199 protein-coding genes, 1 tRNA gene and 5 pseudogenes (2 of these 205 running past the window's edge) are annotated in these 226,499 nt (G+C 71.3%); 84 read left to right on the top strand and 121 right to left on the bottom strand.

The genetic code is table 11. The annotated features are described in order from the left end of the window. Positions 1-951, top strand: partial view of a hypothetical protein gene (locus ACQP09_RS16940; RefSeq protein ID WP_433400391.1) — the 3' portion only. Its footprint begins 423 nt before the window's first position; 951 of the gene's 1,374 nt are visible here — the last part of the coding sequence; its start codon lies off the left edge, out of view; the stop codon is at positions 949-951. A gap of 267 nt (positions 952-1,218) precedes the next feature. Continuing rightward, positions 1,219-2,013: a ScbR family autoregulator-binding transcription factor gene (locus ACQP09_RS16935; RefSeq protein ID WP_433400388.1), complete on the top strand. Its 795-nt coding sequence runs from the start codon at positions 1,219-1,221 to the stop codon at positions 2,011-2,013. Between the two features lie 237 nt (positions 2,014-2,250). Here the strand turns inward: ACQP09_RS16935 and ACQP09_RS16930 are convergent, their stop codons facing one another. Continuing rightward, positions 2,251-2,862 carry an FMN-dependent NADH-azoreductase gene (locus tag ACQP09_RS16930; protein WP_433400385.1) on the bottom strand — a complete coding sequence of 204 codons (612 nt, stop codon included), beginning with the start codon at positions 2,860-2,862 and terminating at the stop codon, positions 2,251-2,253. Positions 2,863-2,996: 134 nt separating this feature from the next. Between ACQP09_RS16930 and ACQP09_RS16925 the strand changes: the two genes are divergently transcribed. From ACQP09_RS16925 to ACQP09_RS16910, 4 genes are all read left to right on the top strand, one after another. Beyond that, entirely contained in the window at positions 2,997-3,350 is a 354-nt protein-coding gene (locus ACQP09_RS16925; RefSeq protein WP_404061408.1) for a winged helix-turn-helix transcriptional regulator, read from the top strand. Between the two features lie 89 nt (positions 3,351-3,439). Next, positions 3,440-4,915, top strand: a complete 1,476-nt coding sequence (locus ACQP09_RS16920; protein ID WP_433400381.1) for a DUF2252 domain-containing protein — start codon at positions 3,440-3,442, stop codon at positions 4,913-4,915. A gap of 138 nt (positions 4,916-5,053) precedes the next feature. Beyond that, positions 5,054-5,962 carry a J domain-containing protein gene (locus ACQP09_RS16915; RefSeq protein WP_433400378.1) on the top strand — a complete coding sequence of 303 codons (909 nt, stop codon included), beginning with the start codon at positions 5,054-5,056 and terminating at the stop codon, positions 5,960-5,962. 46 nt (positions 5,963-6,008) lie between these two features. Next, positions 6,009-6,353, top strand: a complete 345-nt coding sequence (locus ACQP09_RS16910; protein ID WP_404061416.1) for a rhodanese-like domain-containing protein — start codon at positions 6,009-6,011, stop codon at positions 6,351-6,353. A gap of 22 nt (positions 6,354-6,375) precedes the next feature. On the opposite strand, the gene ACQP09_RS16905 is transcribed toward ACQP09_RS16910, so the two are convergent. The 6 genes from ACQP09_RS16905 to paaA all read right to left on the bottom strand — a co-directional run bounded on the left by ACQP09_RS16905 (position 6,376) and on the right by paaA (position 11,267). Continuing rightward, on the bottom strand, positions 6,376-7,524 hold the full coding sequence (locus ACQP09_RS16905; RefSeq protein ID WP_433400374.1) for an acyl-CoA dehydrogenase family protein: 1,149 nt from the start codon (positions 7,522-7,524) through the stop codon (positions 6,376-6,378). 104 nt (positions 7,525-7,628) lie between these two features. Then, positions 7,629-8,687 (bottom strand): 2Fe-2S iron-sulfur cluster-binding protein, encoded by a 1,059-nt coding sequence (locus tag ACQP09_RS16900; RefSeq protein WP_433400371.1) that lies wholly within the window; start codon positions 8,685-8,687, stop codon positions 7,629-7,631. Then, positions 8,688-9,185 (bottom strand): 1,2-phenylacetyl-CoA epoxidase subunit PaaD, encoded by a 498-nt coding sequence (gene paaD, locus ACQP09_RS16895; RefSeq protein ID WP_019762360.1) that lies wholly within the window; start codon positions 9,183-9,185, stop codon positions 8,688-8,690. After that, positions 9,179-9,922, bottom strand: coding sequence for a 1,2-phenylacetyl-CoA epoxidase subunit PaaC (paaC, locus tag ACQP09_RS16890; protein WP_433400367.1), 744 nt, complete (start codon positions 9,920-9,922; stop codon positions 9,179-9,181). Before paaC ends, paaD begins: the two co-directional genes overlap by 7 nt. After that, entirely contained in the window at positions 9,919-10,209 is a 291-nt protein-coding gene (gene paaB / locus ACQP09_RS16885) for a 1,2-phenylacetyl-CoA epoxidase subunit PaaB (protein ID WP_018513917.1), read from the bottom strand. Before paaB ends, paaC begins: the two co-directional genes overlap by 4 nt. Continuing rightward, positions 10,206-11,267 (bottom strand): 1,2-phenylacetyl-CoA epoxidase subunit PaaA, encoded by a 1,062-nt coding sequence (paaA, locus tag ACQP09_RS16880; protein ID WP_433400364.1) that lies wholly within the window; start codon positions 11,265-11,267, stop codon positions 10,206-10,208. Before paaA ends, paaB begins: the two co-directional genes overlap by 4 nt. Before the next feature lie 115 nt (positions 11,268-11,382). On the opposite strand from paaA, the gene ACQP09_RS16875 reads away from it, so the two are divergent. Genes ACQP09_RS16875 through ACQP09_RS16865 form a run of 3 tightly spaced genes read left to right on the top strand, consistent with a single transcriptional unit; the run spans position 11,383 to position 14,317 of the window. After that, on the top strand, positions 11,383-12,243 hold the full coding sequence (locus tag ACQP09_RS16875; protein WP_433406628.1) for a DUF5819 family protein: 861 nt from the start codon (positions 11,383-11,385) through the stop codon (positions 12,241-12,243). Further along, on the top strand, positions 12,240-13,604 hold the full coding sequence (locus ACQP09_RS16870) for an HTTM domain-containing protein (protein ID WP_433400362.1): 1,365 nt from the start codon (positions 12,240-12,242) through the stop codon (positions 13,602-13,604). Before ACQP09_RS16875 ends, ACQP09_RS16870 begins: the two co-directional genes overlap by 4 nt. Beyond that, on the top strand, positions 13,601-14,317 hold the full coding sequence (locus tag ACQP09_RS16865) for a TrmH family RNA methyltransferase (protein WP_433400359.1): 717 nt from the start codon (positions 13,601-13,603) through the stop codon (positions 14,315-14,317). The genes ACQP09_RS16870 and ACQP09_RS16865 overlap by 4 nt, the downstream gene beginning before the upstream one ends. On the opposite strand, the gene paaN is transcribed toward ACQP09_RS16865, so the two are convergent. Then, the gene (paaN, locus tag ACQP09_RS16860; RefSeq protein ID WP_433400356.1) at positions 14,314-16,014 is read right to left on the bottom strand and encodes a phenylacetic acid degradation protein PaaN; all 1,701 of its coding nucleotides are present in this window, start codon (positions 16,012-16,014) and stop codon (positions 14,314-14,316) included. The two genes, ACQP09_RS16865 and paaN, sit on opposite strands and share 4 nt — an antisense overlap. 156 nt (positions 16,015-16,170) lie before the next feature. Here paaN and ACQP09_RS16855 point away from each other — a divergent pair, with 156 nt between their 5' ends. After that, positions 16,171-16,767, top strand: a complete 597-nt coding sequence (locus ACQP09_RS16855) for a TetR/AcrR family transcriptional regulator (protein ID WP_433400353.1) — start codon at positions 16,171-16,173, stop codon at positions 16,765-16,767. A gap of 15 nt (positions 16,768-16,782) precedes the next feature. Here the strand turns inward: ACQP09_RS16855 and ACQP09_RS16850 are convergent, their stop codons facing one another. Beyond that, positions 16,783-17,388: an Lrp/AsnC family transcriptional regulator gene (locus ACQP09_RS16850; protein WP_433400350.1), complete on the bottom strand. Its 606-nt coding sequence runs from the start codon at positions 17,386-17,388 to the stop codon at positions 16,783-16,785. A gap of 261 nt (positions 17,389-17,649) precedes the next feature. Here ACQP09_RS16850 and pdhA (ACQP09_RS16845) point away from each other — a divergent pair, with 261 nt between their 5' ends. From pdhA (ACQP09_RS16845) to ACQP09_RS16815, 7 genes are all read left to right on the top strand, one after another. Further along, the gene (pdhA, locus tag ACQP09_RS16845; RefSeq protein WP_432151245.1) at positions 17,650-18,807 is read left to right on the top strand and encodes a pyruvate dehydrogenase (acetyl-transferring) E1 component subunit alpha; all 1,158 of its coding nucleotides are present in this window, start codon (positions 17,650-17,652) and stop codon (positions 18,805-18,807) included. Further along, complete coding sequence (locus ACQP09_RS16840; RefSeq protein ID WP_073875095.1) at positions 18,804-19,835, top strand: alpha-ketoacid dehydrogenase subunit beta; 1,032 nt, start codon at positions 18,804-18,806, stop codon at positions 19,833-19,835. Before pdhA (ACQP09_RS16845) ends, ACQP09_RS16840 begins: the two co-directional genes overlap by 4 nt. Continuing rightward, complete coding sequence (locus tag ACQP09_RS16835; RefSeq protein ID WP_433400346.1) at positions 19,835-21,307, top strand: dihydrolipoamide acetyltransferase family protein; 1,473 nt, start codon at positions 19,835-19,837, stop codon at positions 21,305-21,307. Before ACQP09_RS16840 ends, ACQP09_RS16835 begins: the two co-directional genes overlap by 1 nt. Before the next feature lie 92 nt (positions 21,308-21,399). Then, entirely contained in the window at positions 21,400-22,326 is a 927-nt protein-coding gene (locus ACQP09_RS16830) for an NTP transferase domain-containing protein (RefSeq protein WP_433400343.1), read from the top strand. Then, positions 22,323-23,966 (top strand): molybdopterin-binding protein, encoded by a 1,644-nt coding sequence (locus tag ACQP09_RS16825; RefSeq protein WP_433400340.1) that lies wholly within the window; start codon positions 22,323-22,325, stop codon positions 23,964-23,966. Before ACQP09_RS16830 ends, ACQP09_RS16825 begins: the two co-directional genes overlap by 4 nt. Further along, complete coding sequence (locus ACQP09_RS16820) at positions 23,924-25,081, top strand: potassium channel family protein (protein ID WP_433400337.1); 1,158 nt, start codon at positions 23,924-23,926, stop codon at positions 25,079-25,081. Before ACQP09_RS16825 ends, ACQP09_RS16820 begins: the two co-directional genes overlap by 43 nt. A gap of 98 nt (positions 25,082-25,179) precedes the next feature. Then, a complete protein-coding gene (locus tag ACQP09_RS16815; RefSeq protein WP_433400334.1) occupies positions 25,180-26,166 on the top strand; it encodes an NAD(P)H-quinone oxidoreductase in 987 nt (328 codons plus the stop codon). A gap of 78 nt (positions 26,167-26,244) precedes the next feature. On the opposite strand, the gene ACQP09_RS16810 is transcribed toward ACQP09_RS16815, so the two are convergent. From ACQP09_RS16810 to ACQP09_RS16785, 6 genes are all read right to left on the bottom strand, one after another. Further along, positions 26,245-26,796, bottom strand: a complete 552-nt coding sequence (locus ACQP09_RS16810; protein ID WP_161266891.1) for a bacterial proteasome activator family protein — start codon at positions 26,794-26,796, stop codon at positions 26,245-26,247. Between the two features lie 89 nt (positions 26,797-26,885). Continuing rightward, the gene (locus tag ACQP09_RS16805) at positions 26,886-29,744 is read right to left on the bottom strand and encodes an FtsX-like permease family protein (protein ID WP_433400331.1); all 2,859 of its coding nucleotides are present in this window, start codon (positions 29,742-29,744) and stop codon (positions 26,886-26,888) included. Next, positions 29,741-30,577, bottom strand: coding sequence for an ABC transporter ATP-binding protein (locus ACQP09_RS16800; protein WP_433400329.1), 837 nt, complete (start codon positions 30,575-30,577; stop codon positions 29,741-29,743). Before ACQP09_RS16800 ends, ACQP09_RS16805 begins: the two co-directional genes overlap by 4 nt. A 132-nt stretch (positions 30,578-30,709) precedes the next feature. Then, positions 30,710-31,333: a PadR family transcriptional regulator gene (locus tag ACQP09_RS16795; protein WP_433400326.1), complete on the bottom strand. Its 624-nt coding sequence runs from the start codon at positions 31,331-31,333 to the stop codon at positions 30,710-30,712. Between the two features lie 69 nt (positions 31,334-31,402). Next, on the bottom strand, positions 31,403-31,792 hold the full coding sequence (locus tag ACQP09_RS16790) for a hypothetical protein (RefSeq protein WP_433400323.1): 390 nt from the start codon (positions 31,790-31,792) through the stop codon (positions 31,403-31,405). Positions 31,793-32,367: 575 nt separating this feature from the next. Further along, the gene (locus tag ACQP09_RS16785; RefSeq protein WP_433400320.1) at positions 32,368-34,041 is read right to left on the bottom strand and encodes a protein kinase domain-containing protein; all 1,674 of its coding nucleotides are present in this window, start codon (positions 34,039-34,041) and stop codon (positions 32,368-32,370) included. 356 nt (positions 34,042-34,397) lie between these two features. Between ACQP09_RS16785 and ACQP09_RS16780 the strand changes: the two genes are divergently transcribed. Continuing rightward, positions 34,398-36,023, top strand: a complete 1,626-nt coding sequence (locus ACQP09_RS16780) for a protein kinase domain-containing protein (RefSeq protein ID WP_433400317.1) — start codon at positions 34,398-34,400, stop codon at positions 36,021-36,023. Positions 36,024-36,100: 77 nt separating this feature from the next. On the opposite strand, the gene ACQP09_RS16775 is transcribed toward ACQP09_RS16780, so the two are convergent. The 3 genes from ACQP09_RS16775 to ACQP09_RS16765 all read right to left on the bottom strand — a co-directional run bounded on the left by ACQP09_RS16775 (position 36,101) and on the right by ACQP09_RS16765 (position 38,391). After that, positions 36,101-37,132, bottom strand: a complete 1,032-nt coding sequence (locus ACQP09_RS16775) for a phosphotransferase (protein WP_433406627.1) — start codon at positions 37,130-37,132, stop codon at positions 36,101-36,103. Positions 37,133-37,195: 63 nt separating this feature from the next. Further along, a complete protein-coding gene (locus tag ACQP09_RS16770) occupies positions 37,196-37,642 on the bottom strand; it encodes a pyridoxamine 5'-phosphate oxidase family protein (protein ID WP_432151234.1) in 447 nt (148 codons plus the stop codon). Between the two features lie 89 nt (positions 37,643-37,731). Then, a complete protein-coding gene (locus tag ACQP09_RS16765) occupies positions 37,732-38,391 on the bottom strand; it encodes a response regulator (RefSeq protein WP_404061477.1) in 660 nt (219 codons plus the stop codon). Between the two features lie 349 nt (positions 38,392-38,740). Between ACQP09_RS16765 and pdhA (ACQP09_RS16760) the strand changes: the two genes are divergently transcribed. Genes pdhA (ACQP09_RS16760) through ACQP09_RS16750 form a run of 3 tightly spaced genes read left to right on the top strand, consistent with a single transcriptional unit; the run spans position 38,741 to position 42,330 of the window. After that, positions 38,741-39,901, top strand: coding sequence for a pyruvate dehydrogenase (acetyl-transferring) E1 component subunit alpha (gene pdhA, locus ACQP09_RS16760; protein WP_433400312.1), 1,161 nt, complete (start codon positions 38,741-38,743; stop codon positions 39,899-39,901). Positions 39,902-39,903: 2 nt separating this feature from the next. Next, positions 39,904-40,884 carry an alpha-ketoacid dehydrogenase subunit beta gene (locus ACQP09_RS16755; RefSeq protein WP_433400309.1) on the top strand — a complete coding sequence of 327 codons (981 nt, stop codon included), beginning with the start codon at positions 39,904-39,906 and terminating at the stop codon, positions 40,882-40,884. A 12-nt stretch (positions 40,885-40,896) separates the two neighbouring features. Continuing rightward, positions 40,897-42,330 (top strand): dihydrolipoamide acetyltransferase family protein, encoded by a 1,434-nt coding sequence (locus tag ACQP09_RS16750; protein ID WP_433400306.1) that lies wholly within the window; start codon positions 40,897-40,899, stop codon positions 42,328-42,330. Positions 42,331-42,394: 64 nt separating this feature from the next. Here the strand turns inward: ACQP09_RS16750 and ACQP09_RS16745 are convergent, their stop codons facing one another. Beyond that, positions 42,395-42,748, bottom strand: a complete 354-nt coding sequence (locus tag ACQP09_RS16745) for an ATP-binding protein (RefSeq protein ID WP_433400303.1) — start codon at positions 42,746-42,748, stop codon at positions 42,395-42,397. 88 nt (positions 42,749-42,836) lie between these two features. On the opposite strand from ACQP09_RS16745, the pseudogene ACQP09_RS16740 reads away from it, so the two are divergent. Then, positions 42,837-43,023: pseudogene (locus ACQP09_RS16740) on the top strand (DUF397 domain-containing protein). 82 nt (positions 43,024-43,105) lie between these two features. Here ACQP09_RS16740 and ACQP09_RS16735 read toward each other — a convergent pair. Beyond that, on the bottom strand, positions 43,106-44,008 hold the full coding sequence (locus ACQP09_RS16735; RefSeq protein WP_433400300.1) for a D-alanyl-D-alanine carboxypeptidase family protein: 903 nt from the start codon (positions 44,006-44,008) through the stop codon (positions 43,106-43,108). 283 nt (positions 44,009-44,291) lie between these two features. Between ACQP09_RS16735 and ACQP09_RS16730 the strand changes: the two genes are divergently transcribed. After that, positions 44,292-44,975: a GntR family transcriptional regulator gene (locus ACQP09_RS16730; RefSeq protein WP_433400297.1), complete on the top strand. Its 684-nt coding sequence runs from the start codon at positions 44,292-44,294 to the stop codon at positions 44,973-44,975. After that, the gene (locus tag ACQP09_RS16725; protein WP_433400294.1) at positions 44,972-46,282 is read left to right on the top strand and encodes an MFS transporter; all 1,311 of its coding nucleotides are present in this window, start codon (positions 44,972-44,974) and stop codon (positions 46,280-46,282) included. The genes ACQP09_RS16730 and ACQP09_RS16725 overlap by 4 nt, the downstream gene beginning before the upstream one ends. 82 nt (positions 46,283-46,364) lie before the next feature. Here ACQP09_RS16725 and ACQP09_RS16720 read toward each other — a convergent pair whose 3' ends face one another. Beyond that, positions 46,365-47,189: a maleylpyruvate isomerase family mycothiol-dependent enzyme gene (locus tag ACQP09_RS16720; RefSeq protein ID WP_433400291.1), complete on the bottom strand. Its 825-nt coding sequence runs from the start codon at positions 47,187-47,189 to the stop codon at positions 46,365-46,367. 225 nt (positions 47,190-47,414) lie between these two features. On the opposite strand from ACQP09_RS16720, the gene ACQP09_RS16715 reads away from it, so the two are divergent. After that, on the top strand, positions 47,415-48,206 hold the full coding sequence (locus tag ACQP09_RS16715) for a carbon-nitrogen family hydrolase (RefSeq protein ID WP_433400288.1): 792 nt from the start codon (positions 47,415-47,417) through the stop codon (positions 48,204-48,206). A gap of 45 nt (positions 48,207-48,251) precedes the next feature. Further along, a complete protein-coding gene (locus tag ACQP09_RS16710; RefSeq protein ID WP_433400286.1) occupies positions 48,252-48,620 on the top strand; it encodes a hypothetical protein in 369 nt (122 codons plus the stop codon). A gap of 75 nt (positions 48,621-48,695) precedes the next feature. On the opposite strand, the gene ACQP09_RS16705 is transcribed toward ACQP09_RS16710, so the two are convergent. Then, positions 48,696-49,187 (bottom strand): LURP-one-related/scramblase family protein, encoded by a 492-nt coding sequence (locus ACQP09_RS16705; RefSeq protein ID WP_432151221.1) that lies wholly within the window; start codon positions 49,185-49,187, stop codon positions 48,696-48,698. A gap of 64 nt (positions 49,188-49,251) precedes the next feature. Here ACQP09_RS16705 and ACQP09_RS16700 point away from each other — a divergent pair, with 64 nt between their 5' ends. Continuing rightward, the gene (locus tag ACQP09_RS16700) at positions 49,252-51,069 is read left to right on the top strand and encodes a thioredoxin-like domain-containing protein (protein WP_433400283.1); all 1,818 of its coding nucleotides are present in this window, start codon (positions 49,252-49,254) and stop codon (positions 51,067-51,069) included. 51 nt (positions 51,070-51,120) lie between these two features. Here ACQP09_RS16700 and ACQP09_RS16695 read toward each other — a convergent pair whose 3' ends face one another. From ACQP09_RS16695 to ACQP09_RS16680, 4 genes are all read right to left on the bottom strand, one after another. Beyond that, on the bottom strand, positions 51,121-51,342 hold the full coding sequence (locus tag ACQP09_RS16695; protein ID WP_018513955.1) for a DUF6458 family protein: 222 nt from the start codon (positions 51,340-51,342) through the stop codon (positions 51,121-51,123). 101 nt (positions 51,343-51,443) lie between these two features. Further along, positions 51,444-52,742, bottom strand: a complete 1,299-nt coding sequence (locus tag ACQP09_RS16690) for a M18 family aminopeptidase (RefSeq protein WP_433400280.1) — start codon at positions 52,740-52,742, stop codon at positions 51,444-51,446. Between the two features lie 65 nt (positions 52,743-52,807). After that, positions 52,808-53,434 carry a Uma2 family endonuclease gene (locus tag ACQP09_RS16685; RefSeq protein ID WP_433400277.1) on the bottom strand — a complete coding sequence of 209 codons (627 nt, stop codon included), beginning with the start codon at positions 53,432-53,434 and terminating at the stop codon, positions 52,808-52,810. A 112-nt stretch (positions 53,435-53,546) separates the two neighbouring features. Next, positions 53,547-55,373 carry an acyl-CoA dehydrogenase gene (locus ACQP09_RS16680; RefSeq protein ID WP_433400274.1) on the bottom strand — a complete coding sequence of 609 codons (1,827 nt, stop codon included), beginning with the start codon at positions 55,371-55,373 and terminating at the stop codon, positions 53,547-53,549. Positions 55,374-55,568: 195 nt separating this feature from the next. Between ACQP09_RS16680 and ACQP09_RS16675 the strand changes: the two genes are divergently transcribed. The 3 genes from ACQP09_RS16675 to ACQP09_RS16665 all read left to right on the top strand — a co-directional run bounded on the left by ACQP09_RS16675 (position 55,569) and on the right by ACQP09_RS16665 (position 58,370). Then, positions 55,569-56,036, top strand: coding sequence for an SseB family protein (locus tag ACQP09_RS16675; RefSeq protein WP_007447855.1), 468 nt, complete (start codon positions 55,569-55,571; stop codon positions 56,034-56,036). Between the two features lie 187 nt (positions 56,037-56,223). Then, a complete protein-coding gene (locus ACQP09_RS16670) occupies positions 56,224-57,180 on the top strand; it encodes a pirin family protein (protein ID WP_433400271.1) in 957 nt (318 codons plus the stop codon). 101 nt (positions 57,181-57,281) lie between these two features. Further along, positions 57,282-58,370, top strand: a complete 1,089-nt coding sequence (locus ACQP09_RS16665) for an AI-2E family transporter (RefSeq protein ID WP_433400268.1) — start codon at positions 57,282-57,284, stop codon at positions 58,368-58,370. A 51-nt stretch (positions 58,371-58,421) separates the two neighbouring features. On the opposite strand, the gene ACQP09_RS16660 is transcribed toward ACQP09_RS16665, so the two are convergent. Further along, on the bottom strand, positions 58,422-60,542 hold the full coding sequence (locus tag ACQP09_RS16660) for an ATP-binding SpoIIE family protein phosphatase (protein ID WP_433400265.1): 2,121 nt from the start codon (positions 60,540-60,542) through the stop codon (positions 58,422-58,424). A gap of 163 nt (positions 60,543-60,705) precedes the next feature. On the opposite strand from ACQP09_RS16660, the gene aspS reads away from it, so the two are divergent. Both aspS and ACQP09_RS16650 read left to right on the top strand, forming a co-directional pair. Then, positions 60,706-62,535, top strand: a complete 1,830-nt coding sequence (gene aspS / locus ACQP09_RS16655) for an aspartate--tRNA ligase (RefSeq protein ID WP_433400262.1) — start codon at positions 60,706-60,708, stop codon at positions 62,533-62,535. Between the two features lie 258 nt (positions 62,536-62,793). Next, entirely contained in the window at positions 62,794-63,585 is a 792-nt protein-coding gene (locus ACQP09_RS16650; RefSeq protein WP_433400259.1) for a L,D-transpeptidase family protein, read from the top strand. A 72-nt stretch (positions 63,586-63,657) separates the two neighbouring features. Here ACQP09_RS16650 and metG read toward each other — a convergent pair whose 3' ends face one another. Continuing rightward, complete coding sequence (metG, locus tag ACQP09_RS16645) at positions 63,658-65,271, bottom strand: methionine--tRNA ligase (RefSeq protein WP_433400256.1); 1,614 nt, start codon at positions 65,269-65,271, stop codon at positions 63,658-63,660. A gap of 182 nt (positions 65,272-65,453) precedes the next feature. On the opposite strand from metG, the gene ACQP09_RS16640 reads away from it, so the two are divergent. Both ACQP09_RS16640 and ACQP09_RS16635 read left to right on the top strand, forming a co-directional pair. After that, positions 65,454-66,107, top strand: a complete 654-nt coding sequence (locus ACQP09_RS16640; protein WP_433406626.1) for a response regulator transcription factor — start codon at positions 65,454-65,456, stop codon at positions 66,105-66,107. Then, positions 66,104-67,384, top strand: a complete 1,281-nt coding sequence (locus ACQP09_RS16635; RefSeq protein ID WP_433400253.1) for a sensor histidine kinase — start codon at positions 66,104-66,106, stop codon at positions 67,382-67,384. The genes ACQP09_RS16640 and ACQP09_RS16635 overlap by 4 nt, the downstream gene beginning before the upstream one ends. On the opposite strand, the gene ACQP09_RS16630 is transcribed toward ACQP09_RS16635, so the two are convergent. Continuing rightward, complete coding sequence (locus ACQP09_RS16630) at positions 67,318-69,066, bottom strand: VWA domain-containing protein (protein ID WP_433400251.1); 1,749 nt, start codon at positions 69,064-69,066, stop codon at positions 67,318-67,320. The two genes, ACQP09_RS16635 and ACQP09_RS16630, sit on opposite strands and share 67 nt — an antisense overlap. 305 nt (positions 69,067-69,371) lie before the next feature. Here ACQP09_RS16630 and ACQP09_RS16625 point away from each other — a divergent pair, with 305 nt between their 5' ends. The 3 genes from ACQP09_RS16625 to ACQP09_RS16615 all read left to right on the top strand — a co-directional run bounded on the left by ACQP09_RS16625 (position 69,372) and on the right by ACQP09_RS16615 (position 73,830). After that, positions 69,372-71,450 (top strand): PhoX family protein, encoded by a 2,079-nt coding sequence (locus tag ACQP09_RS16625; protein ID WP_433400248.1) that lies wholly within the window; start codon positions 69,372-69,374, stop codon positions 71,448-71,450. Positions 71,451-71,711: 261 nt separating this feature from the next. Next, a complete protein-coding gene (locus tag ACQP09_RS16620; protein ID WP_433400245.1) occupies positions 71,712-73,382 on the top strand; it encodes a hypothetical protein in 1,671 nt (556 codons plus the stop codon). Positions 73,383-73,428: 46 nt separating this feature from the next. Beyond that, positions 73,429-73,830, top strand: a complete 402-nt coding sequence (locus ACQP09_RS16615; RefSeq protein WP_432151205.1) for an RNA-binding S4 domain-containing protein — start codon at positions 73,429-73,431, stop codon at positions 73,828-73,830. Between the two features lie 103 nt (positions 73,831-73,933). Here ACQP09_RS16615 and ACQP09_RS16610 read toward each other — a convergent pair whose 3' ends face one another. Beyond that, positions 73,934-74,866, bottom strand: coding sequence for a hypothetical protein (locus ACQP09_RS16610; RefSeq protein WP_433400242.1), 933 nt, complete (start codon positions 74,864-74,866; stop codon positions 73,934-73,936). A gap of 131 nt (positions 74,867-74,997) precedes the next feature. On the opposite strand from ACQP09_RS16610, the gene ACQP09_RS16605 reads away from it, so the two are divergent. The 4 genes from ACQP09_RS16605 (at position 74,998) to ACQP09_RS16590 (ending at position 78,044) form a co-directional block, all read left to right on the top strand. After that, the gene (locus ACQP09_RS16605; protein WP_432151203.1) at positions 74,998-75,405 is read left to right on the top strand and encodes a hypothetical protein; all 408 of its coding nucleotides are present in this window, start codon (positions 74,998-75,000) and stop codon (positions 75,403-75,405) included. A gap of 144 nt (positions 75,406-75,549) precedes the next feature. After that, the gene (locus ACQP09_RS16600; protein ID WP_433400239.1) at positions 75,550-76,164 is read left to right on the top strand and encodes an NADPH-dependent FMN reductase; all 615 of its coding nucleotides are present in this window, start codon (positions 75,550-75,552) and stop codon (positions 76,162-76,164) included. 54 nt (positions 76,165-76,218) lie between these two features. Next, complete coding sequence (locus ACQP09_RS16595) at positions 76,219-77,190, top strand: ATP-binding cassette domain-containing protein (protein WP_404061563.1); 972 nt, start codon at positions 76,219-76,221, stop codon at positions 77,188-77,190. After that, complete coding sequence (locus ACQP09_RS16590; protein ID WP_433400235.1) at positions 77,187-78,044, top strand: ABC transporter permease; 858 nt, start codon at positions 77,187-77,189, stop codon at positions 78,042-78,044. The genes ACQP09_RS16595 and ACQP09_RS16590 overlap by 4 nt, the downstream gene beginning before the upstream one ends. Positions 78,045-78,167: 123 nt before the next feature. Here the strand turns inward: ACQP09_RS16590 and ACQP09_RS16585 are convergent, their stop codons facing one another. Further along, positions 78,168-81,611, bottom strand: coding sequence for an ATP-binding protein (locus ACQP09_RS16585; protein ID WP_433400232.1), 3,444 nt, complete (start codon positions 81,609-81,611; stop codon positions 78,168-78,170). Between the two features lie 201 nt (positions 81,612-81,812). Continuing rightward, a complete protein-coding gene (locus tag ACQP09_RS16580; RefSeq protein WP_432150907.1) occupies positions 81,813-82,235 on the bottom strand; it encodes a universal stress protein in 423 nt (140 codons plus the stop codon). Between the two features lie 303 nt (positions 82,236-82,538). Here ACQP09_RS16580 and ACQP09_RS16575 point away from each other — a divergent pair, with 303 nt between their 5' ends. Next, positions 82,539-83,381 (top strand): IS5 family transposase, encoded by an 843-nt coding sequence (locus ACQP09_RS16575; protein ID WP_433398764.1) that lies wholly within the window; start codon positions 82,539-82,541, stop codon positions 83,379-83,381. Positions 83,382-83,472: 91 nt separating this feature from the next. On the opposite strand, the gene ACQP09_RS16570 is transcribed toward ACQP09_RS16575, so the two are convergent. From ACQP09_RS16570 to ACQP09_RS16560, 3 genes are all read right to left on the bottom strand, one after another. Next, positions 83,473-83,892 (bottom strand): Imm10 family immunity protein, encoded by a 420-nt coding sequence (locus ACQP09_RS16570; protein ID WP_433398767.1) that lies wholly within the window; start codon positions 83,890-83,892, stop codon positions 83,473-83,475. A 76-nt stretch (positions 83,893-83,968) separates the two neighbouring features. Next, positions 83,969-84,637 carry an FMN reductase gene (locus tag ACQP09_RS16565; RefSeq protein ID WP_433400230.1) on the bottom strand — a complete coding sequence of 223 codons (669 nt, stop codon included), beginning with the start codon at positions 84,635-84,637 and terminating at the stop codon, positions 83,969-83,971. Positions 84,638-84,642: 5 nt separating this feature from the next. Further along, positions 84,643-85,743, bottom strand: coding sequence for an LLM class flavin-dependent oxidoreductase (locus ACQP09_RS16560; protein WP_433400228.1), 1,101 nt, complete (start codon positions 85,741-85,743; stop codon positions 84,643-84,645). A gap of 397 nt (positions 85,744-86,140) precedes the next feature. On the opposite strand from ACQP09_RS16560, the gene trpS reads away from it, so the two are divergent. Then, a complete protein-coding gene (gene trpS, locus ACQP09_RS16555; protein ID WP_433406625.1) occupies positions 86,141-87,217 on the top strand; it encodes a tryptophan--tRNA ligase in 1,077 nt (358 codons plus the stop codon). A 21-nt stretch (positions 87,218-87,238) separates the two neighbouring features. On the opposite strand, the gene ACQP09_RS16550 is transcribed toward trpS, so the two are convergent. The 4 genes from ACQP09_RS16550 to ACQP09_RS16535 all read right to left on the bottom strand — a co-directional run bounded on the left by ACQP09_RS16550 (position 87,239) and on the right by ACQP09_RS16535 (position 97,879). Then, entirely contained in the window at positions 87,239-89,284 is a 2,046-nt protein-coding gene (locus ACQP09_RS16550; RefSeq protein WP_433400225.1) for an NAD-binding protein, read from the bottom strand. 30 nt (positions 89,285-89,314) lie between these two features. Then, positions 89,315-94,402 carry a DNA repair ATPase gene (locus tag ACQP09_RS16545; RefSeq protein ID WP_433400222.1) on the bottom strand — a complete coding sequence of 1,696 codons (5,088 nt, stop codon included), beginning with the start codon at positions 94,400-94,402 and terminating at the stop codon, positions 89,315-89,317. Between the two features lie 460 nt (positions 94,403-94,862). Beyond that, entirely contained in the window at positions 94,863-96,995 is a 2,133-nt protein-coding gene (locus ACQP09_RS16540) for a flotillin family protein (RefSeq protein WP_433400219.1), read from the bottom strand. A 200-nt stretch (positions 96,996-97,195) separates the two neighbouring features. Further along, on the bottom strand, positions 97,196-97,879 hold the full coding sequence (locus ACQP09_RS16535) for a hypothetical protein (RefSeq protein WP_433400216.1): 684 nt from the start codon (positions 97,877-97,879) through the stop codon (positions 97,196-97,198). Positions 97,880-98,351: 472 nt separating this feature from the next. On the opposite strand from ACQP09_RS16535, the gene ACQP09_RS16530 reads away from it, so the two are divergent. Further along, positions 98,352-99,425: a PucR family transcriptional regulator gene (locus ACQP09_RS16530; protein ID WP_433400213.1), complete on the top strand. Its 1,074-nt coding sequence runs from the start codon at positions 98,352-98,354 to the stop codon at positions 99,423-99,425. A gap of 29 nt (positions 99,426-99,454) precedes the next feature. Here ACQP09_RS16530 and ACQP09_RS16525 read toward each other — a convergent pair whose 3' ends face one another. The 7 genes from ACQP09_RS16525 to ACQP09_RS16495 form a co-directional block, all read right to left on the bottom strand. Further along, positions 99,455-99,910 (bottom strand): tellurite resistance TerB family protein, encoded by a 456-nt coding sequence (locus ACQP09_RS16525; protein WP_026241823.1) that lies wholly within the window; start codon positions 99,908-99,910, stop codon positions 99,455-99,457. 287 nt (positions 99,911-100,197) lie between these two features. Then, positions 100,198-101,466, bottom strand: a complete 1,269-nt coding sequence (locus ACQP09_RS16520; protein WP_433400209.1) for a cation:proton antiporter — start codon at positions 101,464-101,466, stop codon at positions 100,198-100,200. Between the two features lie 2 nt (positions 101,467-101,468). Then, positions 101,469-101,939 carry a cation:proton antiporter regulatory subunit gene (locus ACQP09_RS16515; RefSeq protein ID WP_382067316.1) on the bottom strand — a complete coding sequence of 157 codons (471 nt, stop codon included), beginning with the start codon at positions 101,937-101,939 and terminating at the stop codon, positions 101,469-101,471. A 164-nt stretch (positions 101,940-102,103) separates the two neighbouring features. Further along, positions 102,104-102,754 carry an ankyrin repeat domain-containing protein gene (locus ACQP09_RS16510; RefSeq protein WP_433400206.1) on the bottom strand — a complete coding sequence of 217 codons (651 nt, stop codon included), beginning with the start codon at positions 102,752-102,754 and terminating at the stop codon, positions 102,104-102,106. Continuing rightward, entirely contained in the window at positions 102,754-103,323 is a 570-nt protein-coding gene (locus ACQP09_RS16505; RefSeq protein ID WP_433400204.1) for a hypothetical protein, read from the bottom strand. Before ACQP09_RS16505 ends, ACQP09_RS16510 begins: the two co-directional genes overlap by 1 nt. A gap of 175 nt (positions 103,324-103,498) precedes the next feature. Beyond that, a complete protein-coding gene (locus tag ACQP09_RS16500; protein ID WP_433400202.1) occupies positions 103,499-103,831 on the bottom strand; it encodes a hypothetical protein in 333 nt (110 codons plus the stop codon). A gap of 190 nt (positions 103,832-104,021) precedes the next feature. Then, positions 104,022-104,300, bottom strand: a complete 279-nt coding sequence (locus tag ACQP09_RS16495; protein ID WP_433400199.1) for a hypothetical protein — start codon at positions 104,298-104,300, stop codon at positions 104,022-104,024. 4 nt (positions 104,301-104,304) lie between these two features. Here ACQP09_RS16495 and ACQP09_RS16490 point away from each other — a divergent pair, with 4 nt between their 5' ends. Both ACQP09_RS16490 and ACQP09_RS16485 read left to right on the top strand, forming a co-directional pair. Then, positions 104,305-104,484 carry a DUF6199 family natural product biosynthesis protein gene (locus tag ACQP09_RS16490; RefSeq protein WP_433406624.1) on the top strand — a complete coding sequence of 60 codons (180 nt, stop codon included), beginning with the start codon at positions 104,305-104,307 and terminating at the stop codon, positions 104,482-104,484. A gap of 40 nt (positions 104,485-104,524) precedes the next feature. Beyond that, complete coding sequence (locus ACQP09_RS16485) at positions 104,525-105,295, top strand: nucleotidyltransferase (RefSeq protein ID WP_433400196.1); 771 nt, start codon at positions 104,525-104,527, stop codon at positions 105,293-105,295. 123 nt (positions 105,296-105,418) lie between these two features. Here the strand turns inward: ACQP09_RS16485 and ACQP09_RS16480 are convergent, their stop codons facing one another. From ACQP09_RS16480 to ACQP09_RS16465, 4 genes are all read right to left on the bottom strand, one after another. Then, positions 105,419-106,261, bottom strand: a complete 843-nt coding sequence (locus tag ACQP09_RS16480; RefSeq protein WP_433400193.1) for a DUF1932 domain-containing protein — start codon at positions 106,259-106,261, stop codon at positions 105,419-105,421. A gap of 109 nt (positions 106,262-106,370) precedes the next feature. After that, positions 106,371-107,216, bottom strand: a complete 846-nt coding sequence (locus ACQP09_RS16475; RefSeq protein ID WP_433400190.1) for a hypothetical protein — start codon at positions 107,214-107,216, stop codon at positions 106,371-106,373. 26 nt (positions 107,217-107,242) lie between these two features. Then, positions 107,243-107,947 (bottom strand): aldo/keto reductase, encoded by a 705-nt coding sequence (locus tag ACQP09_RS16470; protein WP_433400187.1) that lies wholly within the window; start codon positions 107,945-107,947, stop codon positions 107,243-107,245. Continuing rightward, positions 107,944-108,165, bottom strand: coding sequence for a hypothetical protein (locus tag ACQP09_RS16465; protein WP_433400184.1), 222 nt, complete (start codon positions 108,163-108,165; stop codon positions 107,944-107,946). Before ACQP09_RS16465 ends, ACQP09_RS16470 begins: the two co-directional genes overlap by 4 nt. Before the next feature lie 184 nt (positions 108,166-108,349). Between ACQP09_RS16465 and ACQP09_RS16460 the strand changes: the two genes are divergently transcribed. The 3 genes and pseudogenes from ACQP09_RS16460 to ACQP09_RS16450 all read left to right on the top strand — a co-directional run. Further along, a complete protein-coding gene (locus ACQP09_RS16460) occupies positions 108,350-109,084 on the top strand; it encodes a DUF6879 family protein (protein WP_433406623.1) in 735 nt (244 codons plus the stop codon). A gap of 27 nt (positions 109,085-109,111) precedes the next feature. After that, positions 109,112-109,954, top strand: a complete 843-nt coding sequence (locus ACQP09_RS16455; protein WP_433400181.1) for a helix-turn-helix domain-containing protein — start codon at positions 109,112-109,114, stop codon at positions 109,952-109,954. A gap of 129 nt (positions 109,955-110,083) precedes the next feature. Beyond that, positions 110,084-110,398 (top strand): annotated as a pseudogene (locus ACQP09_RS16450) (NUDIX hydrolase); the annotation flags it as partial. Positions 110,399-110,581: 183 nt separating this feature from the next. On the opposite strand, the gene ACQP09_RS16445 reads toward ACQP09_RS16450, so the two are convergent. The 3 genes from ACQP09_RS16445 to ACQP09_RS16435 form a co-directional block, all read right to left on the bottom strand. Then, positions 110,582-111,031, bottom strand: coding sequence for a hypothetical protein (locus tag ACQP09_RS16445; RefSeq protein WP_433400178.1), 450 nt, complete (start codon positions 111,029-111,031; stop codon positions 110,582-110,584). A 10-nt stretch (positions 111,032-111,041) separates the two neighbouring features. After that, a complete protein-coding gene (locus ACQP09_RS16440) occupies positions 111,042-111,695 on the bottom strand; it encodes a hypothetical protein (RefSeq protein WP_433400176.1) in 654 nt (217 codons plus the stop codon). A gap of 1,109 nt (positions 111,696-112,804) precedes the next feature. Continuing rightward, positions 112,805-113,239, bottom strand: a complete 435-nt coding sequence (locus tag ACQP09_RS16435) for a pentapeptide repeat-containing protein (RefSeq protein ID WP_433400173.1) — start codon at positions 113,237-113,239, stop codon at positions 112,805-112,807. A 269-nt stretch (positions 113,240-113,508) separates the two neighbouring features. Here ACQP09_RS16435 and ACQP09_RS16430 point away from each other — a divergent pair, with 269 nt between their 5' ends. After that, positions 113,509-114,591 carry a hypothetical protein gene (locus tag ACQP09_RS16430; RefSeq protein WP_433400170.1) on the top strand — a complete coding sequence of 361 codons (1,083 nt, stop codon included), beginning with the start codon at positions 113,509-113,511 and terminating at the stop codon, positions 114,589-114,591. A gap of 140 nt (positions 114,592-114,731) precedes the next feature. On the opposite strand, the gene ACQP09_RS16425 is transcribed toward ACQP09_RS16430, so the two are convergent. The 3 genes from ACQP09_RS16425 to ACQP09_RS16415 all read right to left on the bottom strand — a co-directional run bounded on the left by ACQP09_RS16425 (position 114,732) and on the right by ACQP09_RS16415 (position 117,464). Continuing rightward, positions 114,732-116,186 carry a flotillin family protein gene (locus ACQP09_RS16425; protein WP_433400167.1) on the bottom strand — a complete coding sequence of 485 codons (1,455 nt, stop codon included), beginning with the start codon at positions 116,184-116,186 and terminating at the stop codon, positions 114,732-114,734. 162 nt (positions 116,187-116,348) lie between these two features. After that, positions 116,349-116,858 (bottom strand): hypothetical protein, encoded by a 510-nt coding sequence (locus tag ACQP09_RS16420; RefSeq protein WP_433400165.1) that lies wholly within the window; start codon positions 116,856-116,858, stop codon positions 116,349-116,351. Between the two features lie 105 nt (positions 116,859-116,963). Continuing rightward, positions 116,964-117,464 carry a peroxiredoxin gene (locus ACQP09_RS16415; protein WP_018514004.1) on the bottom strand — a complete coding sequence of 167 codons (501 nt, stop codon included), beginning with the start codon at positions 117,462-117,464 and terminating at the stop codon, positions 116,964-116,966. 183 nt (positions 117,465-117,647) lie between these two features. Here ACQP09_RS16415 and ACQP09_RS16410 point away from each other — a divergent pair, with 183 nt between their 5' ends. Both ACQP09_RS16410 and ACQP09_RS16405 read left to right on the top strand, forming a co-directional pair. Next, positions 117,648-118,394 (top strand): alpha/beta fold hydrolase, encoded by a 747-nt coding sequence (locus ACQP09_RS16410; protein WP_433400162.1) that lies wholly within the window; start codon positions 117,648-117,650, stop codon positions 118,392-118,394. 162 nt (positions 118,395-118,556) lie between these two features. After that, on the top strand, positions 118,557-120,254 hold the full coding sequence (locus ACQP09_RS16405) for a SpoIIE family protein phosphatase (RefSeq protein WP_433406621.1): 1,698 nt from the start codon (positions 118,557-118,559) through the stop codon (positions 120,252-120,254). A gap of 95 nt (positions 120,255-120,349) precedes the next feature. Here the strand turns inward: ACQP09_RS16405 and ACQP09_RS16400 are convergent, their stop codons facing one another. Both ACQP09_RS16400 and ACQP09_RS16395 read right to left on the bottom strand, forming a co-directional pair. Continuing rightward, a complete protein-coding gene (locus ACQP09_RS16400; protein WP_433400159.1) occupies positions 120,350-120,601 on the bottom strand; it encodes a hypothetical protein in 252 nt (83 codons plus the stop codon). Between the two features lie 121 nt (positions 120,602-120,722). Next, complete coding sequence (locus ACQP09_RS16395; RefSeq protein WP_433400156.1) at positions 120,723-122,168, bottom strand: hypothetical protein; 1,446 nt, start codon at positions 122,166-122,168, stop codon at positions 120,723-120,725. A gap of 141 nt (positions 122,169-122,309) precedes the next feature. On the opposite strand from ACQP09_RS16395, the gene ACQP09_RS16390 reads away from it, so the two are divergent. Further along, positions 122,310-123,572 (top strand): molybdopterin-dependent oxidoreductase, encoded by a 1,263-nt coding sequence (locus ACQP09_RS16390; RefSeq protein ID WP_433400153.1) that lies wholly within the window; start codon positions 122,310-122,312, stop codon positions 123,570-123,572. Positions 123,573-123,972: 400 nt separating this feature from the next. On the opposite strand, the gene ACQP09_RS16385 is transcribed toward ACQP09_RS16390, so the two are convergent. The 3 genes from ACQP09_RS16385 to ACQP09_RS16375 are packed head-to-tail and all read right to left on the bottom strand — an operon-like array spanning position 123,973 to position 126,496. Further along, positions 123,973-124,986, bottom strand: coding sequence for a methyltransferase domain-containing protein (locus ACQP09_RS16385; RefSeq protein ID WP_433406620.1), 1,014 nt, complete (start codon positions 124,984-124,986; stop codon positions 123,973-123,975). A gap of 5 nt (positions 124,987-124,991) precedes the next feature. Beyond that, complete coding sequence (locus ACQP09_RS16380) at positions 124,992-125,729, bottom strand: TIGR04282 family arsenosugar biosynthesis glycosyltransferase (protein ID WP_433400150.1); 738 nt, start codon at positions 125,727-125,729, stop codon at positions 124,992-124,994. Next, positions 125,726-126,496, bottom strand: coding sequence for a glycosyltransferase family 2 protein (locus ACQP09_RS16375; RefSeq protein ID WP_433400147.1), 771 nt, complete (start codon positions 126,494-126,496; stop codon positions 125,726-125,728). The genes ACQP09_RS16380 and ACQP09_RS16375 overlap by 4 nt, the downstream gene beginning before the upstream one ends. A 292-nt stretch (positions 126,497-126,788) precedes the next feature. Between ACQP09_RS16375 and ACQP09_RS16370 the strand changes: the two genes are divergently transcribed. Beyond that, positions 126,789-128,306, top strand: a complete 1,518-nt coding sequence (locus ACQP09_RS16370) for a ParB/Srx family N-terminal domain-containing protein (RefSeq protein ID WP_433400144.1) — start codon at positions 126,789-126,791, stop codon at positions 128,304-128,306. A gap of 54 nt (positions 128,307-128,360) precedes the next feature. Here ACQP09_RS16370 and ACQP09_RS16365 read toward each other — a convergent pair whose 3' ends face one another. The 5 genes from ACQP09_RS16365 to ACQP09_RS16345 all read right to left on the bottom strand — a co-directional run bounded on the left by ACQP09_RS16365 (position 128,361) and on the right by ACQP09_RS16345 (position 132,760). Beyond that, positions 128,361-129,491, bottom strand: coding sequence for an NAD-dependent epimerase/dehydratase family protein (locus ACQP09_RS16365; protein WP_433400141.1), 1,131 nt, complete (start codon positions 129,489-129,491; stop codon positions 128,361-128,363). A 145-nt stretch (positions 129,492-129,636) separates the two neighbouring features. Next, positions 129,637-130,233, bottom strand: coding sequence for a hypothetical protein (locus ACQP09_RS16360; protein WP_433400138.1), 597 nt, complete (start codon positions 130,231-130,233; stop codon positions 129,637-129,639). Further along, complete coding sequence (locus ACQP09_RS16355) at positions 130,230-131,519, bottom strand: MAB_1171c family putative transporter (protein ID WP_433400135.1); 1,290 nt, start codon at positions 131,517-131,519, stop codon at positions 130,230-130,232. The genes ACQP09_RS16360 and ACQP09_RS16355 overlap by 4 nt, the downstream gene beginning before the upstream one ends. Positions 131,520-131,592: 73 nt before the next feature. Continuing rightward, positions 131,593-132,183 carry a toxin gene (locus tag ACQP09_RS16350; protein ID WP_433400132.1) on the bottom strand — a complete coding sequence of 197 codons (591 nt, stop codon included), beginning with the start codon at positions 132,181-132,183 and terminating at the stop codon, positions 131,593-131,595. Positions 132,184-132,193: 10 nt separating this feature from the next. Next, positions 132,194-132,760: a hypothetical protein gene (locus ACQP09_RS16345; protein WP_433400129.1), complete on the bottom strand. Its 567-nt coding sequence runs from the start codon at positions 132,758-132,760 to the stop codon at positions 132,194-132,196. Positions 132,761-133,184: 424 nt separating this feature from the next. Between ACQP09_RS16345 and ACQP09_RS16340 the strand changes: the two genes are divergently transcribed. The 3 genes from ACQP09_RS16340 (at position 133,185) to ACQP09_RS16330 (ending at position 135,828) form a co-directional block, all read left to right on the top strand. After that, positions 133,185-133,511, top strand: coding sequence for a MerR family transcriptional regulator (locus ACQP09_RS16340; RefSeq protein ID WP_433400126.1), 327 nt, complete (start codon positions 133,185-133,187; stop codon positions 133,509-133,511). A gap of 294 nt (positions 133,512-133,805) precedes the next feature. Next, complete coding sequence (locus ACQP09_RS16335; protein ID WP_015609674.1) at positions 133,806-134,009, top strand: cold-shock protein; 204 nt, start codon at positions 133,806-133,808, stop codon at positions 134,007-134,009. Positions 134,010-134,256: 247 nt separating this feature from the next. Next, a complete protein-coding gene (locus ACQP09_RS16330; RefSeq protein WP_433400123.1) occupies positions 134,257-135,828 on the top strand; it encodes a DEAD/DEAH box helicase in 1,572 nt (523 codons plus the stop codon). 59 nt (positions 135,829-135,887) lie between these two features. On the opposite strand, the gene ACQP09_RS16325 is transcribed toward ACQP09_RS16330, so the two are convergent. Beyond that, complete coding sequence (locus ACQP09_RS16325; protein ID WP_433400120.1) at positions 135,888-136,967, bottom strand: acyltransferase family protein; 1,080 nt, start codon at positions 136,965-136,967, stop codon at positions 135,888-135,890. A 174-nt stretch (positions 136,968-137,141) separates the two neighbouring features. Beyond that, complete coding sequence (locus tag ACQP09_RS16320) at positions 137,142-139,472, bottom strand: MMPL family transporter (protein WP_433400117.1); 2,331 nt, start codon at positions 139,470-139,472, stop codon at positions 137,142-137,144. Between the two features lie 249 nt (positions 139,473-139,721). Between ACQP09_RS16320 and ACQP09_RS16315 the strand changes: the two genes are divergently transcribed. Continuing rightward, the gene (locus ACQP09_RS16315) at positions 139,722-140,948 is read left to right on the top strand and encodes a cation:proton antiporter (RefSeq protein WP_433400114.1); all 1,227 of its coding nucleotides are present in this window, start codon (positions 139,722-139,724) and stop codon (positions 140,946-140,948) included. 7 nt (positions 140,949-140,955) lie between these two features. Here the strand turns inward: ACQP09_RS16315 and ACQP09_RS16310 are convergent, their stop codons facing one another. Together ACQP09_RS16310 and ACQP09_RS16305 are read right to left on the bottom strand one after the other, a co-directional pair. Continuing rightward, complete coding sequence (locus tag ACQP09_RS16310) at positions 140,956-141,384, bottom strand: universal stress protein (protein ID WP_433400112.1); 429 nt, start codon at positions 141,382-141,384, stop codon at positions 140,956-140,958. A gap of 1 nt (position 141,385) precedes the next feature. Continuing rightward, complete coding sequence (locus ACQP09_RS16305; protein WP_433400109.1) at positions 141,386-142,966, bottom strand: APC family permease; 1,581 nt, start codon at positions 142,964-142,966, stop codon at positions 141,386-141,388. 171 nt (positions 142,967-143,137) lie between these two features. Here ACQP09_RS16305 and ACQP09_RS16300 point away from each other — a divergent pair, with 171 nt between their 5' ends. Then, positions 143,138-143,908, top strand: a complete 771-nt coding sequence (locus ACQP09_RS16300) for a peptidoglycan recognition protein family protein (protein ID WP_433400106.1) — start codon at positions 143,138-143,140, stop codon at positions 143,906-143,908. A 49-nt stretch (positions 143,909-143,957) separates the two neighbouring features. On the opposite strand, the gene ACQP09_RS16295 is transcribed toward ACQP09_RS16300, so the two are convergent. The 14 genes and pseudogenes from ACQP09_RS16295 to ACQP09_RS16230 all read right to left on the bottom strand — a co-directional run bounded on the left by ACQP09_RS16295 (position 143,958) and on the right by ACQP09_RS16230 (position 158,232). Then, positions 143,958-144,323, bottom strand: coding sequence for a PH domain-containing protein (locus tag ACQP09_RS16295; RefSeq protein WP_031122404.1), 366 nt, complete (start codon positions 144,321-144,323; stop codon positions 143,958-143,960). Between the two features lie 129 nt (positions 144,324-144,452). Next, positions 144,453-146,423 carry an ABC transporter permease gene (locus ACQP09_RS16290; RefSeq protein ID WP_433400102.1) on the bottom strand — a complete coding sequence of 657 codons (1,971 nt, stop codon included), beginning with the start codon at positions 146,421-146,423 and terminating at the stop codon, positions 144,453-144,455. A gap of 71 nt (positions 146,424-146,494) precedes the next feature. Beyond that, entirely contained in the window at positions 146,495-147,310 is an 816-nt protein-coding gene (gene modA / locus ACQP09_RS16285; protein ID WP_433400099.1) for a molybdate ABC transporter substrate-binding protein, read from the bottom strand. 124 nt (positions 147,311-147,434) lie between these two features. Next, entirely contained in the window at positions 147,435-147,830 is a 396-nt protein-coding gene (locus ACQP09_RS16280) for a TOBE domain-containing protein (RefSeq protein ID WP_433400096.1), read from the bottom strand. Positions 147,831-147,963: 133 nt separating this feature from the next. Beyond that, positions 147,964-148,767, bottom strand: coding sequence for a VOC family protein (locus tag ACQP09_RS16275; RefSeq protein ID WP_433400093.1), 804 nt, complete (start codon positions 148,765-148,767; stop codon positions 147,964-147,966). A gap of 190 nt (positions 148,768-148,957) precedes the next feature. Then, positions 148,958-149,944, bottom strand: a pseudogene (locus tag ACQP09_RS16270) (TerC family protein); the annotation flags it as partial. 24 nt (positions 149,945-149,968) lie between these two features. Then, positions 149,969-150,706, bottom strand: a complete 738-nt coding sequence (locus tag ACQP09_RS16265) for an enoyl-CoA hydratase/isomerase family protein (protein WP_433406619.1) — start codon at positions 150,704-150,706, stop codon at positions 149,969-149,971. Positions 150,707-150,846: 140 nt separating this feature from the next. Then, positions 150,847-151,977, bottom strand: a complete 1,131-nt coding sequence (locus ACQP09_RS16260; protein ID WP_433406617.1) for a cytochrome P450 — start codon at positions 151,975-151,977, stop codon at positions 150,847-150,849. Positions 151,978-152,267: 290 nt separating this feature from the next. After that, complete coding sequence (locus ACQP09_RS16255) at positions 152,268-153,698, bottom strand: cytochrome P450 (protein WP_433400090.1); 1,431 nt, start codon at positions 153,696-153,698, stop codon at positions 152,268-152,270. A gap of 73 nt (positions 153,699-153,771) precedes the next feature. Beyond that, positions 153,772-154,362 (bottom strand): GTP-binding protein, encoded by a 591-nt coding sequence (locus ACQP09_RS16250; protein ID WP_433400087.1) that lies wholly within the window; start codon positions 154,360-154,362, stop codon positions 153,772-153,774. Then, complete coding sequence (locus ACQP09_RS16245; protein ID WP_356749955.1) at positions 154,337-154,711, bottom strand: DUF742 domain-containing protein; 375 nt, start codon at positions 154,709-154,711, stop codon at positions 154,337-154,339. Before ACQP09_RS16245 ends, ACQP09_RS16250 begins: the two co-directional genes overlap by 26 nt. Continuing rightward, on the bottom strand, positions 154,708-155,112 hold the full coding sequence (locus ACQP09_RS16240; protein ID WP_030571107.1) for a roadblock/LC7 domain-containing protein: 405 nt from the start codon (positions 155,110-155,112) through the stop codon (positions 154,708-154,710). The genes ACQP09_RS16245 and ACQP09_RS16240 overlap by 4 nt, the downstream gene beginning before the upstream one ends. Then, positions 155,109-156,479 (bottom strand): ATP-binding protein, encoded by a 1,371-nt coding sequence (locus tag ACQP09_RS16235; protein ID WP_433400082.1) that lies wholly within the window; start codon positions 156,477-156,479, stop codon positions 155,109-155,111. Before ACQP09_RS16235 ends, ACQP09_RS16240 begins: the two co-directional genes overlap by 4 nt. Positions 156,480-156,987: 508 nt before the next feature. Further along, entirely contained in the window at positions 156,988-158,232 is a 1,245-nt protein-coding gene (locus ACQP09_RS16230; RefSeq protein ID WP_433400079.1) for a LacI family DNA-binding transcriptional regulator, read from the bottom strand. A gap of 164 nt (positions 158,233-158,396) precedes the next feature. On the opposite strand from ACQP09_RS16230, the gene ACQP09_RS16225 reads away from it, so the two are divergent. Continuing rightward, positions 158,397-159,341 (top strand): carbon-nitrogen hydrolase, encoded by a 945-nt coding sequence (locus ACQP09_RS16225; protein WP_433406616.1) that lies wholly within the window; start codon positions 158,397-158,399, stop codon positions 159,339-159,341. 142 nt (positions 159,342-159,483) lie between these two features. Beyond that, entirely contained in the window at positions 159,484-160,425 is a 942-nt protein-coding gene (locus ACQP09_RS16220; protein ID WP_433400076.1) for an oxidoreductase, read from the top strand. Positions 160,426-160,574: 149 nt separating this feature from the next. Here the strand turns inward: ACQP09_RS16220 and ACQP09_RS16215 are convergent, their stop codons facing one another. Both ACQP09_RS16215 and ACQP09_RS16210 read right to left on the bottom strand, forming a co-directional pair. Continuing rightward, positions 160,575-161,402, bottom strand: coding sequence for a permease prefix domain 1-containing protein (locus tag ACQP09_RS16215; RefSeq protein WP_433400073.1), 828 nt, complete (start codon positions 161,400-161,402; stop codon positions 160,575-160,577). Beyond that, entirely contained in the window at positions 161,399-161,752 is a 354-nt protein-coding gene (locus ACQP09_RS16210) for a PadR family transcriptional regulator (protein ID WP_433400070.1), read from the bottom strand. The genes ACQP09_RS16215 and ACQP09_RS16210 overlap by 4 nt, the downstream gene beginning before the upstream one ends. Positions 161,753-161,904: 152 nt before the next feature. Here ACQP09_RS16210 and ACQP09_RS16205 point away from each other — a divergent pair, with 152 nt between their 5' ends. Next, entirely contained in the window at positions 161,905-162,468 is a 564-nt protein-coding gene (locus ACQP09_RS16205) for a hypothetical protein (RefSeq protein WP_433400068.1), read from the top strand. A gap of 54 nt (positions 162,469-162,522) precedes the next feature. Here ACQP09_RS16205 and ACQP09_RS16200 read toward each other — a convergent pair whose 3' ends face one another. The 12 genes from ACQP09_RS16200 to ACQP09_RS16145 form a co-directional block, all read right to left on the bottom strand. After that, positions 162,523-163,752, bottom strand: a complete 1,230-nt coding sequence (locus ACQP09_RS16200) for an LLM class flavin-dependent oxidoreductase (protein ID WP_433400065.1) — start codon at positions 163,750-163,752, stop codon at positions 162,523-162,525. After that, positions 163,749-165,155 (bottom strand): NtaA/DmoA family FMN-dependent monooxygenase, encoded by a 1,407-nt coding sequence (locus ACQP09_RS16195; RefSeq protein WP_433400063.1) that lies wholly within the window; start codon positions 165,153-165,155, stop codon positions 163,749-163,751. The genes ACQP09_RS16200 and ACQP09_RS16195 overlap by 4 nt, the downstream gene beginning before the upstream one ends. A 159-nt stretch (positions 165,156-165,314) precedes the next feature. Next, positions 165,315-166,265 carry a fumarylacetoacetate (FAA) hydrolase gene (locus tag ACQP09_RS16190; RefSeq protein ID WP_433400060.1) on the bottom strand — a complete coding sequence of 317 codons (951 nt, stop codon included), beginning with the start codon at positions 166,263-166,265 and terminating at the stop codon, positions 165,315-165,317. 43 nt (positions 166,266-166,308) lie between these two features. Continuing rightward, on the bottom strand, positions 166,309-167,625 hold the full coding sequence (locus ACQP09_RS16185; protein WP_433400057.1) for a pyridoxal phosphate-dependent aminotransferase: 1,317 nt from the start codon (positions 167,623-167,625) through the stop codon (positions 166,309-166,311). A gap of 40 nt (positions 167,626-167,665) precedes the next feature. Further along, positions 167,666-169,381 carry an AMP-binding protein gene (locus ACQP09_RS16180; protein ID WP_433400054.1) on the bottom strand — a complete coding sequence of 572 codons (1,716 nt, stop codon included), beginning with the start codon at positions 169,379-169,381 and terminating at the stop codon, positions 167,666-167,668. Then, positions 169,378-170,544: a Glu/Leu/Phe/Val dehydrogenase dimerization domain-containing protein gene (locus tag ACQP09_RS16175; RefSeq protein ID WP_433400052.1), complete on the bottom strand. Its 1,167-nt coding sequence runs from the start codon at positions 170,542-170,544 to the stop codon at positions 169,378-169,380. The genes ACQP09_RS16180 and ACQP09_RS16175 overlap by 4 nt, the downstream gene beginning before the upstream one ends. Before the next feature lie 56 nt (positions 170,545-170,600). Continuing rightward, complete coding sequence (locus ACQP09_RS16170) at positions 170,601-171,164, bottom strand: type 1 glutamine amidotransferase (protein WP_433400049.1); 564 nt, start codon at positions 171,162-171,164, stop codon at positions 170,601-170,603. Then, positions 171,161-171,985, bottom strand: a complete 825-nt coding sequence (locus ACQP09_RS16165; RefSeq protein ID WP_433400047.1) for an acetylglutamate kinase — start codon at positions 171,983-171,985, stop codon at positions 171,161-171,163. Before ACQP09_RS16165 ends, ACQP09_RS16170 begins: the two co-directional genes overlap by 4 nt. Next, entirely contained in the window at positions 171,982-173,037 is a 1,056-nt protein-coding gene (gene argC, locus ACQP09_RS16160) for an N-acetyl-gamma-glutamyl-phosphate reductase (RefSeq protein WP_433400044.1), read from the bottom strand. The genes ACQP09_RS16165 and argC overlap by 4 nt, the downstream gene beginning before the upstream one ends. Next, complete coding sequence (locus ACQP09_RS16155) at positions 173,034-173,906, bottom strand: ATP-grasp domain-containing protein (RefSeq protein ID WP_433400042.1); 873 nt, start codon at positions 173,904-173,906, stop codon at positions 173,034-173,036. The genes argC and ACQP09_RS16155 overlap by 4 nt, the downstream gene beginning before the upstream one ends. A gap of 1 nt (position 173,907) precedes the next feature. Then, complete coding sequence (locus tag ACQP09_RS16150; RefSeq protein WP_015609635.1) at positions 173,908-174,093, bottom strand: lysine biosynthesis protein LysW; 186 nt, start codon at positions 174,091-174,093, stop codon at positions 173,908-173,910. A gap of 28 nt (positions 174,094-174,121) precedes the next feature. Then, positions 174,122-175,276 carry an isopropylmalate synthase gene (locus tag ACQP09_RS16145; RefSeq protein ID WP_433400039.1) on the bottom strand — a complete coding sequence of 385 codons (1,155 nt, stop codon included), beginning with the start codon at positions 175,274-175,276 and terminating at the stop codon, positions 174,122-174,124. 208 nt (positions 175,277-175,484) lie between these two features. On the opposite strand from ACQP09_RS16145, the gene ACQP09_RS16140 reads away from it, so the two are divergent. Beyond that, positions 175,485-176,228, top strand: coding sequence for a maleate cis-trans isomerase family protein (locus ACQP09_RS16140; protein WP_433400036.1), 744 nt, complete (start codon positions 175,485-175,487; stop codon positions 176,226-176,228). Positions 176,229-176,264: 36 nt separating this feature from the next. On the opposite strand, the gene ACQP09_RS16135 is transcribed toward ACQP09_RS16140, so the two are convergent. The 4 genes and pseudogenes from ACQP09_RS16135 to ACQP09_RS16120 all read right to left on the bottom strand — a co-directional run bounded on the left by ACQP09_RS16135 (position 176,265) and on the right by ACQP09_RS16120 (position 180,593). Beyond that, complete coding sequence (locus ACQP09_RS16135; protein ID WP_433406615.1) at positions 176,265-176,954, bottom strand: response regulator transcription factor; 690 nt, start codon at positions 176,952-176,954, stop codon at positions 176,265-176,267. A gap of 45 nt (positions 176,955-176,999) precedes the next feature. Continuing rightward, positions 177,000-178,193, bottom strand: a pseudogene (locus ACQP09_RS16130) (IS701 family transposase); the annotation flags it as partial. A 405-nt stretch (positions 178,194-178,598) separates the two neighbouring features. Beyond that, positions 178,599-179,894, bottom strand: coding sequence for an MFS transporter (locus tag ACQP09_RS16125; RefSeq protein ID WP_433400033.1), 1,296 nt, complete (start codon positions 179,892-179,894; stop codon positions 178,599-178,601). Between the two features lie 147 nt (positions 179,895-180,041). Continuing rightward, positions 180,042-180,593: an SDR family NAD(P)-dependent oxidoreductase gene (locus ACQP09_RS16120; protein WP_433400030.1), complete on the bottom strand. Its 552-nt coding sequence runs from the start codon at positions 180,591-180,593 to the stop codon at positions 180,042-180,044. Between the two features lie 159 nt (positions 180,594-180,752). Between ACQP09_RS16120 and ACQP09_RS16115 the strand changes: the two genes are divergently transcribed. Next, entirely contained in the window at positions 180,753-184,085 is a 3,333-nt protein-coding gene (locus tag ACQP09_RS16115) for a BTAD domain-containing putative transcriptional regulator (RefSeq protein ID WP_433400027.1), read from the top strand. A 15-nt stretch (positions 184,086-184,100) separates the two neighbouring features. On the opposite strand, the gene ACQP09_RS16110 is transcribed toward ACQP09_RS16115, so the two are convergent. Then, positions 184,101-188,558 carry a trypsin-like peptidase domain-containing protein gene (locus ACQP09_RS16110; RefSeq protein WP_433400024.1) on the bottom strand — a complete coding sequence of 1,486 codons (4,458 nt, stop codon included), beginning with the start codon at positions 188,556-188,558 and terminating at the stop codon, positions 184,101-184,103. 16 nt (positions 188,559-188,574) lie between these two features. Beyond that, positions 188,575-188,955, bottom strand: a complete 381-nt coding sequence (locus tag ACQP09_RS16105) for a CU044_2847 family protein (RefSeq protein WP_176145749.1) — start codon at positions 188,953-188,955, stop codon at positions 188,575-188,577. Between the two features lie 300 nt (positions 188,956-189,255). Between ACQP09_RS16105 and ACQP09_RS16100 the strand changes: the two genes are divergently transcribed. Together ACQP09_RS16100 and ACQP09_RS16095 are read left to right on the top strand one after the other, a co-directional pair. After that, complete coding sequence (locus tag ACQP09_RS16100) at positions 189,256-190,485, top strand: S8 family peptidase (RefSeq protein ID WP_433400021.1); 1,230 nt, start codon at positions 189,256-189,258, stop codon at positions 190,483-190,485. A gap of 208 nt (positions 190,486-190,693) precedes the next feature. Next, positions 190,694-190,906: a DUF4287 domain-containing protein gene (locus ACQP09_RS16095; RefSeq protein ID WP_433400018.1), complete on the top strand. Its 213-nt coding sequence runs from the start codon at positions 190,694-190,696 to the stop codon at positions 190,904-190,906. 65 nt (positions 190,907-190,971) lie between these two features. Here ACQP09_RS16095 and ACQP09_RS16090 read toward each other — a convergent pair whose 3' ends face one another. Next, entirely contained in the window at positions 190,972-192,138 is a 1,167-nt protein-coding gene (locus tag ACQP09_RS16090) for a spore photoproduct lyase family protein (protein ID WP_433400015.1), read from the bottom strand. A gap of 132 nt (positions 192,139-192,270) precedes the next feature. Here ACQP09_RS16090 and ACQP09_RS16085 point away from each other — a divergent pair, with 132 nt between their 5' ends. The 5 genes from ACQP09_RS16085 (at position 192,271) to ACQP09_RS16065 (ending at position 198,286) form a co-directional block, all read left to right on the top strand. Further along, the gene (locus ACQP09_RS16085) at positions 192,271-193,800 is read left to right on the top strand and encodes a cryptochrome/photolyase family protein (protein WP_433400013.1); all 1,530 of its coding nucleotides are present in this window, start codon (positions 192,271-192,273) and stop codon (positions 193,798-193,800) included. A 313-nt stretch (positions 193,801-194,113) separates the two neighbouring features. After that, on the top strand, positions 194,114-195,385 hold the full coding sequence (locus ACQP09_RS16080; protein WP_433400010.1) for a lipid II:glycine glycyltransferase FemX: 1,272 nt from the start codon (positions 194,114-194,116) through the stop codon (positions 195,383-195,385). 137 nt (positions 195,386-195,522) lie between these two features. Beyond that, complete coding sequence (locus tag ACQP09_RS16075; RefSeq protein WP_433400008.1) at positions 195,523-196,206, top strand: response regulator; 684 nt, start codon at positions 195,523-195,525, stop codon at positions 196,204-196,206. After that, positions 196,203-197,720: an ATP-binding protein gene (locus tag ACQP09_RS16070; protein ID WP_433400005.1), complete on the top strand. Its 1,518-nt coding sequence runs from the start codon at positions 196,203-196,205 to the stop codon at positions 197,718-197,720. The genes ACQP09_RS16075 and ACQP09_RS16070 overlap by 4 nt, the downstream gene beginning before the upstream one ends. Beyond that, entirely contained in the window at positions 197,717-198,286 is a 570-nt protein-coding gene (locus ACQP09_RS16065) for a hypothetical protein (protein ID WP_433400002.1), read from the top strand. Before ACQP09_RS16070 ends, ACQP09_RS16065 begins: the two co-directional genes overlap by 4 nt. Before the next feature lie 114 nt (positions 198,287-198,400). On the opposite strand, the gene ACQP09_RS16060 is transcribed toward ACQP09_RS16065, so the two are convergent. The 3 genes from ACQP09_RS16060 to ACQP09_RS16050 form a co-directional block, all read right to left on the bottom strand. Then, on the bottom strand, positions 198,401-200,917 hold the full coding sequence (locus ACQP09_RS16060) for a PA14 domain-containing protein (RefSeq protein WP_433399999.1): 2,517 nt from the start codon (positions 200,915-200,917) through the stop codon (positions 198,401-198,403). A gap of 191 nt (positions 200,918-201,108) precedes the next feature. Then, positions 201,109-201,447 (bottom strand): thioredoxin family protein, encoded by a 339-nt coding sequence (locus ACQP09_RS16055; protein ID WP_433399996.1) that lies wholly within the window; start codon positions 201,445-201,447, stop codon positions 201,109-201,111. 161 nt (positions 201,448-201,608) lie between these two features. After that, the gene (locus ACQP09_RS16050) at positions 201,609-202,748 is read right to left on the bottom strand and encodes a PucR family transcriptional regulator (protein WP_433399993.1); all 1,140 of its coding nucleotides are present in this window, start codon (positions 202,746-202,748) and stop codon (positions 201,609-201,611) included. Between the two features lie 132 nt (positions 202,749-202,880). Between ACQP09_RS16050 and ACQP09_RS16045 the strand changes: the two genes are divergently transcribed. The 3 genes and pseudogenes from ACQP09_RS16045 to ACQP09_RS16035 all read left to right on the top strand — a co-directional run. Beyond that, positions 202,881-203,891 carry a ferredoxin reductase gene (locus ACQP09_RS16045; protein ID WP_433406614.1) on the top strand — a complete coding sequence of 337 codons (1,011 nt, stop codon included), beginning with the start codon at positions 202,881-202,883 and terminating at the stop codon, positions 203,889-203,891. A gap of 7 nt (positions 203,892-203,898) precedes the next feature. Further along, positions 203,899-205,017 carry a fatty acid desaturase family protein gene (locus ACQP09_RS16040; RefSeq protein WP_433399991.1) on the top strand — a complete coding sequence of 373 codons (1,119 nt, stop codon included), beginning with the start codon at positions 203,899-203,901 and terminating at the stop codon, positions 205,015-205,017. Between the two features lie 378 nt (positions 205,018-205,395). Next, positions 205,396-205,551: pseudogene (locus ACQP09_RS16035) on the top strand (alpha/beta fold hydrolase); the annotation flags it as partial. Positions 205,552-205,933: 382 nt separating this feature from the next. Here the strand turns inward: ACQP09_RS16035 and ACQP09_RS16030 are convergent. The 4 genes from ACQP09_RS16030 to ACQP09_RS16015 form a co-directional block, all read right to left on the bottom strand. Continuing rightward, a complete protein-coding gene (locus ACQP09_RS16030; RefSeq protein WP_433399988.1) occupies positions 205,934-206,257 on the bottom strand; it encodes a hypothetical protein in 324 nt (107 codons plus the stop codon). Then, on the bottom strand, positions 206,254-206,619 hold the full coding sequence (locus ACQP09_RS16025; protein ID WP_433399986.1) for a hypothetical protein: 366 nt from the start codon (positions 206,617-206,619) through the stop codon (positions 206,254-206,256). Before ACQP09_RS16025 ends, ACQP09_RS16030 begins: the two co-directional genes overlap by 4 nt. Before the next feature lie 28 nt (positions 206,620-206,647). Further along, positions 206,648-206,842 carry a type II toxin-antitoxin system Phd/YefM family antitoxin gene (locus ACQP09_RS16020; RefSeq protein WP_024490776.1) on the bottom strand — a complete coding sequence of 65 codons (195 nt, stop codon included), beginning with the start codon at positions 206,840-206,842 and terminating at the stop codon, positions 206,648-206,650. Positions 206,843-207,002: 160 nt separating this feature from the next. Next, a tRNA-Gly gene (locus ACQP09_RS16015) sits at positions 207,003-207,076 on the bottom strand. A gap of 480 nt (positions 207,077-207,556) precedes the next feature. Here ACQP09_RS16015 and dcd point away from each other — a divergent pair. Further along, a complete protein-coding gene (dcd, locus tag ACQP09_RS16010) occupies positions 207,557-208,132 on the top strand; it encodes a dCTP deaminase (RefSeq protein ID WP_003967584.1) in 576 nt (191 codons plus the stop codon). 6 nt (positions 208,133-208,138) lie between these two features. Further along, positions 208,139-208,639, top strand: coding sequence for a phosphoribosyltransferase (locus ACQP09_RS16005; RefSeq protein ID WP_401365960.1), 501 nt, complete (start codon positions 208,139-208,141; stop codon positions 208,637-208,639). Positions 208,640-208,727: 88 nt separating this feature from the next. Here ACQP09_RS16005 and ACQP09_RS16000 read toward each other — a convergent pair whose 3' ends face one another. From ACQP09_RS16000 to ACQP09_RS15985, 4 genes are all read right to left on the bottom strand, one after another. Continuing rightward, complete coding sequence (locus tag ACQP09_RS16000; RefSeq protein ID WP_433399981.1) at positions 208,728-209,720, bottom strand: Yip1 family protein; 993 nt, start codon at positions 209,718-209,720, stop codon at positions 208,728-208,730. 138 nt (positions 209,721-209,858) lie between these two features. Further along, a complete protein-coding gene (locus ACQP09_RS15995; RefSeq protein WP_433399979.1) occupies positions 209,859-210,590 on the bottom strand; it encodes a hypothetical protein in 732 nt (243 codons plus the stop codon). A 125-nt stretch (positions 210,591-210,715) separates the two neighbouring features. After that, complete coding sequence (locus ACQP09_RS15990) at positions 210,716-212,998, bottom strand: heterodisulfide reductase-related iron-sulfur binding cluster (RefSeq protein ID WP_433399976.1); 2,283 nt, start codon at positions 212,996-212,998, stop codon at positions 210,716-210,718. 95 nt (positions 212,999-213,093) lie between these two features. Further along, positions 213,094-213,699 (bottom strand): sugar transferase, encoded by a 606-nt coding sequence (locus ACQP09_RS15985; RefSeq protein ID WP_433406613.1) that lies wholly within the window; start codon positions 213,697-213,699, stop codon positions 213,094-213,096. 552 nt (positions 213,700-214,251) lie between these two features. On the opposite strand from ACQP09_RS15985, the gene dnaK reads away from it, so the two are divergent. The 4 genes from dnaK (at position 214,252) to ACQP09_RS15965 (ending at position 218,502) form a co-directional block, all read left to right on the top strand. Then, positions 214,252-216,105 (top strand): molecular chaperone DnaK, encoded by a 1,854-nt coding sequence (dnaK, locus tag ACQP09_RS15980; RefSeq protein WP_432151009.1) that lies wholly within the window; start codon positions 214,252-214,254, stop codon positions 216,103-216,105. Further along, positions 216,102-216,752 carry a nucleotide exchange factor GrpE gene (grpE, locus tag ACQP09_RS15975; RefSeq protein WP_432151010.1) on the top strand — a complete coding sequence of 217 codons (651 nt, stop codon included), beginning with the start codon at positions 216,102-216,104 and terminating at the stop codon, positions 216,750-216,752. The genes dnaK and grpE overlap by 4 nt, the downstream gene beginning before the upstream one ends. Positions 216,753-216,848: 96 nt before the next feature. After that, positions 216,849-218,045, top strand: coding sequence for a molecular chaperone DnaJ (gene dnaJ, locus ACQP09_RS15970; RefSeq protein ID WP_433399972.1), 1,197 nt, complete (start codon positions 216,849-216,851; stop codon positions 218,043-218,045). A 1-nt stretch (position 218,046) separates the two neighbouring features. After that, on the top strand, positions 218,047-218,502 hold the full coding sequence (locus ACQP09_RS15965) for a heat shock protein transcriptional repressor HspR (RefSeq protein WP_404061852.1): 456 nt from the start codon (positions 218,047-218,049) through the stop codon (positions 218,500-218,502). Positions 218,503-218,605: 103 nt separating this feature from the next. Here the strand turns inward: ACQP09_RS15965 and ACQP09_RS15960 are convergent, their stop codons facing one another. Continuing rightward, positions 218,606-219,592 carry a LuxR C-terminal-related transcriptional regulator gene (locus ACQP09_RS15960; protein ID WP_433399968.1) on the bottom strand — a complete coding sequence of 329 codons (987 nt, stop codon included), beginning with the start codon at positions 219,590-219,592 and terminating at the stop codon, positions 218,606-218,608. Positions 219,593-219,669: 77 nt separating this feature from the next. Further along, positions 219,670-219,942, bottom strand: a complete 273-nt coding sequence (locus ACQP09_RS15955) for a YrhB domain-containing protein (RefSeq protein ID WP_433399965.1) — start codon at positions 219,940-219,942, stop codon at positions 219,670-219,672. A 58-nt stretch (positions 219,943-220,000) separates the two neighbouring features. On the opposite strand from ACQP09_RS15955, the gene ACQP09_RS15950 reads away from it, so the two are divergent. Continuing rightward, the gene (locus ACQP09_RS15950) at positions 220,001-220,771 is read left to right on the top strand and encodes a transposase (RefSeq protein ID WP_433399962.1); all 771 of its coding nucleotides are present in this window, start codon (positions 220,001-220,003) and stop codon (positions 220,769-220,771) included. A 65-nt stretch (positions 220,772-220,836) separates the two neighbouring features. Here the strand turns inward: ACQP09_RS15950 and ACQP09_RS15945 are convergent, their stop codons facing one another. Together ACQP09_RS15945 and ACQP09_RS15940 are read right to left on the bottom strand one after the other, a co-directional pair. Continuing rightward, positions 220,837-221,865 (bottom strand): LuxR C-terminal-related transcriptional regulator, encoded by a 1,029-nt coding sequence (locus tag ACQP09_RS15945; RefSeq protein ID WP_433399959.1) that lies wholly within the window; start codon positions 221,863-221,865, stop codon positions 220,837-220,839. A 180-nt stretch (positions 221,866-222,045) separates the two neighbouring features. Then, a complete protein-coding gene (locus ACQP09_RS15940) occupies positions 222,046-223,050 on the bottom strand; it encodes a helix-turn-helix transcriptional regulator (protein WP_433399956.1) in 1,005 nt (334 codons plus the stop codon). Between the two features lie 109 nt (positions 223,051-223,159). Between ACQP09_RS15940 and ACQP09_RS15935 the strand changes: the two genes are divergently transcribed. Further along, on the top strand, positions 223,160-223,411 hold the full coding sequence (locus ACQP09_RS15935) for a hypothetical protein (RefSeq protein ID WP_433399954.1): 252 nt from the start codon (positions 223,160-223,162) through the stop codon (positions 223,409-223,411). Then, positions 223,408-223,731 (top strand): (2Fe-2S)-binding protein, encoded by a 324-nt coding sequence (locus ACQP09_RS15930; RefSeq protein ID WP_356756049.1) that lies wholly within the window; start codon positions 223,408-223,410, stop codon positions 223,729-223,731. The genes ACQP09_RS15935 and ACQP09_RS15930 overlap by 4 nt, the downstream gene beginning before the upstream one ends. Positions 223,732-223,841: 110 nt before the next feature. On the opposite strand, the gene ACQP09_RS15925 is transcribed toward ACQP09_RS15930, so the two are convergent. Continuing rightward, the gene (locus ACQP09_RS15925; RefSeq protein ID WP_433399951.1) at positions 223,842-224,243 is read right to left on the bottom strand and encodes a pyridoxamine 5'-phosphate oxidase family protein; all 402 of its coding nucleotides are present in this window, start codon (positions 224,241-224,243) and stop codon (positions 223,842-223,844) included. 165 nt (positions 224,244-224,408) lie between these two features. Between ACQP09_RS15925 and clpB the strand changes: the two genes are divergently transcribed. After that, positions 224,409-226,499, top strand: the 5' portion of a protein-coding gene (gene clpB, locus ACQP09_RS15920; RefSeq protein WP_433399948.1) for an ATP-dependent chaperone ClpB. Its footprint extends 507 nt past the window's final position; only the first 2,091 of its 2,598 coding nucleotides appear in the window; the start codon lies at positions 224,409-224,411; the stop codon falls past the right edge of the window.

Raw genomic sequence — 226,499 nt, 5'->3', positions numbered from 1 at the left:
GTCAGCGGGGCGCTCGGCGGTCCGGTGGAGGTGCGCTCCCGGCTGGCGGTCTGGCGCGAACTGTACGCCGACGAGCAGGGCCGGCTGCCGTTCAGCAGCCAGCACCCCTTCGCCGTACGCGCCAGGATGTTCCACGACCTGTGCGCCGAGCTGAACGTGGCACCCCGCGTGGCGGTGCTGGGCAGCGCGCGCGACCAGGGCGGCGCGACCCGGTACTTCGACCTGCAGACCGAGTACTTCGCGAGCCAGGGGCTGACCGCGCGCTTCTTCGAGCCCGAGGACCTCCACGAGGCCTGGGACTGCCCGCCGCACCTGCGGTACGGCGTGGGCCTGCGGGACTTCACCATCCCGGACTGGGCCGAACTCGGCATCGACACCGCGCCCGTCCAGGACGCGCTGGACCACGGCTGCCTGCTCGTGGGCACGCAGACCTCCACCTTCCTCTCCAGCAAGCTCACGCTGGGCCTGCTGTCGGAGGGCCGCCCGTGGATGAGCGCCGCCGAGCAGGCCCTGGTCGACCGGTACCTGCCGTGGACGCGGGTGCTGTCGCACCGGTTCACGCACCGGGGCGACCGCAAGCTGGACCTCGTTCCGTACGCCGTGGAGAACCGGGAGACGCTGGTGCTGAAGGCGGGCATCGGGATGAGCGGCAAGCAGGTCGCCATCGGGCGCGAGACGGACCCGGCGGCGTGGGAGGAGGCGGTGGTCTCGGCCGCCCGGAGCGGCACCAGCGTCGTCCAGGACTTCGTCTCCCCGCGCACCTGCCGCCTCTCGCTGGCCGCCGACGGAGCGGACGCGCCGTACGACGCCGACATCGCTCCGGTCCTCGGCCCGCTGCTCTTCGGCGGCCGTCCTGCGGGCATGCTGGCCCGCTTCTTCGGCGACGGCACGGCCGGGGTCGTCACGGTCCTCGGCACCCACAGCTCCGACAACTGCGTGGTCGCCGTCTGAGCGGATGGCCGAGAGCCGGAGCCGGATTCTGGCTGGTCCGTCGGCTGTGTCGGCGCGGGAGTGGTGGGGTAAACAGGCAGGGCGGTCGGGAGGGGCCCGGCGGTGGCCCAGGCGGGCTGCGGGGCTCTCCGGGGCGGTCACTGGAGCGGTTTCCGGACAGCCCGACGGTCTATGAGGTGGCATACATGCATACGCTGGCTGCACAGGCTGGATCGACGGCCGCTCGGCAGTGAAGGGCTGAGCGCACAGAACGTCCCGGAGGCAGGAATGGCGAAGCAGGCTCGCGCGATGCAGACGTGGCGGTCGATCGTGGACGCCGCGGCGAGTGTCTTCGACGACTACGGCTACGAGCGTGCCGCCATCTCGGAGATCCTCCGCCGCGCCAAGGTGACCAAGGGGGCGTTGTACTTCCACTTCGCGTCCAAGGAGGCCATCGCCCAGGCGATCATGGACGAGCAGACCTCCACCGTCGACTTCGCCCAGGAGGGATCGCCGCTCCAGTCGCTGGTGGACGGCGGCCAGCAGTTCGCGTACGCCCTGCGCCACAACGCGATGGCGCGCGCCGGGACGCGTCTCTCCATCGAAGGCGTCTTCCTCGGCGGGCCGCACCCGTGGGGCGACTGGATCGACGCGACGGCCGGGATGCTGGAGCTCGGCAAGGAGCGGGGCGAGGTGCTGCCGCATGTCGATCCGATGGTGTCGGCCAAGATCATCGTGGCGTCGTTCACCGGTATCCAGCTGATATCGGAAGCCGACACCGGCCGCGCCGATCTGCGCGAGCAGGTGGCCGAGATGTGGCGCCATATCCTTCCGTCGATCGCCCACCCCGGGGTTATCGCGCACATCAAGCCCGAGGGCCGCGTGGATCTCGCGGCGCAGGCGCGGGAGAAGGCCGAGCAGGCCGAGCGGGAGGCCCAGGAGATCGCCGCGGCGGCGGAGGCGGCCCGTGGCGCCGCCACGGCCGGCCGGAGCGGCGGGAGCGCCGCGCGGGGTACGCGGGGGCAGCTCGGGGGCGAAGGCGCCGATGAGCCTGCCGGGGCTTCGGCCGGCGGGCGGATCTGAGCGCGGACGGGCCGTGCTGTGTTTCACGTGAAACGTCCGGTTGATGAACAAGGCCGATGGCCAGTGAATCGATGACCGGATGAACGACAGCGCAGGGCCGCGGAACTCGATCGAGTTCCGCGGCCCTGCCTTTTCGCCGGCCCTGGTCTTTCGTCGGCCCTGGTCTTTCGCCGGGGCGGGCTTTGCCGGGTTGGGCTTCGCCGGGTCGGGCTTCGCCGGGTTGGGCTTTTCGCCGGGTCAGGCGGCGAGGCGGGCTGCGAGGGCCTTGGCCTTCTGCCGGGCTTCCTCGAACGCCTTGGCGCGCGAAGCCTCGGCGAGCGGGATCAGCTCGGCCATCGACGGCTGCGAGTGGGCGAGGGTCAGCTCCGGAACGATGAAGTCCACCTCGACGGAGAACATGCTCGTGAGCAGCTTCTCCAAGTAATTCTGGACAAATTCGAAATCCTCGCGCGGGGTGCCCGGAGCGTACGAGCCGCCGCGGCTGGCGACGACGGTGACCGGGGTCCCGGCGATGGGGGAGTCAGGCCCCGCGTTGTGCCCGACGATGATCACCTGGTCCAGCCAGGCCTTGAGGGTCGACGGGATCGTGAAGTTGTACATCGGAGCGCCGATCAGGACGGCGTCCGCCGCCGCCAGCTCCTCGGCCAGCTCCCGGCGCAGCGGATCGTCGGCGCCCGCGATCACCGCCGCCGCGGCCAGGTGGGGCACCGGGTCGGCGGCGAGATCGCGGTGGACGACGGTGCCGTCCGGGTTCTGGTCGAGCCAGGCCGCGACGAACGCGGCGGTGACGTCGCGGGACGCGGAGCCCTGGGGAAGGACGGCGGAGTCGAGGTGCAGCAGCGTGGCCATGGGGTCTCCACAGAGAGCGAAGGGGGCGGGGCGGCGGCGGATGTCCGCACGCCGCGCCTTTCCGTACGTAACTACTTTTAGCATAGTCCCTTACTTTTCATAAGCACCCTACGGTGGCGCAGTACCCTAGGGGCATGGCAGATCACGGTGAGCAGAGCTGTCGGCGGGTCGACGTGGGCATCAGCCGTGTCTTCGAGCTCTTCGGCAAGCGCTGGACCGGGCCGATCGTCTCGGTGCTGCTGCAGCGGCCGGTGCACTTCGCCGAGCTGCGCCGCGCCATCCCCGGGATCAGCGAGCGCATGCTCTCGGACCGGCTGGCCGAGCTCGGAGCGGCCGGCCTGGTGATCCGCGAGGTCGACGAGGGGCCGCCGCTGCGCGTCGCGTACCGCCTTACCGAAGCCGGCGCCGCGATGGAACCGGCGCTCAAGGAGCTCGGGCAGTGGGCGGACACGTACCTCGCGGAACCGGAACCCGGCACCGGCTGCTGAGCGCCGCCGACCGGTACTGACGGCCGTGGGGGAACGGCGGTACGGTCAGGGCGGTCGGAGAGCTGACGAGGCGGGGGAGGCGACGCTCCATGGGCGGCATCGCAGGTGTTGGTGAGGGCGTGGACGAGGGGGCGGGCGTCGGCGAAGGGTCGGCTCCGGAGACGCGGGTCCCGGGGGCGGACGCCCGTATTCCGGTAGTGGCCGGGTTCGCGCGGCGCGGAGAGGCCGGATCACCGAGGGCCGTGGGCAAGGCGCTGCGCGGCCGGGTACCGCGCTCGGCGCACGCGTCGCTGGTCCTGCCGTCGGGGCGGCCCGACGCCGTGCAAGCCGTCGAGGAGTCCAACCGGGGCCGGGTCCCGGGGCTCACGCCGATCCGGGTGGGCCGGATGGCCGCCTCCCCCTTCGCCTTTCTGCGCGGCTCGGCCGGGCTGATGGCCCACGACCTGATGGGCACCCCGGTCACCGGTGTGGGCGCGCAGCTCTGCGGTGACGCCCACGCGGCCAACTTCGGCCTCTACGGCGACGCCCGGGGCAACCTGGTCATCGACCTCAACGACTTCGACGAGACCGTCTTCGGCCCCTGGGAATGGGACCTCAAGCGGCTCGCCACCTCGCTGGTCCTGGCGGGCCGGGCCGTCGGCGCGGACGAGGACACCTGCCGCAAGGGCGCGTACGACACCGTCGGCGCCTACCGCCGCACCCTGCGGCTGCTGGCCCGGCTGCCCGCGCTCGACGCCTGGAACGCCATCGCGGACGAGGAGCTCGTCTCGCACACCGACGCCCGCGACCTGGTCGGCACGCTGGAGAAGGTCTCGGAGAAGGCCCGCAGGAACACCAGCGCCCGGTTCGCCGCCCGCTCCACGGAGGACTGCCTCGACGGCGGCCGGCGCTTCGTCGACGCGCTGCCGGTGCTGCGCCGGGTGCCGGACGCGGAGGCCGCGGCGGTGGCGGCCGGGCTCGGCGGCTATCTGTCCACGGTCGCCGAGGACCGGGTGCCACTGCTGGCGCGGTACGCGATCCACGACGTGGCGTTCCGGGTGGTCGGCACCGGCAGCGTCGGCACCCGTTCGTACGTCGTCCTGCTGCTGGACCACCGCGGGGAGCCGCTGGTCCTCCAGGTGAAGGAGGCGCGTCGATCGGTGCTGGCGCCCTACCTGCCGGCCGTCGGCTTCGACGCGCCGCAGGAGGACCACGAGGGCCGCCGGGTGGTGCTCGGCCAGAAGCGGATGCAGGTCGTCAGTGACATCCTGCTCGGCTGGACGGAGGTGGACGGCAGGCCCTACCAGGTACGCCAGTTCCGCAACCGCAAGGGCAGCGTGGACCCGGCCGCGCTCACCGTCGAACAGGTCGACGACTACGGCCGGATGACCGGGGCCCTACTCGCCCGCGCCCACTCCCACAGCGCCGACCCCCGGCTGCTCGCCGGCTACTGCGGCAAGAACGACGAACTCGACGCGGCGATCGCCGACTTCGCGGTGGCCTACGCCGACCGTACGGAGGCGGACCACGCGGAGCTGGAGCGGGCGATCAAGGCCGGTCGGATGGCCGCCGAGCGCGGTGTCTGAGGACGGCCGGTCATGGTGTCTGAGGACGGCCGGGCGCGGTGTCTGAGGACGGCTGGCCATGGTGTCTGAGGACGGCGGGGCGCGCGGGGCCGGGACCGTGCGGTACGGGGTGTGCGGCGGGGGCCATACGCTGGACGGGTGACCCACGAAGCAGCCGGGGTGCCTCCCACCCGGAACGATGATGACCGGCAGGACGACGACCGGCCCGCCGAGCCGCAGCCCGCACCGGAAGCCCATGGCGTCCAGGGCGCCGGTGGACCGCAGGACGCCGCGCCGCGCCCCGAGGCACGGCTGGCCAAGGCCGTGCAGGTGGCCGAGCAGGCGCTGATCGAGTTCGAGATCGCGGTGGAGACCTTCCGGGTGGAGGTCGAGAACTTCTCCCGGCTGCACCACCAGAAGCTCGGCCCGATGTACGCCCGCCTCGACGAGCTGGACGCGCAGATCGCCGAGGCGCGGGCCGCGAAGTCCGGTGACCCCGAGGACCTGCGCAAGGCCAAGGAGGCGCGGGACATCGTCATGCCGATGCCCGGCGTCGACGAGCTCTTCCACGACTGGATGGACTCCGACGGCCTCTCCCCCGAGGCGTCCGCCATGCTCACCGAGCAGCCGGTACGGCCGCCGAAGCGGGTCAGGCCGAGCGAGGAGGCCCGCAAGCTCTACCGCGAGCTGGCCCGCAAGGCCCACCCGGACCTGGCCCAGGACGAGCCGGAGCGGGAGCGCCGGGACGAGTTCATCACCCGCGTCAACGCCGCGTACGGGCGTGGAGACGTCGAGCTGCTCAAGGAGCTGGCGGCGGAGTGGGCGGCGGGCCCGGCCGAGCCGCTCACGCCGCTGAGCGAGAGCGAGGAGCTCTACGCCCGCCTGGAGTGGCTCAGCAGGCGCAAGGAGCTGCTCACGGTGCTCGCGGGCGAGCTGGAGGAGAGCGCGATCGGCTCGATGCTCAAGATGGCCCCGGACGACCCGGACCAGCTGCTGGAGGACATCGGGGAGCAGCTGCTCGGCGAGGTGTCCCGGCGGGAGGCCGAGCTCGCGGAGATGGTGCAGTAGCGTTCCGGGTGACGTGGCCACGTACGTACGAGAGAAGGCATGACCCATGAATTTCGCCCCGCTGCCCTCGGTGGACGTCGCTGCGGTGCCGTCGGACGGCCTGGTTCTGGACGTCCGCGAGAACGACGAGTGGGCGGCCGGTCATGTCGAGGGTGCGCTGCACATTCCGATGAGCGACTTCGTGGGCCGGTTCGGTGAGCTGACGGAGGCCGCCGAGGACGGCCGGCGCGTCCATGTGATGTGCCGGGTCGGCGGCCGGTCCGCGCAGGTCACGCAGTATCTGGTCCAGCAGGGGATCGATGCCGTGAACATCGACGGCGGGATGCTCGCCTGGGACGGGGCCGGGCGCCCGATGGTCACGGACAACGGGGCCTCGGCCTTCGTCCTCTGATCATTTTTATGGGCTCTCCGCTTCAGGCCAGGGGATGGGCGGCCAGCAGGTCGCCCAGTACCTCCTCGTGGGCGGCCGCCGGGCCCAGGGAGAGCTCGATCTGCTTCGCCCAGGCGTGGAAGCGGTGCAGCGGGTAGTCGGTGTCCGCGCCGAAGCCGCCGTGCAGGTGCTGCGCGGTCTGCACGATGCGCCGCACCCCGTCCGAGGCCCAGATCTTCGCCACGGCGATGTCGCCCTCGGCGGGCAGCGGGCCGCCGGCACCGGTGGAGATCCGCCAGGCGGCCTGCCAGAGCGTCACCTCCATCGCCCGCAGGTCGATGTACCGGTCGGCGGCCTGCACCGCCACCGCCTGGAACGTGGCGACGGGGAACCCGAACTGCTCACGTTTGCCGGTGTATTCGGCCGTCATCGCGAGCACCCGCTCGCCCAGACCGAGCGCCAGCGCGCAGGTCCCCGTGGTGAGCAGGTTCCGCAGCCACTCCCAGGCCCCGGGTGCGTCGATCAGCTCGTGCGCCGCTACGCGTACGGAGTCGAGCCGGACCTCCGCCAGCCGTTCGCCGCTGGTGGAGAACTGGTCCGCGAGCGTGACACCCGCGCGGGCGGGGTCCACGAGCGCCAGGACGGACCGGCCGTCGCCGGTGTGGGCGGGGACGGCAATCCGGTCGGCCGCCTGCGCCCGGGGGACCGCCGACTGCACGCCGTCCAGCACCCAGCCGGAAGGGGCGGCCGCGGAACCCTCCGGCCGTACGGTGACGGCGCGTTCGGCCGGGTCGTGGCCGGTGCGTCCGTTGGCCGCGGCGGTCAGGACCAGCTCGCCGCGCGCGGCCCGGGGCAGCAGCTCGGCGGCGAGGGCGCGCTCCCCGTACCGCTCGACGGCCATCGCGACCGCGCAGCTCTCCAGCAGCGGGACCCGGGCCAGGACCTTGGCCGACTCCCGCAGGACCAGGCAGAGCGCGACCGGGTCGAGCCCGGCGCCGCCGTACTCCTCGGCGAGCGTCAGGCCGAGCAGATCCGACCCCGCCAGCTCGCCCCAGAGTCGCCGGTCGATGTCCTCGGCCACGGCGCCCGGCGTCAGGGCCGGGCTGGGCACGCTGTCGGGCGCGACCCCGGAGAAGACCGCCCGGGCCGCCTCCACGGCTGCCTGCTGTTCCTCGGTGAAGGTGAAGTCCACTGTCCCGGCCTCCCGTTGGCGCTCCCTGACGGCCCGTCAAGATAGAACAGGTTCTAGGAGAAGGGAAGGTAAGCGGAGGCGGGAGCGGGGGCGAGGGCGCCGGGTCAGCGGTCGAAGTCCAGCTCCACCTCCGGGGTGAGCGGATGCGACTGGCAGGCCAGCACGAAGCCCGCGTCCGTCTCCTCAGGCTCCAGCGCGAAGTTCCGCTCCATCCGCACCTCGCCCGAGACGAGGAACGCCCGGCAGGTCCCGCACACCCCGCCCTTGCAGGCGTACGGAGCATCCGAGCGGCTCCGCAACACCGTCTCCAGCAGCGACTCCGCGTCCTGCACGGGCCAGCTGCCGGAGCGGCCGTGCAGGGTGGCCGTCAGCGTGGCGTCGGAGGGGGCGGCGACCTTGACGACCGTGACATCGGACGGGCCGTCGTCGACGTGGAAGATCTCCTGGTGGATCCGGGTCCGGTCGACGTCCAGCCCGCGCAGCGCCTTCTCCGCCCCGCGTACGAGACCGAGCGGCCCGCACAGGAACCAGCCGTCCACCTCCGCCACCGGCAGCACCGCCGGCAGCAGTGCGGTGAGCCGCTCGGTGTCCAGGCGGCCGGAGGGCAGCCCGGCCGACTGCTCCTCCCGCGAGAGGGCCGTGATCAGCTGGAAGCGGTCCGGATAGCGGTCCTTGAGGTCGGCCACCTCGTCCAGGAACATCGTGGAGGCCGCCGTGCGGTCGCTGCGGATCAGACAGAACCGCGCCTTCTCCTCCCGCGCCAGCAGCGTGGCCGCCATCGACAGCACCGGCGTGATCCCGCTGCCCCCGACCACCGCCGCGAAGAGGCCGGGACGCGGCTCCAGCACGAAGCGGCCCATCGGAGGCATGGCCTCCACCTGGTCCCCGACGGACAGCTCCTTCAGGGCGTAGGTGGAGAACGCGCCGCTCTCGACCCCGCGGATGCCGACCCGGACCACGGGCTCGGCGGGCTGCTCGGTGGCCGGTGCGCAGATCGAGTACGAACGGCGGATCTCCTTGCCGTCCACCGTGAAGCGCACGTTCAGATGCTGGCCCGGCTGGTGGCGGAAGGTCTCGCGCAGCTCGGCCGGCACGGCGAAGGTCACGGCCACCGCATCTTCCGTGATCCGTTCGATCGCGCTGACCCGGAGCGGATGGAACATCTACAACTCCTTGAAGTGGTCGAACGGTTCGCGGCAGGCGACGCAGCGGCGCAGGGCCTTGCACGCCGTGGAGGAGAACCGGCTGAGCAGCTCCGTCTCCGTGGAGCCGCAGTGCGGGCAGCGCACCGAGAGCGTCAGCGGCACCGGGCCGCCGTCGGCGCTGTGGGCGCGCGGGGGCGCTATGCCGAACTCGGCGAGCTTGCGGCGGCCTTCGGCGCTGATGTCGTCGGTCGACCAGGCCGGTGCGAGCACCGTGACCACGGAGACCTCGGGCACACCGTTCTCGTGGAGCACTCGCTCGATGTCGGCGGACATCGCCTCGATCGCCGGGCAGCCGGTGTACGTCGGGGTGAGCCGCACCGTCACCCGGCCCGGGCCCTCCACGTCCACGCCGCGCAGGACGCCGAGCTCGGCCAGGGTCAGCACCGGAAGCTCGGGGTCGGGGACGGAGCCGGCGAGGGAGCGCAGCTCGGCCTCCAGCGGGGTGTCGGTCACCATGACGCCCCCGGGTGGCTGCGGTGCAGGTGCTGCATCTCGGCGAGCATCCGGCCGAACGGCTCGGTGTGCAGGCCCTGCCGCCCCGCACCTGCCGCCCAGGCCCCGGTCCGCGGCCCGGCCGGCAGCGTCAGGGTGGCCCGCTCCACGGTGGCGGTGACGGCGGAGAGCCAGGCGCTCTCCAGCTCCTGCCAGTCGACGCCGGAGCCGGTGGTGTCCGCAGCGGCCGTAGCGCCCGTGGCGTCCAGGCCCTCCACCGGCTGGAACATCTCGCCGGTGAAGCGCCAGAGCGCCTCCAGGCCCGCCTGCATCCGCTCATGGCTCTCGGCGGTGCCGTCGCCGAGCCGCAGGACCCACTGCTCGGCGTGGTCCCGGTGGTAGGCGACCTCCTTGACGGCCTTCGCCGCCAGGTCCGCGAACGCGCTGTCCCCGGCCGCCAGCCGCTCGTACAGCAGGTGCTGGTAGACCGAGAAGTAGAGCTGCCGGGCGATGGTGTGGGCGAAGTCCCCGTTGGGCTGCTCGACCAGCTGGAGGTTGCGGAAGGCCCGCTCCTCGCGGAGGTAGGCCAGCTCGTCCTCGTCACCGACGAGCGAGAGCAGCACCCGCGCCTGGCCCAGCAGGTCCAGGGCGATGTTGGCGAGCGCCACCTCCTCCTCCAGGACGGGGGCGTGGCCCGCCCACTCCCCCAGCCGGTGCGAGAGCACCAGCGCGTCGTCGCCGAGGGCGAGGGCGGCGCTCACAGGTGCTTCACCCCGTCCGGGATCTCGTAGAAGGTCGGGTGGCGGTAGGGCTTGTCGCCGGCGGGCTCGAAGAAGGAGTCCTTCTCGTCGGGCGAGGAGGCGGTGATCTCCGTGGACGGGACGACCCAGATCGAGACGCCTTCGGAGCGGCGGGTGTAGAGATCGCGCGCGTTGCGCAGGGCCATCTCGGCGTCGGGCGCGTGGAGGCTGCCCGCGTGGGTGTGGGAGAGCCCGCGCCGCGAGCGCACGAACACCTCCCACAGCGGCCAGTCGGTCGAGCTGCTCATGCCGTCTCCTCCACGTGCTGTGCGGGCTGTGCCGTCCGGGCGGACGGGGTGGTGTGCTTGGCGGCGTACGCCGCGGCCGCGTCCCGGACCCAGGCGCCCTCTTCGTGGGCCCTGCGCCGCTGGGTGATCCGCTCTTCGTTGCACGGGCCGTTGCCCTTGAGGACCTCCTGGAACTCCGTCCAGTCGATCGCGCCGAAGTCGTGCTGTCCGCGCTCCTCGTTCCACCGGATGTCCGGGTCCGGCAGGGTCAGGCCCAGCGCCTGCGCCTGCGGCACGCAGATGTCCACGAAGCGCTGCCGCAGCTCGTCGTTGGAGTGCCGCTTGATCTTCCAGGCCATCGACTGCTCGGAGTGGGCCGAGGCGTCGTCCGGTGGGCCGAACATCATCAGCGACGGCCACCACCAGCGGTCCACCGCGTCCTGCGCCATCGCGTGCTGGGCCTCGGTGCCACGGCTGAGGGCGAGGAGCAGCTCGTACCCCTGGCGCTGGTGGAAGGACTCCTCCTTGCAGATGCGGACCATCGCGCGGGCGTACGGGCCGTAGGAGCAGCGGCAGAGCGGCACCTGGTTGGTGATGGCCGCGCCGTCCACCAGCCAGCCGATCGCGCCGACGTCGGCCCAGGTCAGGGTCGGGTAGTTGAAGATCGACGAATAGCGCTGGCGGCCGGCGTGGAGCTTGTCGAGCAGCTCCTCGCGGCTGGTGCCCAGCGTCTCGGCCGCGCTGTAGAGATACAGGCCGTGCCCGGCCTCGTCCTGGACCTTGGCCATCAGGATCGCCTTGCGGCGCAGCGAGGGTGCGCGCGTGATCCAGTTGGCCTCGGGCTGCATGCCGATGATTTCCGAGTGGGCGTGCTGCGCCATCTGGCGGACCAGCGTGGCGCGATAGGCCTCGGGCATCCAGTCGCGCGGCTCGATCCGGTCGTCGGCGGCCACCGCCGCGTCGAAGACCGCGAGCCGTGCCGCGTCCGCCGGGTCCTCGGCCGTGCCGGGCGCCCTTCCTGCCGCTTTCGCCGTGCCTGAGGTGCTCTGCGTCTTCTGGTCCGCAGTCACTGCCGCCATCCCGGGCTCCCTACCGACCGATCGTTCGGTTCATTGACTTCAATGGTCGGTCGGAGGCCCGTAGGGTGTCAACCCTGTGGATAACCGAGTGGTGATCGATGGTGAGCGGGGCGGGATGGATGCGGACCACGACGGGAGCTCCGGCAGCGGGGATTCCGGCAGCGCGCACGAGGGCGTCCGGCCGCAGGCCGTGAGCCGGACCTCTTCCGGACCGGACGCTCCGGCACCCGAACCGGACTCCCCGGCATCCGGACCGGACTCCCCGGCCCCGGAAACGGAAGCTCCGGTCTCCGCTCCGAACCCACCCGGAACCGGCGTCGGCATAGCCGGTCTCTCCTTCGGCTACCAGCTCGTCGCCGCCCTCTCCCTCTCCCTCATCGGGCTCCTGGCCTGCGCACAGGTGGCCATGGTCTTCCTGCACGTCGCCCCGTCCAACACGCTGACCAAGCAGCACGGCAAGACGGTCGACGACTGGATCTACCCGGAGTTCGAACAGAACTGGAAGCTCTTCGCTCCCAACCCGCTCCAGCAGAACATCGCCGTCCACGTCCGGGCCGAGGTGTCCGGGGCGGAAGGGCGCCGCACCACCGGCTGGATCAGCCTCACCCAGGAGGACGGCGACGCGATACGCGGCAGCCTCTTCCCCAGCCATGTGCACCAGAACGAGCTCCGCCGGGGCTGGGACTTCTACGTGAACTCGCACGACGACCGGAACAAGTCCAACGGGCTGCGCGGCGACCTCTCCGAGCGCTACATCCGGCGCATCGCGATGCTGCGGCTGAGCGAGCGCGACCTGGGCGGCACGGTCGAGCGGATCCAGATGAGGTCGGCGAGCAGCACGATCTCCCCGCCCCCGTGGTCCACCGAGAAGGCCAACACCGAACCGAGCTACCGCGAACTTCCCTGGTGGCCCGTGACCCCCGACGACCTGTCCGCACCGCGTGACGCGGCGCGCGCCGAGGAGGGGACCGAGTGACCACCACCCCGCCCACCGCACCGCCGTCCGGCCGGCCCGCTCCACCGGCTTCCGCTCCGGCTCCCGGCGCCAGGCCCGACCGGATCACCGCCGCCGGCACCGCCCTCGCCCGGGCCCTCCAGCGGATCACCGCCTCGGCCCTCGGCCCGTACCAGAGCGCCGTCATCCGGATCGGCTTCGCCGCCACCTACCTGTTCTTCCTGGTCCGCGAGCTGCCGCACCGCCACGAGCTGTACGGCCCCGACAGCCCGTGGCACTGGGACCTGGCCCGGCAGCTCACGGCGGGCAACGACGCCTTCTCCGTCCTCCTCTGGTCGGACAGCGCGCTCTGGTTCGAGGTGGTGTACGCGCTCACCGTCCTGTCCGCCGCCGGTCTGCTGCTGGGCTGGCGCACCCGGACGATGTCGGTCCTCTTCATGGTCGGCGTGCTCTCCGTGCAGAACCGCAGCGTCTTCATGGGCGACGGCGGCGACAACGTCATCCACCTGATGGCGATCTACCTCGTCCTGACGCGCTGCGCCCAGGTCTGGTCGCTGGACGCCCGCCGCACGGCCCGCGAGGCCGAGCGCGGCGCGCTCGGCCTGCCGCCCCGGCGGGACGTCACGGGCCCGGTGCTCTGGGCGGTCCTCGGCCCGGTCCTGCTGGGGGCCACGCTGATGGACGGCCTCGGCGGGACCTGGTGGCTGCCGGTCCTGCTGTGGATCCTCTGGCTCTCCGCCGCCGCCTGGTGGGCCGCGAACCGCTACGCGCCGCACGGACAGCAGCGCGCCCTGCTCGACGTGCTGGCCAACCTCGCCCACAACGCCACGCTCGTCGTGATCATGATCGAGGTCTGCCTGATCTACGCGACGGCCGGCTGGTACAAGATCCAGGGCTCGCGCTGGCAGGACGGCACCGCGCTCTACTACCCGCTCAAGCTCGACTACTTCTCGCCGTGGCCCGCCCTCTCGGACGTGCTCGCCTCCAGCGGGCTGATGGTCATGGTGCTGACGTACGCGACGGTCATCGTCCAGGTCGCGTTCCCGTTCACCCTGTTCAACCGGCGGCTCAAGAACGTCCTGCTGGTCATCATGATCGCCGAGCACGCCGGGATCGCCGTGCTGCTCGGGCTGCCGTTCTTCTCGATGGCGATGATCGCGGCCGACGCGGTGTTCCTGCCGACGGTCTTCCTCGTCTGGCTGGGCGGGCGGGCCGCGCTGGGCCGGCGGCGGCTGCTCGGGTGGCTGCCGCGGCGGTCGCGCTCCCCGGAGACCGGCGGCCCGCAGGAGGTGCCCGCCGCCCGCCCGGTGCCGGAGGAACGCGGGGGTACGGGGGAGGCCCCGCCGCACGGCGGTGGCGGGGGCCATACGCTCGTCGGGTGAGCAGCGAGACCGACAGCACCGGCGGCACCCCAGAGCCCGCGCCCGTGGACCCCGTCCCGGCGGAGCCCCTCCAGTACGACGACGGCTACGGCCAGGCCATCGGCGTCGGGCCGCACCCGCTGCCGTGGCCCGAGGACGAGCGGTACGACCCCGAGTTGCTGGCCCACGGCGACCGGCGCAACGTCGGTGACGCCTACCGCTACTGGACGCGCGAGGCGATCGTCGCCGACCTCGACCTGCGGCGCCACGACTTCCATGTGGCCGTGGAGAACTGGGGCCACGACTTCAACATCGGCTCGGTGGTCCGGACCGCCAACGCCTTCCTGGCGAAGGAGATCCACATCGTGGGCCGGCGGCGCTGGAACCGGCGCGGCGCCATGGTCACCGACCGCTACCAACACGTGCGCCACCACCCGGACACCGCGGACCTGACCGCCTGGGCGGCGGCCGAGGACCTGCCGATCATCGGGATCGACAACCTCCCCGGCGCCGTACCGCTGGAGCGGACCGAGCTGCCGCGCCGGTGCGTGCTGCTGTTCGGGCAGGAGGGGCCGGGCCTGACCGAGGAGGCGCGGAAGCACGCCGCGATGGTGTGCTCGATCGCGCAGTTCGGCTCGACCCGGTCCATCAACGCGGGGGCCGCGGCGGCGATCGCGATGCACGCGTGGGTGCAGCGCTACGCCGATGTCCCCGACCCCCGGGACGCCTTCTAGGCCTGGCGGCGGACCTCCACCACCCGGAAGCGGTTGGCGACGAAGGCCGCGTCGCAGAGGGCCGCGTTGGCCGCCGGGTTGCCGCCGGAGCCGTGGAAGTCGGAGAAGGCCGCCGTCTGGTTGACGTAGACCCCGCCGGTCAGGTTCAGCGAGAGCTGGGCCGACTCGTCCAGGCAGACGTCCTCGATCGCCCGCTCCGCCTCGGCGGAGGTGGTGTAGGCGCCGACGGTCATCGCGCCCTTCTCCCGGATCGTGCGGCGCAGCAGCTCCAGGGCCGCGTCCGTCGACTCGACCGCCACGGCGAAGGAGACCGGACCGAAGCACTCCGAGAGGTACGCCGCGTCCTCGTCGCTCTTCGTCCCGTCGAGCTTGACGACGACCGGCGTACGGACGACGGCGTCCGGGAATTCGGCGTTGGCGACCGTACGCGAGGCCAGGGCCACCTCGCCCAGCTCACCGGCCGCCTCGACCCGGGCCTTGACGTCCGGGTTGACCAGCGCGCCGAGCAGGGCCGCCGCGCGGGCGTCGTCGCCGAGGAGCTGGGTGACGGCCGCCGCGATGTCGGCGGTCACCTCGTCGTACGACTTGGGACCGTCGTCCGTGGTGATGCCGTCCCTCGGGATCAGCAGGTTCTGCGGAGTGGTGCACATCTGGCCGCTGTAGAGCGAGAGGGAGAACGCCACGTTGGCGAGCATGCCCCGGTAGTCGTCGGTGGAGTCGACGACGATCGTGTTGACGCCGGCCTTCTCGGTGTAGACCTGCGCCTGGCGGGCGTTGGCCTCCAGCCAGTCGCCGAAGGCGGTGGATCCGGTGTAGTCGATGATCCGGATCTCGGGGCGGACCGCGAGGGTCTTGGCGATGCCCTCGCCCGGCCGCTCGGCGGCGAGCGCGACCAGGTTGGCGTCGAAGCCCGCCTCGGCCAGCACCTCACGGGCGATCTTGACGGTGAGCGCGAGCGGCAGCACGGCCCTGGGGTGCGGCTTCACCAGCACCGGGTTGCCCGTGGCGAGCGAGGCGAACAGGCCCGGGTAGCCGTTCCACGTGGGGAAGGTGTTGCAGCCGATGACCAGCGCGATCCCGCGCCCGGCCGTGGTGAACGTCTTCGTCAGCTTCAGCGGGTCGCGCTTGCCCTGCGGCTTGGACCAGTCGGCCCGCTCCGGCGTGCGGACCTGCTCCTGATAGGCGTACGCGACGGCCTCCAGGCCACGGTCCTGCGCGTGCGGGCCGCCCGCCTGGAACGCCATCATGAAGGCCTGGCCGCTGGTGTGCATCACGGCGTGGGCCAGCTCGTGGGTGCGGGCGCTGATCCGCGCCAGGATCTCCAGACAGACCAGGGCCCGGGTCTCAGGACCCGCCGCCCGCCAAGCGGAGGTGCCGGCCTTCATCGCCGGGAGCAGGACGTCGAGGTCGGCGTGCGGATACTCGACGCCGAGCTCCGGTCCGTACGGCGAGGTCTCCCCGCCCGTCCAGCCGTCGGTGCCGGGCTGGTCCAGGTCGAGCCGGGTGTTCAGTACCGCGTCGAACGCGGCCTTGCCCTCGGCCGCCCCGAGACTGCCCGGCGCGCCGCCCTCGCCGTACGCCTTCGGGTGCTCGGGGTGCGGGGACCAGTACGCGCGGGTACCGATCGTGTCGAGGGCCTGGTCGAGCGTGGGCCGGTGGGTCTCGGACAGCTGCTGGGGGGTGAGCGCGGCGGCCATGGCGGACCAACTCCTCATCGAGCCGGGCGGGGACGTACGGACGGAGTTAGAGTAACCGAACGATCGGTCGGGACAAGGGGTCCCGGCGAACCTGTGGACAACTTCGACGGTCCCCGCCTGCGCGGGGAAGGCCCCTCATGGGGGAGGATCGCGGACATGACCACGGCCAAGCGGGACACGTACACCCCGGAGACTCTGCTCACCGTCGCCGTCCGTGTCTTCAACGAGCGCGGTTACGACGGCACCTCCATGGAGCACCTGTCCAAGGCGGCGGGTATCTCCAAGTCCTCCATCTACCACCATGTGGCGGGCAAGGAGGAGCTGCTGCGCCGGGCCGTGAGCCGGGCGCTCGACGGGCTCTTCGCCGTCCTGGACGAGCCGGGGGCGGTGCGCGGGCGCGCGATCGAGCGCGTCGAGTACGTCACGCGCCGGACCGTGGAAGTGCTGATGGCGGAGGTTCCGTACGTCACGCTGCTGCTGCGGGTGCGCGGCAACACCACGACCGAGCGGTGGGCGCTGGAGCGGCGGCGCGAGTTCGACCACCGGGTGGCGGAGCTGCTGAAGGCCGCGGTGGCCGACGGGGACCTCCGGGCCGATGTGGACATACGGCTGGCCACCCGGCTGCTCTTCGGCATGGTCAACTCGCTGGTCGAGTGGTACCGGCCGCAGCCGGGCGGCTTCCCGGGGGAGGAGCAGCTCGCCGACACGGTGGTCCAGCTCGCCTTCGAGGGGATGCGGGCGACCGGCCGCTGAACCGGTCCGGCGTGGTCAGGCCAGCTCCGCCGGGCGGTCCGGGCGCGGGCCGAGGTCCGTCTCCTCGAAGACCAGCAGCGTCCGCGTCGACAGCACCTCGGGAATCGACTGGATCCGGGTCAGGACCAGCTCCCGCAGCGCCCGGTTGTCCGGCGTGTGCACCAGCAGCAGGACATCGAAATCGCCGCTCACCAGCGCGATGTGCGTGGCCCCGGGCAGCGCCTGGAGCTGCTCGCGCACGGTGCGCCAGGAGTTCTGCACGATCTTGAGCGTGATGTACGCCGAGGCGCCCTGCCCGGCCCGCTCGTGGTCGACCCGGGCGCCGAATCCGCGGATCACGCCGTCCTCGACGAGCCGGTTGATCCGGGCGTAGGCGTTGGCGCGCGAGACATGGACCCGTTCGGCCACCGACCGTATGGAGGCCCGGCCGTCGGTCTGGAGGATGCGCAGGATGTCGCGGTCGATGGCGTCCAGGGGGCGCGCGGGCGGGGGTGCGGCCGACTCCGGGCCCGGCGGGGTGAGCGGCGGCGCCGTGGCCGGTGGGGTGAGCGGTGGTGGCGTGGCCGGGGGCGCGGCGCGGCCGGGGTCCTCGCCCGTTCCGGCCATTTGTTCAGCTGCCATCTGCCCGCGCCTCCCTGTTGTGGACGACCTGCCTCCATCCCAAGCTGTGGAGAACCGTTTGTCCACAGGCTGAAGGTGCCTGTAGCCAAAATGCGCTCGCGACCGAACAATCGGTAGGTGAGGCACACCACACCGGTGCCTCGCACGCCCCGCGACACCCTCGCGACATCTCCTGCCATTCCCCTGCATATCGAGACCCTCGATCCTTCTCGATCGCCCGATCGCCACCCTGATCTCCATCGATGCCCGGAGGTGCCTTCCATGACGGTCCAAGAGCTGCCCGGCGCGGCCACCTACCGGCCCACGCCGCCCCCGGCCTGGAAGCCGATCACCGACCCCGCCCCGCTGCTCCCGGACCCGGAGCCCTACCGGGTGCTCGGTACGGACGCGGTCGCCGATGTCGACCCCGAGCTGCTGCTCCGGCTCCACGCGGAGCTGGTCCGAGGCCGCCGGTACAACACGCAGGCCACCGCGCTGACCAAGCAGGGCCGGCTGGCGGTCTATCCGTCCAGCACCGGCCAGGAGGCGTGCGAGATCGCCGCGGCCCTGGTGCTGGAGGAGCGCGACTGGCTCTTCCCCAGCTACCGGGACACGCTGGCGGCCGTGGCGCGCGGGCTCGACCCGGTCGAGGCGCTGACCCTGCTGCGCGGCGACCGGCACACCGGCTACGACCCGCGGGTCCACCGCATCGCCCCGCTCTGCACCCCGCTCGCCACCCAGCTGCCGCACGCGGTGGGCCTGGCGCACGCGGCCCGGCTCAAGGGCGACGACGTGGTGGCGCTCGCCATGGTCGGTGACGGCGGCACCAGCGAGGGCGACTTCCACGAGGCGCTGAACTTCGCGGCCGTCTGGAAGGCCCCGGTGGTCTTTCTCGTGCAGAACAACGGCTTCGCCATCTCCGTACCGCTGGCCAAGCAGACCGCCGCTCCCTCCCTCGCGCACAAGGCCGTGGGATACGGGATGCCGGGCCGGCTGGTCGACGGCAACGACGCGGCGGCCGTGCACCAGGTGCTCAGCGAGGCCGTGGCCCGGGCCCGGCGGGGCGGAGGGCCGACGCTGATCGAGGCCGTCACCTACCGCATGGAGGCCCACACCAACGCCGACGACGCCACGCGCTACCGGGTGGACAGCGAGGTCGAGGCCTGGCGGGCGCACGACCCGGTCCAGCTCCTGGAGCGCGAGCTGACCGGCCGCGGGCTCCTGGACGACGAGGGCATCGCGCAGGCGAAGGAGGCCGCCGAGCGCATGGCCGCCGCGCTCCGCGACCGGATGAACGCCGATCCGGAGCTGACCCCGATGGACCTCTTCACCCACGTGTACGCGGAACAGACCAGCCAGCTCCGCGAGCAGGCCGCCGCCCTGCGGGCCGAGCTGGACGCCGAGCAGGACCACGAGCACAGCGCGGAGGCAGGCCGATGACCACGGCGGCGACGAAAGCCGGCGGACGTACGGCGAAGGCGAAACCGGCCACGATGGCGCAGGCCCTCGGGCGGGCGCTGCGCGACTCGATGGCCGAGGACCCGACCGTGCACGTGCTCGGTGAGGACGTCGGCACCCTGGGCGGGGTCTTCCGGATCACCGACGGGCTGGCCAAGGAGTTCGGCGACGACCGGTGCACCGACACGCCGCTGGCCGAGGCGGGCATCCTCGGCGCGGCCGTCGGCATGGCGATGTACGGGCTGCGGCCCGTGGTGGAGATGCAGTTCGACGCGTTCGCCTATCCGGCGTTCGAGCAGCTGATGAGCCATGTCGCCAAGATGCGCAACCGCACCGGCGGCGCCATGCCGCTCCCGATCACCGTGCGCGTGCCGTACGGCGGTGGGATCGGCGGCGTCGAGCACCACAGCGACTCCTCCGAGGCGTACTACATGGCCACGCCGGGCCTCCACGTCGTCACGCCGGCCACGGTGGACGACGCCTACGGCCTGCTGCGCGCCTCCATCGCCTCGGACGACCCGGTGGTCTTCCTGGAGCCCAAGCGGCTCTACTGGTCCAAGGCCGACTGGTCGCCGGAGGCTCCGGCCGCCGTCGAGCCGATCGGCAAGGCGGTCGTCCGGCGGACCGGGCGCAGCGCCACGCTGATCACGTACGGGCCGTCGCTGCCGGTCTGCATGGAGGCCGCCGAGGCGGCGGTCGCGGAGGGCTGGGACCTCGAAGTGGTGGATCTGCGCTCGCTGGTGCCGTTCGACGACGAGACGGTCGCGGCCTCGGTGCGGCGCACCGGGCGGGCGGTCGTCGTCCACGAGTCGCCCGGCTTCGGCGGCCCCGGCGGCGAGATCGCGGCCCGGATCACCGAGCGGTGCTTCCACCACCTGGAGGCCCCGGTGCTGCGGGTGGCCGGCTTCGACATCCCGTATCCGCCGCCCATGCTGGAGCGGCACCATCTGCCGGGAGTGGACCGGGTGCTCGACGCGGTGGCCCGGTTGCAGTGGGAGGCGGACAGCTGATGGCCCAGGTCCTCGAATTCAAGCTGCCGGACCTCGGTGAAGGGCTGACCGAGGCGGAGATCGTGCGCTGGCTGGTGGAGGTCGGCGATGTCGTCGCCATCGACCAGCCCGTCGTGGAGGTCGAGACGGCCAAGGCGATGGTGGAGGTGCCGTGTCCGTACGGGGGCGTGGTGACGGCCCGGTTCGGTGAGGAGGGTGCCGAACTGCCGGTCGGCGCACCGCTGCTGACGGTCGCGGTGGGTGCGACGGAGGCCTCCTCGGTTTCTCCGGAGCCTTCCGCGCCTTCCGCGTCCTCGGCGTCCTCGGCGGACGAGGAGTCTTCCGACGGGGCGGAGTCCGGGTCGGGGTCAGGGTCGGGGAACGTGCTCGTCGGGTACGGGACCGGCGCCCCGGCCGCTAGGCGGCGGCGTATCCGGCCGGAGCGGGCCGGTGCCCCTGCGGCTCCCGCTCCTGCGCCCGCTCCCGTGCCGGTGGTCGAGCCGGTGTCCGTGCCCGCCGCGGCCGGTGAGGTGAACGGCCGGCAGGGGCCCGTGGCCGTGGTGTCCCCGCTCGTACGCCGGCTGGCCCGGCAGCACGAGATCGACCTGCGGCGGCTGACGGGATCGGGGCCCGACGGGCTGATCCTGCGGGCCGACGTGGATTCCGCGATCCGGCGGGGGGCGGATGAGGCCACGGAGACGGCGGCCCGTCCGGCTGCCGAGCCCGCCGTGGCGGAGGCGCCCACGGCCGCCGTAGCGAACACGGCCGTCGCGAGCACGGCCGCACCGGCGACCGCCGAGCGGATTCCGCTGCGCGGGGTACGGGGAGCGGTCGCGGACAAGCTGTCGCGCAGCCGGAGCGAGATCCCGGACGCCACCTGCTGGGTGGACGCGGACGCCACCGAGCTGATGGCCGCCCGCGCCGCGATGAACGCCGCGTCGGGCCCGTCCGGCGGGCCCAAGGCGTCGGTCCTGGCGCTGCTGGCGCGGATCTGTACGGCGGCGCTCGCCCGGTATCCGGAGCTCAACTCCACCGTGGACACGGCCGCCCGGGAGATCGTGCGCCTGCCCGGCGTGCACCTCGGGTTCGCGGCGCAGACCGAGCGGGGCCTCGTCGTCCCGGTCGTCCGGGACGCGCACACCCGCAACGCCGAGTCGATCGGGGCCGAGATCGCCCGGCTGACCGAGCTGGCGCGGACCGGGAAGCTCAGCCCGGCCCAGCTGACCGGCGGCACCTTCACGCTGAACAACTACGGGGTGTTCGGGGTCGACGGTTCCACGCCGATCATCAACCACCCCGAAGCGGCGATGCTCGGCGTCGGCCGGATCATGCCCAAGCCCTGGGTCCACAACGGTGAGCTGGCCGTACGTCAGGTCGTCCAGCTCTCGCTCACCTTCGACCACCGGGTGTGCGACGGCGGAACGGCCGGGGGCTTCCTCCGGTACGTGGCCGACTGCGTGGAGCAGCCCGCGGTGCTCCTGCGCACCTTGTAGGGCCCGCCGTTACGTGCACGCCCGCTCCGGACCCGGCCCGTGCGGCCACCCCGGAGGGGGCGTCGGCGCCAGGTGGTGCCCATACTCGACGTATGACCGCCTACGACGTGATCGTCCTGGCCGGCGGGGCCGCGAAGCGGCTCGGCGGCGCCGACAAGCCGGCCGTACGGGTCGGCGGCCGCGCGCTGCTCGACCGGGTGCTGGCGGCCTGCTCCGGCGCGGGTGCCACCGTCGTGGTGGGCGGCCGCAGGCCCACCTCCCGGCCGGTCACCTGGACCCGCGAAGTCCCGGAGGGCGGCGGTCCGTTGGCGGCGCTCGGTGCCGGGGTGCGGCTGACGGCGGCGGAGCGGGTGCTCGTCCTCTCCGCCGACCTGCCGTTCCTCGGCCCCGCCACGGTCGACGCGCTGCTCGCCGCCGCCGGTGAGGACGGCCGGGACGGCGCGCTCTGCACCGATCCCGACGGCCGCGACCAGCCGCTCGTCGCCGTCTACCGCGCCGAGGCGCTCCGCCGCGAGCTGGCCCTGGTCGCCACCGAGCACGGCTCCCTCGCCGGGCTGCCGCTCCGGTTGCTGACCGGCGAGCTGGATCTGGCCCGGGTCGACGCCGGGCCGCACGCCGCCTTCGACTGCGACACTTGGGACGACATCGCCGCCGCCCGCGCGCGGATCAGGGAGCATGGGGCCGTGCTGGACGAATGGATGACCTCGGTCAAGAACGAAATGGGAATCGAACTCGACGTCGACACCGACGTCCTGCTCGACCTCGCCCGCGACGCCGCGCACGGGGTCGCGCGGCCCGCCGCACCGCTCACGACCTTCCTGGTCGGGTACGCGGCGGCCCGGGCGAGCGCCGGCGCGGGCCCGGAGGAAGCCGCGGCGGCGGTCGCCGAGGCCGCCCGCAAGGCCACCGCCCTGGCCCTGCGCTGGGAGGCGGAGGCGGAGGCGGAGGCGGCGGGGGCCGGCGGAGCGGAGAAGACGGCCCCGCCGGAGGCGAGCGGCGAACAGGCCGGAACGCCATGACCGGCGGCGACCTGCCCGGACGGTCCGGCACGGCCGACAGCGCCGTAGAGCGCGCCACGGCCGACGCCGAAGAGCTGGCCGTCGAACAGGCCCTGGCGCTGGTCGGCGGCCGGAACCGGACGCGTAACCAGGCGCATAACCAGGCGGACGGCCAGGCGCGTAACCAGGCGGACGGTCAGCCGCGCGACCGAGCCGACGACCGGCCGGGTGACCAGCCGCGCAACCCCGCCGGCGACCATGCGCGCGACCGAGCTGACGACGGTGCGAACGGCCGGGTGCCTGACCGAGCCGGCCACCAGCCGCGCAACCCGGTGACCGGCCGGCCGGGCGACCGGGTGACGCGCGACCAGAACCCCGGCGACCCCACCGGCCCGCGCTCCTCCCCGTACGCCAACCGCCCCAGCTCTCCCGCTCTCCCCTGGGACCGTGCCCGGGCCGTCGCCGCGCGGGCAGGGCGCGGCGGACCGCCCGCCGTGGTGCGGCTGTCGCTGGACCGGGCCCTGGGGCACGTCCTCGCCGAGCCGCTCGCCGCACTCACCGACCTGCCGTCCTTCGACACCTCGGCCATGGACGGCTGGGCCGTCGCCGGACCCGGCCCCTGGACGTACGAGGAGGGCACCGGAGTGCGGGCAGGCGACGGCTCCGCCACCGCGCCCCTGCCCGACGGCACCGCCGTACGCATCGCCACCGGCGCCCGTACCCCCGCCGACACCACCGCGGTCATCCGCAGCGAGCACGCCCACGTCGACGAGGCCCGGCGGCTGCTCTCCACCCGGCGGCCCGTCGTCACCGGCCAGGACATCCGCCCCCGGGGCCAGGAGTGCCGCGCGGGCGACCAGTTGGTGCCGACCGGCACCGTGGTCACCCCGGCGGTGCTCGGGCTCGCCGCCGCCGCCGGGTACGACGCGCTGCCGGCCGTCCCCCGCCCCCGCGTCGACGTCCTCGTCCTCGGTGACGAACTTCTGGCCGCGGGCCTCCCGCACGACGGCCTCATCCGCGACGCCCTCGGCCCCATGCTCGCGCCCTGGCTGCGGGCCCTGGGCGCCGAGGTCTCCGCGCCCCGCCGCCTCGGCGACGACGCCGAGGCCCTGCGTACGGCCCTCACCTCATCCGACGCCGATGTGATCATCACCACCGGCGGCACCGCCTCCGGGCCGGTCGACCATGTGCATCCGGTCCTGGCCGCCATCGGCGCCGAGTTGCTCGTGGACGGCGTCGCCGTGCGCCCCGGCCACCCGATGCTGCTGGCGCTCCTCGCCCCGGACGGGCCGTACCTGGTCGGGCTGCCCGGCAATCCGCTCGCGGCCGTATCAGGGCTGCTGACCCTCGCCGAACCGCTCCTGGCGGGGCTCGCGGGCCGCCCGGCCCAGGACGCGTACCGGGCGCTCGTCCACGCCGATGTGCCCGGTCATCCGCAGGACACCCGCCTCGTCCCGGTCGTCCACCGCGCGGGCCGGGCGGGCGGCCGGGACCATGTGGCACCGCTGCGGTACAACGGTCCGGCCATGCTGCGCGGGATCGCCGCGGCGGACGGGTTGGCCGTCGTACCCGCCGGCGGGGTACGGTCCGGCACCGAGGTGGAGATTCTGGATCTCCCATGGGCCCCGGCGACGCCGTGGACGGAAGGGTGTTTCACGTGAAACTTCCCGGCCAGGACGCGATGGCCAGGCGGGCAGATGAACAGGTCGTCCCCACGCGGGTCCTGCTGCCCCGCAGGATCGTCGACCGTCCGGGACGTCAGGTCGCCAAGCGCTTGCTGATGGCGCTGCTCGTGCTGGCCACGACGGTGATGATCGTCTGGCTCGATCGCGACGGCTATACGGACAACGCCGATGGCAGGGTGAACCTGCTCGACGCCGTCTACTACGCGACGGTCACCCTTTCCACCACCGGTTACGGCGACATCGTCCCGCAGAGTGAGGGCGCCCGGTTGCTCAACGTGGTGCTCGTGACTCCGTTGCGCGTGGTGTTCCTCATCATCCTGGTCGGCACCACCCTCGAGGTCCTCACGGAACGGACCCGCGAGGACTTCAGGCTCAAGCGTTGGAGATCCAACTTGCGTGACCACACCGTCGTCGTCGGGTTCGGTACCAAGGGCCGTTCGGCGATTCAGACGCTTCGCGCCACCGGCCTGGCGAAGGAGCAGATCGTCATCGTCGATCCGGCCTCCAAGGTGATCGACGCCGCCAATGCCGAGGGCTACACCGGTGTGGTCGGTGATGCCACCCGCAGCGACGTGCTGCTGCGCGCAGAACTTCAGAAGGCGCGTCAGATCATCATCGCCACCCAGCGGGACGACACCGCCGTCCTCGTCACCCTGACCGCGCGTCAGCTGAACCGCGGCGCCAAGATCGTGGCGGCGGTCCGCGAGGAGGAGAATGCCCCCCTGCTGCGGCAGTCCGGGGCCGACGCGGTGATCACCAGCGCCAGCGCCGCCGGTCGGCTGCTCGGCCTCTCCGTACTCAGCCCGAGCGCGGGCACGGTGATGGAGGATCTGATTCAGCAGGGCAGCGGCCTCGATCTCGTCGAGCGGCCGGTGATAAAGGCCGAGGTGGGCAAGAGCGTCCGGGAGACCGACGACCTGATCGTCAGTGTGCTGCGGGGCCACCGGCTGCTCGGTTACGACGACCCGGCGGCCAGCCCCTTGCAGTTGACGGACCGGGTCATCACCATCGTGCGCGTCACCGCGCCGCCCGGCTCCGGCCCGTCCGGCCCCTCCCTGCCCCACCTGCCGATGCCGCCACACCGCTCCTGACTTGGGAATCCGCACCCGTCCTGACCGCGAGGAAACCGCACCGCTCCTGGCGCTGGGAATCGTGGCAGGCGGTCGGCGGCGGGAGTAGCCTCGCGGCCATGCATGCGATCACGATCCCCGAACCCGGTGGCCCCGAGGCGCTCGTCTGGGCCGAGGTGCCCGATCCCGTACCCGGCGAAGGCGAGGTCCTCGTCGAGGTCGTCGCCGGTGCCGTCAACCGTGCCGATGTGCTCCAGCGGCAGGGCTTCTACAACCCGCCGCCCGGCGCCTCTCCGTACCCCGGCCTGGAGTGCTCCGGCCGTATCGGGGCGCTCGGCCCCGGGGTGACCGGCTGGGCGGTCGGCGACGAGGTGTGCGCGCTGCTGTCGGGCGGCGGCTACGCGGAGAAGGTCGCCGTACCGGTGGGCCAGCTCCTTCCCGTACCGGACGGGGTGGACCTGACGACGGCGGCCGCACTGCCCGAGGTCACCGCAACGGTCTGGTCGAACGTGTTTCTCGTGGCCCACCTGCGCCCCGGCGAGACCCTCCTCGTCCACGGCGGCTCCAGCGGGATCGGCACGATGGCGATCCAGCTGGCGAAGGCGGTCGGCGCCCGCGTCGCGGTCACGGCGGGCAGTCCGCAGAAGCTCGCCGAGTGCGCCGCGCTCGGCGCCGACATCCTCATCGACTACCGCGAGCAGGACTTCGTCGAGGAGCTGGCGAAAGCGACCGACGGGGCGGGGGCGGACGTCATCCTGGACATCGTCGGCGCCAAGTACCTGGAGCGGAACGTGAAGGCGCTCGCCGTCAACGGCCGCCTGGCCATCATCGGCCTCCAGGGCGGCGCGAAGGGCGAGCTGAACCTCGGCGTGCTGCTCACCAAGCGGGCCGCCGTCACCGCGACCTCGCTGCGGGGCCGCCCGCTCGCCGAGAAGGCCGCCATCATCGCCGCCGTACGCGAGCATGTCTGGCCGCTGATCGCCGACGGCGTGGTCCGGCCGGTGGTGGACCGTACGGTGCCGATGCAGGACGCCGCCGAGGCGCACCGGGTGCTCGAATCCAGCACCCACATCGGCAAGGTGCTCCTGGCCGTGCCGGGCGCGTAGAACGCCGGGCACGTAGAACACGGCAGGGGCCCGGCACACACCGTGTGCGCCGGGCCCCTGCCGTGTGCTCTACGCGGTCTACAGATACGGTCCTGAGCGGATCGGACCGTGCGGGTCCGCGCCGCCGCCTTCCTCGTCCTCGTGGGCCATCCCGGGCGGCAGCGCGCGGCGCATCTGCTCCAGCTGCGCGCGGGCCGCCATCTGCTGGGCGAACAGCGCGGTCTGGATGCCGTGGAAGAGGCCCTCCAGCCAGCCCACCAGCTGCGCCTGCGCGATCCGCAGCTCGGCCTCGGAGGGCACCGACTCCTCGGTGAACGGCAGCGAGAGCCGCTCCAGCTCCTCCACCAGCTCCGGCGCGAGACCGTCCTCCAGCTCCTTCACGGAGCTGGCGTGGATCTCCTTGAGCCGGACCCGGCTCGCCTCGTCGAGAGGAGCCGCCCTGACCTCCTCCAGAAGCTGCTTGATCATGCTGCCGATGCGCATGACTTTCGCGGGCTGTTCGACCATTTCCGTCACCGGGACCTCGCGCGACTCGTCGTCACTGGCACCGCCGCCGATAGCCATTCCGTCCTGGCCCACGACAAGGACCTGCGGATGCTCCTGCGACCGGTCATTCCTCGGCATTTCCATGCCGCCATTGTCTCCCACACATGCCGTACTCCACGGTGGTGCCCCCGGAAACGGATGATCCACCGTCTCCGGGGGCAGCAAAGTGCCGGTCAGCCCGCGCGGCGGGCCAGCTTCAGCCGGGAGCTGGTGAGGCCGGCGGCGAGCAGCCCGGCCAGCACCGGGACGGCCAGGGCCAGGAGCGCGATGGTCGGCCACGGCATCACGATCGGTGTGTACGCCGACTCCATCGGATCCGCCCGCATCTCCGCCACCGCCGCGCGCAGGTCGGTCAGACGCAGCGCGACCGCGGGCACGATCCCCGCCGCCGTCCCCAGCAGCACCCCGGTCAGGGCGACGACCAGGCACTGGAAGCCGGAGAGCGAGCGCCGTACGCCCGGCGGCGCGCCCACCGCGCTGAGCGTGGTGAGGTCGGCCTCCGCGTCGGCCTTGGAGAGCCCGGTGGTGATGGCCGCCGCACCCAGGGTCACGACCCCGGCGAAGATGGCCAGGATCAGCAGGATCGCTTCGTCCTCTCCCTGCTGCGCGGCGCTCGCGGTCATCACGTACGCGCGGTTTCCGGCCTGCTCGATCGCCGCGTCGGCCGCCTGCCGCTCGGCGTCGTTCGGCTCGCGGCTCAGCGTGTAGATGCTGGCGTGCTCCTCGGTGTGCAGGCCGAGCTCGGCGGCGGTCCGCTGCGGCAGGATCATCCGGATGCCAGGAGTCGCCGCGTACCGGTCGGGAGCGACGTACACCTTCAGCCGGTCCGTGGTGGTGCGGGCCTTGCCGGGGTGCAGGGCCCGGTTCTTCTCGTCCCGGTCGTTGTAGGTGTGGACGGCCTTGAGGGTGACCTCGCCGTTCTTCGCGTACGCCGAGTTGAGCAGGACGGGTGTGCCCGCGGCGAGGGCCTTCGCCGCCGCCGGGTCGTCGAGCTTCACGTACGAGGTGAGCAGTCCGGCGTCACCGATGACGACCTTGCTGTCGTCGTTGCCGAGGGAGACCATGGTCCACCGCTCGTCCACACAGGCGGGGGAGTTCATCAGCCGCTTGTGCTCGTCCGCCGAGATCCGCAGGGCGAGTTCCTTGGCGCCCTTGCCGCTCAGCGGGCAGGAGTGGCCCTCTCCGGTGGGCTTGACGAGCTCGATGGTTCCGCAGCCGTCCTCCTCCTCGTAGTACACCGAGCAGTCGCTGCCGGCCCAGACCCTTCCGACGTCGGCGCGCCCGCCGTTGACGGGGTAGTTCTGCTCGACGGCGGCCCGTGCGCGGGGCAGGTTGGCCTTCTGGGAGGTGTCGAAGGCCATCACCGCGGCGGTGCCCGCGGTCAGGTCGGGCTGGTGGTCGTAGGCCTGCTCGGCGGCGCTGCTGCTGGTGTACGTGGCGATGGCGACGCTGCCCGCGACGGCGGCCATGACGGCGGCGACGGCGGGCGCGGTACGGCCCCGGTTGCGGGCCGCGTCGCGCAGGGCGATGCGGGGCGTCAGCGGGAGCCGACGGCCGAGCCGGCCGAGGAAGCCGACGATGACCGGGATGCAGCCGAGGAGGCCCAGCTCGGCGAGGACCGAACCGCCCGCGACCAGCTTGACGCTGCCGCTGACGCCTCCGTACACGGCGAGGGCGACACCGCCCGCCAGCACGAGGGAGCCGACGAGCGGCAGGACGCGGGAGCTGCGGCGGGAGCCGCGGCGTCCGGTGAGCGACTCCAGGACGGACTGGCGGCCCGCCACGATCGCCGGGGCGAGCGCGGCGAGGACACCGGTGACCAGGCCGAGTGCGGCGATGGCGAGGATCTCCCAGGGCCGGACGGTCAGTTCGCCGAAGCGGCGGCCGGTGAACTCCTCGATCACCGGCCGGAACAGGGCGGTGAGCCCGAACCCGGCGCCGACGCCGGCGACCGCGCCGACCCCGCCGAGCACCGCACCGCCCGCGAGCACCACGGCCCGGACCTGGCTGCGGGTCCCGCCGCACGAGCCGACCAGGCCCAGCTGCCGGCGCGAACGGCGGGCGCCCACGGCGAACGCCGGTCCGGCCAGCAGCACGATCTCCAGGACGGCCATGGCGGCCACGGTGAGAGCGGCCGCGGTCATCTCGGCGTCGCCGCTCTCCCAGCTCTGCATTTGCGCGGCCATGGGGACCTCGGAGTCCGGCGGCGGATTCAGGGCGACCTGGCGGGCGCGTACCACCACGCCCTTCTCGTTGGCGGCGAGCACGTCCGGCCAGGTCACGCCGGCCCCGAGCGGGCCCTGGACCAGCCACTTCAGGTCGCCGGCCTGCGGCGGGAGGATCTCCTTGTCACGGTCGGCGGTCTTCTGCCACGGCGCGATGACCGCGCCGGGGACGGCGAAGAGGGACTCGGTCTTCAGCTCGGCGGGGAGTTCCACCGCGCCGGTGAGCGTGTAGACCAGCTGGGGGCCGCGCACGGTGACGCGGTCGCCGACGGAGAGGCCGGACGCGTCGAGGAAGGCTTCGGTCGCCGCGATCTCGTTCCTGGCCTGCGGGTAGGCGCCTTCGGTGAGTTCGACCCGGCCGCGCAGCAACGGGTCCGCGACGGCCAGTTCGGTGATCTCGGTGTCGGCGATGCCGTGGCGGGTCGTCACGGAGGCGGGCACGGACTGCTCGGTGAGGTACCGCGAGCCCTTCGGGAAGGTCGCGGGTACGTCGACGGGCTCAGGCTTGTCCCCAGGAAGCATCTCCGGGGCGTCCTCCGGCGTCTGCCACATGATGCCGTCGGGCATCTGCTCCAGCCGGACCGGGCCCATCCCCTGGCCCTTGAACAGGGCGTCGGCCGCTCCCAAATCCGCCGTCAGGTCCTCGGCGACGGTGGGCAGGGCGCTGCGGTACGTCAGGTCGGCGGCGGTCACACCGAGGACCGGCAGGGCGATCATCGCGACGACGAGCGCGCTGCGGGCCTTGGCTCGCGCCGCGTCGCGCCTGGCTATGCGGAAGGCGGCGCGCCATCCGGAGAAGAGGCTCACTTGGCGCCCTCGGCGGATCCGGAGGTTCCTGCCGCACCTGTTGCACCTGCCGCGCCTGCCGCTCCCGCTGCTCCCGCTGTGAGCAGCGAGTCGGCGCCGGTGGTCAGCGTCTGGTCGACGATCGAACCGTCGCGGAGGAAGACGACCCGGTCCGCCCAGGCCGCGTACCGGGGCTCGTGGGTCACCATCACCCCGGCCGCTCCCTGGTCGCAGCGGGTGCGCAGCAGGGCGAGGACCGCCTCGCCGGTCTCGGAGTCGAGCGCTCCGGTCGGCTCGTCGGCGAGGACGAGGCGCCGGTCGCCGACGAGGGCGCGGGCGATGGCGACGCGCTGCTGCTGGCCGCCGGACATCTCGTCCGGGAAGCGGTCGGCTATCTCGGTCAGCTTCATCTCGGCCAGTGCGGCGAGGGCTTCCTTGCGGGCCTTGCGCACGGAGACGCCGTCGAGTTCGCGCGGCAGGGCGATGTTCTCGGCGGCGGTGAGGGCCGGGATGAGGTTGTAGTCCTGGAAGACGTATCCGACGCTACGGCGGCGCAGTGCGGCGACGCCCTTGCGGCCGAGCGAGGCGATGTCCTGGCCCTCGATGATCACCTGGCCGCTGGTGGCGTTGTCGAGCCCGCCGGCCAGGGTCAGCAGGGTCGACTTGCCGGAGCCGGAGGGCCCCATCACGGCGACCAGCTCACCCGGATACACGGAGAGGCTGATCCCGCGCAGGGCGTGCACCTCGGCGATCCCGGAGCCGTGGGTGCGGGTCAGCGCCCGCAGTTCGAGTACGGGGTCGCCTGCGGGCGTCCCGGAGGACGGCGGCGGCGGTGTGGCGGCGGGCGAGGACATGGTGGGTGGTTCCCCCTAGAAAGAACGCGCTGGTCGTGGAGTGCGAGACAGGTCGTGGAGCGCGAGACATGTCATGGAGTGCGAGACATGGAGACGCGCTGGTCATGGCGGGTCGAACAGGAACGTGAGGGCTCAGCGCCGGTTCTTCGTGCGCCCGGCCAAGGCGCGGGCCGGGCCCCGGGTGGCCGTCGGGCCGGGTTCCGGCGAGGGCTCGGTGGCGGCGGCTTCCGCGAGGCGGACGAGGCGCGACTCGCAGTGGTCGAGCCAGCGGGCCTCGGCCTCCGCCTGGAAGATCAGCTGCTCCACCACGAGGAGCCAGGCGACCTCGTCCCGGTTGGCCGGGACGTCGGCCAGGGCCTGGGCCTTGAGCCGGGTGTAGTCCTGCATGGCCTTGAGGGTGTGGTGGCGCTGGGACTGGATGACATCGCGGATGTCGACGTCCGGGGCCCCCACGGCCATGGCCAGCTTGATGGCCAGTTCGTCGCGGGGCGGGTTGGTGCGGTCCACCGGGGTCTCGAACCAGCTGCGCAGCTCGGCCCGGCCGCTGTCGGTGATCGCGTAGAGGTCGTGCCCGGCCTCGTCGGCCCCCTCCTGCACGACCATGCCGTCACGCTCCAGGCGGCTGAGCGTCGTATAGACCTGGCCGACGTTGAGCGGCCAGGTGGAGCCGGTGCGCGACTCGAACTCGGTGCGGAGCTGGGAGCCGTACCGAGGGCCCCGCTCCAGGAGGGCCAGCAGCCCATGACGGATCGACATACTGAGTATGTATACCGAGTATGTTAGTCCTGGCAAGCTCCCGAGCGGTACGGCCACGGGGTGGAGCCGTCAGTTCACGCGGCGCAAGCGGAAGGCGAGGAAGGCGAGTCCGAGCCCGACCATGGCGATGCCCGTACCGAGCGAGACCTGCTGGACCTGCCGGACGGCGGCGGCGTCCAAGGCGCGTGTGGCCGCCGGTCCCGGATCGTTGAACGCCTCGGGCGGCGGGGTGAAGACGAGCAGGTCGGCGGCGGTCGCCTCGGGCTCGTCCGACGGCTCCGGCCCGTCCGGAGCGTCGGCCCGCGCCAGCTCCCACGGGCTCAGCGAACGCCCGGGACGAGCCTTCCCGGCCCCGGCCTCCCGCCCGGCCATCGGCGCGGTCGACCCCGACACCTCGACGGAAGCGGAACGGCTGGGAGACGGCGAGGCGGGGCCTGCGGGAGCCTCGGCACCCTCCACGGCCTCGGTGTCCGCAGAGGGACTGCCGGAGCCGGAACCGAGCAATCCGGACGACGACGGCGGCAAGGGCAGCGGCAGAGCCGAGGGGAGCGCCGGGGAGGATGACGTACCTCGCGACGCGGTACCGGCGGCCGGCGTCGGCGTGCCACGGGAAACACCAGGAGGAGCACCGGAGGGAGCGCCCGAGGAAGACGGCGTGGCAGCAGGGCTCGACGCCCCCGGAGGCACGGCCCGCCCGGAAGGCCCGTCGGTCACCGATGCCCCATGAGCGGTCGATGCCCCATGCGCGGTCGACGCCCCATGAGCGGTCACCGGCGACCCGTGAGCAGCCCCGACCGGAGCACCCCACGGCCCCAGCACCGCGCCGGCCGTCACCAGCAGACAGACCGCGCACCTCGACGACCACACGGCCGGACGTCCTGGAGCCATGAGATCAGCGTCACACGGGCTCTTCCATCCGGCATCCCGGACGGCCCAGGAGGAGATAACCGGCCGTTAGACGTCGATCGGCACCGCGAAACAGAGCCGGAACGGACGTCCAACGCCCGCAGTGATCACCCGATGAACAGGATCGATCAGGAAGGCTGGCCCGTCGAGATCTTCAGCTCGAAGTGGGCGCCCTTCTCGGAGACCGCCGTTCCGGAGGAGGGGAACTGACCCACGATCTGGCCCTCCGCGTACGTGTTGCCGGGCTCTTCGATCTCCTTGATCGTCCAGCCGGCGGCCGCCGCGCACTCCTTCGCCGAGAGGATGTCCTTGTAGACGAAGTTGGGCGCCTGGACCTTCTTCGGGTCGTCGGAGTCCTCCATGGCGTCCGTGCAGGCCGTCGTCTTCATCGTCCGGTTGCGCTCCGGCGGCCGGTAGCCCTCCTCGGTGGAGGTCTCGCTGGTGCCGGGGTCGCCGCCCTTGCCCGCCTCGTCGTCCTTGCCCTTGTCCTGGAGGGAGAGCGCGGTGATCAGGCCGCCGACGGCGAGGAGCGCGACGACGATCGAGCCGACGATGACCGGCATGTTCCGCTTGGAGGAGCCGCCTCCGGTGGTCCCGACGGCCGTCTGGTGCTGCGGGTTGATCGTGTACGGCGGCGGGGTCTGGTGGGCGAGCGGGCCCGGGGTCGGGTAGCCCTGGGCCGCCTGCGGGTAGCCGTAGCCCGGCGCGGGCGTCGGGGCCGGCTGGTTGTACGGACCCGAAGGGCCCGACGGGTACGGCTGCTGCGGGTGCGACTGGTGCGGCTGGTACGGCGTCTGGACGCTCTGCGGGGCCGGAGCCGGGGTGGACTGGTCGACGGGCGGGAACACCGCCGAGCCGACGCCGGAGCCGCTGTTGGCGGGACCGCCGCCGGCCACGATCACCGGGGCGCCGGTCTGGCCGCCCGAGGCGTTCAGCACCCGCGCGATCTCGTCCCGCATCGCGGCGGCGCTCGGGAAGCGCTCGTTCGGGTTCTTCTTCAGGGCGCGGGCCACCAGCGCGTCCATCGCCGGGGTGACCGACCGGTTGATGCTGGAGGGCGCGACCGGCTCCTCCTGCACATGCGCGTACGCGATGGCGAGCGGCGAGTCCGCGTCGAACGGGATCCGGCCGGTGAGCAGCTGGAAGAGCATGATGCCGACCGAGTACAGGTCGGAGCGGGCGTCCACACCGCGGCCGAGGGCCTGCTCGGGGGAGAGGTACTGCGGGGTGCCGACGACCATGCCGGTCTGCGTCATCGAGGTGACACCGGACTGCATGGCGCGGGCGATGCCGAAGTCCATGACCTTCACGACGCCGCGCTTGGTCATCATCACGTTGCCGGGCTTGATGTCGCGGTGGACCAGGCCCATCTCGTGGCTGGTCTCCAGCGCGGCCAGCACGTCGGCCGTCACTTTGAGCGCCTTGTCGGCGGGCATCGCGCCGTACTGCCGGATGTCGGCGGCCAGCACCGAACCGAGCGGCTGCCCCTCGACGTACTCCATGACGATGTACGGCATCAGCGCGCCGCCGAGCTCGTCCTCGCCGGTGTCGAAGACCGAGACGATGTTGGTGTGCTGGAGCTTGGCGACGGCCTGCGCCTCGCGCCGGAACCGCTCGCGGAACGACTGCTCGCGCCCGAGCTCGGTGTGGAGGGTCTTGATCGCGACCTGGCGGTCCAGCGCGGAGTCGTAGGCAAGGTAGACGGAGGCCATCCCGCCTTCGCCGAGCAGGTCGCGCAGCTGGTAGCGGCCGCCCGCCACCGCTCCGCCCGCGTAGCGGCCCTGTGCGCCGTCCTGGCTCATGACTTGCTTTCCCCCTCGGCGGCGCGGGCCCTGGCACGCGCTGTCGTGCACACGCGATGTTTTTGTAGGACGCGGATGCATGCGATCCGGTTCCGTACGACGCGATTACGCGCCAAGTCTGCCCGAGGGGTCCGACACGTCAAGCCGGGTGCCCGTTCCGTGACCCTGAGCACAGGAAGCGTCTCGGAAGCGTTACAGGAAAAAGAGGGGATCGTGGTGTGAGGCGCGCCGGGCGATCGGATGATCGGTCCGGTGCGGAACCTGGGTGTCCGGCGGAGGCTGTAGCGTGACGTGGCAATGCAGCAAGGCACCGTGAGAACCCGCGGACGCGCGGACAGAAACGACGGCGAGGACTGATGGCACCCGATTCCGAAGCAAACGGCGGCGGAGTTTCGGATGGCTCCGACGCCTGGGGTGTCGGTGGCGTCGTCGGTGACGGACGCTACCGGATGACCTACCGGCTCGGCCGGGGCGGCATGGCGGAGGTGTACGCGGCGGAGGACGTCCGGCTCGGACGTACGGTCGCGGTCAAGCTCCTCCGCTCCGACCTGGCCGAGGACCCGGTCTCCAAGGCCCGCTTCACGCGCGAGGCGCAGTCCGTCGCCGGCCTCAACCACCACGCGATCGTCGCCGTGTACGACTCCGGCGAGGACACCGTGGGCGGCCAGACCGTCCCGTACATCGTGATGGAGCTGGTCGAGGGCCGCACCATCCGCGACCTGCTGCTGACCGCCGAGGCGCCGCCGCCCGAGCAGGCGCTGATCATCGTCTCCGGGGTGCTGGAGGCGCTGGCCTACTCGCACCAGCACGGCATCGTGCACCGGGACATCAAGCCCGCCAACGTGATCATCACGGACTCCGGCGCGGTCAAGGTGATGGACTTCGGCATCGCGCGGGCGCTGCACGGCGCGCAGTCGACGATGACCCAGACCGGCATGGTCATGGGCACGCCGCAGTACCTGTCCCCCGAGCAGGCGCTCGGCAAGGCCGTCGACCACCGCTCCGACCTGTACGCCACCGGCTGCCTGCTCTACGAACTGCTGGCGCTGCGGCCTCCGTTCACCGGCGAGACGCCGCTCTCGGTGGTCTACCAGCACGTCCAGGACACCCCGGTGCAGCCGTCCGAGGTTTCGGACGTGGTGCCGCCGGAGCTGGACGGGCTGGTGATGCGCTCGCTGGCGAAGGACCCGGACGACCGGTTCCAGAGCGCCGAGGAGATGCGCGGGCTGGTCCAGTACAGCCTGCAGATGCTCCAGGTGCAGGGCGGCCACACCGGCACGTGGAACACCGGTCCGGTCGTGCTGGGCGAGGGCGGTCAGACCCCGCCGCACGGGATGACGGGCTCGACCCGGGCCATGGGCCACCCGATGCACGGGGACACCTCGCAGGGTCCGATCCTGCCGCCGATGAACCCGGACGACGGCGGCTACGACGGCGGTCAGCGCGGCGGTGGCCGGCGCAACAAGATGTGGCTCTTCGTGCTGCTCGCGCTGGTCGCGATCGGTGCCGGGGTCGCCTTCGCCATCAACGCCTCGAAGGACGACGACGGCAACAAGAAGACGCCGGTCACGCCGTCCACCTCGGTGAGCTCCTCCGAGGAGCAGCCGTCGGAGGACCCGCCCGAGGAGGAGCCGTCGGAGGAGGAGCCGGAGCAGCCGGACAACTCCACCGGCGGTCAGACGGAGCCCGAGCCGCCGCCGTACACCCCGCCGCCGACCCCGTCCCAGCCCTCGTTCACCCCGTCGCCGACCCCGTCCGACAACACGGACGCCGGGACGACGGACGGCAACACCAACGAGGGCACCACGGGCGAGCCGAGCGTCGACCCGACCGACCCGACCACCGACCCGGGCACCCCGGGCGGCAACGGCGGCGAGCCCGGCGGCTCCGAAGGCGCGAACGCCGGCGGCAGCGCGGGCAACGCCGGCAACAGCGGCACGGGCGACACGGCCGGCCCGGCAGCGGGAGGCACGACGCCTTAGGGACCGCGCGGCCCGTACAGCGCGCGTTCACCTATAGGCGCACGCGCGCTCCTTATAGGGCCTCGTTCCAGGGCCGCTCACTCCGTGAACGCCGCGCACACCGCCTCGTACTCACGGGTCCACCACACCGCCAGGGCCGACACCGCGGGGAACTGCGGGTCGGCCCTTCGGTCGTCCAGGCGGTAGCGCCAGCGGAGTATCCAGAAGTCGTTGAGCCGCTCCCACCACACCCGGTGCACGGCGGCGGCCAGTTCGGCGGCGCCCGCGCCCGCCGCACGCCGGTAAGCGCGGGCGTACGCCCGTACCTTGGGCAGGTCCAGCTCGCCGCCCGGCTGCACGAAGAAGATGGCCGCCGCCCGGACCGCCTCCTCCGCGCGCGGCTGCACACCGAGCCGGTCCCAGTCCACGATCGCGACCGGATCGGCGCCCCGGTAGAGCAGGTTGAGCGGATGGAAGTCCCCGTGCACCCACCCGGTGGCGGGCCCGTCCGGCGTCGGCGGCCGGCGGTGTGAGTGGAGCTCCAGCAGCGCCCGGCGCTCCACGAGCCGGTGCACGGCCAGCTCGTCGAAGGCGTCACGCGGGGTGTCCCGGGGCCGCTGCCCCCGGGCGACGGCGAGCAGTTCGTCGATCAGCGCGAAGGTGTCGGCGGCGTGCGGACTCCCGTACCCGGCGGGTAACGGCCCCTCGGACGGCCCGGGTTCACCCTCCGTCGGCATGACCTGCTCAAGAGCGGTGTGTACGGCTCCGAGGAGCGTCCCGAGCCGCCGGGACTGGTGGGGGGTGAGCTGGGATCCGACCCGGTGCAGGCCGTCGACCCAGGGGTGCAGGGCGTAGCAGCGGTCGCCGATCACGGTGACGGTGGTGCCGTCCGCATCGGTCAGCGGCGGGACGACGGGCACGCCGAGGGAGGCCAGCCGCTGGGTGGCGTGGTGCTGGCGCACGATCGTGGCGCGCTCACCGGTGGCGTCGTCGATGTGCTTCTTGTCGAGGTGGTGCTTGAGGAAGTAGGAGCCGCGGGTGGTGGACACGCGGTATCCGTGGTTGAGCAGGCCCTTGGTGATCGGCTCGCAGGCGAGCGGTTCACCGACGTCCGGGTAGCGGCGCAGCACCTCGCCGACCGGCGGAACTGGCGGGCGGGTTACATATGAGCGCGGCACTTACCAAATGGTAGATCACGCTGCGTGGCGGACAAGCGGACTTGCGCCGAAGTCAAGAGTGTGCTCCGTGACGAAGTGCGGGTCGACCCGGAGGTAGGCCGGAGCGAAGGGTTCGCCGTTGGCGCGGGCGGGTGCGGAACCGAAGAGTTCTTGCTGCTCAGGGCAGGGATGGACGATCTCGGCGGGCCCGGTGAACTGCACGGACCACAGGTCTCCGCCCTCGCCCGACGCGTCCGCGTTGTAGTTGTCGGCCCCGTAGGCGACGACGCTGCCGTCGCACGCCTCGTGGTAGCCGAAGCCGCTGTGCATCCGCAGCAGGATGCGGCCGTCGCACACCACGTGCCGGGCCACCGCCAGGAACGGCAGGGCGCGCATGCTGGTGGCGAGGCGGCCGTACGGGACCCGGCGGAGCAGCTCGATCGCGGCCGCCGGGGCGGGCGCACGGTGTTCGTCGGAGGGCATACGGTCCACTCTCCGGCACACGTAGGGGCCGGGTAAGAGTCCCCGGCCCCGGGTGGCGCGGGACCAAAGTCCCTCGGGCCCGCCGTGGCTCAGCGGCGCTCGGCCTGCATCCGGGCCACGTACGCGGCCGCCTGCGAGCGGCGCTCCATGCCGAGCTTGGACAGCAGGCTGGAGACGTAGTTCTTGATCGTCTTCTCGGCGAGGTGCAGCCGCTCCCCGATGACCCGGTTGGTCAGCCCCTCCCCGATCAGGTCCAGGATCTTGCGCTCCTGCTCGGTCAGGTTGGCCAGCCGCTCATCACCCTTGGCGGTGCCGCCGTCGCGGAGCCGCTCCAGCACCCGGGCGGTGGCGACGGGATCCAGCAGCGATTTCCCGGCGGCGACATCCCGTACCGCATTAAGCAGTTCATCGCCGCGGATCGCCTTGAGCACATAACCCGACGCGCCGGCCATGATCGCGTCGAAAAGGGCCTCGTCATCGGCGTACGAGGTGAGCATCAGGCATTTGATGTTCTCGTCCAGCGAACGGACCTCCCGGCACACCTCCACGCCGCTGCCGTCGGGCAGCCGCACGTCGAGCACCGCCACATCGGGGCGCGTCGCCGGGATCCTGACCAGGGCGTCGGCGGCCGTACCCGCCTCGCCGACCACCTCGATGTCGGACTCGACGGAGAGCAGCTCATGGACGCCACGCCGGACGACCTCGTGATCGTCGAGCAGAAATACCGTGATTTTTCCATCTTCGCGCACGGTCGCAGTCTCACATACTCGCCCCCTCTCCGCTCTTCCCAGCCGCTGATCCGCGGGATAACGTGCCGTTGTTCCGGCGGCCTGCGAGGCTGTTACCAGTGCTGTGACCAGCAGACCTTCCCGATTTCTTCGATTTACTTGGAAATCCAAGCAAAATCGCAGGTCAGATAGGGTTTCGCAGTTATGCGACGCACTGGGTAACGTGCCTATGACAGGGCGTTCGCCGGGGCACCTGTCACGCCTGTATCCCGGCCGAGCGGCACCCACCCCGTGCACGGGTCCGGACACAGGCGAGCCGCACTGGTCTCCCGGCAGACCCCGGGGGCCGGACCGACGGAGGAGCACGCACGTGACCGTGGAGAGCACTGCCGCCGCGCGTAAACCGCGACGCGCCAGTAAGCGGACCAGCGCCGCGAAGAAGCCGCAGAGTTCCGAGCCCCAGCTCGTGCAGCTGCTGACGCCCGAGGGCGAACGCGTCGAGCACCCGGACTACAGCATCGACCTGAGCGCCGAAGAGCTGCGCGGCCTGTACCGGGACATGGTCCTCACCCGCCGCTTCGACGCCGAGGCGACCGCGCTGCAGCGGCAGGGCGAGCTGGGCCTGTGGGCCTCGCTGCTGGGCCAGGAGGCCGCGCAGATCGGCAGCGGCCGGGCACTGCGCGACGACGACTACGTCTTCCCGACCTACCGTGAGCACGGTGTGGCCTGGTGCCGCGGCGTCGACCCCACCAACCTCCTCGGCATGTTCCGCGGAGTGAACCACGGTGGCTGGGACCCGACGGCCAACAACTTCCACCTGTACACGATCGTCATCGGCTCGCAGACCCTGCACGCCACCGGCTACGCCATGGGCGTCGCCAAGGACGGCGCGGACTCGGCCGTGATCGCGTACTTCGGTGACGGTGCCTCCAGCCAGGGCGATGTCGCGGAGTCGTTCACCTTCTCCGCCGTCTACAACGCCCCGGTCGTGTTCTTCTGCCAGAACAACCAGTGGGCCATCTCCGAGCCCACCGAGCGCCAGACCCGCGTGCCGCTCTACCAGCGCGCGCAGGGGTACGGCTTCCCGGGCGTCCGGGTCGACGGCAACGACGTCCTCGCGTGCCTCGCCGTCACCCGCTCCGCGCTGGAGCGCGCCCGCCGCGGCGAAGGCCCCACCCTGGTCGAGGCGTTCACGTACCGCATGGGCGCCCACACCACCTCCGACGACCCGACGAAGTACCGGGCCGACGACGAGCGCGCCGCGTGGGAGGCCAAGGACCCGATCCTGCGCCTGCGCACGTACCTGGAGAACTCCGGCCACGCCGACGAGGCGTTCTTCACCGAGCTGGAGACGGAGAGCGAGACCCTCGGCAAGCGCGTACGCGAGGTGGTGCGGGCGATGCCCGACCCGGAGCCGCTGTCCCTCTTCGAGCACGGCTACGCCGACGGCAGCTCCCTCGTCGACGAGGAGCGCGCCCAGTTCGCCGCCTACCAGGCATCGTTCGCCGACTCTGCCGAGGAGGGCAAGTAGCCATGGCCGTGGAAAAGATGTCCATCGCGAAAGCGCTCAACGAGTCGCTGCGCCACGCTCTCGACACCGACCCCAAGGTCCTCATCATGGGTGAGGACGTCGGAAAGCTCGGCGGTGTCTTCCGGATCACCGACGGTCTCCAGAAGGACTTCGGCGAGGACCGGGTGATCGACACCCCGCTCGCCGAGTCCGGCATCGTCGGCACCGCGATCGGCCTGGCCCTGCGCGGCTACCGCCCGATCGTGGAGATCCAGTTCGACGGCTTCGTCTTCCCCGCGTACGACCAGATCGTCACGCAGCTCGCGAAGATGCACGCCCGCGCGCTCGGCAAGATCAAGCTGCCGGTCGTCGTCCGCATCCCGTACGGCGGTGGCATCGGCGCGGTCGAGCACCACTCCGAGTCGCCCGAGGCGCTCTTCGCGCACGTGGCAGGCCTGAAGGTGGTCTCGCCGTCCAACGCGAGCGACGCCTACTGGATGATGCAGCAGGCCGTGCAGAGCGATGACCCGATCATCTTCTTCGAGCCGAAGCGGCGTTACTGGGACAAGGGCGAGGTCGACACCGAGTCCATTCCCGGCCCGCTCCACAAGGCCGTCACCGTCCGCGAGGGCAGCGACCTGACGCTCGTCGCGTACGGCCCGATGGTCAAGGTCTGCCTGGAAGCGGCCGCGGCCGCGCAGGAGGAGGGCAAGTCGGTGGAGGTCCTGGACCTGCGCTCGATGTCCCCGATCGACTTCGACGCCATCCAGACGGCGGTGGAGAAGACCGGCCGGCTCGTCGTCGTCCACGAGGCGCCCGTCTTCTACGGCTCCGGCGCGGAGATCGCCGCCCGCATCACCGAGCGCAGCTTCTACCACCTGGAGGCGCCGGTGCTCAGGGTCGGCGGCTACCACGTGCCTTACCCGCCGGCCCGGCTGGAGGACGAGTATCTGCCGGGCCTGGACCGGGTGCTCGACGCCGTCGACCGCTCGCTCGCGTACTGAGGGACAGGGATCGTGACGACGATGACACAGACGTCCGCTCGCTTCCGCGAGTTCAAGATGCCCGACGTGGGCGAGGGGCTCACCGAGGCCGAGATCCTCAAGTGGTTCGTCCAGCCCGGTGACACGGTCACCGACGGCCAGGTCGTGTGCGAGGTCGAGACGGCGAAGGCGGCGGTGGAGCTGCCGATCCCGTTCGACGGCGTGGTGCACGAGCTGCGCTTCGGCGAGGGCACGACGGTCGATGTCGGCCAGGTGATCATCACGGTGGACGTGGCGCCGGGGAGCGACGACGCGGCCCCCGCTCCGGCACCGGTGCAGGAACCGGTGGACGAGCCTGCCGCCCCGGCCGAGGAACCGAAGGGCCGTACGCCGGTCCTGGTCGGTTACGGGGTCGCGGAGTCCTCCACGAAGCGCCGCCCGCGCAAGGGTGCGGCTGCTCCGGAGACGGCTGCGGTGGCGGCGGCGGTGCAGGCGGAGCTGAACGGCCACGGTGCGTCGGCTGCTCCGGAAACTCCGGTCACCCGTCCGCTGGCGAAGCCGCCGGTACGGAAGCTGGCGAAGGACCTGGGGATCGACCTGGCGACGGTGGTGCCGACCGGCAAGGACGGCATCATCACCCGCGAGGACGTCCACGCGGCGGCGGCTCCGGCGGGTCCGGCGGCTGCTGAGGCTGTGGCTCCTACGGCTCCGGCTCCTGTGGTCGCCGAGGCCCCGGCCGCGACGGCTTCGGCCGCGTCGGCTTCGGCTCGCGAGACCCGCATCCCGGTCAAGGGGGTCCGCAAGGCGATCGCGCAGGCGATGGTCGGCTCGGCCTTCACCGCGCCGCACGTCACCGAGTTCGTGACGGTCGACGTGACGCGCACGATGAAGCTGGTCGCGGAGCTGAAGGAAGACAAGGAGATGGCGGGGGTGCGGGTCAACCCGCTCCTGGTCATCGCCAAGGCCCTCCTGGTCGCGATCAAGCGGAATCCCGAGGTCAACGCGGCCTGGGACGAGGCCAACCAGGAGATCGTGCAGAAGCACTACGTCAACCTGGGCATCGCGGCGGCCACCCCGCGCGGTCTGATCGTGCCGAACATCAAGGACGCGCACGACAAGACGCTGCCGCAGCTGGCGGAGGCCCTGGGCGAGCTGGTCACCACGGCGCGGGACGGCAAGACGTCCCCGGCGGCGATGGCGGGCGGCACGGTGACGATCACCAACGTCGGCGTCTTCGGCGTCGACACCGGCACCCCGATCCTGAACCCGGGCGAGTCCGCGATCCTGGCGGTCGGCGCGATCAAGCTCCAGCCGTGGGTGCACAAGGGCAAGGTGAAGCCGCGTCAGGTCACTACGCTGGCCCTGTCGTTCGACCACCGCCTGGTCGACGGCGAGCTCGGCTCCAAGGTGCTGGCCGATGTGGCGGCGATCCTGGAACAGCCGAAGCGCCTGATCACCTGGGCGTAGCGATTCGCCGGTGGGCCCGTACGTTTCCCGAACGTACGGGCCCACCGCCATGTCCACGGCCTGCTCACCGTACGGAGAGCTCGGCGAACACGGATTTGCCGACGGTACGGGGCTCGACGCCCCACCGGTCGGCGAGCTGAGCGACGATCAGGAGCCCGCGCCCGTAGCGGTCGTCACCGTCGGGCTGCCGGAGGCAGGGCAGCCGCTCGCCCCGCGGATCCCTGACGGCGACGCGGAGGACGAACTCGGTGAGCGTGAGGTGGACCCGGAAGAGACGTCCTCGGATGGCGCCGTGGAGCAGGGCGTTGGTGGCCAACTCGCTGACGATGAGGGTTGGCGGAACCAGTACCCGGAGCTGCGTTCGCTCGTCGAGTACGTTGCGCTCGAAGACATCGCGACGGGGGTCAGGACCTGGCAAGGGGCCTTCATTCCGGGGCTGCTTGAAACGGACTCGCTCCCCGCGATTCCATCGCTCTGATAGGGCGTATTCGCAAGGAGTTGTAGTCGTGCACCGCTTCGAGTTCGTCAAGTCCAGCTACAGCAGCGGCAACGGTGAGTGCGTCGAGGTCGCCCGCAACCTCCCCCGCACCGTCGCCGTCCGCGACTCCAAGCGCCCCCCACGGCCCCGTCGTCACCCTCGCGCCCGCCGCCTGGGGCGCCTTCACGGCCGACCTGCGCCGACAGCAGCCGTAGGCCCGTACGCCGTACGAACGGCAAGGGGCCCGGCCCGCACACACCGTGCGGGCCGGGCCCCTTGCCGTACAACGCCTGCGGGCTACTTCTTGAACCCGTAGTCCATGAGCTTCTTCGCGTCGGCCGTGCGCGTCGTCTCGCTGGTCGACGTGAGCACCGTACCGATGACCGTCTTGCCGTTGCGCGTCGCGGCGAAGACCAGGCAGTACTTCGCGGTAGGGCCGGAACCCGTCTTCACGCCGAGCGCGCCGCTGTAGCTGCTGAGCATCTTGTTGGTGTTGGTCCACGACATGTAGCGGTAGCCACCGCTCTTCGTGGTGACCTTCTGCTTCGTCGACTTGGTCTTGACGAGCGCGCGGAACGTGGCGTTCTTCATCGCCTGGCGGGCGATGAGCGTCAGGTCGCGGGGGGTCGAGTAGTTCTTCCCACTGCTTATGCCGTCGAAGGAGTCGAAGTTGGTGTTCTTCAGCTTGAGGCTCTTGGCCGTGGTGTTCATCTTGCCGATGAACGACTTCACGCGGGCCGCACGCGTGGAGCCGGTGCCGAACTTGTCGGCCAGCGCGTACGCGGCGTCGCAGCCGGACGGGAGCATCAGGCCGTAGAGGAGCTGGCGGACGGTGACCTTGTCGCCGACGATGAGCCGGGCGGACGAGGCGTTCTTCGAGACGATGTAGTCGCTGTACGCCTTCTGGACCGTGACCTTGGTGTTGAGGTTCACATTCTTCTGCTGGAGCACCACGAGCGCGGTCATGATCTTCGTGGTGGATCCGGTGGAGCGGCGGGTGTCCGCGGCCTTGCCGTAGAGCGACGCGCCGGTGGCGCTGTTCATCACGAAGCCGCCCTTGGCGACGATCGTCGGAACCGGCGGCGCGGTGGCAGCCTGCGCCGTCGAAGCGAAGGCGCCGCTCGCCAGCACCGCACCCGCGGTGAGAGCCACGGTGCTCGTGATGGTCACGCGATTGATGCGCTTGATCCCGATTTTCAACTGAACGCTCCAAATGCCCCTGATGTGCGGCCACATATGGGTGCCGCTCGGTGGTGAGACTCCTGGGGCGGGCCAATGGATGCGTTACCGAACGGGTGAATTTGCGCAGCCTTGACCTTGGCCGTATGAAGCCTCCGGACCTTACCCCGGGGAAACTGATGCGCGTTCATGTACCCGGCTCCGAACGCCGTCTTCCGCGCGTCCCTGGAGGCTGCCGCTCCGGGCCGGTCCAGAATCCGGACGCCCCTCCTCCATGCGTGCATGTTGTATCTATGCTGTGCGCATGCCTGCCGCAGCCACCGCCCCCGTACAGCCGACGACCACCTCCCTCAAGCAGGCGCCCGCCGCCGAGCGTGTCTACGCGCACATCAAGGAGGCGGTGCTGGACCGTCGCTACGAGGGCGGGACGCTGCTCACCGAAGGCGGGCTCGCGGACGCCGTAGGGGTGTCGCGGACGCCGGTGCGGGAGGCCTTGCTGCGGCTGGAGGTCGAGGGGCTGATCAAGCTCTATCCCAAGAAGGGCGCCCTCGTGCTGGCCGTCTCCGCACAGGAGATCAAGGACGTGGTGGAGACCCGGCTGCTGGTGGAGGAGTTCGCGGCGCGTAAAGCTGTTCCCGCGTCACCTCAGTTGATCGCGCGGCTCGAACAGCTTCTGGAGGAGCAGCGGCAGCTGGCCGAGGTCGGAGATCTGGCGGAGGTGGCCGTCAAGGACCGCTGTTTCCATGCCGAGATCGTCAAGAACGCGGGGAACGAGATTCTTTCGCGTCTCTACGACCAGTTGCGCGACCGCCAGCTGCGGATGGGTGTCGCGGTGATGGAGGCGCATCCGGGCAGGATCGAGGCCAACATCACCGAGCACAGCGAGCTGCTGGAGGCGATCCGGGGCGGGAACGCCGAGGAGGCCGCGCAGGTCGTGCGGCGCCACGTCAGCCGCGTACGGGTGCTGGTGCGGGGTGAGGACCGGTGAGTTCGGCCGCAGCCCCCACGCTCTCCCTGCCCGGCGATCCAGCCGGGGGCCGGCGCGCCGCCTGGGTGTGGGGCATCGGCGTCGCCGTCTACTTCGTCGCCATCATCTTCCGTACGAGCCTGGGCGTGGCCGGTCTCGACGCCGCCGACCGGTTCGACGTCAACGCCTCGGCTCTGTCGACCTTCTCCATCCTCCAGCTCCTCGTCTACGCGGGCATGCAGATACCCGTGGGGCTGATGGTCGACCGGCTCGGCACCAAGCGGGTCCTCACCATCGGCGCCGTCCTCTTCACGGTCGGACAGCTCGGGTTCGCGCTCTCGCCGTCGTACGGGATGGCGCTCGCCGCCCGCGCCCTGCTCGGCTGCGGTGACGCGATGACGTTCATCAGCGTGCTGCGGCTCGGCAGCCGCTGGTTCCCGGCCCGGCGCGGCCCGCTGATCGGCCAGGTCGCCGCGCTGTTCGGGATGGCGGGCAACCTCGTCTCGACCCTCTTCATCGCGCGGGCGCTGCACAGCTTCGGCTGGACGACGACCTTCGTCGGCAGTGCGCTGGCGGGGGTCGTCGTGCTCGTCCCGCTGCTCCTGTTCCTCAAGGACCACCCCGAGGGCCACGAGCCGCCGCCCGCCGAGCACGCGGGCGGTGCGTACGTACGCAAGCAGATCGCGGCCGCCTGGCGGGAGCCGGGCACACGGCTCGGGATGTGGGTGCACTTCACCACGCAGTTCCCGGCGATGGTGTTCCTGCTGCTCTGGGGGATGCCGTTCCTGGTGGAGGCGCAGGGGCTGAGCAGGGGGACGGCCGGCACGCTGCTCACGCTGGTGGTGCTCTCCAACATGGTGGTGGGGCTCGTCTACGGGCAGATCATCGCCCGCCACAACGAGGCGCGGGCGCCCATCGCGCTCGGCACGGTCGCGACGACCGCCCTGCTCTGGGCGTGCGCGATCTTCTATCCGGCCGATCACACCCCGCTCTGGCTGCTGACCGTCCTGTGCGTGGTGCTCGGCACCTGCGGTCCCGCCTCGATGGTCGGCTTCGACTTCGCCCGGCCGGCCAATCCGCCGGAGCGTCAGGGGACCGCGTCGGGGATCGTCAACATGGGCGGGTTCATCGCCTCCATGACGACGCTGTTCGCCGTGGGTGTGCTGCTGGACACCACGGGCGGCAACTACCGGATCGCCTTCGCCTCGGTCTTCGTCCTGGAGGCGCTCGGCGTCGCCCAGATCCTGCGGCTGCGCCGCCGTGCGGCGCTCAGGGAACGCGACCACCATGTGGTCAGCCGGGTGGAGGCCGTGCACGTGCCCGCGTGATCCACGCGGCCGTGCGCCCGGCGGCGGCGCGCCCGCCCGTCCGTCCGTGAGATCCGGGGCGGGCGCCGCCGAGACGGGGGAACTACGGGGTGACGGCGAAGTGGTCCAGGATCGCCGTGGCCAGCTCCTGGTCCCCCTCGGCCTTGATCCGGTCGGCCACGGCCGCCGGACGGACCCGGCCGCAGGCGAGGCGTACGTACGTCTCCCAGTCCATCGAGAGCGTCACGGCCGGGCCCAGCGACGGCGAACCGTCTATCGAGCCGCGGCCCTCCGCGTCGACCCGTACCGTCCGCAGGAACTCCATCGGGCCGTGCACGTCCAGCACCACGGCCGAGTTGGCCGGCGCGCCCGCGTCCTTGGCGACCACCTTCGGCAGCGCGGTGAGCAGGACGTCCCGGGTGATGTGCGCGCCGGGGGAGTCGAGGTTGCCCGGCTGGCCGAGCGTCGTCCGCAGATCCTGCTCGTGCACCCAGACGTCGAAGGCCCGCATGTTGTACGCCACTTCGAGGGTCTGCTCGGCGCCGAGCGGTGCGCGGACCGTCGTCTCGGGGGCGCGGGACTCGTTGCGGAGCTGCCGGGCGCGGCGGATGAGGACGTACTCCAGCTCGGACGTCATCTCGGGCGCGGTGTGGTGGCGCCGGACGTCGACCTGCATCTCCATGTAGCGGGCGAAGTCACTCTGTACGTGGTACAGGTCGCGCGGCAGCGTGTGGATGGGCCGCGGGTCGCCGAGCATCTCGCACTCCATGCCGATGACGTGCGACACGATGTCCCGCACCGACCATCCCGGGCACGGCGTGCGGCGGTTCCACTCCCCCTCCGCGAGCGGCTTGACCAGGTCGGCTATCGCTTCGATGGAGTGGGTCGCGGAGTCGGCGTAGGTCTGGAGGCTGGGATGGACGGTCACGGGACCCCTCGGCGGTTCTTCGGTGCATGGGCTGGAGAGCAGGGTGTGCCGGCTGGCGGGCCGGCACGGACGACGCTGTCGTGGGCTGCGGGCTGCGGGCTGCGGGCTGCGGGCTACGTGGAGGTTCAGTCGCCTAAGTTACGCTGCGAGCAGGCACCCCGGCAGTGCTTTCGTGTGACGATCGTAGGCCCGTGTTGACGGCTTGAATGCCAGGACGGTGGTAGTGTGCGCGCCTCCCTCATCCAGATCGCAGTAGACCCGGACGAATCCGTCGAGTCCCGCCGCGAGCGGGTGGCCTCTCTGGTGGTCGGCCAGCGCGGCTCCGACCTGGTGGTCCTGCCCGAGCTCTGGCCGGTCGGCGCGTTCGCCTACACCGTCTTCGAGCAGGAGGCCGAGCCGCTCCAGGGACCGACCCACGAGGTGATGGCGAAGGCGGCCGCCGAGGCCGGGGTCTGGCTGCACGCGGGATCGTTCGTGGAGCGCGCGGCGGGCGGCACCCTCTACAACACCGCCCTCGTCTTCTCGCCCGACGGCGAGCGCGCGGCCGTCTACCGCAAGATCCACCGCTTCGGCTTCGACAAGGGCGAAGCGGTCATGATGGGTGCCGGCGAGGAGCTGGTGACCGTGGCTCTGCCGCAGACCATGCTGGGCCTGGCCACCTGCTACGACCTGCGCTTCCCGGAGCAGTTCCGCGGGCTCGTCGACGCGGGCGCCGAGACGCTCGTCGTGTCGGCGGGCTGGCCCGAGCGCCGCCGCTCCCACTGGACGCTCCTCGCGCAGGCCCGTGCCGTCGAGAACCAGGCGTACGTCCTCGCTCTCGGCACCTCGGGCACGCACGCCGACGTCCCGCAGGCCGGTCACAGCATCGTCGTCGACCCCTGGGGCGAGGTGCTCGCCGAGGCCGGCGCGGACGAGGAGATCCTGACCGTGGAGTTCGACCCGTCGAAGGTCGGCGCGACGCGGGAGCAGTTCCCGGCGCTGAAGGACCGCAGGCTGGGGCTCGCGCCGCCGGTCTGAGGGCTGCCCTATACGGGGTTGGGGCGCTTGCTTACGGTGAGCGCCATGGCTGAACCGCGCGGTGCCGAATCGACGCTCCTCCGTGGCACGGCGATCTTCGCCGCCGTGGTCACGGTGGTCCTCTACCTCTTCGGCGTCCTGCTCGTCGGCCTGGCGGCCGGCCAGGTCGGATCGGGAGCGGACTCCACGCCCATGCACCTGTGCCGCGACGTGCCGGAAGGCGCTCGGGTGGACGCGCAACAGGTGCAGTTCATGCCGCCGCGCGTCCGGTGCCGCACCACCGACGGCCGGGAGTTCACCGGTGGCGTCCCGCCCTGGCTCAACCCCACGCTCGCGGTGTCCTTCGCGGCCACCGTCGTCCTCTCCGCGGCCGCCTTCGTCCAGGCGGACCGGCGGGCGGCGGCACGCACCTGACCCAGGGTCGGCCATGTTTCACGTGAAACGCCCTGTTTCACGTGAAACAACGAACTCCCGCACCCGACAAGGCGATCAGCCCCCGCTCTCCTTGTCCGCCAGCACAATCACGCACATCGCCACGGCGATCAGCAGCGAGACATCCGCGTCCTCCCGGACCACATCGATGCCGTACGTGTCCCGGAGCGTCAGCCAGCGCCGCGAGATCTGGGCCAGCAGCTCACCGTCGTACTCGATGGCGAACTCGCGGTCCAGGATCTTGCCGCTGACGTCCATCTCCGTACCGTCCACCAGGGTCACCCGGTAGTGGTTGCGGAGCAGCGAGAGCCGCTTGCGCTTGACCTTGGCCAGCTCTTCACCGCCGCGCTCGATGAGCATGGTGTCGCGCAGGCTGACCAGCTTCTGGCGCAGCTCGACGAGGACCCGGCCGTCGGCGTCCTTCAGCTCGAAGGTGTCGCGGAGCCGCATGGCCTTGCCGTCGACCAGGAAGACCTTGCGGCCCTCGTCGTCCTCGATCCAGTAGTCGTCACCGATGGAGAACAGGCGCTCACGTACGAGAAGTCTCATGCGACACAGGTTCCCCCGGCCCCCGGCGGAATGCGCGCAGGCGGTGGCGGTGTTGACTGGTGGCATGGCAACACGTGCACGCGTCCGCGCTCCCGAACTCATCGGCAAGGGCGGCTGGCTCAACACAGGCGACCGGCAGTACACCCTCTCCGAACTGCGAGGACGCATCGTCATCCTCGATTTCTGGACCTTCTGCTGTGTGAACTGCCTGCATGTCCTCGATGAGCTGCGGGAGCTGGAGGAGAAGCACCGCGACACCGTGGTGATCATCGGCGTCCACTCGCCGAAGTTCGTCCACGAGGCCGAGCACCAGGCCGTCGTCGACGCCGTCGAGCGGTACGAGGTCCACCACCCGGTGCTCGACGACCCCGAGCTGGCCACCTGGAAGCAGTACGCCGTACGGGCCTGGCCGACGCTCGTCGTCATCGATCCCGAGGGTTATGTCGTCGCCCAGCACGCCGGCGAGGGCCATGCGCACGCCATCGAGAAGCTGGTCGCGGAGCTGGAGGCCGAGCACGCGGCCAAGGGGACGCTCCGCCGCGGCGACGGCCCGTACGTGGCGCCCGAGCCCGTCGCCACACACCTCCGCTTCCCGGGCAAGGCGCTGCTCCTGCCCGACGGCGGCTTCCTGGTCTCCGACACCACCCGGCACCGCCTGGTCGAGCTGGACGCGGACGGCGAGACGGTACGGCGCCACTTCGGCACCGGTGAGCGCGGGCTGAGCGACGGCGGCCCGGACGAGGCCCGGTTCAGCGAACCGCAGGGGCTGGCCGTGCTGCCCGACGGCCGTATCGCCGTCGCGGACACCGTCAACCACGCGATCCGCGCCCTGGACCTCACGACCGGCGTGGTCATGACCCTCGCCGGGACCGGCCGCCAGTGGTGGCAGGGGAACCCGACCAGCGGGCCGGCGCGCGAGGTGGACCTCTCCTCGCCGTGGGACCTGGCCTGGTTCGGTGACCGGCTGTGGATCGCCATGGCGGGCGTGCACCAGCTGTGGACGTACGACCCCGAGGCCGGGACCGTACGGGTCGCCGCCGGGACCACCAACGAGGGCCTGGTCGACGGGCCCGCCGCCGAGGCCTGGTTCGCGCAGCCGTCCGGGCTCGCGGTCTCCGCCGACGGGGAGCGGCTCTGGGTCGCGGACTCCGAGACCTCCGCGCTGCGCTGGGTCGACCGGGACGAGCATGTGCACACCGCCGTCGGCACCGGTCTCTTCGACTTCGGCCACCGTGACGGCGCCGCCGCCCAGGCGCTCCTCCAGCACCCGATCGGCGTGACCGCGCTGCCCGACGGGTCCGTGGCGGTCTCGGACACGTACAACCACGCGCTGCGCCGGTACGACCCCGCCACCGACGAGGTCACCACGCTCGCCACCGACGTCCGCGAGCCCAGTGACGCGGTGCTGGTCGACGGCGACCTGGTCGTCGTCGAGTCGGCCCGCCACCGCCTCACCCGCCTCCGGCTGCCGGAGGAGGCCGTACGCGTCGCCGAGCAGGCGCACCGCACCCAGCGCGCCGCCACCGAGATCGCGCCGGGCACGCTCCGCCTCGACGTGGTCTTCCAGGCGCCCGCGGGCCAGAAGCTGGACACCCGATACGGCCCCTCCACCCGGCTGCTGGTCTCCGCCACCCCGCCCGAGCTGCTCGCCGAGGGCTCCGGCGCGGGCACGGACCTCGGGCGCGACCTGGTCCTCGCGGACGGGGTCACCGAAGGCGTGCTGCACGTCTCCGCGATGGCGGCGTCCTGCGACGACGACCCGGCCAACGAGTACCCGGCCTGCCACGTCCACCAGCAGGACTGGGGCGTCCCCGTCCGCGTGACCGCTGAGGGAACGCCCCGGCTGCCGCTGGTGCTGGCAGGGATGGACGAGCAGGGCTGAGGCCGCACGCCGACGGCCGGGCGGGCAAGGACCCGTCCTTGCCCGCCTCGGTCAGTGGTAGCGGGTCTGGTCGTCCTGCACGACCGTGGTGGTCGGCGGCACGACCATGCGCCGACGGCGCGCGATGCTCATGTAGACGAAGACCCCGATGAGGCCGACGAGCATCATGATCCAGCCGACCAGGTCGACATTGACGGTGTCCACCTTCCAGTCGGTCGCGAACGCCAGGATCGCGCCACCACCGATCAGAAGAATGCATCCTCCGAGTCCCATGATTCCCGCCTCCTCGACGATCCGGTGTATCCGGACCGGTGTACGGGTCGGGTACCCGGCCCGGCAACAACCATGTGCGAGGCGGACGTTGAACGCTGGTGTCAGTCCGTCAGGAACGCCGTGAGCGCGTTGGCCAGCAGATACGGGTCGTCGGCGCCGCACAGTTCCCGCGCACTGTGCATGGAGAGGATCGCGACCCCGATGTCCACGGTCATGATGCCGTGCCGGGCGGCGGTGATCGGGCCAATCGTCGTGCCGCACGGCATCGAGTTGTTGGAGACGAACGTCTGCCACGGCACGCCCGCCTTCTCGCAGGCGGCGGCGAACACCGCGCGGCCGCTGCCGTCGGTGGCGTACCGCATGTTGACGTTGACCTTGAGGATCGGCCCGCCGTTGGCGACCGGGTGGTGCGTCGGGTCGTGCCGCTCGGCGTAGTTGGGGTGCACGGCGTGGCCGGTGTCGGAGGAGAGGCAGACCGTCCCGGCGAAGGCGCGGGCGCGGTCCTCGTACGTACCGCCCCGGGCGAAGACCGAGCGCTCCAGCACCGTGCCCAGCAGCGGCCCGTCGGCGCCGGTGTCGGACTGGGAGCCGTTCTCCTCGTGGTCGAAGGCGGCAAGCACGGGGATGTACGGGAGTTCGCCGTCGGGCAGTTGGGCGACGGCGGCCAGGGCGGCGGTCGCGGCGTGCACGGAGAGGAGGTTGTCCATCCGTGGCCCGGCGACCAGCTCGCGGTCCCGGCCGAGGTAGGACGGCGGCTCGACGGGGTGCGGCATGAGGTCCCAGCCGGTGACGTCCTCCGAGTCGACGCCCGTTTCCTCGGCGACGAAGCGGATCAGGTCACCCTCGGCCACCTCGCCGAGACCCCAGATCGGCTGCATGTGGCGCTGCCGGTCGAGCTTGAGGCCGTCGGTGTTGGCCGACCGGTCCAGGTGCACGGCCAGCTGCGGCACCCGCAGCAGCGCCCGGTCGATGTTGACGAGCCGGTCGGTGCCGTCCCGCAGCGAGATCCGGCCGGCCAGGCCCAGGTCCCGGTCGAGCCAGGTGTTCAGCAGCGTGCCGCCGTAGACCTCGACGGCGACCTGCCGCCAGCCGTGCGACTCGGTGTCGGGCAGCGGCTTGACCCGCAGGTTCGGGGAGTCGGTGTGCGCGCCGACGATCCGGAACGGGGTGTGCGCGGCCGCGCCATCCGGCACGTACCAGGCGATGATCGCCCCGCCGCGGAGCACGTACTTCCCGCCGGTGCTCGCGTCCCAGGCGTCGGTCTCCTCGACCTGACGGAATCCGGCCACTTCCAGCCGGGCGGCCGCGTTGGCCACGGCGTGGTACGGGGACGGGCTCGCCGCCAGGAAGGTCATCAGATCATCGGTGTGCGCACGGTCGAACCGGTGGCGAGAACTCATGGTCTTCACTGTATCGAGACAGCCAGGTCCGGAATCCGGTGACCGGTGGGGTGGTGCCCCGGGGGCTACAGCTCGTCGATCGCGGTCAGGTCGATGTCGATGTCGTACGGCGCGGAGAGCTTGAGGCGGTCGTGGTGGACGCCCGTGGAGACGTACGTCTTGTTGACCGGATCCAGTTCGTAGGTGATGACCATGGGGCGGTCGTTCTCGCCGGTCATCTCGACGAGCCAGAAGTGCTTGATGCCCGCCGTCGCGTACTTGTGCGGCTTAGTGTCCCGGTCGCGGTCCTCGGAGTCGGGGGAGACGACCTCTACGGCGAGGAGGACGTCGGCGGCCTGATAGCGGGTGGTCCGCTGGTCGCCGTCGGCGGCTGCGGTCACCACGAGGAGGTCGGGCTCCGGGGCGTTGCGCTTGCCGAGCACGACGGCCATCTCGCGACGCACGCGCAGGTCGTTGGGGACATGCTGCCGCAGCCCTTGCTCCAACAGATACATGGCCAGCGTGTGGAACTTCCGCTGCGGACTCACGAAAACCAGGCTCCCGTCGATCAGCTCTGTGTGCGGCGGGAGGTCATCAAGCGTGAAGAAATCGTCCACGGTGTAGCCGTCCGGTGGCGGGACCGGCCACCCGGGGTTGGCGCGCCGCAGCTGCGACGCTTCGGACTGTGCCTCGGCGGTCATGGTTCCTCCCATGGAAGGGATCCTGGCCCGTGCACTCAGCGTACCCAGCTGATACGACAGCGCCGCCACCCGAACGAATTCCGGGTGGCGGCGCTCTTGACGTACCGAGGAGTCGGGCGAGGTCCTAGAAGGACGCCTCGTCCAGCTCCATCAGCGAGTTGTCGACGGTCTCGGCGAGCGCGCGCTCGGCCGAGACGCCCGGCAGGATGTTCGCGGCGAAGAACTTCGCGGCGGCGATCTTGCCCTGGTAGAAGGCCACGTCCTTGGCGGAGGCGGTCGGCAGCCTCTCGGCGGCCACGGTCGCGCCCTTGAGGAGCAGGTAGCCGACGACGACGTCGCCGGAGGCCATCAGGAGGCGGGTCGTGTTGAGGCCGACCTTGTAGATGTTCTTGACGTCCTCGCCGGTCGCGGTGAGGTCGGTGATCATCGTGCCGACGATCGCCTCCAGGTCCACGGCCGCCTTGGCGAGCGAGTCCAGCGCGGGGGCCAGCTCCTCGTTGCCCTGGGCGCCCGCGAGGAACTTCTTGATCTCCTCGGAGAGCGTGTTGAGCGAGACGCCCTGGTCGCGGACGATCTTCCGGAAGAAGAAGTCCTGGCCCTGGATCGCCGTCGTGCCCTCGTAGAGGGTGTCGATCTTGGCGTCCCGGATGTACTGCTCGACCGGGTACTCCTGGAGGTAGCCCGAGCCGCCGAACGTCTGGAGCGACTGCGCCAGCTGCTCGTAGGACTTCTCGGAGCCGTACCCCTTCACGATCGGGAGCAGCAGGTCGTTGAGGCCGTTGAGCGCCTTGGCGTCCTCGCCCGCGGCCTCCTTCTCCTGGATCGCGTCCTGGACGGTGGCCGTGTACAGCACGAGGGAGCGCATGCCCTCGGCGTACGCCTTCTGCGTCATGAGCGAGCGGCGCACGTCGGGGTGGTGCGTGATGGTGACCTTGGGCGCCGTCTTGTCCATGAACTGCGACAGGTCCGTTCCCTGGACGCGCTCCTTGGCGTACTCCAGCGCGTTCAGGTAGCCCGTGGAGAGGGTGGCGATGGCCTTCGTGCCGACCATCATCCGGGCGAACTCGATGATGCGGAACATCTGGCGGATGCCGTCGTGCTTGTCGCCGATGAGCCAGCCCTTGGCGGGGTGGCGGTCGCCGAAGGTCATCTCGCAGGTGTTGGAGGCCTTGAGGCCCATCTTGTGCTCGACGTTCGTCGCGTACACGCCGTTGCGCTCGCCCAGCTCACCGGTGGTCCAGTCGAAGTGGTACTTCGGGACCAGGAAGAGCGAGAGGCCCTTGGTGCCGGGGCCGGCGCCCTCGGGGCGGGCCAGCACGTAGTGGAGGATGTTCTCGGACATGTCGTGCTCGCCCGAGGTGATGAAGCGCTTCACACCCTCGATGTGCCAGGAGCCGTCCTCCTGCTGCACGGCCTTCGAGCGGCCGGCGCCGACGTCGGAGCCGGCGTCCGGCTCGGTCAGCACCATCGTCGAGCCCCACTGCTTCTCGACGGCGATCTCCGCGACCTTCTTCTGCTCCTCGGTGCCCTCCTCGAAGAGGATGCCCGCGAAGGCCGGACCGGAGGAGTACATCCACACGGCCGGGTTGGCGCCGAGCAGCAGCTCCGCGTAGCCCCAGATCAGGGAGCGGGGCGCGGTGGTGCCGCCGATCTCCTCGGGCAGGCCCAGGCGCCAGTACTCCGAGTCCATGAAGGACTGGTACGACTTCCTGAAGCTCTCCGGGACCGGCGCGGTGTTGGTCTCCGGGTCGAAGACCGGCGGGTTGCGGTCGGCGTCGGCGAAGGAGTCGGCGAGCTCGTTCTCCGCGAGGCGGGCGATCTCCTCCAGGATGCTCTTCGCGGTGTCGACGTCCATCTCCGCGAACGGACCGGTGCCGTACAGCTTGTCGCGCCCGAGCACCTCGAAGAGGTTGAACTCGATGTCGCGGAGATTCGACTTGTAGTGCCCCATGGGAAGGCTCCGTAATCAATAGCAGTGGCGCGCAGCGCCCCGGGGAGTGATGCGGGTCGGGCGACAGGCAGGCGGCGGTACAGCGTTCGGTACAGACAGACGCGGGTGTATCAGCTGACCTCTACGATGATGCTACCCGTCAGTAATAAGGCGCAACCCCTCAAGCCGTAGATGTGTCCGATTACTCTTTGCAGCATGTACGGCTACGACCAGAACCCTGGTGCTCAGCAGCAGATGGGTCAGATGGGCCAGATGGGGCAGATGGGCGGCGGCTACGGCGAGCAGCCGCTGTACCCCGAGCCCTCCCCGCCCTCCCTGGCCGACGCGGTACGGGCCTTCACCACCGGCTCCCTCTCCGCCGAGGACTTCCAGCAGATCTTCGCCACGTCGAAGGTCTACTGCCCGCGCGGCGACAACCCCGGCTTCCTGGCGCTGCACAACACGCAGCAGCCGGTGATCCCGATGTTCACCACGCTCAAGGAGCTGCGGCTCTACGCGGGCAAGGAGTCCAAGTACTTCGTGATCACCGGCGCCGAGGTGATCGACCTGCTGCCCACGGGATACGGCTTCGTCCTGGACATGGAGGGCGACCACCGGATGGTCTTCGACGCCAAGGCGGTCGAACAGATGGTCGACTTCGCGATGCGGCGGATGTACGGGTAGGAGTTCCGAGGTCGTGGGTCGCTGACCTGCGGGTTCATCGTTCGGACCAGGGTCCGCGCCAGGAGTGGCGCGGGCCCTTTGTGTTGCCGGGAGCGCCCCGGGGGTGCCTCGGGAATGCCGCACGCCTTGCAGGATGTTCACCATTCAACTAAATTCATTGCAGCAGACTCGCCCGGAGGTGGCTCCCATGCCCGCAGTGACCGTCGACAACCCGCTGACCCTGCCCAAGGTGGCCGCTTCGGGTGACGCCGTGGCCCGTACCGTGCTCGCCGTCACCACGGCGCCGACCGGGTTCGAAGGTGAGGGCTTCCCGGTCCGCCGCGCGTTCGCGGGGATCAACTACCAGCACCTCGACCCGTTCATCATGATGGACCAGATGGGTGAGGTGGAGTACGCCGCCGGTGAGCCGAAAGGCACGCCCTGGCACCCGCACCGCGGCTTCGAGACCGTCACGTACCTGATCGACGGCACCTTCATCCACCAGGACTCCAACGGTGGCGGCGGCACCATCGAGAACGGCGACACCCAGTGGATGACCGCCGGGTCGGGGCTGCTGCACATCGAGGCGCCGCCGGAGTCGCTGGTGATGTCCGGCGGGCTCTTCCACGGCCTCCAGCTCTGGGTGAACCTGCCCAAGGCCGACAAGATGATGAACCCGCGCTACCAGGACATCCGCGGCGGCGAGGTCCAGCTCCTCGCCTCCCCGGACGGCGGCGCCCTGCTCCGGGTCATCGCCGGTGAGCTCGACGGGCACCAGGGCCCCGGCATCACCCACACCCCGATCACGATGATCCACGCCACCGTCCGGCCCGGCGCCGAGGTGACCCTGCCCTGGCGCGAGGACTTCAACGGCCTCGCGTACGTCCTGGCCGGGCGCGGCACGGTCGGCCAGGAGCGCCGGCCGATCCGCCTCGGGCAGACCGCGGTGTTCGGCAGCGGCGGTTCGCTGACCGTGCGCGCGGACGAGAAGCAGGACGGGAACACCCCGGACCTGGAGGTCGTCCTCCTCGGCGGCCGCCCGATCCGGGAGCCGATGGCGCACTACGGGCCGTTCGTGATGAACAGTCAGGCCGAGCTGAAGCAGGCCTTCGAGGACTTCCAGGCGGGCCGCCTCGGCACGGTCCCGGCGGTCCACGGCATGTGACATCGCGGCGTACGGTCCGCCCGGCGTCCTTTATGACGCCCCGTCACCCATACGGTGGCGGCGGGCGGGCCCGCCGACGTACACCGTGATCGGGTGGGAGGGTGCCTGCTTCCAAGCCCCTCCTGCCCGACGGCGCCCGCCGCACGGCCGCCTGGTGCGGTGTCGTCCTGCTGGTCGTGGGCGTCGCCGCCGTCGGGGTCTGGCTGGTCGTCGCCCTCAAGACGGCGGTCACGCCGGTGCTGCTGGCCCTCCTCGGCACCGCGCTGCTCGGCCCCGTACACCGCTGGCTCATCGCCCGCCGCCTCAACCGGTCGCTGGCCGCCGGACTCACCTGCGCGGCGCTCGTCGCGGTGGTGGGCGGCGCCGGGTACATCGTGGTCACCGCCCTCGTCGACTCCGGCGACCAGATCGTCTGCTCCCTGAAGGACGCCGGACAGTGGGTCGTCGACCACCTGGACATCGGCGGCAACACCGACGTCGACAGCCTCGCCGAGAACGCCAGGAACCTGGTCGAGAAGTTCGGCGCGAGCGCGGCGGGGGGCCTGCTCAGCGGGATCAGCCTGGTCGGCACGCTGGTGGCGACCAGCGTGCTGGCGCTGCTGCTGACCTTCTTCTTCCTCCGCGACTCCGACCGGGCGGTGGACCTCGCGCACGCGGTGGCCCCGCGCGGCACCGGTGACCTGGTGGAGGCGATGGGGCGCCGGGCGTTCGAGGCCGTCGAGGGGTTCATGCGCGGCACCACGTTCATCGCGCTGATCGACGCCGTGTGCATCACGGTGGGCCTGCTGATCCTGGATGTGCCGGGAGCGGTGGGGCTGGGCGCGCTGGTTTTCGTCGGCGCCTACATCCCGTACCTCGGCGCCTTCCTCTCCGGCGCCGTCTCCGTGCTGGTCGCACTGGCCGACCGGGGGTTCGTGATCGCGCTGTGGGCGCTGGGGGTGGTGCTCGCGGTCCAGGTGCTGGAGGGCCATGTGCTCCAGCCGATGATCCAGAGCCGTACGGTGCAGATGCACCCGGCGATGATCATGATCGCGCTGACGGCGGGCGCGAGCGTGGCCGGCCTGATGGGCATGCTGCTGGCGGTCCCGATGTGCGCGGCGGCGTTCGGCGTCCTGGGCGAGCTGCGCCGCCGTTCGGGGGGCAACCCCAGCCCGTCCGGGGGCAGCAATCCCAGCCCGTCCGGCGTTTGAGGACGGAACCCTCGCGGGGGAGGCCCCGCAGCCATCAGGGCCCCGGCCCCCTCACAGCGCCCCCAACTCCCCCGGCTCCGCCGACTCGTACAGCTCGAACCAGATCGACTTCCCCTCCCCCCGGGGATCCACCCCCCACGCGTCCGCCAGCATCTCCATCAGCACCAGCCCCCGCCCACTGGACGCCATCTCCCCCGGCCGCCGCTTGTGCGGCAGCTCGTCGCTCGCGTCGGCCACCTCCACCCGCAGCCGCCGCTCACCCCGGTCCCCGGAGACCTCCGCCGCCATCAGCGCGTCCCCGTCCGTGTGGACCAGCACATTGGTGGCCATCTCCGAGACCATCAGGACCGCCGAGTCGACCTGCTCCGGGTCCTTCCAGTCGTGCAGCAGCTCCCGTACGAGCTGGCGGCCCACCGAGATCCGCTCCGGCTCGGCCTGCGCGATCGTCAGGACGCTGCGCCGGGCCGGCGTCTCCGGCGCCCGTACGCTCTCCCGCCGCAGCACCAGCACCGCGATGTCGTCCTCGCGGCGGTCCGCCAGCGGCCCGGTCGTGTAGTGCGAGGTCGGCCCGTGCACGGCCTGGACCAGGGCGTCCGCCATCTCCTCCAGGTCCTCGGTGGGCTCCTCCAGGACCGGGCGGAGCCTGCCCCAGCCGGTGGCCATGTCGTGGCCGCCGGTCTCGATGAGCCCGTCCGTGCAGAGCATGATCGTTTCGCCGGGCTCCAGGACGACCCGGGTCGTCGGGTAGTCGGAGTCCGTCTCGATGCCCAGCGGCAGCCCGCCCGCCGTCTGCCGGATCACCGCCGTGCCGTCCGCGCTCACCACCACCGGGTCCGGGTGGCCCGCCCGGGCGATGTCCAGCGTTCCGGCGTCCGGGTCCACCTCCGCGTACAGGCAGGTCGCGAAGCGCGGCGCGGAGGGCTCGTCGTCGCCGGCCACCCCCTCGTACGCGTCGGTCAGGCCGGTGAGGAAGCGCGAGGCCCTCGCGAGCACGGCGTCCGGACGGTGGCCCTCGGAGGCGTACGCGCGCAGGGCGATGCGGAGCTGGCCCATCAGCCCGGCGGCCCGTACGTCATGGCCCTGGACGTCACCGATGACCAGCGCGATCCGGCCGTTGGGCAGCGGGATCATGTCGTACCAGTCGCCGCCCACCTGGAGCCCGCCGCCGGTCGGCACGTACCGCGCCGCCACCGTCATGCCGGGGATGTCCGGCCCCAGCGTCGGCATCATCGACCGCTGGAGCCCGAGCGACAGCTCCCGTTCGGTCTCCGCGACCCCGGCCCGCGCCAGCGCCTGCGCGAGCATCCGGGCGACCGTCGTGAGCACCGCGCGCTCGTCCGGCGAGAACCCCACCGGGTGCTGGAACCCGGCCATCCAGGCGCCCATCGTGCGGCCGGAGGAGACCAGCGGCAGGTAGGCCCAGGACTGCCGGCCGAAGCGGCGGGCGAGCGGCCAGGTGGCCGGGTAGCGGCGGCGGTACTCCTCGGGGGAGGGGAGGTAGATGGCGCGGCCCGTACGGACGACCTCGGCGGCCGGGTAGTCGGTGTCCAGGGGCATGTCGGTGAACGGGTCCTCCTCGCCCGCGCTCTGCCCGTGGTGGCCGATGATCGTCAGCCGCTCCCCGGCCGAGCCGAAGACCGCAAGGCCGTCCGGGGAGAAGCCGGGCATGGAGAGGGAGGCCGCGACCCGCAGCACCTCCTCCGTGGACCGGGCCTCCGCCAGCGCCCGCCCGGCGTCCAGCAGGAACGCCTCCCGGGACCTGCGCCAGTCGCCGGTGATCGGCGTGTGGGCGGCGTCGGTGGAGCCCAGCTGCGGCTCGGCCACCTCCTGGAGGGTGCCGATGAGCACGTAGTTCTCCCGCTCCCCGCCCGCCGCGACGACCGGCTTGGAGCGACTGCGTACGGTACGCAGCACCTTCCCGCGTTCGTCCACGATCCGCAGCCGGGCCTCGGCCAGGGTGCCCTCGGCGACGGCCAGGTTCACGACCCCGTAGATCTCGTTCCAGTCCACCGGGTGGAAACGGGAGCGCACCGCCGCCTCCCGGTAGCTGCCGGGCTCGGCGGGCAGGCCGAGCAGCCGGGCCGCCTCCGCGTCGAGCGTGACCGTGCCGGCTGCGTTGTCCCAGCGCCACAGGCCCGTCGCGATCGCGGCCAGGACTTCCTCGGTGCGCATTGCCCCACTTTAGGAAGATGTGCTCTCCGCACGCCACCGAGAGGCAGCCGAGTGCGGGCCCGGGCCGGGAGCGGGTGGCAAAGGGAAATGAAGAGGTGCGGCGCCGGGCGGTAGCCTGGGGTGGCTCATTCGACCCCCAACCGCGAAGACTGGATGAACGACGATGCATCGGTACAGGTCCCACACCTGCGGCGAGCTCCGCGCCTCTGACGTCGGCACCGACGTCCGGCTGAGCGGCTGGCTGCACAATCGCCGAGACCTGGGCGGCATCCTCTTCATCGATCTGCGCGACCACTACGGTCTGGTGCAGCTCGTCGCCCGCCCCGGCACGCCCGGCAACGAGGCCCTGGCGAAGCTGACCAAGGAGACCGTCGTCCGGATCGACGGCAAGGTCTCCGCGCGCGGTGCCGAGAACGTCAACCCGGAGCTGCCGACCGGTGAGATCGAGATCGAGGTCACCGAGGTCGAGGTGCTCGGCGAGGCCGGCCCGCTGCCCTTCACGATCAACACCGAGGACGGCGTCAACGAGGAGCGGCGGCTGGAGTACCGCTTCCTCGACCTGCGCCGCGAGCGCATGCACCGCAACATCCTGCTGCGCTCGGCCGTGATCGCCTCCATCCGCTCCAAGATGGTGGCGCTCGGCTTCAACGAGATGGCGACCCCGATCCTCACCGCGACCTCCCCCGAGGGCGCCCGTGACTTCGTCGTCCCGTCCCGGCTGAACCCCGGCAAGTTCTACGCGCTGCCGCAGGCCCCGCAGCAGTTCAAGCAGCTGCTGATGATCTCGGGCTTCGACCGCTACTTCCAGATCGCGCCCTGCTTCCGCGACGAGGACGCGCGCGCGGACCGCTCGCCGGGCGAGTTCTACCAGCTCGACGTGGAGATGTCGTTCGTCGAGCAGGAGGACGTCTTCCAGCCGATCGAGAAGCTGATGACCGAGCTCTTCACCGAGTTCGGCAACGGCCGCGAGGTCACCTCGCCGTTCCCGCGCATCCCGTTCCGCGAGTCGATGCTGAAGTACGGCAACGACAAGCCGGACCTGCGCGCCAAGCTGGAGCTCGTCGACATCTCGGACGTCTTCGCCGACTCCGGGTTCAAGGCCTTCGCCGGCAAGCACGTCCGCGCGCTGCCCGTCCCGGACACCGCGGGCCAGTCCCGCAAGTTCTTCGACGGCCTCGGTGAGTACGCCGTCGAGCACGGCGCCAAGGGCCTGGCCTGGGTGCGGGTGGGCGAGGACGGCACGCTGGCCGGTCCGATCGCCAAGTTCCTCACCGAGACCGACGTCAAGACGCTCACCGAGCGCCTCTCGCTGGTCCCGGGCCACGCGGTCTTCTTCGGCGCCGGCGAGTTCGACGAGGTCTCCAAGATCATGTCGGCCGTCCGGGTCGAGGCCGCCAAGCGCGCCGGCCACTTCGAGGAGGGCGTCTTCCGGTTCTGCTGGATCGTCGACTTCCCGATGTACGAGAAGGACGAGGAGACCGGCAAGATCGACTTCTCGCACAACCCCTTCTCCATGCCCCAGGGCGGCCTCGCCGACCTGGAGGAGAAGGACCCGCTGTCCATCCTCGCCTGGCAGTACGACATCGTCTGCAACGGCATCGAGCTGTCCTCGGGCGCCATCCGTAACCACGAGCCCGAGCTGATGCTCAAGGCCTTCGAGATCGCCGGGTACGACCGCGAGACCGTCGAGCACGAGTTCGCGGGCATGCTCCGCGCGTTCCGCCTCGGCGCTCCGCCGCACGGTGGCATCGCGCCGGGCGTCGACCGCATCGTGATGCTGCTGGCCGACGAGCCCAACATCCGCGAGACGATCGCCTTCCCGCTCAACGGCAACGCCCAGGACCTGATGATGGGCGCACCGACCGAGCTGGACGAGTCCCGCCTGCGCGAGCTGAACATCCAGCTGCGGAAGCCGGTCGCGGCGAAGGGTGCGGGCGCGTCGGAGAAGCCCGCTCAGGAGAAGCCCGCTCAGGAGAAGCCCGCCGACAAGTAGGGTCCGTACGGTCCCGCTCTGCGGATGTTTCACGTGAAACAGCCCCCGATCACCCGATCGGGGGCTGTTTCGTTGGGGGAGCGCGCGAGCCGGTGACGGGCGGGCGACGCGGTACAGCCGGATGGCCCCGGTTCGGATTCGGCCGCGCCGGGTGCGGCAAGGACTGGCACCGAGACACCTCTCTCGTACCGAGACATCCCTCTCGCGCCGCGTGCCACCCCGTCACGCCGTTCGCCGTCACCCGAGGAGCCCGCCACCGTGTCCGTCCCGCTCCGCCCGCCCGCCCTGCTCGCCGCGCCGCTCCTCGTCCTGGCCCTGCTCCTCACCGGCTGCACCTCCGGCCCCGGCTCCACGAAGGCCCCCGTGGGCGCTCCCGGGCAGGGCGCCGCGGGCCCGGAGTCCGACGCCGCCTCCGTACGCCGCTCATCGCCCTCCGTGGAGGAGGCGCCGAGCCCCGCGGAGATCCCGGGCCTCGGGCCGCAGACGCGTGCGGAGATCCCGGAGGAGGCCCGGCAGGCGTTCGTGGTCACCGGGGAGGACGAGAACGCCAACCGGTCCAGCGCGGTGCTCTACAGCCGCGAGGACCCGGCTGAGGGGTGGGCGCCGGTCGCCGGGCCGTGGGACGCGCACAACGGCATGGAGGGCTGGACCGACCACCACGTGGCCGGCGACCTGAGGTCCCCCAGGGGCGTCTACACGCTCACCGACGCGGGCGGCCGCCTCCCGGACCCGGGCGCGCTCCTCCCGTACGACGAGCACCCACGGTTCGCGGTGGACGGCGTGGGTTTCTTCGGTGAGCCGCTGGAAGGCTCCTTCGACTACGTCGTCGCGATCAACTACAACCGCACGGAGGGTGTCACCCCTCTCAACCGCACCCGCCCTCTCGGCCTCGAACGCGGCGGCGGCATCTGGATCCACGTCGACCACGGCGGCCCCACCCAGGGCTGCGTCTCCATCCCGGAGGAGCACATGGAGGAGCTGCTGCGCGCCTTGGACCCGGCGATGAACCCGGTGATCGTGATGGCGGACGCGGAATCGCTGGAGCGGTGAGCCGACGCCGTACGTGAGGAGCCCGGGACCACTGTTCATGGTCCCGGGCTCCTCACGTACGTACGTCAGCGGTTACGCCGGCTTCTCCTCCAGGCGCGGGAACAGCACCGCGCCCTTTGTCACCGTCGCGCCGGCCGGGAGCGTGCCCCAGACGCCCGCGTCCTGGACCTTCTGGTCGGCCAGGGCGCCCAGGGACTCCTCGGCGCCCAGGGACTCCCACAGGCTCTGCGAGGTCTCCGGCATCACGGCGTTGAGCAGGACCGCGACACCGCGCAGCGACTCGGCGGCCGTGTAGAGGATGGTCGCCAGGCGGGCCTGGCCCTCGGGGGTGGTGTCCTTGGCCACCTTCCACGGCTCCTGCTCCGTGATGTAGCCGTTGACCTGCTTCACGAAGTCGAAGATCGCCAGGATGCCGGACTGGAAGTCCAGCTCCTCACCGATCTTCCGGTCGGCCGTGGCGACGGCCTTCCCCAGGCCCTCCTGCACGGCCCGCTCGGCGTCACCGGCGGCCGTGGCCTCCGGCAGCGCGCCGCCGAAGTACTTGCCGACCATCGCCGCCACGCGCGAGGCGAGGTTGCCGTAGTCGTTGGCCAGCTCGGAGGTGTAGCGGGCGGAGAAGTCCTCCCAGGAGAACGAGCCGTCGCTGCCGTACGCGATGGCCCGCAGGAAGTACCAGCGGTACGCGTCCACGCCGAAGTGCGAGGTCAGGTCCTGCGGCTTGATGCCGGTCAGGTTCGACTTCGACATCTTCTCGCCGCCGACCATCAGCCAGCCGTTGGCGACGACCTTGCCGGGGAGCGGCAGACCCTGCGCCATCAGCATCGCGGGCCAGATCACCGTGTGGAAGCGGAGGATGTCCTTGCCGATCAGGTGCACGTTCGCCGGGAACGTACCGTCGAACTTCTCCTGGTTGGCGCCGTAGCCCACGGCCGTCGCGTAGTTGAGGAGCGCGTCGATCCACACGTAGATGACGTGCTTGTCGTCCCACGGGACCGGGACGCCCCAGTCGAAGGTGGAGCGCGAGATCGACAGGTCCTGCAGGCCCTGCTCGACGAAGTTCACGATCTCGTTGCGCGCCGACTCGGGCTGGATGAAGTCCGGGTTCGCCGCGTAGAACTCCAGCAGCTTCGGGCCGTACGCGCTGAGCTTGAAGAAGTAGTTCTCCTCCTTGAGGAGCTCCACCGGCTTCTTGTGGATCGGGCAGAGCTTCTGTCCGGCGAAGTCGCCCTCGCCGTCGAGCAGGTCGCCCGGGAGCTTGTACTCCTCGCAGCCCACGCAGTACGGGCCTTCGTACCCGCCCTTGTAGATCTCGTCCTTGTCGTACAGGTCCTGCACGAACTCCTGCACCCGGTCGGTGTGCCGCTTCTCCGTCGTCCGGATGAAGTCGTCGTTCGCGATGTTCAGATGCTCCCAGAGGGGCTTCCACGCCTCCTCGACGAGCTTGTCCGCCCAGGCCTGGGGAGTCACGTTGTTCGCCTCGGCCGTGCGCATGATCTTCTGACCGTGCTCGTCCGTGCCGGTGAGGTACCACACCTTCTCGCCGCGCTGGCGGTGCCAGCGCGTGAGCACGTCGCCTGCGACGGTCGTGTAGGCGTGGCCCAGGTGAGGAGCGTCGTTGACGTAGTAGATGGGGGTCGAGACGTAGTACGCCGTCGCCCCCTGCTTCTCGGATCCAGTGGCCGCCATGGTCGAAATCCTAACGGTCGGTTGAAGATCCACTCACATCGATAAACGGGGCTGTGCGCGCAGGCGGAGCGGCGCCCTCCGGTGGAGAGCTTTGCGAAACATCCCTTCCCGTAATGGTTCCCCCAGGAAAGTCGCATCCTGGGAGGGAGCGGACAAGCGTGCACGAGGCAGGGGACATCACCATGCGGGTACTGGTCGCCGAGGACGAGGAGATCCTCGCGGAACTGGTCGCGACCGGGCTGCGCCGGGCCGGCTTCGCGGTCGACACCGTCTACAGCGGGGACGCGGCCCTCGCCTACCTCGGGCTGCACGACTACGACGTCGTCGTCCTCGACCGCGACCTCCCGCGCGTCCACGGCGACGACGTGGCCCGCCGGCTGGTCGCCTCCGGTTCCCGCACCCGGATCCTCATGCTGACCGCCTCCGGCACCATGGAGGACCGGGTCGCCGGGCTCGACCTCGGCGCCGACGATTACGTCAGCAAACCGTTCGAGTTCCCGGAGCTGGTCTCCCGGGTCCGCGCCCTGCGCCGCCGCAGCGCCAGACCCGTACCGCCCCAGCTGGAGCGGCACGGCATCCGGCTCGACGCCGTACGGCGCTCCGCACTCCGAGACGGGCGGGATCTGGACCTCTCACCGAAGGAGTTCACCGTGCTGCAGCTGCTCCTGGAGGCGGACGGCGGCACGGTCAGCGCCGAGGAGCTGCTGGAGCGGGCCTGGGACGCCAACGCCGATCCGTTCACCGGCGCCGTACGCGTCTGCATGAGCAAACTCCGCGCCAAGCTCGGCGAGCCCGCGCTGATCCGCACCGTCCAAGGCGTCGGGTACGCCCTGTGAGGGGCCCGGGTCGGTTCCGGTTGCGGCGGCTGGTGGAGGCGTCGTCGCTGCCCCACTCGACGATCAGGACGCGCATCGCCCTCGTGTACGGCGGGGTCTTCCTCGTTCTCGGCACGGCGCTGCTCGCCACCGTCAACGTGGCCTCCCGCGCCGGTACGGACTCCGAGGCGCGCGCCATCGCCTCCGCCGCCGTGGTCGTGCCGCCCGGGTACACCGTCAACGGCCCGTTCATCGCCCCCAGCTCGCTCGGCGCGCCCACCGCGTACGAACTCACCGACCACGTCAGCGACGCGGCGAGCAAGCAGCACATGTACTGGTCGATCGCCGCGCTCCTGGTGATGACGGCGGGCGCGGTCGGCGTCGGCTGGTGGATCGCCGGACGGGTGCTCCGGCCCGTGCACGCGATGACGGCGAAGGCCCGCCGGCTCTCGGAGCGGACGCTGCACGAGCGGATCGCCTCCAGCGGGCCCGACGACGAGCTGAAGGAGCTGGGCGAGACGCTGGACGCGCTGCTGGCCCGGCTGGAGAAGGCGTTCGACAGCCAGCGCCGGTTCATCGCCAACGCCTCGCACGAGCTGCGGACCCCGCTCGCCACCCAGCGCGCGGCGATCCAGATCGGCCTGGACGACCCGACGCCCGACGACCTCGTACGCACCCGCCAGACGCTCCTGGACACCAACCGGCGCAGCGAGCGGCTCATCGAGGGGCTGCTCGTGCTGGCCCGCAGCGAACGGGGGCTGGCCGCCGACGAGCGCGAGGACGTCCGGTTCGACCGGGTGGTGGCGGAGGAGACGGCCCGGCGGCCCGGGGCGGAAGGCCGTCCTCCGGTGAGCGTCCAGGTGGCGGCCTGTCCGGTGCGCGGCAACCGGATGCTGCTGTCCCAGCTGGTGTCGAACCTGCTCGCCAACGCGGTCACGTACAACGTGCCGGGCGGTTCGGTGGACGTCTCGCTGACCGGTGACGGCGCCCTGGTGGTGCGTAACACCGGGCCGGTGGTCTCCGAGGCCGACATCGCGGGGTTCTTCGAGCCGTTCCGGCGGGGCGAGGGCCGCGACCGGATGGGGCCGGGGTCCGGGCTCGGGCTGTCGATCGTGCGGTCGATCGCGGTGGCCCACGGCGGCACGGTCACGGCGCTACCGGGCCCGGAGGGCGGCGGTCTCGCCGTGACCGTACGGCTGCCGGTCGATCAGCCCGTCGACCAGCCCGTCGCTCAGCCCTCGGAGCGCTCTTCGCGCGCCGCGAGCCAGGCCGGGAGCCCGGCGAGGATCTCGCGGTAGAGCTCGGCGTCCGCGATCTCGCGCGGGGCCGGACCGGCGTGGAAGAAGGCGGCGTTGGGCGCGCCCAGCTTCCGCAGGAAGTCGAAGCCCTTCCCGTCCTGCTCGCCGAACCCGACGAACTGGAAGAACAGCGGCAGCCGCGCCGCGTCCGCCAGCGCCTGGCGGGCGAGCTGCTTGGCGTCCGGCGGGCCGTCCGTCTGGAAGATCACCAGAGCGGGGCTGTCGTCCTGCGCCTTCTCGTGGTGCGCCACGATCTCCTCGATCGCGCGGTGGTAGTTCGTCCGGCCGAGGCGGCCGAGACCGGCGTTCAGCTGGTCGACGCGGCCCTCGTGGGCGGCCAGCTCGATCGTGCCGGTGCCGTCGATGTCGGTCGAGAAGAAGACGACGGGCACGGTGGCGTCGGCGTCCAGGTGGGCGGCGAGCGCGACGGCGCGGTCGCCGAGATGCTGGGCGCTGCCGTCCCTGTAGAACGGCCGCATGGAGCCGGAGCGGTCGAGCACCAGGTAGACGCGGGCGCGCAGCCCGGTCAGCCCGTGAGCCTTGAGCGCCGCCTGCGCCGCCTTGTACGGGGCGACGAGCTGGGGCGCGCGCGAGGTGACGCGGGCGAGGGGGGTGGCGGGCTTGGGGGCGGGGGTTGCCTTGGGGGTCCCGATGGGCGCTGCGGTTGCCGTGGAGGGCTCGGCTGCTGCTTCGTTGACCTGGGTGGGGGCCTTCGGGGCGGCTTCCGGTTCCGTCGTTGCCGCTGCGGGGGTTTCCTCGGCTGCGGGCTCGGGGGTTGCCTCCGGGGTGGCGGCGGGGGCGGCGGGCTCGGCCTCGGTCGCACGGGCCGGCTCGGCTTCCGCTTCCGGCTCGGCTTCCGGCGCGGCTTCCGCTACTGGTGCGGGCGCGGGGGTCGGCTCCTCGGACGGCTCCGGGGTGAGATCGAGGTCGAGGTCGATCGTGATCGGGTCCGGCAGCGCGGCGGGTACGGGCTCCTCGGCCTCGACGGGCTCGACGACGGGCTCGGCCGCTTCGGCGGCGGGCTCCTCCACCGTGACCGGCTCGACGACGGGCTCGGGGACGGCCTCCGTCTTCGGCTCGGCGGCAGCCTCAGCGGCGGGCTCGGCAACCGGCCCCACCTTCGGCTCGGCAACCGGCTCGGCGACGGTCTCCGCGACCGGCTCAGCAGCGGTCTCCGCCGTCGGCTCAACGACCGGCTCAGCAACCGGCTCCGCGACCGCCTCCGCCTTCGGCTCGGCCACAGGCTCGACGACGGCCCCAGCAGCAGCCTCCGCCGTCGGCTCAACGACCGGCTCCGCAACCGGCTCCGCCGCAGCCTCCGCAACCGGCTCCGCGTCCGGTCCCGTCCCCTGCGCCGGGACCGTCGGCGAGGCGGCGGAGGAAGGCGAAGGCGTCGGCTTCGGCGTGGCCGCCTTGTCGAAGGCCGCGGCCACCAGGTCCGCCGCACCGGCGTCACCGTCGGTGGTCTCCGCAACGGGCGAAGAGGGCGCCGGGATCGAGGCCTTGGGCTCCGACGCCTTCGGCCCGGACACCTCAGGACCGGCCGGTGAAGCGGTATCCGCCGAAGCGGCCTCCGGCTCCGTGGACGGGGTGCGCTCGGCCTGGGGCGGGACGGTGGCCGTGGTCGGCTCGTCCTGCTCCGTGCGGCCGAACACCTTACGCAGCAAGCTCCGAATGCCCATGGGCGAGGCCTTTCGCATGAGTTGGGTGCGGGGAATGTCCGACCTGGGTGATTTCAACCCTGGCCAGGACGGATACGTAAGGTTAGCGGCCGGATCCGGCCGTTCGCCGGTCCGGCCCACCCCTGTGCCAACCGAGCCGAAACCGATCCCGGACCGAGTCCGAGGCGGTGTCCGGCGCGGTGTTCCCGTACGCGGTCAAGGGAACAGCGGTGTCCCGGACTTCACCCGTCGTTCACCGGGAGTCCCACGGACCGCGTGGGGCCGCCCCTACCGTCACGCACGACACACCGACGGAGGGAATCCACGTGCGTAATCTGCTGCCGCTCATCAGCTCCCACAGCTCCCACCCGGGCGGGCGTTCCGCGCTGACCTGCCGCTACCGCTGCGGGGACGCCTGCTTCCAGGAGGTCCCGAACACCAGCGACAACGAGTACGCCGGCGACATCATCGCCCGTGCCGTCTCCCGCCGCTCGATGATGCGCGCAGCCGCCGTCGTGACGGTCGCCGCCGCTGCCGGTACGGCCGCGCTGACCGGCCCGGGCGCCCCGCAGGCGGAGGCCGTCGAGCTCGCCGGCCACGGCCACAAACCGGTCCCGCCCCACAAACCGGCCCCGTCCGGCGCCCGTGGCCTGCGGTTCTCGCCGGTCGCGCCCAACAAGAACGACAAGGTCACCGTCCCCGACGGCTATGGCCAGAACGTGGTGATCCGCTGGGGCGAGCCGATCCTGCGCGGGGCGCCCGCCTTCAACCCGGAGAAGCAGACCGCCAAGGCGCAGGCGGGCCAGTTCGGTTACAACAACGACTTCCTCTCCCTTCTCCCGCTCCGTGGTGAGCGCGGCCGTCAGGTCCTGGTCGCCAACCACGAGTACACGGACGAGAACCTCATGTTCCGCGGTTACGATCCGGCCAACCCCACGCGCGAGCAGGTGGAGATCGCCTGGGCCGCGCACGGACTCTCCGTGGTCGTCGTCCAGGAGGAGAACCGCACCGGAAAGCTGGGTGCGGTCAGCCGTCACCCGCTGAACCGCCGGCTCACCGCCACGAGTGAATTCCGGGTCACCGGACCGGCCGCGGGCAGCGATCTGCTCCGTACGTCCGCCGACCGCACCGGCAGCAGGGTGCTCGGCACGCTCAACAACTGCGCGGGCGGCACGACTCCGTGGGGCACCACGCTGCACGGCGAGGAGAACTTCAACCAGTACTTCGCCAACGGCACCACCGCCATGCACAAGCGGTACGGGATCTCCACCGGCGCCACCGAGCGCAAGTGGGAGCGGTTCGACCGGCGGTTCGACCTGGCGCATGAGCCCAACGAGGCCAACCGCTTCGGCTGGGTCGTCGAACTCGACCCGTACGACCCCGACTCCACCCCGCGCAAGCGGACCGCGCTGGGCCGGTTCAAGCACGAGGCGGCCGAGCCCCGGCTGACGACCGACGGCCGCCCGGTCGTCTACATGGGCGACGACGAGCGGTTCGACTACCTCTACAAGTTCGTCTCCAGCAAGCGGATGAAGAAGGGCACCTCGCGCGCCGCCCGCGAGCACAACCTGACGCTGCTGGACGAGGGCACGCTGTACGTCGCGAAGTTGACCGGCGACTCCCCGGCCGCCGAGATCGACGGCAGTGGAAAGCTCCCGAACGACGGCGAGTTCGACGGCAGCGGTGTCTGGATCCCGCTGGCCACCGGCACCACCTCGCACGTGCCCGGTATGACCGCCGACGAGGTGTACGTCTACACGCGGCTGGCCGGTGACAAGGTCGGCGCCACCAAGATGGACCGGCCCGAGGACGTCGAGCCCTCGCCGCGCACCGGCCGGGTCTACGTGGTGCTCACCAACAACACCGACCGCGGCAAGGAGGGCAAGGCCCCGGCGGACGAGGCCAACCCGCGCAACGCCAACAAGCACGGGCAGATCCTGGAGCTGGCGGAGAACTGGGACGACCCGACGAGCGACGGGTTCGCCTGGCGGCTCTTCCTCGTCGCGGGCGACCCGAACGACCCGTCGACGTACTTCGCCGGCTTCCCCAAGGACCGCGTCAGCCCCATCTCCTGCCCGGACAACGTGGCGTTCGACGACCACGGCAACCTGTGGATCTCCACGGACGGCAACCAGCTCGGCTCGCACGACGGCCTCTTCGGCGTCGCGACCCACGGTGACCGGCGCGGTGAGCTGAAGCAGTTCCTGACCGTCCCGGCCGGTGCGGAGACCTGCGGCCCGGTCATCCAGGACCGCCGCGTCCTGGTCGCCGTCCAGCACCCGGGCGAGGTCGACGGCGCCTCGGTCGAGAAGCCGGCGAGCACCTGGCCCGACGGACCCGGCAAGATCGTCCGCCCCTCGGTCGTCGCGGTCTGGCGCAAGGACGGACGCGACATCGGCGTGTGACCCCGCCCGCCCCGTCCTCCCCGGGGCCGCCCCGACTGCCCCGCCTTTCCGAAGGGGCTGACCGACCATCAGGCCTGTGCCCATCCGGTGCGGGCCTGATGTGCATCCGTCGAAAGCGCTCCTGGGCAACGTCACCGGATGCCTACGGTGAGCGGCCGGTGCGGCTGATGTGTGCAGCGGCGGCGCCGATGCCCCAGCGCCTCAGCCCCGCACGCGTCCACGTCGACTCCGCACGCGTCCACGTCGACCCGGAAGGACCGCATGGGACTCCGCTCCCGCACGATCCACCTCGCGGCCTGTGGCCTGGCGGCGGGTGCGCTGCTGACCGGCCTCGTACCGGCGTCCGGCGCCGCCGCCGCACCGGCCGGGACCGCGGCGCGGGCCGCCGCCGATGATCCGGCCCCGCCCGACGACATGCCGGACGACGGGTTCGACGACGAGCACGAGGGCGAGCAGGACGACCTCGTCGGCCCCGGCGGTGTGCCCGAGGGCCGGGCTCCCGGGACGCGGGCCGCACCGGTCCCGGGCCGCGCCGCCGACTTCAGGCTCGCCGCGGGCAGCGACCTCTCCGGGCTCGTCGGCAGACTGGACGCCGCCCTCCCCAAGCAGGGGCTCACCGAGCTGATGGAGCAGGCCAACCGGCCCTCGGGCTGGGAGGACGCCTGCGGAAAGACCTCCATCTACGGCCCCGATCTGGCGGTCGACCACCGGGTCTGCTCGGACGGCGACGACCTCGCCTCCAGCGAGTGGGTCCCGCAGGCCATCACCGGCGTCTCCGATGCCCAGGAGGACGAGGACTGGGGGACGTCGAACTCCGAGCCGATCGCGGTGGCCTCGTACGACGCCGAGAACCCGGGCCGCAGCGACCAGGCGTCGGGCCGTGACAACTGCGTCAAGCCCTCCGTGTCCGACGCCTGCAACGAGAAGGGCGTCCGGGTCAGCTTCTTCAACCAGGCCACCCAGAAGTACCGCCATGTCCTGCTGGCCTGGCCGTACGTGAACTCCAAGAACAACATCTCCTTCGACGCGCTCCACGCGAGCGAAGGAAAGTGCACCGGCACCGTGACGCCGTCCTGCAAGGCGCAGAACGGCATCCACGCGGGCGGCATGGTCTGGTACGGCAACTACCTCTACGTCGCCGACACCGCCAACGGCATGCGGGTCTTCGACCTCCGCAAGATCATGGACCTCAACCCGGACAACGACGCCGACCGGAACGACCCGACGCCGGACGGCCTGGAGAGCGACGTCAAGGACAAGAAGCGGATCGGGCGGCAGAACAACGTCTGGTACTCCTTCGGCTACCGGTACGTCATGCCGCAGATCGCCACGCTGAAGTTCACCACTGCCAAGAACGGCGGCACCACCGCCGGGAACCAGTGCTACGCCACCGGCCGCCCGAAGGCCTCGTTCCTCTCCCTGGACCGGACGGGCACCGACCACCTGATCCTCGGCGAGTACTGCAACAAGAACAACGGCGGCACCAGCAACGGACGCGTCGGTACGTATCCGATGTCCGCGATCACCGCCGCCGTCGAGGGCAAGGAGGGCACCGCCGCCTCCGCCGACGCCGCCTTCGGCCTGCCGACCGACGGCACGTTCAACGGTGAGACGCGGTGGCACAAGATCCAGGGAGCCCTGCGCTACGAGGGCACGTGGTACTTCCACCGCTCCAACGCCTACAGCAACGGCCGCCTGCTCCAGGCCACCCCGAGGACGGTCGACGGCGCCACGCAACTCGTCGGCAACGCCAAGCTCCTCCAGTCCTCGTACGGCCCCGAGGACCTCTACCTGGCCCACGGGCGCGGCGACGGCTTCGCGCCGCAGCTGTGGTCGCTGAGCGAGCACGCTCCCAGCTCCTCCTGCCCCGGGTGCAAGCGGGAGCTGTACAGCTACGACATGGCGGAGGTGATCGGCGACTTCGGTCCCTGACTTCGGTCCCTGACGCTCCCGGACGAAAGGCCACTAGAGTCGACGCATGGTTTCCGGTGACGTGCCGCAGGCGGAGGGAAGCGTCCGGGTCGACGTGTGGATCTGGTCGGTCCGGCTGACGAAGACCCGTGCTCAGGCGGCCGCCGCCTGCCGGGCCGGGCATGTGAAGGTCGGCGGCGAGCGGGCCAAGCCCGCTCAGGCCGTCCGGGTGGGCGACGAGGTGCGTCTCCGGCACGCCGGGCGGGACCGGGTGGTCACCGTCTCGAAGATCGTGAAGAAGCGGGTCGGCCCGCCGGTGGCCACCGAGTGCTTCGTCGACAACAGCCCGCCTCCGCCGCCGCGCGAGCTCGCGATCCAGGTTCCGGTACGGGACCGGGGCGCGGGCCGCCCGACCAAGCGCGACCGCCGCGAGATGGACCGGCTCCAGGGACGCCCGCCGGAGCTCTGAGCCGACCGGCGGTCCCTCGTGCGGGTTCTGTCCCGTTGTTTCACGTGAAACGTCCGTACGGGTGTTTCACGTGAAACGTCGGGACGCCGGGGTCACGCCGGGGTCACGCCTGCCTGGCCCTCCGGCGTCCCAGCAGTACCCGGGCCACCACCGCTCCCACCAGCAGGACCGCACCGGCCACCAGCACGACCCACACCGTGGTCCGCAGCGAGGCGGTGAGGGCGTCGACCACCGCGGCCGCCGCGTCCCGGTCGCTGCCCGGCACCTCGTCCAGCGCCCGGCTCCGGCCGACCGCCATCAGGATCCGCAGCACGATCGCTCCGAGGACGAAGCCGGCGCCGACGGCCGCCGTCGCGGTCAGGGCGGCCCGGAGCCCTCCTCGTACCGTCGCTATGCCCACCACCAGCACCAGCAGGACCAGCGTGGCGATGGCCGGCCAGATGCTGCAGTAGCGCAGCCAGTGGAACGAGTCCCTGAGGCTGTCCGCGCGGTCCGCGCCGATCACCGTGATCTCCGTCCGCTGGACCGGGATCTGGTCCGCGAACGGCACGCCCTGGTTCACCAGATCCTGCTTGACCTGCCCGATCACCGGGCCCAGGTCGATGGTGACCGCCTCGCCGCTGTCGCCGTCCAGCGCGGCGGTTACGGCCTGGTGGGCGGTGCGGTTCGCGGTGTCCCAGGCGTTGGCGAAGGCCTCGGTGGTGGTGAAGGACCGTACGGTCTCGCGCAGGAGGTCCCGGACCGTGTCCTGGAGCGGGCCGAGGTCGATCTGCCGCATCGCCTCGTCGGTGATCAGGTCCGTGACGGTGCTCTGTACCGCCGGGTCGGAGGAGAGCGGCGAGACGGCGGCGACGTAACGGTCGGTGTCGTCGATCTCCAGGTCGACCCAGGCGGAGAGCGCGCTGAACGGCACCAGGACGGCGAGCAGGACGATCAGGACGGCCGAGAGGGCCGCCGAGACCGTCGAGATCCCCGCGTCCCTGGAGGCCGCCGGGTTCGCCGGGTTCGCCGAAGTCGCCGAAGGAGAGGTCCGCACCCCTCCAGGGAATCCCGTACGGAGCCGGACCGCTCAGGGCCGTACGCCGTTCGAGTTGCCGGGCCGCGTGGGCGGGTGTGCTCTGGAGGAACGGGGGCGTGCGACGGGGGCGAGGGAAGGAGCTGTCCGCGATGGCCACACACGCAGCCGTGCCCGGCCGGAAGGGGGCCCGCGCCCACGCGCGGCCCCGCAGTCTCACTCCGTACGCCGTGGCGGTGCCGCTGGCGCTCGGCATCATCTACGGGTTCTACGCCGCGTTCATCCGCCGCGACGGCGGACCCAGCACCGGCGGGCAGGTCGTCCTGGGCCTCGTTGCCGGTGCGGCGGTGGCGGCCCTCTGCTTCGCGCTGGGCCGGATCCAGCGGACGCTTCCGCACGGACCGCGCGCGCTCGCGTACGGCGCTTCCACCGCCTGCGCGGTCGGCTTCCTGGTCAGCCTCACGGATACCAGCGTGCTGCGGTCGGCCGTGCTGGGGCTGGTGGTCGGTGTGGGCGTCTTCCTGGCCACGTTCTATCTCTTCTACTCGCGGGAGCCCTGACCGCCGGCGCCTCCCGCCAGGTCCGTTCCAGCCGTGGACACCGACCGGGGGCGCGGCCGCCAGATCGCATCTGGCGGCCGCGCCGCCACATCTGGCGCCCCAGGGGTGAGGAAGCCGGAGAGGGAGCGGGAGGAGGAAGACGCGATGTCGGACGACGGCAGGACCGGCGGGCAGGCCGAGGAGACCGGTGACGGTGACGGCGGCGACCCGCTGCGGGTCGCGGTGATCATCGGCAGTACGCGCGAAGGGCGCATCGGCGACGCGGTGGGCCGCTGGTTCGTGGAGCGGGCTCGGGTACGGGGCGAGCTCGACCTCGTCGTGCTGGACCTCGCGGAGTTCGACTTCCCCGTGCACTACCCGGAGCGGGCGACGGAGCAGATGACGGAGTTCGCCGGTGCGATCGGGAAGGCCGAGGCCTTCGTCGTGGTCACCCCGGAGTACAACCGCTCCTTCCCGGCCTCCCTCAAGCAGGCCATCGACTTCGCGTACGAGGAGTGGCAGACCAAGCCGGTCGGCTTCGTGAGCTACGGCCACGGCTCCACCGGACTGTACGCGGTGGAGCAGCTGCGCTCGGTCTTCACGGAGCTGCACACGGTGACCCTGCGCAACGGGGTCGCCCTCGACTTCCTCCGCACACCGCTGGAGGACCGCGCCGGAGCCTGCGCGCGGGACCGGGCGGTGGGGCTGATGCTCGGCCAGCTCGGCTGGTGGGGCCGGGCCCTGCGCGAGGCACGGGCGGTCCGCCCCTACGTCTCCTGACACCACCCCCACCCCCACCCCGAACTTCGACGACGACGCACAAGGAATGGATTCATGAGTACTGAACTGGCCATCGAGACCACGGGGCTGGTGAAGGTCTTCGGTGAGAACCGCGCGGTGGACGGCGTCGACCTCGCCGTCCCGACCGGCACCGTCTACGGGGTCCTCGGACCCAACGGCGCCGGGAAGACCACCACCGTACGGATGCTCGCGACGCTGCTGCGCCCGGACGGCGGATCGGCCCGGGTGTTCGGCAAGGACGTGGTGAAGGAAGCCGACGCGGTCCGCAGCCGGGTCAGTCTCACCGGGCAGTACGCCTCGGTCGACGAAGACCTGACCGGCAGCGAGAACCTGATCCTGCTCGCCCGCCTCCTCGGCCACTCCAAGCCCGCGGCCCGCGACCGGGCGGCCCAGCTGCTCGAAGGGTTCGGGCTGACCGAGGCCGCCGGCAAGCAGGTGAAGAACTACTCGGGAGGCATGCGGCGCCGCATCGACATCGCCGCGTCCATCCTCAACACCCCGGACCTGCTCTTCCTGGACGAGCCGACCACCGGACTCGACCCGCGCAGCCGCAACCAGGTCTGGGACATCGTGCGCGCCGTCGTCGCGCACGGCACCACGGTCCTGCTGACCACGCAGTATCTGGACGAGGCCGACCAGCTGGCCTCCCGGATCGCCGTGATCGACCACGGCCGGGTGATCGCCGAGGGCACCAAGGGCGAGCTCAAGGCCTCCGTCGGCTCCGGCACCGTCCACCTGCGGCTGCGCGACGCCGCCCAGCGTCCCGAGGCCGAGCGGGTGCTGTCGCTGGCGCTCGACGCCACGGTCCAGCTGGACGCGGACCCGGTGGCGCTGACCGCCCGGATCGACGCGCACGGCTCCGACCGGGGCGCGGCGGAGCAGGCGGCCCGGGCCCTGGCCGAGCTGGCCCGGTCCGGCATCACGGTCGACAACTTCTCGCTGGGACAGCCCAGCCTCGACGAGGTCTTCCTCGCCCTCACGGACAAGAAGGGAGTGGCGGCATGAGCACCGCGACCACCAAGACGGAGCTGGAAGACGTCGAGCTCGCCGCGCCGGACCAGGAGCGCCTCTCGGCCCTCCTGGTCGGCCTGGACCGGCCGCCGAGGCCTAGCGCGCTCTCGGCCTCCCTCACCTTCGGCTGGCGCGCCATGCTGAAGATCAAGCATGTGCCGGAGCAGCTCTTCGATGTGACGGCCTTCCCGATCATGCTCGTCCTGATGTACACGTACCTCTTCGGGGGCGCGCTGGCCGGCTCCACGCAGGAGTACATCCAGTTCCTGCTGCCCGGCATCCTGGTGATGAGCGTCGTGATGATCACGATGTACACGGGCGTCTCGGTCAACACCGACATCACCAAGGGCGTCTTCGACCGGTTCCGTACGCTGCCGATCTGGCGGCCCGCGCCGATGGTCGGCTATCTGCTCGGGGACGTCCTGCGCTATGTGCTGGCCTCGGTGGTGATGCTCACCGTCGGCATGATCATCGGCTTCCGTCCGGACGGCGGAGTGATCGGGATGCTGGCCGGGGTGGCCCTGCTGCTGGTCTTCGCGTTCGCCTTCTCGTGGATCTGGACCATGTTCGGGCTGCTGCTGCGGACGGAGAAGTCCGTGATGGGCGTCAGCATGATGGTGATCTTCCCGCTCACCTTCCTCAGCAACGTCTTCGTCGACCCGCAGACGATGCCGGGCTGGCTGCAGGCCTTCGTGAACAACAGCCCCATCACCCACCTGGCCACGGCGGTACGCGAGTTGATGGCGGGCAACTGGCCGGTCTCCGAGCTGGCCTGGTCGCTGGGATGGGCCGGAGTGATCATGGTGGTCTTCGGATCCGTGACGATGCGGCTCTACAACCGGAAGTGACCGTGAGGGGTTGGCGGCTGTGACCCGGCACCGGATCGGTGCCGGGTCACAGCCGCCGTTGGGGCCGCAGACACCGGAGGGGGGCACCGGACGGGCCACCGGACGGGGGCCACCGGACGGGGGTCACAGCCGCCAGTCGGTCGTCCGGCCCGGGCGGTAGGCGCAGGTGGTTCCCGTGGTCACGGACTCCCGCAGGTGTGCCGCCAGTTCGGGGTGGAGCGAGTCCAGCTTGCGCAGGGTGTCGCGGATCCGGGCGGTGACCGTCTTGCGGGCCCGCTCGGTCTGGTCGCCCAGGCGGCGGCTCCGGCCACCGAGCCCGGCCGCGGTGCGCAGCTGGTCGAGGAGGGCCTGCCGCTCCCGGTCGTACGCCTCCACCTGCCGGGTGTCGTCCCGTGCGGCCGCGCGGTCTATCTCGGCGTCGAGCCGGTCCAGGTGCTCCTTGTACCGGCGCTTGGCCTCCTCGTCGAGCACCGGGTCGCCGCCCATCCGCCCGGCGGCGGCCACGACGGCGCCGCCTTCGGGTGCGAGCAGCTGCACGGCCGGGACGTCGGCACCGGGGAGACCCAGCAGGCTGTGCAGGTCCCGCAGCCCCTTGGCGTCGGGGACGTGCACGGTCCGCCCGTCCCAGCACAGCTGCCAGACGGAACCGTCGCGGCGGAACTCGGCGGCGGGTGGCGGCGGTGCCGGGTCGGGGGCCTGGGCCGGAGTGGGGGCGGGGGCGGCTGTCTGCCGACCGGGGTCGGGGTCGGTGGCCTGGTGGCCCGGTCCGGCGGTGTGGTGGCCGGTGGCCGGTGGGAGCGTGCGGAGCGACGGGGCTTCGGCGGCCAGGTGGTGCAGGCCCAACTCGCGCGCCTCCCGTTCCACTTCGGCGAGGAGCGCGCGGGCCCGCCCGGTGTCGCCCGGCTCGGCGCGGGTGAGGAGGGCGCGGGCCAGGTGCAGCCGGGCGCGTACGGCCCAGGGGCGGGCGCCGAGGCGGTCCGCTGAGGCGGCGGCCTCGGTGAGTGCGGCCACCGCCGCGTCCCGGTCGTCCCGGGCGGCGGCGAGCATCCCGAGCCAGAGGTCGACGGGGCCGCCGATGTCGCACCCGTACAGCGAGACGACCCACTGGCCCGTGTAAGGAGTCAGCTCGTCCTCGGCGCGGGTGATCAGGCGCCGGTCGCCGGTGGTGGCGGCCGTCTGGGCCAGCAGCCGGAGCCAGAGGGGCATGAAGGCCCGAGGGTAGGGGGCCGGGCGGTCCGACTGCTCGGCGATCAGGCGGAGGGCCGGGGCCGCGTCGCCCTGCTCGACCGCGGTGAGCGCCTCCAGCAGCCCGGGGTACGGATACCGGGCGCCCGGGAGCGCGGCGAGCACCTTCCCGGCCTCCGCGAACTGCCCCCGGAGCAGGTGCAGGGACCACTGCAGATGGCAGCCCATGAAGCCGAACGCCTCGTGGTCCTCGCCCTCCAGGCCGAGCTCCTCACCGCTGAGCCCGTCGGCCGCCTCGGCGAACCGGCCCTGGAGGGAGGCGATCAGGCTGCCGTCGACGGCGATGGCCAGGGCGAACCGGGGCAGCTCCGAGCGCTCGGCGGCCCGGATGAACGTGCGGTACTGGTCGATGAAGGCCGGATCGCCGAGCTCCAGCAGCGCCACCCACCGCATGGAGGTGGCGTGCAGCTCCATGTCCAGGTTCTGCGTGCGCCGTCCGACGACGGCCATCTCGTCGGTCAGCCCGAGCCGCTCCACCGCCGAGCCGAGACCCCATACGGAGTCGTGGCGCGCCCAGAGGGAGAAGGCGAGGGCCTCGTCGTCCGAGCCGTCGCGGGCCAGAGCCATGATGTGGATGGCCAGCTCCTGCGCGAGCCGGTCGGCGGAGAGGCTGTCCTGCCCGTCCTTGCCGGTGACCTTGCGGTGGGCCTCGATCAGGAACGTCACCATGAACGCCTCACCGCCGCCCAGGGTGCCCCGGCGGTACAGGGTGATCGCGACCCGGGCCAGCAGCTCGGGGTCGTCCACCTCCCGTGCCAGGTCGACCGCCCGGTCCAGCAGGCGGTCCCCTTCAGCGCTCTCTCCGGCGTGCCGCAGCTGTTCGCCGAGGTCGAGGCAGATGAGCGCGGTCCGGCGCCGGTCGGGAGCCTGCGCCGCACCCGACGGCCCCGCGCCTGGCCCGCCACCGGCCTCACCGCCGCCCTCACCGCCCGCCTCGCCCGACGCCACCGCGAGGGCCCGGCGGTAGTGGCCGATGGCCTCCTCGTCTGCGAGGCGGCCCGAGGCGTCCCGGGCGGCGGCGAGCAGCAGGTCGATCCTGCGGTCGCGCTCCAGCTCCCCTCCGGCGAGGTGGGCGTGGCGGGCGAGGTCCCCGGGCCGCACCGCGTCGTGGAGGCCGCCGTGCGCGTCCAGCGCCCGGACGACGGCGGCGTGGCGGCGGCGGGCCTCCGCGTCGCCGAGGGAGGCGTACAGCGTCTCGCGGAGCAGGTCGTGCGCGAAGGCGTAACTCCCGGAGGGGTACGGGACGACGACCCGGGCGACGATCGCCGACTCCAGCAGCCGCTCCACCTGGGGGACCGGCGAGCCGTGGACCACGGCCAGCACCTGCCGGCGGAACTCGCGGCCGAGCACGGCGGCAGCGGTCAGCAGCGAGACGACCGCCTCCGGCAGCAGGCTCAGCCGCTGCCGGACCGCCTCCCGCACGCCGGGCGGGATGGTGGAGACGGGGCTGCCGCTGTGCCAGAGCCGGGCCGTCTGCTCGACGAAGAACGGGTTGCCGCCGGTGCGCCGGTGGACCTCGTCGACCAGCTGCGGCGCGGGCTCGCGGCCGGTGGTCACGGCCATCAGCGCGCCCACCTCGTCGCGGCCGAGGCCGGTCAGCGTGAGGGTGGCCGAGGCGCGCGAGACGAGGGGCAGGATCAGCTGCTGGAGCGGGTGGCCGTGGGCCTCCACCTCGACGTCCCGGTAGGTGCCGATGAGCAGCAGGCGCTCGAACCAGGCGTGCTGGGCGGCGAATTCGAGCAGCCGGAGCGAGGCCGGGTCGGCGCTGTGGAGGTCGTCCAGGACCACGACCAGAGGGCGGCTCTGGGAGACGGTGACGAGGGCCGTGGTCACCGCGTCGTACAGCCCGAAGGCCTCGGCCCCGTCCGACGAGGCCCCGCCCGACGAAACGCCGTCCGAAGAGGCACCGCCCGAGCCGCCCGCGCCACCCGAAGAAGAGCCGCCCGCGCCGCCGTCCCCGTCGGCGTCTCCCGCCCCCGCCGGGCCCTCGCTTCCCGGATCACCGAGGAGGATGCCGAGCCGCCCGTCCGCCGACTCCTGGGCCGCCGCCCACTCCGCCGCCGTGGCGGAGCGGCGCAGGCCGCGCAGGATCTGCACCCACGGCCAGTAGCCCGGAGTGCTGTCGGAGTCCCAGCAGGAGCCGCCGACCACCAGCGCCCCGCGCCGCCGCGCCTCGTGCGCGGCGTCGGTGACGAGCGTGGTCTTCCCGATCCCGGCCTCGCCCGTGACCAGCACGAGACCGCCGTGGCTGTCCGTGGCCCGGACGATCTCCGAGCGGAGGATGCCTGCGGGATGGTCGCGCCCGAACAGAGCAGGGGTCATGACCACACGATAGGAGGACCCACTGACAACGGCCCCTCGTTTACCGGCGGCAGGACGGTGGACAGCCTCCCAGCAGGCCGAACGCAGGCCGGTGGCCCTCCTCCGACCTGGTCAAAGGAGGGCCACCGGAGGAGCGACGGTCGGCGGGCGACGGGCGACCGTCGACCGGCCTGGCGGGCTTCCCCGCCCGTCGTCCGGGACTCAGTCGCGTACGACCGTCACCGGGCACGGCGCGTGCTGCGTGACGTGCAGGCTGACCGAGCCGAGCAGCGTCGCCTTGAGGCCGCTGCGGCCACGGGCGCCCACGACGAGCAGGTTGGCGCCGTTGGCCCGGTCCAGCAGGGACTGGGCGGGGTTGCCGATGACCACGATCTTGCTGATCGCGGCGGCTCCTTCGGCGCCGAGGGCCTCCTCCAGCGCCTCGTTCAGCGAGACCAGGGCCAGCGCCTGCGGGTCGAAGTCCTGCGGCAGGCCCGGCATCATCGAGGCCCAGCTGGTCGCGGGATACTCCCAGCTGTTCACGGCCTCCACGGTGTCACCGGTCAGCTCGGCCTGGCGTACGGCCCAGTGCAGTGCCTTGATCGAGGGATCGGACCCGTCCACACCCACGACGATCCTGCCCATATCTGCCTCCAGCTCGGTCCGGCTCGGAACAGATGCGTTCCAGCATCCGGTCTCACTGTAATCAAACGGACAATCGGGCCGGCTCAAAGAGCGTTTTGTCCTGATAGGGGAGCTTAGTTGCAGTTCAGGTGGCAGGCCGCTTCGGGCCGGCTGAGGCGGCAGCCGCTTGTTGTGGCAGATGGGGCGGGTGACAGCCTTCGAGGGCCCGTTTCGGTCCCTTCGCTCCTGTCTGATCCCAACACGCCCCCGGTCGCGCCTGTTTGCGCCCTGTGGTCGGACGGTAGCCATCGGTACTACGGAAACATGCCTCGCCGACAACGGCCGTACCCCAGTGACCTGTCCGATGCCCGTTGGGAACTGCTTGAGCCAACCCTGACAGCCTGGCGAGCAGAACGCAGAGGGAAGGGCCTGGACATCGGGCGGCCGCCCGAACACGACCTGCGCCGGATCATGGACGCCATCCTCTACGTCGACCGGACCGGGATCCCCTGGCGCTACCTCCCACACGACTTCGCCCCGTGGGAAACCGTCTACGGATACTTCGCCGCCTGGCAGAAGGACGGCGTCTTCGACCAGCTCAACGGACTCCTGCGACGGCTTGTCCGGAAGGCCGAGGGCCGAGACGCCGAGCCCAGCGCCTGCATCCTCGACGCCCAGAGCATCAAGACCTCTGCCAACGTGCCCTCGGCCGGCCAGGGCATCGACGCAGGCAAGAAGATCGCGGGCCGCAAACGCCACATCGGCGTCGACACCGCCGGGCTCCTCCTGGCCGTGCTGGTCACCGCCGCCAGCGTCTCCGACAACGCCGGCGGAATCCACCTGCTCTCGAACATCGCCGAAGGTCACCCCCGCGTCACGAAGGCGTGGGCCGACAGTGGCTACCGCACCAAGGCCATCGACCACGGCGCCCGCCTGGGCATCGACGTCGAAGTCACCCGCCGCGACCCCGCCCAGAAGGGCTTCAAGGTGATCCCGCGGCGCTGGGTCGTCGAGCGGACCTTCGGCTGGCTCATGCACCACCGCCGCCTCGCCCGCGACTACGAAACCCACCCCCACCGCTCCGAAGCCATGATCCAACTGGCGATGATCGACCTCATGAGCCGCAGACTCACCCGAGAATCGACCCCCAACTGGAAGAACTCATAGGCGTCAAGCCACGCCCACCCCCAGCCCGTCCGCACTATGAGCCTCGCCGAAAGATACCGGCGAGATCCTGACGACGTCCGTGTCGGCAGATTCAGACAGCAATCAAGGTCGGTAGTGCGTCAGGGCGACCGTAGGTGAGGATGCGCGTGAGTGCCTCTCGCATACGAGTAACGTCTTCATCCGGCGCCCGCAGGAGTGCCTCGACCACTGGATCGTCCAAGCACAGATCGTGCAGGTACGCGGGGTTGAAGGTGACGCGCAGGAGGTTGCCTTCCAGCTCCACGGTGCGCACGCATCCGTACGCGGTGTTCTGGTCGGGAGTGACGACGCAGTAAGAATCGCAGCCGTTGCGGATGTCCTGTTCGTCGGGTTCCCCGAAGCCACACTGGAACTCGAGCGCGAAACTTTCCTCGTCCTTCGACTCAGCAACTCCGGCAGTGGGAACGTAACTGTCCGGCGGACGCTTGTCCTGCCACCCATAGGCGATGTTCGCAATGAATCTGTAGACCACACACGTGTTCTACCAGACCCGTCGCGGCCGATGCAGGGTGCATTACCAAACACTCCCGGTAGGATAAAACGCTCTTTCAGTCCAGCCGCAGGTCCGCGAGTTGCTGCTCGAACGGAACGACGGCGTCCGCGCCGTCGTCCAGGCCCGGCGAACGGGAGGCGCCGGAGACCGTGCGGCCCAGGACCGCCGAGGCCAGCTCGCCACCGGCGCGCCGGATCCGGGACGGCAGGCCCTCTGTGTACTCGTCGCCGGAGGAGCCCCAGTCCTCGGACGCGGCGTAGACGGAGGTCGGTACGGTGACGGCCCGCAGATAGGCGAAGAGCGGCCGCAGCGCGTGCTCCAGGACCAGCGAGTGGCGGGCCGTGCCGCCCGTCGCGGCGATCACGACGGGCTTGCCGGTCAGCGCGGTGTGGTCGATCAGGTCGAAGAACGACTTGAACAGACCGCTGTACGAGGCGGTGAACACCGGCGTCACGGCGATCAGCCCGTCCGCCTCCGTCACCGAGTCGATCGCCGCCCGCAGCGCGGCTGGCGGGAACCCGCTGACCAGGTGGTTCGCGATGTCCACGGCGAGGTCGCGCAGCTCGATGACGCGAACCTCGACATCCCTGCCGTCTCGGTCCTGCTCGGCCGCGAGGCGCTCACGGGTGGCGGCGGCCAGCCGGTCGGCCAGCAGCCGGGTGGAGGACGGCTGGCTCAGCCCGGCCGAGACGGCGACGACACGCAGGGGTGCGGTGGCGAACATGCTGGTCAGGCCTCCTTCTGAGCGGCACGGGCGGTACGGGCGGCGGTGACCGCCGGGTGGACGGGCGCGGACTCCGGCACTCCGGTCGGCCGCAGGTTGGCGAACTCCTTGCGCAGCACCGGCACGACCTCCTCGCCGAGGATGTCGAGCTGCTCCAGGACCGTCTTCAGCGGGAGCCCCGCGTGGTCCATCAGGAACAGCTGCCGCTGGTAGTCGCCGACCGCGTCCCGGAACGTCAGCGTCCGCTCGATGACCTCCTGCGGCGATCCCACGGTCAGCGGGGTCTCGCGGGTGAAGTCCTCCAGGGACGGGCCGTGGCCGTAGACCGGCGCGTTGTCGAAGTACGGGCGGAACTCCCGTACCGCGTCCTGCGAGTTCTTCCGCATGAACACCTGGCCGCCGAGCCCGACGATGGCCTGTTCCTCGGTGCCGTGACCGTAGTGGGCGTAACGGCGCCTATAAAGGGCCACCATTTTCTTCGTGTGCTCCATCGGCCAGAAGATGTTGTTGTGGAAGAACCCGTCACCGTAATAGGCGGCCTGTTCCGCGATCTCCGGCGAGCGGATGGAGCCGTGCCAGACGAACGGCGGGACGCCGTCGAGCGGGCGCGGGGTCGCGGTGAAGGACTGCAGCGGCGTACGGAACTTGCCTTCCCAGTCCACGACGTCCTCGCGCCACAGCCGGTGCAGCAGGGCGTAGTTCTCGATGGCCATCGGGATGCCCTGGCGGATGTCCTTGCCGAACCACGGGTAGACCGGTCCGGTGTTGCCCCGGCCCATCATCAGGTCGACGCGGCCGTCGGCGAGGTGCTGGAGGGTGGCGTAGTCCTCGGCGATCTTCACCGGGTCGTTGGTGGTGATCAGCGTGGTGGAGGTGGACAGGATCAGGTTCTCGGTGCGGGCCGCGATGTAGCCGAGGGTCGTCGTCGGGGAGGACGGGACGAACGGCGGGTTGTGGTGCTCGCCGGTCGCGAAGACGTCCAGGCCGACCTCCTCGGCCTTCTGCGCGATGGCCAGGGTCGCCTTGATCCGCTCGTTCTCGGTCGGCGTCCGGCCGGTGGTCGGGTCGGTGGTGACGTCTCCGACGGTGAAGATCCCGAACTGCATGGCGTCCGCCTCCTGAGGGTCGCGGGGTGATCCAGAAGTCGTTGAACCACATTTGGTTGAACGTTGAACTACACCCTACAACGGGACGCCCCGGCGACCTATTCCCTTACGTCGGCCACGTCCCACGCCGGCACACAGCTGCCGCGCAACCCCCTGCTGGAAACGCCCATGCTGAAAACGCCCCTGCTGGACACGCCCATGGTGGATACACTGACCGCATGACCTCCGTACCGTGCCGAAACTGGTGGCGCTCCTCCTAAGGAGCGGCCGCAGCATCTGTCTGCACGGAACTCAGGGCCGTTCACCACGGACGGCCCTTTTTTCGTTGCCTTCTTCTCCCTCCCTCGGGCCGTCCTCCGCGCATCCACCACCACCGCGAGGAGCCCCGACCATGACCATGACCGCCACCACCACAGCTACCGCCAGCACCGCCCCCGCCCCAGCCCCCGCCGAGCTCCGCAGCGCCGAGCTGGAGCACCGCATCGCCCAGGACCCCGCCCGCTTCCGGGTCCTCACCGGCGACCGCCCCACCGGCCCCCTCCACCTCGGCCACTACTTCGGCACCCTGCGCAACCGGGTCCGCCTCCAGGACCTCGGCGTGGACGTCATGATCCTCATCCCGGACTACCAGGTCCTCACCGACCGGGACACCGCCGAGCGGCTGGGGGAGTACACCGACGGGCTGCTCCTGGACTACCTGGCCCTCGGCATCGACCCCGCCCGGTCCACCGTCTTCAACCACAGCGCCGTCCCCGCGCTCAACCAGCTCCTGCTGCCCTTCCTCAGCCTCGTCTCCGTCGCGGAGCTGAGCCGCAACCCCACGGTCAAGGACGAGATCGCGCACTCCCGGCAGTCGGCGGTCAGCGGGCTGATGCTCACCTATCCGGTCCACCAGGCGGCCGACATCCTCTCCTGCAAGGGCAACGTGGTCCCGGTCGGCCTCGACCAGCTGCCGCACCTCGAACTCACCCGGACGATCGCCCGCCGCTTCAACGAGCGGTACGGGAACCTCTTCCCGGAACCCGACGCCCTGCTCTCCGCCGCGCCCCTCCTCCTCGGCACCGACGGCACCAAGATGAGCAAGAGCCGCGCCAACTCCGTCCCGCTCGGCGCCACCGCCGACGAGACGGCCCGCCTGATCAAGGGCGCGACCACGGACGCCGACCGGCACATCACCTACGACCCCGAGAACCGCCCGAACGTCTCCTCGCTCGTCCTGCTGGCCGCGCTCTGCCTGGAGCGGGACCCGCACGAGGTCGCGGCGGAGATCGGCGGCGGCGGGGCCGCCGCTCTCAAGCGGACGGTCACCGACGCGGTCAACAGCCACCTGGCACCCTTCCGGGCCCGGCGGGCGGAGTACGCGACGGACCTCACGTACGTACGGTCGGTGCTCCGCACGGGCAACGAGCGGGCCGGCGCGCTCGCGGAGCGGACCCTGGAGGAGGTCCGGGAGGCGATGGGCACGTTCCGGTAGCCCTGTACGTACAGAAACGGACTACTGCCGCGGCAGCACCGTCCGCTGCCGCCGCAGCAGCTCCGCCAGACCGCGCCGGGTGGCCGCGATCACCACCCGGTCCTGGGCGCGCAGCACGTACCCCGGGGGCAGGTCCCAGACCAGGCCGGAGGGCGTCGGCGGGCCTTCCGGAGGGTACGGCGGGAGCGCGGCCAGGTCCGGGTTGCGGTCGGCGGGCGGGGTCGCGTCGATGGCCAGGACCCGCCAGGAGCTGGCCTGGAACGCCTGCTCCACCGTGCGGCCCTCCAGCTGCGGATGGCCCGCCACCTCCAGGGCCGCGAAGAGCATCACCTTCCGCTCGACCGGGACCGCCCCGAGGATCTGGCGGCCCATCATGGCGACCGCGAAGGACGGCGCGGCCAGGTGGGAGACGGACCGGGAGCGGGTCAGGGCCTGGGGGTGCGCGGTGCGCAGGGTGCGGTAGACGGCGGTGGCGAACTCGTCGTCGTACAGCCGCAGCGCCACCCTCAGGTCCGGCTTCACCGACCGCGCGTACAGCGTCGCCTCCAGGTTCGTCGTGTCGATGCTGGTGAGCGCGAGGAGGGCGTGGGCGCGGCGGATCTTGGCGGCTTCCAGGACGCCTTCCTGCGTGACGTCGCCGAGGACGGTCGGCACGTGCATGGAACGGGCCAGCGGGATGCCGCGCGCGTCCGGGTCCTCCTCGACGACGACCACGGGGATGTCCAGCTCACGGAGGCGTACGAGGACACGCGTACCGATCTTGCCGAGCCCCAGCAGCACCACGTGCCCCGACAGACCGCGCGGCGGGCGGCGCAGCGAGGAGGCGGTGCGCAGGGTGCCGAACGCCTCCAGGACGGCGGCGATCAGCAGCGGCAGCAGAAGCAGGCCGGCGACGCCGGAGAGGAGCTGGATGATCTGGCGGGCGGGCGGCGCGTCCTCGGCCGGGTCGTTCATGCCGAGCAGGTCGAGCACCGTGAGGTACGTGGAGTGGATCGCGCTGTCCCCGGTGGTCAGCACCGAGGCGATCACCAGCGCGAGGGCCGCGACCGCGACGCCGAGCGCCGACCAGCGCAGCCGGCGGGAGAAGACCTGGGCGAGCGGCGCGCCTCTGCCGCCCATCCTGGTCGCGGGGCGGTCCGGGTCGGCGCAGCTGATCGCCTCCAGGACGACGGTCCCGCGACCTTGGGCGGCGGCCACTGTCTGCTCGTCCGGCAGGAGTTGGGGCCCTTCGGCGCCACTGCTGTCCGAACCCTCCGACCCCGCAGGGTTGTTGGTGGTGGAGGAGAGCAACGCCAGTGTGCACAGCCCCGGATCGAGACTCTCGCCGGTTCGCGGCGGCGGGCGTTCGGCGGCGCGCAGGAGCAGCCCCTCGGCCTGGATGACCTTGCTGCTGCCGGTGAGCGCGGTGGCGGCGAGCGCGGGAGCGGCCGTGTCGGCGTCGGAGAGGACGGTGGTGGAGGCGTCGAGCAGCGCCGGGTCGATGCCGGGCATGGCGACGGCAGCCGCTTGGTCGAGCAGCTCCTCCAGATGCTGGCCGAGCTTGCGGTTGTAGAGCCGGATCACCAGCCGCAGACGGGGGTTGAGGCGGCGGGCGGTGAGCGCGGCACGGATGTTGCGCTCGTCGTCGTCGTAGACGAGCGCGAGGGCGGCGGCCCGGTCGACGCCCGCCTCCTCCAGCACGTCGTCGGAGGGCTCGGGCGCCTCCATGATCCGGACGGCCTCGACCCCGGCGTTGGTGTCGTTGCTGCCGCCCGTGGAGCCGCTCCCGTTGGCGGCGGTGCGGTTCATCGCCGCCGACATCCGGCCGAACAGGGCCGCCGCGCGCCCGCGTTGGGTCAGCGGCGTCTCCGGGCTGTTGGCGTCGCGGCCGGGCGGCAGGAGCAGCGTGACCCGTTCCCCGTAGACGAACCGCAGCTCCACGGCGAGCCGGCGCGCGAGCGCGTCGTCGCCGCAGACGATCATGTGACCGGCGGACGGCGGCTGTCCTGGCTGCGGACGTCCTGGCTGCGGGCGCCCTGCCGGCGGACGTCCTGGCTGCTGAGGAAGTGGGGGCACGAAACCCAGCATGCCGTGATCCTTCCGGCTAGGTCTTCCCGGTCACTGTGGAATGTTGGTGATCTTCGCATGGTGGTTCTGAAGCCCTGGCCGGTTCTGTTCCCCGGGGGGCTGGTTCACGGCCCCCTGGTGGTTCGCCGGTCCCGCCAGGAGGTGACGGGGATCCGCCGCCCGCTGGATCGCCGTCTCCACCGCCGCGATCCGGTCCGCGAGGAGCCCGAGCGCCGCCACGGCCCGGGAGATGGGGTCTCCCCTGCTCGAACGCAGTTGAGAGCTTGGGGAAGGGTCGCCGTCCGGCCCGCCGAGCGCCTGCGTACGGACGTAGGAGGCGGTGATCGCCGCCCACCGCTCGGCCTGCGCGGCGCTGAGCGTGCCCCGCAGGACCGCCAGCTTCAGCAGGTTGGCCTCGGCGCCCGTGGTGAGCGTCTGGGCCTCGCCCGCGTAGTGGTCGTCGACGACGGCGGACAGCTCGGCACCGTTCATGACGGGCACGATCCGCTCCGCGATCCTGTTCATGTTGCGGTACGACCCCTGGAGCCGGAACGGCGGCTCGGTGCGCGTGGCGTCCGTCTGCGCGGCCGAGGCGATGTACGCCGCGTTGACCGCGAGGACGGTGTCCCGGGCGGTGAGCAGATGCCGCAGCACTGCCAGTACGGCGTCCAACTCCACGGCGGAGTAGGGGTGTTCCAGGTGCTCGGCGCGAGCCGCCGGATCCGTCCCGCCGGCCAGCCGCACCAGCAGCGCCAGATCGTCGCGGGAGCGCGCGGCGAGCGGAGCGAGGACCGGGTTGGCGGTCAGCGCGTTCTCCACGAAGCTCAGCGCGAAGACGTCCTCGCGCCCGCTCAACACCTCACCGAGGTTCCACACGTCGGCCCGGTTGGCGAGCATGTCCGGGATCCGGAACTGCTCGCCGGACTCGGTGTACGGGTTGCCCGCCATGCAGACCGCGAACCGCTTCCCGCGCAGGTCGTAGCTGCGCGGCTCACCGTCCCGTACGCCTTCGATCCGGCGGGTGGCATCGCACAACGGGATGAACTTCTGCAGGAGTTCGGGCGAGGTGTGCTGGATGTCGTCCAGATACAGCAGCGTGTTGTTGCCCGCCTCCAGCGCGAAGTTGATCTTCTCGATCTCCTGCCGCGCGGTCGCGCTCGGCGCCTGCGCCGGATCGAGCGAGGTCACGTCATGGCCCAGGTTCGGCCCGCTGATCTTGACGAGGACCATCCCGAGCCGGTCCGCGACGTACTCCATCAGCGTCGTCTTGCCGTAGCCGGGCGGCGAGACGAGCAGCAGCAGGCCCTGCGAGTCGGTACGCCGGTCGGCGTCGGCGGTGCCGAGCTGCTTGGCCAGGCTGTCACCGATCAGCGGCAGGTACACCTCGTCCAGCAGCCGGTTGCGGACGAACGCCGACATCACGCGCGGCCGGTGGTCGTCCAGCCGCAGCCGCCCGCGCTCGGCGTCCACCAGCGAGGTCCGCAGCCGCTGGTAGGCACGGAAGCCGGGCACGGTCCGCGTCCTGAACTCGCCGGTCCGGGACAGGAGTTCATCGATCCGTACGGTGAGGCTCCCGCCGCTCCCGATGCGCGGGTGGTCCCCGAGGAGGCCCTCCACCCGCTCGGTGAGCGGCGCGTCACACCCGTACCGCTCCAGCTCCGGACACAGCTCCACCGCCACGGCCTCCGCGAGGTCGCCGTCGGTGGGAGCGGCGCCGGAGGCCTCCGCGTACGGGATGAGCCAGCCCTCGACGAGCTGCTTGCGGGCGGCCAGGTCACCGCCGAGAGCGGCGAGGTCGTCCGCGTACGCGTCGGGCCCGGCGGCCCGGTGGAAGGCGTCCAGGAACGTCATGACCGTGGCGCCCACGACGAACCCGCCGGGCCCGCTCGTCACCTCCTCGAAGAGGTAGGCGGCGACGGCAGCGGCCCGGGCCTGACCGTCGAACTCACTTATCTCCGCCGCCCATTCCTCCTGGAGCACCGCGATGGCCGGAGCCAGCCCGAACGTGTCGCGGGCGCGGGCCAGCGATCCGGCCCGCCGGGTCCACGAGACACGTTGCGCCTCCTGCGTCCCGTGCGCCCAGAAGAGCTGGGCGGCCGCGCGGACGGCGGGCTCGTGGCGCAGCAGTCCCGCTGCCCCGTGCAGGCGCAGCAGGGCGCGCAGGATGGCGGTGGCGTCCTCGTCGTGGACGCCCCGCGTGTACCCCTCGTCGTACGCCTCGGCGGCGGACTCTCTTACCAGCGAGGCGAGTTCGGCATCACCCAGCGCGGCGAGATGCGCGGCGCCGTGCTCCTCCAGCAGCCGGGCCGCCAGATACTCGCCGCGGTAGACGGCGGCCGACTCCGAGGGCAGCAGCTGCTCCCAGTACGGCCGGGTCGCCTCGAAGGCCGGGTCGGTGACCGGCGCCCGGTAGTCGGTCCCGGTCAGCGCGAAGGCGAGCCGGTCGCCTGAGGGCACCAGCGTCAGGTCGAACGGCTGGGTGTTGACGGCGAACCGGTGCCGCCCCAGCTTGATCACCGACCCGCCGTCCGCGTACAGCTCGCTCCGGTCGCGCAGCGCTCGTCCGGCTTCCTGCCGGGCCGCCTTCAGCCGCCCGTCCAGCTCCTCGGCCCGTACGGGATCGCCGAGTTCGCGCAGTTCGTCGGCGGTCCGCCGCACCTTGGCGACCATCGGATCGGAGGCGAAGTACGTGTGAACGGCGTCCAGGTCCGCGAGCGCGGCCACCCGCCGGCCGATGGTCTCCAGCACGCGCTGCGCCGACCCGGCCAGCCGCTCGGCCCGCCGCGCCCGCTCGTCCTGGAGCGTCTGCTTACGGGCCGAGAACGCCTCGTACACCTCGCTCCGGCGCTCGGCCAGCTCGGCGAGGAAGTCGTCGAACTCCGCGAACCGCGACTCCAGGTTCTCCAACTGGAGGAGTAGCCGCGCGAGTTGGTCGTCGCACGTCTCCGGCGTATCGGCCGCGGCCAGCGCCCCGGTCACCGCCTGCCCGAGCAGCGCGAACTCGGCCGCGAACTCCGCCCGCCCCTCCTTCGACAGCAGCTCCCGCCGCCGCGCGTCCAGCGTCGCGCGGGCCCGGTTGGCGCCGCCCAGCACCTCCGCGATCCGCTCCAGGATCGACGTACGGACGGTGGCGTCACCGATCTCCAGCCCGGCCACCACGTCCGTGACGGTGGCGAGCCCGTCCGTCATCGTGGACAGCTGGTCGGACACGGCCGCCGCGTCCCGTACGGTCGCCAGCGCGCCGGCGTCCTCGACGAGTCCGGTGATCTCCTCGTGGTACCCGTCGAAGGCGTCCTCGCGGGCGAGGAACGACACGGCCCGCTGAGCCGCCGACGCGATGTCGTCCTCGGTCCGGGCCGACAGCTCCGCGATCCGCTCGACATCGGCGTACCGCATCTCGCCGATCGTCGCCAAGTGGCCGTGGGCCTGCCGCAGTTCGGTCAGCCGCTCGACCCATGCGGCGGCCGACCCCGGCACCTCGCCGCGCACGCGCCGCACCAGCGCGGTGATGCGGCCGGTGGTCTCCTCCAGCGCGTCGGCGGCCCGCCGCGTCAGCTCCTGTACGGCGGTGAACTCGGCCAGCACCTGCTGTGCCGTCCCCCGCAGGTCCGCCAACGGCTCACCCAGGAAGCCCAGTTCGGGATCGGAGAGCCAGTGGTACCGGTCCTGTGCCCGTGCGCAGTCGGCGGCGAGCTGCCCGTACACGGCGGTCGTCGGCGTCATGTCCCGTACGCCGTGCGCGAGCGCCAGACAGTCCGAAATCCCGCGTACGAGATCGGCGTTGCCGGTCCGCGCGAGCGGCCCGGTCCCGGCCGGGCGGGCGGCGGCGTAGGTGTCGGAGACGTACGGCGTCTGCCACCGCTGCAACGGGTGCACGCGCGCCGGAACGTCCGGGCCGTCCGGGTTGTCGCGGAGCAGGATCAACGTGCCGTCGTCCAGCAGCGCGTGGCCACGTCCGGTGAGCGGGGTGGCGACCTCCTGGCGGATCAGGTTGTAGGGGAGGAGGAGGCTGCGGAGGCCGTCGCGGGAGCGGAAGACGTACAGCACGTCCTCGCCGTTGGGCGAGCGGACCGCACCTTCGAAGACCGGCTCGGTCAGCTCCTCGGCGGTGTCGAAGGTCTTGGCGGTGCCGGTGGTGAGGTAGTAGCCGCCGGGGAAGATGATCCCCTGGTCCTCGGGGAGCCGGTGGCAGGCGGGTCCGATGGAGTCGAGCCGCTGGACGGTGGAGAGCAGCGAGTTGAAGACGAGGTACCGCCGGCGGGTCTCCTTGTACGGTCGCACGCGGAGCAGCACCAGCGGCCCGACCTCGGCGTACTCGACGTCCGCGTCCGCCAGCGACTGCAACGGCTCGTCGACGGGCTCCTCGTAGATCCCGTCCGGCGACTCGGTGTCGTCGGTGACCTTGACGGTGAGCTTCCCGCCGACCGTGTCGACGAAGAGCCCGCCGCCCTTGCCGATGGCGATGTGCGGATGGCGCCCGGTGATGTGGGCCTCGCGCCCGGCGGCGGTCCACTCGAAGTCGTGGGATGCGGGGAACACATGGTCCCGCTCGCCCTGCGCGTCGAGGAAGGCCCCGGGCGAGCCGTCGGCCCCGAGCGCCCAGCGCAGGACGCGGATGTCCTCGGCGTCCTTGCCGGTACGGAAGACGGCGAGCAGCTTGCCGTTGACGCGGCGCAGTCGGAGGAGTCGGGCGTCGCGGAAGTAGCGGTGGAGGGAGCCGAACTCGCGGCGGAAGGCGTTGTCGTCGAGGAGGGTGGCGTCCGGCTGCGGGGCGGTGTCGTCGTCCTCATGGGCACCCCGTACGAGGAGTACGTCGTCGACCCCGGCCTCGCCCCGGGCGCCGGGGCCTCGCTCGAAGCCGAACAGCAGCTGTCCGCCGACGCCGACGAGGTCGCGCGGGACGGCGGGGTGCCCGGTGCGGACCTGCTCGGTGGCGAGGAGCCGCAGCTCGGTCGACCCGAACTCCTCGGTACGCCGTACGTTGAGCGCCTCGGCCCGCCGCACGAGCTCCCCGGCCTGCGCGGAGAGCCGCCGCCGCAACACCTCGTAGGCACCGGCATCCACATCGCCTCCCGCACCCTGCCTGTCCTGCGGGGCGGTGGCGGTGCTGGTGGCGGCGGTGGTGATGTCGCTGTCCATGCGTACGGCTCTCCTTGCGTGTCTTCGTCGTATCCGACCGGGGGCGCCCTATCCCCAGCCTCTCCGGGTCCCTGTTCAGCCCGCCCGGGGTGCTATCCAGCCCGCCCGGGGCCCTACCCAGCCCGTCCGGCGTTTGAGGACGGAACCCTGGGGCTGGTGGCCCCGCTTCCGGCGTGTTGGGCCAGGGACCCTTCCCAGCCCGTCCGGCGTTTGAGGACGGAACCTCGGGCCCGGTGGCCCAGCCCCTGGCGTGCGGGCCAGGCCCCGGTGACCCGACCGGTGAGGCGCCCACCCCCGTGGGGCACCCCACTCGTCCGGCGCGACCCCTCCGGCAGAGGGTTCCGTCCTCAAACGCCGGACGGGCTGGGGCCGGCCGCCGGTTCCGCCCCCATGCACCGCACGGGCTGCGGCTGGCCGCCGGCTCCGCCCTCAAGCACCGCACGGCCCGCAGGCGCCGGAACTACGCCACCACCCCGGCCCCGTTCCGGGCCACCACACCCCCCGCGGGAGCAACCTTCGTACCGCCGCCGCCCCCCACCGAAGACACCGGCAGATCCGCCAGCCCCAGCTCCTTCGCCGCCGCCAGCAACTGCTCCACCTGCCCCGACGCCGCCCCCGACGACCCCATCAGCCGCATCAGCAGCGCCGACACCGTCAGGTTCTGCACATCACCCGTGGAGACCGACCCCAGCACCCGGCTCAGGTCGTCCGTGAAGGACGACGACCCGTCCAGCCACGGCCCCGCCAACGCCTGCGCCGTCTGCGAGTTGTCCACGAACCCGTCCACCGCCTTGCCGAGCGAGATCGACGAGACGAGCCGGTCGAAGAAGACGGACTCGCCGCCGACGATGTCGATGTCGGCGTTCTCCAGCCCGGTCGCCAGCACCGTCGCCTGCGCCTCGGCCACCTGCCGCTGCACGTCGAGACCGGCCAGCCGGATCTCCTTCTCCGCGTCGAGCCGCAGGCGGTACTCCTCGTGCGTACGGGACGCCTCGTCCAGCGCCGCCATCGCGGCCGCCTTCTCCGTGAGCCCCGCGGCCTCCGCCTTCAGCTTCTCGCCGATGACGGCCGCGTCCGCCGACGCCTGGGCCTGCGTACCCTCCGCCGTGGCCAGCGCCTTCAGCCGCGCGCCCTCCGCCTCGGCCTTGAGCCGGGCCGCCGTGGCCTCGGCCTCCGCGAGACCGGCCTTCTCGATGACCTCGGCCTCCGCGTCGCGGACCTGCACCGCGGCGAGCCCGGGCGCGGCCGACTCGGCCTGCACCCCCTCCGCCAGCCGCAGCTTGGCCTGCGCGTCCAGCTCGGCGGTCTTCAGCCGCGCCTCGGCGAGCGTGAGCTGCTCGGCCGCCAGGTGCGCGGAGGCCGCCTCCGCCGCCTCGGCCGCCTTGATGTCCTTGACCAGCTTCTCCTGGGCCTCCGCCTCGGCCGCGATGATGACCGACTTACGGGCCCGCTCCGCGTCCTCGACGGCCCGCAGGGTCAGGATCGACTCCTCCTGCTCGGCGACCGTACGGTCCACCGCGATCCGCTCCCGGATGACGTCGGCGACCTCGCGGCGCTCGGCCTCGACCTCCTTCGTGGCGGCGATCCGGTTCAGCTCGGTCTCGCGCTCGCGCCCGATGACCTCCAGCATCCGGTCCTTCTCGATGCGCTCGCTCTCGACGGCGATGACGCGCTCACGGTTCTTCTGCGCGACGGCGATCTCCCGCGCCTGGTTCTCGCGCTGGATGCCGAGCTGCTCCTCGGTCCTGATGAACGCGCTCTGCGAACCGAGCCGCTCCTCCTCCTGCACCCGCGCGGTGGCCGCCTCCTCGCGGGCCCGCAGGGTCTCGACCTCGCGGCGCTGCTTGATCTCGGCCTCGGCCTGCCGGCGCTCCAGCTCCAGGATCGTCTCGCGGGCGTCGACGTCCTGCCGGGTGATCTCCTTCTGCTCGGTGCGCTGGAACTCGTTGGTGCGCACGTGCTCGATCGCGGTCAGTTCGGTGATCTTCCGGATGCCCTGGGCGTCGAGGATGTTGGCGCCGTCGAGCTGCGACATCGGGGTCTGCTCAAGGAAGTCGATCGCGGCGTCGTCGAGGTGGTAGCCGTTCAGGTCGGTCCCGATGACCTGGATGATCCGGTCCCGGAACTCCTCGCGCTTGGTGTACAGGTCGACGAAGTCGAGCTGCTTGCCGACGGTCTTGAGGGCCTCGGAGAACTTCGCCGCGAAGAACTCCTGGATGGCGACCTTGTCGCTGGCGCGCTGCGTACCGATGGACTGCGCGACCTTGATGACGTCCTCGACGGTCTTGTTGACCCGGACGAAGAAGGTGATCTGGATGTCGGCGCGAATGTTGTCCTGGCAGATCAGGCCTTCCCGCCCGGCACGGCGGATCTCGATCGTCTTCACCGAGATGTCCATCGTCTCGGCCTTGTGGAGCACGGGCAGGACGACGGCACCGGTGAAGGTCACGTCGACCTTCTTGGTCTTGGAGATGATCAGCGCCTTGCCCTGCTCGACCTTGCGGAACAGCCGGGTGATGACGAAGGCGATGGCGACGACGATGAGCAGGACAACGGCGATCAGCACGCCGATGCCCAAGGAGATGGCATCCATAAGAGTCCTTGGGAGTTCGAAGACAGGCGAAGAACAAAGAAGACGAAGGAGAAGAAGGAAGGACGCGCGCCGTCAGCCCTGCGACCGCCCGAACCGGAGCAGACACCACACCCGCACCGCACACCCGCACCGCACCCAGCACCCGCACCGCAGATCGGCACCCGGCACCCGCACCGCACACCGGCACCCGCCGACCGGCGTCAGCCGCCCGTGACCTCCGGCAGCCCCGCCGCCCCGCCCGGTTTCGCCCGCGGGCCCGGGTCGAGGGCCGCGTCGTACGGCGACACCCAGAAGAACTCGCCCTCTTCGTCGTACGCGTAGAGGAGTCCCGTGCTGCCCGAGACGAGGCGCTCCTCGGCGTGCAGCTCGGCGAGGTGCGCGACGCGGGGGGCCTGGCGGACCTGGACGATGGCCGTCGAGCCGTCGGCCGCGGCGACCTCGGCCTGGCCGAAGGCGGCGCTGACGGAGCCGGTGCGGATGGTGCACACGCGCCCGACGAAGTCCCGGCGCGATGGCGGAGGTTCCGCCGGGAAGTACCGGCGGAAGAGGTGTGCGAGAAGGCGGACGGTGCCCCAGGCGAGGAACAGCGATCCGGCGAGTACGGCGACGGCGAGCACCGCGCGGGTGGCGCCGGTGGCCGGGAGCTGGTGGACCAGGACGGTGCCGGTCAGGCTGCCGAACCAGCCGATGACGACGAGCAGCGATACGGAGACGGTGACGGGTACGCCCCCGAAGCCGACCGCGCCGGAGTCGAGGTCCGCGTCGAAGGAGTGCTGGTCGGCGGCGCCGGCGAGCACGAGCAGCCAGAAGCAGACGACCACCACGAGCGCCGCGCCGAAGATGACGGCGGGGAAGCCGAGTGCCGCGTTCAGGAACTCGTCCATCGGTCCCGCCCCCTTTGCGATTCTGCGCGCCGGCCGGATGGCGGTGCGCGGTCTTCTGCCGGTACGGGAGAGTGGTGACAGCTCACCGGGTCGCGACGTTCACCACGTTCGGCACCCAGGGTTCGGTTCGGTTCGGTGGTCGGCGGCGGGGCCCGGCGCTACGGCACTACGAACCGTGCCGCAGCCACCGGGTCGTCCCCCCAGGCGCCCGCCGTCGAATCCCGAATCCCCGTGGATCCCCCGTGAACCGTTCCGGCGGGCCGCCTGCTTTTCCCCGTATCCCCCGTATCCCCGTCCCCCGTGTTCCCCGTGTGTTCCCCCGTTGTGTTGCTGACCTGATCCTGTCATCGGACCCCCACCCACCGCATTGCCGGATTCCGGCAATCTTTACGCTTTCCTGATGCCGGGCACCGGCACCGCCCGGTGTGCGTTGGGGAAATGACAGGACTGTTGCAAGGCTGAAGGAGTGTGCGTGGCAGAGCCAAGGATCCCTGAGGAAATGCTGGGAAATTATGCTCAGATTCTGGGTGAAGTCGCCACAACAGGACGCCGTCTGACGCGTAACGAACTGGAGATGCGCCGGGCGTTGGGCCGGGAAGCGGCCGACGCTGGCCATCAGCTCCGCGCGCTGGTGACGATGCATCTGGCCCAGACACGAGAGGCCTGGCCCAAGGCGGCTGCCGGAAACAGCCCTGCCGTGACGGACGCGGTGCTGGCCGCGGTGGAGCAGGCGGTGGACGCGTTCGCCGAAGGGTTCGAGCGCGCGCAGCGGCTGACGGTGCGTCGGGAGGAGGCGGCGCGCCGCGAGTTCATCGACGATCTGCTGTACGGCCGGAGCGACTTGGTGCATCTCGCGGAGCGCGCCACCCGCTTCGGCCTGCGGCTTTCGCGGGCGCACGCGGTCGCGGTGGCGACGGGCCCGGAGGCGTACACGGAGACGGACGCGGTGCCGCGGAGTGTGGAGGCGGCGCTGCTGACCCGGTTCAGCGGCCGCAAGATCCTGCTGACGACGAAGGACGGCCGGATCGTCTGCATCGCGCCCGGCAGCCAGCCCGACGTCCTGCGCCACTTCGCCAAGCAGTCGCACGCGGCGACGGACGGCGGCCAGGTCGCGATCGGCCGCCCGCACAAGGGCCCCGGCGGCGTGGTCCACAGTTACGACGAGGCACTGGAGGCGCTGGACCTGGCGGACCGGATGGGCATGGACGACCCCGTGCTCTACGCCTCGGACCTCCTGGTCTACCCGGTGCTGACCCGGGACCGGCAGGCGATGGCGGATCTCGTACGCAGCGAGCTGGGCCCGCTGCAGAAGGCGCGGGGCGGCGCGGAGCCGCTGCTGAAGACGCTGGCGGTCTACTTCGACGCGGGCTGCGTGGCGGCCGAGACGGCCCGCCGCCTGGCGCTGAGCGTACGGGCGCTGACGTACCGCCTGGAACGCATCCACCAGCTCACCGGCTCCGACCCGGCGGACCCGATGCACCGTTACAGCCTGCAGACGGCGGTGATCGGCGCGCGCCTGCTGGACTGGCCGGCCAAGGAGCTGTGAGCCCCCGGCCGGCCCGAAAGTTCGTATCCCTACAGGTCGAACTCGTGCGGCGGCAGGTCGAGGGCGAAGCACGCCTCGCGCACGACGGCCTGCTCGGTCTTGTCGAAGTCGCCGTCGGCGCCGCCGATGATGATGCCGATCTGGATGACGGCACGCGCCTCGGCGGGCTTCTTCTTCGCCTTGGCGATCTCCTGGAGCACGCTGACCTTGCCGAAGGCGAAGTCGGCGGTGAGCTTGTTGACGTAGTCGTTGAAACGCCGCTGCAGGTCGTCCGCGGGGAAGTTCTGCAGGACGTCGTTGCTCGCGATGAGCGCGGCGACACGCTGGCGCTCGGACGGGTCGATGGAGCCGTCGGCGGCGGCGACCAGAGCGCACATGGCCATGCTCGCGTCCCGGAACGCCCCCGACTTCAGGTCGTTCTTCTTCGCCTCCAGCTGCGTCTGCATAGACGAAGCGGATTCCTTGATCCGATCCCACAGGGCCATGACATCTCCATACGTTGCGGTGCAATGCCGGAACAAAAGAAAACTCTACAGACGTGTAGAAGCTAGCAGGGAGGGCGGCCCCCCGCCCCGGGTTCACGGGGTGGGCTCAACGCGCGAGGACGATTTCCGGACAGCACAGCACAGCGCACAGCACACCGGACAGCGCACCGCACCGCGCACCGCACAGCGCACAGGACACCGCACACCGCACCGGACAGCACAACGGCCGGTCCAGGCAGCCGTGGTGACGGCGGCCCGAACCGGCCGGAGCGGTTCGTACGGGTCGGTCAGTCGCCGCGCGCCTCGCCGGCGGGCTCCGGAGTGAGCTCGTCGTGGTCGCCGAGCCGGCGCTCGGGAGCGGCCTTCGGCGGCGCTTCCGCCACCGCGCCACCGGACTTCACGCCCCGCAGAGCCTGGATCTTCGCGGCGGCGGGCTCGGTCCAACGGGCGGTGAGCGGACCGGCGATGACGAGGATCAGGACGTACGCGGTGGCCAGCGGCCCGATGCGGGGCTCGGTGGCCACGGCGAGACCGGCGATGACGATGGAGAACTCCCCGCGCGCCACGAGCGTGCCGCCCGCCCGCCACCGCCCGCGCGGACCGATGCCGGCGCGGCGGGCCGCGTACCAGCCGGTGGCGATCTTGGTGAGGACCGTGACGACGGCCAGGATGGCGGCGGGCAGCAGCACCGGCGGGATGTCGGCCGGGTCGGTGGAGAGCCCGAAGAAGACGAAGAACACGGCGGCGAACAGGTCGCGCAGCGGCGTGAGCAGCTTACGAGCCCCTTCCGCGACCTCACCGGAGAGCGCGATGCCGACGAGGAACGCGCCGACGGCGGCGGAGACTTGGAGCTGCTGGGCGACACCGGCGACGAGCACGGTGAGGCCGAGGACGACCAGGAGCAGCATCTCCGGGTTGTCGGAGGAGACCGCGCGGCTGATGAGGCGGCCGTGGCGCAGGGCGAGGTATAGCACGAACCCGACGGTCCCGAGCGCGATGACGAGGGCGAGGCTGCCACCGGCCAGACTGACCCCGGCGAGCAGGGCGGTGAGCAGCGGCAGGTAGACCGCCATCGCCAGGTCCTCCATGACGAGGACGCCGAGGATGACGGGGGTCTCGCGGTTGCCGAGCCGCCCGAGGTCGGTCATCACCTTCGCGATCACGCCGGACGACGAGATCCAGGTGACCCCGGCGAGCGCGACGGCGCCGACGGGCCCCCAGCCGAGAATCAGGGCAGCCACTGCACCGGGCGTCGCATTGAGCACGAAGTCGACGGCCCCGGACGGATACTGCGTCTTGAGGCTGGTCACCAGCTCCGAGGCGCTGTACTCCAACCCCAGGAGGAGCAGCAGCAGGATGACGCCGATCTCGGCGCCGACCATGGTGAACTCTTCGCTGGCGTCCAGCGGGATGAGCCCGCCGTGGCCGAAAGCGAGCCCCGCGAGCAGGTACAGCGGGATCGGTGAGAGCCCTATCCGCCCGGCGACCCGCCCGATGAGCCCGAGCCCGAGGATGACGGCGCCCAGCTCCACCAGCAGTGCAGTCGTGTCGTGCACGGTCAGCCCTCCGCAATGATCTCGGAGAGCGCGTCGACGCCCTCACGCGTACCGACGGCGACGAGCGTGTCTCCGATGGCGAGTCGAAAGTCCGGCTCCGGCGAGGGGTGTGCGCTGTGCGTACGCAGCACCGCCACGATGGACGCCCCGGTCCGGGTCCGCGCCCGCGTCTCGCCCAACAGCCGCCCGCCGTAAGGGGATCGGGACCCGAGCGGAATGTGCTCGGTGACGAGGTCGATGCCTTCGGTCCGTACGGCGTCGATGGGCGCGGGGTCGATGAGGTGGGCCAGTGCGGTCGCTTCGGTGGTCGTCAGGGGCACGGACAACCGGCACGAATCAGGGTCGTCCTGTTCGTAGAACCCGATGAACCGCCGGCCGTCGTGGTGGACGACGACGGAGATGTGCTGCCCGGTCTCGGTGGTGAAGTCGTACTGAGCACCCACACCGGGCAAGGACGTGCGACGGGTTCCCATGACTGCCTCCCGAGACGTGCGTCGTGTCCCGGCGCACCTGGTGATCTCTTTATCCGGCCCATACCTTATCGGCAGGCTGGAAACCGTCCACCGTACGCAAACGGGCGCCTGGACGTTCGTTCGACGACTCTCCAAGGCTCCCGGCAGGGGACGGGGAACGGGGCTCAGCCCACGACCCCGGCAGCACGCAGAGCGGCGAAGACGAGCACGTACGCCTCCTGCTTCTCCTGCCGCCGCTGCTCGTCCTGCACGGCCTTCGCGAACCGCTCGGCGCCCGCGCGGGCCTCACTCACCGCCTTCACGGTCGGCGTCGCGCCCCGGGCGAGGAAGTGGTGCACCATGCGTACGTTCCCGAAGGCGGCGGCCCACTCCAGGGAGGTCCGCCCCTTCTTCACCTCGCCGATGTCCGCTCCACGCCGCAGGAGCAGATCCACCATCTGCGGATGCCCGTGCTCGGTGGAGGTCGCCGCCAGCACCAGCGGCGGAGAGTTCAGCCGGCCCTGCGCGCCGGTGGTGGCTCCGGCATCGAGCAGGAGCTCCGCCACGGCGACGTACCCGTACATCGCCGCCAGACCCAGCGGCGTCACCTCGCCGTACGCGCCCGCCCTCTGCCGCGGGTCCGCACCGGCCTCAAGGAGCACCCGGACCGCGTCCACGTGCCCCGCATGCACCGCGAGGTCCAGCGCGGAACGCCCGTCTCCACCGAGACCGTCCACCTCGGTACCGTCGCTCAACAACCGCGCCACCGCAGCAACGTCCCCGTCACCGGCGGCGCGCGCGAGCCGATCCGCCAGCTCGCCCTGCCGCGACGGCATCAGTACTTTCCGTCGACCGGAATCCAGCCGGACCACGACTCGGGCTGGTAGAACTTCCCGGTGTCACCGTCGTAACGCAGCACCCGCAGGCGTACGTTCCCGGTCTCGCGGTAGTCCTTGTCGCAGGTGGCCCACGTGTTCACGCCGAGCTTGTTGACGCAGACCTCGGCTGCTCGCCCGTAGTCGGTGTAGACGCCGACGGCGGAGGACATACCGTCCTTCCGGGTGTCGCCGGACCAGACGATGTCACCGTTGTGCTGGAAGCACCCCTTGACGCCGTAGGCGGCGGTGGACCCGAGGCAGGTGTTGGCGGCGGGGGCGGCCTTGGCGGCCACTGAGAAGGCACCGGTCTTGCCGGGCTCGGCCTCGGCTTCGGGCTCCAGAGAGGGAATATCGACCCCGTCCGCCGGGGCGGAACCTTCCACGATCCTGACGCCCGCGGGTATCCCCACCTCCTGGAGACCTCCCGCCGACTCCTCGGCCACGGCAGGCACCACGGTGAGAGCCGAGAACGCGAGTGCTGACACACCCGCGAGAACACTCAGCTTTATGCGCCAGTTTTCACGCATTTTTCACTACCCCCGCACCTGACTCCTGCTGAGAAGTCATCCATGGCCGAATGTGAACAGGATGTGAGGCTAAGGGATCGCCGAGCGCGGGGAAAGTTACGTCCGGCCGGAACGCAGAGGAGGGGCAGGCACCGGTCCGGTGCCTGCCCCTCCTCTGCGTGTGTTTCGAGACGACCTACCGAGCGTCGGGCGCTCCGGCGGCCGGCTCCCCGTCGCTGCTCCGGGAGAACGAGAGGTCGAGAGCGCACTCGGCCGGAATCTCCCCGACAGCCACCGCACACTTCGAGTCCCCGGTCGCACTCTGCCCGTCCACGGTGGGCCCGCCCACCTGCCGCTCACCGGTCTCGACACGACCGGCCATGCCCTCCACCGGAGCGGACTTCACCGAGGCCGGGGTGGTGGCGGGCCGGGAGGTCTCCGCGGCGCCGGACGGAGACGAGCAGGCGGCCGCGCCGGTCGCGGCGAGTAAGGCGAGTGCGGCCGAGGCCGCGACCGTACGAAAGCGCATGAGGATCCCCCTACACCCGGACGCTCAGCCGTCCGAATTATCAGTGGATCTACGGTGCCATGTCACGCGATCCAGAAGGCGCGGAAACTGTGAAGAACCGGAGCTGGTGCGCGCCGTACCGACCATGCCAACTCCGGTCATTCCGGCGGCGGGTGAGCCAATGAGATGGCACTCCATCTCGCGACCGCCTTCACACGTCCTGGGCGACCTGGCGGGTAAGGCCCTCTGCCTTCCGCACCAGCGCATGCACCCGCACCCGCACCCGCACCCCGCCCACCTCGCCGGAGGATCCGATCTCGGGCTCCATCGCAAGCGGACTGGACTCTTCCGTGGAGCCGAGGGCACATGGAACGGCACGAACCGAGCCGGTGGGCCCGGCACCAGAAGCGTGTGTCCTTTTCAGCACCTGCGGCGTCGCCCGCATGATCGAGAGGTCGGCAATGATGGTAGCGATCCTGTGCTTTTTCATCGTGATGGCGCTCGTCCAGGTCGTGAAACCGCAGTTGCTCTGGAAGATCAACCGTCCGCTGCAGAAGCCGTTCGTGAAGGACTACGACGCGACCGAACCCACGCACGCCGGATACATGATGAGCCGTGCCGTAGGGGCGGTGGTCCTCGTGGCTTCGGTGACCATGCTGATCAACACCCTCTGAAATCACGGCCTTTCCTTACCATGCGACACAGGCTGTCCCTATGACGGATGAATCCACGGGCCGGCTCCTCGACCACTTCGTCAGCCTCGTCCGGCCGGTGTTACCTCTGGTTTCGGTGTGGGCGCACGGGTCACTCGCCGGAGGCGACTACCAGCCGGGCCGCAGCGACCTCGACCTGATCGCCGTCATCGACCGACCATGCACACCACTGGAGGAACAACAGCTCGCGGAAGTGCACGAGAGCCTGGGGAGTGCCGGCCCCCTCGCGTCGAAGCTGCATTGCAGCTACCCCGCAATCACGGAGCTGGATGATCCAGCACGCTCGCACCTCACCTGGGCCCACGAGGAACTCATGCACCGGGCAGTTACACCGGTCACCAGGCGTGAACTGCACGACTTCGGGCTCACGTTGTACGGCCAACCGCCGGCAGCCCTCCTGCCACCGGTAACCGACGCACAAGTCGCGGACTTCATCCTCAGCGACCTGGCAACCTTCTGGCGACCGTCCCTCGACCACCCCGAGTACTGGACCCGCGACATCTGGGTCGACCTCGGCCTGCTGACCCTGGCCAGAGCAACGGTGACGTTGCAGGACGGCAGACTGATCACCAAGGCCGAGGCTCTCGACGTCCTCACCGAAATGGGAGCTCCGCAGGAGGTCGTGGACGACATCAGGCAACGCCGCTACGGGGACCAAAGTCGAGCCACGGAGCAATGGACCGCCCGCCGAGCCGAGCTCACACTCACCTTTCTCAAGCCCGCGATCGAGCGGATCACGACAGTCCCTCCCCTCAAAAACGGGGAAGCATAGACCGGCAAGCGAGCGTCCGACGGCATCGGCGAGCGGTCGGACTGGTCACCATCCACGTCCGCACCGGTCAGAGATCGTTTACCGGACAGGTCTTAGATGCCGCGAGCCCTCCATGGGAACGCTTCAACTGTCGCCTTTCGCCCGGAGCTGGGAGAGGACATGAAGGACCGTGAGGTCGTCCTGGTCCTTGTCCTGCTCCCAGTGAGCGAGCACCCGAGCCGTGGCCTCGGCCATGTCCGTCGGCAGGTCAGCCGCGCGGAGAGTGTCGGCGATCTCTTCCATCTCGGGTGCCCAGCGCCAGGCTCGGGCTGCGACACTCGGCAGGTACTCCGGATCGGAGAGGATCGCGGAGATCATGACCTCGGCTTCGGCTGTGAGCTGATCGCCGACTCCATGGGCGTCGGCGAGCGCGTGAGCGACGCCGGCGAGGGTGCGGGCGGCCTTCTGGTAGCTGGAGAAGGCCATCTTCAGAGCGGAAGCGGAACCGGGTGTGTCCCCGACGCGGCACACGTGTAGCGCAGAGTCCGTGAACAGCGACGCCACCAGCTCGACGGCAGAGTCGGCCCCTGCGAGATAGAGCCGTGTGGCACGCCCCTTGCCTGGCGGCTGACCGAACACGGCACCGTCGACGACTGCGGAGCCGGGCCGGATCTCCTCGGCGATGCGCCGTACGCGTTGAGGGCTGATGGCGTTGACATCGGCGTACACCCCCGCGAAGCCGTGCGCGGCCACCGCCGCCGCGACGTCCTCCGCCGCCTGTGGTGGGCAGACCGAGAGAACGACCTCACTTCGGGACAGCGCCTCCGCGAGCGAGTCGTACGCCGTGGCACCGGCTTCCCTCCCCCGAAGCAATGTGTTCTCACTGCGGCCCCTCGTCACCGTCAGCGCCTCATGGCCACCGGCGACGAGCGCGGCGGTGATCGCCGCGCCCATAGTTCCAGGATGGAGGACGGTCACGGTGATCACTGGCTGCCTCCGGCGGTGTGCGGTGGTGGACGTCGTTTCCGGCGCCCCTGCAGGTGAACGTGGAGACTGGAGGAACCACAGCGATCGACGGATGGAGCCACATCACTCGTCATCCGCGCCCTACCTCCTCGGCCCGCTGCCGCAACGCGGGTACGAGTTCCAGATTGTCCCCCCGCTCGGCACTCTGCAGGAGTTCGGTGATGACGACCAGCTCCGCGAAGCGCCCGGCGTCGCTCGACAGGACGGCGGACAGCTCCGTCCGTACGCGCTCCGAAACCTCCGGTACCGCGAGGCTGTACGCGTGCAGCAGTGCGGCGTCGTAACCGGCCGGCGCCACGCCCCACCCTTCCCAGTCCAGGATGCTGAGGCCCGGCCCGGTGAGGTTCGCCCAGTGCAGGTCGCCGTGCGCGGTGGACCAAGCGGGCGGCACCGTGTGCACCGGTTCACCGAGGAAGGCGAGGTACTTCGGCATAGCCCGGTCCAGATACGCCTGGCGTACGGCCGTGCGCTCGGTACGTACGGTGGAGAGACGGCCGAGAGCCGTACGCAGACCGCTCCACCAGGTCGCCGTCAGCCGGGGCACCTCGCTGAGCACCGGGCCGGCCGAGACAGCGCCGTCGCCAACCAACTCGTAGAGCTCCGCCCGGTAGGCGTCTTCGCCTTCCGCCCACTCCCGTACGAGATCGAGACGAGGACGCGGCACCTGCCGGCCCACCAGCCACTCGGCCTCCTCCGGCCCGGTCCACAGCTTGCCACCCGCCTTCTCCACCGGACTGTGGACGACCCGCAGCCAACCGCGCCCGTACGGACCGATGACGGGACCACCGAGAGTGCGCCCCCGCCACCCCCACGCTTCACGCGTGCCGCCGGAGGCGGCCTCAAGCGCAGCACACGCTTTGACGAAGGCCGCCCGCATCCGGTCGACGGTGACCGGGTCGTCAGGCTCCGAGAACATGGATGACCTCTCTACGCAAACCACCTTCACTCCCACCCGCCGAGCATGACCGCACGCACGATGTTCGCGAGGTGGCTCGGGTTGCCCGTTCCGGGGATGGGAGCGACGTGCGGTCCGAGGCCGAGCAGCCAGGAGAGCGGGGTGTAGACGTCCCCCTCGTGGGTGGCGCTTCCGGCGGCGAGCGGTCGGTAGGGAACGTATGGGACACCGTGGTCGCGGCAGAGTTCCTGCACCGGGTCGTGGCGGTCGTGGATGTTGAGCACGTTCTGCACGGCCGCGAGGCCGATCTCCCCGTGCCAGCGGTGGAAGTCCTCGGCGGTGATCTTCGACAGCCCGATGTGCCCGACTTTCCCCTCCTCCCTGAGAGCTTCGAGCGTGCCGATCTGGTCTTCTACGGGCACCTCCCAGTCGATGCGGTGCAGGTAGCACAGCTCCAGCCGCTCGACGCCCAGCCGGCGGAGGCTCCCTTCGACGGAGGCGCGGAGGTAGGCGGGGTGGCCGAAGGGCGTCCAGACGTCGGGCGCGGGCCGCACCAGGCCGACCTTCGTGGCGATCAACAACTCGTCTGGGTAAGGGTGCAGAGCCTGGTGGACGGCTTCCCGGAGTAGACCGACGGCCTGAGCGCGATCCTCCGGACCGCCCCAGCCGCCGGGCCCGGCCAAGCGCAGAGTGCCGAGACCGAGGCGGGAGACGGTCTTCCCGGCGATGTCGATCGTTCCGCCCGGCTTCACAGCGTTCCCCTCGATGCGCGTCCGTGGTGGCTCAGGTTGTGATGGCGTCCGATTTCCACGTTGGTGTCCGTGACCTTCGACCAGTCCCCGATCGCGGTTGCCTCGGTCCGTTGCCTGGCCAGCGCGTCGCACACGTCGCAGTCCCGGAAGGGCTCTGGCGGTAGCGGAGGGTCCACCACATACACCGGTGGAGCCATCGTCGTCTTTGCATCGTCCATGGTCAGCCACGCTAGAAACCGGACGGGAGAGACTAGGTGTCATGTTCTCGAATGTTCTCGCACATTGGTGGAGTGTTCCTGAGTGTTCTCCTGTGATGTCGAGAATCTGCACTGAGAGAGGGGGTCTCCGGTCATGCTGCTTACCGACAGCAGCATGCGGCTCGGGGAAAGGGACGTGGGGACGATGGCTCGGAACCTTCGCTTCAACGGAACAGGGTCAGGCGGGGGCGGATGCCCCTCCGTGCACGAGGACTTGGACAGTGGCGAGGTGGTCGTTCACGGCCCACCGCTCACCGATCCTGAAGACATCGCCCAGCTCCAGCATCTGAACGAGGGCGAGGTGCCCATCGTGGTGCCGCGTGATCTGCTGGTGGACTTCGCGCCCAAGAGGCGGACCCCTCGCATCGTCGACCTGGACGCATTCGGGAAGCTGTTCGCTACGTTCGAGCACACTGCCTGGCGACTGGAGACGCGCCGCAGGTTCGCGTCCGACGAGGCCACCGACACCTACGCTCAGTTTCTGGCGGGGCACCCCGTCGAGTGGGATTACGAGGACGACTGGTGCCGGAACGTCAGGGCGCAAACCGCCCTGGGAAAGCGGTTCGAGCGGGTAAGGGTCGTCGACAGCCCACCGACGCCTGGGCAGCTGTACCTCCTCGACAACGCGCGTCGCAACTGCGCTGTCGGCGAGGACATCCGAAACCTGTGGCGCACTGATGCCGAGCGGCTGCGGCTTCCCTCCGAAGACTTCTGGATCTTCGACTCTCGACTCGTAGCCCTTCTCAACTTCGATGCGGATGACCGGCTTGTCGACGTGGAGCTGATCACCGAGCCGGCCGCAGTGAACCGGTACGCACAAGCGCGGGATGCGGCCTGGCACTTCGCAATCCGATACGACGCCTTCGCGGCGAACCTCTGACCCTGCTGAACAGTTAGCGTGTGACCGGTGAGCACAGACTTTCAAAAGGCGCGGGACGCCCTCGGAGCGCGACTCCGGGAGCTTCGCACGGCGGGTCCCGCAGGGCGGCTCACCGGTCCACAACTGGCCGAACGACTCGGCTGGCCCCACTCCAAGATCTACAAACTGGAGAACGGCCAGCAGACCGCAACCGCTGCCGATCTCCAGGCATGGGCGGAAGCCACGGGCCAACCGGACGCCACACCTGAACTGCACTCGCGGCTCAGCGGGCTTGAGTCGCACGTACGCTCCTGGCGGCGACAGCTCGCGGCAGGACACCGCCCGGTGCAGGACGCGATCACCGTGGAGCACGCCCGGACGGCCACCTTGTGCATCTGGGAGAACAGCCTCATACCGGGGATGGTGCAGACTCCGGACTACGCTCGTGCGGTATTCACCCGGCACGCCCAGCTGATGCGCTCCCCGAAGGACACTGAGGAGGCCGTACGGGCCAGAGTGCGGCGCCAAGAAGCGCTGTACGACTCCCGCAAGCGGCACCGGATCCTCATGTGGGAAGGGGCGCTGCGGGCCCTTGTGTGTTCGCCAGCAGTGCTGACCGCTCAACTCGATCGGCTCGCCAGCCTGACCGGCCTGGACACCGTGGAGCTGGGCATCGTGCCCTTCGCCGCACCGTTGAAGATCCACCCGGCGAACGGATTCTGGATCTACGACGACCGACTGGTCATCGCTGAGGACTGGCACGCCGAACTCTGGATCGATGACACGGACAGCATCGCGGTCTACCAGCGCACGTGGAATCTGCTGCGTGAATCAGCAGTCTTCGGTACTGAGGCCCAGCGAGTCATTGCGCAGGCACAGAACAGGAGTTAGCCCATACCTGGCGGTGGTGGTCGCCGCAGATGGAGGTGTCCTGGGCCTAGGTCGTCGCAAGATCAATCGGTAGGTGAGGACGGCCGACTCCTGGCGATCTTTAGGACAGGAGGACGTGAGAGCCGCCGACTGGTAGGCCGGAGCTGGCCCCGGGAGCAGGGGGCGTGCCGGGAGCTCTGGGAAGAGACCGGTATCCACGTCGAGGTCGACCAGGTCACGGGCGTCTACAAGAACACCAGCCGCGGTGTCGGCGCCATGGTTTTCCGGTGCAAGCCTTGCGGGGGCACGGAGCGTACGTCCGACGAGTCGACCGCAGTCGAGTGGCTCACCCCGGAACAGATCGCCGAGCGTATGTCCGAGGTCTACGCGATCCGCCTGCTGGACGCCCTCGCTGAGGCAGGCCCACACGTCCGGAGCCACGACGGCAAGCACCTGCTCCCAGCACGGCAGAACTTTCCCTACTTCATCCAGGCGGCTCGCTCCGCTCGCCGCGCGCTCCCCGGCTACGCCGGTCGCGCGAACGGCCCCCTGATCATGCTCGGCCTCAAACCGGGCAGGACACTGGCCAAACCCGCTCCACCGACCTCGACCTTCGTGACCCGATGAGTCCCTGACACCCCGAGAGAGCTAGCGCTTCAACAGTGCAAGGGTCACAGGAGGGCATCCCAGACGAGCAGTGAGATCAGATACAGCGACTCGCAGATACGGATGGACTGCGAGTTGTGCTGAGGTTTGACCAAACGCGACAAGGTTGTCCTCTGTCACGTCTCCGCCCGGCTCGCCGTCGGCCGGGAATTCGAAAAGAGCACCCAAGTGAACCTGCAGCTTAACTGCATCTTTCCCCTGGTCGCCTTTTAGTACAATCTCGTGCTCAAAGTGGTAGGTAAGGTTACCCTTTTCTCTGCCTATGCCCATCGTAGTCTCCAGCGATTTGATCTGCTGAAGCTCGCCCGATGCCTCGATGTCCAGGACTTCGGCGTGCAGGAGGAAGGCTCGCACATCAATCAGTTGAGCATGGGCGATGACGGGGCCAGCCTGCAGGTTTAGCTCAGCAGACTTCCTGATTGTGAAGGCCACCGACACACCCCTAATGGCTTTGCGTAGTAGATAGCGGCCCGCTTCTCACAACTTGGGAGCCCCGATTCCAAGAGTTGACCCATGCTTCCGTCACTCGACCTGAACGAGTGTGAAGTTCTGACTGTAGGCCAGCGGGAGCGGTGATCTCATAGAATTCGAGGCCGACGTGCTGCTCGCGCGATAGATTCGCCCAACGTAGCAGCCAGTTATCGACGATCGCCATTTCTTCGCGCGATAGGCCAAACTCCGGATCCGCGACCTCGGGAACGTTGTGGCGAAGCCACTCATTGACGGCAGCCCATTCCCAGATCTTTTTGCCATTGGGAGAACCGATAGGCGTGGGGAACGACTGGCCCTTTCGGCGCTCACCCTGAACTAGCTGGCGAATGCTTTCGCGACTGCGATCTATTCGGCGGGCAATCTCCGCTGCATCGACCAAATCGCGGTCAACGCGAGTTACCATCACGTTTAGATGCTTTTCGATCTCAAAGGCGGCGCACTTCGCAGCCATGGCGCCATTTAGATGGCCTTCCATGTAAACAGTCAGAAGGAGCCGCCCGAAGGACTCTGCCAGCAAGCCGTCAAAGTGGTCGTAAAAGGTAGACTCTATGGACGTCATGTCGCTCGGCAGTGGTGCTTCAAACTTCAGGACATAGGTCTTCATCGTCGATCCCCCAGCCAGCTCCGCGATGTAACCTGTTGACACTCGTCAACAGTACGGTACCCAATGGGTGCCGCGTCAAGCGCTTGTCACTCTGACGGGCGCTTCACGCTGCGGGGATCACCGTCCGGCAGAGGGCATGTCCTGGCCTCACGCGCGAGGTCGCGAGCATGTCGCTCAGCCACCCGAGGCGTGCCATCGACGGAGATGCGGTGACACCCAACCGAGCATGTCAGGAGGCCCCAGTGCCCACCCGCGTGCAGCATCCACTCCCCTGACGCCATGATCTTTTTCAGGGCCTCGCGGACGGCTTTGTCCTTGTGGTTGCGAGGATGTAGCTCTTCCCTCACCCATCCCCCCTGATGGTGAATCCAGCCCGATACCGACCAAGTGCGCCAGTCGGAAGATTACACCGCGTCAGGTACGCATATACATCCATCGGCACAGAGAGATCATGAGCCGGGCAGATGAGTTACCAATGAGGTGAAATGCCTTATTCTCGCAGCTTCAAGATCCATATCGGCTGTTGGGCTTCGCCAAGCAAGACGCTCCCTCCCTCTGGTTCGGTGCCCCGCTGAGGGGGTCACGTCGGGGACATATGCAGCTTGCAGCGGCTGTCGACGTGTCAGATGCCTGCCAGGTCGGACGGTAAGCCGCAGTCGACATTGCGTCCTATAGAAGGGGATGCAGGGGCTGCTAGGGGCTGTTGGGGCTGGTCAGTGCCACCTTCGATAGGCGTGAGGCTAGTGATTCCCAGGCTCAAGGCTCGAGGGCTGTAGGTGCCCTGGGTTCGACCGGGAGCGATGGTCGGGTCGTCTCCTAGTGACTAGGTCTGCGCTCAGCGGGGTGAGTGACCCGCAGGGACGACCTCCAGCGCAGCAGTTCCTCGGCCATCTGCTCCGTGACGCCGACCGCCGGTTCTGTGGAGCCAGCAGTGTCGTTGACGTGGGGGAGTTGGCCAGGCCAGGTCGAACTGGGCTGCCAGCGTTGTCAGCCAGGGGCCGAGGGTCTCGCTCTGGGCGGAGAGGGGGCCTTCGGTGAGGAGGGAGGTACTTTCCCTGTAGTCGGGTGGGCAGTGGGGGCGGCTTCTCAACAATGGCCACGTGTCCGGGCTACTCGCTCCATACCGGGCCCGGCGGCCAGCCGACCACCGCGTCGGCCTGGACGTTGCGTAGGGATGTGCCCTCGAAGCGGGCTCCTGTGATGTCTGTGGGGCCCAGGCGGGGGATGCCTGTGTTGACGCTGCTCAGTCTGGCGCCCGTCAGGTCCGTGTCGCGGAGGTCGGCGTCCCGGAGGTTGCAGCCGGCCAGGACCGCGCCGCGTAGGGAGGCTCCTCGGAGGTCTGCGCCGGTGAAGTCGCAGAACTTGAACCAGCAGCCTTCCAGGGTTGCGTAGCGGAGGTCCGCTCCGGCGAACGAGCAGCGGGCGAAGCGGAGTTGGTTGGTTCGGGTGGATGCGAGGTTCTGGGCGGTGAAGTCCTCGCCGCTGACGGCCGCATAGCGGTGGAGCTCTGAGAGGCGTTGGCGGGCGGTCAGTGGCGTGGTCATGGAGAGCAGCGTCTCAGCCGGGGTGTTGGGCGGCGTCGAGATTTCGTCAAATTGACCGTTCAACAGACAGGCCTGGGTGGGGTGATCTTGTGCCCCTGTGGGGGGACTTGAGGCTGTCTCGGGGCGGTTTGGGCGCCAGCCTGCCCCTGCCTGCTGTACGGTGATCGTGTCATCACGCTCTGTGCGTACGCATGGGGCGGCCCCCGGTGGTGTTACAGCACCTAGCCGAGGGCCTTCACCCAACTAGTGGAAGCAAGAGGTCCACCGGGATGCTTTGGCATGCTATCGCGCCCGTCCGGCGCTACACGAAGGTCTCTCATGACGTCATGCGTCATCCGCGTCTGAACAGTGACGCGAAGGTCTTGATCGCTTACGTTCAGGGGTTGCCCGATGGGCAAGTCGACCGTGCTCTGTCCGAGCATGCTCGCGAGGTGGGCATCAAGGGGCGGCGGTATCAGACGGCCAAGGAGCAGTTGGTCGTGAACGGGTTCGTGCATGAGCGGAAGGTGCCTGGCGCGCGGGGGTTGTGGGCTACCCATCAGCTCTTCTCCAACGTGCCGTTGAGTGATGCCGATGCTCGTGCACTCTGGCGCGAGGTCGGTGTGGGAGTTGATACGGCTCCGAGTGCGCAGTCTCCGGCCGTCGGTTCGCCGGGGGCTCGGAGCGTCGGTCATCAACTACCGGTAGACGAAGAACTGGGGGAGAACTCTTTCCACCCACCCACCCAAGCGGCTGACAATGAAGTTGAGTTGGCGGCCCTTTCGGGTGAAGAGGCGCAGGTGGAGCGGGTGTTGTTGTCTCTTCGAGAGTGTCGGCGGGATCTGCGGCTCGGTGTTGCCGAGGCGCGTTCGCTGGTGGCGCTGGCTGTGGAGTGGTTGCGGCGTGGGGTGTCCGGTGCGGAGCTTCGGCAGGTGCTGAGCAGTGGGCTGCCGCCGGGTCGGGTGCGGTCGGCTGTCGGGTTCCTGCGGCATCGGCTCGTACAGAAGATGCCCGAAGCCCCCGAGCCCGAGCCCGCACCGGAGTCCGCTCCCGTACCTGAGCCTGACCCCGTCCCCGAGCCTGCACCGAAGCCGCCTCCCGTCGTCGCTCCGCTCGTCACCTGTCAGGGGCCCGGGAACGAGCATGTCTTCCGGTCCTACGGCGGGGCCACCGAGTGCGCCGACTGTCAGCAGGCCGCCGCCTGGGCGCGGTGGGCCGAGCGGCGGGCCGCCGATCTGGGGATCGATCTCGCCGAGGACGCTGCGGCTGCCGTGGAGGCCGGGCGGGATCCGGACGGGTGGCGGGGGAGGCTCGCCGCTGCCGCCGCCGGTACCGGCACTGCCTCCGAGACCGGGGTTACCGACGGGACGTAGGCCGTGCGGGCCCTGGTTCGCAGAGTTGGCCGATTTCCGTAACGTCCTTCATGAACGCGGCCGTGCCCGGCGATGTTTGTCGTTCGCCGGGCACGGGCACAGGCGCAGGCCCAAGTAAGGAGCGCTGATGTGGGTGCGCTTCAGTCCGTGATCTCGATCTTGTCTTCGGACTTGTTCCCCGAGGACCTGTTCCCGGACGTGTTCCCGTTCTGAGGAACGGTGCTCGTCGTGCGGTTCTTCAGGTTCTCCAGGAGCTGCGCCACGTCCACGCCCGTCGTCGAGCTCAGCAGCTCCACGCCCTGCGCGACGTTGTCGGTGACCGTACGGGCCAGCTGGCTGGCGCCGTCCGTCGAGATCACCGTCATCTTGTCGATCGCGCTCAGCGGCTCGGAGGCCTTCGCGACGACCTGCGGGAGCACCTCGACCAGCATCTGCAGGACGGCCGCGTCGCCGTACTGCGCGAACGCGTCGGCCTTCTTCTGCATGGCCTCCGCCTCCGCCGCACCCTTCGCGGCGATCGACGCGGCCTCGGCCTCACCCTCGATGCGCACCGCGTCGGCCAGCGCCGAACGGTGGAGCTTCTCACCCTGACCGGTCAGGCGCGAGCGCTCCGCGTCCGCCTCGGCCTCCTTGACCTGGGCGATGCGGCGGGCCTCCGCCTCCTGCTCGGCCTGGTAGCGGGCGGCGTCGGCGGGCTTACGGACCTTGGTGTCCAGCTCGCGGTCGGTCAGCGCCGCCTGGCGCTCGGCCACCTTCTCCTGCTCGGTGAGCACTTCCTGCTGGCGGGCGGCCTCGGCGAGCGGACCGGCGGCGTTGGCCTTGGCGGCCGCCGCTTCCGTCTCGGCCTTGATCTCGGCCTGCTTCAGGTAGTACGTCCGCTCGGCGATGGCGATCTCCTCGGCCGCCTTCAGCCGGGCCTGCTCCGAGGCGCGCTTGGCGATCGCCTCGGCGATGTCCGCCTCCTGCTTGGCGCGGGCGGCCTCCGGACGGCCGAGGTCCTCCAGGTAGGAGCCCTCGGTGGTGATGTCCTGGATCTGGAAGGCGTCCAGGATCAGGCCCTGGCCGGAGAGGCTGGTCTCGGCCTCCTCCGCCACCTGGCCGGCGAACGCGGCCCGGTCGCGGATGATGTCCTCGACCGACATGCGGCCGACGATCGCGCGGAGCGCGCCGGAGAGCACTTCCTGCGTGAAGCCGACGATGCCGTCCTGCTGCTGGAGGAAGCGCTGCGCGGCCGCGCGGATCGCGTCCTCGCCGCCTCCGACCTTGACGATCGCGACGCCTTCGAGGTTCGACTTCACACCGCGCAGCGTGACCGCGCCGCGGACGGCGATCGGGATGTGCCGGCTGGAGAGGTCCAGCGTGAACTTCTGCTGGACGAACGGCACGACGAAGACGCCGCCACCGACGACGACCTTCTGGCCGCTGTTGTCGATGCTGGTGAGGCCGGTGACCGGATCGGTCGACTTCTTGCCGCGGCGGCCGGTGATGATGAAGGCCTCGCTGGGCCCGGCGACCTTGTACCGCGTGATGACGACCAGGCCGAGCAGGACGAGAAGTACGACGATGCCGATGACGGCGAGAGCTACTGGACTCATGAGAGGTGTCCCCCCTGCCTCCCGGATGGGGGACGGCAGATTGTTGTGGTGCCAGGTGCTGGTGGGGTGTGGGTGGTCGGTGGCGGGTGGTCGGTGTGTGGGTGAGTGCGTGCGTACGGAGGTGAGTGAGCCGGTGGAAGGGTTGGTGGCCGTGGCGCGTGGTCAGCGCTCCACCGGGCGGACCGCCACCGACGTCGTCGACAGCTCCGCCTCCACCCAGATCTCGGTGCCCCGCACCACCGGCTCCGGCGACTTGGCCGCGTACTTGACGGGCTGGCCCGCCAGCCGCAGCATCACCTCGCCGTAGCCGTCGGCCGGGATGGCCGTCACGACCATCCCGGACGTACCGACGAGGTCGCCGCCGCGCGGTGTGGAGGAGGTCTGGTCCGCCATCAGGGCCTTGCTGAACTTCCAGGTCAGCCAGCCCGCGACCACACCGGCCCCGACGCCCGCGACCGTGGCCACGAACGGCCCGGCACCCGTTGTGCCGAGCACGATCGCGCCGCCGAAACCGAGCATCGAGATGAAGCCGGCGATCACCGGGAGCGAGAGCAGTCCGTCGAAGAGCCCGTCGAGCACGCCGTCGAGCATCCCTTCGAGGACGCCGCCGAAGATCAGGGAAAGGGCCAGCAGGACGATTCCCGCAATGCCGAGACCGAGAAAGAAGGTCACGTGATCACTCCCCTGCTTTTCTGCTTCCCCCGAGGTATTTCCGTCGATCTGGCTGGATGATCCCATGGACGGCCGGTTCCTGGCACTGCCGGAACCCGGCAATCTTTACGCGGTTTTGATGCCGGACAACTGATCGGCGAGGGTGGAAAGTGACTGGAAGGTGGCGCCCAGCAGAGCAACGTGCTTCCAGCGCAGGACGCCGTCCGGGCCGATGAGGAAGACCGCCCGCCGTACGCCGATGCCGGGCGCGGCGACCCCGTACGCCTTGGCGATCTCCCGGCCCTCGTCGGCCAGCAGCGGCATGCGGAGCCCGTAGGTGCGGGCGAACGACTCGTGGCTGTCCACACCCTGTGGACTGATGCCCCAGACCTCCGCGTCGAGCCCTTCGAAGGTCTCCATGCCCGAGGAGTACGAGCAGAGCTGCTTCGTGCAGACGCTCGTGTTGTCGCCGGGGTAGAAGGCCAGTACCAGGGCCCGGCCGCGAGCGGCGGAGAGCGTGTAGTCGCCGCGCTCGAAGGTGTCCCCGGGCACGGACGGGCCGGACAGGACACCGCCCGGGAGCGTGAAGTCCGGTGCCGGGGTGCCGAGGGGAGGTCCTGCCGCCATGACGACTCCTTCTGCTGCGTTCGTGGTACGTACAAGGTGGTACGTACAAGGGTGAGGGCGTGCCCGTACAGTGAACGGCACTTTCCGGCCGTTGACACGTTCGGCCCATCCGGACCGGCATCCGCTCCGAATACGTAGTCAGCAGCGGGCTCACCGGCTCCGCACCCGGATCTGGAGGTACGCGTGGACCGACGACCGCCGACGGCAGCGGTTCTCGTCCTGCACGGGGGGCACGAGAGCGGCACCGAACCGCCGCCCTGGGGCCCCCTCAACCTCCCCGGCGTCCGCATGCGCCCCTTCGTCCGGGCTCTGCGCCGGGCCACCCGCACGCCCCGGTCCGACGACGGCGGTACGGAGGTGCTCGTACGGCAGGTGCGGTACGAGCACCGGGGCTGGAACGGCCACCGTGCCGACGCCCTCCGCGACGCCCTGTCCGCGCTCGACGCCCTCGGCGAGGAGGCCGGAGACGTGCCGGTGGTCCTCCTCGGCCACTCCATGGGCGCCCGCGCCGCCCTGCGCGCCGCCGGGCATCCGCTCGTACGCGGAGTCGTCGGCCTCGCCCCCTGGTGCCCGCCGGGCGACCCGGTGACCCAGCTCGCCGGGCGGGACATCGTCCTCGTCCACAGCAGCCGGGACCGGATCACCAGCCCCCAGGCCACCCAGTCGCTCACCGCGCGGGCCCGCCGCGCCGGCGCCCGTACCTGCATGGTCACCGTCCGCGGCGGCGACCACGCGATGATCCGCCGCGCTCCGGCCTGGCACCGGCTCACCACCACGCTGGTCACCGGACTGCTGGGTACCGGCAGTCTGCCGGGGCCCGTCATCGCCGCTCTGAGCCTGCCGCCGACCGCCGAGCCGACCGAGGGCACGCTCGACCTCGACCGGCTGCGCGCGGAGCGGGGACCGGCCGGACTCCTGCCGAGTTCCTGAGCCCGTACGTCTCCGGGGGCGCCGCGGATCGAGGTTCCTGAGCCCGTACGTCTCCGGGGGCGCTGCGGATGCGGTGCCGGGGAGCGCCGCACACCATGGAGGTCCGGAGGCCGATCGACGGCGGAGGAGACCCCCTTGCAGGCCGAAGCGTGCGGCGACGGCATGCCGTCGTCCTTCGACCCCCCGACCGTGGCCGCGCTGCTCGACGGCAACCCCGCCGGAGTGGCCGTACTCGACGCGAACCTCCGCTACACCTACGTCAACCCCGCCCTCGAACGGCTCAACGGCCTGCCCGCCGGATCCCACATCGGCCACACCTTCACCGAGGTGCTGCCCGAGCTCCGCGGCCAGGCCGCCGTCCTGCGCGGCGTCCTGCGCGACGGCGAACCGCGCGAACAGACGATCAGGGGACGCACCTGGGCCGCGGCCGCCGACGACCCCCGGTTCTGGCGCGCCACCTACCACCGGCTGGAGGCGGGCGGGGACGTGTGCGGGCTGATGGTGATCGTCGTCGAGATCAGCGACGTCACCCGGCAGCGGGCCGAGCTGGAGGAGGCGCGCGGCCATGTGGCCCTGCTCTCCACGGCCGCCGTCCGGATCGGCACCACGCTCGACATGGACACCACCTGCCGGGAGCTCGCGGAGTTCGTGGTGCCCGCCTTCGCCGACGTGGCGGCCGTCGACGTCTTCCCGCCCGAGGTGGGACATCCCGTACGCCGTGCCGAGCCCGGTGTCCTGCGGCTGCGGCGGGCCGCGCTCCGGGGGCGCGGCCCGCTGGACGAGCAGGTGCAGCTGTTCGGACACCCGGGGGAGTACGTCGACTTCGCGGCCGACTCCGCCGTGACCCGCTGCCTGGCCGAGAACGAGCCGGTCCTCGACGACTGGGAGGACCACCGGCGCGGCCGCTCCGCCTTCACCTCGGAGCGGATCACCGCCTCCCAGGCGCTCGGTCTGCGTGAGGCGCTCGTCGTCCCGCTCATCGCCCGCGGCAGCCAGATCGGCACGCTCAGCCTGGTCCGGGCGGAGGGCTCGCCGGCCTTCAGCGACCAGGACGTGGTCGTCGCCCGGGAGCTGGCAGGACGGGCCGCCGTCGACCTCGACCACGCCCGCCGCTACGACCGCGAGCACAGCATCGCCCTCGAACTCCAGGGCTCCCTGCTCTCCGAACCCCGCGGCCCGCACCCGCACGTGGAGATCGCCACCCGCTACCTCCCGGCGGAGCGCGGCGTCCTGGTGGGGGGCGACTGGTTCGACGTCGTACCGCTCCAGGACGGCCGCCACCTCAAGGCCATGGGCGATGTGATGGGCCACGGCGTGGAGGCGGCCGTGGCGATGAGCCACTATCGCTCGCTGCTGCGGCTGCTGGCGGCCGAGGACCTGCCGCCGCACCGGATCCTGGAGCGGCTGGACGAGATGGTGGAGCGGTCGGGCCTGGACCGGGCGGCGACGTGTCTGCTCGCCGTCGTGGACCGGTTCGGCGGGGTGTGCGAGGTGGCCAGCGCGGGCCATCTGCCGCCGGTCTTCATCGACCCGGGTGCGTCCCGGGCCCACATCATTCCGGTGGAGTCCGGGCCTCCGCTCGGCACCGGCTTCGGCGGCTACCGGACCACCACCGTGCCGTGCGGGCCGGGGACGGTGCTGTTCATGTACACGGACGGCCTGGTGGAGCGGCGGGACGAGGACATCGACGTGTCCGTGGCGCGGCTGGCCTCGCTGACCCTGCCGGCCGGCGGCAGCCTCGACGTGCTGCTGGACCAGGTGCTGGACCGGTTCGGCGGGGACGCGGAGGACGACATCGCGGTGCTGGCCTCCCGGATCAGGGAAGGGCCGCCGGTCCTGCGGAGGCCCGACCCGACGTGAGAGGGCCGGTGCCGGACGTGAGAGGGCCGGTGCCCGACGTGGGCACCGGCCCTTTCAGCGGTCGTTCGTTGCCCCGTACGGGTGATGCCCGGCGCTCACGCCGTCTCCGGCTCGTTCTCCCGCTTCCGGCCGCGCAGCTGCCGCAGGACCAGGGCGGCCGAGGTGATCAGCGGCAGCATCCCGGCCACCGCGTCGGCGGTGTTCAGCTTGTCGTGCGAGCTCTTGGCCCGGCGTACCTGCTTCGAGGCCCTGAGGACGGCGAGCGCGCTGCTGCCCAGGCTCAGCGCGAGCCCCGCCTTGCTGGCCCGCAGGCCCTTGGCGGGCGCGGAACGGTTCTTCTTCGCCATCGGAGGTACCTCCACGTGGTGCGGTGCGGGGTGTTCCGGACTCACCCGTTCCACGTAACCGGGTCCGCCGCGCCCCCGCAAACGGACCGGCCCCCGCAAACGGACCCGTTCACCAGTCCGCTCACCACCCCGTCCAGAGCAGGTGGTTGATCAGGAGCGCCGGGACCACCGACGCGACCAGCCAGTACCGGGCGGTCCGGGCGGGCAGCAGGGCGGCGGCGGGCAGCAGCCAGAGCAGGAACGGCTGCCAGATGCGCTCGGTCTCCGCCTTGCTCATCCCGGAGAGGTCGGCGGCGAGCAGCGCCACCAGCGCGGCGACCACGAGCAGCGCCAGCCGCTGGGCGGGGGTCGTCGTGCCGGTACGGAGCTCCCGTACGGCCCCGAGGGCGTACGACGTGCTCCGGCGCACTCCGGCGACCGCCGCCAGGCCCGTCGCGAGGACGGCGCAGGCGAGGTTGGCCCAGACCCAGTACGCGTACGGGCGTACGCCCCCCGCGCCCTGGTAGTACCGCTCGACCAGCAGGTGGTACGCCGTCCACCAGTTGAAGCCGGCCAGCGTGAAGGCCACCGGGACCACCAGCGCGCCGAGCAGGAACGGGACCACCGGGCGGGCCGTCCGCGTGAGCAGCAGGACCGCGAGCAGGACCGCCGCCATCAGCCCCAGCCCGTAACTCAGGTAGCAGGTCCACCCGAACAGCAGGCCCCCGCCCACCGCCGCCGCCACCGGGAAGCGGACCCGGCGCGTCGCCGCCAGCGCGAGCAGCGCCACCGACCAGGCGGCGACGGCGGCGAAGTACCCGTCGGCGGAGACGCCCGCCCAGACGGCCGCCGGCGCGAGGACCAGGAACGGCGCCGCCCGCCGGGCCAGCCGCTCGTCGGCCAGGACGCGTACGGTGATCAGCGCGGCCAGCACCGCCGAACTGCCCACGACCACACACCAGACGGCGGCCCACGCACCGCCGCCGAGGCCGATCCGGTCCAGCCAGACGAAGGTCAGCGTGGCGCCCGGCGGGTGGCCGGCGACATGGGCGGGCCAGTTGCCGGGCTCGCCGATGACGATGTGGTTGGTGAAGTCGCGCAGGGTGGCGGGGATGTCGTCGAAGCGGTCGATGACCCGCAGGTACTCGTGCTTGGTGGTCAGGCGCCGCTCCACGCCCCGGTACCAGCCGTCGATCAGTGCCATCGAGAGGACCCAGGCCGTCGACCCGGCCCAGGCCGCCGCGAGCAGCCCGCGCCACGGCAGCCGGGCGGCGAGCGGCGGGCCGTACGCGATCACCAGCACGGCCAGGGTCAGCGCGGCGGGTGTGCCGGGGCCCAGGTGCGGGTCCCAGGAGGCCAGGAGCGGCGGCCACTGGACCTGGAGCGTGCCGGTCCGGTTCTGGACGTACCGGCCGATGAGGATGGCGGCGGCGACGAGCAGGACCGCGAGGGCGGCGGCGGTGAGGTCGTGGCGGTGGGCGCGGGCGTCCTCCGGAGGGGGCGGGGGGCTTCCGGCCGTGTCCGGGGGGCCCGTATGCGCGTCGGGCTCGGTGCTCTCGGTTTCCTCTGTGGTGTCCTCGGTCTTCACGCTGGCACGCTATGCACGCCCGGCCGCGTTCCGGCGGTACGACAGGGCCCGCGCCCGGCCGCTGGGCCGTACGGGCGGCGCGGGCGCGAGGCCGGGGGCGCGGCCGCTCCCCTACGCGCTCCGGCGCTTAGCGTCGGGGTCATGCCCCTGCCCGACCTCCGCCGCCCGCCCGGCAAGCGCCCGCGTACGCCCGCCGACCCCGCCTTCTGGCGCAGCCCGGTGCGCGGGGCGCGGTTCACGGCGGTGCTGGGGCTCGTCCTGCTCGTCGGGCTGACCGTGGTGGCCGGTACCGGGCTGCTCTCGTACGCCGCCTACAACCCGGACCTGGACCCGGTCAACGACAAGACCCCGGACAAGGGGTGGCTCGGCTTCTACCTGTTCGCCTGGCCGACCGGGCCGCACTGGCTCTACCGGCTGACGCAGGGGCTGCACGTCACGGTCGGCATCGTGCTCGTCCCCGTGCTGCTGGCGAAGCTGTGGTCGGTGATCCCGCGGCTCTTCGCGCTGCCGCCCGTACGGTCCGTGGCGCACGCCCTGGAGCGGCTCTCGCTGCTGCTCCTGGTGGGCGGGGCGCTGTTCCAGTTCCTCACCGGGCTGCTCAACATCCAGCTGGACTATCTGTTCCCGGGCTCCTTCTACCGGCTGCACTTCTACGGGGCGTGGGTGTTCCTCGCCGGGTTCGTCGCGCATACGGCGCTCAAACTTCCGCGTGCGGTACGGGTGTTGAGGCGCGGTCTGCCAAGCGGCGAAGCCGACGGGCTGGTCTCCCCCGATCCGCTGCCGCCGACCCTCTCCCGGCGCGGGGCCTTCGCGACGGTCGGGGCCGGGTCCCTGCTCCTGCTGGTCACCTCGGCCGGGCGGAGCTTCGACGGGCCGCTGCGCCGCATCGCGCTGCTCACCCCGCGCGGCGGTACGGACGAGGGGCCGGGCCCGAACGCCTTCCAGGTCAACAAGACGGCCGCCGCCGTCCGGATCACTCCGGCCGACACCGGCGAGGGCTGGCGACTGACGGTACGGGGGCTGGTCGGCGAACTCCGCTTCTCACGGGAGGAGTTGCTGGCGATGGAGCTGCACAGTGCGGCGCTCCCGATCGCGTGTGTCGAGGGCTGGTCGACCTCGGACCAGCTCTGGCGCGGAGTGCGGCTGCGGGACCTGGCCGCGCTCGCCGGATATCCGGACCGGCCACCGGCGGTGTTCGTGGAGTCGTTGCAGCGCAGCGGCTCGTTCCGCAAGGCCGCGCTCCGCGACAACCAGGTCCGCGACGGGCGCTCGCTGCTCGCGCTGGAGGTCAACGGCGCCCCGCTGTCGCCCGACCACGGCTACCCGGCGCGGATCATCGTGCCCGCCGCGCCCGGCGTACTGAACACCAAGTGGGTCGAGACCCTGACGTTCGGAGAGCTGTGATGTCCACGCGAGCGGTGCCCCCGCCGCACCGGCCCGGCGCGCCCCGCGCGTCCCGGTTCTCCCTACGCCGGTGGTACGGCGAAGGACCCCTGCACCTCCTCCTGCTGGCGGCCACCTTCTGCCTGGCCGGATACGCGGGCGTACGCCTCCTGGACGGCGACACCCTCGGCGTCCTGCTCTGGTTCGCCGGATCGGCGCTGCTGCACGACCTGGTGCTGCTCCCGGTGTACGCGGGCGCCGACCGGGCCCTGCGCGCGGCGCTCGGTCCGCGGCGGGACCTGGTCAACTTCGTCCGCGTACCGGTGTTCCTCTCCGGGCTGCTCCTGCTGGTCTGGTTCCCGCTGATCACCCGGCGGACCGAACGGCGGTACGTGGCCGCCTCCGGCACCACCCCGGACGTCTACCTCTCCAACTGGCTGCTCATCACCGGTGCGCTGTTCGCGCTCTCCGCGCTCTGGCTGCTCGTCCGCGCGCTCCGCTTCCGCAGCGGAAGGCGCGGGCGGCGCAGCGCGACGAAGGCGCGGCCCTCCGCGCTCCACTGATCGGCCGGGCGCCAGCCGCACGCGCCGGCGTACCGCAGCAGCGCCGGCGTACCGATCCGCGCCCATGGGAACGGCCGGTCCGCCGGGCCGGCCCTCTCGGCCGGTGTGCGCAGGCCGTCGTCCAGGCGGACCTGGAAGCGTTCGTCGATGTCGAGCGGCGAGGTCTCCGCGATCAGGAGCCCGCCGGTGGAGAGGAGGTCGGCGGCCCGGTCGAGCAGGGCGGCCGGGTCGCCGCCGATGCCGATGTTGCCGTCGACCAGCAGCAGAGTGCCCCAACGGCCCTCTCCCGGCAGCGGGTCGAAGACGCTGCGGAGCAGGGCCGAGCCGCCGATGCGCCGGGTGCGGGCGACGGCCGCCTCGCTCACGTCGATGCCGAGCGCCCGGTGGCCCAGCGCGGTCAGCTCCGCCACCAGCCGCCCGGGACCGCAGCCGATGTCCAGCACCGGGCCCTCGCACCGGTGCAGCGCGGAGAGGTCGGCGGCGCCCGCGTCGGAGCACCAGCGCTCGACCTCCAGCGGCAGCAGCCAGCCGTCGCTGCGCCGGAGGAAGAGCGGGCCGCGCCCGTTGCGCAGGGCGTTGGCGTACGGGTCGGTGGACCAGGGGGCGGTACGGGATTCGGCGCCGCGGGGGTCGGCGCCGCGGGATTCGGCGCTGCGGGGGTCGGCTCCGGCGCGCGGCTCGGAGCGCGGTTCTGTGCGAGGTTCTGTGCGCGGTTCTGTGCGCGGTTCGGCTTCCGCGCGCGCCCCGGCGATGGCGGCGTCGGCGTCGGTACGGCCTTCCGGAGTGCCGGCGGTCCCTCGGGGCTCCTGGGTGGCCGTGGCCGTGCCCGTGCCTGTGGCTGTGCCCGTCCCGGACGATGACGGTGGCAGCATCGTGCTCATCGCGTCCCCACCCGCGCTCCCGCGTCGGTCAACCGGCCGAGCACCGCCGCGAAGCGGCCCTCCGGCGCGCCGGCCGCGACCCGGTGGGCGTCGGGCGCGGTGTCCACGTCGAGCAGGACCGGCAGGTCCCGTACCGCCAGACCGGCCTCCACCAGCCGGTGCCGCTGCACCGCACCGGTCTCCGGGACGGACATCGGCACCCCGCGCAGCAGGGCGGGGTCGGGGTGCGCGAGGCCCAGCGCCCAGAAGCCGCCGTCCTCGGCGGGGCCGAACCACGCGTCGCACCGCTCCCAGGCGTCCGGGGCGAGCGCGGGGGCGAGGAGGGCCGGGGTGATCTGCGGGGTGTCCATGCCGACCAGGAGGGCCGGCCCGGTACACCTCCCGAAGGCCGCCGCGAGCCGCTCGTCCAGCCCGCCCGCGCTCTGCGGGACCACCTCGACGCCCGGCGGCACCCAGGCGCCCGGCCGGCCGTCGAGGACGAGCACGCGTCGGCGGGCGGGGAGGGCGAGCACGGTCTCCAACGTGTCCGCGAGCGCGGCGGCGGCGAGTTCGGCGGCCTCGGCGGGGGTGAAGGGCGGACAGAGCCGGGTCTTGACCCGCCCGGGCACCGGCTCCTTCGCGATGACGAGCAGCTCCGTGGGGCCGGTGGGGCCGTACGGGGTGGTGCCGGCGGGTTCGTACGCGGGGGCTCCGTGTGACGGGGGTCCGTACGCCGGGGGTCCGTACGCGCTCATCGGCCGGCCCCCGTCCCGGTCGTCAGGGCGTGCGCCGGCGCGCGGTCCGCCGGTGGCTCGCGCAGGACGCCGCGCATGTCGCGTACCGCGTGCCAGGTGCCGCGCCAGGTGCCGGTCACCTTCGACTTTCCCGTACGCGGCCGGTACGGGACATCGGTCTCAGCGACCCGCAGTCCGGTGTCCGAGGCCCGGACCACCATCTGGAGCGGGTAGCCGCTGCGCCGGTCGGTGAGGTCCAGGGCCAGCAGGTCGGCGCGGCGGGCCGCCCGCAGGGGGCCGAGATCGTGCAGGCGCAGACCGGTACGGCGACGGAGCATGCGGGCGAGCGCCAGGTTCCCGGCGCGCGCGTGCGGCGGCCAGGCGCCCCGGCCCTCGGGGCGCCGGCGGCCGAGCAGCAGATCGCACTCGCCGTCCGCGATCCGCCGGACGAACCCGGCCAGCAGCGCGGGGTCCAGCGAACCGTCGCAGTCGCAGAAGCAGACGAACTCGGCCTCGGCGGCGAGCAGTCCGGCATGGCAGGCCGCGCCGAACCCGCGCCGCTCCTCCGTGACGACGTACGCACCGAGGGAGCGGGCCAGCTCGGCGGAACCGTCGGTCGACCCGTTGTCGACGACGATCGCGCGCCAGCCTGCGGGAATCCGGCCGAGCACCCAGGGCAGGGCGGCCGCCTCGTCGAGGCAGGGCAGGACGATGTCGGCTCTCGGAAGGGCTGATTGCGGAGGGGCGGCTTCCGGGTGAAGGGCAGAGGAATCGGTCACCCGCCTCACCCTACGGAGACAACTCCGGCATTTCGGCCTATAGGTTCCTTCGGGTCATCAGCGTCGGCCGGATGGCGGCGGGGTGGGTGTGCCCCGGGGCCGCCCCGCCCACGAGCCTGCCCCGCCCCCGAGCCCGAGCCTGCCCCGCGCCCGCCCCGCCCCCGCGTCAGGCGTCCCGCACGGCCGGTCCCGCCGTGGCATGACAGCGTCACCGGCCGTTCACGCCCCGTCCGTACGGGCGTCGCCGCACCTTGCGATCTTTCGACCGAAGGAACGCGTACGGGTGTGGGGAGAGGGCGTCATGAACAGAGCGAGTACCGGCCTGCCGCGGCGCGGGGCCCGGCTGCTGGCCGGAGTGCTGGCCGCGGGCACGGTGGTCGTCGGAGCGTCCACCGGCGCGGTCGCGGCGGGACCCGGCAGCGCGGGCGGGTCGGGGGCGTGCGCCGGGAGCGGGCCGCTGCCGCGCGCCTGCGCCCAGCCGGGCGACCTGATCGACGTCACCCTCGGCGAACTCCACCCGACCCAAGCCGTACTCGGCTTCGACCAGGTCTTCTACAAGCTCGGCCGCTACGGCAGCGACCGCGACGAGGCGGCGGGCGGCTTCAACAAGCGGTTCGACGACTGGTGCGAGACCAACGGCCAGGGCGAGGCGGCCTCGGTGCGCTCCGGCGCACGCCTGGACGACCCGGCGAGCTTCACCTGCACCGTGCCGCTCGGCCAGGAGACCGCGGAGTCGGTCGCGCCGATGAAGACGGCCGTGATCGGCCCCGGCGGAAAGCTCTACCTCACCGACGGGCACCACACGCTGACGTCGTTCCTGGAAGGCCCCGACGGCTCCACCCGGCTGCCGATCCGCCTCCGCGTCACCGACAACTTCAGCTCCCTCTCCACCACCGCCTTCTGGCAGCGCATGACCGCCGGGAAGAAGGTCTGGCTGCGCGACGAGAACAACAGGCCCTTGTCCGTGGACCAGCTGCCGGACCGCCTCGGGATCACCGACTTCCGCGACGACCCGTACCGCAGCCTCGTCTACTTCACGCGGGATATCGGCTACGAAGTCCCGGACGGCGCAACGGAGTTCCTGGAGTTCTCCTGGGGCTCGTGGCTGCGTGGGAAGCACGACACGGCAGCGTACGACCTGACCTCGCCGGGCCCGTACCTCGACCTCGTCAAGAGCGCCTCGAAGTCGATGGCCGCGCTCGCTCCGGACGCGGTCGTCGACGACGGGAAGACCGCCGGTCAGCTCGGCCGGATCGCGGAGTGGAACGGCGGCAAGAAGGAGACCGGCGGCGAGTTCGCCAAGCTGGGCAAGCCGCTGACGGACGCCAAGCCGGGCAAGCTCGCCGAGGCGCTGGACTACAAGGCGCGGGTGGTGCGCGCGCCGGCGTGCACCGCGACCGTCACCGGCGTACGCAACGGTCCGCTGACCGTCACGGACGGCGTCACCTGCGCCGACCGCGCCACTCTGCGCGGCCCGGTCACCGTGCGCGCCGGAGCCGCCCTCGTCCTGACCGGCTCCACGCTCCAGGGCCCGCTCCAGTCCGACCGCGCCGCCGCGATCCACGTGTGCGGATCGGGCGTCACCGGGCCGCTGGCCGTCAGCCGTACGACCGGACCCGTCCGGCTCGGCGGCCCGGGGTGCACCGCCAACACGGTCACCGGAGCCGTCGTCCTGACCGGCAACACCGGAGGCGTCCTGTTCGCCGCCAACAAGGTCACCGGCCCGGTGGCGTGCTCCGCCAACGCTCCGGCGCCGGACAACACCCAGCGGGCCAACGAGGTCGACGGCCCGCGCACGGGTCAGTGCGCCGGAGTGTGAGCCCGCGCGACGCCTTCCCGTACGCCGGAGTGTGAGACCCGCGCCGGCGTACGTTCACGGCGCCTCAGCCCCCACCGGCTGAGGCGCCCCGGCGGCCTGTGCGACCTGTGCGGCCTCGGCCCCGCGCAGCCCGGCCCGCGCGAACTCCACCATCCCCTCCGCGAAACCGACCTCCGGGCGCCACCCCAGCTCCTCCCGCAGCCGCCGCGAGTCCGCCGTGACATGGCGTACGTCGCCGAGGCGGTACTCACCGGTCACCACCGGCTCGGGACCGCCGTGCGCGGCGGCCAGCGCGGTGGCCATCTCACCGATCGTGTGCGGATCGCCGCTGCCGCAGTTGTACGCGGAGAAGGAGGCGGGCCTGTGCTCCCGGACCGCCTCCAGGGCCACCGCGTTCGCCGCCGCGACATCGTGGACGTGCACGAAGTCCCGGCGCTGGCGCCCGTCCTCGTAGACCCGGGGCGCCTCGCCGCGCGCCAGGGCCGAGCGGAAGAACGAGGCGACTCCGGCGTACGGGGTGTCGCGCGGCATCCCCGGCCCGTACACGTTGTGGTAGCGCAGCGACACCGCCCGGCCGCCCGTCGCCCGGGCCCACGCGGCGGCCAGGTGCTCCTGGGCGAGTTTGGTGGCGGCGTACACGTTGCGCGGGTCGGCGGGCGCGTCCTCGGAGACCAGGCCCGGCGCCAACTCCGTACCGCAGTCCGGGCAGTGGGGCTCGAAGCTCCCCGCCCGCAGCGCGGCCTCCGGGCGCGGGCCGGGCCGGACGGTGCCGTGGCGCGGGCAGTCGTAGCGGCCCTCGCCGTAGACCACCATCGACCCGGCCAGCACCAGGTCCCGCACCCCGGCGGCGGCCATCTCGGCCAGCAGCACCGCCGTACCGAGGTCGTTGCACCCCACGTACAGCGGCGCGTCCGCGAACTCCTTGCCCAGCCCCACCATCGCCGCCTGGTGACAGACCGCGTCGACCCCGTCGAGCGCCTCCGCCACCGTGTCCCGGTCCCGGAGGTCCCCGACGACCACCCGGCCGCCGGGGACCCGCGGAGCCGCCGCACCGGGGCCCGGCGCGCCGGGGTGGGCCGAGGGGAGCAGGGCGTCGAGCACCACGCTCTCGTGCCCGGCCGCGGTGAGCGCGGCGACGACATGTGACCCGATGAACCCGGCTCCGCCGGTGACCAGTACGCGCATGGCGGCCACGCTAGGGGCCCGGCGGCCGCCGGGCGGTGTGCGGCGCACCTGTGTCACGGGACCGTGAGAAGTGCGCGTGCGCACGGTCGTACGGGCGGGGAACGCTCAGCCGAACGCGTACGCCACCGTCGCCACCGACGGACCGTCAGCCTCCGAACGCGTACGCCACCGTCGTCGCCGCCCCCAGCGCCGCACCCGCCACGGTCTGCGCCACCGTGTGGTAGCCGAGCGCCACCCGCGACCAGCAGACGGCCACGGTCAGCGTGTACGCGGCGAGCCACCACGGGGAGTGCACGACGGCGAGCAGGGACACGACCGCCGAGGCCACCGCCGAGTCGACCGAGATCTTCCACACCGTGTTGACGGCCAGCAGCCCGACCGTCATCACCCAGAGCGCGAGCATCGCGACGAGGATGCCGCCCGGCGCGTTCCCGAGGGCCATCACCACCGAACCGGCCCCGAGGGAGCCGAGGATGACGAAGAAGATCGGGGCCCGCTTCGTACGGTCCACGACATGGCGGTCGCCCCAGGTGCCGCGCCCGCGTTCCCACTCGATGTACCCGGCCGGGATCAGCCCCGCGCAGAGCGCCCCGAGAAACCCCCAGAGCAGGCCGGTCCAGTCACCGGCCGCCGCGAGTCCGATGCCGAGCATGCCGGCCAGCAGGGCGTTGCGGGGCTGGAGGACGTCGGTGACGGTCCGCGCGAGGGTGGCTTCCCCAGCGGCTGTGGCGGTGGTGCTCATGAGGTCTGCTCCGTGGTCTCCGATGTACGGGCGGTCGCCGATGTACGGTCGGTCGCCGCCCTGAGCACCTCGCGGGCGCGGTCCACCGTGACCGTCCGGTACGCGGCGGCGACCCGCTCCAGCCGGGCCACCTCGCCGTCCTGGTCGGCCGCCTGCTGGGCCGCCACCGCCGCGGCCGGGCCCGCCGGGGCTCCGGACTCCTTGGCCAGCAGGGCGGCCCGGATCCAGTACGCGTCGCCGAGCGCCCCGGCCCGGTGCGCATCGCCCGTCTCCCGTGCGGCGGCCTCCCCGGATACGGCGACCAGCTCGTCGGGGACGTAATGGCGCAGCTTCTCCACCGCGTCCGCGATGTCGGCGGCCCACCGGTCGATCCGCAGGTCGGCCGGGGCGTTGAACCGGGTCAGCTCGCGGGCGAGCGAGGCGGGCGGGTCGAAGGGCTGGTCGGGGAAGGACGCCATCAGCTCGGACCAGAGGGCGTGCAGCCGGACCTGGGCCCGCCACAGCCTGACCCGGCGTGCGCCGGTGCTGAAGGCGGGGACGGACGCGCCGAGCGCGAAGAACGCGAAGAGGACCAACTGCGCGGCCTCGGTCACCTGGTCGAAGCGGAGCGCGAACGCCTCGCTCGGCTCGTCCACCACGCTGATCCAGAGGAAGAGGGTCCGGCTGACGGTGTAGCCGACGCCGATGAACATCGCGAACGTCATCATCCCGAGCCCGACGCGCAGATGGCGGCGCTGCGCGTCGGCGGTGGCCAGCGCCCACTGGAAGGCGCAGACGGCGGAGGCGGCGCCGAGGTAGAGGTAGAAGACGCTCATGTAGAGCGTGGCGCCCCACTCGCCGGCGTGGTCGGAGACGAAGCGGTCCGAGGGGACGGAGCGGTCGACGACGGTGAAGAAGAGGACGGTCAGCAGGATCAGCGTCGCCACGGAGGCCTTCGCCGCGACCCGCTGGACGAACCGCGCGAACCGTACGTGGCGCGGGACGGCGCCCGCTTCCGGATAGCAGCCGTAGATGGCGACGATGTAGCTGAGGATGGCCAGAATCGCCACCGTCGCGGTGTAGTGCTTGATGAGGACGGCGAGGTCGGTGACGGCGCTGTTGTTGAGCGCGGTGCGCACGGCCTCGGTCTTGGTCCACAGCGCGATGGCGAATCCGGCGTAGCAGCCCCAGAGCGCCCGCCGTCTGCGGTCCTCCTCGTCTCCCCACAGGGCAGCGGGCATACGCCACAGGGCAACGGCCGTCATCAGGCCGGCTATCAGGTATCCGGCGAGATCGAGGGGGGTCACAGCGGTCTTCGTCCTCGGGGGTCAGGGGCGCGGTGGGGCGCGATCGGGGTGGTGGCACGTGTCAGGTGACGGTTCACGCGTCGCCGGAGGACCCCCGTCGGGGGAACAGCCCGCGCCGGCGGTGGGCCACCGGGCGGGACAGGGAGTCGGTCAGCCGCCCCACCATGTCATCGGTGGACAGGTCGCGCGCCATCCGGGGGATCAGGGAGGCACCGAATTCGGCCATGCGTTCGTCGTGGGTGGCGTACTGCGCGCGGGCCTGCACGGTGGAGCCGCCGGCGGCGAAGGACGCGGCGGCCTCGGGCGAGATCATGCGGGCGATCAGCGAGGTGTCGAAGACCGGGAGCAGTGTGCGCAGTTGCCCGGCGTCGAGGGTCGTGCCGTGGTCGAACCACTCGTGGCACAGCTCGTGCAGGATGACGTGCTCGGTCTGGTACGCGGTCGGCCTGCGGCGGTAGAGGACGAGGCTGGTGGAACCGGCCTTCAGGCGCAGCCCGCAGGCGGCGTTGACGCGGGCGAGGCGGTCCGGCATCTCGTGCAGCCGGATGGTGCGGCCGCGCGCCGCCTCCATGTTGGCGACCAGGCCGGTCAGCGAGAAGGGGGCCGGGATGGGCAGGTCGGCGAGCTGTGCCTCGCACTCTTTGCGCAGCTTCCGCAGGGACATGTCACCGACGCTACGTGCCCTGAGGGCGGTTCCGCGAGGGCTCCCGCGATGTCCCCCGTGAGGGCTCCTCCGGGTTCTCCCGCGCCGCGTCCTCCAGCAGCGAGAGCGCGAACCGCAGCAGCTCCGGCGACAGCCCCTCGTCGTCCAGCCCCCGGCCCGCCACTCCGCTGATCTCGCCGGTCCGCCGCTTGGCCAGGAACTGGAGCCCCGCGACGACGTCGTCGACGACCTCGGACTCCTCCTTGAAGAACCGCCAGTCGACGCCGAACCCCAGGCCGAGGGCCTTGAGGATCTCCTCGGAGGGCTGGGTGACCTTGCCGGCGAGGATGTTGGAGAAGTAGCTGTGCGAGAGGGAGCCGCCGCGCTCGCGCACCAGCTCCGCGAAGACCCGGCCCGAGATCTTCTGGCCGGGGAAGGTCTTCTCGACCATGTACTCGACTTTTTCCCGCAGCGAGTTCAGCGGAGGCGCTCCGGCCGGCTCGGGTGGTTCGTTCCGTTCCGTACCGGGTTCGTCGCCGTCGACCATGGCCATCCGGGCCTCCACGCTCACCTCGGAGTCGGAACTGAGCTTGCGCAAACACTCTACGTCACTGTTAACTCGAAAAAACACGGGCAGGGGACCACGAGGGGAGTCCCTTGCCCGTGATGACCGCCGCGCCGAACGGGCTCCGGTGCGGGCCTGAAGTCGCTCCGGGCGGGCCGGAACCGGTTCCGGACAGGGGTGTAGCCCTTCACGACGGGGGATGCGTGAAGGGCTACGCGTGCATTATGGCCCCGCGGTCCGCCCGACGACAACTGACCAGTCGGTCAGTTCCACCCGCATCTCGGCCGACGCCCCGCCGCCGGTGGCCGAAACCTGTCCCGACCGCGATAGACATGACCTTCCCGGGCGATTAGGGTTTCTTGTGCAGTCAGGTGAAACAGCGGTACGCAGCAGAGCGGCATCCCGCAGGCGTACGGCGCCCCGGGCCCTCGGTCATGCGTGACAGAAGAGGTGCAGCTTGCCCCCGGAGACCCCCTCGCACGCCGTGGACCGTCTCGACGACGACGACTACCCCGCCTACACGATGGGGCGCGCCGCCGAGATGATCGGGGCGACGCCGGGTTTCCTGCGGGCGATCGGTGAGGCCCGGCTGATCACGCCGCTGCGGTCCGAGGGCGGCCACCGCCGCTACTCCCGCTATCAGTTGCGCATCGCCGCCCGCGCCCGCGAACTGGTCGACGCCGGCACGCCCGTCGAGGCCGCCTGCCGCATCGTCATCCTGGAGGACCAGCTCGAAGAGGCGCTGCGCCTCAACGAGGAGCTGCGCGGCTCCACCGAGCGCTGAGCGCGCCCTGCGGCGAACGTGCGCAGCCCGCGAACATATCTGCATTCGGCACCACAGAATTTCACTCAATGTGCGGTGAGGCTTTTTGCCCGCTGTTTTGTTCCCCCGTTCGGAGTGATATTTCATCCGGCCTCTCCCGGATCCACCGTGCTACTGTTGATCTCAGTTGCAGTTGTGGTTCCCAAAAACTTTCAAGTTTTCCGGTGCTCTTCCGGACGGGGTAATCATCGCGGCGACGTGGGGTCCGCAGAGTGTGGGCCCGCGGGCACTGCCCCTCCCCTAAGGAGATATGACATGGCTACTGGCACCGTGAAGTGGTTCAACGCGGAAAAGGGCTTCGGCTTCATCGAGCAGGACGGCGGCGGCGCCGACGTCTTCGCCCACTACTCCAACATCGCCGCCTCCGGCTTCCGTGAGCTGCAGGAGGGCCAGAAGGTGAACTTCGACGTCACGCAGGGCCAGAAGGGCCCGCAGGCCGAGAACATCACCCCCGCCTGATCACTCAGGCAGTACTGCGCAGCTGGGGCCCGCACCTTGGGGTGCGGGCCCCAGCTCGTTGCTGTTTCCGGGGCCCGCCGAGCGCGCCCCCTGCCGAAGCCCCGTCCGGTGCACGCATTCCCGGCGGCCGCGCTTCGCTTTCTCCCTTTGTCATTTCATCGGCTCGTTCTTGCGATTCTGGGTGCCGTTCACGGTCGCTTCCCGAAAAAGAATCCCTCGATACGTGCCCATCGAGGAAAGGTTCTGCATGAACCGCGAACGTACCCCCCGCTCCAACGACCGATTCGGCCGCGGCCGCTCCGGCGGCCCCGCCGGCGGCCGCAGCGGCGGCGCCCCGCGCTACTCCGGCGGCGGCGAGCGCCGCGCCGCCGGGTTCGGCGGCGGACCCAAGCGCTCCGGTGGCTCCAGTCGTCGCAGCTCCGCGCTCAAGGGCGAGTTCGCCCTGCCGGTGACCATCACCCCGGCGCTGCCCGCCGCCGAGACCTTCGGCGAGCTGGAGATGCCCGCCACGCTCAAGGCGGCGCTCACCGCCGAGGGCATGACCGTCCCGTTCCCGATCCAGGCGGCGACCCTGCCGAACTCGCTGGCCGGCCGTGACGTGCTCGGCCGGGGCCGCACCGGCTCGGGCAAGACTCTCGCCTTCGGCCTGGCGCTGCTGGCCCGTACCGAGGGCCGCCGCGCCGACGCCAGGCGCCCGCTCGCCCTGGTGCTCGTACCGACGCGCGAGCTGGCCCAGCAGGTCACCGACGCGCTCACCCCGTACGCCCGGTCGCTCAAGCTGCGCCTCGCCACCGTCGTGGGCGGCATGTCCATCGGCCGTCAGGCGAGCGCGCTGCGCGGCGGTGCCGAGGTCGTCGTCGCCACGCCGGGCCGGCTCAAGGACCTCATCGAGCGCGGCGACTGCAAGCTGGACCGGGTCACCATCACCGTCCTCGACGAGGCCGACCAGATGGCCGACATGGGCTTCATGCCGCAGGTCACCGAGCTGCTCGACCAGGTGAACCCGGACGGGCAGCGGATGCTCTTCTCCGCGACGCTCGACCGCAACGTCGACCTGCTCGTCAAGCGCTACCTCAACGACCCGGTCGTCCACTCCGTCGACCCGGCCGCCGGTGCCGTCACGACGATGGAGCACCACGTGCTCTACGTCCAGGGCGCCGACAAGTACGCCACCACCACGGAGATCGCGGCCCGCGACGGGCGCGTGATCATGTTCCTGGACACCAAGCACGCGGTCGACAAGCTCACCGACCACCTGCTGCACAGCGGCGTTCGGGCGGCCGCGCTGCACGGCGGCAAGTCCCAGCCGCAGCGCACCCGCACCCTGGAGCGGTTCAAGACCGGGCACGTCACGGTCCTCGTCGCCACGAACGTCGCCGCGCGCGGCATCCACGTCGACAACCTGGACCTCGTCGTCAACGTCGACCCGCCGAGCGACCACAAGGACTACCTGCACCGCGGCGGCCGTACCGCCAGGGCCGGCGAGTCCGGCAGCGTCGTCACGCTCGTCCTGCCCAACCAGCGCCGCGAGATGACCCGGCTGATGGCGGACGCCGGGATCACCCCGCAGATCGCCCAGGTCCGCTCCGGCGAGGCCGAGCTGAGCCGGATCACCGGTGCGCAGGCGCCCTCCGGCGTCCCCGTGATCATCACCGCCCCGCCCAAGGAGCGCTCCGGCCGCGGCGGTGGCGGCGCGTTCATGGGGCGCGGCACCAAGCGCGGCGGCGGGGCCCCGGCCCGTCGCGGCCGTGGTCCGGCCGTGCCGACGCCGGAGGCGCGTGCGGCCGCCGCGCAGCGCCGGTCCAACCGCGCCGCGTAGCCCGCTCCGGCGGACGACCGGCCCCCCGCACGTGAGACCGCCCAGGCCCTTGGGCGGTCTCACCCGGGAGCGGCCGGCCGCTGCCTGGCCCACTCCAGGCGGGGCTCCAGCAGCGGCCGCAGCAGACTCCGTACGTACGGGGTGCAGAGCAGGGTCACCATGACCGCCGCGCCCGCCGTGACGGCGACCGTGCCGAGGGTCGTGTCGAAGAACGGCCGCTCGTAGAAGCCGCCGTAGCGCAGGGCCCGGATGACGAAGCCGTGCAGCAGGTACCCGTACAGCGTGCAGGTGCCGAGCGCCGTCATCCAGCTGCGGCCCTTCGGCACCCAGGCCAGGAAGCACGCGCCGAGCACGACGGCCGCCACGAACAGCAGGAGCGTGGCCGTCGGCCCGGTCCACTCGGCGGTGTCCATCTCGCGGGCGCTGTTCTTCCGGAAGAACCACGAGGTCGACGTCCGGGGCACCAGCCAGTACGCGACCAGCAGCCCGAGCGCGAAGACCGGTACGGAGACGACGCGTACCCACGTACGCCGCAGGAACGCGAAGTGCTCCGGCCGCAGCCGCAGGCCCAGCACGTAGAACGGCAGGAACTGCAGGATGCGCTGGAGCGGCAGGTTGCCGTCGGCGGCGGGGGACACGGTCGCCACGGCGGCGACGGCGAGCGAGACCAGCACCGGTGCGCGGACCGCCTGCCAGATGGGGGTGGAGAGCCGCCAGAAGAACAGCGCCGGCAGGAACCACAGCAGCCAGTAGGGCTCCAGCAGCGAGAGCGGGAGCTCCGGGTCGCGGGTCAGGCGGTGGAAGGCCGTGTAGAGCAGCTCGAAGATCAGATACGGCACCAGCAGACTGGTGATCAGCTTCCACACCCGGTCCGGCCGCAGCTCGAAACCGCGCGAGAAGTAGCCCGCGATCAGGATGAACACCGGCATGTGGAAGGTGTAGATCAGCGTGTACGCGGCTTCCACCAGCCGCCCGCTCGGCAGCGGCTCCCACGCGTGCCCGACCGCCACCAGCACGATCGCCAGGTATTTCGCGTTGTCGAAGAAGTGGTCGCGGCCTTCGCCGGGCGGCTTGCCGGTCTCCGGGGTTCCGGCGGCGGCGGTGGGGCGCGGCTGCTCGGAGGTGAGGGGGGAAGGCATCCCGACACCCTAGGGGGTGTCTTGCCGATCCGGATCGGGTCCACGACGTCTGGCACGGCACCTCGCGGCGTTGCCGAAACGCCCGAATCGCTCCGCGATGAGGACGTTCCAGCGCCTTGCGATGCACCGCACCAGACGCCGCGGCCTGACCGACCCTGATCGGCAAGACACCCCCTAGGAGCGGCTCCCTCCGCCCGCCACGTCCTTCACTCCCACCGGTGACCGCTCGGACACCTGAGCGCCTCCCTCCGCGTCCAGGTGCGGCAGGATCCGGTCCAGCGGGCCCGGGACCCACCACGCGGACCGGCCCAGCAGGGTCATCACCGCCGGGACGAGCAGCAGCCGTACGACGGTGGCGTCGATGAGCACGCTGGCGGCGAGCCCCAGGCCCAGCATCTTCACCACGATGTTGTCGCTGATGACGAACGCGGCGAAGACGCTCACCATGATCAGCGCCGCGCAGGTGATGACCCGGGCGGTGATCTCCAGCGCGTGCGCCACGCTCGCCTTCGCGTCGCCGGTGCGTACCCAGGCCTCGTGGATGCGGGAGAGCAGGAAGATCTCGTAGTCCATGCTGAGGCCGAAGACGATGGCGAACATCATCATCGGCACGTAGCTCTCGATCGGCACCTTCCCCGACACGCCGAGCGCCGGACCGCCCCAGCCCCACTGGAAGACCGCCACCACCACCCCGTACGAGGCGGCGATCGACAGGACGTTGAGCACGGCGGCCTTCACCGCGACGAGCAGGCCCCGGAAGACGGCCAGGATCACCAGGAACGCCAGGGCCACGACCACCGCGATGATCAGCGGCAGCCGGCTGGAGACGATGTCCAGGAAGTCGACCTGCGCGGCGGTGGTGCCGGTGACGTAGGTGGCCGCGTCGGTGCCGGAGACGGCCTGCGGGAGTACGTCGTCGGTGAGGCGGTTGACCAGCGAGGTGGTCCGCTCGTCCTGCGGGGCGGCCACCGAGTAGGCGGTGGCGGTCAGCACGTCGCCGTCCGAGGTGGCGGTGAGCGGCGTGATCACGGCCGCGTCCGGGACGTTCGTGAGGGCCTTCTGCGCCTGGTCGGCCAAGGCGGAGCGGTCGGAGGAGTCCACCTTGCTCTGGTCGATGACGAGGGTCAGCGGGCCGTTGGAGCCGGGGCCGAAGGCGCTCGACATCAGGTCGAAGGCGCGCCGGTCGGTGAACGACTTCGGGTCGGCGCCGTCGCCGATGTGGCCCAGCTGGATGAAGAAGACCGGGAAGGAGAGCACGGCCAGCAGCACCACCCCGCCGGCCAGGAACCACCACGGCCGCCGCTCCACCCGCTGCGCGTACCGGTGCCAGCCGCCCGCCTCCGCACCTTCCGCACCTTCCGTACCCTCCGGACCTTCCGGCGCCGGTACGGTCTCGGCCACCGGTCTCCGTACGCGCACCCGGTCGATACGGCGGCCGATGAGACCGAGGATCGCCGGTACGAGGGTGAGGGCGCCGAGCACCGCCGTGACCACGGTGACCGCCGCGGCCAGGCCGAGTTTGCCGATGAACCCGATCCCGGAGACCCAGAGCCCCGAGAGCGCGATGATCACCGTGCAGCCGGAGAGCAGCACCGCGTGGCCGCTGGTGGCGGCGGCGTTTCCGGCGGCGGTGACCGGGTTCCGGCCGTCGATCAGGTTCTGCCGGTGCCGGGTGACCAGGAAGAGCGCGTAGTCGATGCCGACGCCGATCCCGATCATCGTGGCGAGCGTCGGGGAGACGGTCGCGAAGGTCGCGGCGGCGGCGAACAGGCCGAGCAGCGCGAGCCCGCACAGCGCGCAGATCAACGCGGTGACCAGCGGCAGTACGGCGGCGAGCAGGCTGCCGAAGCCGATCAGCAGGACCACGATCGCCACGCCGAAGCCGATCGCCTCGCTGGTGCGGTCGCTCGGTTCGGGCCGGGCCAGCTCGCCGAGCGGACCGCCGTACTCCACGTCCACTCCGGCCGACCGCAGCGGCTGCACCGCCGCGTCGACCCCGTCCAGGTAGGACGGATCCAGGGTGGCGGGCTGCACGCTGAAGCGGACGGTGATGTAGGCGGTCTTCTGGTCGGTGGAGAGCGGCCCGGTGTTGGGATCGGGCGGTGGAGGCGGGGTGGAACCGGAGGACGGCAGCGGGTTCTGCGCGGAGAGTACGTCGGGCAGCTTCTGGAGGTCGGTGACCGCGGTGGCGACCTGGTCGGAGACCGAGGTGAGCGGCTTGTCGGCGTCGTGCAGGACGACTTGGGCGCTGTAGCCGCCGGCCTGCGGCGCGTGCGCCTTGAGGACGTCGAGGCCCTCCTGCGACTGGGTGCCGGGGAGCGAGAAGTCGTCGGAGTAGTCGCCGCCGTAGGCGTGCTGGAGGAGCTGGAGCCCGGCGAGCGCGGCGACCCAGAGCACGAGGACGGTCACGAAGTGCCGGGCGCACCACTCACCGGTACGCCGCAGCGCACCCCGGTCGCGGCGCGGCGCGCCCTCCCGGTCCGTACGGGCCTGCGACGACGGCATGGGGCTCCTTGTCCTGTGCTGGACCGTTCCCGGAGGGCCCGGCGCCGCCCTGTTCCGGGAGGGCCCGGCGCCGGCGCTGGACCGTTGCGGGAGGGCCCGGTGCTCGACCGTTCCCGGAAGGCCCGGTGCTGCCCTGTTCCGCATTCAACGGCTCGCCTCGTCCTGCGGCACTCCGGGGCGGGGGAACGGGTGACGCCGACGGGGTGTCATAGCGGCTGATTCCGGGGCGTTCCTTGCTATACACGAGCGATGGAGCACCCCGGGACCCTCGTCCTGATCATGGCCCTGGCGGTTTTCGCGCCGCTGCTCGGCTATGCGACCGGGCGGTGGCTGTCGGTCCCCGTCGTCATCTTCGAGATCGTGCTCGGCATCCTGGTCGGGCCCGATGTGCTCGGCTGGGCCCACCACGACCAGGTCATCGACGCCCTCTCCGACCTCGGGCTCTCGATGATGATCTTCCTCGCGGGGTACGAGATCCGGTTCGCCGAGGTCCGTGGCTCCACGCTGCGGCGGGCCGGCGGGGCCTGGGTCCTCTCCTTCGCCGCCGGGCTCGGTATCGCGCTGCTGCTCAGCGGCGCGGATGTGGCGAAGAGCCTGGTGATCGGCACCGCGCTCACCAGTACGGCGCTGGGCGCGGTGCTGCCGATCCTGCGGGACTCGGGGCGGCTGGAGGGGCGGTTCGGGTCGGTGGTGATGGCGTTCGGGTCGGTCGGCGAGTTCGGGCCGATCGTGGCGATGGCCCTGCTGTTCAGCGGGCGGAGTCCGGGCGCGGCGAGCGCGGTGCTGGCGGTGTTCGCGGTCGTCACGGTGGCCGCGGTGTTCTGGGCGATGCGGCCGAGGCCGCCGTGGTTCGCCCGGATCATCGCCATGACCCTGCACAGCAGCGGCCAGTTCGCGGTCCGCTTCGTGATGCTGCTGCTCGCCGGGATGCTGGGGCTGGCGCATGTCTTCGGTCTGGACACGCTGCTCGGCGCGTTCGCCGCCGGGATGCTGACCCGGCTGGTCCTCCAGGGTGCGGTGCCGGAGCGCAGCGGCGAGATCCTGGGGAGGATCGAGGCCATCGGGTTCGGTTTCCTGGTCCCGTTCTTCTACGTCGTCACGGGCATCGACTTCGACCTCGCGGCGCTCCTGGACGGCGGCCGCCCGCTGCTGCTCCTGCCGGTCTTCCTGCTGCTGTTCCTGCTGGTGCGGGGCGTACCGGCGTACCTCCTGGCCCCGCGCGACCTGGCCGGGCGCGCTCCCCGGTCCGCGCTGGCGCTGTTCTCCGCCACGTGTCTGCCGCTGGTGGTCGCGATCACCGCGATCGGCCTGGACGAGAAGGTGATCGGCGCGGGGGAGGCCGCGGCGCTGGTGGCGGCGGCGATGGTGTCGGTGCTGACGTTCCCGCTGCTGGCGTTCCGGGTGCTGGGGAAGGGCGAGGGCGGTACGGGACGGGGCGCCCCGAGCCGGGCGGCGGAGAGCGGGGAGGCGTGGTGAGGGCCCGCTAGGGTGTGCCCTCCTCCGTCGGGACGCAGAGCACCGGGATCGGGGACATGTGCAGCAGCTTGTGCGGGGTCGAGCCGAGGAGGGCCCCGCGCATCGGGCTCTCGCCCCAGGTGCCGACCACGATGACCCGGGCGCCGTGCCGTTCGGCCGCGTCCAGGAGGGCCTGCGCCGGGCTCTCGTCCAGCACCTCCACGCTCGCCGGTACGCCGGCCTCCTCGGCGGACGTCAGCGCGTGCTCCAGGCCGGTGCGGCCGGCCTGCCGGATGGCGTCGTAGTGGCTGCGGTACTCGGCCCCGTCGCGCAGGCCCGGTGCGGCCGCGCCGTAGACGAGGACCAGCTCCTCGCCGTACGCCGCCGCCACCTCGATCGCGATGCGCAGGGCGCGGGCGGCGCCGGGGGACTCGTCGTAACCGAGGACGACCGACATCTCAGCGCTCCTTCCGGTCGGCGGACTTCCGGCTCGGGGCGTGTACGAGGTCCGGGTCGGCGACGCCGGGCCGCTCCTGCCAGAACACCGCGTCGCGCAGCCGCCACACCACCATGAGGACCACGCCGATCAGCGAGATCACGATGCCGATGACCAGCGGTGGGCCGAGCCCGAACCAGGAGGTGCCGCTGTAGGAGTTGGCCGGGTCGGACATGTCCATCACCGACCGCACCAGCAGCCAGGCCAGCAGCCCGGCACCGACCACCGGGCCGAGGCCGATCAGGACGAAGTTGCGCACGCTCTCGGTCAGATGGCGCCGGTAGTAGACGGCGCACGCCACACCGGTGAGCGCGTAGTAGAAGGCGATCAGGAGGGAGAGCGCGGTGAGGGAGTCGAAGAGGGCGTTCGTGGAGATCTGGTTGACCACCAGGTACCAGGCGATGGCGATCGCGGCGACCCACCACGTACTGACGTCCGGCGTACGGAACCGGGGGCTGATGTGCCCGAAGTGGCGCGGCAGCGCCTGACGCCGGGCCATCGACAACGCGGTCCTGGACGCCGGGATGATCGTGGTCTGGGTGGAGGCGATCGCGGAGGTGGCGACGGCCAGCAGCAGGATCCAGTCCCAGCCGCCCAGCACGTCCCCGGCGAGCTGGGCGAAGATGAACTCCTCCTCGCCCGCGTTCTCCGCCAGGAACGCCGTCCCCGCGAAGGCGACGACCGCGACGGCGACCGACAGGTAGGTCACCAGGAGCACCACCGTGGACCAGAGCCCCGCCTTGCCGGGCGCGCTCGCCGAGTCCTCGGTCTCCTCGGTGAGGTTGACCGCCGACTCCCAGCCCCAGTAGATGAACACGCCGAGCAGCAGCCCGCCGGTCAGCGCGGCGCCACCGGCGCCGAACGGGTCCAGCCAGCCGACGGACGGTTCGATGGAGTCGAAGCCGGTGGTGCCCGCGTACACCCGGTAGAGCGCCACCACGACGAAGACCAGCAGGAACGCGATCTGGAGGAGGATCAGGACGTTCTGCACCTTGGCCGACAGCTCGGTGCCGATGACGCAGAGTCCGGTCATCACGATGATCAGCAGCACGGTGAGGAACTGGCGCGCGAAGTCGTTCTCGACCCAGCCGTCCAGGCCCACCGCCAGCAGGGTGAAGCTCACCGCCACATCGGCCAGCGAACCGACCACCAGCACCCCGGTCATGGTGATCGCCCAGCCGCCGAGCCACCCGGCCCACGGCCCCATCGCCCGGGTCACCCAGGAGAACGTCGTACCGCAGTCCTGGTCGACCTTGTTGAGGTAGTAGAACGCCGAGGCGATCAGCAGCATCGGGACGAAGGAGGCGAACATGACGCCCGGCGCGTAGATGCCGACCAGGGCCACGATCGGGCCGATCACGGCGGCCAGCGAATAGGCCGGGGAGGTCGCGTTGAGGCCGATGACCAGGGCGTCGACGAAGCCGATGGCGTTCGGCTTCAGGCTGACCGCCGAGCCGTCCTGCCGACCGTCCTCCCCGCTCGGCTGCCCGCCGTCCCCGTTCCGCCGCCCGCCTTCCCCGTCCTGCACAGCGTCGTGGGCCATGGCTCCTCGATCCGGCCGGGCCCGCCGCGGGGCGCGGCGGATGATCCGGATCTCATCGTAAGAACAGCCGTCCGGGTGCGCATCCCGGGCGAAAGCCCCTGTCGGGCGAGGGTCACCCGGTTGGTCGGCTCCTCTGCGACACCCCCCAGGTCAGGGCGCAGGGTGGAGTCCATGTGGTCCCGCCGAATCACCCTGGGCACCCTGCTGCCGCTGATGGTCCTCCTGGTGTTCCAGGACGGCCCGGCGTCCCACGAGCAGCGGCGGGACACGGCCACCGGACCGAGGCCGCCCCGTGGCCTCCCGCAGCCCGCCGTCGTCAGCCGCCAGGAGTGGCACGCGGACGAGGGCCTGGTCCGGGAGCGCCCGCAGTACACCGGCGCGGCGAAGGCGGTCTTCGTCCACCACACCGGCAACCCCAACGACTACGACTGCGCGGAGGCCCCGGAGCTGATCCAGGCCGTCCAGAGCGACCACGTGGAGAAGGACGGCTGGGACGACATCGGCTACAACTTCCTCGTCGACCGCTGCGGCACCATCTACGAGGGCCGGGCCGGCGGCGTCGGCCGCTCCGTGCTCGGCGCCCACACCAAGGGGTTCAACGCGGACACCGTCGGCATCGCCGCGATCGGCACCTTCGGCGAGGGCACCGAGGTGCCGAAGCCGATGATGGACGCGCTGGTGGAGATCGCCGCCTGGAAACTGGCGCCCGGCGTCGACCCGCTCGCCACCGTCGAGCTGGTCTCCACCAACGCGGAGAGCCGCTTCGACGAGGGCCAGGTGGCCCGGCTCAACGTCATCTCCGGCCACCGCGACAGCTACGAGACGCGCTGCCCGGGCGATGTGCTGTACGGGCTGCTGCCGGAGCTGCGCGAGCGGGTGGCCCGGCTGCGGGACACCGCCCCGGGCAGCGCGGCGGCCCCGAGGCTGCGCCCGTACTTCTGAGCCGCCGCTGCCGATTCAGCGCCCGTACTTCTGAGCCTCCGCTGCCGGGTCAGCGCGCCACGAACTGCGTCAGTATCGCCTGCACCTCGTAGATGTCGACGCCCTTGGTGAACGTCTTCTGGAGCGGCGTGGGGCTGCCGGATATCCAGATCTTCAACTCCGCGTCCAGGTCGAACGTCCCGGCCGTCTCCACCGCGAAGTGCGTGATGCTGCGGTACGGCACGGAGTGGTACTCGGTCTTCTTGCCGGTGATGCCCTGCTTGTCGACGAGGATCAGCCGGCGGTCGGTGAACAGGATCGTGTCGCGGATCAGCAGGAAGGCGGCGTGCACCTGCTCGCCCTGGCCGAGGAGGCGCTCGTAGTCCTGCTGGGCGGTGGCCGGGTTGATGGTGTGCGCGTTGCCGAACAGTGCCATGGTGCCCCGTCTCTCGGATCGCTCGGACCTGTCGTACATGAGTACGTGTACGGCAGTTGTTCTGGTTCCCGCCGGGGCCGGTGCCATGCTTTCGGGTGAGCTGGGACGGATTCGGGAACCCGGCCGGTCTCAGAGCGGGACCACCGTCACCTCGGTCGCCTTCACGCCCGTCCAGACCTCGGTGCCGTCCGCGATGCGCAGCTCGGCCGCCGCCTGCGGGGTGATCTCCGCGACCAGGTCCGGTGCCCGGTCGGAGGTGATGAGGAGGCGGAGCCGGCTGCCGCCCGAGGTGATCTCGCGGACCGTCCCGGGCCAGACGTTGCGGGGGGAGCCGGTGGGCTTCTCGCGGTGTACGGAGACGGCTTCCGGCGCGATGACCGCGAGGGCCTCCGTGCCCGGGGCGAGGGGTTCGGCGACGATGAGGTGGCCGCCGTCCGCGAGGTCCAGGCCGTCGGCGGTGGCGGTGCCGGGCCAGGCGTTGCGGCCGAGCATCCGGGCTACCCAGGGCGAGCGCGGGTGGCGGGTCACCTCGGCGGGCGGCTCGTCCTGGAGGACCCGGCCGTCGTCCAGGACCAGGACCCGGTCGGCCAGCGAGACCGCCTCGACCGGGTCGTGCGTGACGATCAGGCAGACTCCGCCGAAGTCGGCGAGGTGCCGGCGCAGGGTGTGCCGGACGTGGGCCCGGGTCGTCTGGTCGAGCGCGGCGAGCGGTTCGTCCAGCAGCAGGAGGCGCGGGCGGGCCGCCAGCGCGCGGGCCAGGGCGACCCGTTGGGCCTGGCCCCCGGAGAGCTGGCCGGGCTTGCGGTGGGCCAGGTGGCCGACGCCGAGCCGGTCCAGCCAGGACTGCGCCTCCCGCCGGGCCTCCGCACGCGGGACGCCATGGGTGCGGAGCCCGTACGCCGTGTTGGACAGGGCGCTCAGGTGCGGGAAGAGCGCGCCGTCCTGCGGGACCCAGGCGACGCCCCGGCGGTGCGGCGGAAGGGCCGTCACATCGCTCTCGCCCAGGCGCAGTTCCGCGTGGGCGCGGGGAGTGAGGCCGAGGAGGGCGCGCAGGAGGGTGGTCTTGCCGGCACCGTTGGGGCCGACGACGGCGAGGGTGGTGCCGGGGGCCGCGTCCAGGGTGAGGCGGGTGAAGCCGGTGACGTCGGCCCGCAGGGGCCAGCGCTCCTGGGGGGCCGGCTCCGTCACGTACGCGGCGGCCTTCTCCCGTACGTACGAAGGTGGTTCGGGCAGGATGTCCGTACCCGTCGGCTCCTCGGGCCGCGGTGCGTATCGCTCGCGGTGGTGGTCGCCCGGTGTGCCGGTCCAGCGGCCGCGCAGGGCGATCAGCACGATCATGGCGATGGCCAGGAGCAGCAGCGACACCGAGGTGGCCGCCTCCGGCGACTCCTGGAGCAGCAGATAGACCTGGAGCGGCAGGGTCTGGGTGGTGCCCGGAAGGTTGCCGGCGAAGGTGATGGTGGCGCCGAACTCGCCGAGCGCCCGCGCCCAGGTGAGGGCCGCTCCGGCGATCAGCCCGGGGGCCACCATCGGCAGGGTCACGGTGAGGAACACCCGTACCGGAGAGGCTCCGAGGGACGCGGCGGTCTCCTCGTACCGGGGGCGCAGACCGCCGAGCGCGCCCTCCAGCGAGATGACCAGGAACGGCATCGCCACGAACGTCGCCGCCAGCACCGCCCCCGAGGTGTGGAACGGCAGCGTGATCCCGAACGTGTCCTCCAGCCACGGCCCGAGCAGCCCGCGCCGCCCGAACGCCAGCAGCAGCGCCACTCCGCCGACCGTCGGCGGCAGCACCATCGGCAGCAGCACCAGCGAGCGTACGAACGCCTTGCCCGGGAACGGCACCCGGGCCAGCAGCCAGGCCAGCGGCACGCCGAACAGCAGCGAGAGGCCGAGCGACCAGAGCGAGACGAGCAGCGAGAGGCGGAGCGCCTGCGTGGTCGGCTCGGCGGTGAGGTGCGTGGAGAGGTCGCCCCAGGAGGTACGGGCCAGGATGCCGACGAGCGGCAGCATCAGGAACGCCACGGCCAGCAGCGCGGGCACCGTCAGCAGGAGCGGGGCGCGCGCGCCGGGCGTACGGCGGAGTGCCGGTCGTTTCATGGGGACCTCGGCTGCTGGAGGTGAGGGGCCCGCAGGACGGTACGGGCCCCGCGGCGGGTGCGGCGGTGCGGTTACGGCTGCTGGAAGCCCGCGCCCTGGAGGATCTTCTGCGCGGCGGGCGTGGAGAGCCAGGCGACGAACGCGGCGGCGGCCTCGCTGTGCTTCGACCCCTTCAGCGTGGCGGCCGGGTAGGAGGCGACGGCGTTCTCCGCGTCCGGGATGTCGATCGCGTCGACCTTGTCGGGGGCGGTCTCGGCGTCCGTCTTGTAGACCAGCCCGGCGTCCGCCTCGCCCAGCTCGACCTTGCTGAGGACCGCGCGCACGTTGGGCTCCTGGGAGACCGGCTTCACCGCGATCTTCTGCGCGTCCAGGATCTGCTTGCTGTAGCGGCCCACCGGCACCTCGGGGGCGGCCAGGACGACCTTCAGCTGGGTGTCCGAGAGGTCCTTGAGGTTCTCGACCTTCTCCGGGTTGCCCTCGCCGACGGCGATGACCAGGCGGTTCTTGGCGATGACCGTCGGCGTGCCGGTCTCGCCGGAGAGGCCGTCCATCGTCTTGGTGTCGGCGGTGATCAGCGCGTCGGCGGGCGCGCCCTGCTTGACCTGGGCGGCCAGCTCCTGGGAGCCGGCGAAGGAGAACGTGACCTTCGTGCCGGGGTTCTCCTTCTCGTACGCCGCTCCCGCCTCCTCGAAGACGTCGGTGAGCGAGGCGGCGGCCAGCACGGTCAGCTGCGCGGCCGGGGTGCCCGACGCGGAGTCGGACGGCTTCGCACTGGAGGCGCTGTCCTTGTCGGTGCCCGAGTCGTTGCCGCAGGCGGCGAGCGGGACGAGGAGCGCGGCGGTCAGGACGGCGGCGGCGGTGCGGCGGCGGGTGAGCAGGAGGGACATGAGGGTGGGACTCCTTGGCTGCGAGCCCGGTCGGCTGGATGCCGTCCGGGCAGGGACGAGTTCGCGCGGAACAGGTGGTGCGGGCAGCACGGGACGCCCGGCCGACGACGGCGTCGGCCGGGCTTCAGGTGCGGTCGATGTGCACGCTGGTCGACTTCACACGGGCGGTCGCCTGCATGCCGACCTCCAGACCCAGCTCCTCGACCGCTTCCCGGGTCAGGAGCGAGACGAGCCGGTGCGGGCCCGCCTGGATCTCGACCTGGGCCGCGACATCGCCGAGCTTCACCGCGGTGACGATGCCCGGGAAGGCGTTGCGCGCCGAGGTGTACGGGGTCTCCTCGTCGCCGGCGGTGCCCTGGCCGACCTCGATCGAGAAGGCGGCCAGCGCACGGCCGTCGATCAACCGGCGGCCGGTCTCGTCGCGATGGGTCGCGACCCGTCCGGCGTCCGCCCAGCGTCGGGCGGTGTCGGGGCTGACTCCGAGGAGGCGTGCTGCCTGACCGATTGTGTAGGACTGCATGCGCGACACGCTAGGCCAATCTGCCTCGCATTTACCATTCTCCGGACGATTGCCCATCGCAGATGCGAGCTTCTCGGAGAATCGTACGGAGCCCTGGGAGCCCGGGTCCCCGAGGCCCCAAGGGCCCAGGCCGTCAGGCCGTCAGGCGCGTCGTCGGCATCTCGCCCTCGGTCTTCGTCACGTCGATCACGGAGAACGTGGCGCCCTGCGGGTCGGTGATCGCCGCGAACCGGCCGAAGGGGCTGTCCATCGGGCCGAACTGCAGCTGCGCGCCGCGCCCGGTCGCCTTCGCCACCGCCGCGTCGCAGTCCGGGACGGTGAAGTACACCATCACGAAGGAGCCCATGTCGGGCGGGAAGTCCTCGCCCATCGCCATCCGGCCGAGCACCGACTCGCCCTGGACGTCGTACATCCCGAAGTCCATCGACGGGTCCTCGAGCTTCCGGACCGCGTACGGGAACACGGCCGGGAAGAAGGTGTCCGCCGCCTTCGCGTCGCGGGTGAAGACCTCGCTCCAGCAGTAGCCGCCGGGTGCGCCCATCTCCGTCTCGAACCCGTCGTGGGTGTCGGCCTGCCACACGCCGAAGACCGCGCCGCCGGGGTCTCCGGCCAGCGCCATCGTGCCGAACGCGCCGACCTGCATGGGCTCCATGAGCACCTGGCCACCGGCCGCGCGGACCTTCTCGCCGGTGGCGGCGGCGTCCGGCGAGGCCAGGTACAGGCACCACGCGGACGGGCCCTCCTCGTTGCCCGGCATCGGCGGGACCACGGCGGCCGCCCGCCTGCCGTCCGCGTACGCCGTCGTGTAGTCGCCGAACTCCGGCGAACTCTCGCCGAACGTCCAGCCGAGCACCTCACCGTAGAAGCTCTTCGCGCCCTTCAGGTCGGCGAACGCGGCGTCCGCCCAACAGGGGGTTCCCTCGGGTTGTACGGCCATGGCAGTGACCCTCTTCCGCTCCTGGTCCCCCACCGCTTCCACCAGCCACGCTAGTCAGCCGTGCGCGGGTCCGCGCGGCGAGGACCGCCTACGGTTCTTCTGCTTTCGGCCGGTCCTTCGACGGCAAAAGGCCGGGCATCGCGAGAGGGAGTTTCTTTCCCTTCGCTTTGCCCGGCCATTACCCTGTGGGTTACTCCGACGGCTTATCGTCAGATGACTTCACCGCGGTCTCCTCGGATTCCTTGTCCGGCGGTGGGCGCCGGATGCTGAGAATGACCGAAGCCGTCAGGATGACCACGATCACCGCCAGGCTGATCGGCGAGGGAATCTCCGGAATGGAGGTGCTGATCATCTTGTGCGATGCCTGGAGAACGAGCTTGACCGCGATGAAGGCCAGAATGATCGCGAGGCCCGTGCTCAGGTAGTGGAAGCGGTCCAGCAGTCCCGCCAGCAGGAAGTAGAGCGCTCGCAGTCCGAGGATGGCGAACGCGTTGCTGGTGTAGACGATGAACGCGTCGTCGCTGACCGCCAGCACGGCGGGCACGCTGTCGACGGCGAAGAGCAGGTCGGCCGCCTCGATCGCGGCGACCACCGCGAGCAGCGGTGTGGCGACCCGCTTCCCCTCCTCCTTGATGATGAAGTGCGTTCCCGCGTATTCGTCCCGGACCGGCATGATCTTCCGCAGCATCCGCACCGCGAAACTCTGCCCCGGATCGAAGCTGTCCTCCTCGTCCTTGAGGATCTTCCAGGCGCTCCAGAAAAGGATCGCGGCGAAGAGGAAGAGGACGAAGGTGAAGCGGTTCACCACCGCGACGCCGGCTGTCAGGAAGATGGCGCGGAACACCAGAGCGCCGATGACACCGTAGAACAGCACGCGGTGCTGATATTCGCGCGGAACCTTGAAATAGGCGAAGATCAGCGCGAAGACGAACAAGTTGTCGACGGACAGGCTCTTCTCCAGCAGCCATGCCGTTGTGTATTCCGTACCGGCGGTCGTGCCGAGTACGAAGAAGACGACCACGCCGAAGATGAGCGCGAGGCTCACCCAGAGCGCACTCCACCAGGCTGCTTCCTTGAACCCGATGACATGCGCGTTGCGGTGGGCCAGCAGGTCGACTGCGAGCGAGACGACCACCGTTACGGCGAACGCTGCCCAGAGCCAGAACGGTACATCCACGCCCGGGACCTCCCCTGTTGATTGTTACGAGTGTGACTGGTCGGGCCCAGGAGTGCGAGGGGGTGTGCGCCGACCGGCTGCCGCGACCGAGGCCATCAGCTCCGCGTCCAGGAACGAGGGATCGGCCATCCGGGTGGCGGCCGCATAGGAGCTGAGCAGGGCTTTCGTCACCCGGAGGGCCGCTTCGGGGCGGCGTACGACGGGCTTCGCCCAGGCCTCGACAGCCTGATCCAATTCATTTTCCGGAACGACCCGCTGGAGGACGGAGAGCGCTTGCGCCTCGGTGGCGTCGAACGCCCTCCCGGTCAGAATCAGTTCGCGGACCCGGGCCGCGCCGACCTCATGGATCAGCCGGGGCAGCAGCCCGCCCCACGCGGTGGGCAGCCCGAGCGCCAGCTCCGGCAGCCGGAAGGAGGCGTTCTCCGCGCCCACCCGCAGATCGCAGGCGAGCGCGAGCGCGAACCCCGCGCCGATGGCCTTGCCCTGGACCCGGGCGATGGTGACGGCCCGGTTGCCGGAGAGCGCCTCGCAGACCCGGCGCGCCTTCTCCCCGGCGACCCGGATGCCCCGGCCGTCCGGGTCCTCCTCCAGCCAGCCGGCGAACTCGGTCCGGTCGCCGCCCAGGCAGAAGTCGTCCCCGGCACCGCTGAGCACCAGCACCCGCACCCCGGGGTCCGGAGCGGCGACGAGGTCCAGCAGCTCGTCCAGCATCGCCTCGGTGACCGCGTTGCCGGTATCGGGGGCGTTCAGCTCCACGTACAGGACGGGGCCCTCGCGCCGGCCGCGTACCGTCGCGGGCTCCTCGTAGGAGGTCCCGGGCTCCTCGTAGGAGGTCCCGGGCTCCTCGTACGAGGAGGAGGACGAGGAGGAGGACGAGCTCAGGAAGTCCGGCAGCGAGAGCTTCACAGCGCCACGCCCATCGACGTGATACGCCTGAAGACCATCCGGGGCGCGTACGCGGGTGGCGAGGTGATCCGGAGGGTGGGGAAGCGGTCCAGCATGCGGGCCAGCAGCGTCCGCGCCTCCAGCTTGGCCAGCGCCGCGCCCAGGCAGTAGTGCACCCCGCCGCCGAAGGTGAGGTGGCTGCCGCCGCGCAGGATGTCGAAGGCGCCGGGATCGGGGTTGCGGCGCGGGTCGTGGTTGGCGGCGCCGTACAGGACGTGGACCATGCTGTCCTTCTTGATCGGGACGCCGGCCAGGACGGTGTCCTCGGCGGCGATCCGGGTATTGATGTGGATGGGCGGGTCGTAGCGCAGCACCTCGTCGACGGCCGCGTCGATGTGCTCGGGGTGGTCCCGCAGCCACTGCCAGCGGCCGGGGTCGGCCAGCAGCAAGGAGGTCATCGACGTGAGCAGCGTCGCCGTGGTCTCCAGCGAGGCGATGGTGACGAACATGGTGAGCCGGTAGAGGATCTCGTCCGCCCGCTCCCGGTCCGGCTCCATCGCGTCCCAGGTGTGGATCCAGCCGGTCAGCACGTCGTGGCGGGGCTCGGCGCGGCGGCGGGCGACCAGGGCGGTGAAGTACGCGCGCAGCTGCACGGTCGCCTCGGCGGAGATCGCCAGCTGGCTCCTGGTGGGCAGCAACTCCTGGGCGTACACCTGGTTGTGGGTGATCTCCAGGAGGTGGGGGTAGTCCTCGGGCGGCAGGCCGAGCCAGGAGCCCACCGTGTGGATCGGCAGCTGTTCACCGACCGTGGAGACGAAGTCCGCCTCACCCCAGCGGAGCTTGTCGGCCAGCTCGTCCAGGAGCCGGTCGGCGTCGCGCTCGACGTCGGGGGTGAGGCGTTCGATGGTGGAGCGGTCGAAGAGATTGCCCAAGGAGCGGCGCTGGCAGGTGTGTTCGGGGGCGTTCAGCCGGGCGAGCGTGCCGGTCATCTCCCGGGTCGCGATCGCGTCCCACTGCTTGGAGTCGTCCTGCCGCTCCTGCCAGGCGAAGTCGGGGGCGAGCCAGGTGCGTCCGCGCAGCACCTTGCTGCAGGTGTCGAAGCCGGTGACGAAGTAACCGTTCCACGGAGCGCGGACGACGTCACCCATCGTCCGCAGCTCCGCGAGTATTCCGTAGGGTTCGGCCTGTCCTTCGGGTGTACTGAGCCGTCGGAGCAGACCGATGACCGCGCGCCGTCCGTCGGGGGTCCTGGTGGTACCGCCAGTGATGCTCACGCAGAGTCCCTTGACCTAGGCCCATGGTTACCGACCAGAACCTACCCTTCCGGATAGCTGCGCCAAGCATCGTTCTCTGTTGCCCCCGTCACATGCAATCGTCACAAATGCCCGTTGTCATATGCGAATTGTCAGCCTGTGGGCCATACGCGGCCGACGGCCCGTCAGACCCGGAAGACGTCCAGGAACGAGCTCCACCACCCCTTGTTCTTCTTCGCCGGCTCCGCAGCGTGACGACCGGCGGGTGGAGACTGGGGCGCCGCGTTCCGGTACGGGTCGGGCAGCTGTGCCGAGGTCGCCGCCGGCGGCTGGGTGCCGGTCGCGGTGCGGCGGGCCGCGGTCGGCGTGAACCGTACGGGCAGGGCGATCAGGGCCCGGTGGAAGGGGCCGGGACGCCAGCCGACGCCCGAGGCCGGGACGGCCAGCGAGAGGTCGGGCACGGTGTTGAGGATCTTCTCGATCGCGGTCAGCGCGATGAGCGTGGCGGGCGACTTGGCCGGGCAGACGTGCGGGCCCGCGCCCCAGGCCAGGTGGGCGCCCTTGCTCAGGGTCTGGCGGGCGTCGGTGAGGGACGGGTCGCTGTTCGCGGCGGCGAAGCTGATGAGCACCGGGGTCTCCGCCTTGAGCACCACCCCGTCCAGCTCGATGTCCCGGACCGGGTAGTGCGTGGCGTAGTTGGCGATCGGCGGGTTGTTCCACAGGACGTCGTCCAGCGCGTCCTCCACGAGCATCCCCGAACCGCGCCGCTCGTGTCCGCCGCCTCGGCGGTCGGGCCCGCCCGGCTGGTCACCGGCGAGCATCAGCAGCAGCGCGTTGGCGATGAGGTTGCGCTCCGGCTCCACGCCGGCGCCCATCAGCATCACCAGCTGGTCCTTCAGCTCCTCGTCCCGCAGCCCCGCCGGGTGCTGGATGAGCCAGGAGGTGATGTCCTCACCGGGCTGGCGCCGCTTCAGCGCGACCAGCTCCATCAGGCACTCGGTCAGCTCCGCGTTGGCGCGCAGCACGTCCTCGCCGTCGAAGATGGCCGACATCGACCGGGTCAGCCGGTCACCGATGTCGCCGGGGCAGCCGAAGAGCTGGTTGAACAGCAGCAGCGGCAGCAGCTTGGCGTACTCGTTGAGCAGGTCGGCGGTGCCGCGCTCGATGAACTGGTCGATCAGGTAGTCGGCGATCCGCTCGACGTCCCGGCTCAGCCGGCTGCTGTTGAGCCGTGCCAGCGACTCGGTGACCGCCTTGCGCAGCCGCAGGTGCTCGGCGCCGTCGGTGAACAGGCAGTTGGGCCGGTACATCATCATCGGCAGCACCGGGCTGTCCATCGGGATCGCGCCCTCGCGCAGCGCCGCCCAGCGCCGCGAGTCCCGGGCGAAGAGCGCCGGGTTCTGCAGCACCCGCAGCGCCGCCTCGTGCTGCACGATCAGCGTGGCGTCCACGCCGGGCGCCAGCTCGATCGGCGCCGCGGGCCCGTGCGCCCGGAACGCCTCGTACACGTGGTGCGGGTCGGCGGCGAACTCCGGACCGTACAGCGAGGTCTGCTGCCGGCTCATCGGGCACCCGGCGGGGGCGCTGTACGGGGTGGCTCCCGGCGACGGGTCCATGTTCGGCTTCCTCGGTGTGATCGCGGGGACGGTCGCCCCGGCTTCGGTTGGGGGTGTGCGGGGGAGAGCGGGCTCAGGCCGCGTGCGCGAGGAGGTGGCGTACGAGGGTGATCAGGGCCTGCGCGGAGGACTTCTGGTCCCGGGCGTCGCAGTAGACGACCGGGGTGTCCGGCAGCAGGTCGAGCGCCTCGCGCAGCTCCTCCTCGGCGTGCTGGGAGTACGGGTCGAAGCTGTTGACGGCGACCGCGTACTCCAGCCCGTACGTCTCGACCAGGTCGATCACCGGGAACGTGTCGGCCAGCCGCGCCGGGTCGACGAGCAGCAGCGCGCCGAGCGAGCCGCGCGCCATGTCCTCCCACAGCTCGACGAACCGCTGCTGTCCCGGCGTACCGAAGAGGTAGAGGACCAGCTCGTCGCTGAGGGTGAGGCGGCCGAAGTCCAGGGCGACCGTGGTGGTCTTCTTGTCGGGCGCGCCGCGCAGATCATCGACCTGGGCGGCGGCCTGGGTCATCCGCTCCTCGGTGCGCAGCGGGGTGATCTCGGAGAGCGTGCCGATCAGGGTCGTCTTGCCCACGGCGAAGTGGCCGACGACGAGGATCTTCGCCGCGCGCTGGACCGCGTCCGGCACATAGATGCTCTCAGCCGAACCGGACTTGAAGTCCATGCAACACCTCTTCGAGGATCTTTCTGTCGACGAGCTGGGCGGGCGGCGGCGCCTTGCGGCGCAGCAGATGTCCCTGCTGGTTTAAGTCCTGGAGCAGCAGCCGGGCCACACCGACCGGCAGGCCGAGGTGGCCGGCGACCTCGGCCACCGAGAGGTAGCCGCCGGAACACAGCTCCCAGATCGCCTTGATCTCGGGGCTGGGGCTGGGCGGCGGCTGGCGGTCGGGGGCGAGGGTGACGAGGGTGACGAGGGAGAGCTCGTCCGCGTCGGGGAGCCCCCGGCCACCGGTGATGACGTAGGACCGGACGAACCCGCTGCTGACGCTGGACTCCTCGCCCGGTGCCGTCATATCTCGCTGCCTGCGTTCTGGCGGGGCGGCGTGGTCATCGCCTTCCCCAGCGCGGTGACCTGCTGCTGCATACGGAAGGACATCGCCTCCATGTCCACATCGGCGGCGGCGGTGGCGGCGAGGTAGGCGCCGGTGCCGGCGGCGATGAGGAAGATCCAGCCGTCCTCGTACTCCAGGAGCGTCTGCCGCCAGCGGCCCGGGCTGCGGGTGCCGATGAAGGGGGCGACGGCACGGCTGAGGGACTGCATGGAGCTCATGGCGGCGGCGACGGTCTCCGCGTCGTCCCGGCCGATCTCGCTGGAGTTGGCGAGCAGCAGCCCGTCGGCGGACACGAGGATCGCGTGCCGGGCTCCGGGTACCTGGAGCACATCGTTGAGTACCCAGGACAGATCGGGGTTCACTGGATCTCGGATCCTTCCGTGGTCGTCGTCGTGGTCCGCCCGGAGCGGGTGCCGCGCTGGAACGCGCCCAGGCGGGAGGCGGTCTCCTCGTTGCTGCGGACCGGCTGCGGGTCGGCCGGGGGCACCGCGGAGACCGGGCTCTTGCGACGACGCTTGGGCAGCCCGCCGGCGGTGGTGGTGATCTGGGCCAGCTGCTGGGTGGCGGTGTCCGGGTGCTGCTGGGCGGCGTCCTGGCGGTGCTGGGCGGCCGCGGCGTCGTGGTGGTGCTGTGCGCCCGGGGTGTCCTGGCGGTGCTGCGCGCCCGGGGCGTCGTGGCGGTGCTGGGCGGCCGGCGGGAAGAGCGGGGTGGGGGCGGGGGCCTGCTGCCACTGCTCGGGCTGCGGGGCGGCCTGCGGCTGGTGCCGGATTCCGTACGCCTCCGGGGCCTGCGGGACCTCGGCGGCGGCCGGGGCGGGCTGCGGGACCTCCGTGGTGAGCAGCTCGTCGGGGATCAGTACCACCGCGCGTACGCCTCCATAGGGGGAAACAGAGTCCACCGAGACCCGGAACCCGTAGCGGGCGGCGAGCATCCCGGAGACGGCGAACCCGAACTGCGGCGGGATGCCCAGGCTGGAGACGCTGATCGCGGCCTGGGGGGTGAGGAGGGCCGCGGCACGGTCCTTCTCCTCCTGGCCCATGCCGAGGCCGGCGTCGTCGACGATGAGGCAGACACCGGTCGGCACGGCCTGGATGTTGATCTCCACCGGGGTGCCGGGGGCGGAGTAGTTGGTGGCGTTGGCGAGCAGCTCGGCGAGGACCACCGCGACCGGTTCGACGGCCCGGCTGACGACCGAGAAGTTCACCTGGCCGTTGACCCGGACCCGGTCGAAGTGGCGGATACGGCCCTGGGCGCTGCGGGCCACGTCGAAGACGGAGGCCACGGTCTCGCGCCGGCCGAGCCAGCCGCCGCAGAGCACCGCGATGCCCTGGGCGCGCCGCCCGAACTGGCTGTTGGCGTGGTCCATGGCCATCAGGTCGGCGAGGATCCCGGGGTCGTCGCCGTACTTGCGCTGGGCCTTCTCGATCACGACCTGCTGCTCGTCGGCGAGGCCCTGAAGGGTGCGGACGGCCGCCTTGAGGACCGCCTTGGTCTCCTCCTCGGCATCCTTGCGGACCTCGGCGAGCTCGGAGGCCTGCCGCTGGAGGAGCCCGTTGTGGACGACATGGAGCTCGTCCCGCTGCCGCAGGAGCGTGTCGCGCTCCGCGCTCAGCTCGGCGGTGCGTCTGCGCAGTTTGATGTTGGTCGCGCGAGCCCGCAGGACGGCACCCACGGCGACCAGTGCTACGACAACCAGCGCCCAGATGACGGGGCCCTGTGGAAATGTCATGAGACTCACTTCAAGTGCCATGGCTGGAAACGGCTTGACACCCCGTCAGGCGACACGCGACCAGGGCTCGTTCGCCACGACCGTGCGCCGCTTCGGGAGGTGCCCCTCCGAAGGTGGGGCCGAGGAATTCATCCCTCCCGGAATGCCCCCATATGCCATCAGCCCACTGGAAGTAAGATGATCTTATCACCGGCCGCCCGCCGAAATGTCAAGCTCGCCACGCCAGTTGCCACTCGACGCAGAACGTTCACATTGCGGAGACGTGGAGGAGGGGGTCCGGGACGGATTCCCTTTGGGGGGTGGGGGGTTGGGGCGCCGGGGGGGGGCGGGCTTCGGACCCCGCTCAGCCGTATACGGGCGAGGGGGTCGGCGGCTGCCGAGAAGGCCGTCGTGGTGGTCAGGTCGGTGCGGAAGATGGCGAACGTGTCCTCGTGGCGCGAGATCACATGACTTCCGGTGGCGCCACCCCGTCACAACGGGCTGAGGGTGAAGGTGAGTTGTGCCCTGTTCAGGTGGGCCCGGCGGTCGTGGACGCCCTCGTCTCCAGCGCCCAGGCGTGGCGGCGGACCGTGTCCGGGGCGGTGCGGCCCGCGAGGATGTCGCAGAGCAGCTCGGCGCAGGCGCGCCCGTACGCGGCGGGGCGCAGGTCGACCGCGGTGACGGGCGGCTCGGCGGAGCGGGTGGCGGTGCCGTCCACACAGGAGGCGACGAGGAGAGGCGTACGGGGGTGGGTGCGGGGGTCTGTGGCGGTGTGGGTTTCCGTGCCGGGGGGTGTGCGGCTGTCCGTGCCGGTGGCCGTGTGGCTTCCCGTGCCGGTGGCGGTGTGGGTTTCCGTGTCGGTGGCCGTGCGGCTGCCCGCGCCGGTGGCCGCGCGGCTTCCCGTATCGGTGGCGGTGTGGGTTTCCGTGCCGCCGGGAGCCGCCGCTGGCGGCAGTGCGCCTGGCTCGACCGTACGGCCCAGAGTCGCCGCTGCCCGGAGGACGCCCGGAGCCGCGCCGTCCGGGGCGCAGATCACCGCGTCCACCGCCGGGTCCGTCCGCAGCAGCGCGAGCGTGGTCTCCTCGGCCTCGGCCGGAGTCGCGGCGAACGGTACGGTCCGCAGCGCCACGTCCACCCCGCGCTCCCGGCCCCAGGAGGCGGCGGTGGCCCGTAGCGCGGTGGCCCAGGCGGAGGTGCCCCCGGGGGCCAGGACGGCGGGGCGACGGGCGCCGCGCTCGGTCACATGGTCCAGGAGTGCGGTGAGCGACGCGGCGTTGTCGCAGACCACGGCACCGGTGGGAGCGGCGGCGGGGCCGAGGTAGCGCTCCCCGGTCACCACCGGAACGCCCGCGTCCAGCAGGCCCGGGACCGCGCTGTCGTCCACCTCCGGGTCGATCACCAGCAGCCCGTCGACCCGCGAGGCGACCGGCCCGCTCGCCGCGCCCGCTCCGCCTGCGACGCTCGCCGGGGCCAGCAGGACGACGTCGAGCCCTTCCTCCTGGGCGCGCGCGACGGCCCCGAACGCGAGGTTCATGTAGTAGTCCAGCCGGGTCGCGGTCTGCGGCAGATGCAGACCGATGGCCCCGGTGCTGGAGCGGCGGAGCCGCCGGGCGGCGCTGTTGGGCCGGTAACCGAGCTCCTCCGCCACCGCGCGGACCCGGTCCCTGGTCGCCTCCGCGACGCGGCCCGAGCCCTGGAGGGCGTCGGAGACGGTGCTCTTGGAGACCCCGGCGGCGCGGGCCACGTCGAGCAGGGTCACGTTCCGGGAGGTCACGGAGGTGAAGTCTAGACGGTCGTGATCGTACGAGGTGAAGGGTTGCCGGAACGTTCCGGCACGGTTAGATTCGGTCCGTGCCGGAACGTTCCGGCAACCCGTCTCCGTACCGTGCGGCGCCCGACCCGAGCCGCCGCACCCGCCCCACGCCCCTGGAACTGGTCATGCGTCTGATCACCGCGTACAACCCGCCCGCCTCCCCGACCCGGACCCGCCCCGCCGACCGCGCCCCGCTGCGCGTCGCGGCCGTCCAGCAGCGGTGGCACCGCGACCCCGCCGAGCACCGCGCCGCCCTGCTGGAGGGCGTCCGCCTCGCCGCGGCCGAGGGCGCGCGGGTGGTCTGCCTCCAGGAGCTGACGCTCTCGCCGTACTTCGCGGTCGTCCGCCGCGCCGACCACCCCGCGCCCGCCGAGCCGGAGGAGCTGCTGACCGGCCCCACCTTCACCTTCGCCGCCGAGGCCGCCCGCGAGCACGGCCTCCACGTCCACGCCTCCCTGTACGAGAAGGCCCCGGCGCCCGACGGCCAGGACGACGGCCTCGGCTACAACACCGCGATCCTCGTCGCCCCCGACGGCACCCTCGCCCAGCGCACCCGCAAGACCCACATCCCGGTCACGGAGGGGTATTACGAGGACGACTGGTTCCGGGCCGGACCGGCGGGCGACGACGCGTTTCCGCTGGTCACGGTCGACGAGGCCCGCTTCGGCCTGCCGACCTGCTGGGACCAGTGGTTCCCGGAGCTGGCCCGCGCCTACTCGCTGGCCGGTGCCGACGTCCTCGTCTACCCGACCGCCATCGGCTCCGAGCCCGGTTTCCCCGGCTTCGACTCCCAGCCGCTCTGGCAGAAGGTGATCACCGGCAACGCGATCGCCAACGCCACGTTCATGGTCGTGCCCAACCGGATCGGCGCCGAGAACGGCCTCACCTTCTACGGCAGCTCCTTCATCGTCGACCCATACGGCCGCGTCCTGGCCCAGGCTCCGCGCGACGAGCCCGCCGTCCTGGTCGCGGATCTCGACCTCGACGCCCGCCGCGACTGGCTGGAGCTGTTCCCGTTCCTGACCACGCGCCGCCCGGACGCGTACGGTCCGCTCACGCTGACGGACTGACCTGGCCCGACGGGCCTGAGGAAATTACGGACCGACGGGCCCCGGGGGGGGCTCCTCAGCTCAGGGGGTTCGGCGGGCCCCAGGGCGGATCGGCGGGATAACCCCATGGTCCGGAGGAACGCCGAGCGGAGATCATTCAGTCATGACCTCCACGAGCTCCGCGAGCAGCACCACAGCCCCGATCACCGCGGCCGCGTCCGGCCGTTGGACCCTCGGCGATCTGCCGGTCAACCGCATCGGCTTCGGCACGATGCGGTTGCCGCAGACCGGCGGGGCGCTCGTGGCCGACGCCGTTCCCCGCGACCGCGATGCGGCCCTGGCCGTCCTGCGCCGGGCCGTCGAGCTCGGTGTGAACCACATCGACACCGCCGCCTTCTACTTCTCCCGGCTGCGCTCGGCCAACGAGCTGATCAACAGCGCCCTCGCGCCGTACGCGGACGACCTCGTGATCACCACCAAGGTCGGCCCGGACCGTGACCGGACAGGCGCGTGGGCGGCCCATGCCCGCACGCCCGAGGCGCTGCGCGGCCAGGTCGAGGAGAACCTCCGCCAGCTCGGCCGCGACCACCTGGACGTGGTGAACCTGAGGATCGTCGGCCAGGATTCGATAGCCGAGCGCTTCGGTGCTCTGGCCGAGCTGCGCCAGGCCGGCCTCATCCGCCACCTGGGCCTCTCCAACGTCACCCCGGCCCACCTTGCCGAGGCCCGGGCCATCGCGCCGGTCGTCTGTGTCCAGAACCGGTACGGGATCGGGGTGCGGCCCGAGGACGACGCGTTCGTACGGGAGTGCGGGGAGCAGGGGATCGCGTTCGTGCCGTTCTACGCGATAGCCGCGGCCGGCGGGGAGGGCGGCGCGACCGGGGCCGAGCCGGCCGAGGTGCTGGCCGTGGCGGAGGCGCGCGGGGTCAGCCCGGCGCAGGTTCGGCTGGCGTGGACCCTGCACCAGGGCCCGCATGTGCTGGCCATCCCCGGCACCGGCGACCTCGGTCACCTCGCCGCCAATGTGGCCGCCGGAGCCCTGCGGCTCTCCGAGGACGAGCTGAAGCTTCTGGACGGCCTGCACCGGAGCGCCACGACCGGCTGATCTCCCGATCCTTACGGTTCCGGATCCTTACGGTTCCCGACTCTCACGGTTCCCGACCCTCACGGATCCCGATCCTTGACGTTGCGGGGCCCGGCTGATCCTCGCTGTCACGGGGCACGCGCGACGGGCCGGCCCTCCCGGCGCGGGTCCTACAAGGTGGCGGGCTCTCCCGACGGCAGCCGTGCGCACCGGCGGCAGGCGCGGGCCGAACCGGCGACGACGGCGTGGGAGGCGGCGGCCAGCGCGCAGGCCGCCGCCGTCAGCGGCCAGTTCTCGGCGAGGACCGACGCGGTGGCGAGGGCCAGGGTGGCCACGGCCATGGAGACGCTCGCGGTGGTGCCCGTCCAGGCGATCGTGAGCGGCAGCCGGTGCGGGACCGGGAGGTGCCGGGCCAGGGTGCCGGTGGCGGCCAGGGTGGCCGCGGCCAGGAGGACCGCCGCGCCGGCGACCGTGGCCAGGTTGGTCGCGAGCAGGTGCGCGGCACGGGGCACGGCCGCATCCTGCGGCCCGCCGACGCGCTGCACCAGGAACCAGCACGCCAGGAGGAAGGGGGCACTGAGGGCGACGGCGCGGGCGGTGTGCCGGGCCTGGGCGATGGTCAGTTCGCGCTGGAAGCTCTCGGCCAGCTCCCGGGCCGATCCGAACTCCGCCACCGCCCGGCGGACCGCCCGCTCGTACGGCTCGCCTTCGCGTGCACAGGCCGCCACGGTCTCCGTGAGCCCGTCGCGCGCCTCCTCGATCAGACGGGACTTGGCCCGGGCGGGTCCGCGCAGGAGGCCGTCCAGCTCGCTGACGTACGCCTCCACGAGGTCGCGGCCGCGGTCATCGTCGCCGTCGCCCCCGCGCTCACCGCCACGGCCGTCGCGGCCGTCCCCGCGCTCACCGCCACGGTCACGGCCATCGCCGCCGTCCCCGCGCTCACCACCACGCTCAACGCCACCGTCACGGCCATCGCGCGGCGGGCCGCCGGTCGTCATGCGCCCTGCCCGTGCGGGTGCGGGTGCGGGGCGACCGGGTTGAGGACCGATCCGATCGCGGCGGTGAAGTCCTGCCAGGCCGTGCGTTCGTCCGCCAGGAAGCGGGCTCCCGCCTCCGTCAACGCGTAACACCGGCGTTTGCGCCCGTCCTCCGACTCCCAGGTGCTGCGCAGCAGGCCGAGCCGCTCCAGCCGGTTCAGCGCCGGGTAGATGGTGCCGGTCCGCAGTTCGAGCGCGCCGCCGCTGCGCTGCTGGACCGCGGTGATGATCGCGTATCCGTGCAGCGGGGCCGGTTCGAGAACCGCCAGGAGGAGACCGTCCAGATGTCCGCGTACCGCATCCTGCCTCATGCGTAGGCAGGCTACAGATGGGAGGGCGGGAAGGCCAGTGGTCCAGTCGAATAAGTAGGCCGCCTACCCATGGAGGCCTGAGCCGTGCTATTCCTGGGGCGGTCGCCCATGCATTGGCAGCCAACGCAATACTCACCCGAAGGGGCCCCTCCGTGACCAAGTTCCTGCTCTCGCTGCACGTTCTGGCGTCCATCCTGGCGGTCGGGCCGATCACGGTCGCCGCCTCGATGTTTCCCCGCTACGCCAAGCCGCCCGCGCCCGGCGACGGCGGACCGCACGACCATGACCTCCGGACGGCCGCCTTCCTGCACAAGATCTGCCGGGGGTACGCGGTGGTCGGCATCGCCGTTCCCGTGCTCGGCTTCGCCACCGGGGCGCAGATGGGGGTGCTGGGCGATGCCTGGCTGGTGGCGTCGATCGTGCTGACGACGATCGCCGCCGCTCTGCTGATGGCCATGGTCCTGCCCGGGCAGCGCGAGCTGCTGGAGGAGGGGGAGGGAGAGGGACCCGCCGGTACGGGAGCGGGGGAGGCACCCGCCGGTAAGGGGGAGGATCTTGCCGGGGCGGGAGCGGGGGCGGGCGCGGGCACTCTCACGGTGGCCGAGCGGCGCTCGGCGGCGGCCCGGCTCGCCATGACCACCGGGATATTCAACCTGCTCTGGGCGACGGTCGTCGTGCTGATGATCGTCCGCCCGGGGTCGACGACGGGGGCCTGACCACGGGGGCCTGACCGCGAGCGGCCGGGCCCCCGGGACTTCGGCGCCGCAGGCTCAACCCGCCTGCGCGTAGCGGCTGGTGGGGCGGGCCAGGCCGAGGTGGCCGCGCAGGGTGGTGGACGCGTACTCCGTACGGAACACTCCGCGCCGCTGCAGTTCCGGGACCAGGCCCCGGGTGATCGCCGTGAGGTCGTGCGGCAGCGTGGCCGGGCGGAGGCGGAAGCCGTCCAGGCCGGTGGAGTGCCGGTCGAGGAGGAGGTCGGCCAGTTCGGCGGGGGTGCCGGTGAAGATCTCGGCGTCCGAGGCGAGTTCGGCTCCGGCCGCCTCGTCCAGGCGGGCCTTGCGGCGGGCGGCGGCGCCCGGTTCATCGTCCAGGAGGATGACGAGGTCCGCGAAGGTCCGCAGGGGCCGCTCGCCCACGTCCCGGCCGGTGCGCTCCACCGCCTCGGCGACCTGGGCGAGGACCGACGCGGTGCCCGCCCGGTCGTGCGGGGTGATGGCGACGACGTCGGAGCTGAGCGCGGCGAACTCGTACGGCGTGGTGGCGTGCGCGAGGCTCACCACCAGCGGCTGGCCCTGAGGGGGGCGCGGGGTGATGGACGGGCCCTTCACGCTGAAGCCGCTGCCCTCGAAGTCGATGTGGTGGACCTTCTCGCGGTCGAGGAAGCGGCCCGTCGCCGCGTCCCGTATCTCGGCTCCGTCCTCCCAGCTGTCCCAGAGCTGCCGGGCTGCCTCCACCACCTCGGCGCCCTCCGCGAAGAGCGCGCGCAGCGGCTGGGAGATCGACTCCGAGTCGGTCACGTCGTCCTCGGTGAGCTGGGGGGTGGTGCGGCGGCCGAAGTGCGCGGCGTCGGCGGCCCGGGACGCTATCTGCGGGCGCCAGCCGGCCCGGCCCCGGCTCGCGTGGTCGAGCGTGGCGATGCCGATGGCGAGGTGGAACGGTTCGGTGTGGGTGACGTTGGTGGTCGGGACCAGGCCGATGTGCGTGGTGAGCGGGGCGAGGTGGGCCGCGAGCAGCACCGCGTCGATGCTGCCTCTGACCTGGTCGGTGCGGTCGTCGGGGAGGTGGAAGGCGGCGGACTGGAGGCCGAGCGCGTCCTCGAAGGTGACGAAGTCGAGCAGGCCGCGCTCGGCCTCGGCGACCAGGTCGGCCCAGTACGCGGCGTCGAGCAGCTCCCCGGGCCGGGCACCCTCCTCACGCCAGGCGGCCGGATGCCACCCGGCACCGTCGAGCGCGACGGCCAGGTGGAGGGGGGTGGCGGAGGCGCCCGACGTGCCGGTCATGCGGAGGTCTCCTCGGTGTCGCGTCCGGTACGCAGGGGTTGGCCGGGGCCGCCCCAGTCGGCCGGGCGGGGTGCGGTGGTCAGGCCAAGGTGGTCCCGGAGCGTGGTGCCGGTGTAGTCGTCGCGGTGGACGCCCTTCTCCTGGAGGATCGGCACCACCCGGTCCACGAAGTCGTCCAGGCCGCCCGGTGTGAGGTGCGGGACGAGGACGAAGCCGTCGGCGCCCTCGGTCTGCACGTAGTCGTCGATGGCGTCGGCGACCGTCCGCGGGCTGCCGACGAAGGTCTGGCGGCCGCCCACCTCGATGACCAGCTCCCGGATGGAGAAGTTCCGCTCCTCGGCGAGCTTGCGCCACTGCCGGGCCGTCTCCGCCCGGCCCTTGCGGAAGACGGAGTGCCCCTTCAGGAAGTGGGCGTCGTCCTCGGGCTCGATGTCGGGCAGCGGCCCGTCCGGGTCGTACGCGGACAGGTCACGGCCCCAGACCGCCTCCAGGTGGGCGATCGCGGTCTGCGGGCTGACCAGCTCACGGCTGATCTCCTCCGCGTAGGCCGCCGCCTCCTCGTCGGTGTCCGCGACGACCGCGTTGGCGGTGGGAAGGATCAGCAGATCGTCAGGGCTCCGGCCGTACGTGGCCAGGCGCCGCTTCACGTCCCGGTAGAACTCCCGGGCCACGTCGATCCGGTTGTGCTTGCTGAAGATGACCTCGGCGTCGGAGGCGGCGAACTCCCGGCCCGCGTCGGACTCGCCGGACTGGATGATCACCGGATGGCCCTGCGGACCCGGCGGAGTGGTGAACCGGCCGGAGATGTCGAAGTGCCGGCCCCGATGGGCGAAGCGGCCGGCGCCGGCGGCGACGAACTCGCCCGACGCCGCGTCCGCCCGGAGGTCTCCACCGGACCAGCTGTCCCACAACTCCCTCGCCGTGGTGAGGAATTCGGCGGCCCGGGTGTAGCGGTCGGCCTCCGGGAGGAAGCCGCCCCGGCGGAAGTTCTCGCCGGTGAACGCGTCGTAGCTGGTCACCACGTTCCAGGCGGCCCGCCCGCCGCTGAGCCGGTCCAGGGTGGCGAACCGGCGCGCCACCTCGTACGGCTCGTTGAACGTCGCGTTCACCGTGGCGGCCAGGCCCAGGTGCGTGGTGACGGCGGCCAGGGCGCTGAGCACGGTCAGGTTCTCCGGACGCCCCGCGATGTCCAGGTCGTAGACCTGCCCCTTGTGCTCGCGGAGCCGCAGCCCTTCGGCGAGGAAGAAGAAGTCGAACTTGCCGCGTTCGACGGTCTGCGCGAGCCGGATGAAGGAGTCGATGGCTATCTGGCTCTCGGAGCGCGGGTCCGACCAGACGGTCACATTGTGGATGCCGGGCAGCTGCGCTGCGAGATGCACCTGTTTCTTGGCGGTGGCGGGCACGGTGCGGTCTCCTCCTGCGAAGTCCTGCGAAGTTCTGCGTAGTCCTGCGTCGTCCTGCGAAGTCCGGCGGCGGTGAGGCGAGTTGAGGTGGTGGCTCTCAGAGCGTGCCTGCGACCTGTGCCCTCTGCACAGGTCGGCCGGCCCTACTTCACGAGCTGTTCATGCCGTCGCGACAGGAGCCGGTGCGGCGGCCGGAGTGGTGGACGGGGCCGGCGCGACGTACCGCACGCGGTTCTCGAAGGCGACCCCGTGGCTCTTCACGTCGATGGCGATCCGGTCGCCGTCGGCGATCCGGAACCCGTCGTGGAAGCTCGCCTCGTCGGCGCCGAGCAGGACGTAGTTGACGAGGCCGGGCCGCCGTACCGCCGGGAAGGTGAACAGGTGGTCCGCCATGTCCTGGATCCGGTAGTAGAGCGCGTCGTCGCCGCAGTCGAACGGGCCCTCCCAGGCCGTCGCGCCGTCCCGGACGATGGTGACCCGGCCGGTCACCGTGCGCGGCGGCGGGCCGAGGAAGAGCCACGGCGTGAGGGCGGTGTCGCACAGCTTGCAGTACGGGTTGTAGCCCGGGTCCTGGCGGTGCAGGCCGATGTCGCACAGGTCGTTGCCGAAGGTGTAGCCGGCGTAGTGCGGGGTGCCGTCGGCGTCGTTCACGTAGACGAGCGCCACCTCCGGCTCCTCGATGAGGGCGACCGGCCGCGCCGGCACGTTCAGGTCCTCGCCGGGCAGCCGGACCCAGTCGCCGAACCCCTTGAAGAACCACTTCGGCGGGGTGAACTCACCGTCCTCCGGGGCCGTTTCGCCGCCCCACTTCTTCTTGTGCGTGCCCATGAAACCGCTCAGCAGGGCGTTGCCGGTGGCCTGCGGCAGCAGCGGCGGCAGCAGGCGCAGCTCCGGGTCACCGGCGGTCACCGTGACCGCCGCCGCGCCCTCGGTGAGCGCGGCCCGCAGCGCCTCCTCGGAGCCGTCGGTGGCGATGAAGGCGGCGGCGACCTGACCGTCCTCCACCCGGTACAGGGTCTGCTCGGCGCCCTCCTCGGGACGGCCGAAGCCGACATGGCGTTCGCCGTGGTGGAGGGCCTCGAAGAGAACGGGGAGGTGGGAGTGGGGCATCGGTGGCTCCTTCAGCAGGTGTACGTAGGTGAGGCGGGTGACATCAGACGTGCGGGGCGAGAGCGGCGGCCGGCGCGGCCGCGAGGTCGGCCAGGACCTCGCCGACCCGGTCGACGGACTCCCGTATCCACGGCAGGGCGAGCGGATCGGCCGCCTCCGCCGACTCCAGGGCCGCCGTGCGCTGCTCGTCCGTTGCGCCGTAGAAGTGGCTGGTCGCCGCGCGGATGCGCAGCGGGTGGCCGGGCTCGCCGAACGCGGTGGCGGGCAGCACGCCGACCCCGTACCGCTCCGAGAACAGCGCGGCCAGACCGTCGCCGTCATGCACGCCGTGCCCCGCCGCCAGGTGGTCCCGGAGCGGCTCGAAGTCCGGGTAGAGGTAGCAGGTGGCGGCGACGGGCGAGAGCTCCGCGCCGACGGCGGTGAAGCGGGCGGCGACCGCGCGCACCACCTTCTCGTGCAGCCACCGGCTCGCCGCGATCCGCGCGACGACCTCCGGCGGCTCGCCGAACGCGTACGCGGCCGCCGTCTGTACCGGCGCGGGCGGGCTCGACCAGATCTGGCTGGCGACCGCCACCAGCCGGGTGTGCAGGGCCCGACCCAGCTCGTTGTCGGGCAGCCGGGCCACGCCCGTACGCCAGCCGCCGAGCGCCAGGTTCTTGGTGAGCCCGGTCGTCACGACGGTGCGCTCGGGAGCGTGGAGAGCGGGGGAGACGGCCGGTTCGGAGCTGTCGTAGACCAGGTCGCCGTAGATCTCGTCGGAGACGACGACCAGGTCGAGTTCGCGGGCCGCCGCCGCCAACTCCCGTACGGTGGAGACCGATGCGACCGTCCCGGTGGGGTTGTCCGGCACGGTCACGACCACCGCGCGCGGGTTCTGCCCGGCCGCCCGCGCGTCGGCCACCGCCTCGCGCAGCCGCGCCGGATCCGGCACCCCGCCCTGTCCCGGCAGGATCGGTACGGGCAGGGGGCGCGCCCCGGCCAGCCGGGCCTGGGCCGCGTAACTCACCCAGCTCGGGACCGGCACGACGACGTCCCCGCCGATGGCCAGGAGCAGCGCGAAGAGCAGCGACTTGCTGCCCGGACCCGCCACGACGAGCCCCGGGTCGACGGCCAGACGGCGCCGCTCCCAGTACCCGGCGACGGCGGTGCGCAGGGCCGGGCTGCCGGCGACGGAGCCGTACGCGTTCTCGCCGGCCGCCGCCGCGAGCCGGTCCCTGAGGGCAGGCAGCACGGGCAGGCCGATCTCGCCGCTCGCCATCGACAGCACCCGCTCCCCGGCCGCGCGCCGACGGGCCAGGGCCTCGTCGGCGGCGAGGGTCGCGGACATGGCGACGGGCGAGGCGGGTGGGGGTTCGGGCATGAGAGCAGCTCCAGTACGTGAATGGGTGGACGAGTACGGGTCAGGCGGAGGCGTCCGGCGCGTACCGCTCGCGTAGCTCGGCCTTGCGGACCTTGCCGGTGAGGGTCTTCGGGAGTGCGGGGACGAGCTCCAGCCGGTCCGGCAGGAAGCGGGTGTCGTGGCCCGCCGCCGTGACCCGGGCCCGTACCTCGTCCAGCGTCGGTCCCCGGCCGCCGCGCGGCACGACCACGGCGACGATCACCCCGTCCGGCCCGCCGGAGGGTTCCAGGCCCACCAGCGCGGCCTCCTCGGCCCTCGGGTGGCTGCCGATCACCGCCTCCAGCTCCGTCATCGGCGCCACCCGCCCGTCCCGCAGGATCGCGTCCCGCGCCCGGCCGATGATCCGGATGCCGCCCCGGCCGTCGTCCCGGGCCAGGTCGCCGGTGTCGAACCAGCCGTCCTCGTCCAGCTCGGCCGCGAACGCCTCCGGCCGCCGGTGGTACCCGAGCGCGAGCGACGCGCCGCGCACCTTGAGCCGGCCGACGGAGTCCGCCGAAACCGCCGAACCGCCGTACGCCTCCGACACCTCGATCCGGGTCTCCATCGCGTCGATCGCGCGGCCGTTGCTCCGCGCCGACCAGCCCTCCGGGTCCTCGGGCCGCGTGGTGGTCACCGGGCCGTTCTCCGACATGCCCCAGAGCGAGTGGGCGCGGGCGCCGAGCGTCTCGTGGACCTCGTCGGCCAGCTCCCGCAGCACCGGCGCCGAGCCGATCACCACATGGCGCAGCGTGCTGGTGTCCCGCCGCTCGGCGCGCTGGGACGCGGCCACGTCGGCGAGGGTGGCGGGCGGCCCGTAGAGCAGGGTCGCGCCGTACCGCTCGACCAGGTCGAGCAGGGCCTCGTTACTGCGTACGTCCTGGAAGGCGACGGTCCCGCCGAGCAGGACGCCGGCCAACACCCCTTGGGCGAAGCCCGAGTAGTGCACCAGCGGCGTGGAGACGGCCGCCACCCACTCCTGGCCCTCACCATCGGCGGCGCCGAACGCGTCGACGTATCCGCGTACGGCCGAGTGGACCGTGTTCTGGCTGTGCAGCACGCCTTTGGACAGTCCGGTCGTACCGGAGGTGAACAGCACCACGAACGGGTCGTCCGCACCGAGTGCCAAGCCCTCCAACCGGGCCGCCGCGCCGTCCCGCTCCTCCCGTGCCTCGGCCACGAAGTGCTCGTGGAACGGACGCGCGCCTTCGGGCAGCCGTGGCCCGTCCACCACCAACACGTGCTTCAAGGAGGGGAGTTCCTCCAGCAGGCATGTGGCGATCTCCGCCAGCGGGGTGCCCGACCACTCCGGGAGCGTGATGCACACCCGGGCCTCCGTGAGGGAGAGGCGGTGGCGCAGCTCGACCTCCGTGCAGATGGGCGAGATCGGGATGATGACCGCGCCGACCCGGATCGAGGCGAAGATCAGCGGCACCATCTCCCACCGGTTGGGCAGCTGTACGGCGACGAAGTCACCGGGCTCGACGCCGAGTTCGAGCAGCGCCAGGGCGAACCGGTCGGTCAGCCGGTCCAGTTCGGCGTAGGTGAGGGTGTCCGTACGGGACTCCGCAACCCGCCGGCCCGCGATGGCGAGCCGGTGCGGCCGCTCGCGCGCCTGGCGGTGCAGGTCGTCGAGGAAGGTCTCCGGCCGCCACCAGCCCCGGCGGCGGTACTCGGCGGCGCGCTCCTCCGCGACAGCCGCCCCCACAGGCGCCGGCCGCTGCTTCGCCGCCGTACTCATCCGCGCTCCTTGCGGCGGACCGCGAGCAGCTCCGGCAGCGGGTCGCCCGCGCGGGAGGCCGCGATCTCCAGCAGGTTCCGGGTGTTCTGCCGGACCCGGTCGCCGACCCAGTCGAAGACCCACGCCTTACGGGCCTGCGCCTCCAGGTCGAACGGGACGACCCGGGTCACGGCCAGGGCGGCGGACGCGGCGCCGCCGATGCTGGCGATCACCCCCGGCGCCAGCCCGGCCCCGGAGGCGGCCACCTTCTCCTTGGCGGCTGCGCTGGAGGCGAGGTTGGCGCCCTCCACCACCAGACCGGCCCGCAGACGGTGGGCGTTCTCGGCGTTGATCGCGTACTTCTGCGCGGCCAGGATCAGGATGTCCGCGTCCACGTCGAGCCAGGCGTCCGGTTCGCCGGAGAGCTTCACGTCCTGCGGCAGCCGGGTCCGGTCGATGGCGCCGAACTGATCGGTGATGGCGACCAGTTCGGCCACCGGCAGCCGGTCCGCGCTGATCGTGCCCTGGATGTCCGCGATGCCGACGACGATGTGGCCCCGGTCCTCCAGGAACCGCGCCACCGCCCGGCCCACCGCGCCGAAGCCCTGCACCACGACCCTGGCCGGCTCGGTGCGGCCGCTCGCCTCCAGCGCGGTGACCGCCGCGACGCCGACGCCGTGACCGGTGGCGTCGATCAGGGGCTCGTAGTACGTACGCCAGTCGATCGGCATGTCCGGGGCGCCGAGCCGGTAGCGCGGGTCGTACGCCGCCTCCGCGAAGAAGACCGCCCGGTCGGCCGGCGTGACGCCCATGTCGATGCCGAGGTGGATGCCGCCGTGCAGGAGCGGCTTCACCGTACGGCCGAAGGTGCGGAAGGTCTCCTCGCGCGCCGCACCCCCGGAGTTCGTCCCGTCGGCCACGATCCCGGCCTTGGCGCCGCCGATGCGGAGGCCGGCCAGCGTGAACTTCTCGGTCATGTCCCGGGCCAGGCCCGCGACTTCCTCCTCGCTCACGCCGGCGGTCATCCGGGTGCCGCCCATCGCCAGGCCGTCGACGAGCGTGTCGATGACCACCCAGCCCTTGATGGCGCCGCCGCTGCCGTTGAGGTGGACGGTGAGGGCGGGGTCCTGCGGTTCTTCCGGTACTGCTGTTCCTGCTGTTCCTGCTGTTCCTGCTGCGCTCATGGTGAAGTCCTCGTTCTGTACGAAGGGGTCGGTTGCGGGCCCGGTGACGGCCACGGTCACTGGTAGAGCTGCGCGAAGCCGCGCAGGATCTCCAGGCCGTCCTTGCGGAACTCCAGGTGGGCCTGGGCGCCGTGGATCCGGCCGTCGTCCGAGCGCAGGAACTCCACGGGCGCGTGCTCGGAGCGGCCGATCGAGCGGTAGCCCGCCGGGGCCGCCCGGAGGTAGAGCGTGTGCCGGTGGAAGACGGTGACCGTGGGCTTCACGTAGCTGAAGAGCGGTTCCTCGGTGTCCACCTGCACCTCGTATCCGCCGACCCGCTGCGGACCCTCGGCGAGTTCGCCGCCGGCCGCGACGGCGAGGATCTGCATGCCGCCGCAGATACCGAAGACCGGTACGTCCGCTGTCGTCACCAGGTCGATCAGGGGCTTGTAGAACTCACTGTCGTACGCGCGCACCTTGGTGCCGCTCAGCACGATGGCCTGGTAGCGGCCGTCGACCCGGGCCGGTACGGAGGAGGCGTCGACCGCCTCCGTATCCGAGCCCAACTCCTCGAATCGGGCGCGTAGTTGTTTCAGCGAGAGCGTGCCGTTGTTGACGACCAGTACGCGGGATCTGCTCATGCGCCCGCTCCTTCCCCGGAGGCCTGTACGTCGGTGATCAGCGTGCCCGTCGTGCCGTCCAGCAGCTCCGTGACGGCGGCGCTGCCGATGACGACCCGGTCCACTCCGCGCTCCAGGGCCTCGCCGGCCGCGCGCAGCTTCTTGCGCATCCCGCCCTTCGCGCCCTTGTCGCGGAAGGCGGCGGCGTCCTCGGCGCTGATCCGGCGGACCGGCCGGCCGTCGATGAGCAGATGGCCGACGTCGGTGACCAGGACCAGGTCGGACGCGCCGGTGGCCCCGGCTATCGCGGCGGCGGCCCGGTCGGCGTCGGTGTTGACCTCCTGGCCGGCCGCGTTCCGGGCGAGCGGCGTGACCAGGTAGGCGTGGCCGGGCTGGAGGTTCTTGAGCGGGGCCGGGTCGACGCCGGTGATCGGGCCGACGAGGTTCTCCAGCTCGACGAGCTGCTTCTCCCGCCACCACCAGCGTTCGCCGTCGCCCGCGCTGACCAGGCCGTCGCTGCCGAGCAGCCGCTCGGCGGTAATGCCCCGGTCCTCCAGCCGGGCGAGGACGTCCTCGGCCAGGACGGCGCTGACCGTCTTGATGTCGTCGATGACCTCGGGCGTCGTCCACCGGCTCTGGTTGCCGTACCGGTCGCGCAGGATCGCCGACGGTTCGCTGTAGCGCGGGTCGAGCTGCTTCAGCGGCTTGGACCAGCCGTGCACGAGGACCAGCGTCCGCTCCCGGCCGTGCCGGGCCAGGTCGTCCCACCAGGTGGAGTCGAGGCCGTCCAGGCAGCTGCCGCCGAGCTTGACCACCGTGGGAACGGCAGGGGATGCGCTCATGCCGGCATCACCGGCTGCTGCGTCAGCCCCGTCTCCTCCGGCAGCCCGAACCGCAGGTTCGTCACCTGCACGGCCTGTCCCGCCGCCCCCTTGACCAGGTTGTCGAGCGCGGCGAGCACGACGATCCGGCCGCCGTCCTCGTCCAGCAGGACGGTCACGTCGGCGTAGTTGGAGCCCAGCACCACCTGCGGGTCGGGCACCGGGATCAGCGTCTCGTTGTGCCGCCGCACCCGGACGAAGGGGCGCCCCTTGTAGAAGCGCAGGTAGGCCCGGTTCAGCTCGCGCTGGTCGACCTGCTCGTCGGTGAACACGTACGAACTGGTCAGCAAGCCGCGTACGTTGGGGACGCCGTACGCCGACATGGTCAGGTTCCCGATGGTGCCGGGCTTGCTCCGCTCCAGGAAGTCACCGACCTCGGCGGCGTGCCGGTGGCCGGTCGGGGAGTACGGCGCGATGGCACCGGCCCGGAACGGGTGCAGGTCCGAGGTGCGCAGCTGGACACCGCCGCCGCTGGACCCGCTCTTGCCGTCCACCACCACCGTCTTCAGGTCGAGCCCGAGGCCGAGCGTGAGCGGCGCCAGGCCCAGGGTGATCGCGGTGGCGTAGCAGCCGGGCAGCGAGATGAGGGCGGCGTCCGCCAGCTGGTCACCGATCAACTCCGGTACGCCGTAGACGAATCGGTCGGCCAGGTCGGTGCGGCGCTTGACCTTCGGGTACCAGCGGTCGTGCAGTTCCGGCGTACGGATGCGGAACGCGCCGCTGAGGTCGACGATCGCCGGGACGCGGTCCGCGAGCAGCGAGGCCAGCTCGGCCGAGACCGGCGCCGGGGTGGCGAGGAAGAGCACGTCGACCTGGTCCGCGACCTCTTCGGTGACCGGCTGGATGGTCAGGCCCTGGTCGTTGCGGAGGCCGGGGTGGAGTTCGGAGGGGCGGCGGCCGATGTTGGAGGAGCCGCCGAGGAAGGTGAGTTCGAGGTCGGGGTGCTGGGTGATGAGGCGGATGAGTTCGCCGCCGGCGAGCCCGGAGGCGCCGACGACTCCTGCACGGATCATGCGAGTAGCTCCTGCACATGACGGGCGATGGCCGAGGGGATGTCGGCTCCGGTGGCGGAGGCCACGGCCCGGAAGCCGGGGGCGTGGTTGACCTCGTTGACGACGTAGCCGTCCGGGGTGGCGAAGAGGTCGACGCCGTAGATGCCGGGGCCGAGCACGTCCACCACACCGTCGACGATCTTCACGACGTCGGGGTCGTGGGCGATGGCGCGGTTCTTGTTGCCGAGCGCCGCGTTGTTGCGCCAGTCGCTGCCGCCGCTCTCGAACTCCGCCGCCCCGATCAGCTCCCGCCCGACGACCAGGCACCGCACCGAGCTGCCGCCGAGGTACGGCTCCACCACGCTGGCCTGCTCGAAGGCGTGGGCCAGGTCCTCGATGTAGTCGTACACGGAGTGCGCGGTGTCGGCGTGCCGGATCAGCGTGACCCGCTTGCCCATCCCGCCGAAGACCGGCTTGAGGACGAGCGGCAGCGGCAGGTCCGCGAGCGCCTTGTCGAAGTCCTTGCGGGAGAGGACGAGCCGGTGGTCGGGGACCGGCACGCCCGCCGTGTGGAGCAGGGCGCGCAGTACGGCTTTGTTCTCGCAGGCGTGGATGGCCCGGGCGGTGTTCAGCGTGGGGACGCCGGCCGCCTCGGCGAGGCTGGCGATGAGGCCGCCGCGCGTGTAGCTGCGGCTCCGGATGAGGAGCGTGTCGTACCCCTTGATGGCCGGGGCGCCCGGGTGGCCGAGCGAGAGGGCCTCGTCGTTGACCCAGTCGATACGGAGGCCGAAGGCGGGGGCCGCCTCGATGAGCAGCCGTTCCTCCCAGGCGATCCGGTCCGCGACGAGGGCGACGGAGGCGACGGGCGCGCCGGGGCGAGGTGCGCCCATCTCACTGGCCCCAGTCGCGCAGCTGCACCTCGACCATCTCCAGCGTCAGCCGGCCGTCCTCGACGGCCTCGACGCGGAGGGTCAGGATGCACTCGGGGCAGGAGAGCGTCTCGCCGAGGGTCACCGGGGGGACGGTCAGGTCGGTCTCGCACTCGGGGCATACGCCGGTCAGGGTGGCGGTGGACATCGTGAACTCCGCAGAGAGGTGGGGTGGGTTACGCGGGTACGGGACGGAAGTCGATGGCGGCCTTGCGGATCGTGTCCCGGTCCAGCAGCGGGCGGCCGTCCCGCTCCTGCCGCTCGGCCAGCCACGGCGTGAAGGCGTCGACGTCGACTTCCAGGCCGGAATCGGCCAGGGCCCAGCGGACCAGCGCGGTGGTGAGACGCGAGCGGACGCGCAACTCGCGCCGGTTGCCGACGAGTTCGGCGGGCAGCGTCTCGTACGCGTGCGGGTGGCTCAGCTGGCCCGGCAGCTCGTACGCGAAGGCGTGCGGCGTGGTCGGCCCGGACTGGAAGGCGTCCCCGAGACCGGCGCCGCGCAGTGCGATCCGGGACAGTTCGGTGAGGTGGGTCAGGTCGAAGCGGGTGTCGCCGTGGATGACGCGCAGCGAGGTGAGCAGCTCGGCCAGCGGCGCGTTGCCGCCGCGCTCACCGATGCCGCCGACGGTCGCGGAGATCCACTGGGCGCCCGCCCGCACGGCGGCGAGGGAGTTGGCGACGGCCATGCCGAGCATGTTGTGCGAGTGGATCTCGATCTCGGAGCCGTCGATCGCGGTGAGGTCCGCGACGACCTCTTCCATCTGCCACGGCGAGAGGTACGCGACGGTCTCCGCCAGCCGGAACCGGTCGGCCCCCGCCGCGAACCCCGCCTCCACATACGGCACGAGCCGCTCCCGGGGCGTACGGGCGCCGTCCTCGCCGCTGAACGTGACGTGGAAGCCGCGCTCCTTCGCCTGCTGGATCGCCGAACGCGCCAGCGCCTGAAGGAACTTGGGACTGGCCGAGTCCAGCTTCAGCTGTGCGTGCTGCTCGGAGGTCGGGATGGAGTACATGATGTGCCGTACGCCGAGCCGCTCGGCCTCGTCCAGGGCGCGGACCACCTGGCGGCGGTCGCGGACGACGACGAGCGTCATGCTGCGCTCGGGGGTGACCGCCTCGTGCGTGGCGAGGACGAGATCGGCGTCCTTGGAGTCCGGTCCGGAGACCATGCCCACCTCGACGAGCTCGACGCCCGTCCGCACCAGCAGGTCCGCGATGGCGGCGGCGTCCTCGGGGCCGAATTCGACGCCTGCCATATGGGCGGAGTCCCGCAGGGTCGCGTCCGATATCCGGGGTGGCCTCTCCAGTTTCTCGGGGCCTTCTGCTGCCATGTGATCCGCTCCTCTTCCGGGGCTGTATTGCGGTGACTCATATCTTTCGGCGCCTGGCCGGAAGGGGCAATATCCGCCGTGTCAGGGTTGTGTGGCGGAGTGTCAAGGAATGTCAGGAAGGAAAGGGAGTGCAAGAGTGGTGTGCGGGCGGGCCAAATAGCGGACGCAATGCACCCGTTGTTGTGACGTACGCCCTACGGTGCTGCGCATGGATCTCTTCTCGCTGCCCCGGCTAGGGGTCGTCGTGCCGCCGGAAAATCCCACGGCGGAACCCGAGTTCAACCAGCTGCTCGACGCCGGAATGAATGTGTACACCTCCCGTTTCCCGGTGACGCCGGGCGCCGGACTGCGGGCGATGCTGGAGACGTACAACGAGGTGCTCCCGGCCCTGCTCGGCAGCTTCGGCGCGCTGCGCCTGGACGCGACCGTGGTGGCGTGCAGCGCCTCGCACTACCTGCTGGAGCCGGCCGGCGACCGGGCCCTCTGCGACGAGCTGTCCGAGCGCGCCGGCTCGCCGGTGCAGTCCTCCACGCAGGCGATCCTGGCGGTCTGCGAGGCGCTCGGGATACAGCGCCTGACGCTCGTCTCCCCGTACGAACCGTGGCTGACCGACACCTCCCGCGCCTTCTGGGAGCGGGCCGGGCTCACCGTCGACGGCGTGGTGCGCGTCCCGGCCAAGGAGGCCGCGGGCCCGGACGGGACCGCGCACTTCGACCCGTACGAGGTGACGACCGGGGCCATCCTGCGGCGGATACGCGAGCGGGAGCTGCCCGCCGACACAGCGCTGCTCTTCACGGGCACGGGCATGGGCACGCTCGCCGCCCTCACCGACCCGGCCCGCACGCTGCTGACGTCGAACCTCGCCTCGGCGTGGTGGGCGCGGCGGGCGGTGGGCGGGACGGGGCGGGCGGGCCATCCGCTGCTGCGGCGGCTGGAGGGGGCGGCGGTGTGAGGCGCGCCCTCCCGACCGTGCCGCCGTCGGGTCCGCTCAGCCCGCGGTCGTCTCCGGCATCTGCCAGGCGTACCCCATGCGGTACCCGACGCCACGGACCGTGATGATCCAGCCGCCGGAGCCGAGTTTCGCCCGCAGGCTGCTCACATGCGTGTCGATGGTGCGGCTGGTGTGGCCCCAGTTGCTGCCCCAGACCCGGGCCATCAGCTCCTTCCGCGTCACCACCGTCTCCGGCGTGGCGACCAGCGCGTAGAGCAGCTCGAATTCCTTCGATGTGACGCCGATGAGCCGCCCGCCGAGGCGGACTTCCTGCCGCCGCGGATCGATATGGAGATCGCGCAGGGAAATGGCGGCGGGAAGCGTCTGCCGGGGCTGAACGCGGCGTAGTACCGCCTCGATCCGGGCGCCCACTTCCCGGAATCCCCAGCTTTTCACCACACAGTCGTCGGCCCCGGCGTGCAGGACGAGAACCCGCTCCAGTTCGGCATCGGCTTCGGTGACCGCGATCAGGGCCGTATCGCCGTCGTTGCGCAGGGACCGGCACAATTCCAGTCCGTCGATATCCGGCAGTTCCAGGGAGAACAGCACCAGATCCGCGTCGCCGTGGACGCGGAGCGCGCGTTCTCCCGTGGAGACGCTGCCGGCGGTGAATCCCTGCCGCCGCAGATCGCTCACCATGGCCGCTGCGGCGGAGGCGTCCTGCTCCACCACGAGTACCCGTCTCATGTGTCCCACCCCTGCCTCTTCCTTGGCCGTCACGTCGGTCGGGAGCGCCCGCACGGGTCGGTGCGGAGCGCCGGCGAGCACGGCGGCCGGGGCTCCGGAGAGGCGCTGGAAGACGTAGGCGGCCGAGGCCATGGTCATGTGGTGGTGCCAGCCGGGGAAGGAGCGGCCCTCGAAGTCGAGGACGCCGAACCGCCGGCCGAGCGTCGTCACGGCCGAGAGGGCCGCCGCGTGGCTGCGCGCCAGCCGGAGGACGTCCTCCACGCGCAGGTCGGTGAGGGTGGTGAGCCAGTACCGGGCCGGCTGCCGCCCGTCCGGATCGGGTCTCTCCAGGATGCGGTACGGGCGTACGCCCACGTCGTCGCCCCCGCCCGGCCGCGGTGCTTCCACCGTGCCCGCGTACGCGTGGACGGGTACCGGTCGGACGCGGCCGTCGGGCGTCTGCCGGAGCAGGACGTGGGTCTGCCGGGCGTGCCGTACCTCCATGAGCGCGCTCACCGTGATCACGACGGGCGTGTGCTGCCCGGTGAGGAGCACCGGATGGTCCGGCGGCACCTCGCACACCACGTCGGCGCGCAGCCGCCCGAGCCCCGCGAGGACCCCCGCCGCGTTGTCGCACCGGGTCAGGTCCAGCACCCACGGCAGCCCCGCGAGCCGTGGCTGCGCGGCGGCCCCGGCGGCGTACCCGATCACATGGTCGGCGGGCGTGCGCCCGGCCTCGGACCCGGGGATGCGCGCACGGCGCCTGCGCTCCCGGTCCGAGTCCCACGCGCCGCCGAGCACGAGGCTCCAGTCCACCGGATAGCACTGAGCGCCCGAGGCGAGGAAGAAGACCAGCGCCCGCTGGCAGTTGACGGTCCGTCCGGTGGCGGGATCGACGCGCCGGTGCACACCGACCGAGTGCTCGCCGCGCTTGGGGATGATGAGTTCGGCGACGGTCCAGGCGTGCGGGGTCGTCCGCGCGGCGACCCGTCGGGCGAGCCGTCGGCGTACCGGATTCCAGTCCCACGGGCTGGCGTTGATGAACTGGTGGAGACCGTGTGCCGCGGCCGAGGGCAAGGGCTTCGCCAGGGCCATCCGGCGCGGTGTCTTCTTGCCCGACACATGGAGCAGGGCCCAGAGGTACGTCTGGGCCCAGCGGCGCTGCTCCGGCCGCCGGAACGCCGGGAAGATCTCGTCCATGAACGTCCGCATGTACGCGCCGTCGCCCGGCACCGCCGCGCGCACCTCACTTGACGACATGTAACGCTACGCCCCCTCGATACTCGTCACCGGTCGCACCCGAGTGGATACATGGCACATCAGTACGAGGTGAAAGTACCGCCCGGGCCGGAGTTTGCCCGGGTCGGCCGTCTATTTTGCAAGTTCGGGGCCTGACCTGCGAAAACGCCCCTCGGCAGCGTGTCTGCGAGGGGCGTGCGGAGGGGGAGGACCGGGCTCCACCAGTGGTGGAGCGGTGCCGCCGGGCCGTCCGGCGAAGTGTCAACAAATCATGAACATGGCACCGGCACGGTGCTGTGCACGGAGTTCGGAGACGGTGTCCCGGTGAGGGGACTGCCGTACGGCCGGGGGCGGGGCTTCGCAGGAGACGGACGACCGCCGGAGGACGGGGGAGGGGTGGCCTCCGGCGGTCGGGCCGTCGGGTGGTCAGACCGCGGGAACTCCGGCCTTGGCCTCGGTCTCCGTCCCCGCCTCCGCCTCCGCCGCCTTCTCCTCGGACGGCCGGTGGGCGGGGAATCCGGCCTTCCGGGCGTAGAGCACCACCGCGATCACCGGCAGCAGGAGCAGCACGACCGTCCACGGGAAGGACTCGCTGCCGAGGGTGTCCAGCAGGATGCCGCCGACGATGCCGCCGCCGGCCATCGCGACGTTCCAGAGTGTCACGAGCATCGCCTGCGCCGCGTCCGCCGACTCGCCGCCCGCGTCACCGACGGCGGTCTGCAGCAGCGTGGGCACACCGCCCCAGCCCAGACCCCACAGCACGGCGGCCACATAGACGAGCGCGGTCGTGTCGGAGAGGACGGCCAGGAGCAGCGAGGCGACGGCGACCAGCAGCGCGCCGCCCGCGGTGAGACCGCGCAGCCGGCGGTTGATCTGCGCGCCGACGATCCAGATGCTGGCCAGCGAGGCGGCGCCGAAGACCAGCAGGATCAGGCCGGTGTGCCCGCCGAGCCCGAGGTCCTTGAGGTACGTGGCGATGTACGCGTACAGGATGGTGTGCGCCAGCACGAAGACCAGCGTGACGAAGAGGACCGGCGAGACGCCCGGGATGGTCAGCGTGCGCAGCAGCTTCGGCCGCTCGCCGCGGGCCTGGCCGGGGAAGTCCGGTACGCCGGCGAAGATCCACACCAGCAGCGCGACCGTGAGCCCGGTCATCGACAGGAACGCCGCGCGCCAGCCGAGCCACTCGCCGAGGAACGTACCGGCGGGCACGCCGAGGGAGAGCGCGACAGGGATACCGGCCATGGCGATGGCCATCGCCTTGCCCTGGAGGTGTACGGGGGCGAGGCGGCGGGCGTACCCGGCGAGCAGGGCCCAGGCGAGACCGGCCGCGACACCGGCGACGAACCGGGCGACCATCGTCAGCTCGTAGACGGACGACACGGCGGTCACGGTGTTGGCGATGGCGAACCCGGCCATGGCCGTGAGCAGCAGCTTCTTACGCTGCCAGCCCGCGGTGGCGGCGGTGAGCGGGATCGCGGTGAGGGCGGTGCCGATCGCGTAGACCGTGACCGTCTGGCCGGTGGCGGACTCGCTGACCCCCAGGTCCTGGCTCATCGACGGCAGCAGACCGGCGGGGAGGGTCTCGGTGAGGCTGGTGATGAAGACGGCGGTGGCGAGGGCCAGCAGGGCGAAGAGCGGGAGCTTCCGCGCTTCCTCGCCGCCGCCCTTGGGGTCCGGTGCCGCGGCGGAGGCGGACGCCGTGTCGGGTGCGGTGCTCATGGGGTGTGCTCCAGGTTTCCTGATGGGAAGGGGTGATGGTGCGCGGGGACGGTGAACGCTTCTCGGACGGCCGGGACCGCTTACGAGCGGCGCCGGGAACGCTTCTCGGACGGTGCCGGGACCGCTCACGGGCGGCGTCGGGACCGTTCACGGGCGGCCGAGGCCGCCGTCGACGGGGAGCCGGGCGCCGGTGGTGAACGTCGCCTCCGTGGCCAGGAAGAGCGCGGCGCGGGCCACCTCCTCGGCGGCGCCGAGACGTCCCAGCGGAGGCAGGGGCACGGCGCCGGAGCCCGGCGCCTCGATACAGCCCGGGGCCACGGCGTTGACGCGGACGCCACGGACGGCCAGCTCGGCGGCGAGCGCCCGTACGGCGTCCGGACACGGGGCGGGCGCGGTCAGCACGACCGCGCCGCCGTCGCGGAGGTGCGGCAGCAGGGGCCGGGCGGTAGGGAGGGAATCCGCGAAAAGAAGATCGACATCTCGGACACCCGCCTCTCCTTCGAGCAGACCCACGACCGAGGACGGGGGGACGACGCGGGCGGCGGAACCGAGTTCACCGACCGCCCGGGCACGCTCCTCCTCGGTACGGGCGGTCAGCAGGACGCTCGCACCGCCCTCCACGAGCCGCTTGGCGATGGCCAGGCCGATACCGGTGGCCTCACCGACGACCAGGGCCTTCCGGCGCGCGTACTTGGTCATGGTCTGCCGCTCCTCCCGGTCCCCTCCCGCTCCTCTTCGGAACGACTCTGCGCCCGGCCGCTTCGGAGAACCTTCGGGAAACCTTCGGGCCGCCCGGCGTCCGGAGCGGTGGTGCCCGGCGCCCCGGGGCCGGTTCCCCGGGCCTGTACGGTGGCGCCTATGCGGTTTGGGGTGCTCGGGCCACTGGTGGTGTGGGACGGCGAGGGGCGGCAGGTCAAGGTCCCGGAGGCCAAGGTCCGGGCCCTGCTGGCGGATCTGCTCGCGAACGGCGGAGGACCGGTCTCCGCCGACCAACTCATCCACGACCTGTGGGCCGACGCGCCTCCGGCCAACCCGGCGGGCGCTCTCCAGGCCAAGGTCTCGCAGCTGCGCCGGGTCATCGGCCGCGACCGCGTGGTGCGCCAGCCTCCCGGCTACCGGCTGCGGTTCGACGAGTCGGCCGACGAGGTGGACGCCGTACGCTTCAGGGCCCTGGTGGCCCGGGCCCGCCCCGTCCAGGACCCGCGCACCCGGGCGGAGCTGCTGACGGAGGCCCTGGAGCTGTGGCGAGGACCGGCGTACGCGGACTTCGCCGACGCCCTCTTCGTCCGGCCGGCGGCCCAGCGCCTGGCGGAGCAGCGGCTCTCCGCGCTGGAGGACCAGGCCCAGGCCCGCCTGGAGACGGGCGACCACGCGCTCCTGGCCGGGGAACTGGCCGGCCTCGTCGCACTCCACCCGCTACGGGAGCGCCTGCACGCCCTCCGCATGAAAGCCCTGTACGCGACGGGCCGCCAGAGCGAGGCCTTGGCGTCGTACGAGTCCCTGCGCACCCGCCTGGCGGAGGAGCTGGGGGTCGACCCGAGCCCTGAACTGGCCGCGCTGCACGGGGCGGTGCTGCGCCAGGAGCCGGAGCTGAGCGCGGGGGCGTACGAGGCGGGGGACGGCCTGCGGACGCCGGCGCACGGCTCCACGGACCCAGCGCCGCTCACCCCCGTCCCCACCCCCACCCCCTCACCGCTCCACTCCAACCTCCCCGCCCCCCTGACCCCCCTCGTAGGCCGTAGCGAGGCCCTCACCCACCTGACCCGACTCCTCTCCGAGGCACGGCTGGTGACCCTCACCGGCCCCGGAGGCGTCGGCAAGACCCGCCTCGCCGTGGCGGCGGCCACCGCCGAGCGGGACGGCGCGCAGGCGGGCGAACTGGCCGACGGTGCCTGGCTGGTGGAGTTCTCCGGCATCCGCTCCGGCACCCCCGCCGACCTCGCCCAGGTCGTCGCCGCCACCCTCGGCATCCGCGACGACGCCCCGCGCGCACCCCCCGGCACCGGCAGCTCCACGCCCTCCCTCCCGCACCGCCTCGCCGCCGCCCTGCGCGACCGGCGCACCCTGCTCGTCCTGGACAACTGCGAGCACGTCGTCGACGCCGCCGCCGAACTCACCGAACTCCTCCTGCGCACCGCCCCCGGCCTGCGGGTCCTCGCCACCGGCCAGGAGCCGCTCGGCCTCGCGGGCGAGGCGATGTTCCTCGTCGAACCGCTGCAACCCGCCGACGCGGTAAGGCTGTTCATGGACCGCGCCGCCGCGGCCGCCCCCGGCTTCCCGCGCGACCCGGACGCGCCGGAGGAGCCCGACCGCCGGGCGGTCGCCGAGATCTGCCGCCGCCTCGACGGCATCCCGCTCGCGCTGGAGCTCGCCGCCACCCGCGTACGGGCCTTGGGGGTACGGGAGTTGGCGGCGCGGCTCAACGACCGCTTCCGGGTCCTGACCTTCGGGCAGCGCGGCGCACCGGCCCGCCAGCAGACGCTGCGGGCGATGATCGACTGGAGCTGGGAACTGCTCAGCGCACCCGAACGCATCGTCCTGCGCCGCCTCGCCGCCCACAGCGACGGCTGCGACCTGGCGGGCGCCGAGGCGGTCTGCGCGGGGGACGGCGTGGCCCGGGACGAGGTGCTCGACCTGGTCACCCGGCTGGTGGACCGGTCCCTGGTGGTCGTGGCGGCGGGCCCGACCGGCCCCCGCTACCGCCTCCTGGAGTCCGTCGCCGCGTACGCGACCGAACGGCTCCACGAGATGGAGGACCTCACCGCCGTACGGGACCGCCATCTCCTCCACTACCGGGCCCTGGCCGAAGAAGCCGAGCCACAGCTGCGCGGCGCCGGGCAGCGCCCCTGGCTGGCACGGCTGGACGCGGAGGCCGGCAACCTGCGGACCGCGCTCGACGAGGCGGTGCGCCGGGCGGGCGCGGGCGAGCCGGAGGAGGCGGTCCGGCTGGCCACCGCGCTGGCCTGGTGGTGGCTGCTGCGCGGCCGCCTGACCGAGGCCCGCCGCAGCCTGGCCGCGGTGCTGGCGGTGACGGTCGGACCACCCGAACTCGTCCTCCTGCAGGCCGCGTTCGCGCTCCTCACCGGCGACCCAGGAGCGGCGGCCGCCACCACGGCGGACGGCGACGGCCCCGCCCCCGCATCCGAGGCCATCCCCGACCCCGTACGTCGGGCCCGTGCGCTCTGGCTCTGCGCGTACGGCCTGTTCAGCGCGGGCGACGCGGCCGGCAGCGGCGAGCTGAACACCCGCGCCCTCACCCTGTTCACCACCGCCGGCGACCCGTGGGGCAGCGCCGCCGCACTCGGCCTGCGCGCGACGCTCGCACTGGTCAGCGGCGACCTGGCGGGCCTCGGCCGGGACGGCAGCCGCAGCGCCCGGATCTTCCACGAACTGGGCGACCGCTGGGGCGAGTTGCAGACGATCTCACCGCTGGCCGCACTCGCGGAGATCAAGGGCGCGTACGAGGACGCCGAGCGCCGCCAGCACGAAGGGCTGCTCATGGCGAGGGAGTTGGGCCTGGAGGCGGAGGTGTCGGCGCGGCTCTCCGGCCTCGGCCGGCTCGCCCTGCTCGCCCGCGACTTCGACCGCGCCCGCGACCTCCACGAGCAGGCGCGCCGGATCGCCGCCGAACAGGGCTACAAGTACGGCGAGATCCACTCCGAGATGGGCCTGGCCCTCGGCGCCCGCCGCTCGGGCGACCTCGACGCCGCCGAGGCCCACCTGCTGCACCTCCGCGACGGCTACGCGGACGTCTCCTCCCAGGCGGGCGACCACCTCCTCCTGGCCGAACTCGGCTTCGTCGCCGAGCTGCGCGGCGACGCACACACGGCCGAGGCCCACCACCTGGCCGGCCTGGAGACCGCCCGCGCCCTGGCCGAGCCCCGAGCCCTCGCCCTCTCCCTGGAAGGCCTGGCCGGCGCGGCCGCCCTGCCCGCCCACACCTCCGCCGCCACCCGAGCGGCCCTCCTCCTGGGCGCGGCAGCATCCGCCCGCCGCCGCGCCGGAGCCCCGCTGCCCCCCGCCGAACGCGCCGACGTCGACCGCATCACCGCGGCGGCTCGGACCACGCTGGGCCCGGCGGCGTTCTCGGAGGCGTACGAGAAGGGCACCCGCCTGGATCCGGAGGAGGCGGTCCGGGTGACCCGTACCGCCGGGGGAGCCGGGGAAGCCGGGGAGGCCGGGGAAGGCTGACCGGCAGGACGCCCCCTAGCGGCCGCCGGGCGGGCAGATCCGTTCCGGCAGCCAGGCGGGGAAGCCCCGGCGTTCGTCCTCGGAGAGGTCGCGGCCGAGAGTGTCGCAGAGTTCTCTCTTCCAGAGCTCCGGGTCGAGGCGGAGGATGTTCACCGCCTCGTAGTCGAATTTGTCGGTTTGCCGGAGCAGCGTCCTGCCGTCGCGCGACGCCGCCAGGAAATCCTGCTCCTCGGCGAACACATAGGACTCGCCGCGATCGTCGGGGTCCGCCAGGTCCTGGAACCGTATGGAGTTCCCGTTGGCCAGGAAGTACTTCGAGCTGTCTTCTTGGAAGCCGTGCTGGAACCCGCCGAACTGGTCCAGCGGCCCGACCGGACCGAGCACCCGCCGCGCGGCCTGCCCGGCCTCCCGCACCGACCACACTTCCAGCATGGACCCCTTGGTCTGCACGGCGGCGAAATCCCCGCTCCGGTCGAGCACGGCGGCGCTGACGTCGGGCCCCAGCTCCACCCTCAGCTTCGTGTTCTCCTTGCCCGTGCGCAGCGAGACGGCACGGATGACCGGTTCACCGGCGACCAGGACCTGTACGTGTCCCGGCTCGGGGTGGAAGGAGGCGGCGAAATCCACGCCCTCCTTCGCCGCGGAACCCAGGCCGCGGACGTCGAACGGCTTCGACAGCCGCCGGCCGTCCCGGGCGTTCCAGTGCTCGACGATGGAGCCGGAGACGGTCAGCAACTCGTCGCCCGGGCCGAAGAGGATCCGTATCATGTCGTCCTCGGCAACCGGCCGGGCGACGATGTCGGTGGCCGTCCGCAGGGAGGGGAGCTCCCAGACCCGGACCTTGTTCGCCTCGATGTGATCGGCGGCCAGGGTCGCTCTCCGGGCGCGATTCACCTGCGGCGGACCCTGGAGGTACTCCGACCATGCCCTTCTGGACGGCCGTTTCACCTCCTTGACGACGGTCGATCCCTCCGCGTCCAGGCGCACGATGCCCATCCTGTCGCCGTCCTTCCCGAGGCGGACCACCGTCTCGACGCCCTCGCCCCGGGCCGCGCCGCCGATCAGCGCGGGAGGACTGTCGGCCTCGACGGCGTCCCAGGCCAGGGGACGGCCGGTCACCGCGGTCTCGTCCGGCACGATCAGCACGGGCTCGTCCGGATCTCCCACGAGGGACATGTCGTCCTCTTCGAGCCGGGGCATCCCGCTCGGTCCTTTGGCCTCCCGCACCGTGCCTCCCGGGCGCGTGCCGACGACGTGCCAGGTGGACCCCCCGGCCTGCATGGCGAAGTGGTCTCCCGTTCCGTCGGTCGCCACGCCCTCGCACGAGCTGGACGACTGTCCGGTCCGGTGTCGCCGGAGCACCTGCCCGTCCGCCACACGCACCGCCTCGTACCTGGTGCTGGCCCCCGTACGTCCCTGTCGGCAGACGGCCAGCAGCGCGCCGTTGCCGGACAGGGCGACGTTGCGGATCGTGGACGTGCCGACGTCGGCCGTCAGCGGCCGCGCCCGTCCCGTGCCGGTGTCGACCGCCATCAGTGGACCTGTCCCGGAATCCTGCCCGGCTGCGGGCGGCCGCTGAGCCACGAGGGTGTCCGCGTCCGGCCCGAACCACACCCGGTCGATGGCCGGCAGCCACCCGGGCAGCTCGCGCGTCCGATGGGTCGCCAGTTCCCGGATCCGTACCTTTCCGCCGGCCGCGGTGACGACCTCGCGCCCGTCGGGAGAGAAGTCCGCGAGGCCGAGGCGCTGGTACAACGTCGTCCCCGGATCGCCGAACTCCTTGCCGAGGATCTTCTGCTCCCGGCCCAGCACCGCCGCCTCGTCGGTGCCCGCCGGGTCCACGTCGTGCCAGACCAGGGCACCGCCGTCCTTCGTCGACAGGTAGGCGACCCTGCGGCCGTCCCTGCTCACCATCGGGAAGAAGGCCTGTTCGGCCAGGGGGAGGCGGGCGCGTACGACCCGGGCGTCGGCGCTCCGGACGAAGAGCATGGCACCCCCGTCCGAGCTGGTCGAACCTCCGGCCTTGGTCGTCACCAGGACCACCCGGCCGTCCGTACTCGTCGCCACCTGGTCCATCCGGGCGTCGGTCCCGGACAGCGCCCACCGGTCCTGTACGAAGTGGTCGTAGCGCCGCAGCAGCGCGTTGCTCGCCTCCTGGGTCGGGGCTAGGTCATGGGCCGCCATGGCGATCAGGGCCGCTCCGCCCGGGTCCCGCTTCGCCAGCTCGTCCGAGAGGGTCGCCAGCGACCGCGACCGCCCCTCCGCCTCCCGTACGGCGCTGACCCGGGACTCCTGGATCAGGAAGGTGCCGAGCCCGGCGACGAGCGCGAGGGCGAGCGCGGCGGCGACCCACGCGGCCCGCACGCCGGCCCGGCGGGCCCGATGGCGCTTTGCGGCGAGGTCGATGAACTCGCTTTCCTGTGAGGACAGTTCGGCTTCCCTGGACCGCAACCGCCGGCTCAGGGAGATCAGCTGGAGGGCTCCGGGCAGCAGGTCGGCCGGGCGCCCCGCCTTCTCCCACCGGTCGAGGTCGTGACGCAGCTCCGCACGGGCCGCCAGCAGGTCGCTGTCGGTCCGCACCTGTTCGGCGAGCGTCGGCCAGGCGCTGATGAGCGCCTCGTGCGCGAGCTCGGCCGTCTGCGGCGCGTTCTCGTCCCCGTGCAGCACCAGCAGCCGCCGCGTCGCCAGTGACCGGGCGATCCGCCACCGGGCCTCGCCCGCCTCGCCGTAGGCGATCATGCGGCGCATGGGGACCTCGCTGCCGGGCAGGACGCGGACGAGTCCGGTGAGCAGCCGCAGCGCGTCGGCCTCGTCCTCCGGCCGTACGGACTCCCGCCACGCCTGTTCCGCGTGGCGCGCCAGGGCACCGGAGACCCCGCCGATCTCGTCGTACGTGGCGAGGCGGAGCCGACCCGAGACCTGCCGCTCCCACAGCTGGGAGAGGACGAAGCCGAGCAGGGGCAGGACGCCGGGCTCGTTCCCGGCGTCGTCCAGGATGCGCTTTTCGAGCCCGGGGTCGTACGAGACGGCCCGAAGGCGCGCGATCGGCTCGCGGATCACCTGCCTGAGCTGATCCGGGGACATCGGGGTGAGCGGGACGGTGGACCCGCCCTTCAACGCCTTGCCCAGGTCCGGGTGGCTGAGCGCCGCGTCCACGAAGTCGGCGCGGAGGGTGAGCAGTACGCGGACGCCGTCCGGCATCCCCTCCGACAGGAGCAGGCGGGCGGCGTCGGCCACCTCGCCCTTGCGGCGGTCCAGGAGGGCTTCGGCCTGGTCGAGGACGATGAGGACCCGGCCGGCCGTACGTCCCAGGGTGCGGTGGAGGGTGTCGGCGAGCCCCATCTTCCCCAGCGCGGAGGCCACTTCCCCGGCGTTCCGCAGGTGATGTTCCTGGCCTGGCTGCCCGCCCGGCTCCTCGGCCTCACTCGCTCGCGCCAGCTTGTACAGCTCGGTGGCGAGCGCGGAGCGGACGGAGGAGATGTGCCCCGCGTTGACGACCAGGACCACATACCCGGCCTCCCGCATGACCGGTACCACCCCGGCCAGCGCCAGCGAGGACTTGCCGCAGCCGGAGGGCCCGTACAGGGTGACGGCCGGCCGGTCGCCCCGCAGCTCGTCGACGACTCTCCTGACGTCGGCGTCCCGCCCGAAGAAGACGTCGGCGTCCGCCTCCCGGAAGGGGTCGAGGCCGCGGAAGGGGCTGGGCGGGGAGACGAGGGCGTCGAGCTCGTGCAGCTCCCGCACCAGTGTCCGGGTCCGCAGGGCGAACGCCTGCTGGGCCTCGCGTACGGGCTCGGCGGCCACCATCATCCCGACGGCCGCGCCGAGTTCGTCGTCCCAGACCGGGCTGCCGCTGAAGCCCCGCTTGACGTACATGCCCTCGCCGTCGTTCCGCGAGAGCTGCACCCACCCCTCCCCGGTCGGCCCCCGGAACGTACCGCTGTGCCAGACGCCGCCGGGATGGTCGTCGGGGAAGCCGAGGGCCCGGGCGGCGTGGTGCCAGACGCCCTGCGGTGGGTCGACCAGGGGCAGCGGCCGGGCGCCGGGTACCGGGTCCCGGAGCCGCAGGAGGGCCATGTCGCCGGTCCGGTCGGGCTGGACGGGGATCCAGCGCCGCACCTCGGCGGTACGGTCACCACCGTCGTACGCGCCACCGGCGTCCCCGGCCAGCGGCAGATCGACGGCCACCTCGGTCCCGGCCGCCACGACCTCCTCCCGGGGCCGGTCGAGGGCGTCGGAGACCACATGGGCGCAGGTCAGGACGAGATCGTCGGCGACCAGGAAGCCCGCGCCCGCGACGACGCCGTCCCGGCCCTTGACGCGGACGACGGCGGCGGCGAGGGCGGCTTCGGGGCCGTACCCGGGATCGGCGTCCCTCGGCGGCTCAGCAGTCCGCGGCGGCCCGGAATCCCGGGGCGGCCCGGGAGTCCGCTGCCGGTCGGCCCCGCCGCTGCCCTGCGGTATGTCTGTCACTGGGCCCCCACCCGTATCAACTGCCCTGTACGGCCCCAGTATCGGCGTCGGCGGCCGGGGTGTCGCGCCTGTTCCAGGTCAGACTCACGGAGAAGTTGGCCGCGGTCGCGGTGCTGGCGATGACGACGTCCGCCTCGGCCGACAGCGACACCCCGAACTCCAGGGTGATCTCGTCCGGCGCCTGGGCCATGCCGGAGAACCGCCCCACGAAGCTCTCCGCCACGGGCCGTACGGTGTCCAGCATCTGCCCGAGCGTCCGCTCGGCCCGCGCCACCGTACGGCCGCCGCGCCCGACGCGGACGAGGGCCTCGTCCACCTCCCGGATCTGGACCCGGACGGTCTCGTCGCTGCCGTCGCCCAGGGGCACTTCCACCGTGTGGACGGGGCGTTCACTCATGGCGGCACTCCAATGCTCGGGAGCTGAAGATCGTAGCGAGAGCGGCCGGGCGGGTGGCGGCTGTCCGGCGAACGAGGACGGCCGACCCGATGTCATGCACCGCACGCAACGGCCGTATTGCCGTGTGTGTCGGGCGAGTTGACGCACGGTCACCTGTATGGCGCGGTCATGACATCTGCTCGACCGTCCTTGCCCCGCCCGATCGCCCGCCGCCATCGTCGGACGCGGCGGACGAAACCCCGTACGCCGCATCCCCGGCGCGAGAACCCCTGGCGCGCCACCGTTCGAGGAGACTTCTTCATGGCATTCAAGGCAGCAGTGCGCACCACCGGGCGAAGGGCCGCCGGAGCGATCGCCGCGGCCACCACACTGGCGCTCGCCGTCGGAGCAGGTGCGGCCTTACCGGCGCAGGCGGCTCCCGCCCCGGCGTCCGAGGGCAGAGTCCTGCACGCCGGCGCGGCCGACGCGGTCCCCGGGAGCTACATCGTCACGCTGAAGGAGACGGCCGGGTTCGGTGCGGCCGCGGCGAAGGGCCGGAAGCTGATAGCGGGCTACGGCGGGCAGATCGAGCGCACCTACACCTCCGCGCTGAACGGCTACGCCGCCAAGCTCAGCGGCGCGCAGGCCGAGCGGCTCGCCGCCGACCCGGCGGTCGCCTCGGTCGAGCAGGACCGACGGGTCCACTCGACCGCCACCCAGACCAACGCGCCCTGGGGCCTCGACCGGATCGACCAGCCGAACCTGCCGCTGAACCGCACGTTCACCTACCCGGACTCCGGCGGCGGCGACACCACCGTCTTCGTCCTGGACACCGGTGTCCGCATCACCCACCAGGACATCGCCGGGCGGGCCTCGTACGGCTGGGACTTCGTCGACAACGACGCCACCGCCCAGGACGGCAACGGCCACGGCACGCACGTCGCCACGACCGCCGCCGGCACCACCTACGGCGTCGCCAAGAAGGCGAAGATCGTCGCCGTGCGCGTCCTCAACAACAGCGGCTCCGGCACCACCGCCGGCGTCATCGCGGGCGTGGACTGGATCACCGCCAACCGTACGGCGTCCTCCGTCGCCAACGTCTCGCTCGGCGGCGGGGCCAGCACCGCCCTGGACGACGCGGTACGCCGGTCGATCGCGGCCGGAGTGACGTACGCGATCGCGGCGGGCAACTCCAACGCCCCCGCGTCCAGCTACTCGCCCGCCCGGGTGGACACCGCCCTCACCGTCGGCGCCACGACCCGGACCGACGCGCGGGCGAGCTACTCCAACTACGGGCCCCGCGTGGACCTCTTCGCGCCCGGCTCCGACATCACGGCCGGCTGGGCGACCTCGGACACCGCCACCTACACCGGCAACGGCACCTCCTTCGCGGCGCCGCACGTCGCCGGCGCGGCCGCGGTCTACCTGACCAACCACCCCGGCGCCTCCCCGGCCGCCGTGGGCACCGCCCTCGTGAACGGCGCGACCGACAACGTCCTGACCGGCATCGGTTCGGGCTCCCCGAACAAGCTGCTCCGGCTCGTCCCGTAACGGACCAACGGCGTAGCTGACCGATCAAAGGCCGTGGCCGGTAAGGGGGTTGCTCCCTATATCGGCCACGGCCGCACGTCGGTGACCGGTGGTCGGGCTGTCAGAATTCTCAGTGCGGCGGGACCGATGACTTCTCCGTCCGCCACCAGTCATACCCGTCAGACAGACACGCACCGATCCTCCGAACCGAACAGACGGGACACACCCCATGAGCGCCGCCGTGAAGGGCCCTGCCAGCTACTTCCCCGCCATCGAGAAGAAGTACGGTCGCCCGGTCGCCGAGTGGAAGGAGCTGATCCGCTCCTCGCCGCTGACCAAGCACATGGAGCTGGTCAACTGGCTCAAGACCGAACACGCCCTGGGCCACGGCCACGCCAACGCCCTCGTCGCCCACACCCTCGCGGAGGCCGACGACCACTAGGGCCTGTCGTCAAACTGCCGCCTGCCGCGCGACGCCTGGCACGCACGCTCGAACGTGTCCGGCGCTCAGAACGCGTACCGGATCCGCAGCCACGGCGCGTGCTCGCCGATCAGCTCCCGCAGCCGCGCGAGGGCGTCGCGCTTGACCTCGCGGGCGTAGCGCACATTGACGGCGCCGTTCTCCGAGCGTTTCGCCTCCTGCGCGGCCGGCTGCCACAGCACCTCCTCGGCCCGGGGGTGCCAGCCGAGGTTGACCTCGTGGAGCTGCTGGTTGTGGGTCAGCATGATGATCTCGGCGGCCGCCTGCGCCTTCACCCGGCCGGGCAGGACATCGTCCAGGTGCTCCAGCAGCCCGGCCCAGTCCCGCTGCCAGCCGGGCCGCAGCACCACGGGTGAGAGGTTGAAGTGGACCTCGTACCCCGCGTCCAGGAAGTCGGCGGCGGCCGCGATGCGTTCCGCGACCGGGCTGGTACGGAGGTCCAGCAGCCGGGCGTCCTGGGGCGGCATCACCGAGAACCGCACCCGGGTGCGGCCGCGCGGATCCAGCGCCAGCAGATCCGGGTTGACGAACTTCGTCGCGAACGAGGCCTTGGCGGTGGGCAGTTCGCGGAACGCGGCGATGAGGTCGGCGGTGTTGTCGCAGATCAGGTCGTCGACCGAACAGTCGCCGTTCTCGCCGATGTCGTACACCCAGGCGTGCGGATCGCACTGGTTGGGCTCCGGCTTGGGCCCCTGTGCCCGTACATGACGCCGTACGTGGGCGGTGATCGCCTCGATGTTGGTGAAGAGCGTGATCGGGTTGGCGTACCCCTTGCGGCGCGGGACGTAGCAGTACGCGCACGCCATGGCGCAGCCGTTGGAGGCGCCGGGCGCGATCCAGTCGGCCGACCTGCCGTTGGGCCGGGTGGTGAGGGACTGCCGGACGCCGAGGACCAGGGTCTCGGTCTTGATCCGGGTCCAGCGGCCGATGTTGCCCTCGTTGCCGTGGAGGGAGGGGATGCGCCAGTGGCCGGGCACCTCGGTGACGGGGACGCCGGGCAGCCGCGCCAGGATCTGCCGGCCGCGCGGCGAGTCGAGCGCGGCGGGCTCCGCGTAGACCTCCCGTACGTCGAGCATCCGCCGGGCCCGCGCGCTGTCCCGGAACCCGCGGTCACGGTTCGGCGGGTCGGCGGGTACCGCCTCCTCCCAGCCGAAGAGCGCCTGCTGCTCGGGCTCTCCGGAAGGCTGGTTCACGGGCTCGACCCTACGGCGGTGGCCGAGGGGAGGGACGCGACGGGCTCGCGACGGAGTGTCGGCCTCCGCATACGGGCGGAGGCTGCCAGCATCGTCGGGGCCGACCACCGGAGCTGAGAGGCGGCCCTCCCCATGGCACCACGCCCCCACTGGCTGTTCGGGGACCAGTTGGGCCCGCACTTCCTCGACCCGCGCCACGGCGGCCCGGACGACAAGGCTCCGGTGATCATGATCGAGGCGCGTTCGGTGCTGCGCCGGCGCCGCTTCCACCGCGCCAAGGCGCACCTGGTCCTCTCGGCGATGCGGCACCGCGCGGCCGAGCTCGGCGACCGGGTCACCTACGTCCGGGCCGAGACGTACACGGAGGGCCTGGAGAAGGTACGAGGACGGCGTGCACCGGACCCCTTGACCGTCCGCCACCCCACCTCACGCCGGGCGCTGGAGTTCGTGAACGGCCTGGAGGACGTGGAGGTCCTCCCCGCGAAGGGCTTCCTGGTGAGCCACGACGACTTCGCGGAGTGGGTGGGGAGAGACAAGGGGAAGGGCAGCGGGCAGTCCCTGCGGCTGGAGGGCTTCTACCACTGGGTGCGCGAGCGGCACGACCTGCTGATGGACGGCGACGGCCCGGCCGGCGGGCGGTGGAACCTGGACCACGACAACCGCGAACCGCCGCCGCGCTGCCAGGAGACCCTTGATGTGCGGGGGCCCTGGCGGCCGAGCGAGGACGAGATCGACGACGAGGTCCGCCGCGACCTGGACCGCTGGGAGCGCGACGGCGAGGTCTCCTTCGTCGGCCGGGACGGCCCGCGCGGCTTCCCGGCCACCCGGCGCGAGGCCCGTACCGCGCTCCGCCACTTCGTCGCCCACCGCCTGTCCGGCTTCGGCCGCCACGAGGACGCGATGCTGGCCGCCGACCCGGTGCTGAGCCACAGCCTCCTCTCCGTACCCCTGAACCTCGGCCTCCTGGACCCGGCGGAGTGCGTGGAGCCGGCGGAACAGGCGTACCGGGAGGGCGAAGCGCCGCTCAACAGCGTCGAGGGCTTCGTACGACAGATCGCGGGCTGGCGCGAGTACGTCTGGCACCTGTACTGGCACTTCGGCGAGGAGTACCGCCACCGCAACGCGCTGCGCCACACCGCTGCGCTGCCGGACTGGTTCCTGGACCTGGACGCCGACGCGGTCACCGCCAACTGCCTCTCCACGGTCCTGGCCCAGGTACGGGACACCGGCTGGACCCACCACATCCCGCGCCTGATGGTGCTCGGCAGCCGCGCGCTCCAGGACGGCTGGGACCCGGCGGCCGTCACCGACTGGTTCCACCGCTGCTTCGTCGACGGCTACGACTGGGTGATGCTGCCGAACGTGGTCGGCATGTCCCAGTACGCGGACGGCGGCCGGATGACGACCAAGCCGTACACCTCGGGCGGCGCCTACATCAACAAGATGAGCGACTTCTGCGCCCCGTGCGCCTACCGTCCCACCGACCGCACCGGCGACCAGGCCTGCCCGTACACCGCCGGCTACTGGTCCTTCCTCCACCGCCACCGCACCCGCCTCGCCGCCAACCACCGCACGGCCCGCGCGGTGAAGGGCCTGGACCGGCTCAAGGACCTGCGGGAGCTGCTGGAGGAGACATCGGAACGCGGCGACACGCCGCCCTGACCGGACCGGCGGCGGCAGGCGCGGCCCTTAGTGCGGTGCGCTCCGGACCGGCCGTCGGCGGCGACCTTGCCGGCGAGCCGCACGACGGCGGTACGTATGCGGGACGAGTCAGCGATGCCGTGACCGCGGAGCCGGAAAACCTCAGGTCGGACGCGCCGGACCAGTGTGACGGCGACTGGTGGGAAACGGTCATGGTCCGGTCACATGCGCCGCGCGGTGCGGTCATCAACCGCTGTGAGCATCCTCCGCATCCCCGGGAAGACCCCGGGGCCCGTCCCGGCCGACAGGTTCCGGGAGAAGGAGAGGCCAGACCGTGTCAGCACTGCTCGTGCCGTCGTCGTCCAGCCCCGCGCGCCGGCCCCGGAACCGGGATGCGGCCCCGCGAACCGCACCCCGTCACCGGGACGCGGCCCTGCGGACCATCACCACCGGGACGTACCGCGCCTTCCTCGCGTCCCCCGCCGGCGAGGCTCTCGGCGCCGGCTTCCTCCAGTGCCCGTCCTGGGCCGCGGTCAAGGAGGGCTGGCGCGCCCAGCTGCTCGGCTGGGGGCCGGACCCGGAGGCGGGTGAACTGACCGGCGTGGCACTGGTGTTGCTGCGGCAGTTCCCCGGCACCCGTAAGTACTTCGCGTACCTCCCCGAAGGCCCCGTCGCCGACTGGAGCGACCCCGGCATCGACGCCTGGCTCGTCCCGCTGCTGGAGCACCTGCGCCGCACCGGCGTCTTCGCCGTACGCATCGGCCCGTCGCCGGCGTACCGCCGCTGGAGCGCGGCCCGGCTCAAGCAGCTCACCGGCCCGGGCCGCCGTCTGGCCGACGTCCTGGCCACCGAGGTGGACCCGCTCGGGACCGCCGTCGCCGAGCGGCTGCGGGCCCGGGGCTGGCGCCGCTGCGGCGACGCGACCGGCGAGAACGACGGCGGGGGCGGGACCGCCGGGGCCGGGACGGGGACCGGTGACGCCCAGCCCCGGCACGTCTTCCAGGTGCCGCTCGCCGGACGCACGACCGAGGACCTGTGGTCCGGGCTCAACCAGGAGTGGCGCCGCAATGTGCGCCGGGCCCGGAAGGAGGGCGTGGAGGTGGTGGTGGGCAGCGCGGCGGACCTGCCCGAGTTCTGCCGGCTGCTCGCGCTCACCGAGCGGCGCGACGGCTTCCGCCTCGGCCGCTCGCTCGCCTACTACGAGCGCCAGTACGCCGCGCTCAACGCCGAGGAACCGGGCCGGATGAAGCTGTACCTGGCCCGCCACCAGGGCGAGATCCTGGCCGCCCACACGATGATCACGGTGGGCCGCCGGGCCTGGTACCAGACCGGCGCCTCGGCCGACCACCGCCGTGAGGTCCGGCCCTCCAACGCCCTGCAGTGGCGGATGCTGCTGGACGCCCACGCGCTCGGCGCGGACGTCTACGACATGCGCGGGGTACCCTCCACTCTCGATCCGGGCGAACGCGCGTACGGATTGCTGCGGTGGAAGCTCGGCACCGGCGGGCAGGTCGTCGAGACCTTGGGGGAGTGGGAGAGACCGCTGGGCGGCAGCGCCAACCACGCGCTGCACCGCGCCTTCCAGGCGTACCTGAAGCACCGCTGAAGCGACCGGTGCCCGCCGGCCACGGCTCGGCGAACCAACCGGCCGCCTCCTGCGTGTACGCCGACGAGTCCACGCCTCCTGACCCACCGCGGGCTCCACCACCGCAACCCCGTCCCATCACCCAGGGAGACCCGCCCATGCCCCGCGTGCTCCTCGTCGAGGACGATCCCGCCGTGCGCGAGGGGGTCGAGCTCGGTCTGCGCCGCCGCGGCCACGACGTACGGACGGCCGGAACCGGCGAGGCTGGTCTCGCCGCACTGGCCGAGTTCCGACCCGATCTGCTGCTCCTCGACCTGATGCTGCCCGGCATGAACGGCGTACAGGTCTGCCGGCAGGTCCGTGAGCACAGCCAGCTGCCGATCATCATGCTCACCGCGCGCGGCGACGACTTCGACGTGGTCATCGGCCTGGAGGCCGGCGCCGACGACTACATTGTCAAGCCCGCCCGCCCCGAGGTGATCGAGGCCCGGATCCGTGCCGTACTGCGCCGCATGGACGACAGCGGCCCGGGCCGTCCGGCGATCGAGGTGTACGGCGAACTCACTATCGACCGGGTCGGGTTGACGGTCACCAAGGCGGGCCGGCCCCTGTCACTGGCCCCTTCCGAGCTGAGGCTCCTGCTGCACCTGTCCGCCGCGCCGGAGCAGGTGTTCAGCAGACAGCAACTCCTGGAGAACGTCTGGGAGCACACGTTCCACGCCGATGCCCGGCTGGTCGACGCCTGCGTCGCCCGGCTGCGCGGCAAGATCGAGCACGAGGTCGGCAGCCCCCGCTACGTCCAGACGCTGCGGGGCTTCGGCTACCGCTTCGGCCCGCTGTGACCAGGCCCTTCCGCCGGCGCGGCAGCGGACCACCACCCGGGCCCACGGAGCACGAGCGCACGCGCATCCGGGCGTTCGGCCTCCGCACCCGCCTCCTGGCCGCCTTCCTCCTGGTCGCGGTCGTCAGCGCGGGCACGACGTCCGCGCTGACCTACCGCGAGGCCCGCAACGCGCTGCTGAAGACCGCGCAGGACACGGCGGTCTCGACGTTCCGCGAGCAGGTCCAGCAGACGGGCTACGGCCTGCCGGTCCAGGGCGAGGGCCTGGAGGAGGTCCTGCGCGACCTCGCCCGCAAGGGCAAACCGCGCCCTTGGGTGGTGTTCGCCGAGTACGGGTCGGTCCGCGCCTCCTCCGGCGAGAACCCCGTCTCCACCGTCATCACCCCAGGACTGCGCCGGGCCGCGCTGGCCGACCCGTACGGCAGTTTCGAGCGGGTCGTGAAGGACGGCGTCCCGTACCTGACGATCGCGATGCCCACGGTCTTCCGGACCGGCCCGTACAGCACGCTCCGCAGCGGGCTCGTCCTGTACGCCGTCATGCGGATGACCGACGAGCAGGTCAACGTCGAGGCCCTCCTCCGCGCCGCCCGCGACGGCGCCCTGCCGGGCCTCGCCATCGCGCTGGTACCCGGCCTGTTCGCCGCACGCAGTGTGCTCCGCCCGGTACGGGAGCTGCGCCGGGCGGCCAGGAACATGGGCAGCGGAAAGCTGGACACCCGGATAGCGATACGAGGCAACGACGAACTGGCAGACCTGGCCAGCACGTTCAACGAATCGGCGGCTCAACTGGAGGACTCGGTCCACGAATTGCGCGAGGCGGAGGCGCGCGCCCGCCGCTTCGCCTCCGACGTCTCGCACGAACTGCGCACCCCGCTCGCCGGAATGCTCGCCGTCACCGAGGTGCTCGACGAGGACGCGGACCGCCTGGACCCCGACACGGCCCGTGCGGTCCGGCTGGTCAGCACCGAGACCGGGAAGCTCGCCGTACTCGTCGAGGACCTGATGGAGATCTCCCGCTTCGACGCCCGCGCGGCCGAGCTGAACGCCGACGAGGTCGACGTGGCCGAGGCCATCCGCAAGACCCTCCAGAACCGGCACTGGCACGAGGACGACCGCGTCCGCACCGAACTCCCCGCCGGCATCCGGGCCCGCCTCGACCCGCGCCGCTTCGACGTGGTGATCGCCAACCTGGTCGGCAACGCCCTGCGGCACGGCGGCGCGCCGGTCACGGTGGGCCTGCGGACCGGCGAACGCCCGAAGGGGACACCCGTACTGATAACGGAGGTCACGGACCGGGGCCCCGGCATCCGCCCCGAGTCGATCCCGTACATCTTCGACCGCTTCTACAAGGCCGACGCGGCCCGTACCCGCTCGGCGGGCAGCGGGCTGGGCCTGGCCATCACGCAGGAGAACGTCCACCTGCACCGCGGAACGATCCGCGCGGGGAACCGGCCCGACGGCGGCGCGGTCTTCACGGTGGAGATCCCGCTCCACGCCGAGGAGGCCACCACATGAGCCGCACGTGTGCGGCGGCGCTGACCGTCGCGGCCGCCATACCGCTGCTGGCCGGCTGCGGCATCCAGGAGACGGACGTCATCGAGGCGGGCGGCCCCGCGACCGTCGAGGCCTTCTACAACCGCGAAGACGACATGCTGCTCTTCTTCCACACCGCTGACGGAGACCTGACCCCGGTGATCCGGACGGTCAGAACACCGTCGACGGAGTTCGGCTCGTCCTCCGTGGACCCGGACGCGCCCGACACGACCCCGGGGCCGCCCCCGACGGAGAAGACCGTCCTGGCCCTCCTGGCCGGCCCCCAGGAACAGGACACCGCCGCAGGCCTGACCACAGCCCTTCCCCGCGCCCACGACGGCCAGACCGTCACGGTGGAAGCAGCCACCGACAACAGCCTCACGACCACCCTCCCCCTGCCCCTGAAGGCCCTGACCCCCACGGCCCTACGCCAACTGACCTGCACGATCGCCTACAGCCGGGCGCCCGACGGCCGGATCACCGTCAGACTGACGGGCAACGACGACGCGTCGACGACCGCCACCTGCGACCTCGCCGGCGGCGGGTGAAGACCTACCACCGCGCCGCACAGTCCTCCGACGAGACCTCCGCGACAGCTGCGGCCCTGATGCATGCCTCTGCCTCCCCGCCGACTTGCGAAGCAGGCGGCAAGGGTTCCGGGCTCACACGTAGGAGCCCCTGGCCAACGAGTAGTGTGCAACGGCGCCCGGTGTGCCGTCGGCGAGGGTTCCGGTGATCCGGAAGTGCGATGTCTCGCCGAGCGGCAGGCGCGCAACGGCGCGGTAGCGGCGGCCCGGGGCCACCGCCATGGAGGCGACCGGTTCGTACGTCCTGGTGGCTGTGTTCCAACGCTCGACCCGGTAGTCGGTGATGTCGGAGCAGGCAGCCTCGCCGGTGCAGACCCACTCCATGGCGCCGGTCATGGACACGTCGTCGGGTTCGAAGACGGTGAGCGCCCCGGAGTTTCCGCCGAGCGCGTCCTCGGGCCTGCTGTCGAGTTCGGTGGTGGTGACGGTGGGGGCCAGACCGAGGTCGATGTGGTTGCCCCACTCGTCGATCGCCGTGACGAGGAAGGTGACCGTCTGGCCAACAGCCGGTCCGGCGCACAGCATCGCGTTCGGCTGGGCGAGCTTGTCCGAGGAGACGGCGTCGGAGCACCCGTCGCTGTCATAGCTGATGCTGCCGTCCGGCCGTCGTACGACGCGGGCGGCGGCATAGTGCAGGCCACTCTCGGCGGGGGCGTCCCAGCTCAGTACGGTGCCGTCCGCGCGCGGAGTCGCGGTCAGGCCGGTGAGCGCGGGCGGGGGAACGGTGTCGGGGGTCACTGAATCCGGCCTGGACATCGGCGACGCGTTGCCGGCGGCGTCGGTCACCATGGCGGCATAGGTGTAGGTGGTGCCGTCGAACGCCGGCAGTTTGTCGATGTACCTGTAGACCGACGTGGGCGACGACTCCTGCGACATTCTGCCGATGAGTTGGGGGCTGGCGCCGAGGGTGTCACCCGTGGAGCGGTAGACGCTGATGGTGCCGCCGATCTTCATCTCCTCCTGGGTCCGCACGTCCCATTGGATCTTCAGGGAACTCGGGGTGTCGGCCATGTGGGACACCGAGATGGCGGGTGCGGACGGGACGACGGTGTCGACCGGGTTGACGGTCAGGAAGGGTGTGCCCTCGGACTCGTTTCCGGCGCGGTCGGTGACGCTGATGTAGTAACGGATGGGCCTGCCGTTGCGGGGCAGTCCGGTATCGGTCCGGGTGGTCTTGTCGGTGACGAACATGGGGACCCAGCCACCCGCTGCGTGCTCCCGCCAGACCCAGTAGTTGGCGAGGTCCATCTCCCTGTTGGGCGCCCAGGAGAGGGTGGCGGAGTCGGTGCGCTTGTCGTACACCACCTTCGCCCCGGTGGGTGCCAGTGGCGCGACGCGGTCCACGGTGGTGCCGGTGCGGGGTGTGTAGGCGAACTTGACGGCGGCGGTGCCGGTCCAGTTGGCGTAGTCGATGCGGAGGGTGTGGGTTCCCTTGGGGATGGTGAGGTTGACGGTCTTGGTGACGGTGGTGGTGCCGTTCTTCCAGAGGTCGATCTTGCGTGTGCCGTCGAGGTAGACGCGGATGCCGTCCTGGCCTGAGGCGGTGAAGGTGAAGGGGCCGCCGGAGCCGAAGTCGCGGGTGATCTGCCATCGGACACCGAAGTTGTCCTTGCCGACGCCGGAGACGCCGGGCGAGTTGGTGCCCCAGTTCTCGTTGATCGCGGTGTCGGTGTCGGTGCGCTTGGGGGTGCCGGCGAAGTTGGTCGTGGCGAAGTACTGGCGCAGGAAGGCCGGGTTGCCGGTGACCGAGACATCGGCGGTTCCCGTGGAGGTGTTGCCCGACTTGTCGACGGCGCGGACCTCGTAGAGGTGGGTGGTCGTACCGGCGGTGGTGTCGGTGAAGGTCGTGCCGGTGACCTTGGCGATGGGGCTGCCGAAGGAGGCCTGGCCGGGGGTACGGCGGTAGACGCGGTAACCGGCTGTGTCCATCTCCTTGTTCGCCGACCAGCGCAGGACGTTCCGCTTGGCGTCGGCGTTCCGTGCGATCGACAGTCCGGTGGGTGCCAGTGGCGCGACGCGGTCCACGGTCGCCCCGGTGCGCGGTGTGTAGATGAACTTGACGGCGGCGGTGCCGGTCCAGTTGGCGTAGTCGATGCGGAGGGTGTGGGTTCCCTTGGGAATGGTGAGGTTGACCGTCTTCTTGACGGTGGTGGTGCCGTTCTTCCACAGGTTGATCTTGCGTGCGCCATCGAGATAGACGCGGATGCCGTCCTGGCCTGAGGCGGTGAACGTAAAAGGGCCGCCGGAGCCGAAGTCGCGCTTCATGCTCCATCGGACCCCGAAGTTGTCCTTGCCGACGCCGGAGACACCGGGCGATTTGGTGCCCCAGTTCTCGCTCACCGCTATGTCACAGTTCGTATGCTTCGGTGTGCCCGAGAAATTGGTATTCGGGAAGAACTGCCTGGTGTAGGTGTTTGTCGCGCACGGCGCCGCTGCCGACGTCGGCGAGGTGAGGCTCGCGACCAGACCGCCCGTCAGCGTGACCACCACCACGGTGGCGATAGCCGGACGAAATCCTCCAACACTGCTCACTGAGTCCCCTTTTGGACACCTGACCGCCCCGCAGGCAGTCGTACGGGATGGAAGATTCATGAGAGTGCCCTGGAGTTGTACGGCCAAGCGATATTGCGTCGCTTCGGGCGGCGGGGCATGCACGCATCGGCCCGGGTCAATGCGCACGACCTCGAACCGCTCTGCGGTGGTGAGGCGGGAGATGGGCTGCCACCGCCCGCGTCCGTTTCGAACGCGACGAGAAGCGGCGGCCCGGGTGCCTCAGCGGCCGCTCAGAGGTGAACGTCGAGGAACGTCCGTACCTCGTCGATGGTCATAGGTCCCGTGCTGTGCGCCACCGCCGCTCCCTCCTTCAGCAGGAGGCAGGACGGGGCTCCAGTGATCCCGTACCGCTCGGTTGCCGCCGGGCAACGCGTGATGTCGGTGCGGACGACCGTCAGGCGGCCCGTGTAGGCGGCGGCGATGTCGCCCACGACGACATCCATCACCCGACAGGGCTCGATTGCCTTGGGCCATGCCCCGGTGAAGTACGCGAGAACCGGAACCTCGCTTCTCCCGAGGATGAAACTGAACTCCGCGTCCTCACGAGGTCGGTGAACCAGCTTTTTCATGGGAGCTCCTGACCTCACGTTTCGTACTCCATCCCATCATCCCTTGCGTGGTGTGCCAGGTCGGCTCCGGCCGGTCGTCCGGCCGACTGCAGGGAGGGAGGCAGGTGTACGGGCCGCCGCAGGACGGCGGTGGCCCCTGGGGCGAGCGGCCCGACGCCGTGTCACGACGACCGGAGACCGACCGCCAGCGTCAGTTCAAGGACCCGGTGTGGTGATGCGAGATCGGGAAACAGCTCCCGCAGCTGCGACATCCGGTATCGGACCGTCTGGGGATGGACGAACAACGCCGCCGCGACCTCGTCCCGCCTGCCCTGGTGCAGCAGCCACGCTCGCAACGTCTCCTCCAGCCGTCGTGCGGTTGCGGCAGGCAGGGTCTGCAACGGTGCGAGGGCCCGGGCTCGCAGGTCTGCGTACGCGTCCACGTCGGCGCTGAGCACCAGGTCGGGCAGGTGGTCCTCGGTGTCGCGAATGTCGGAGGAAAGGGAGCGCGCGCGTAGGGCGCGTGCGTACGAGGCGGACGCGTGGGTCCACGGCCGGGCCGGGCCGACCACGGCGGCGCGGTCGGTCAGCTGCCGCAGGAGACGTGATCGGTCGGCATCGGGGACGAGGAGCACACCGGTGGCATCCGGCAGATCGTCGAGTACGAGGGTGCTCGGGTCGAGTGTCCGGTAGGCAGGCCGGGCCTGGGCGGCGGGCAGCAGGACGGCGGTCAGCGAAACCGGAGGCTGCCACCCGGCCCGCTGACCGGAGGCCAGCAGCACGTCCGGGCTGGCGCCGGCGAGGAGGTCGCGGGCCAGGTGTTCCAGGTGGCGCTCGTGGGCTCTGCCCCGGGCGGCCAGTTCGTCGGCGTGGCCCGCGGCGCTCGCGGCGGAGAGCTCGTCGATGTAGGCGAAGGTCAGCTCGGCGAACTTCGCGACCTCGGCGGCGGGCAGACCCGCGGGTACGGCACCCGCTGCCAGACATCGCCAGGCGACCCGGGCGCCGACGCGGTAGGCGCTGAGCAGGGCGTCCATCGAACGGCCGTCGCGCACCTCGCCGCGGCCCAGCTCGTAGGCGGCGTCCCCGGCGTCGCCGCCTGTGGCATGCCCGCTCGCAAGGTCCAGGTAGTGCCCCAGGGCGGTGCGGACGGCTCTGCGGATGGTGGCGCCCATGCGGCCCGACAAGGCATGGGCGTAGGAAGGAACCTCGTCCATGATCGCCTGGACGACTTCGTCGGCGGTGGTCTTCAGTGCGGCCCGAAGGGCGGTGACCGTCGCCTCATCCAGGGTCAGTTCGCTGGCCCTCCGGATTGCATAGCTCATTTTTTTGTTCCCTGCGAACAATTCAGTCGACCAGATTTACGTCCTGTGGTCAGGACTTTACGCCTGGAGGCGCAGCAAGCTGGAGTCATGACGAGTACAGCCCTCCGCGGCAGGGCGTGGAAACTGCTGGAGATGGTCACGACACCGCTCCTGCCGTCGGACTATCTCGACCTGGTCAGCCCGCTCCGTACCGGCGCTGACCTGCGGGGGCGCATCGAGGCCGTGCACCCCGAGACGCGTGACGCCGCGACGGTCGTGATCAGGCCGGGACGGGCGTGGCGCGGCCACACAGCCGGCCAGTACGTGAGGATCGGGGTCGACGTCGACGGAGTGCGCCTGTGGCGTGCCTACTCCATCACCTCGCCGACGAACCGCCGGGACGGCCGCATCACGATCACCGTGAAGGTGATCCCGGACGGCAAGGTCAGCAACCACCTGGTCCGCGGGGCGAAACCGGGCACGCTGATCCAGCTCGACCAGGCGACCGGTGACTTCGTCCTGCCGCGGGCCAGGCCCGCCAAGGTGCTCTACCTGACGGCCGGCAGCGGCATCACGCCCGTGATGGGCATGCTGCGCGACACCGAACTCGACGACGTCGTCATGGTCCACTGCGCGCCACAGCCTCAGGACGTGATCTTCCGCGAGGAACTGCACAGCCTGGTCGCGGACAAGAAGCTTCGGCTCACCGAGGTGCACACCGACACCGACGGCAAGCTCGACATCGCCCGTCTCCAGGAACTCGTACCCGACTGGGCCGAGCGCGAGACCTGGGCCTGCGGGCCCGCAGGTCTGCTCGACGCCGCCGAAGAGCACTGGACCGAGCAGGGCGTCCAGGAACGCCTGCACACCGAACGGTTCCGCGCGGGCATCATCGTCGCCGGCGAAGGCGGCGAGGTCACGTTCAGCGCCACCGGCAAGACCATCGACGCGGACGGCGCCACGCCGTTGCTCGACATCGGCGAGGAGGTCGGCGTGCTCATGCCCTCCGGGTGCCGTATGGGCATCTGCTTCGGCTGCGTCACGCCGCTCAAGGCCGGCGCTGTCCGCGACCTGCGCACCGGCGAGATCACCGAGGCCGAGCCGGGCGTCCTCATCCAGACCTGTGTGTCCGCCGCGGCGGGCCCCTGCGACATCGAACGGTAGGAGCACCTTGACCGCCATCGACCCCACCGCCCACCTGACCGCGGAGCAGATCGAGGAACTGGGCCGCGAGCTGGACGCCATCCGCGACGAGGTGATCGCCGACCGCGGCGAGAAGGACGCCGCCTACATCCGTAAGGTCATCTCGGCGCAGCGCAAGCTGGAGCTGGTCAGCAGAGGTGTGCTGCTGTTCTCGATCTTCCCGCCCGCGTGGCTGATCGGCACCGCCGGGCTGTCCGTGGCGAAGATCATGGACAACATGGAGATCGGCCACAACGTCCTGCACGGCCAGTGGGACTGGATGCGGGACCCGAAGATCCACTCCACCACCTGGGAGTGGGATCACGTCTCGCCGTCCGATCAGTGGAAGCACTCGCACAACGAGCTGCACCACACGTACACCAACGTGATCGGCAAGGACAACGACCTCGGCTACGGCATCATGCGCGTCGACGAGGACCAGAAGTGGCACCCCTTCCACCTCGGCCAGCCGCTGTGGAACTTCCTCAACGCCTGTTTCTTCGAGTACGGCATCGCCGCGTACGACCTGGAGCTCGGCAAGAACCTCCACAAGCGCCGCCGCAAGAACCCGGAGTTCCGCGCGCGGGCCAAGGCGGTGGGCCGCAAGATCCGCAAGCAGGTGCTCAAGGACTACGTGATCCACCCCCTGCTGTCGGGCCCCTCGTTCCTCACCACACTCGCCGCCACGTTCACCGCGAACCTGGTCCGCAACCTCTGGACCCACTCGGTGATCATGTGCGGGCACTTCCCCGAGGGCGTACAGGTCTTCGAGCGCCGGTCGATCACGGGCGAGACGCGCGGCCAGTGGTACCTGCGCCAGATGATGGGCTCGGCGAACATCAGCGGCAGCAAGGCCATGCACTTCATGACCGGCAACCTCTCGCACCAGATCGAGCACCACCTCTTCCCGGACCTGCCGAGCAACCGGTACGCCGAGGTCGCGGTGAAGGTGCGCGCGCTGTTCGAGAAGTACGAGCTGGAGTACGTCACCGGCCCGCTGCCCAAGCAGGTGTTCTCCGCGTGGCACAAGGTCTTCCGGCTCGCACTGCCGAACAAGCGGCCCAAGGTCGGAGCACCGGACCGCGAGCAGGACCTCGTCGCCGCCTGACTCCCGGCCGCACCTCATGCCCTTGGTGATGTCGCTGCTGCGACACGACGGGCCTACTCGGGCAGTGGAATTCCCTGCTGCCCGGGTCCTACAGCTTGGTGAGCGCACGCCGGGCAGCAACTGAGTGGGAGCTTCTCTCCGGCTTCTACGACAAGCCCACAGCGGATGAGAAGGGCGACGAGGCGGGACTATGACTTCAGGAAGACCGGATGGAGCAGCACTCTGTACGGCTGCGCCGCCGGTTCGCTCCTCGACTGCTCCGCAGACGGCACGGAGAAGGGAAGCACAGCGCTGAACGCTCTGATTACACAGTGCCTGCTGTATTGAATGATGGATGCCCCCCGATGGACGAAGGGCCAGCCGGGCGCTCTCGGCCCAGCCCGCCACCCGCACAGGGTGCGCGCCCCTTTTCTCGGTTGCACGTCCCCCGGTGGACCGCACGGCATCGAACGGGACAGTGTCGTGAGCAGGTCGCTGGTACAAGCACGTCCGGGGGCGGCGCGGCAGGCCCTTCTTGAGCTGATGTACACCCCGGCTGAGAAGGTGGCGGAGGACGGACGGTCTGTGCGAGGAAGCCGGTCGGCGACATCCGCATTCCGCTCCGGGTCAACAAGAAAGCCCCGGGCGGCTGGCCTGGGGCTTTTTCGTGGGGCGGGTGACGAGAATCGAACTCGCGCTCTGAGCTTGGGAATCAGCGGTGCTTGGGCTGCCAGAGGGACCCTGGACTGGTGTTTTTTGGCGGGCAGGTGGATAGGACCCTGTCTCTGAGAGCCGTATGTGACCGCTGTTGTCCGCTCTGCTGGGCACGGATGCGGCACGTCGACTGTGGGGCATCAGTCTGAGGTTCTGTGCTGGAGCGGGTGACGGAAACGGAACGGGAGCCACCTGTGCTGCAGACGCACCAGTGGCGCAGGTGTCAGGCCCAAAAGGCTTCGGTGACGACGATCTGGGGATCGGCGTGGCGCCGCATGAAGGTGTAGATGAGCCAGCCGCGTCCGCCGGCCAGGTCCACGATGTGGGGGCCGCCGGGGCTTGTGGAGGCCAGAGGTCGGACGGTCATCCAGTGCGGGAGCGAGGCATCGGCGTCGATTCCTCGGAAGTACGGGTCTTCGGCCGTGATCAGTTCCGCACGGGCACTCATGATCAGGTCACTGCCTTCGGCGGGCATGTTCTGGAAGTCGTGCTGCGCCTGCTTCGTCCAGTCCATTTGCCAAGGCGGCCGGGGTGGTCCGTCGATCACTCTCCGGGCTTCCTTTCGGCGGCCTCGTGCCGGAGGCGGCTGTACTCCTCCAGGAGCCGAAGGGACTCCTCGGGGTCCTCGGACTTGGCGGCGCGGGCTTCGAGGTCGCGAAGGTGTGAGTCGAGGACAGGATTCCGGGCGATGGCGTACTGCGTCCACCACAGGCGCATGAAGGCGGGCACGGGCGTGATGCTGAAGGCGTCGCCGATGACGCGCTTCCAGTGCGCCTCAAAGTCCGGGAGGAGGTGCGGAGTGTGCTCCTGAATGGCCAACCGAAGTGCTTGAGGCGTGCGTTCGGGCATGGGCGGCAACCGCAGGGGTTCCCCCTCGTACCCATCGAAGTGGAGTGCGTGGGCGGGCATGGTTGGTGCTCCTTGGTGTGGGGGTGGGTCAGGCCGCCTCGTGTCGGTCCTCGTGTGGCTGGCGCCCGCGGGCCATCTGCTCGAACCACTCGGCCGGCACCAGGTAGGCGACCGTCTTTCCCTTGCGGGTGATGGCAGCGGCCTCGCCGGCGATCCGGGTCCGGTCCAGGATCTCGCCCATCCCCTTGCGCAGGTCGATGGTTGTGTACGTCTTCGTCTCCATATGCTGAAGCATATAGCAACTATCATAGTTGACATACGTGCCCGTGGGGTGCGACGGCTGGAAGAAACCAACGGGCACGTCGGGAGCAGAGTGGGCGCGGGGTGCCTGATCGGGCTCGTGGCAACGAAGAAGCCCCGGCCGCTGGCCTGGGGCTTTCATGTGGAGCGGGTGACGAGAATCGAACTCGCGCTCTGAGCTTGGGAAGCTCATGTTCTACCATTAAACTACACCCGCGAAGCGCGCTGACGATCCGCGCTGCATCGTCACACACTGTACCCCATGCCAGGCCCCCGGTGGATGAGCCGTGGGGCCTGACTGCGTCGGGGGTCAGGGTGTGGGTGGGGTGGACGCGGTTGTGGTGGGCGGGAGTTGAGGGCGTAGCGTGAGTGGGCGGAGTGCCGCTTGTGGTGGCGTCCTGTTCATCCCCTAATGTGGCTTTCTCGTCCATGTGTGGTTGGGGAAGGGACTTGATGGAGTCGATGGAGCGCACCGTCGTCCGCTGTGCCGAAGGGCATGTTTTCGCTACCTCGTCGTTCCCGATGCAGCAGCTCGGGGCCGACCGGATCGGGCCGGGGCGGTTGATCCGGTGTCCCCGGTGCGCCCGGTTGCGGCAGGCCGTGCCTGTGGGGTTCGAGAAGCGGTAGGGGTAAGGGCGGAAGGCACGGGCGCCGGTCCGGTTGGGGCGGGCTCGTGGCTTCTGCGTATCCTCGGGGCGTGCTTCTCTCAGACAAGGACATCCGGGCCGAGATCGACGCCGGGCGAGTCCGTATCGATCCGTACGACCCTTCGATGGTGCAGCCGTCGAGCATCGACGTGCGGCTGGACCGCTACTTCCGGGTGTTCGAGAACCACCGGTACCCGCACATCGACCCGGCCGTCGAACAGCCCGACCTCACGCGCACCGTCGAGCCCGAGGGCGATGAGGCGTTCATCCTGCACCCCGGCGAGTTCGTGCTGGCGTCCACGTACGAGGTGATCTCTCTCCCCGACGACCTGGCCTCGCGGCTGGAGGGGAAGAGTTCGCTCGGGCGGCTCGGTCTGGTGACGCACTCGACCGCCGGGTTCATCGACCCCGGGTTCTCCGGGCACGTGACCTTGGAGCTGTCGAACCTCGCGACCCTCCCCATAAAGCTCTGGCCGGGGATGAAGATCGGGCAGCTGTGTCTGTTCAAGCTGACCTCGTCCGCCGAGTTCCCCTACGGCTCCGAGCGGTACGAGTCGCGGTACCAGGGGCAGCGGGGGCCCACGGCCTCACGGTCGTTCCAGAACTTCCATCGGACGCAGGTGTGATCAATCGTGGCCAGTGACGTGCGGGAAAACCTTACCTACGAGGGCTTCGGGCGGGCCGTGCGCGAGTTGGCGCAGGCCGTCGCCGACGACGGCTATGAGCCTGACGTGGTGCTGAGCATCGCTCGCGGCGGTGTGTTCGTCGCCGGCGGGCTCGCCTACGCCCTCGACTGCAAGAACATCCACCTCGTCAACGTGGAGTTCTACACCGGGGTCGGCACCACCCTGGAGATGCCCGTCATGCTGGCGCCCGTCCCCAACGCGATCGACTTCTCGCAGAAGAAGGTCCTGATCGCGGACGACGTCGCCGACACCGGCAAGACCCTCAAGCTCGTCCATGACTTCTGCGTCGACCACGTCGCCGAGGTCCGCAGCGCCGTCATCTACGAGAAGTCCCACTCCCTCGTGAAGTGCGAGTACGTGTGGAAGAAGACCGACCAGTGGATCAACTTCCCCTGGAGCGTCGAGAAGCCTGTTGTTCGGCGGGACGGGCAGGTTCTGGACGCGTGATTCCTCCTCGTGGGGAGTGCGCCCTTAGATGAGAAGGCCCCCGCGAGCGCAGGACGCGCTCGCGGGGGCCTTCCCAACGCTCAGCGCCTCAGATCGTGCCCAGCTTGATGATCGACAGCAGCGCCAGCAGCTGGATCGCCGACGCGCCCAGCGCCTTCGGCCACGGCAGGTCGTGCGACTTGCTCACCATCGACGTGAACAGTGCGCCGGCCGCCAGCCAGGTCAGCCAGCCCATGATCTGGACCAGGGAGTTCTCGCCGCCCAGGAAGACGGCGAAGACCAGCCTCGGGGCGTCCGTGATCGACATGATCAGCATCGACAGGCCCACCGTCGGCTGCCACGAGCCCGTGCCGCCGAGCTGGCGGGCCAGGGCGTTGGTCACCGCGCCGAGGACCAGGCCGCCGATGACGAAGCCGACGCCGGTGAAGAGGACGTACGGGATCGCCGTCGAGATCGTCGCGTTGATCGCCTCGTCGCGTGCCTGGTCGAAGCCGAACAGCGCGAGCAGGCCGTAGAGGAACGTGACGATCAGCGCCGGGCCCCAGACCGCGTAGTCCCGCATCTGCCAGAACGTCGGGCCGGGGCGCGTCACGATGCCGGTCAGCAGCGCCTTCCACGGCAGCCGCGGGCCGGCGGGCTGGGCGGGGGCGGAGCCGGCGCGGTAGGTGTTGCCGTCGCCGTACGGGTCGTCGATGCTGAACGCCTGCGTGTGACCCGGGTTGTTGGCGTACGGGTCGTGGGGCGCGGGGCCGCCGGCGTAGGGGTCGCCGAAGTACTCCGGCTCGCCGTGCCCGCCGCGCGTCCCGTTGTGGCCCTGCCCGTGCCCGCCGTAACCGCCCTGCCCGTGCCCGCCGTGCCCGCCCTGCCCGTGCCCGCCGCCCGGATGGCCGCCGCCGTTGTTGTACGGGGTGCCCTGCGGCGCTCCTCCGTACTGCGGGGGCGCCGCGCCTCCTGCCGTCGGCCACGGCTGAGCTCCGTACGGCGGCTGTGGTGCCTGCCCTCCGTACGGCTGCTGCCGCTGCTGCTGCGGTTGTTGCGGGGTGCGGTTGTCCCGGCCGCGTCCGATCCTGAATCCAGCCACCCATCGAACGTACCTGGTCCCCGGTGGCAGGGGGTGTGGCCCGGCGAACCCGTGTGCCATTGCGGCCGAGCTGTGACATCCCCTAGGGGGCGTAGGAGGGTGAGTTCAGGGGTCTGCGGAAGGCGGCTCCCGGGCGGCTCAGGGGAGGAACAGCGTCGTGGAGAACGTCAGGACCGGGTCGTCCGTGCTGCCCGCCGCGTACAGCGCGATCAGGTCCTCGCGTTCGCCTCGGTACGTCCGTACCACCGTGTCGGTCGCCTTCTTGTCGCCGTCGAAGTCGCCGCGGGCCAGGAGCGTGGTGCGGGTGGTGCCCTTGGTGCCCTTCGTACGGAGCGGGGCCTCCGGGAGGTCCTCCGCCGGGATGCGTCCGGTGACCGCCCTGCCGGCCAGGCCGTCCGGTGAGCCGAAGAGGATCTGGAGCGGGACGGGCGGGGCGCCGACGCCGTTGTACGGGGGGTCGGTGGAGACGATCAGGTCCGTGAAGCCGTCCCGGTCCAGGTCGCAGGCGGCCTCGGCGTCGAACGCGGCGGGCAGCGTGTCGCCGGACTTCGCCGCGTTGGCGCGGGCGTTCAGCAGCCGGCGGGCGGCCGGGGCCAGGGGGCTGTCCTCGGTGCCGTACACGATGCCTTGGCCCGCGTCGTCGCCGTGCAGGGGTCGGCGGCCGAGGAGCTGTCGCAGGCCGTGAGTACGAGCAGCAGACCGGCGAGGGCGGCCGCGGCCTTGGTGGTGGCCGTCGCCGCTGCCTTCGGGTGCGGGATGCGTGTGCGCACGGGCCCTCGTCCGTTCGTCGTACGTGTTCGTGGTGCGGCTGCCGTCCGGGCGCGGGGCCGGTCCCGGCACCGCCACATGATGCTCCAGATGCGTCCGCATGCTCCAGACTCGTCCGCGCGTACAGGTCCGGGATCACACGCTCCGCCCGCGGCCCCCGGCACGGAAAGAGCGGCCGGTCCTGCCCCCGAGGCAGGTCCGGCCGCTCATCACGCCGATGCGTTACGTCACTTTGCCGGTTCGGGCTCCGGTGCGTCCACCTGCTCCGGGTCGCCGGTCGGGTCGACGGGCGTCTTCACGGACTCCAGGAGGAGCTGCGAGACGTCCACGACCTGGATGGACTCCTTGGCCTGGCCGTCGTTCTTCTTGCCGTTGACCGAGTCGGTCAGCATGACGAGGCAGAACGGGCAGGCCGTCGAGACGATGTCCGGGTTGAGGGCGAGGGCCTCGTCGACGCGCTCGTTGTTGACGCGCTTGCCGATCCGCTCCTCCATCCACATCCGGGCACCACCGGCGCCGCAGCAGAAGCCGCGCTCCTTGTGGCGGTGCATCTCCTCGTTCCGCAGACCGGGGACCTTCGCGATGATCTCGCGCGGCGGGGTGTAGATCTTGTTGTGACGGCCCAGGTAGCACGGGTCGTGGTACGTGATCAGGCCCTCGACCGGGGTCACCGGGATCAGCTTGCCCTCGTCGATGAGGTGCTGGAGCAGCTGCGTGTGGTGGATGACCTCGTACTCGCCGCCGAGCTGCGGGTACTCGTTGGCGATCGTGTTGAAGCAGTGCGGGCAGGTCGCGACGATCTTCTTCGACGACTTGGGCTTCTTCGTCTCCGGCTCGACGTTGCCCTCTTCGTCGAAGGACTCGCCGTACGCCATGTTCAGCATCGCGACGTTCTCTTGGCCGAGCTGCTGGAAGAGCGGCTCGTTGCCCAGGCGGCGGGCGGAGTCACCGGTGCACTTCTCGTCGCCGCCCATGATCGCGAACTTGACGCCCGCGATGTGCAGCAGCTCCGCGAAGGCCTTGGTGGTCTTCTTGGCCCGGTCCTCCAGGGCGCCCGCGCAGCCGACCCAGTACAGGTAGTCGACCTCGGTGAGGTCCTCGACGTCCTTGCCGACGATCGGGACCTCGAAGTCGACCTCCTTGGTCCACTCCACGCGCTGCTTCTTGGCCAGCCCCCAGGGGTTGCCCTTCTTCTCCAGGTTCTTGAGCATCGTGCCCGCCTCGGACGGGAACGCGGACTCGATCATCACCTGGTAGCGGCGCATGTCGACGATGTGGTCGATGTGCTCGATGTCGACCGGGCACTGCTCGACGCAGGCGCCGCAGGTGGTGCAGGACCACAGCACGTCCGGGTCGATGACGCCGTTCTCCTCGGCGGTGCCGATCAGCGGGCGCTCGGCCTCGGCGAGGGCGGAGGCGGGGACGTCCTTGAGCTGCTCCTCGGTGGCCTTCTCGTTGCCCTCCATGTCCTTGCCGCCGCCGGCCAGCAGGTACGGCGCCTTGGCGTGCGCGTGGTCGCGCAGCGACATGATCAGGAGCTTCGGCGAGAGCGGCTTGCCGGTGTTCCACGCGGGGCACTGCGACTGGCAGCGGCCGCACTCGGTGCAGGTGGAGAAGTCGAGGATGCCCTTCCAGGTGAACTGCTCGACCTGGGAGACACCGAAGGTGTCGTCGTCGCCCGGGTCCTCGAAGTCGATCTCCTTGCCGCCCGACGTCATCGGCTGGAGCGCGCCGAGCGCGACCTCGCCGTCGGCGTTCCGCTTGAACCAGATGTTCGGGAAGCCGAGGAAGCGGTGCCAGGCGACACCCATGTTGGTGTTGAGCGAGACCGTGATCATCCAGATCAGCGAGGTGCCGATCTTGATCATCGCGGTGAAGTAGATGAGCGTCTGGAGCGTGCCGATGCTCAGCCCCTTGAAGGCGAGGACCAGCGGGTACGACACGAAGTACGCGGCGCCGTAGCTGTCGACGTGGTGGATCGCGCCCTCAAGGCCGCGCAGCGTGAGGATCGCGAGGCCGATGATCAGGATGATGTACTCGACGAAGTACGCCTGCCAGGCCTTCGAGCCGGTGAAGCGCGACTTGCGGCCGGCCCGGGACGGCAGGTTCAGCAGCCGGATCACCATCAGCGCGACGATGCCGACGACCGTCATCAGGCCGATGAACTCGATGTACATCTCGAACGGCAGGAACGTGCCGATGATCGGCAGCACCCAGTCCGCCTGGAAGAGCTGACCGTACGCCTGGAGCAGCGTCGGCGGCAGCGTCAGGAAGCCGATCGCGACGAACCAGTGGGCGAAGCCGACGATGCCCCACCGGTTCATCCGGGTGTGGCCGAGGAACTCCTTGACCAGCGTGATCGTGCGGGCCTTGGGGTCGTCGGTGCGGCTGCCTGCTGGTACCGGCTGTCCGAGACGGACGAAGCGGTAGATCTGCGCGACGGCTCGGGTGATGAGCGCAACGCCGACGACCGTCAGCACCAGCGACACGATGATCGCGGCGAGTTGCATTTCGGGGCTCCTCGGGCCTGCGAGAGCGGGATCCAGTTACGACTGCCCACTACTACTAAGCAGTAACTTAATTAGTCTGTGCTGACACTATCCACTTAGTCCACCCGGCTGTAGCCGGGCGGGCGGTGATCTGTGTCGCTCAGGTGTGCCTTGGTTGACCGTGCTCTCCCCGGCGTCGTCCGCAGGGTGGTGCGTACGGCTTCCGCGAGGATCGCCAGGTCGAGTACCACTCCATGGTGCTCTGCGTAGTGCTGGTCCAGCAGGGCGGGGTCGTCCCACGGCATGCCGGAGCGGGCCCGTACCTGTGCCGGTCCGGTCAGTCCCGGCCGCAGCTCCTGCCGCCACTGCCGGGCCCCGGGCCACGCCGCGCGCGGGTCGTCCGGGGTCAGCGGAGCCGGTCCTACGAGGGAGAGGTCGCCTCGGACGACGTGCGGCAGCCGGGAGAGCAGGCCGAGCCGGAACCGGCGGGTCCGCAGGGTGCGCAGCGTGAAGACCCGGCCGCCGAGCCCCGTACGGGAACTGCGCTCCCATACGTTCCCGGGGCCCCGGCGGAGTGCGAGGGCGAGGGCTCCCAGGGCGACGGCCGGGGCGGTCGCGATCAGGAGGGCGGTGCCGAGCGTCAGGTCCAGCACCCTTTTGGGCGATGCGCGGAGGGCGAGGCGGTCCGCGAGGTGGCCGGCCCGGTCGGTGAGGCCGGCCAGGTGTGCGGCGGGCCGGGAGGGGAAGTGGCCTCGGGCGGTGCCGGTGGGGTGCGGGGCGTGCCTTCGGGGGGCGGGGGGCTCGGTGGCGTACGGGGGCGAGGGCGGGGGCGGTGGCGGAGCGGGCGGGGGCGTCCGGGGGGCGGCCACGGCTTCGGTCCGGGGCTGGGGCTGCTCCCTCCGGATGTGCTGTTCGTGCCGCCCCTGCTGCCTCTGCCGCTGCTTCTTCCTCTGGTTCTTCTGTCGCACGCGCCGCTGTCTCGCGTTCCGCATCGCGCCCGCCCGGGGTTCGGAGTCCGATGGAGTGCCTATGGAGTGCCTGATGGAGTGCCTGATGGTGTGCCCGTACCAGCCGATCGATGACGGTTGCGCCCGTCTCGCGGCATTTTGTGACAGAACGATCCCACGGTGGGATGGTGGGGCGGGGGAGCGGCGCGATGGTGACGTACATCGGCACTTAAGTTGAGTGGGGTCGACTCAGGTCTGTTGACTCCTGCGCCGGTGTCGTGCATTCTTGAGTCAGATCCACTCAAGTAGTCAGTTGGAGGAATTGAAATGGCACGTGCGGTCGGCATCGACCTGGGCACGACTAACTCCGTCGTCAGCGTTCTCGAAGGCGGCGAGCCCACCGTCATCACCAACGCCGAAGGCGCCAGGACCACGCCGTCCGTCGTCGCCTTCGCCAAGAACGGCGAGGTGCTCGTCGGCGAGGTGGCCAAGCGCCAGGCGGTCACCAACGTCGACAGGACCATCCGCTCCGTCAAGCGCCACATGGGCACGGACTGGAAGATCGACCTCGACGGCAAGAGCTTCAACCCGCAGCAGATGAGCGCCTTCATCCTGCAGAAGCTGAAGCGCGACGCCGAGTCGTACCTGGGCGAGAAGGTGACCGACGCGGTCATCACCGTCCCGGCGTACTTCAACGACTCCGAGCGTCAGGCGACCAAGGAGGCCGGTGAGATCGCGGGCCTCAACGTCCTGCGCATCGTCAACGAGCCGACCGCCGCCGCGCTGGCGTACGGCCTGGACAAGGACGACCAGACGATCCTCGTCTTCGACCTCGGTGGCGGCACCTTCGACGTGTCGCTCCTGGAGATCGGTGACGGCGTCGTCGAGGTGAAGGCCACCAACGGTGACAACCACCTCGGTGGTGACGACTGGGACCAGCGCGTCGTCGACTACCTGGTGAAGCAGTTCGCCAACGGGCACGGCGTGGACCTGTCCAAGGACAAGATGGCTCTCCAGCGTCTCCGCGAGGCCGCGGAGAAGGCGAAGATCGAGCTCTCGTCCTCGACCGAGACCACGATCAACCTGCCCTACATCACGGCGTCCGCCGAGGGCCCGCTGCACCTGGACGAGAAGCTCACGCGCTCGCAGTTCCAGCAGCTGACCTCGGACCTCCTGGACCGCTGCAAGACCCCGTTCCACAACGTCATCAAGGACGCGGGCATCCAGCTCTCCGAGATCGACCACGTCGTTCTCGTCGGTGGCTCCACCCGTATGCCGGCCGTCGCCGAGCTCGTCAAGGAGCTGACCGGTGGCCAGGACGCCAACAAGGGTGTGAACCCGGACGAGGTCGTCGCCATCGGCGCCTCGCTCCAGGCCGGTGTCCTCAAGGGCGAGGTCAAGGACGTCCTGCTCCTCGACGTCACCCCGCTCTCCCTCGGCATCGAGACCAAGGGAGGGATCATGACCAAGCTCATCGAGCGCAACACCACGATCCCGACCAAGCGTTCCGAGATCTTCACGACGGCCGAGGACAACCAGCCGTCCGTGCAGATCCAGGTCTACCAGGGCGAGCGCGAGATCGCGGCGTACAACAAGAAGCTCGGGATGTTCGAGCTGACCGGTCTGCCGCCGGCCCCGCGCGGTGTGCCGCAGATCGAGGTCGCCTTCGACATCGACGCCAACGGCATCATGCACGTCGCCGCCAAGGACCTCGGCACCGGCAAGGAGCAGAAGATGACCGTCACCGGCGGCTCCTCGCTGCCGAAGGACGAGGTCAACCGGATGCGCGAAGAGGCCGAGAAGTACGCGGAGGAGGACCACGCCCGCCGCGAGGCCGCCGAGTCGCGCAACCAGGGCGAGCAGCTCGTCTACCAGACGGAGAAGTTCCTCAAGGACAACGAGGACAAGGTCCCCGCGGACGTCAAGACGGAGGTGGAGACCGCTGTCGGCGAGCTGAAGGAGAAGCTCAAGGGCGAGGACACCGCCGAGATCCGTACGGCCACCGAGAAGGTCGCCGCCGTCTCCCAGAAGCTGGGCCAGGCGATGTACGCCAACGCCCAGGCCGAAGGCGCGACGCCGGGTGCCGAGGCTCCGGGCGACGCCCAGGGCAAGGCCGATGACGATGTCGTCGACGCCGAGATCGTGGACGACGAGAAGGACACCAAGGGCGGTGCGGCGTGACCGAGGAGACCCCGGGCTTCGAGGAGAAGCCCGACGTCCCCTCCGGCGCCACCCCTGATGACGCCGAGCCGAAGGCTGCCGACCCCTCCGAGGAGGAGGCGGCGGCCCCGGCCGGGGACACCGACAAGACCGCCGGCCTGACGGCCCAGCTGGACCAGGTTCGTACGGCGCTCGGCGAGCGCACCGCGGACCTCCAGCGGCTCCAGGCCGAATACCAGAACTACCGTCGCCGCGTGGAGCGGGACCGGGTCACGGTCAAGGAGATCGCCGTCGCGAACCTCCTGTCCGAGCTCCTTCCCGTACTCGACGACGTCGGCCGCGCACGGGAGCACGGCGAGCTGCTCGGCGGCTTCAAGTCGGTCGCCGAATCGCTGGAGACGGTCGTCGCGAAGTTGGGCCTCCAGCAGTTCGGCAAGGAGGGCGAGCCCTTCGACCCGACGATCCACGAGGCCCTGATGCACAGCTACGCGCCGGACGTCACCGAGACGACCTGCGTGGCGATCCTCCAGCCGGGGTATCGCATCGGCGAGCGCACCATCCGCCCCGCGCGGGTGGCCGTCGCCGAGCCGCAGCCGGGCGCCACGCCCGCGGCGGCCAAGGAAGAGAAGACAGACGACGAGGAGAGCGGTGGCACCGAGGAGGTCTGACGACACCACGTCCGACCACCGCGGTGCACACCGACCGGTCCGGCGGCCGGCCCACGGGTCGGCCGCCGCGCCGATCGTCCGGAAGGAGGGACGTCGATGAGCACGAAGGACTTCGTCGAGAAGGACTACTACAAGGTCCTCGGCGTCCCCAAGGACGCCACCGACGCCGAGATCAAGAAGGCGTACCGCAAGCTCGCCCGCGAGTTCCACCCGGACGCCAACAAGGGTGACGCCAAGGCGGAGGAGCGCTTCAAGGAGATCTCCGAGGCGAACGACGTCCTCGGCGACACCAAGCGGCGCAAGGAGTACGACGAGGCGCGCGCCCTCTTCGGCAACGGTGGCTTCCGCGCCGGCCCCGGTGGTGCGGGCGGCAACTTCAACTTCGACCTGGGCGACCTCTTCGGCGGAGGCGCCCCGGGCGGCGGACAGGGCGGTGCGGGCGGCGGGTTCGGCGGCGGCGGAGGAGGCGGTCTCGGCGACGTCTTCGGCGGGCTGTTCAACCGCGGCGGTACCGGCACCCGGGTCCAGCCGCGGCGCGGCCAGGACATCGAGTCCGAGGTGACGCTCAGCTTCACCGAGGCGGTCGACGGGGCCACGGTCCCGCTGCGGATGTCCAGCCAGGCGCCCTGCAAGGCGTGTTCCGGCACCGGCGACAAGAACGGCACCCCCAGGGTCTGCCCGACCTGCGTCGGCACCGGCCAGGTCTCGCGCGGCACCGGCGGCGGCTTCTCGCTCACCGACCCGTGCGTGGACTGCAAGGGCCGGGGCCTCATCGCCCAGGACCCGTGCGAGGTCTGCCACGGCAGCGGCCGGGCCAAGTCGGCCCGCACGATGCAGGTCAGGATCCCGGCGGGCGTCTCGGACGGCCAGCGGATCCGGCTGCGCGGCAAGGGCGGACCGGGCGAGCGCGGCGGTCCGGCCGGCGATCTGTACGTCGTCGTCCACGTCGGCGCCCACCCGGTCTTCGGGCGCAAGGGCGACAACCTCACGGTCACCGTGCCCGTCACCTTCCCGGAGGCGACGCTCGGCGGCGAGGTGAAGGTCCCCACCCTCGGCGGACCCCCGGTCACCCTGAAACTGCCCGCCGGCACCCCGAACGGGCGTACGATGCGCGCCCGGGGCAAGGGTGCGGTCCGCAAGGACGGCACCCGCGGCGACCTGCTGGTCACCGTGGAGGTCGCGGTCCCCACGGACCTCGGCCAGGAAGGCCGGGACGCACTGGAGGCCTACCGCAAGGCGACCGCGGACGAGGATCCGCGGGCGGAACTGTTCCAGGCCGCGAAGGGAGCTTGAGATGGACGGCCGTCGACGCAATCCGTACCAGCTGACCGATGAATCACCGGTGTACGTGATCTCGATCGCGGCCCAGCTCTCGGGCCTGCACCCGCAGACGCTGCGCCAGTACGACCGTCTCGGCCTGGTCTCCCCGGACCGCACGGCCGGCCGCGGCCGCCGCTACTCGGCCCGCGACATCGAGCTGCTGCGCACCGTGCAGCAGCTGTCGCAGGACGAGGGCATCAACCTGGCGGGCATCAAGCGCATCATCGAGCTGGAGAACCAGGTGGCCGCGCTCCAGCAGCGCGTCGCCGAACTCTCGGCGGCGGTGGACGGCGCGGCGGTCGCCATGCAGCAGCGCGAGGCCCAGGTGCACGCCTCGTACCGCCGCGACCTCGTGCCGTACCAGGACGTGCAGCAGACCAGCGCGCTGGTGGTGTGGCGGCCCAAGCCGAAGAGGGCGACGGGGGAGTAGGAGCGGCGCACGCCTTGTGTGTCGCGCACGTCTTGTGCGGTTGCACGCGGCTTTGCGCGGCGGGGCCGGAGGAGCGGATGCTCTTCCGGCCCCGCCGTGCGTTTCAGGTGCCGCCGTGGCCGGCTCTCGCGATGCCGGAGTGGGCGAGCAGGGCGCCGAGGTGGGTGCGGCTGGTGGCGCCGAGGGTGTGCATGAGTCTGGCGATGTGGGAGCGGCAGGTGCGGACGCTGATGCCCATCTTCCGGGCGACGACCTCGTCGACGTGGCCTTCGGTGAGGAGGCGGGCGATGCTGAGCTGGACGGCGGTGAGGGGGGTGCCGGGGAGTGCGGTCGGGAGGGGGTCGTCGTACGGGGTGGCCTGGGCCCAGAGGACCTCGTAGACGTGGACCAGGTAGCGGACCAGGGCCGGGTGGCGGATCTCCAGGGCGGTGTCGTTGCCGGGGGCGGCGGGGACGTAGGCGACCGTGCGGTCGAAGACGATCAGGCGGTCGATGGCCTGTTCCATGGTGCGGACTTCGAGGTGGCCCGGGGGGAGTTGGTCCAGGTACTCCGTGAAACGCGTGTTGTAGCGCACGGGGTGCTGGTAGAGGTGGCGCATCCGGCCGCCGGCCGCGATGACGGCCCGGGCGTTCGTGAGGCCCTGCCGCATGCTGTGGGCGAGGCGGTTGCCGCCCGGCTGTGCGGTGAGGACCTCGTCCCGGGCGGCCCGGGAGGCCTCGCCCAGGGCTGCCATGACGCGCTCCCGCCCTTCGATGACGGTGATCGCCGGGCGCGGTTCCCGGTCGGCGATCGCGGTCAGCGGCAGGAGGGCGTCGACGAGCGCGGCCGTGGTGTCGAGGCGTTCGAAGACCTCCTGCGCGAAGGGTCTGAGCAGCCGCGTGAGCGCGGCCGACGCCGGTACGGGGCGTACCCACCGCTCGTCGTCCGGGTCCGGGTGGACCAGGCCGCGCTCGAACAGGCAGGATGCCTCGGCGAAGTCCGTCCGGGGCAGGCGGCCTTCGCGCAGAGCCGTCGCGTAGAGGCTCATGGCGGGCTCGCAGAGACCGTGGACGGCCCCCGCTCTGTCCGTGCTCTCCGCCGTCGTGCACATGCCTCGGCCCCCCGTAGGTTTCGGTATGCCCCTGGACGAGGCTAAGGGCTGTCCCGTATCTGTGGTGCGGACAGCTGTCAGGCGCTCGGGTTCCTCCACAGATGTCGCTCGTCCAGGCTCCCGAATCGCACGTCTCCGCGGGCAAGGTCGACGAGGATGGGCCAGCAGTCGAGCAGTTGCTCTCTCGCATCACGCGAGGCGAGGTACTGCACGGAGTTGTAGGGCACGATCAGGAGCCCGTTGCTCTCACAGACCCGCTCTGCGTCGATGGCGAGAGGCGGCTCGTCCTCGCGCTGGCTCTGCGCAAGAAACGTCACCGCGAGTTGCAGGGCCTCGTCCTGCTCCATCATCCGTCTCCAGTCCGTCGGCTCGAAGAAGGCACCCTAACCGGCCTGGGATGATCTTGGTGTGGCTGGTGTGATCACGGCGTCGGAGCCGTCCTGGATAGCCCCGTTCTCCGGGCTGAGCCCGCGCGCCTTCGGGAAGCTGGTGGCGGTGCTGCGTCGCGAGGGTGCGGACGCGGTCCGCCGGGGCCGGCCGTGGAGTCTTCCGCTGGAGGACCGGGTCCTGCTGGTTGCGGCGTACTGGCGGACGAACCTGACGATGCGGCAGCTCGCGCCGCTGTTCGGGGTCTCGAAGTCGGCGGCGGACCGGATCATCGACCACCTCGGGCCGATGCTCGCGCTCCAGCCCCGCAAGCGGTTCGCGAAGGACGCCGTGCTCATCGTGGACGGCACCCTGGTCCCCACCCGGGATCACACGATCGCGGAGCGGTCGAAGAACTACCGGTACTCCACCAACCATCAGGTCGTCATCGACGCCGACACCCGCCTGGTCGTCGTGGTCGGCCGGCCGCTCGCCGGGAACCGCAACGACTGCAAGGCATGGGAGGAATCCGGAGCCAAAGCCGCCGTCGGCAAGACCCTCACGATCGCCGACGGCGGCTATCCGGGCACCGGACTCGTCATCCCGCACCGCCGTAAGAGAGGCCAGACCAAACTCCCGGACTGGAAAGAAGAGCACAACAAATCCCACAAACAGGTCCGGGCCCGCGTCGAGCACGTCTTCGCCCGCATGAAGACCTGGAGGATCCTCCGCGACTGCCGCCTCAAGGGCGACGGCGTCCACCACGCCATGCTCGGCATCGCCCGCATGCACAACCTCGCCCTCGCCGGATAAGCCGACGGGCCGAACGGCAACCGACCATGCCCAAGGCGACACGAAGATCATTTACGGGACAGCCCTTAGTTGCCGTCCTCCGGACGCGCCGGAGCCGCACGTAACGGCCGCTCGGTGCCCGTCGCCTCGACGATGCCCGACTCGACGAGCAGCGCGCCGAGATGGGTGCGGCTGGTGGCGCCCAAGGTCTGCATGAGCTTGGCGATGTGCGAGCGGCAGGTGCGGACGCTGATGCCCATCTTGCGGGCCACCACGTCGTCGACGTGGCCTTCGGTGAGGAGGCGGGCGATGCTGAGCTGGACGGCGGTGACCGGGGCGTTCGGTGCGGTCGCCTGGTGGTTCTCGGCCAGCGGGACGGCCTGGGCCCAGAGGACCTCGTAGACCTGGATCAGGTAGGAGACCAGAGCCGGATGGCTGATCCGCAGCGCGGTGTTGCGGTCGGCGGAACCGGGGATGTAGGCCACCGCGCGGTCGATGATGATCAGCCGTTCGACGGTCAGCTCGGTGGTGCGTACCTGCAGGTGCTGGGCCGGGACCTGGGACAGGTAGTCCCGGACGGTGCTGCTGTAGCGCGCCGGATGCTGGTAGATGTGCCGGATCCGGGCTCCCCGCCGGATGGCCGTATGGGCGTTGGCCAGGGCCTCCCGCAGGGTGCTGGCCGGGCGGTCGCTGCCGGGCTGGGCCGTGAGGATCTCGTCCGTGGCGGTGGCGGTGGCCTCGTTGAGGGACGCCTGGATGGCCGGGACCCCCTCCAGCACGGTGATGGCGAGGTTGGGGTCGTCGTGGGCCACGGCGGTCAGCGGGAACAGGGACCGGCTCAGCGCGGCCGCGAGGCGCAGGCGCTCGTCGATCTCCCGGGAGACCGGTTGCAGGAGGTTGGCCAGAGCGGCCGACGGCGACACGGGCCGCATCCAGGTGTCGTCCCACGGGTCGGGATGCAGCAGGGCGAGGTCCGTCAGGCAGGGGGCTTCGGCGAGATCGGGGCGGGCTATTCGTCCGGCGCGCAGGGCTTTCTCGTACAGGCGGAGCGCTGGATCGCACAACTCGGTAGGCGCGTGCGGATGATGTCCCAATCTGGCTTCATTGCTTCCCATTTGGGATCCCCCTGCTTTATGCAGTGCAACAAGTTGACGGTGGTGCCAGCGTAGTTCCGAGGGGAGTGTGGAGATGCCGGGGGAGCCGGGAACTCCCTCGGCGCGACCTGGGCGTCGGCTGTGCTCTCCCCCATTGCGCAGTCACGCCCGGGTTCCCGTACGGGGGGATCGATCGCGCGGTCAGGAGTCCGATTCCAGGATTCCTGACCGTGCGATGAGATATCCGAGTTGTGCGCGGCTGTTGCTGCCGAGCGCGACACTGAGCTTGGCGATGTGGGAGCGGCAGGTGCGTACGTTCATGCCGAGGCGGCGGGCGATGGCCTCGTCCACATGGCCCTCGACCAACAGTTTGGCGATGGAATGGCGTACTCCGGAAATCCCTTCCGGACCGGGGTCGTAAGGGATCTGCTCCTGCAACGGAGTGCCGCGGTGCCAGAACTGCTCGAAGACCTTGACGAGGTATTTCACGATGACCGGATGCCGGAGTTCGAGAGCGACGGTCCGGTCTTCCGTGGCGGGGATGAAGGCGACCGTGTGGTCGAAGATCATGAGACGCTCGACGAGTTCCTCGAGCGTCCGTATCTCCATCTTGCTCTCGGCCATGCGGGCCACGTAATTTAGCGTGCCCTGACTGTGCCGGACCGTGTGCTGATACAGCGTGCGCATGGCGACACCGCGTTGCATGAGCGTGTTTCCGCGCTCCATGGCGATGTTGAGCGCGACCTCGCTGCGACCGCCCCCGGGCTGGATGGTGAGCACCTCCGACTGGCACTCGGAGAGGGCGAGCTCGATGGAGGCGTTGATGCGGCTGATGCCCTCGACGACCGTGATCGAGTGGGTGGTGGGCGGAGCCTGGCTGCTGACGGCCATGAAGGGCTCGAACGCCTCGGCCAGCTCCACCGAGAGCCGCCGCCGCTCCTGGATCTCCCGCTCGATGGGGTGAAGCCGCTGCGTGAGCGCCGCGAACGCCGGCACCGGCCGTAGCCAGGCGGGGTCGTCCGGATCGGGATGCAGCAGGGCGAACTCCAGCAGGCACGGAGCCGCTTCCGCCTCGGCGCGGGCTATCTTCCCCATGCTCAGCGCGCTCGTGTAGAGCCGCGCCCCCTCGTCGCACAAAGTGGTGACAGAGTGGGGATGTGTCGCTTTGGCTCTATCTGTGGTCAATTCTCCACCCCCCAGGAACATGCATCAGCAGGAACATGATGCATCGTTTCTGTGGTTTGACGTGCCTTGATGAGCCATCGTCTTGTGATGCGGGGGAGAGGAAACCTTGGAAGTGAGGACGAAGCCCACTATGAGTAAGAAATCGCTTCGCTCGGTGCTTGCCGTGGCCTTCTCCGCCGGGCTCGTGTCCGTGGCTCTCGGTGCTCTGGGTACCGAGGCGGCAGGTACGGACGGCACGGTCGCCGTGCAGTCCCAAGCCCGGCCGCCCGCCGACCTGGCCTGGGACGCGGCGCCCGCGAAGCTTGCGGGAGCATCCACGGCCGTCGAGCAAGGGCCTGACATGGGGTGGGACTTCGCCCCGACCGCGAAGGACCGGGCATGACCCCCCCGCCGCCGGACGACCGCACCTTCCGGCGCGAGATGGCAACCGCCTATCGCTCAGGGTGGCATTTCATCGATCTGCTCACGGCCCTCCCCCGCCGTGGCGACTCGTTGATGGTCACCCTGTTCGGAGAGCCGATCGTCGTCGTGATGGAAGAGGACGAGGACGTCCGCGCCTATCGCTGTCTCCGACGCCCCCGTGGCGCGCCGCAGCCCGTCCGCTGCGCCGTCAGGTACGGGATGATCTTTGTGAACCTCGATCAGCGGGACCACGAGCTGATCGCGTCAGAACCCCTTTCCGCCACCCCCCGCAGTGCCTGAGCGATTCCCCCGTCGTCACCTGTCGCTCCAGGCGCTTCCCCCACACAGCGGCGCCACCGTGACCTGAACACGGTGGCGCCGTTGTGCTGTCCCCGTACGGGAAGGGGCGGTCAGGCGTTGCCGAGCGCCCGGTCCAGGGCGATCTCGATCACGATGCGCTCCGGGTTCTCCCTCGGCGTGCGCTCGTACCGCTCCGCGTAGCGGCTCTCCGCGTCCGCGACGGCCTCCGGTTCCGTACGGATGGTCGCGCGGCCCTCCAGCGTCGCCCACCGGGCCTGGTGCATCTGGCAGACGGCGACCCGTGCCCCCTCCGGTCCCGCGGCCAGGATGTTGGCGACCTTGCGGGTGTTCCTGCCGGTGATCACCCGGGCCACTCCGGCCTCCGGGTCGTACGTCACGCCCACCGGCACCACGTGCGGTGTGCCGTCCGGGCGGAGCGTCGTCAGCGTGCACACATGCCGCTCGCGCCAGAACGCGAGGTACTCGGGGGTGGGGTTCCGTACGTCTGCCATGGGGGAAGCGTAGGCGGCGGTGCGGTGGCGGGTGGCCCCGGTGGCCGGTTCACTCAGGACGGGCGGGGCCGGGGTGCCGTATTCTTGCCTTGAGTGGAATAGACTCAACTTTGTGTACGTCGGAATCATCAAGGAACCCCCAGCTGCGAGGAGGAGCAAGGACCCGTGGACGCCGAGCTGACCAACAAGAGCCGGGACGCCATCAACGCGGCCACCGACCGGGCCGTGAAGGACGGGCACCCCGACCTCACCCCCGCACACCTGCTGCTCGCGCTGCTGGGCGGCGAGGACAACGAGAACATCACCGACCTGCTCGCCGCCGTCGAGGCCGACCAGGCCGTCGTGCGCGGCGAGACCGAGCGGCTGCTCGGGACCCTGCCCAGCGTCACCGGCTCCACCGTGGCCCCGCCGCAGCCCAACCGTGAGCTGCTGGCCGTCATCCAGGACGCGGCGCAGCGGGCGAAGGAGCTCGGTGACGAGTACCTCTCCACCGAGCACCTGCTGATCGGGATCGCCGCGAAGGGCGGGCGCGCCGGTGAGATCCTCGACGGACAAGGGGCCGGTGCGAAGAAGCTGCTGGCCGCATTCGAGACGAGCAGGGGCGGCCGCCGCGTGACCACACCCGACCCGGAGGGCCAGTACAAGGCCCTGGAGAAGTTCGGCACCGACTTCACGGCCGCCGCGCGCGACGGCAAGCTGGACCCGGTCATCGGCCGTGACCAGGAGATCCGCCGTGTCGTGCAGGTCCTGTCCCGCCGGACCAAGAACAACCCGGTGCTCATCGGCGAGCCCGGCGTCGGCAAGACCGCCGTCGTCGAAGGGCTCGCCCAGCGCATCGTCAAGGGTGACGTCCCGGAGAGCCTGAAGAACAAGCGGCTGGTCTCGCTCGACCTCGGCGCGATGGTCGCGGGCGCGAAGTACCGCGGCGAGTTCGAGGAGCGCCTGAAGACCGTCCTCTCCGAGATCAAGGAGAGCGACGGCCAGATCATCACCTTCATCGACGAGCTGCACACCGTCGTGGGCGCCGGCGCGGGCGGCGACTCCGCCATGGACGCGGGCAACATGCTCAAGCCGATGCTGGCCCGCGGTGAGCTGCGCATGGTCGGCGCGACCACGCTCGACGAGTACCGCGAGCGCATCGAGAAGGACCCGGCCCTGGAGCGCCGCTTCCAGCAGGTCCTGGTGGCCGAGCCGTCCGTCGAGGACACCATCGCCATCCTCCGCGGCCTCAAGGGCCGTTACGAGGCCCACCACAAGGTCCAGATCGCGGACTCGGCGCTGGTCGCCGCGGCCACGCTCTCCGACCGCTACATCACCTCCCGCTTCCTCCCCGACAAGGCCATCGACCTGGTCGACGAGGCCGCCTCCCGGCTCCGTATGGAGATCGACTCCTCACCGCTGGAGATCGACGAACTCCAGCGCTCCGTCGACCGGTTGAGGATGGAGGAACTGGCGCTGAAGAACGAGTCCGACGCCGCCTCCAAGCAGCGCCTGGAGAAGCTGCGCCGCGACCTCGCCGACAAGGAGGAGGAGCTGCGCGGCCTCAACGCCCGCTGGGAGAAGGAGAAGCAGGGCCTCAACCGGGTCGGTGAGCTGAAGGAGCGCCTGGACGAGCTGCGCGGCCAGGCCGAACGAGCGCAACGCGACGGTGACTTCGACGCCGCCTCCAAGCTGCTGTACGGGGAGATCCCGGGCCTGGAGCGCGAGTTGGAGGAGGCCGCCGAGGCGGAGCAGGAAGCCTCCAAGGACACCATGGTCAAGGAGGAGGTCGGGCCGGACGACATCGCGGACGTCGTCGGCGCCTGGACCGGCATCCCGGCCGGGCGGCTGCTGGAGGGCGAGACGCAGAAGCTGCTGCGGATGGAGAGCGAGCTGGGCAAGCGGCTGATCGGCCAGAGCGAGGCCGTGCAAGCCGTCTCCGACGCCGTACGCCGTACGCGCGCCGGGATCGCCGACCCCGACCGGCCCACCGGCTCCTTCCTCTTCCTCGGCCCCACCGGCGTCGGCAAGACCGAGCTGGCGAAGGCGCTCGCGGACTTCCTCTTCGACGACGAGCGGGCCATGATCCGCATCGACATGAGCGAGTACGGCGAGAAGCACAGCGTCGCCCGCCTGGTCGGCGCCCCGCCCGGCTACGTCGGCTACGAGGAGGGCGGCCAGCTCACCGAGGCCGTCCGCCGCCGCCCGTACAGCGTCGTCCTCCTGGACGAGGTCGAGAAGGCCCACCCCGAGGTCTTCGACATCCTGCTCCAGGTC

This window comes from Streptomyces sp. CA-146814 (assembly GCF_050942385.1).
GTDB lineage: Bacteria > Actinomycetota > Actinomycetes > Streptomycetales > Streptomycetaceae > Streptomyces.
Note: the sequence above shows the minus strand (reverse complement) of the source record. Positions and strands in the feature narration are given on the sequence as shown.

Excerpts from the sequence above, each read along its gene's own strand:
- ACQP09_RS16620 (WP_433400245.1), top strand. The coding sequence starts at position 71,712 with ATGGGACTCCGCTCCCGCACGATCCACCTCGCGGCCTGTGGCCTGGCG.
- ACQP09_RS16925 (WP_404061408.1), top strand. The coding sequence starts at position 2,997 with ATGGCAGATCACGGTGAGCAGAGCTGTCGGCGGGTCGACGTGGGCATC.
- ACQP09_RS16150 (WP_015609635.1), bottom strand. The coding sequence starts at position 174,093 with ATGTCCACCGCCACCCTGACCGGCGTATGCCCCGAGTGCGAGACCGAC.
- ACQP09_RS16255 (WP_433400090.1), bottom strand. The coding sequence starts at position 153,698 with ATGGACCCGTCGCCGGGAGCCACCCCGTACAGCGCCCCCGCCGGGTGC.
- ACQP09_RS16820 (WP_433400337.1), top strand. The coding sequence starts at position 23,924 with ATGGGCCCCGGCGACGCCGTGGACGGAAGGGTGTTTCACGTGAAACTT.
- ACQP09_RS16430 (WP_433400170.1), top strand. The coding sequence starts at position 113,509 with ATGCTTTGGCATGCTATCGCGCCCGTCCGGCGCTACACGAAGGTCTCT.
- ACQP09_RS15965 (WP_404061852.1), top strand. The coding sequence starts at position 218,047 with ATGGACGGCCGTCGACGCAATCCGTACCAGCTGACCGATGAATCACCG.
- ACQP09_RS16485 (WP_433400196.1), top strand. The coding sequence starts at position 104,525 with ATGACGGATGAATCCACGGGCCGGCTCCTCGACCACTTCGTCAGCCTC.
- ACQP09_RS16535 (WP_433400216.1), bottom strand. The coding sequence starts at position 97,879 with ATGGACGAGTTCCTGAACGCGGCACTCGGCTTCCCCGCCGTCATCTTC.
- pdhA (WP_432151245.1), top strand. The coding sequence starts at position 17,650 with ATGACGGTCCAAGAGCTGCCCGGCGCGGCCACCTACCGGCCCACGCCG.
- ACQP09_RS16115 (WP_433400027.1), top strand. The coding sequence starts at position 180,753 with ATGCGGTTTGGGGTGCTCGGGCCACTGGTGGTGTGGGACGGCGAGGGG.
- ACQP09_RS16135 (WP_433406615.1), bottom strand. The coding sequence starts at position 176,954 with ATGAGACGGGTACTCGTGGTGGAGCAGGACGCCTCCGCCGCAGCGGCC.
- ACQP09_RS16170 (WP_433400049.1), bottom strand. The coding sequence starts at position 171,164 with ATGAGCAGATCCCGCGTACTGGTCGTCAACAACGGCACGCTCTCGCTG.
- ACQP09_RS16105 (WP_176145749.1), bottom strand. The coding sequence starts at position 188,955 with ATGAGTGAACGCCCCGTCCACACGGTGGAAGTGCCCCTGGGCGACGGC.
- ACQP09_RS16660 (WP_433400265.1), bottom strand. The coding sequence starts at position 60,542 with ATGCGCACCGAGGAAGTCCTGGCCGCGATCGCGACGGGCCTGTGGCGC.
- ACQP09_RS16810 (WP_161266891.1), bottom strand. The coding sequence starts at position 26,796 with ATGGAAATGCCGAGGAATGACCGGTCGCAGGAGCATCCGCAGGTCCTT.
- paaB (WP_018513917.1), bottom strand. The coding sequence starts at position 10,209 with ATGAGCAGCTCGACCGACTGGCCGCTGTGGGAGGTGTTCGTGCGCTCG.
- ACQP09_RS16060 (WP_433399999.1), bottom strand. The coding sequence starts at position 200,917 with ATGAATCTTCCATCCCGTACGACTGCCTGCGGGGCGGTCAGGTGTCCA.
- trpS (WP_433406625.1), top strand. The coding sequence starts at position 86,141 with ATGACCGCCACCACCACAGCTACCGCCAGCACCGCCCCCGCCCCAGCC.
- ACQP09_RS16920 (WP_433400381.1), top strand. The coding sequence starts at position 3,440 with ATGGGCGGCATCGCAGGTGTTGGTGAGGGCGTGGACGAGGGGGCGGGC.
- ACQP09_RS16515 (WP_382067316.1), bottom strand. The coding sequence starts at position 101,939 with ATGGGAACCCGTCGCACGTCCTTGCCCGGTGTGGGTGCTCAGTACGAC.
- ACQP09_RS16365 (WP_433400141.1), bottom strand. The coding sequence starts at position 129,491 with ATGCGCGTACTGGTCACCGGCGGAGCCGGGTTCATCGGGTCACATGTC.
- ACQP09_RS16125 (WP_433400033.1), bottom strand. The coding sequence starts at position 179,894 with ATGAGCACCGCACCCGACACGGCGTCCGCCTCCGCCGCGGCACCGGAC.
- ACQP09_RS16705 (WP_432151221.1), bottom strand. The coding sequence starts at position 49,187 with ATGAGACTTCTCGTACGTGAGCGCCTGTTCTCCATCGGTGACGACTAC.
- ACQP09_RS16505 (WP_433400204.1), bottom strand. The coding sequence starts at position 103,323 with ATGCGTGAAAACTGGCGCATAAAGCTGAGTGTTCTCGCGGGTGTGTCA.
- ACQP09_RS16600 (WP_433400239.1), top strand. The coding sequence starts at position 75,550 with ATGTCGGACGACGGCAGGACCGGCGGGCAGGCCGAGGAGACCGGTGAC.
- ACQP09_RS16180 (WP_433400054.1), bottom strand. The coding sequence starts at position 169,381 with ATGAGTACGGCGGCGAAGCAGCGGCCGGCGCCTGTGGGGGCGGCTGTC.
- ACQP09_RS16460 (WP_433406623.1), top strand. The coding sequence starts at position 108,350 with ATGGCTCGGAACCTTCGCTTCAACGGAACAGGGTCAGGCGGGGGCGGA.
- ACQP09_RS16260 (WP_433406617.1), bottom strand. The coding sequence starts at position 151,977 with ATGGGTGACGTCGTCCGCGCTCCGTGGAACGGTTACTTCGTCACCGGC.
- ACQP09_RS16120 (WP_433400030.1), bottom strand. The coding sequence starts at position 180,593 with ATGACCAAGTACGCGCGCCGGAAGGCCCTGGTCGTCGGTGAGGCCACC.
- ACQP09_RS16490 (WP_433406624.1), top strand. The coding sequence starts at position 104,305 with ATGGCGCTCGTCCAGGTCGTGAAACCGCAGTTGCTCTGGAAGATCAAC.
- ACQP09_RS16250 (WP_433400087.1), bottom strand. The coding sequence starts at position 154,362 with ATGGACTTCAAGTCCGGTTCGGCTGAGAGCATCTATGTGCCGGACGCG.
- ACQP09_RS16435 (WP_433400173.1), bottom strand. The coding sequence starts at position 113,239 with ATGACCACGCCACTGACCGCCCGCCAACGCCTCTCAGAGCTCCACCGC.
- ACQP09_RS16075 (WP_433400008.1), top strand. The coding sequence starts at position 195,523 with ATGCCCCGCGTGCTCCTCGTCGAGGACGATCCCGCCGTGCGCGAGGGG.
- ACQP09_RS16595 (WP_404061563.1), top strand. The coding sequence starts at position 76,219 with ATGAGTACTGAACTGGCCATCGAGACCACGGGGCTGGTGAAGGTCTTC.
- ACQP09_RS16540 (WP_433400219.1), bottom strand. The coding sequence starts at position 96,995 with ATGGATGCCATCTCCTTGGGCATCGGCGTGCTGATCGCCGTTGTCCTG.
- ACQP09_RS16565 (WP_433400230.1), bottom strand. The coding sequence starts at position 84,637 with ATGTTCGCCACCGCACCCCTGCGTGTCGTCGCCGTCTCGGCCGGGCTG.
- ACQP09_RS16295 (WP_031122404.1), bottom strand. The coding sequence starts at position 144,323 with ATGGCACTGTTCGGCAACGCGCACACCATCAACCCGGCCACCGCCCAG.
- ACQP09_RS16935 (WP_433400388.1), top strand. The coding sequence starts at position 1,219 with ATGGCGAAGCAGGCTCGCGCGATGCAGACGTGGCGGTCGATCGTGGAC.
- ACQP09_RS16875 (WP_433406628.1), top strand. The coding sequence starts at position 11,383 with ATGGATGCGGACCACGACGGGAGCTCCGGCAGCGGGGATTCCGGCAGC.
- ACQP09_RS16615 (WP_432151205.1), top strand. The coding sequence starts at position 73,429 with ATGGTTTCCGGTGACGTGCCGCAGGCGGAGGGAAGCGTCCGGGTCGAC.
- ACQP09_RS16200 (WP_433400065.1), bottom strand. The coding sequence starts at position 163,752 with ATGACCGGCACGTCGGGCGCCTCCGCCACCCCCCTCCACCTGGCCGTC.
- ACQP09_RS16510 (WP_433400206.1), bottom strand. The coding sequence starts at position 102,754 with ATGCCGTCGCGGCAGGGCGAGCTGGCGGATCGGCTCGCGCGCGCCGCC.
- dnaJ (WP_433399972.1), top strand. The coding sequence starts at position 216,849 with ATGAGCACGAAGGACTTCGTCGAGAAGGACTACTACAAGGTCCTCGGC.
- ACQP09_RS16590 (WP_433400235.1), top strand. The coding sequence starts at position 77,187 with ATGAGCACCGCGACCACCAAGACGGAGCTGGAAGACGTCGAGCTCGCC.
- ACQP09_RS16275 (WP_433400093.1), bottom strand. The coding sequence starts at position 148,767 with ATGGCCGTACAACCCGAGGGAACCCCCTGTTGGGCGGACGCCGCGTTC.
- ACQP09_RS15935 (WP_433399954.1), top strand. The coding sequence starts at position 223,160 with ATGAGTAAGAAATCGCTTCGCTCGGTGCTTGCCGTGGCCTTCTCCGCC.
- ACQP09_RS16630 (WP_433400251.1), bottom strand. The coding sequence starts at position 69,066 with ATGGGCATTCGGAGCTTGCTGCGTAAGGTGTTCGGCCGCACGGAGCAG.
- ACQP09_RS16145 (WP_433400039.1), bottom strand. The coding sequence starts at position 175,276 with ATGGCAGCAGAAGGCCCCGAGAAACTGGAGAGGCCACCCCGGATATCG.
- paaN (WP_433400356.1), bottom strand. The coding sequence starts at position 16,014 with ATGGCCGCCGCGCTCACCCCCCAGCAGCTGTCCGAGACCCACCGGCCC.
- ACQP09_RS16710 (WP_433400286.1), top strand. The coding sequence starts at position 48,252 with ATGGCTGAACCGCGCGGTGCCGAATCGACGCTCCTCCGTGGCACGGCG.
- ACQP09_RS16900 (WP_433400371.1), bottom strand. The coding sequence starts at position 8,687 with ATGTTCCATCCGCTCCGGGTCAGCGCGATCGAACGGATCACGGAAGAT.
- ACQP09_RS16700 (WP_433400283.1), top strand. The coding sequence starts at position 49,252 with ATGGCAACACGTGCACGCGTCCGCGCTCCCGAACTCATCGGCAAGGGC.
- ACQP09_RS16280 (WP_433400096.1), bottom strand. The coding sequence starts at position 147,830 with ATGCAGTCCTACACAATCGGTCAGGCAGCACGCCTCCTCGGAGTCAGC.
- ACQP09_RS16850 (WP_433400350.1), bottom strand. The coding sequence starts at position 17,388 with ATGGCAGCTGAACAAATGGCCGGAACGGGCGAGGACCCCGGCCGCGCC.
- ACQP09_RS16680 (WP_433400274.1), bottom strand. The coding sequence starts at position 55,373 with ATGGGGCACTACAAGTCGAATCTCCGCGACATCGAGTTCAACCTCTTC.
- ACQP09_RS16245 (WP_356749955.1), bottom strand. The coding sequence starts at position 154,711 with ATGACGGCACCGGGCGAGGAGTCCAGCGTCAGCAGCGGGTTCGTCCGG.
- ACQP09_RS16220 (WP_433400076.1), top strand. The coding sequence starts at position 159,484 with ATGACCTCCACGAGCTCCGCGAGCAGCACCACAGCCCCGATCACCGCG.
- ACQP09_RS16140 (WP_433400036.1), top strand. The coding sequence starts at position 175,485 with ATGGATCTCTTCTCGCTGCCCCGGCTAGGGGTCGTCGTGCCGCCGGAA.
- ACQP09_RS16605 (WP_432151203.1), top strand. The coding sequence starts at position 74,998 with ATGGCCACACACGCAGCCGTGCCCGGCCGGAAGGGGGCCCGCGCCCAC.
- ACQP09_RS15945 (WP_433399959.1), bottom strand. The coding sequence starts at position 221,865 with ATGGGAAGCAATGAAGCCAGATTGGGACATCATCCGCACGCGCCTACC.
- aspS (WP_433400262.1), top strand. The coding sequence starts at position 60,706 with ATGCATCGGTACAGGTCCCACACCTGCGGCGAGCTCCGCGCCTCTGAC.
- ACQP09_RS16795 (WP_433400326.1), bottom strand. The coding sequence starts at position 31,333 with ATGTCGATCCGTCATGGGCTGCTGGCCCTCCTGGAGCGGGGCCCTCGG.
- ACQP09_RS16065 (WP_433400002.1), top strand. The coding sequence starts at position 197,717 with ATGAGCCGCACGTGTGCGGCGGCGCTGACCGTCGCGGCCGCCATACCG.
- ACQP09_RS15940 (WP_433399956.1), bottom strand. The coding sequence starts at position 223,050 with ATGTTCCTGGGGGGTGGAGAATTGACCACAGATAGAGCCAAAGCGACA.
- ACQP09_RS16190 (WP_433400060.1), bottom strand. The coding sequence starts at position 166,265 with ATGCCCCACTCCCACCTCCCCGTTCTCTTCGAGGCCCTCCACCACGGC.
- ACQP09_RS16695 (WP_018513955.1), bottom strand. The coding sequence starts at position 51,342 with ATGGGACTCGGAGGATGCATTCTTCTGATCGGTGGTGGCGCGATCCTG.
- ACQP09_RS16415 (WP_018514004.1), bottom strand. The coding sequence starts at position 117,464 with ATGGCGGCAGGACCTCCCCTCGGCACCCCGGCACCGGACTTCACGCTC.
- ACQP09_RS16785 (WP_433400320.1), bottom strand. The coding sequence starts at position 34,041 with ATGAGCCAGGACGGCGCACAGGGCCGCTACGCGGGCGGAGCGGTGGCG.
- ACQP09_RS16755 (WP_433400309.1), top strand. The coding sequence starts at position 39,904 with ATGGCCGTGGAAAAGATGTCCATCGCGAAAGCGCTCAACGAGTCGCTG.
- ACQP09_RS16100 (WP_433400021.1), top strand. The coding sequence starts at position 189,256 with ATGGCATTCAAGGCAGCAGTGCGCACCACCGGGCGAAGGGCCGCCGGA.
- ACQP09_RS15995 (WP_433399979.1), bottom strand. The coding sequence starts at position 210,590 with ATGCGGACGCATCTGGAGCATCATGTGGCGGTGCCGGGACCGGCCCCG.
- ACQP09_RS16045 (WP_433406614.1), top strand. The coding sequence starts at position 202,881 with ATGGTCACGACACCGCTCCTGCCGTCGGACTATCTCGACCTGGTCAGC.
- ACQP09_RS16350 (WP_433400132.1), bottom strand. The coding sequence starts at position 132,183 with ATGTCCCTGCGGAAGCTGCGCAAAGAGTGCGAGGCACAGCTCGCCGAC.
- paaA (WP_433400364.1), bottom strand. The coding sequence starts at position 11,267 with ATGGCGGCAGTGACTGCGGACCAGAAGACGCAGAGCACCTCAGGCACG.
- ACQP09_RS16385 (WP_433406620.1), bottom strand. The coding sequence starts at position 124,986 with ATGCTGCCACCGTCATCGTCCGGGACGGGCACAGCCACAGGCACGGGC.
- ACQP09_RS16025 (WP_433399986.1), bottom strand. The coding sequence starts at position 206,619 with ATGCCCGCCCACGCACTCCACTTCGATGGGTACGAGGGGGAACCCCTG.
- ACQP09_RS16330 (WP_433400123.1), top strand. The coding sequence starts at position 134,257 with ATGAACCGCGAACGTACCCCCCGCTCCAACGACCGATTCGGCCGCGGC.
- ACQP09_RS16770 (WP_432151234.1), bottom strand. The coding sequence starts at position 37,642 with ATGCCCTCCGACGAACACCGTGCGCCCGCCCCGGCGGCCGCGATCGAG.
- ACQP09_RS16670 (WP_433400271.1), top strand. The coding sequence starts at position 56,224 with ATGCCCGCAGTGACCGTCGACAACCCGCTGACCCTGCCCAAGGTGGCC.
- ACQP09_RS16210 (WP_433400070.1), bottom strand. The coding sequence starts at position 161,752 with ATGAGGCAGGATGCGGTACGCGGACATCTGGACGGTCTCCTCCTGGCG.
- ACQP09_RS16640 (WP_433406626.1), top strand. The coding sequence starts at position 65,454 with ATGCGGGTACTGGTCGCCGAGGACGAGGAGATCCTCGCGGAACTGGTC.
- ACQP09_RS16310 (WP_433400112.1), bottom strand. The coding sequence starts at position 141,384 with ATGTCGGTCGTCCTCGGTTACGACGAGTCCCCCGGCGCCGCCCGCGCC.
- ACQP09_RS16730 (WP_433400297.1), top strand. The coding sequence starts at position 44,292 with ATGCCTGCCGCAGCCACCGCCCCCGTACAGCCGACGACCACCTCCCTC.
- ACQP09_RS16325 (WP_433400120.1), bottom strand. The coding sequence starts at position 136,967 with ATGCCTTCCCCCCTCACCTCCGAGCAGCCGCGCCCCACCGCCGCCGCC.
- ACQP09_RS16685 (WP_433400277.1), bottom strand. The coding sequence starts at position 53,434 with ATGGGAGGAACCATGACCGCCGAGGCACAGTCCGAAGCGTCGCAGCTG.
- ACQP09_RS16910 (WP_404061416.1), top strand. The coding sequence starts at position 6,009 with ATGAATTTCGCCCCGCTGCCCTCGGTGGACGTCGCTGCGGTGCCGTCG.
- ACQP09_RS16575 (WP_433398764.1), top strand. The coding sequence starts at position 82,539 with ATGCCTCGCCGACAACGGCCGTACCCCAGTGACCTGTCCGATGCCCGT.
- ACQP09_RS16835 (WP_433400346.1), top strand. The coding sequence starts at position 19,835 with ATGGCCCAGGTCCTCGAATTCAAGCTGCCGGACCTCGGTGAAGGGCTG.
- ACQP09_RS15925 (WP_433399951.1), bottom strand. The coding sequence starts at position 224,243 with ATGGCAGACGTACGGAACCCCACCCCCGAGTACCTCGCGTTCTGGCGC.
- ACQP09_RS16930 (WP_433400385.1), bottom strand. The coding sequence starts at position 2,862 with ATGGCCACGCTGCTGCACCTCGACTCCGCCGTCCTTCCCCAGGGCTCC.
- ACQP09_RS16525 (WP_026241823.1), bottom strand. The coding sequence starts at position 99,910 with ATGGCCCTGTGGGATCGGATCAAGGAATCCGCTTCGTCTATGCAGACG.
- ACQP09_RS16815 (WP_433400334.1), top strand. The coding sequence starts at position 25,180 with ATGCATGCGATCACGATCCCCGAACCCGGTGGCCCCGAGGCGCTCGTC.
- ACQP09_RS16855 (WP_433400353.1), top strand. The coding sequence starts at position 16,171 with ATGACCACGGCCAAGCGGGACACGTACACCCCGGAGACTCTGCTCACC.
- ACQP09_RS15955 (WP_433399965.1), bottom strand. The coding sequence starts at position 219,942 with ATGATGGAGCAGGACGAGGCCCTGCAACTCGCGGTGACGTTTCTTGCG.
- ACQP09_RS16360 (WP_433400138.1), bottom strand. The coding sequence starts at position 130,233 with ATGAGCACCACCGCCACAGCCGCTGGGGAAGCCACCCTCGCGCGGACC.
- ACQP09_RS16475 (WP_433400190.1), bottom strand. The coding sequence starts at position 107,216 with ATGTTCTCGGAGCCTGACGACCCGGTCACCGTCGACCGGATGCGGGCG.
- ACQP09_RS16020 (WP_024490776.1), bottom strand. The coding sequence starts at position 206,842 with ATGGAGACGAAGACGTACACAACCATCGACCTGCGCAAGGGGATGGGC.
- ACQP09_RS16545 (WP_433400222.1), bottom strand. The coding sequence starts at position 94,402 with ATGGACAGCGACATCACCACCGCCGCCACCAGCACCGCCACCGCCCCG.
- ACQP09_RS16175 (WP_433400052.1), bottom strand. The coding sequence starts at position 170,544 with ATGAGCGCAGCAGGAACAGCAGGAACAGCAGGAACAGCAGTACCGGAA.
- ACQP09_RS16305 (WP_433400109.1), bottom strand. The coding sequence starts at position 142,966 with ATGGCCCACGACGCTGTGCAGGACGGGGAAGGCGGGCGGCGGAACGGG.
- dnaK (WP_432151009.1), top strand. The coding sequence starts at position 214,252 with ATGGCACGTGCGGTCGGCATCGACCTGGGCACGACTAACTCCGTCGTC.
- ACQP09_RS16095 (WP_433400018.1), top strand. The coding sequence starts at position 190,694 with ATGAGCGCCGCCGTGAAGGGCCCTGCCAGCTACTTCCCCGCCATCGAG.
- ACQP09_RS16085 (WP_433400013.1), top strand. The coding sequence starts at position 192,271 with ATGGCACCACGCCCCCACTGGCTGTTCGGGGACCAGTTGGGCCCGCAC.
- ACQP09_RS16425 (WP_433400167.1), bottom strand. The coding sequence starts at position 116,186 with ATGAGTCCAGTAGCTCTCGCCGTCATCGGCATCGTCGTACTTCTCGTC.
- ACQP09_RS16185 (WP_433400057.1), bottom strand. The coding sequence starts at position 167,625 with ATGCCCGAACCCCCACCCGCCTCGCCCGTCGCCATGTCCGCGACCCTC.
- ACQP09_RS16830 (WP_433400343.1), top strand. The coding sequence starts at position 21,400 with ATGACCGCCTACGACGTGATCGTCCTGGCCGGCGGGGCCGCGAAGCGG.
- ACQP09_RS16500 (WP_433400202.1), bottom strand. The coding sequence starts at position 103,831 with ATGCGCTTTCGTACGGTCGCGGCCTCGGCCGCACTCGCCTTACTCGCC.
- ACQP09_RS16560 (WP_433400228.1), bottom strand. The coding sequence starts at position 85,743 with ATGCAGTTCGGGATCTTCACCGTCGGAGACGTCACCACCGACCCGACC.
- ACQP09_RS15990 (WP_433399976.1), bottom strand. The coding sequence starts at position 212,998 with ATGCAACTCGCCGCGATCATCGTGTCGCTGGTGCTGACGGTCGTCGGC.
- ACQP09_RS16825 (WP_433400340.1), top strand. The coding sequence starts at position 22,323 with ATGACCGGCGGCGACCTGCCCGGACGGTCCGGCACGGCCGACAGCGCC.
- ACQP09_RS16380 (WP_433400150.1), bottom strand. The coding sequence starts at position 125,729 with ATGAGCGCGTACGGACCCCCGGCGTACGGACCCCCGTCACACGGAGCC.
- ACQP09_RS16440 (WP_433400176.1), bottom strand. The coding sequence starts at position 111,695 with ATGAAGACCTATGTCCTGAAGTTTGAAGCACCACTGCCGAGCGACATG.
- ACQP09_RS16055 (WP_433399996.1), bottom strand. The coding sequence starts at position 201,447 with ATGAAAAAGCTGGTTCACCGACCTCGTGAGGACGCGGAGTTCAGTTTC.
- ACQP09_RS16690 (WP_433400280.1), bottom strand. The coding sequence starts at position 52,742 with ATGAGTTCTCGCCACCGGTTCGACCGTGCGCACACCGATGATCTGATG.
- ACQP09_RS16675 (WP_007447855.1), top strand. The coding sequence starts at position 55,569 with ATGTACGGCTACGACCAGAACCCTGGTGCTCAGCAGCAGATGGGTCAG.
- ACQP09_RS16335 (WP_015609674.1), top strand. The coding sequence starts at position 133,806 with ATGGCTACTGGCACCGTGAAGTGGTTCAACGCGGAAAAGGGCTTCGGC.
- ACQP09_RS16550 (WP_433400225.1), bottom strand. The coding sequence starts at position 89,284 with ATGCTGGGTTTCGTGCCCCCACTTCCTCAGCAGCCAGGACGTCCGCCG.
- ACQP09_RS16800 (WP_433400329.1), bottom strand. The coding sequence starts at position 30,577 with ATGTCCTCGCCCGCCGCCACACCGCCGCCGCCGTCCTCCGGGACGCCC.
- ACQP09_RS16405 (WP_433406621.1), top strand. The coding sequence starts at position 118,557 with ATGCCGTCGTCCTTCGACCCCCCGACCGTGGCCGCGCTGCTCGACGGC.
- ACQP09_RS16585 (WP_433400232.1), bottom strand. The coding sequence starts at position 81,611 with ATGACCCCTGCTCTGTTCGGGCGCGACCATCCCGCAGGCATCCTCCGC.
- ACQP09_RS16215 (WP_433400073.1), bottom strand. The coding sequence starts at position 161,402 with ATGACGACCGGCGGCCCGCCGCGCGATGGCCGTGACGGTGGCGTTGAG.
- metG (WP_433400256.1), bottom strand. The coding sequence starts at position 65,271 with ATGGCGGCCACTGGATCCGAGAAGCAGGGGGCGACGGCGTACTACGTC.
- ACQP09_RS16235 (WP_433400082.1), bottom strand. The coding sequence starts at position 156,479 with ATGACATTTCCACAGGGCCCCGTCATCTGGGCGCTGGTTGTCGTAGCA.
- ACQP09_RS16225 (WP_433406616.1), top strand. The coding sequence starts at position 158,397 with ATGCGTCTGATCACCGCGTACAACCCGCCCGCCTCCCCGACCCGGACC.
- ACQP09_RS16400 (WP_433400159.1), bottom strand. The coding sequence starts at position 120,601 with ATGGCGAAGAAGAACCGTTCCGCGCCCGCCAAGGGCCTGCGGGCCAGC.
- ACQP09_RS16370 (WP_433400144.1), top strand. The coding sequence starts at position 126,789 with ATGAACAGAGCGAGTACCGGCCTGCCGCGGCGCGGGGCCCGGCTGCTG.
- ACQP09_RS16315 (WP_433400114.1), top strand. The coding sequence starts at position 139,722 with ATGGAGCACCCCGGGACCCTCGTCCTGATCATGGCCCTGGCGGTTTTC.
- ACQP09_RS16050 (WP_433399993.1), bottom strand. The coding sequence starts at position 202,748 with ATGAGCTATGCAATCCGGAGGGCCAGCGAACTGACCCTGGATGAGGCG.
- modA (WP_433400099.1), bottom strand. The coding sequence starts at position 147,310 with ATGTCCCTCCTGCTCACCCGCCGCCGCACCGCCGCCGCCGTCCTGACC.
- ACQP09_RS16840 (WP_073875095.1), top strand. The coding sequence starts at position 18,804 with ATGACCACGGCGGCGACGAAAGCCGGCGGACGTACGGCGAAGGCGAAA.
- ACQP09_RS15930 (WP_356756049.1), top strand. The coding sequence starts at position 223,408 with ATGACCCCCCCGCCGCCGGACGACCGCACCTTCCGGCGCGAGATGGCA.
- ACQP09_RS16320 (WP_433400117.1), bottom strand. The coding sequence starts at position 139,472 with ATGCCGTCGTCGCAGGCCCGTACGGACCGGGAGGGCGCGCCGCGCCGC.
- ACQP09_RS16155 (WP_433400042.1), bottom strand. The coding sequence starts at position 173,906 with ATGGGCGCACCTCGCCCCGGCGCGCCCGTCGCCTCCGTCGCCCTCGTC.
- ACQP09_RS16465 (WP_433400184.1), bottom strand. The coding sequence starts at position 108,165 with ATGGACGATGCAAAGACGACGATGGCTCCACCGGTGTATGTGGTGGAC.
- ACQP09_RS16290 (WP_433400102.1), bottom strand. The coding sequence starts at position 146,423 with ATGAAACGACCGGCACTCCGCCGTACGCCCGGCGCGCGCGCCCCGCTC.
- ACQP09_RS16580 (WP_432150907.1), bottom strand. The coding sequence starts at position 82,235 with ATGGGCAGGATCGTCGTGGGTGTGGACGGGTCCGATCCCTCGATCAAG.
- ACQP09_RS16300 (WP_433400106.1), top strand. The coding sequence starts at position 143,138 with ATGTGGTCCCGCCGAATCACCCTGGGCACCCTGCTGCCGCTGATGGTC.
- ACQP09_RS16165 (WP_433400047.1), bottom strand. The coding sequence starts at position 171,985 with ATGAGCGCATCCCCTGCCGTTCCCACGGTGGTCAAGCTCGGCGGCAGC.
- argC (WP_433400044.1), bottom strand. The coding sequence starts at position 173,037 with ATGATCCGTGCAGGAGTCGTCGGCGCCTCCGGGCTCGCCGGCGGCGAA.
- ACQP09_RS16495 (WP_433400199.1), bottom strand. The coding sequence starts at position 104,300 with ATGAAAAAGCACAGGATCGCTACCATCATTGCCGACCTCTCGATCATG.
- ACQP09_RS16390 (WP_433400153.1), top strand. The coding sequence starts at position 122,310 with ATGCCCCTGCCCGACCTCCGCCGCCCGCCCGGCAAGCGCCCGCGTACG.
- ACQP09_RS16780 (WP_433400317.1), top strand. The coding sequence starts at position 34,398 with ATGGCACCCGATTCCGAAGCAAACGGCGGCGGAGTTTCGGATGGCTCC.
- paaD (WP_019762360.1), bottom strand. The coding sequence starts at position 9,185 with ATGGTGACCGACACCCCGCTGGAGGCCGAGCTGCGCTCCCTCGCCGGC.
- ACQP09_RS15960 (WP_433399968.1), bottom strand. The coding sequence starts at position 219,592 with ATGTGCACGACGGCGGAGAGCACGGACAGAGCGGGGGCCGTCCACGGT.